The sequence below is a fragment of the Flavobacterium restrictum genome (assembly GCF_007097245.1).
In the GTDB taxonomy this organism is placed as follows: Bacteria; Bacteroidota; Bacteroidia; order Flavobacteriales; family Flavobacteriaceae; genus Flavobacterium; species Flavobacterium restrictum.
The window spans coordinates 1-187,221 of sequence record NZ_VJZT01000007.1; the positions used below are offsets into that span (position 1 = coordinate 1).

Genomic DNA, 187,221 nt, shown 5'->3' on the forward strand with positions numbered 1-187,221 from the left:
TAAAACAAGAAAAATATTGTTAAATATATAAATAAAAAACAAAAAAAGTCGGAAGATTATTCTTCCGACCATTACTACCGTTAAGAGTCTTTTTAAATAATTGTAATTAGAATTTAATCGAATTTGGATTTTACTTCTTCTTTGGGCCAAACATTGTTAGTTACATCAATATCGGCAGTTTCTAATTTAGGGTCGATTTGTATTTTTTTGATTATTTTTTCGGTAGCATACACTTTCTTGGCGGTATCATTGTTTTTTCTCCAAATTTGTGCAGGGTATTTAAAATTTTCGGTGCTACCATCTTCATAGGTGATTTCGACCAAAATAGGCATGAGCATACCGCCTGGTTTATTGAATTCTACTTCGTAAAAGTAACTTGGTTTTTTCAAGGTTGCTTTTTCCTCGGCAGTTAATTTTTCGTTGACATAATCGGACAGTGTTTTGAAATCCTCAATTTTCAATGCTTTTTTGGCTGCAGGATTTAATTCGGCATTTTTTTCAGAAACCAAATATACAAATGGGCCTTTGTCTTCGCCAAAACGACCTTTTCTGACTTTGGTGTTTTTCAACTCGGTTGTTGGTGTATCGGTCACATAATATTGTTTTACATCGGCGATGCCAATATCTACAAAATCTGTAGAATAGAACCAACCTCTGAAAAACCAATCCAAATCGAATGCCGAAGCATCTTCCATGGTTCTAAAAAAGTCTTCGGGAGTTGGGTGTTTGAATTTCCAACGGTTGGCATATACCTTGAATGCATGGTCAAACAATTCGCGCCCCATAATAGTTTCTCTCAATATGTTAAGTCCCGTTGCTGGCTTACCGTAGGCATTGTTTCCAAACTGGATAATCCCTTCGGAATTTGACATTATTGGCTCTAGAAATTTTTGATCTCCACTCATGTAAGGTACAATATTTTTAGGTGGGCCTCGTCTTGACGGATAATTGGTACCCAATTCTTGTTCTGCCATAAACTCCATAAACGAGTTCAATCCTTCGTCCATCCAAGTCCATTGGCGTTCATCGGAATTGACAATCATGGGGAAAAAGTTGTGTCCTACTTCGTGAATTACAACGCCCATCATGCCGTTTTTGACCTGCGGTGTTGTTACTCCGTTTTCGTCTGGACGACCAAAATTCCAACAAATCATAGGGTATTCCATTCCTTGATCCTCTGCCGAAACCGAAACGGCTTTGGGATACGGATAATCAAATGTATGCGATGAATAGCTTTTTAAGGTATGCGCCACGGTCCTTGTTGAGGTTTCTCCCCACAACGGATTGGCTTCCTTGGGATAAACGGATGCAGCCATAACCACTTTACCGCCCAGCTGAACCGCCATAGCATCGTAAATGAATTTTCGAGATGTGGCAATACCAAAATCGCGGACGTTTCGAGCACTAAATTTCCATGTTTTTTTCTGGTTCGAAAAACCTTTTTCTGCGGCTTCGGCCTCGGCTTGTGTTACAATGACAACGGGTTTATCAAAAGATTTTTGCGCTAGCTCATATCGTTTTACTTGTTCAGGAGTAAATACTTGACTTCTATTCATCAATTCTCCAGTGGCTTCCATCACGTGATCTGCTGGAACGGTAATGTTTACATCAAAATTTCCAAATGGCAAGGCAAATTCGCCTCCACCCCAAAACTGCATATTTTGCCATCCTTCGACATCATTGTAGACGGCCATTCTAGGATAAAATTGTGCGATTACATACAATTTATTGCCTTCTTTTTCGAATAATTCATAACCAGAACGACCACCATCTTGCTTGTAATTATTAATATTATACCACCATTTTACGGAGAACGAATATTTATCGCCTGGTTTCATAGGTGTGGCTAAATTAATGCGCATCATGGTTTGGTTAATCGTATACGACACGGGGTTTCCCTTGGCATCTTTTACATATTCAATGTTGAAACCACGATCTAAACCCGCTTTCAAATATTCATTTGCAAATTTATCAGCAGGCAATACGGGCTCTAATTTTTCATTTTCGGCTAGTGGTGTTTGCGAGGTTTTTGCGGCTTGATTTTGGTCTAATTGTACCCACAAATATTCTAGATTATCAGGCGAATTGTTGTAGTAGGTTACGGTTTCGGAGCCGCTTAATTTGGAGTTTTTGTCATCCAATTCTACATCAATTTTATAATCGGCTTGTTGCTGGTAGTACGCAGGACCTGGCGCTCCAGATGCCGTACGAAACATATTGGGCGTAGCCAATAAATCGTACATCTGGCTGAACTTATTCGTGTCGTACTTGCCTTGTTGTTTGGGTAAAATGGGAGTTGTTTTTTCTTGTGCCAATACAAATGCTGGAACAAGCAATAATAGCGTTAGTTTTTTCATAGGGTTGAAACAAAAATTTTCAGGGTGTGAAAATAATGATTTATAACAAATGAGGCTATTTTATTCAGTATTTTAACATTTCGCTTCTGTTTGAATCACTAAACAACAGACTTTTTTTGATTCCGTTTATGGTAAAGTGCATGATGTTTTGCTGCTCTGCATTCCATTCTACCAAAATGCTGTTTTGTATAGCAAGCGTATTGATTTTCGAAATTTCTTTGATGCTAAAATAGCATATTATAACGTCGCCTTCCAATTCGCTACTCAATAAATTCATAGGTTTTGTTTGTCCGTTTACTTTTATCACAAAGTTTTCGTTGCTATATTTTTTCAGCAATGCCATATCAGTAGTGGTAGGTTTATCACTTGTTAAAGTCGTTTTTACATGGTATTTTTTTTCTAAAGCCTTGTCTACATCATCACTAAAAAGACGTGCCGTAATTTGAATCATTTTTTTTTCGGGAACAAAATTCACCTGATAAATAGCGGCATAAAATTTATGAATGGCAAATCCAGAAATGAGAATGAATAGCGCACCCAAAAAAGCAAATTGAATTATTTTTTTCATTTTTCAAAAGTACTAATTCTTTTAAAAGCTTTGTTTTTTGTGATCAAAAAATCAATCAATTGGAATTTGTTTTCCGGTTTGAGTAATTCTTTAGCTCTGGAATCGGTTTCGCAATACATCAAAAAGAGATTAATTTCATCCAATTTTAATGCTAATGTTTGTGTGAAAAAATCCCTGTTTATAGTTGTAAAAACCTCTTTTGTAAAATCTTTTTCGGGAAGTTCAGGTGTTTTTTCGACAGCTTTTTTCTTGAATAATCTCGGAATTACTTTGGTTCCTATTCGCCATAAATCCATACTGTTTTCGACTGCAAAAGACGGCATTGTAGTGTTCTTGGGCGAGGATTTTTCGTCGTCAAAAAACGGCATGTCGACATATTTTTGCGAGTTGGAAGAAATTGGTTTTAGTGCTGTTTTCTTGGAAACGAGGACTTCTTTTAATTCGTTTTCAAAAAAATCAAGTTTGATAATTAAAAGCGGTAGTTCGAGATTTTTAGTTGTCAGAATTATTTTTTGAGATCGAAAAGCCATGCTCGAAATTAGCAGCGTATCCTTTGATTTTGCTGGAATGTCAAACGAGCCATCGGATTGTATGAGCGTTCTTGTTTTGGAATTTAGATTAAAAACATATCCGTTTTCAACTGGAATCGAATCGTTTAAAACCTGTCCTTTCAAGACCTTGCGAAACTGTCCTTGTGCAATCCCAAAAGAGAACAGCACTAATAAAACGAGTATTTTTTGTCTATTTTTCATCAGCAAGTATTTCCTTGTATTGTTTGGCCAATTTTGAAACTAGGAACAGGGTCATGGTTTTGTTTTTGGTAAGTAATGATTGGGCAATTTCTTTATCTTCAATGCAATAATATTGAAATCCCTTGATGTAATCCGATGGTATTTTTAAAACTCCAATATAATAATCGTCGTTAAAAAGGGGCTTCATTTTGCCTAATAAAAGCTCCTTTTTTTCGACTTCCAACTCTTTTTTCAGCATGGCTTTGCGACCAGAAAAAGTATTCAACAAGCCAATAATTCCACCTGAATTAGAACTTAATTTTCTTTCTGCGGGAGTGTAATGTTTCATATCTTTGGTAATTATTCCCAATGAAACCGCATTGATATTCGCGTTTTTATTGACAATAACTTCGTCTAAAACAATGCTTTTAGGAATCATTTCAATCATCAATAGGGGTTTATTCCAATCTTCTTCCTCGATTAATCTTCTGTGGAATTCAAAATCGTTGGACGAAAAAAGCAATAAATCATCGGCTTTCGCCAAAATATAAAATTCACCATTGCTGTCAACAGTCGTATTTTTTTCGGTTACTAAATTCACGACCGTTATGCTTTGTAAATTTCCCGATGTCGCTGTGACTTTTCCGTGTAGGAGCTGTTCTTTATTGGCTTGCGCCAAAGCCAATTGACCTATCAAAAATAGGAATATGATTAATTTTTTAGTTTTTTTCATCAGCAAGAAGTGCGTTGTATTTTTCGGCTAATTTGACGATTAAAAACTGCATCATCGTTTTGTTTTTGGATTGTAAAGCCGCTGCAAATTCAGCGTCTTCTATGCAATAATAGTGAAAACCTTTGATGTAATTTGCTGGAATTCCTAGGGTTTTTGAGTAATATTCCTCCTCAAAAACGACTTCGATTTTAGATAATAATTGCTCTTTTCGTTCTACTTGTACTTCTTTTTTCAGCATTTTGGTTCTGCCAGAAATTGCATTGAGTATAGGGTCTATAGCAAGTGCGCCACCAAGAATTCCTAGCAATTGAATGGGTTTAAAATCTCCTGCCGTTTTCAACTTGCGTTCAGCCGCCGTGTATTTTCGTTGTCCAGACGGGATGATTCTTAAATTTTCGGCTGTTAGTTCGGGATGTTCATTGATGATTACTTCCTTGAGAACATTGTTTTTGGATTCCATTTTAATTTCAAGAATTCCATATTCAAGGTCTTGAAGACTAATTCTTTTGCGAAAGGGTTCTAAATTTACTGCCGAAAACAAAATGATTTCTCCCGGTTTTACAGGCAATATAAAAGTGCCATTTTTGTTTGTCGTTGTGGTTTCCTGACTCGTTACATTGCTTATGTTTACGCCCTCTACAAGAACCGAATTCACGGTAATTTTTCCTTTCAAAATAGGCGTGACACTAGTTTGTCCAGAGGTTTTTGGAACGAGGCAAAAAACAAAAAATAGCAACGTAAAGTTATTTTTCACTTGCAAGTAGGTCTTTGTATTTGGTAGCCAATTCGCCTATTAAAAATTCGGTGCTAGTTTTGTTATTGGACTCAAGGATAACGATGAATTTTTCATTCTCCACGGCATAATACTCAAAACCTTTAACATATTCGGATGGAATTTTTAATTTTTTTGTAAAAAAATCCATGTCAAACAGATTTTCAATTTGTTGCATGTGTTGTTCTTTCTTTTCGACTGCGAGCTCTTTTTTGAGCATTGCCGTTCTTCCCGAAAGTAAATTAAGTAGCGGGTCTATCGAGAATGAGGTACTCAAACCATATTTAGCATCCATACCCGTTGCTGCTTTTAGTTTTCGCTCGGCTGGCGTATATGATTTTTGTCCTTTTGGAATAATCCCCAACGCTTCGGCATTGATAGTAGCGTATCTTTTTATGATTACCTCATTCAATTGATTCATGATGGGAGTCATTTTTACATAAAATAAATCGCCTTCAAAACTCTTTGGCGTCAAGCAAATTCGTAGTCCTTTGAACTGTACCGCCGATAATAATAGCGTGTCACCAACGGCTGCGGGGAGCGAAAAATAACCATCACGATCAGAAATGGCTGCTTTTTCGGTTTTTAAATTAATAATGTAAATCCCTTCCAGATTTGAAACGGTTGACATGATTTTGCCGTTTAGTTTCGAAACGTTTTTTTCTTGCGCCCAAACGGTTGTTGTTGCCAAAAGAAAAAAAATACTAACCGCTCGAATCATTGCTTTGAAATTACATTATGCGTAGTAAAAGTATTGTAATGACGTCCAAATTTAGTATTAACAACTTGGTAAAAATATGTTAATTAAAAAAGCAGATTGAATACCTTTACACCAACTATTGATTTCTTACTCCGCCATGAAAAATCTTATTATAGCCAGTACATCAACCCTTCACGGAGGCGATTATTTGGATTATTTATTACCTGAATTAGCTGTTCTTTTTAAAAATTGCACGACCCTACTTTTTATTCCGTATGCAAGACCTGGAGGGATTACGCATGAAGCTTATACTCAAAAGGTGGCTTTGGCTTTTGCCAAAATAAACAAAACTATCGTTGGAATTCAAGAATTTGAAAATGCCAAAAAAGCAATCGAACAAGCCGAAGGGATTTTTACTGGAGGTGGAAACACGTTTTTATTGGTCTCCCAATTGTATAAAAATAACGGTATGAACGCACTTGCCGAAACGCTAAAAAACGGAACTCCTTATTTAGGTACTAGTGCTGGTAGTAACATTTGCGGGCTTACGATGCAAACTACTAATGATATGCCTATTGTTTATCCGCCAAGTTTCCTGACTTTAGGAATGCTTCCTTTTAACTTAAACCCTCATTATTTAGATGCCGATGCGCTATCACAACACATGGGCGAAACTCGTGAAACGCGTATAAGTGAATATCACGCTTTTAATTCGGCGCCTGTTTTAGGGCTGCGGGAAGGAAGTTGGTTGGAAGTGAAGGACGAAAAAATAATTTTAAAAGGAACGTTGTCGGCAAGACTCTTCATGCAAAATAAAGCACCTGAAGAAATTTTGCCCGAAACAAACCTTGATTACTTGAAATGAAAAAGCCGAAACAAATTTGTTTCGGCTTGGAGCGAAAGACGAGGCTCGAACTCGCGACAACCAGCTTGGAAGGCTGGAGCTCTACCAACTGAGCTACTTTCGCAGGATAGGTAAATTGTTTTTTGAAATTAGAAAATGGTTTTTCTAGTCTTAAAAACAAACCCCAAATTTTCATTTGAGGTTTTAGAGCGAAAGACGAGGCTCGAACTCGCGACAACCAGCTTGGAAGGCTGGAGCTCTACCAACTGAGCTACTTTCGCATTACTGCGGTGCAAATATAGCTAAAGTTTTTACTTATTTGCAAACTTTTAAATATAAAATTACATCACAAAAGAGATATATTTTATAACCTTTTTAAAACTAAAATGTTATACTTTTATTTTAAATTAAAATAGGAATGCCATACATCAATAAAATACCTGCTTTAACTACTTTTCCTGTTCGTCAAGCTGTTCTTCGGGAAGGAAAACCGCTTGATACCTGCTATTTTGATGGCGATAATTTAGGAACGACCACTCATTTTGGAATTTTTTTAGAGGATAATTTAGTGGGAATTCTTTCGGTTTACAAAAAAATAACGCTTTATTTGCCGAGAAAAATCAAATGCAAATTCGGGGTATGGCAGTTTTAAAACCCAATCAATGAATGGGATTTGGACAAAAACTCGTTCTGTTTTGTGAGGCATTTTGTGCATCGGACTGCGATTTGATTTGGTTCAATGCAAGGAAAGAAGCTGTAGGATTTTATGAAAAATTAGGATATACCCAAAAAGGGGAATTGTTTGCTATTGCTGGTGTTGGAGAACATATTGTCCTGTTTAAAAAAATTAAAAATGACTAAATTTTGCCTTTTTATTGTTGGTTGTTTCTTTTTGGGTTGTCAAAAGGAAGTTCCTAAAACGATTGCCAGTTATGAAAATATTGCCCCAAAAACACTGTCTAAAATACGTGTTACTGGTAATGCTTTGCCTATTGATAGTCTCGATTTAGCCCTTTTTGACAGTAGAATACTCACTGAATTTTACAAGGCATCTGGGTATAAAACCGTTTGGCAATCGGACACAAATAGGAAAATTATAGTGGAGCAACTCCTTCAATCGGAGCAGGAAGGGTTAAATCCAAAGGATTTTCATGTGGATAATTTGCAGGAATTAGAACAAAAACACGCATCACTGACTGGAAAAGAGTTGGTTCATTACGATATTTTGTTAACACATAATTTTCAAAAATACTTGATTCAGGTCAATATGGGCAAACTAAATCCAACGAATTTATACACGGATTGGGATTTAAAACAACCCCATTTTGATGTCAATGCCGTTTTATCCGAAGGCTTTGCGACCAATTCATTCAACGGTATTCTTGAAAAATACCACCCCAAATCCGTTACCTACAACAGTTTGATAAAAGCATTGGCACTTATTAACACCTACCCAGTAGACAGATTAAAACCAATTATTGTTGGTCAAAAATTAGTTTTGAATGATACCAATTCGTCATTAATTCAAATTAAAAAACGCCTTCGGTATTGGAATGATTTGGGAGGAAAAGACAGTTTGAATAGGGTTTACAACAAGAAAACATTTGAGGCTGTTAAGCGATTTCAATACCGACACGGTTTAATTTCGGATGGTGTTATTGGGCCTGGAACTGTTGTCGCGCTTAATTTTACAAAAACCCAGAGGAAAGAACAAATCATTGCCAACTTGGAACGTTGGCGCTGGTTTAATCAGGAATTTAATGAAAATTATATCCTTATTAATATTCCAAATTACAGTTTGAATGTTGTAGAAAAGCAGGATACGGTGGTGTTTAGAAAAGTGGTCGTGGGCACAGCCAAAAGGCGAACTCCAATTCTTACTTCGGCTTTAAAAACGGTAGTTTTCAATCCCACTTGGACGGTGCCACCCACGATTTTGAAAGAAGATGTTGTTCCTGCAATGATGCGAAATAGAAATTATCTAAAAAATAAAAGTATTACTATATATGATAGCAACGGTAAGGAAGTGAGTCCAAATCAGTGGAATGCGAGTAAACCAAATAATTACAAGTACATACAAAGTCCGGGAATGGGCAATTCATTGGGGGTGATGAAAATTTTGTTTCCCAACAATCACAGTGTTTATTTGCACGATACGAACCACAGGAATTTATTTGGAATGCACAATAGATCCTTGAGTTCAGGATGCGTTAGGGTCGAAAATCCGTTGGAATTGGCACAACAAGTTTTAAACGATTCTGAAAAATGGTCAAAACAACGGATTGATTCTGTTGTGGCTACCAAAAAAACGAATTACGTCAAAATCAATAAAAATTACGCTATCTATTTGTGGTATTGGACCGCTTGGAGCGAAAAAAATAAATTGTATTTCCGAACCGATATTTACAAATTGGATTCGGAATTGTATTCGAAATTAAGAAATTAGCTTGGCTGTGTTTTCAAAATTCATGGACGGATGGTAGATAAAAAGGCAGGATTTATCTTTTATTAAGTTGATAATTGTATTCGCCAAAGCTTCTGGAATTGCGGGACAACCTTGACTTCTGCCCAATCTCTTGTTTCCTCGAATGAAGGATTCAGACACATAATCAGCACCATGAACGACAACGGCTCTTTCGCGAGCGTGGTCGTTAATTCCTTTTTCTAAACCGTCTAATTTTAGTGAAAGTCCGTGTTTTCCTTTGTATACTTCGCCGGTGGCGTAAAATCCCAAACTACTTTCGAAGGATTGTGGTGAATTCGAGAATTTAGATGCAAATTCTTCGCCAGTATTCCTGCCATGCGCGACCAACGATTGTAATAATATAGTATTGGTTGCTAGATCAATAACCCAAAGTCGTTTTACATTGGACGACAAACTAAAATCGACCAAAGTCAAAATATCTTTTTGGACGAGCCCTTTTTCTTTCAATAAATAAAATCCTTTTAGGGCTTGGGTAAAACTCTCCAAATTAGGCAAGGTAAACTCATTTGCTTGTAGCGAATTGTATACTAGTTCGACTTTCATATCAAAACTTGATTTAGCAACACTCGCTATTTTAGTAGGGGCTATTTTTTCAGAATTTGAAAAATTAAACGGACCAGAAGAATAGGTCATTAATAGAAAAAGTAATGAAGGAAATATTTTATATAGCATTGAAAATCTTTAGGTTATACACTTGTTTGGGGAAGGCAAAAGTATGAAAAAATGCATGCTATCGAATAAGTATTGGTAGTTTTTGTAAAGTTTAACATTTTTTTTCGGAAAGTTGCATGAAAAAAATAGTTGTTAAAATTCAAAAATCTATACGCTATTATGTTAAATTTCTTATATTTACCTATTAATCAGCCAAAAATATGACGAAATACTGCTGTTTTTTTTCAATTCTACTCGCTTTTAGTAGCCACTATGCGTTTTCTCAAAAGAAAATTCTTCTGGCGAAATCTACTACAGAAAATATTACAATTGATGGAAAAATTAACGAACCCGTTTGGGAAACCGCTTCGGTGGCATCGGATTTCGTGATGTTTGAGCCAGATAACGGGAAACCAATTAGTTCCGATAAAAAAACCGAAGTTCGCATCCTCTACGACAACAATGCCATTTATATTGCCGCCACATTGTATGATAATGAACCAGATAAAATTCAGAAAGAAATTACCAATCGGGATGTTTTTGGAGTTTCGGACCATTTTTCGGTAGCGATAAATGGGTTTAATGATGGGCAACAAGATTTTCGTTTTTATGTAAGTGCCGCTGGTGTGCAAATGGATTGTTTGGCAACGGAGGATAATGAGGATTTTTCGTGGGACGCCATTTGGGACAGTCACGTAGCGTTAACCTCATTTGGTTGGGTAGTCGAAATGAAAATTCCGTATGCCGCCCTGCGATTTTCGAATGCCAAAAAACAAACTTGGGGACTCAATTGTACGCGGGAAATAAAAAGAGATGTACAAACCTATACTTGGAATCGGGTCGATACAAAAATTGGTGCAGTTATCACACAAGCAGGAATCTTGGAAGGAATTGAAAACATTCAGCCGCCAACCCGATTGTTTTTTATACCCTATACATCGTCCTATTATCAACAAAGTGATTTGGGCTCCGAGGTTACTTTTAAAGCGGGCTTGGATTTGAAATACGGCATCAATGAATCCTTTACCTTGGATGCGATTTTGGTTCCTGATTTTGGACAAACAAAATTTGATAATGCCATCTTGAATTTGGAACCCTTTGAACAGCAACTCGAGGAAAACAGGCCTTTTTTTACTGAAGGAACTGATTTATTTAGCAAAGGAAATCTCTTTTATTCCAGACGAATTGGTGGTGCGCCTACTACTGATCCAGATTTAGGTGCCAACGAAGAAATTACAAATTATCCTAGTAGTGTCGATTTGTTGAACGCCGTAAAAGTATCCGGCAGAACCGAAAAAGGACTGGGAATAGGTTTCCTGAATGCCGTTACCGAGAAAACTTTTGCTACAATTACCAATACCCAAACTGGAGAAACCCGCAAGGAAGTGATTGCGCCATTGACAAATTATAATGTTTTGGTTTTTGACCAACGCTTTAATCAAAATTCATCCGTGACTTTTGTGAACACCAATACGACTAGAAATGGCGGTTTTAGAGATGCCAATGTGTCCGCGTTAGTTTTTGATTTGAACACCAAAGCCAATACTTACAATCTGTCTGGCGATTTCAAATACAGCGCTATTAATGATATAGAATCTACTAACGGATTCAAAACAGCCTTGAATTTCAAAAAAACCAGTGGGCGATACCGTTACTTATTTTCAGGAAAATACATTTCAAAAAATTATGATGTCAACGATTTAGGAATCATTTTCTATACCAATTACCACAGCGGTTTGGCCAATGCAAGCTACCGGATTTTGAACCCTAATCACGTTTTCAATACCTTTAAAGTAGAGCAAGAACTGAATGTTGAAGTTCAAAATACGTTTGGCAAATTGCAAGAAGCTTGGTATAAAACGGTAATTAAAGCAACAACATTAAACAATGATTATTTTGAGTTCGCATTGGTGATGAATCCCATTGAAACGTATGATTTTTACGAGCCAAGAGCAGCTGATCGCTATGTGTATATCCCAAAAAGAGTGTCGTCTTATTTTGGATTTGAATTGAATAGGAACAATCCTTTTACATTTGATTTGACCCTTTCGGCAGCCAAATTTGAGGAACAAGGTCGCTTTAATTATGGCTTTTATGCCAGTCCCAAATACCGTTTCAATGATAAGTTTTCCTTGGCGTATGCCGTTGATTATTTGCATAAAAGAAACGACCGTGGCTGGGTAGATGAGGATGAAACGGGTATTATTTTTGCCGAAAGAAATCGAGAATACATTCAAAATGATTTTACAGGAAAATATGCTTTGAATAACAAAATGACGCTTAATTTGACTGCGCGATATTACTGGTCGTATGCCAATAACCATCAATTTTTGACGTTGCAAAACGACGGACATTTAGTTCAAAATACCGTTTATGACCAAAACAAAAATAGAAATTTCAATTCATGGAATTTTGATTTGTCCTATTCCTGGTGGTTTGCTCCGGGGAGCGAAATCTCGTTTTTATATCGCAATTTTGCTCAAGAACGAACCAATCAAGTCGAAACGAATTTAGGAAACAACATCAATAATGTGTTTAAAAATAACTTGACCAATATTGTATCCGTAAGTCTTCGGTATTTTATTGATTATAATGTTGTTAAAAATAAATTTTAAGCCTTTTTGAAAAGTAAAATACGTAATTAGCAATTGTTTTTATTGTTAAAATGCCTGTAAAATAACCCGATTAAAAGTGTAGATTGATTGTACTAAAACTAAAATAAATACGTTTTTTTGCTTAAGAAATGTCCTAACAATAGTAATTGTATTTTTATTTTAAAAACTGTAACAAAAAGTTAAAAGCAAAGTCTATTATAACAATTGGACAAATTTCAATCATCAATCACTTTTAATCAATCAAAATCACATGAGAAAACTACTTTTTATAAGTACGCTTTTTATTTCTTTTCTTGGCTTTGCCCAAAAAAAAACACTGCAAACTAAAATCATTTCAGATAAAATAACGGTTGATGGAAAAATAAACGAAGCCGTTTGGGAAACGGTTGCTCCTGCTACTGATTTTGTGATGTTTCAACCCGATAACGGCAAGCCAATTGCCGAAAATAAAAGAACCGAAGTTAAGGTTTTGTATGATAATGATGCCATTTATATTTCGGCAAAATTATACGATGATGAACCTGATAAAATCCTAAAAGAAATTTCACAACGAGATGATTTTGGCACCACTGATTTTTTTGGTGTTTTTGTAAATGGATACAACGATGGGCAACAAAACTTTCAGTTTTTTGTCAATGCCGCCGATGGTCAAGCGGATTGCTTATCGACAGATACCAATGGTGAAGATTATTCTTGGGACGCCGTTTGGGAGAGCAAAGCGGTCATAACCAACTTTGGTTGGGTGGTCGAAATGAGGATTCCGTATGCAGCGTTGCGTTTTTCGAGTGAAAAAATTCAAAAATGGGGACTCAATTTTTTTAGAGAAATCAAGCGAGACCGACAAAAATATTCTTGGAATTATATCGACTCAAAAATAGGTACTTTCACGCAACAAAATGGCGTTTTGGAAGGAATTCAGAACATAAAAACATCTACACGCTTGTTTTTGCTCCCTTATTCTTCCTTTTACATCAATTCTGGTGCACACCAAAAAACGTATGGAACGCTCAAAGGCGGATTGGATCTTAAGTATGGAATTAACGATGCTTTTACTTTAGACATGATTTTGATTCCTGATTTTGGTCAAACCAAATACGATGATAAAATTTTGAATTTAGGCCCATTCGAGCAACAATTTAATGAAAACAGGCCTTTTTTTACCGAAGGAACCGATTTGTTTAGCAAAGGAAATTTGGTTTATTCGCGACGAATTGGTGGTTCTCCTAGTAATTATCCAACAATTAAGAGCAACGAAGAAATTATTGATAATCCCGCAAATGTGAGTTTGATAAACGCATTAAAAGTGTCTGGAAGAACCAAAAACGGACTTGGAGTAGGGATTTTGAATGCTGTTACCGAAAAAACTTCGGCTGTAATTCGCAACAATGACAACCAGCAAACGCGAAATGAAGTAGTAGAACCGCTTGCTAATTATAATGTTTTGGTCTTGGATCAACGCTTTCGCAAAAATTCCTCTATCGCATTTGTGAATACCAATGTCACTCGAAACGGTAGTTTTAGAGACGGAAATGTATCTGCATTGGTTTGGGATTTGAATACTAAAAAGAACACCTACAATTTGGCTGGAGATTTTAAATACAGTTATGTTACGGATGTCGAGTCCAAAAAAGGAATCGCAACAACCTTGAATTTTGCCGAAACAACCGGGAAATACCGTTATAGTTTTGGTGGTGATTTGTATACCAAAGATTTTGACAATAATGATTTGGGAATCAACTTCGAAACGAATTATTACAGTTTTTATGGCAATGCCAATTATAGAATTTTGAATCCTACCAAACACTTCAATGGTTTTAGAGTGAACTACAACAACTTTTTACAATTCCGCAAAGACACTGGAAAAATACAAGGCAGTAATATTAACGTAAATGTAAATTTGGAGACCAAAAAAAACAATTCAGTAGGTTTTGGAATTAACGTCAATCCCTTTGAACGCTATGATTATTACGAACCTAGAACTGCCGGAAGGTTTGCAATTTCTCCCACAAGCTACAGTTTTTGGGCGTATTACTCCAGAAATTACAATTATAAATTTGCGTTTGAAATCAATCCCGAATATTCCAAAGCAAATGAAGCAGGACGAAATTATTACGAAATAAATTTAGGACCACGCTACCGTTTCAATGATAAATTGGCGTTGAATTATAATTTTGGATACTCAAAACGTAGCAATAATAAGGGTTTTGTGGATAGCATTGATGGTGATTTGAATCCAATTACTCCGGAAACTATTGTTTTTGCGAATCGTGATGTGATTACCTATTCTAATACTTTGGGCGGGAAATACTCGATTAATAGCAAAATGAATTTTAATCTTTCGGTACGACAATACTGGTCGTATGCCGAAAATAAAAATTATTTGTCATTGGAACAAAACGGCAGACTCAAAGAATTACCCAGCTACACCGAGAATAAAAATTCTAGTTTTTATTCCTGGAATATGGATTTGTCCTATTCCTGGTGGTTTGCTCCGGGGAGTCAAGTTTCGGTTTTGTACCGCAATAGTGCCGCTAATTTTGAAAATGTCATCAATAAAGACTTTGGCGAAAATGTCAAAAACCTACTCAATAATCAGGAATTGCAGCATGTTTTTTCAGTCAGTGTGCGCTATTTTATAGATTACAATCAGGTGAAACACGTTTTTTAGTTCCTTTTCAAAAAAGTACTTCTGCGGGTAAATTTGTGATTATTACTGCTTTTTGTCTTTTTTAGGCATAATAGTGTTTCGAGTTGTAGGTACTTTTTTTAGAAATACTTTACCTTTGTTTAAAATATATTCTAATGAAAAAGAAAGTAATTCTAATGATTTTGGATGGCTGGGGAAAATCTCCAGATCCTAAAGTATCTGCAATTGATAACGCTAACGTTCCTTTTATAAATAGTTTGTATAAAAACTACCCTAGCGCACAACTCCGTACCGATGGACTCAACGTAGGACTTCCAGAAGGACAAATGGGCAATAGCGAAGTGGGACACATGAACTTAGGAGCAGGACGAATTGTGTATCAAGATTTGGCCAAGATAAACCTTGCCGTTGCCAATAATACCTTGACCAAAGAACCCGTTCTGATAGACGCTTTTAATTATGCAAAAGCAAATAATAAAAAGGTACATTTCCTTGGACTAGTTTCGGATGGTGGCGTTCACTCACATACCTCGCATTTGCGCGGACTTATTGATGCTACGCAACAATGTGGTTTGCAAGATGTATTTGTACATGCTTTTACTGACGGGCGTGATGTAGATCCTAAATCAGGAAAAAAATACATACAGGATTTAGAAAATTATATTGCTGCTACTACCGTAAAAATTGCATCGGTAATTGGGCGTTATTATGCGATGGATCGCGATAAACGTTGGGAAAGAGTAAAACTTGCCTACGATTTATTGGTAAATGGAACCGGTACACATACCAAAGATGCTGTTGCTTCGATGGAACAAAGCTATCAAAACGATATTACGGATGAATTCATTGCGCCACTTGTTGTCGTTGACCAAAATGACCAACCACTAGCAACTATTCAAGAAGACGATGTGGTTATTTTCTTCAATTTTAGAACTGATCGAGGACGTGAGTTGACCGAAGCGCTTTCGCAAAAGGATTTTCACGAGCAAAACATGCACAAACTCAACTTGTATTATGTTACGCTAACGAATTATGACGAAACGTACCAAAATGTAAAAGTAGTTTACAACAAAGATAATATTACCGAAACCCTTGGCGAAGTCCTAGAAAAAGCAGGTAAAAAACAAATCCGAATTGCCGAAACAGAGAAATATCCACACGTGACATTTTTCTTTTCTGGCGGTAGAGAATTGCCTTTTGATGGTGAAAGTCGCATCTTGAAAAACTCGCCAAAAGTAGCCACTTATGATCTACAACCTGAAATGAGTGCTTTTGAACTCACCGAAGCCTTGGTTCCAGAACTCGAAAAAGGCGAAGTAGATTTCGTTTGTTTGAATTTTGCCAATGGCGACATGGTAGGACATACTGGAATAATGGATGCCGCTATACAAGCCTGCGAAGCCGTTGACAAATGTGTCGAAAAAGTAATTACTACGGCTCTTGCCAATGGATATACCACGCTAGTAATTGCGGATCACGGAAATTGCGAAACGATGATAAACCCTGATGGAAGCCCAAATACGGCGCATACTACTAATCCTGTGCCACTTATTTTGGTAGATAATGAACTAAAAACAATTCACGATGGCGTTCTAGGAGATATGGCTCCAACCATTTTGGAATTGATGGGCGTGCCGCAACCAGCTGCAATGACACAGCATTCGTTGTTGTAGGACCACCTTTTTTAATTAATTTTCAAAAAAATAGTTAAGCTGCCTAATCTTTTGGGCAGCTTTTTTTATGATTTTATGTTTCGAGTAGTTTAAAGTTAAAAATTAATTTTTTATGTAATTGTTTAATATTCAGTTGGTTATTTTTTTAAGATGCTTTTGGTTATTCTAAAATTGTTTTAATAACTAAAATAATTGTTAAAAAAAATAAAATTGAAAGTATTACTATTAACTTTACAGAAAATTAAATTTTTTTATTGCAGTTAATAAGAGTACAATTGGTCAATTTCAATTGAATTCAAAAAGCAAAAATAAAGAGGAATCAATTAAGCGATACTGATAATTTATGGAAAGTAGCCAATTACTATTTAAAATTCAAGTCAATTCAAAAATATATGTCAAAGATCCTGAAACATCTGTTTTAGGAAAAAAAATTATTGAATATGGCATTTTGTTGATTGATGAAATAGGATTTGAAGAATTTACGTTTAAGAAATTAGGAGATTTAATAGGTTCGAACGAAAGTTCACTGTACCGTTATTTCGAGAATAAGCATAAGTTTTTAATCTATTTATCGAGTTGGTATTGGAGTTGGATTGAATATAGAATCCATGTAGCAACAAATGCGGTAGTAAATCCTTTCGAAAAGTTAACTTTGGCAATTACAATTGCGACCGAAAAAATAGAAGACGATTCTACTACAGCGCACATCAATGAATCTATTTTGAACAAAATAATTATTCAAGAGTTTACCAAAACGCTCCATACTAAAGAAGTTGACGAGGAAAACAAAGAAGGTTTTTTTTTGATATACAAGCGAATAATAAATACAATTATTGCTTTTGTGAACGAAGTAAATCCCGATTATCCCTATGCAAAAAGCCTTGTTTCTTCTATTGTTGAAGGCTCTTTGCACCAGCATTTTTTGATGTGTCATTTAAAAACAATTACGAATTGTAGTGAACATAACAAACCTACTAATTTTTATCTCCATTTAATTTCAACGTTACTAAAAAAATAATTATGACTCCTCTACAACGATTTTTTAATCTTTTATTACTAGATAAAAAGGATGTTTATCAAATTTTTTTCTACGCCATCTTTGCCGGTTTAGTTAGCCTCTCATTGCCATTAGGTATTCAAGCAATTATCAATTTTATTCAATCGGGTCGCGTGAGTGTTTCCTGGATAGTTTTAGTGGTTTTGGTTGTAATAGGGGTAATTCTAGTGGGGATATTATCCTTAATGCAGCTTCGTATTACTGAAAATATCCAGCAAAAAATATTTGTTAGATCTTCATTTGAATTTGCTGGACGATTGCCTCGAATAAAATTTGAGGAATTATATGATTCCTATCCACCCGAAATAGCCAATCGTTTTTTTGATACTATGACCATTCAAAAAGGAAGCTCAAAATTGTTAATTGATTTTTCGGCAGCATTATTGCAAATAATTTTTGGGGTTATTTTACTATCGCTTTACCATCCTTATTTTATTGTTTTTGGATTATTGCTATTACTATTGCTTTATTTTATATTCAAATTTTCGTACGCTCCAGGTTTAGAAACTAGTTTGAAAGAGTCTAAATACAAGTATAAAGTAGCGGCATGGTTGCAAGAGATGGCGCGCAATAATTTTAGTTTTAGAAACGAACTTAATTATGATTATGCGCTTCAAAAAAACGATACATTAGTTAGTGACTATTTGAATTATCGGGAGAAACATTTTGAAATCGTAAAGAGACAATTTAGTCAACTTATCGTTTTCAAAGTAGTTATTACGGCTAGTTTATTGAGTATAGGAGGTTATTTAGTGCTCATTCAGGAAATGAATATTGGACAGTTTGTTGCAGCAGAAATCATTATTTTGTTGGTTATTGGTTCAGTCGAGAAAATAATTCTTGGACTAGAAACGTTTTATGATGTACTAACATCGGTAGAAAAAATAGGTTTGGTAACCGATATGAAACTTGAGGAGGAGTCAAGCGATGAGTTGAATACATGTTATACCTCCATGAGCCTTGAAGTTGATAATGTGTCATTTAAATTTCCGGATTCTAAAAGTAATATTCTTAAACACATAACCTTAAAAATTGACCCGTCGGAGATAATAGTAATTGATGGTGCCAATGGCTCCGGAAAGACCACCTTGATTAGATTATTATCAGGTTTGATTTATCCTACTTTTGGTTCATTTTACATTAATGATGACACTTTTGGGAAAATTAATTTAAAACAATATCGTTCTCAAATAGGAAGTATAATTTATGGTGAGACTCCATTTCAAGGCAGTATTATTGATAATATTACCTTTAAAAATCCCACTATAAAACAAGAAGACTTGAAATGGGCCATCGAGGGCGTACAACTTAATTCCTATCTAAAAACATTACCAAACGGTTTGGAAACGATTGTTTTTCCTGAAGGTAGACAATTGTCATCCTCTAATGCTCAAAAAATTCTTCTAGCAAGGAGTATTATTCACAAACCAAAAATTTTGTTCTATGAAGACCCTACAGATACAATGGATCAAAATGTAGCCAATTCAATTATTGATTTTATTACCGCAAAGGAAAACAATTGGACTATTATAGTTTCGTCAAAAAACCCGTATTGGAAAACTAAATCTACTCGTAACATTATCATGGACAAAGGACAAATTGTTTTTGATACAAAAAAATAACAAACAATGCTTAATATATCCGAAAACATTAGCCACTATTCTAAATCCTTACGAAAGTATCAAAACGTTCAAAATTTAGAAAATAGGCCTCATTACAAAATTTTAAATAGAATTATTACCACGGTTTCGATTTTGGCAGTAGTGGCACTTTTTTTACCTTGGACTCAAAATATTTCTAGTACGGGTGCTGTAACAACTCTAAAACCCAATCAAAGGCCACAGTCTATTCAAAGTGTCATTTCTGGACGAATAGAAAGATGGTATGTTCAAGAAGGGGATTTTGTTAAAAAAGGGGATACAATCCTATTTATATCCGAGATAAAGGAAGATTATTTAGACCCTAATTTAGTTACTAACACCCAAAATCAAGTAACTGCCAAAAAACAAGCACTTACATCGTATACCAATAAAGTCAATACGGTATCCGTTCAAATTCAAGCTATTGAAAATGAGAAAAAACTAAAATTAGAGCAAGCAAATAATAAAATAAAACAATCTCTTTTGAAAATTAAAAGTGATTCGATGGATCTTGAAGCCATAAAAACACAAGTAAAAATTGCGAATACACAATTCAATCGTTCCGTACAATTAAACAAAGAAGGGTTAAAGCCAGTAACCGATGTTGAAGAGAAACGCTTGAAATTGCAAGAAGTTGATGCCAAAATCATTACTCAAGAAAATAAATACTTAACCAGCAAAAATGAGTATATAAATTCTAAAGTAGAAATAAATAGAATTGGAGCCGAATATTCCGAGAAAGTGTCAAAAGCTCAAAGTGATCAATTCACGGCATTAAGCAATCAATTTGATACCGAAGCTCAAGTCAATAAACTAGAAAATCAATATGCAAATTATAGTATAAGGAACGGTCTTTACTACATAAAAGCAGCACAAAACGGATATATAAACAGAGCTTTACAAGCTGGAATTGGTGAAACTATCAAAGAAGGAACGCCAATTGTTACTATTATGCCCTCTGAATATGATGTTGCTGTCGAGACTTTTGTCAACCCAGTTGATTTACCATTAATAAAAAAAGGGGAAAAAATTAGAGTTTGGTTTGATGGCTGGCCAACAATTGTATTCTCTGGATGGCCAGAAATGTCCTATGGTACTTTTGGAGGTGAAATAGTTGCTATTGAAAATTTTATTAGCGAAAACGGAAAATTTAGAGTCTTAATTGCTCCAGATCCAACACAAGATAAATGGCCAAAACAATTAAGTATAGGTTCTGGTGCACAAACTATTGCACTTTTAAACACAGTGCCAGTTTGGTTCGAAATATGGAGAATTTTAAACGGGTTTCCCCCTGATTACTATAAAACTAAATCCAAATTATCCAAAAATAATAAAGAAAAAAAATAATGAGACAATTCGTTTTTGCCTTTTTAATTATGGGATTTGTAGCAAAATCTCAAACCATTACGAGCACCTTACAAACAAGTAAAGAGGTACAACTATCTTTCGATGAATATTTAGGTCTCGTAAAAAAATACCATCCCCTTGTTAAAAATGCAGATTTAGAAATTAGTCGTGCACAAGCTAATTTAATGATGGCAAGAGGTGCTTTTGATCCTAAAATTGAAGTTGATTTTAACCAAAAAAAGTTCAAAAACAAAGAATATTATTCTATTTTAAACAGTAGTTTTAAAATACCAACTTGGTATGGAATTGAGATAAAAGCGAGCTTTGATAATAATGATGGTGTTTACTTAAACCCAGAAAATACAACACCTAATCAAGGTTTGACTTCTTTAGGAATTAGTGTTCCTCTTGGACAAGGGTTGCTCATTAATCAAAGAATGGCTGACCTGCAAAAAGCTAAAATTCAAATACAAGTAAGCAAAGCAGAAAGAGCATTAGAAGCCATTTCGGTTTTGCATAACGCAGCAATTGCTTACTTTAATTGGAAAAAAAATTACGATGAGCTACGGTTATATCAACAATATTTAAGCAATGCCGAAAAACGGTTCAAAGGTATTCAAGTCCTAATCAAGAACGGAGATAAGCCAGCAATTGACAGCACAGAAGCGGGAATTGTTGTAAAAAATAGGTTATTAAGCCTTGAAGATGCTAAACTAAAATTGTCCAAAGCTAAATTAGAACTTTCCAATTTTCTTTGGCTCGAGAATACCATTCCTGTTGAATTATCAGATGGTATGATTCCCGAAGAGCAATTAGAAAACACTATTCAAGAAACACTTAAAACAAATGAATTATTACAAGCAGATTTCATACTTACCAATCATCCAAAAATTAATTCTTTGGAACGAAAAATTGAGCTTTTGACCATCGATAAAAAAGTGAAAAGTAATATGTTGTTACCCAAAATCGACATTGGTTATTCCTATCTATCAGAACCTCGGTATTTTGACAACTATCAATTTAAGGATTACAAAGTTGGATTGGATTTTGCATTCCCTATTTTTTTAAGAAAAGAGCGAGGAAGTCTAAAACTTGCTAAATATAAAATTCAAGAAACTGAATTTATTTTAAGTCTTGAAAAAGTACAGCTAACCAATAAAATAAATGCTCAAAAAATTGAAATTGTTTCATTAGCCAAGCAACGTGTCATTGCAAAAGGGTTGGTGCTAGACAATACCACAATGCTTACTTCCGAGGAGCGACTGTTTACTTTTGGAGAAAGTTCTTTGTTTTTAATCAATACTCGAGAGAATAATCTGGTTTCCGCTCAATTAGCCGCTATAACATTAGAAAATAGATTCTATATTTCGAATTCTGAATTATTTAAAATTATGGCCAACACAAATTAAATAATTTAAAAAGTGTATTTTTGCGCACCAAAAATACGAAAATATGATTATCCCAAAAACTCGTGAAGAAATAGAATTAATGCGCGAAAGTGCTTTAATCGTATCCAAAACACTCGGAATGATAGCTTCCGAAATTAAAGTAGGCGTAACTACTTTATACCTAGACAAAAGAGCCGAAGAATTTATTCGGGATCATGGTGCGGAACCTAGTTTTCTTGGTTTGTACGGTTTTCCAAATTCGTTGTGCATGAGTCCAAATTCCCAAGTAGTACATGGGATTCCTAACAATAAACCACTAGAAAGTGGCGATGTGATTTCGGTAGATTGTGGTGCTTACAAAAACGGTTTTCATGGTGATCACGCCTATTCATTTGAAATTGGTGAAGTAGCCGAAGACGTAAAAAAATTATTGCGAGTGACCAAGGAATCTTTATACGTAGGAATTCGAGAATTAAAACTAGGAAATCGAGTAGAGGATGTGGGTAATGCTATTCAAAAATATACCGAAGCCCATGGATATGGCGTTGTTAGGGAGTTAGTAGGTCACGGCGTAGGTCAAAAAATGCACGAAGATCCTGAAATGCCAAATTATGGAAAACGCGGTCGTGGCAAACTTTTTATTGAAGGAATGGTTGTTGCCATAGAACCCATGATAAATCTGGGGACAAAAAACATAAGACAGCATAAAGACGGCTGGACTATCACCACTGCCGACGGGAAACCATCAGCACATTTTGAACACGATGTGGCTATTATTGACGGAAAACCAGAAATTTTGTCCACATTTGCTTATGTTTATCAAGCTTTAGGGATTGTGAGCAACGAAGAAGAGGAGTTTAGGAAAGTACCTTTTGTGATTTAATTTTACGAAGAATACATTTGCAATTAAGTTTGAAAAAATAACTACTTTTATAAAAAAATAGTACAATGAGACTAAAACTTCAAAATATTGGAATTATTGAAGAAGCCGATATTAATGTTGATGGAATTACTTTAATTGCAGGTCAAAACGATTCTGGAAAAAGTACTGTTGGAAAGGTTTTGTATGCTTTGGTTAGAGGTGTTAATATTGACGAAGAAAGCTTCAATGCCTCTAAATACGATTTCATAGTTGAACGTATAAGAGACCTTCGGATTTTATTAACAAGGATAAAACCATTAGATAAAGAAGAAGAAGAAATTCAAAAATCAATTCTTAATGACATTTTAGAATCCGAAAATTCAATTTTTGACAAATATCGCATACGTTTTAGGTCAAACAATGTTTCAATAGATCAAAATGAATTAATTTTAGAATTAGATAGAATTAATAGATTAATTAATTCATTTTCGGATGAAATTACAAAAAATAGGCTTTCGAATATCACCGAAGAAATAATAAATCGCATTTCTATTTCATTTGATTCAATTGAAGTCAAACATTTTGAAATTGAAACGTATTTTAAAGATGGGTTTGGAAATCAAATTCAAAACCAATTCAACTCAAATGATTCTTTTGTTTCTGCAGAAGGCTTTTCTAATCAAAAAATAACATTTAACGAGAAAACATCTTTTGAAGGTTTTGATTCAATATCTGACTTTTATTATCAAGACGTTGTTTTTATCGAATCTCCGATGAAACTTCAAGAAAGGTTTTTTGGCTCTTTTGGAAGTAATTTAATGAGAGATAAAAATATTTATTTAAACAGTAAAATTTTCCAAGAAGAAAAAGAGGTTGATATTTTTTCAGACAACACCGAGAAGTTTAAGCGTTTTCAAGAGAATATTTTTGAAATACTCAAAGGAAAATTCGATTTTAATAAAAGAGGGGAATTAATCTACAAAAAAAATGATGTTGCATTTGATTTTAGAAATGTTGCAACTGGTATAAAAAGCTTTGGAATATTACAATTGTTAATTCAAAAAGGTGTACTGAATCAAAACACATTATTAATATTAGACGAGCCAGAAGTCCATTTACACCCAACTTGGCAAGTAAAATTTGCAGAGATTTTAGTTTTATTATCTAAAGAGTTTGCTATTCCTATTATTTTAACTTCTCATAGTCCTTATTTTATTGAAGCTTTAGAAGCTTATACTAAAAAATATAAGTACGAAAGTTCAACAAATTTTTATTTTGCAAAGAAAAATGAAGATGGGTTGTCTTCTAAAATAATTGATGTCACTGAAGATATTATGCCTATTTTAAATTCTATTTCTGAAGCTTTTTATACAATTCAAGACTTGAACGATGAGGATTAATGAAATTGAACAGCTTTTTGAAAAAACTGTTTCTAAAATAAAACTAAAAGAAGCCTCGATAGATTCCGCAAATTCTACGTCTCTCATTGATTCAGAAGAATTAGTGTTTAATTATGATAGTTTAAAAGGCGCTATAAAATCATCCGACACCATTTTTTTTAAAGAAAATAAAATTATATTCGTTGAATTTAAAAATGGAAATATTAAACTAATTGATTTTCGTTTAAAAGCAACAGAAGGATTGATGACTTTCATTAAACATCTTAAAAAAGAAGACCAATCTCTGAACATTTGTTTTCCAAATAATTTTTTAGAAATTCATTATGTCTATAATGACGCTAGAACTCCTTCTACAAAGCTAGAAGAATTTAATAAAATAATAAGACTACTAGAAAAAGAATATTTAGGCACTTATTCAAAGTTAAAATTAGTCAAAGCATCCGATTTTAAAATATAAATGAAAAAACTCTTCAAAGTCATCCTCAATACCATACCACGCCCAATCCTAATAAGATTAAGTTACGTGGCGCGACCTATTATCGCTTTTACCTTAAAAGGAGACAAATTTACGGATCCTATTGATGGCAAAAGCTTCAAGTCGATGTTGCCGTATGGCTACGAAACGCAACGCAATAATGTACTTTCGCCAAGTACACTTTCGCTGGAAAGACACCGTTTGCTTTGGCTATATTTAAACGATGAAACCGACTTTTTTTCGTCCAAAGAAAAAAAGAAAGTCTTGCATTTTGCGCCCGAACAAGCTTTTTATAAATTGTTTCGCCAGCAAAAAAACCTCGATTACACCACCACCGATTTGTTTTCGCCCTTGGCCGATGTCAAAGCGGATATTTGTAATTTGCCTTTTCAGGACAATCAATACGATGTGATTTTGTGCAACCACGTTTTGGAACACATTCCAGACGACACGAAAGCGATGCAGGAATTATATCGGGTTTTAAAACCAGGCGGAATGGCGATTCTTCAAATTCCACAAGACTTGAAACGCGACGTAACTTTTGCTGACGATACCATCACAGATCAAAAAGAGCGTGCCAAAATTTTTGGGCAATACGATCACGTGCGCATTTACGGTCGAGATTATTTTGATAAATTGCGAAGCATCGGTTTTACAGTAGTTGAAGAGGATTATACTCAAAAAATAGCACCCCAATTAGTCGACAAATACTGCTTGGCCAAAGGCGAAATTATCCCGGTTTGTTTTAAATCGTATTAATCAAAGTTCTAGCAATATACTGGATTCAAAATCGTTACATTTACAATTCAAGAAATACAGCCTTATGAACAAATCGGTTTTATGCATTTTTTTTATCGTATTTAAAGTAGTAACTCTTTGGGCTCAAGTCGAGAACGAAGTGGTTCCGCCCTACAACATCAAAACAATTTCGTTTACTCAAAACACAGCGAATTTAATCCCGATATTCAAACTAGGAGAATCCTTTGCCCTAGATTTTGATGATTTATTTGGCAATGAAGCCAATTATTATTACGAAATCGTACATTGTGATTACAATTGGATTCCTTCGGATATTGCTAAAAACGAGTATATGCAAGGATTTGATGGGCAACGAATTCAGGATTATACCAATTCCTTCAATACCTTGCAACTGTATTCGCATTATAAAGTGGCCATTCCAAACCAATTTACGCAACTAAAAATTAGTGGCAATTACATGCTCAAAATTTTAAATGAGGATAAAGAAGTCGTTTTTTCTAGAAAATTCATTCTTTATGAAGACCTGGTAACCCTTTCGATAGCAGTAAAAAGAGCGCGAACAATAGCCAATATTGAGACCAAACAAAATTTAGATTTTACCATAAAATCCAATACCATTACGTTTCAAAATCCGTCAAAAAACATAAAAGTGCTTTTGCTTCAAAACGGACAAGTAAACAATCCTATAAAAAACGTTGCGCCACAATATACCATTGGCAATGATTTGATTTATAAATACGACACCGAAACCCAATTTTGGGCTGGCAACGAGTATTTGTATTTTGAAAACAAGGACATTCGTGCCGCTAACAATAACGTTTCGCACGTGGATACCAACAGCGCCATTTACAGCACCTACTTATATACCAGTGATGCCAGAGCTAATTTTCCATATAACTTCACGCAAGATGTCAATGGGAATTTTGTAGTCAAGAACATTAATGCAACCAACAATGCCGTCGAAGCTGATTATGCTTGGGTTTACTTTAGCCTATCAGCACCCACCTTCCGATTGAATAAAGACATTTATGTAGGCGGCATGTTCAACAATTACAACCAAACACCAGAATACAAAATGGAGTACAATACCAAAAAAGCGGTGTACGAAAAAGCAATTCTAATCAAACAAGGATTTACAAATTTCCAGTATTCAATAGCAGATTCCAAAGGTGTTCTCGACCCCGAAAATGCCATAAACGGTAATTTTTATCAAACCGAAAACGACTATACCATTCTGGTCTATTATCGAGAAAACACGGATCGGTATGATCGCGTAATTGGCAAGGGAGTAGCCAATTCTGTAAATATCACCAACTAAAAAAACATTTTAAAAAATGACAAAACAAAATCATTTTTTTGTAAATTTGTCATTATTAAGCATATAATTTCTTTTTGCAATGGTTTCACAAATCACAAGAGGCATAAAAATTTCAGTTCTAACCAGTTTTGAAGGTACCTACTTCAAAAACTACAAGATTCATTTTGCCTTTAGTTATGAAATAACAATCGAAAATCAAAGCAAAGATTCCGTGCAATTGACCTCACGTCACTGGGAAATAATCGACTCTTTAAATGATGTAGAAATCGTTGATGGCGAAGGAATAATAGGTAAAAAACCCGTTCTAAAACCAGGCGAATTTCACACCTACAGCTCTGGTTGCCTGCTATCGTCGCCTTATGGCGCTATGAAAGGACATTTTAATATGATCAATTTCACCAGCACCAAAACATTCAAAGTGATCGTTCCTACCTTCAAACTTTGCGCCCCTTTTGCGTTAAACTAAACGCGTAACTTTTATTTTTAGGAGCTATTTCCAGCTATCCACTACAAGTCCTCCCTCAAAAAACTATTTTTCTATGCCCTAAAAGGAGCTTCCTTTGGTCGCTCTTTTAGAACAAGAAAAATTAGTTTTTTTCAGTCCGGGCTTTCCATTACTATCTGGGCTGGGTCATACAATCACCATTATTTTACCAATAGTTTATACTAACAAATACCAATTTTTAAAACAATCATTCGTACTTTTGTGAAATAGTACAAAACACATTCACAACGAACGCTTACTCTTTTAAATTTATCAATATGCTAAAAGGATTTTTTAATGTACCCAAAGCCGTAAACGAACCTGTAAAAGGTTACGCACCCAATTCCCCCGAAAAAGCAGCAGTTCAAGCCGCTTACAAAACCATGTGGAATACTCAAATCGATGTGCCATTGTATATTGGTAGCGAAGAAATTAGAACTGGAAATACTAGAAATATGACCGCTCCTCATGACCACCAACACGTTGTAGGAACCTATCATCTAGCCGAAAAAAGCCATGTCGAAAAAGCCATTGCCAATGCTCTTGAATCCAGAACGGCATGGGCAAATATGGCTTGGGAACAACGTGCCGCTATTTTCTTGAAAGCAGCCGAGTTAATTGCTGGGCCTTACAGAGCTAGAATAAATGCCGCAACAATGATTGCGCAGTCCAAAAACATACACCAAGCCGAAATTGACGCCTCTTGCGAATTGATAGACTTTTTGCGTTTCAATGTGCAGTTCATGACACAAATCTATAGCGATCAACCTGCATCGACCTCGGACATGTGGAATCGGTTAGAATACCGTCCGCTCGAGGGTTTTGTTTATGCCATTACGCCTTTTAACTTTACCGCCATCGCCGCTAATCTTCCTGCAAGTGCCGCCATGATGGGGAATGTAGTGATTTGGAAACCAAGTGATAGTCAAGTTTTTTCTGCAAAAATAATTATCGATGTTTTTAAAGAAGCTGGTGTTCCAGATGGCGTGATCAACGTAGTTTTTGGCGATGCCTTAATGATTACCGATACTGTTTTGGCAAGTCGTGATTTTGCTGGAATCCATTTTACAGGTTCAACACATGTGTTCAAGGACATTTGGGCCAAAATTGGAATGAACATTCATCATTACAAAACCTATCCAAGAATTGTTGGTGAAACGGGTGGAAAGGATTTTATTATTGCGCATCCAAGTGCCAATGCGAAACAAGTGGCCACAGGAATCGTTCGTGGTGCATTCGAATTTCAAGGTCAAAAATGTTCGGCTGCTTCCAGAGCTTATGTACCGCAAAGTTTGTGGTCAGCGGTAAAAGAACAATTGATTGCCGATACTAAATCAATGAAAATGGGATCTCCAGAAGATTTTAGCAATTTTATAACAGCCGTTATTCATGAAGGATCTTTTGATAAACTGGCATGTTTTATAGATCAAGCCAAAAAAGATGCTGATGCCGAAATCATCGTTGGCGGAAACTATGATAAATCCATAGGTTACTTTATAGAACCAACCATAATCGTAACCACAAATCCTAATTACACCACCATGGCAACCGAATTGTTTGGGCCAGTAATGACTATTTTTGTCTACGAAGATGCCAATTGGATGGAAACATTACAATTGGTAGACACCACTTCGGAATATGCTTTGACAGGAGCCGTTTTCAGTCAAGATCGCTATGCTATTGAGCAAGCGACAACGGCTTTGCAAAATGCTGCTGGTAATTTTTATATCAATGATAAACCAACTGGTGCCGTTGTAGGTATGCAACCTTTTGGTGGCGCAAGAGCTTCTGGAACCAATGATAAAGCAGGATCAGCATTGAATTTGTTGCGTTGGGCTTCGCCAAGAACCATCAAAGAAACTTTTGTAACTCCAGAGGATTATAGATATCCTTTTTTGGGAGAATAGATTCTATTTTAAATGTAAAACCCCACAAGAATTCAAGCAACTTGAAATCGTGTGGGGTTATTTTTTAGATTAAAAAGAAAAACTTTAAAAAAAATACTATTCAAACTTCCAGTTCTTCTGTTGTGTTTCTGACAAAAAAGTCCAAGCTACTATTCGGCTTGTTTTTTGGCCTTGTGCCATATCAATGGTTTTTATGGTAGCGGCATTTACTTTGTTTAGGGTTTTGTAAAGGCTGGTCAAATGCGATTGTTTAGAGACCAAAGTGGTAAACCACAAGCATTGCATGGGATATTTAGCACTTTCAAAAATCATTTGCGTGATGAAACCCAACTCGCCACCTTCGCACCATAATTCGGCATTTTGACCTCCAAAATTCAGAACTGGTTTAGTAGTTCTAGTGTTTTCAAGGTTGTTTACTTTGCGAATCGATGATTTTGTGGCTTCTTCCTTGGAGTTATGAAAGGGAGGATTGCAAATGGTAAAGGTAAATTTGTCTTCGGGAGTGATGATGTTTTTGAAAATAAAACGTGATTCCACTTGAAGTTGCAAACTAATAGACTCGATTAATTGTGGGTTATTAGCAATTATTTTTTTGCAATTTTGAATCGCTTTTTCGTCAATATCTGTGCCTACAAAACTCCAATCATAGACTGAATTTCCCAGAATTGGATAAATACAATTGGCACCAACGCCAATGTCTAATCCTTGAACTGCTTCGCCTATAGGGATGATTCCATTGTTTGTCAAGGCCAACAAGTCAGCGATGTAATGAATATAATCGACTCTTCCAGGAATGGGTGGGCAGAGGTAATTGGTAGGAATGTCCCAATTTTGAATGTCGTAATTGGCGATTAGCAAGGCTTTATTTAGGGCTATTACGGCTTCGGGATTGCTGAAATCTATGGATTCGATTTGGTGTTCGTTGATGAAAACAAAAGGGACTAATTCAGGAAATAGGATTCCTAATTGTTCAAAATCGTAACCAAAACGGTGTTGGTTTCGAGGATGTAAATTTGTTTTTTCGGGACTTTTAGTACTTTTCATTTTCTTAATTTCGGTGCAAAGATAAGCAATAGAATCTTGTAAATCCCTAGTACTTAATAGGGCATTCGATTTTAAGGAAGGTTTGTGCACATTTACTTCGCTTATAGATTGGGATTTGGTCACGAATTTGGGAATAAATAGGCGTACTTGCGTATGGTAATGCTTTTTTTAGAGTTCTTTTTCAGTTCTTTTTTGAACTAAACATCCCTTTAATCCATACATTCCATGAGTAATAAATCGCCGTCAATGTGTGTTATAGTTACGATTCCATCGTGCAAAACGGCATTGCTGCTGCCCGTTCTATACCCCATAGTTAGGGTGTCGTTTTGTAGGGGATAAACCAAATTATCCGAGTCAATTCCGTTGACTACCCCAATAGGGATTAAGGAGATAGGCGTTTCTGCGGTGTACCATTTTTCGAATTTGTTAGGTAATAAGAAAATTTTCGAATGGTCATCCAGAATGACAATTTGGATTAAATTGCGATAGCGTACAATGTTAGTCAAATTGGTAATGGTGTGATCGGCTCTTTTGCCAGTAGCCCAAACAATATTTACGGCAGGAATTTTTCGAGCAATTAAGTAATCTAATGCTTTTTCTAAATCGGTTTTGTTTTGGTCTGGGGTGTGTACAATTTCTAGCGGATATTGTGTGGTTTGGTACTGCTCTGGGTCAAAGCCTCGGTCAAAATCACCCAATAAAACATCGACTTTTATGTCAAGTTGCATCACTCGTTCCATAGCCGAATCCAAAACGATGACCAGCGGTGACCACTCCAGTAATTGCCCTAAAAGCTCGGGATTGCAGGAAGCACCGTTGGCAATAATTAGTGCGGGTTCTTGATCGTCGCGAACAATGTGGTGTGAGGACATAGGAATTTTAGAATTTTTGATTTATAATTTCAGCCATTTGGTAAAGGTATGTAAAATCAAAGTATTTTGAACTTAGCCCAAAAAAAACCATCCATTGCAATAAAGCTTTTAATGGATGGTTATTTCTAGTATAAAAAAAGGAATAGTATTATTTTACAATTATTTTTTTGCTCATCAATCCTTTTGAGGTTTTTATTTTGGCAATATAAACACCTGCAGGTATTCCTTTAATTGGGATTTTGATGTTTTGTTGGTCTTGGTCGGCTACTTTCCAATTGTTTATGGATTGTCCCAAGATATTGAATAAAACTACTTTTTCGACAACCAAATCGGTTAGGCTATTCGAGATGTTTAAGCTGGCATTTTTTTGTTCGAAATAAATACGAATGTCTTTGTTTGTTGTGTCTATAACGCCTAAAGATTTATCGGTAAATCGTAGGGCAAATCGGGTGTCATCTTGACCTGTTACTAGTGTTGTTTGGTAGGTTTCAGTTCGGATGTCGTGGTAACTTTGGTCTGCATCATCATAAATAAAAATGGGTTGATTGACATCAAAATTTTCTAGCGCATCGATTCTAAAACTGACCATTCCATCCGCATCCGCTTTGACACCAATAGGATAGGAAAGTGCACTGTCAAAAGCGCCTTCGCCCTCAATGACTAATTGTTCTTCGCCATTTAGCAAATACATATCGTTTGGAAATTCATCTAAACAATAGGAATCGTATCCATAATCGATTTGGCTCGTTGCTTTTTCGGGAACAAAACCTAAAACCACTTGGCGATGGTAGCCATCGTTGGAATTGTATCCCAACCGAATGATTTGGTTGGTATTTTCGGGGATAGTTATTGGTAAGATTTTGGTGGTTGAAGTTGATTTGAACATTGCATTCGAATTGGACGCATCAGTTTCCTTAAAAAAAGCACGTTGGCTGTTGTTAAAAACTATTGTTCCTCCGCCAGTTGTTTTTCCGTACACAAAAAAACCTTGCCCTACGGGTATGTATTTTTGTGGGATTCTGGTACTTAATCCCAAGCCACTGATAGAAGTCGGAGAAACAGGCGCTATTCCTGCCAAAAGATTCCGAACAGCATAACCGCCCTGATAGTCTTTTACAACATGGGTAGTGTTAGTGGTATAATGTTCCCAAAAATAGAGCGTGCCTTCTATACCTAAATCATCAGTAGTACTTAAAATTAAATTGTCCGAAATAAACTTATTAGAGTCCAAAGCCGATGGGTAGGGATTACCAGTTAGAAATAGCTCATCGGTACCCGCTTTATTGAGTACATTATTGATGGTGCCGTTGTTAGGTTTGCCAACAAAAGTAAAGTTACTAGCTGCGCCACTTCCTTTCATAGTAAAACCTTGACCTACACGTAAGGCGTCTGTTTCTAAAATGCGAACCCAATTGGCATAATCATCGGCTTTGCTTTCAAATTTATAAAGCCAATAGCGCGCAATACTTACGGGAGTTGCAGCATTACCTGCAACGCCATCATATCCTGATATAAACGAAATGTTTCTTGGGGTACTATTGAAACCATCTTTCATCACTCCCAAAATGGTGTAATTAGTATTGTTTGCCGTTGTATTGATGGGGCTCACGGGTGAACTCCAGTAATTGTAATTGTATTTACTGGTTTGTCCTTGTTGGTCTCTTTCGATATAGCCAGTACTTGCTATGTCAAGGTCGCTAGTACTGTTTTGAACTAATTGCGATTTGCTTTGTAAATCTAATTTTCCATCTAGTCGCAACAACCAGGTATTGGTCAAGCCGCTATCGTTGTTGACGGTTAAACTTTTGTTGGCATCAATAATTAAACCCAAATCAGTTCTGTCTACAGTTGTAGTTACGTTGTGTTTGACATTTACAATAGTGCTATACGTATTGATATCAGTACCTTGAATGTCTCTAGTTGCATCAGTAACCACTGTGGCTAGATCACCATCGGCAGTGGTTATAAATGGTAGTGGCGCTTCCTGAACTTTGATTACTTTATGGTTGTAGATTTTGGTTCCTGTTAGATCAATTGCTGTGGTTGAGAGGTCATCAATAATATCATCTTTGTAGGCATCCATACGGTAATAACGCACCATATTGGTATAAGTTAATGTACTAGTAGATGTGGTCAAATCTTGACCTATTTCTTTAAAAGTTAATGATGTTCCTTTAAGTTTGGTACTAATAGGATCCATTTCTTGATAAATCATTCGTTGCACTTGGTCATCGGTTAGGGAGGTGTTAAATACGCGCACCTCATCTATTTTACCTTTGAAATAGTTAGTTCCAGCCGCTACAATCGAGCCAGGATCTCTACCAATAGTGAGTGTGGTGGTGTTGCCTGTTATGGTTCCGGTTAATGTTGCAGGTGTGGCTACTTTAGTTCCATTCAAGTACAAGTTTAGATTGGCACCATCGTACACTGCAGCCACATGATACCATCGCTTTTTGTCTAACACTATTGTAGAGGTAAGCGTTTTATTCCCTCCGGATGTTTTGATGAATACTTCTAATTTCTGTGCACTAGTAACCCGCAACTGAAAATTATCTTGCCCAACAATGCATCCCGTTGTACTAAAAGCGGTATTCAAATCAATCCAAGCCATTAGTGACGCTTTTGGAAGATTATCTAAAATCGCAACTGGATCTTTGGCATAATCATTTCGACCATCAAAGTCCAAGTAAAGTTTTTGGTTTAGATTTCTTGGCGAACCAACAACGGCGGTATTGGTATCAAAGGCATCTCGAATACCATCTTTATCAACATCGGTACTGCCATTAATAATTCCATCTTTTACCGCATCCGTGTCAAGCGCGGCATAGAGTGTTTTTGAAATGTCAAAATTGACTCCATCTGATTTTACATCAAGATAATCTGGAATACCATCATTGTCAGAATCCAATAAATAGGTAGCCGAAGGGAAAGTAGCATTGGCAATACCTTGACTGGAATTTCCAAAAGCAATATTAAAATCTGCTACAGATATTGTAGTTGTTGCTCCTGCTTTAGTCCCATAATCGTATAAGTCTAATATCCCATCACCATAGCCCTCGACTACACCGTCACCATTTATATCTTTACTTCTAAACACTTCCGATTCAGGTCCATCACCGCGACCGTCACCTGTTATGTCTCCGTCACCATTTATAAAACCAGTAACCGCATTGGTATTTCCAGCACCCGATTCATCCACATCAAAAACCGTATCATTGTCACTATCTAAATCTATATAATTAGGTATTCCGTCTCCATCTGAATCCAAAGGAGTTGGTCTTGTGGCTAGTGCATTATCGTCTAGACCATCACCATTTGTATCTACCCAAAGTGTTGGGAATGTGGAAGATATTGAAGTTGCAGTTCTATCAATTACTCCTTTTCCGTTGCTTCGGTTTCCTAATCCTGCTTCTACCACGTCAGGAATACCATCATTATCAGTGTCTAGGTCAAATAAATCGGCTACGCCATCATAATCTAAATCACATAATTGTTGCGAAATTTGTATGTCGTCAAGCGCCAAGTCATTTCCTGTACCTCCTGTATTGTTGTTTATAAAAACAACTTTAAAAGCATTTACAGGTAAATTTAAATTAGCAGTAAATTGCTTCCAGTCGCCAGTTGTTGGTGAAGCTGCACAAGGAGCTATATCGCCTGTTGTTATGGGTGGGGTCAATAATACGTCATTTAAATCTCTAAACTCCACTTTTATATTTGGGCGTTTTCGAGTAGCTATACCTGGGGCATCTGCTCTATCTAGGTTGAGCACCCAAAAACTATAGGTAATAGGAATTCCTGGTAAAGCACCTGTTATTTGTGCGGTATAAAAAATCCCTGCTGTATTCGAGGCGTTAAATAATGCCATCCGCCCATTTGCAGCTGTGGGAGTAGTGTGATCTGTTCCAGTATACCAATATTGACTCGCCCATGACGCTATTTGCGCACTTGTACCTACGGTGTATTTACCATCATTTAAATCTGTTGAGTTAGGACTACCTTCACAAACACTTGCTGTGCTGGCATCCTGATAACAATAGGTGGTGGTAGCACTATACGTTGTATTAATTGTTGTTCGACCTCCGTTACCAAAGGTTTCGTTCAAAAATTTGTAATTGGCTTTGTTGGCACTAATGGATTCGCAATTGGTCTCTTCGGTTACGTCTTTTATTCCGTCGTTATCATCATCAATGTCCACGTTATCATAAATACCATCGCCATCGCTATCATAAAACGTTTGTATACCAGTACCTTGAATTTTAAAATCATACGTACCCTCGTTACTATCATCATTGTTGATTGTGATTGTCGTGGATTTTAGACCAACGGTTGTTGGGTTAAAAGTAACTACTAGATTGAAACTAGCACCAGCATTTATGTTGAAAGGGAATGAAGTAGTTGGAAAAGTAAAATCTGATCCTGGTACGGTAATACCAGTTATAGCTAATGTACCAGTGCCAGTATTTTGAATAACAAAAGTTTTAATAATAGTACCCGAACTTATCTCAAGTGAGCCGAAGTCTGTGTTGTCAGCAACGCTCAAAATGGTATAGTTATCTGGTATAGTAATGCCATTGCTTTGTACGTTAATTTCTTGCCCAGCAACAAGTACTTTTTTATTTGTGGTGCTGTTAAGGATATTACTTATTTTTTTTGAAACAATTAATTCCTTGGGAGTATTAGAAAAGCTATTTGCGCAAGAAAAAATTAATAATGTTACTAAAATGTACTTTTTAAAGGTGTATTTTTTTTTCATATTTCTTTCACTTTTTTTCAATAGAATATTAAAATCAATTCGGGTAACTAAAACTAATTTTGATATTTTTTGCTACAATTTTTTGGGCTAAAGTGTATATCAAATTGGTGTTTTTTAGCCTTTATTATTATGATTTATCTGTAATTATAGCATCAATCATTCAAAACTAATTATAATAAATTAGGATACCCTTGATTTTTTTTTATACTCGATAAAGGGTATCTTTTATAAGTTGTACTGCATGTTTGATGTTTTGATTTTAGACTATCAAAGTATTTTTTTTTCTTTTCTTTTTAAATTTGAGTTGTTGCTATTCTATTTGCAAACAAGCTATTATGAAGTAATTCACGGTTAGTAATTGCAATTAGTATTCTATTTTTTTATATATTTGATAGAATTTTTTTAAAAAAACTATGAAAACCACCTCTATTTTTGCTTCTCTACTATTGCTCGTATTCAGTTTTGGTTATGCACAAACCAAATTAACAGGTAAAGTTGTTACTGCGGGTAACGAACCTGTTGCCAAAGCCAAAGTCTATCTTGACTCCACCTACACTAAGGTAACGACCAACAAAAAGGGTGATTTTGAGATTATGGTTCCGGATAACGTAACTGTAATAAACATTTATTCCGAAAAACAGGGCTTGTTATCTGGTAAGTACAACAAAGAAGCGGTGATGAATTTTATGTTTTTGGAAACTAAAGACGGGGTACCAGCAAAAAACAAAAATGGCGAAGTTGCCTTGCGCTATTCAGCCGAAAAAAAGCAATACGAAGTGAATACTGCCAATAAATTAAGTACTAATGGCGATAATAATGCTGTGGTGTATCGTGATATTTATGAATTGCTAAGAGGTCGTTTGCCAGGCGTTTCGGTATCAAGAGACAATAAAATTACGATACGTGGGGTGAGTTCGATACGTAATATTTCGGAACCATTATTTGTAGTGGATGGCATGATTTCATCAAGTATTGATTATATAGTGCCTGCTAATGTAAAGACGGTTAGCGTACTAAAGGATGGGGATGCCTCGATTTATGGTTCCCAAGCTTCCAGTGGTGTAATTCTTATAACAACCAAAAAATAACATGAAAACGGGAATTATTTAACGACGCTATTTTTTTTATGCATCCAACTTTATTAAGGGCAACTAATTCAATTTGATTGGTTTTAAGTTTAAAAAAGTTGTTTCAAGCCCTATTCATTAGTCAAATTACCTTTTCATACAAAAAACAGAATAAAACCTTCTTATGAAGAAAATTTCATTACTTATTTGCACTATATTCTTTTGCAACGCAGTTGTTGCTCAGGTGAATGTGCTTTCCAATCATAATAATCTCAAGCGTACTGGATGGAATGATAGCGAAACTATTTTGACGACACAAAATGTTACTCCAGAAACGTTTACAAAGCTATTTGCAAAACCGGTTGACGATCAAATTTATACACAACCCTTAATTATAAGTAACGTTAGTATTGGGGGCAAACTAAAAACTATCGTTTTGGTAGCAACTGTTAATAATTCTGTTTACGCCTTTGATGCGGATACAGGAACCGACACCTTTTGGCAAACCAATCTTACTCCCCAAGGTTCTCGTCCAGTAAAAAATACGGACATGACTGGCGCTTGTGGGGGCAATTATAAAGATTTTAGTGGTAATATGGGCATTGTAGGTACTCCTGCAGTTGACCCCGTTACAAATACCCTGTATGTAGTAGCGCGAAGTGTCACCGCGGGCAATACCTACCAACAGTATTTACATGCTCTCGATTTGACCACTGGAGCCGAGAAACCCAATAGCCCCATATTTATAACCGCTACTGTCACTGGAACGGGAGATGGGAGTGTAAATGGTAAAATCACCTTCAATCAGCAAACTCAAAATCAACGACCAGGACTTTTGCTGTATAACGGCATCGTTTACATTTGCTGGGCATCGCATTGCGATTGGGGACCATATCATGGTTGGATGATGGGATATGATGCTTCAACTTTGCAACAAAAGTATGTGTATAATGCCACTCCATCAGGCTATAATGCAGGTATTTGGATGAGTGGGCAGCCGCCTTCGGTAGATGAAAACGGCTTTTTTTACATCGCAACTGGAAACGGAAGCGTAGGAACTGCAGGAAATCTCAATAATCCAATAAATAGAGGCGAAAGTTTGGTCAAATTGAATGCCCAACTTCAAGTGCAAGATTTTTTTACGCCAAACAATTATCAAGAATTAGAAGATGCCGATTTGGATTATGGTTCGGATGGGGTTTTGCTTATTCCGGATACGCATTTGTCGCTTTCGGGAAGTAAACAAGGATTTATTTATTTGATTGACAATAATGCAATGGGAGGCATGAATGTAAACAATACTAACGTTTTGCAAAAATGGGACATTAGCGCAGTACCCAATACGAACAATAGACATTTGCACGGCTCTCCAGTTTATTATAAAAATAATTCAGGACAAGAATACGTATATGCTTGGGCAGAAAATAGTTATTTAAAACAAGTCCCTTTCAATCGAGCTACTTTGCGTTTTGATGTTGCCAATGAAACGAAAGGGATCATTTCCTTGCCAAGCGGTATGCCGGGCGCCATGCTTTCCGTAAGTTCCAATGCCAATCAAGCGGGAACTGGAATTCTTTGGGCATCGCATCCGTTTAATGGAGATGCGAATCATGATGTTGTGAGCGGAATTTTGAGAGCTTTTGATGCTAATGATGTTACCAAAGAAATCTGGAATAGCAGCATGAATGCTGGAGATGCAATAGGAAAATTTGCCAAATTTGTTCCTCCTACCATTGCCAATGGCAAAGTGTATATGGCTACTTTCTCGAATCAATTGGTCGTTTATGGATTAGGAACACCTACCAAAAGAAATCCCGACAATCCTGTTGCTACCCTTGACGGACTTCGTTATGAATACTATACGGGTAGTTATGATTATTTGCCCAACTTTAATGCTTTGACTCCCTTAAAAAGGGGTTCAATAGCAAATTTCACATTAAGTCCAGCAACCACTGCTAGTAATTATGCTTTTCGATACAAAGGATATATCGACATTCCTACGGATGGATATTATACATTTTATACCAATTCCGATGACGGTAGCCGACTTTATATTGGCGACAATTTAGTTGTTGATAATGACGGTTTGCATGCTACAGTAGAAAATTATGGATCAATAGGTTTGAAAAAAGGCAAACACGCCATTACCGAATTGTTTTTTCAAAAAGGAGGGGAGGCAGTCTTGCAAACTAGCTACTCTGGCCCAGGAATTGCAAAACAATTCATACCCAATTCGGTTTTGTTTCGGGATGTTTATATTCCTACTGTTAACATTACTTCTCCAGTAGCCAATTCGGTTTTGGGTTCTAATGTAACTATAACAACAAGTATTATAGATAGTGATGCGGTAGTTTTCAAAGTTGAATTTTATGCTGAAAACATTTTGTTAGGAACGGATAGTAGTGCCCCATTTCAATATGATTGGTTGGGTATTGCCAATGGTTCACATACCATTACAGCCATTGTTTATGATACTTTTGGGAGACAAAGTACTTCTTCATCAGTACTTTTTACGACCAATAGTCTTGGCATTGTAGACCAAGAATTAAACAAAGGAATCATAGTAATAAATCCTGTGGATCGTATATTGCATTTGATTTCGGATAGTAATTTATCGGAAGCTACCATTCGGATTTATGATATCCAAGGTAGATTTAGGAGTATTTTCAAAAAAGAAGGTAATGATATTGATGTGAGTAATTTGACTGCAGGAATTTACATAGTACAGGTTCAAATAAATGGTGCTAAATATGTAACAAAATTTATTAAAAAGTAAAAAAGGGACTGCCTATTTCACATGTATTGCAAATTAACAAACCCTTAAACAATTGCTGTTTAGGGGTTTTTTTTTGTGATTTTTTTTACTAAAATTGATTTTTTGATTTAAAATTGAAACTAACAGTGTTGGGAATCAAATTTGGAGACTTGTTTATTTGGTATCCTTTTTCCAATAGGGTTTTACCATTTTATCGGCACTTAATTTTAGCAAAACTATTGAAGCCAATACGCAAAAAATAATCGCTTGAATTGTTCCTTCGGGGCCAAATTCGCCTCCTGTAATGAATTGATTTCCAGTAATTTTAGTCGTAAGTAAACTAGCTGTTTTTTCGTTACCCGATGTTATAGCACCAAAAATACCGGATTGCATAAAATTCCAAGCAAAATGAATGGCAATCGGGAACCACAAATTTCTAGCATATATATAAGCCGCACCCATTAAAAATCCTGCTTCTATACCAACACATAATCCTGAAAGTAACGTGCTATTTGGATTGGCTACATGCAATGCTCCAAAAATAATTGCAGTAATTAATAAAGAAATGTAGCTTCCTAATTTTTCTTCCACTATTCGAAAAATAATCCCTCTAATCAAAATTTCTTCAAAAATAGCAACCGAAAAGGCTATCGTGAACGGAATAATTATTGATGCTATAGGATTGACAGTAACGATTTCGAAACCATTACTCGCAATAATCACGAGTATAGTAAGGCTTTGTAATAACACTCCTATCCCAGTTCCCATAAGGATATTTTTGACTATTCCTTTGCTTGAAAACTCGGTTATGGCTCTTTTTTCATATTTTTTTAAAAAATAAATGTAGGTAAGAATGACCGCTGTTGACGAGATGATGCCTTTTGTGAGGTTTCTGAAATTTTTATCTAATGAAGTGAAATCAAGTAATTTTCCAGTGATTTGTTGTGCCAAAATAAAGGCAATAAAACATACTAAAAGACCTAGTAGGATTCTGGTTAACGGTGCATTTAAAATTCGTTGTTTGGTGGTAATTGTTTTCATAAGTTTTAAAATAAGAGGATTATTAATAATTGTTTTATTGAATGGTATAATTTCGGGTATCAGCTTGGCTCAATGTGAAATAACCCAGTGGATAATTGTTAAAATTCGTTTGGTTTTTTATGTTTCCTCTCACTGTAGCTGGTGGGGTCTGAAACGGACCTCCGCCAGAACTTCCTGCCACACCCAATAGAATACTCATGTAATTATAATACCCTTTTGAAATTCCGTGATGGGTAATTTCGACTGTTTGTCCTGGTGCTGTATCCTCTTCGAGTACCAAACTAAAAAATTCATTGCCTTGAAAAAATTGATCATCATCTACTGAATATTCTGGTTTTAGGTTTTTAGAGAATTTGTATTTATAAAGATAGTAATTATCAGCATCTGCCGGATCATTGAAAAAAGCTTTTAATTTTAGGAAGTCGGTTCCTAAACCACTTTGCTTTTCTTGCGTTACCGAAGTTATTGCAGCGACTGATTTTAAGGTTTCTTTAGCTGTGTAATTTTGTCCGTTATTGATAACCGTTAAGGTGTAAGTTTCATCAATTTTTGGAACAAAATTGCTACATAAATAAATTCCAGTATTGGGTGTTTCCACAAAATTGAAAACTATATTGGAACTATTTTTTATAAAAACCGTTGCGCCAGAAACTACTGGAATTGTATTGGTATAAAAATCAGTGGTGGTTGATAGTTTTATGGTTTGATTGTTTCCAGTTGTTCCTTTTTGCCAAATTAAGGAAGCATCAATGACTAATCTAGGATTATCAGTATTTAAAGGAATGTTAACTACATCCTCACAGCTGTTAAAAAAGACAGCCAAAAGCATTACGATTATTAAATTTATTTTATTTTTCATCTTTTTATATATTAAAATTTGAAGTTATAGCTTACCGAAGGAACCATTCCGAAAATGGAGGTTCTCAAGGCTTCATTATTTCCAGTGTCAGCATTTTGTTTGAAATTTATGGAAGCGGCATTCTTACGATTGTACACATTATAAATACTGAATACCCATTCTGATTTCCAACTTCTATTGTCATTTTTATGAGGCGTTAGCGTTGCTGAAATGTCTAAATGATGATAAACTGGCAGTCTGTTTTCGTTTCTTAATCCATAACTAGGGACCAGAATGTCCTGATAGGTATATTGACCGTTTGGATAGGTTACCGGCTGACCCGATTGTAGCATGAAATTGGCTCCAAAATTCCATTTTTTATTTAAATTATAGGAACTTGTAACGGCAAGATTGTGTAATTTATCATAAGCGGAATTGTACCATTGTCCATTGTTAATTCCAATTTCGGAACTATTTCTTCCAAGAGTTTGCTGTTCTGATTTAGATAAAGTATAAGAAATCCAGCCTGTTAATTTACCTTCGTTTTTGCGTAACATCAGTTCCAAACCATACGAACGCATTTGACCGTTGAGTACCACTTGTTCAATAGCTTCGTTGGCAACTAAATCAGCACCATCTATATAGTCCATTCTGTTTTGGATTTTTTTATAGAAAGTTTCCGCTTCAAAGGAATATTTTTCATCGCTAAAATTTTTGAAATATCCCAAAGCCACTTGATCTGCAATTTGCGGTTTGATATAATTGTCACTAGGCATCCAAACATCCAATGGAGTAGGAGATGAAGTATTAGAAACCAGTTGTAAATACTGCACCATTCTATTATAACTCGCTTTTACAGATTGATTTTTATCCAATTCATAAGCCACAGAAAAACGAGGCTCCAAGTAATTATAGCTTTGAATCACTTTGTTTTTATCATAAAATTGGGTTCCAATTGGCGTTGCTTTTTGATAAGTTTGTGTGTCTTGATTAAAAGTTACGGGGTCGTTATTGGCATAAAGATTTACATTGGATTGACCCAATCTATAAAACATACTGTATCGTAAACCATAGGAAAGCGAAGTCTTTTTTGAAATTTCTTGTTCGGCTGCGACATATAGTGCAGGTTCAAAAGCGTATTTTTTATCCAATTGTTTAAAATTTATTCCAGAATTTGAACTAGTTGGTGATATCGTTCCGGGATTGAAATCGTAATAAATACTATTGACACCAAAATTTAATTTGAATTTGTCTGTAATGTAATTTTTGAAATCGTATTTTACAGTGTAGTTTTTTATGCCCGAATCCCATTTGAAATCAGCTAAATCCAAACCCAATCCAAAGTAATAATCACTGTAAATTAGCGATAAATTTGAAAATAATTTGTCAGTATACAAATGATTCCAACGCAAGTTTAAGATAGAATTTCCGTACGTATTTGTAAAACTTTTGTCCAAACTAAAGACGTCACGACCAAAGTAACCAGACAAGAACAAATTATTGTTTGGATTTAATTTATAAGACAATTTGGTATTCAAATCATAGAAATAAGCGGCATTGTTTTTTTGCTCTTCGGAGAGTTTTAAAAATAAATGCGCATACGAAGCACGTCCGCCAATAAGGAACGAACCTTTGTCTTTTACAATTGGTCCTTCGGCTAATAATCGGCTAGAAATTAATCCGATGCCACCATTCATGTGAAAACCAGAACTGTTACCATCTTTTTGATACATATCTAAAACCGATGAAGCTCTCCCACCAAATCTCGCTGGGATTCCTCCTTTGTACAATTTCAAATCCTTTATCGCATCAGGATTAAAAACCGAAAAGAAACCAAAAACATGCGAAGAATTAAAAATTGTTGCTTCGTCCAAAAGGATTAAGTTTTGGTCAGCACCACCGCCACGAACATTGAAACCAGAAGCTCCTTCGCCAGCATTGGTAACTCCGGGCAAAAGCAAAAGCGATTTGAGAATATCAACCTCTCCAAGAACAACAGGCATCTTTTTTATAGTAGCAATAGAAAGTTTATTGATGCTCATTTCCGCTTTTCTGATGTTGGTTGCTTTTCGTTCGTTTGTAACAACTACCTCTTGTAATTGCTCTTCACTACCGAAAAGTTGAAAGTTTGTTTTGGTATTCTTGTTGAGGTTAACGCTAGCAGTAAGCGTTTGAAAACTCACAAAACTCAATTCCACTTCGTAGTTGCCTTTTGGAATTGTAATAGAATAAAAGCCATATTCATTGGTGGTTGTTCCTGTTTTTAATTCAGGAAAATACACATTTACACCAATTATGGTTTCGTTGCTTTTGGCATCGGTGATTGTTCCACTTAAAGTGAATTTTTGCCTCGCCAGTTGTTTAGCACTCTTGTCTTGCGAAAACACATTGCTAAAAAAAAGTAGCAGTGTTGTAGTTAGGAAAAGAATTAATTTTGCATTCATTTTTTTATTTTTTAAAGGGTTTTTAAATTGACAAAAGCATTATAGATTTTTGCCTACTTTCTTGTTTATTGCTTTAGAAATGGCGTTTTTATTAACTAGTACCGAAATTGTTTTTAAGAGCAAATAGTCTTTAGACATATACAAATACCCGCCACAATCATTGTTGTCAGAGGAGTTTTTTAGAATATAATAAGGTTTCCCTTTTTCGTCTTCTGCTATTCCAATAATGTGCATGTTATGTACATCTTCGGTAGTGCGATTGTCGAATGCTGCTTGTCTAATTTGTTGAGTAATGATTTTAGGATTGTCCAATACTGCGAAACCATTTTTAAATCCTTCATAAATATCACCATCCCAACAAACCGAATAATTGTGTAGTAAAGCGTTGTCAATCACCGATGTGAAATCGTCTATTGGCAGATTCAAATACTGATTGTTGTTCCAGTTTGCTTCAATTTCTAAAGTAAACTTCGAATAAAAAGAATGATGCGTATAAGAAGTAATTTCTACGTAATCATTAGGATTAATTCCAATCATTTCATTTGCGAATGACTTTGGAGTATATGTCTTTCCATCATAAATAAAAATATTTGGAACTTTGCCTAAAGTTTGGTTTAGGATTTCATCAACTTGATTTCGGTAGATTTCGGTAGTTAAATCACCGTGGGAATTCACATAAAATTTCACCTTTTCTAATAAGGCTTTATTCATTTCTGCATGATCGTGTCTGTTATCAGAATCCAATTTTCCGGAATACACACTTTCTGGAATGGCACCAAATTCTTTATAAGCTTTCAAAACACTAAAAGTCAAATCGCCTTCGGTAAAAGCACTGGCTCCATTTCGGCGGATATAATTTTCGGCTTTGTTGATGTAAGTTGGTCTGACGAAAAACATTGGCGAAAGCACCACCGGTTTTTTACCCAATCTCATCGCTTCAGTTTCTATAAAAGAAGTGGTAGCGAAACTCCAACAATCACCAGTGGCTTGCTGGTCTTTGATGGGTGTGCTTTCTATTAATTTTATGATTTTAAAGCCTGCAATTTTTGGATTTGAATTTGTTTTTAGTTGAAATATATAATTGGTTCGGCTTAATTTTAAAGGTGTATTACCGCCCCACATTCCGTTAATGATAGAATCTCCGGGCATTATTTTTCCTTTAAAAATTAAAGGAGCGGTCTCTGCCCATCCCAACGATTTTCTGGCATCGGCAAAAACGCTATCGTTGATTATCCATACTTTATCAAGGGAAACATCTTTTACTCTTTTATCAGGAAAATCCATTTTTCCTTTGATAGAATTGTTTTTCCATTCCAATTTAAAAAGTACTAATTCTGATGTAGATAAGTCTTTGGTAATGGTTCTCCCCATCCAAGAACCTACTAATAGGTTTTGGGTTTTAGGTTGCGCTTGCATTAAAAATCCAATAAACAATAGGATAATTAGAACTGTATTTTTTGTTTTCATAATTGTTCTTATGTATAATTTTATACAAAAGTCCAAGAATAAAACAAGGGCTACAATTTTACTATGCGAAGTAGGGTAGGTTGTCTGCAAACTAGTGTTTTAAGTCTGCAAAATTTTTGTTGAAAAGCTATATTCTATTGTTTATTATCTTAAAAAACAACTCTTTATAGGTTTCGGAAATTGGGATTATCTGATTCGAAACTTTAATTCTCATCCGTTCAATAGAATCTATTTTGTTAATTCCAACCATATAGGATTTATGCACTCTACAAACCAAATTCGAAGGGATAATTTGTTCCAATTCGCTAAAGTTTTGTAGCGTCATAATCCTTTTATTTGCGGTGTGAATTCGACGATAATCCCGCATTCCTTCTATAAATAATATGTCACTCACATTTATTTTCTCTAGCCGATTTTCGGTCTTTACAAAAATAAAATCTAATGGTACATTCGGAGGATTTTGGTTGCTATTTTCTTGTGCTTTGTTTACCGCTTTTAAGAATCTATCGAATGTAAAGGGTTTTAATAAATAGTCGGTGACATTGAGTTCGTAGCCTTTTATAGCATATTCTTGATAGGCTGTGGTTATGATAACCTGACTGTCAATTTTAGAACTTTCCAGCAATTCTATTCCAGACAATTCATCCATATTAATGTCTAAAAAAAGTAAATCGACTTTATTAGCTTTTAAATAAGCCAACCCATCAAGTGCATTTTCAAACGTGCCACACAAATTCAAAAAAGGAATTTTACTAACAAAACTCTTGGTTCTTTCTAGCGCCAAGGGTTCGTCTTCGATTATAATACAAGAATATTTATCCATTTTTGATTGTTAATTTTACACTGTACAAGTTAATTTGTTTGTCAATTTCTAATTGATGTTGCTCCGGATAGATCAAATGTAATCGTTTTTGTATAAGACCATTACCTAAACCATTGCTTTCTTGAATCACTTTTCGATTGGAATCGAACTTGTTTTTACATACAAATAGGATGTTTCCTTTGTTAATAAAGAGCTGAACCGTAATCGCATTGTCAATTTTTTTGTTGGTGCTGTGCTTGAAAGCATTTTCAATAAAGGGAATAAAAACCATTGGCGCAATAGATATGTTGGCTGGATTGCCTATTACTTCAAAGCTAACATAGTTTACATTTGCCGTTCTAATTTTTTGTAATTCGATGTATTTCTCTATGTATTCAATCTCTTTTTTAAGTAAAATTTCATCTGTTTTCGTTTCGTAAAGCATAAATCGCAAAATATCAGAAAGCTTGTTTAAATAATTGGATGCTTCGGTTGCGTCTTTTAAAATCAATACATCGATGTTATTGAGCGTATTAAATAAAAAATGAGGATCCAACTGGGATTTTATCAATGCCATTTCGGTCTCGTGATTTTTTTGTTTCAGCTCTTCTTTTAATTTTATTTCGTTAAACCAAGTGATAAAACCTTTAATAATTAATGCCGCTAAACCAGCTATTGAAGCGATAAAACTCATAAACAGTATGGTTCTTACAGCAGTAGATCTTCCGTTTATACCACCTTTATCCATGTCAATCAATTGCCCCGATTCAATTAAATATCGCATCAGAATATAGGCTATTGTCGAAGCAAGAATTGAAAGTAATACCCCAAAAATAAAAGAAAAGAAAAACTTTTTTTGTTGGAGGTATTTTGGAAAAACGATAAAATAGCAACCATAAAATGTTAGGAATGAAGGCAAAAATGCAAACAAAAATAGCGATTTGAAGGCATTCAAAACTCTAGCAGTTTGATCAATTGCAGGATTACTGCTTCTGTAAAAAATTGCTAATAGGATCCCTATTAATAGCAAATAGCACAGCCAAAAACCAATATGCAACAAAATAACGATTGATTTTTTCATAACTTCAAATTTAGGGATTTAGAAAGACAAAATTCGAAGATTTTACAATCATTAAAAAATATAGTATTCCAACTGGCGATATATGTCTGCAAGATTGGGAAAAAGTTATACAGATGCTAAATGAAAAGTCACTTATTGGATTGTTGTGATGTAAATTTATTTTTGTTTACTCTCGTTTGTTGGCACAGTTTGCTTCCCGAAAGCTTTCGGGATTGCTATTCCAACAAGAGATATTTAGTGCATATCCTAGCGATTTGGGTTCGTCTTGAAGCTCTTTCCAGTTGTAGTTATACTTGTAAGCTTTTACAAAGTTGCTATTGTGTAATAAGAACATCCATTTCTCTAAATCCTAACGATTAAAACGTGATGTTTTTCATTTAGAAATATTATTATTTCTAGTATAATAAGCAATCATTGCCTGAAAAAATTTACTGATAGACAAAGCGCCTAATACTTGAATAAAACATTCAAAAGCTTTCTTTCCTCTTTTTGGAAATGCCATAACCATTGATGTTAGTATCAGAATAAATTCAAAACTATTCATAATTATTTTTTTTAAATTATATATCACTCGTTTACAAATTGAAGAATCATTTACTTTATTAATGGTTAAAACATTTAACTTTTCTCCTTTGCAAAGGTAATTTTGGGCTTTAAAATAAAATAGGACACAAAATTTCCATCTGTAAATTGAAGAATCTTTATATAAATTGCGGGTTACATTATGTAACTTTCTTATATGCTAAAGTAATTTTGAGGCTTAAAATAGAAAAGGACATAAAATTTCAGAGTATTGAAAAATAAAAAAAGCAACAAATCAAATACTTATGATTTATTACTTCATTCTTAAAAGTTGAGATTGTAGATTTTATAGGGGTTGCGAGGGGGACAAATCGGGCAAAAATTTTTTGTCTTTTTTGAAAACTCACAATGGGTATAAACTAAAAAACCTATCAAACTAATGATAGGTTTTGATACAATGTTTTTAAATCCGTGCATTGAAAATCAATTATTTTTTTCTGAACTTTTGGACGGTTTCAACGAGGGTGTATTACCTTGTGTACATTTGTTGTCAAGCTGACGTTGGTCTGGTTTCCCCGATTGCTCGGATTTAAAATAAATCTTATCGTTTACTGATAGCGCAGAAATTTTTTATGTGCCCGTTCCAACAGTAAACTAAAATAAATCTACTTTAAAACACTTTCTTTAAACGCAAAAAAAATAATCTCTTTTCTGGAGTTAGTTTTTTGTTTTGCGTTGCTCTTATTTTTGGTTCCAATCGCAATAGACTATTGTTTTCTAATGCTAGGATTAGTAATCAACTGAATTTGATTTTTTTTTTTAAACTAAAAAACCCTCAAACAATTGCTGTTTAAGGGTTTATTTTTGTAGCGAAGACGGGAGTTGAACCCGTGACCTCAGGGTTATGAATCCTGCGCTCTAACCGACTGAGCTACCTCGCCATAATCAAGACAATTACTGTCTCTGATTGCGGGTGCAAATATAAAAATAATATTAGAGTTGGCAAGCAAATTTAAAGAAAAAAAAATATTTTTATAAATCCTTTTTTTTAGTAATAATAAGCTCTATATTTCACAAAAAATTAAAGGCAGCTCATGGATTTAAAAATACGGTACGAAATTGAATTTCCTATAAATTCTTCTCCACAATTATTATATCAATATATTTCTACTCCTTCTGGTTTGTCGGAGTGGTTTGCAGATAATGTGAACTCACGTGGTGAGTTTTTTACTTTTATTTGGAATGATTCCGAAGAAAAAGCAAGACTTGCTTCCAAAAAAACAGGCGAAAAAGTAAAGTTTAAATGGGTTGATGAAAACAATAAGGATACCGAATATTTTTTTGAATTGCATATTTTAGAAGATGAGTTAACCAAAGACGTTTCGTTGATGGTTGTTGATTTTGCCTACGATGAAGAAGTTACTGAAGCCAAACAGCTTTGGGAAAATCAGGTTTCAGATTTAAAACATCTAATTGGTTCCGTATAACGGTATTTCTATTTTATAACTTATATTTGCCCTAAACTAAATTTAGGGCTTTTTTTATGATAAATTGCAACGGAACAATAGTGTCTCAAGAATCGGATATTTTACATTCAAACCGCGCTTTTTTGTATGGTGACGGTGTTTTTGAAACAGTAAAAATAGTTAACAATACCATTTTGTTTTTAGAAGACCATTATTTTAGGTTAATGGCTGCTATGCGTGTGGTACGAATGGAAATTCCAATGAATTTTACCATGGAATACCTGGAGGAACAAATTCTTTTGACGGCGCAACATAATTCGTGTATGGCATCGGCTAGAGGTAGAATTACGGTGTATCGCAATGATGGCGGATTCTATTTGCCAGCGACCAATACGGTTTCTTTTTTGATTCAAACTCAAGCTCTTGCTACTACAGCTTATTTTTTAGAAAAAAAGAAATATGAAGTGGATTTGTACAAGGATTTTTATGTAACCAAGCAATTGCTTTCGTCCATTAAAACGACTAATAAAATGATTAATACCATTGGAAGTATTTTTGCTGACGAAAATGGTTTAGACAATTGTATTTTGTTGAATGATAGCAAAAATGTTGTTGAGGCCTTGCAAGGAAATATTTTTATGCGCACAAGCAATTCCTTAATCACGCCGCCAGTTTCCGAAGGTTGTTTGAATGGGGTTATGAGAAGGCAAATTTTGGCTTTGGCCAAAAAACATACTTCGCTTGAAGTTATCGAGGCAATAATCTCTCCTTTTGATTTACAAAAAGCAGATGAATTGTTTATTACCAATGTGATAAAAGGCATACAACCCATTACGCATTATCGTAAAAAAACATTCGAAACCACTACGGCAGATGCGTTGTTGGAGCAATTGAATGCTAGTATCGCTTTTTAATTCAAATACGGATTTTCGGGTGCATTAGACCAAATAAGATAGTCGCCACCGAGTTCCATTATTTGTTCTTTCCAGAAATGAGTGGTCGATTTGCCTATGATTTTATTATCATAGCTGTTTTTGGTAATAATCCAAGAGTTGCCTTGCATTTCTGTTTCGAGTTGGTTTTCGTCCCAACCGGTGTATCCTAGAAAGAAACGAATGTTTTCTTTGCCAATTTCACCATTATTAATGAGTTCTTTGGTTGATTCAAAATCGCCTCCCCAATAAATTCCATTAGAAATTTCGATACTGTTTGGTATTAATTCAGGAATATTGTGGATGAAATATAAATTATCTTGCTCAACTGGTCCACCATTGTATATCTTAAAACTAGATTCAATTTCAGGAATTAAATCGTTGATGGTATATTTCAAAGGTTTATTGATGATAAAGCCTATTGAGCCTTCAGCATTATGATCGGCTAATAAAATTACAGATCTATTGAATGATAAATCTCCAATTATAGAAGGCTCTGCTATAAGAAGATGTCCTTTTTTTAATTTTTCTGAAATCATACGGCTCTATTTTTTATTAAATTTAGCGATATTTTTTTTAATCTACCAAATAAAATCGTTTAAATGCAAAAAAAAACCTTCCGTGAGGAAGGTTTAATTTATAGTATAGCAAACTGGATTAGTTTACAGCTCCTTCTAAATCTGCACCGGCTTTGAATTTTACCACATTTTTAGCTGCGATTTGAATTGTATTTCCTGTTTGAGGGTTTCTACCATCTCTTGCAGCTCTTGCTGAAACTGACCAAGATCCAAAACCTACTAAAGATACTTTTCCACCTTTTTTCAAAGTGCCACCTACATTTCCTAAAAATGATTCTAAAGCTAATTTTGCAGCAGCTTTTGTAATTCCTGCATCAGCAGCGATAGCGTCGATTAATTCTGATTTGTTCATAATAATAGTTATTAATTGTTGGTTAAAAATTGTTAATAGACAAATTTAATGGGAAATCCGTTCCTTGCAAGCGTTTTTGTTATTTTTAGCTGGTTTTGTTGATAACTTGTTTTATTTGTTCATAAAACCATGAATTTTCATTCAAAAAACACGATTAACTCCCGTGTTTCCTACTGTTAATGCGCTTTTGCTTGGGGTGTAAAAGTGACTCCATTTAATAATTCGGATGTTGTCATTCTCTTTTTTCCAGGGAATTGTAAACTCAACACCTGAATAAATCCGTTTTCAACTGCTATTTTAATTTCTTTTTTGGTACAAAAAAGACTTCCAATTGCTAGTTCGTGGGGTTCTAAAACTAGTATGGCGGCATATATTTTGACCGCAAATTCCTGCTCTTTATCGGTAATATAACACCAAGCTGCCGGATACGGACTCAATCCTCGAATCAAATTGTAAATTGTAGTCGCCGATTTTGTCCAGTCGATTTTGCAATTTTCTTTATTTAATTTAAAGGCCGTTTTAATATCGGGCGTATCGTTTTGAATGGTGGTGGTTGCTTTTTTGTTTTCGATTAGGGTTAGCGTTTCTAGCACGGTTTGACTTCCTAAAAGCATCAATCGATCGTGAAGTGAACCTGCATCTTCGGTCGCGTCAATAGTTATTTTGGAACTCAAAATCATAGCTCCCGTATCAATTTTGTCATCGATAAAAAATGTGGTAACTCCGGTAGTGGTTTCTCCATTGATAATAGCCCAATTTATAGGAGCTGCTCCACGATAATCAGGAAGTAGCGACGCGTGTAAATTGAAGGTGCCCAATGCGGGCATTGCCCACACTACTTTGGGCAACATTCTAAAGGCTACAACAATTTGTAAATTGGCATTTAATGCTTTTAATTCAGTCAAAAAAACCTCGTCTTTTAAATTAGTAGGTTGTAATAAGGGGAGGTTGTTTGCTAATGCGTAGTCCTTTACTGCCGAAAATTTTATTTTTTGACCACGTCCAGCTGGTTTGTCTGCAGCTGTAATTACTCCTACTATAGTATAGTTTTTTTGGATTAAAGTATCGAGAATTCCCACTGCAAAATCTGGGGTTCCCATGAATATAATTCGTAATTTTTCCATTATGATTTTAGCGTATATTTATTATTAGGTTGTATTATTAGTTTATTATTTTCTAATAATTCTTGCAAGACAAAGATAACATCGTCAGCGGTATTCTTGGTGTTATTTTGAATTTCTCTGGAGCTTAAAGCTTCTTTTTCTAAAAGTTCCAGAATTGTTTTGGTAAGCAAGTTGTAATTGGTTTTTTTAGCCGTTTTAGTTATACAATAGGAGCAAATGCCACAGTTTTTGGTTGCTTTTTCGCCAAAATAGTCTAAAATCAAAGTGCTTTTACAAGTCTTTTTTTCATTGATGTAAAAAAGAACAGCATCTAATTGTGCTATTTTTAATCGATTTTGTTTCTCTAAATATTTGGCCACACGGTTAATGGTGCGCTCGTCCTCCCGAACTTCATTAAAAATAATTGTGGCATCATTATTTTTGGCATGATAATCAATGATTTCTTTTTCTTTTAATCGTGCTAAAACGGCTTGTATTTCGGCTTCTTTATGATTTGATTTTTTGGCAATTAAAGAGAGGTTGAAGGCTGTTTGCATTTCGTAAATTCCGGGATAGGTTCGCAAAATGGCTAAAATAATTTCCTCATCGTTCGGGTTTAAACTCATATACCGAATCACTTCTTTGGAAGAAATTAAAAATTGTAATGTTATTTTTTCTGAAAATTCTTGTGATAAACTCAAAATTCCCTGACGGTCTAAAAACTGAATTGCAGTATAGGTTTTGAGTATTGGGAAACTGTATTTTTGACAAAAATGATTCAAATTAAAAGTAAACTGCTCGTTAATTCCTTCGCCATAAGCGATTTGGAAATAGGTGCACAGTTTAATATAAATCGTTTTTAAGAAATCTGTGTTGGGTAAAATAGTCAAAAACTGACTTTTGGCTTGTAGTGCATCCGAGGGACTGGTGAGTAAAACGGCAAATGCTTTTTCGCCATTTCGTCCCGCACGTCCTGCTTCTTGGTAATAATTCTCGATGTTCTCGGGGTATTGAATGTGAAGTACCGTTTTTACATTGGCCTTGTCAATTCCCATCCCAAAAGCATTGGTCGCCACAATAACTTGTGCTTCTTCGTTCATCCAAAGCTGCATGTTTTTGTCTTTTTCTTTTGGCGAAAGCCCACCATGATAATAGGTAGCTTTGAAATTTAGACTGTTTAATTGAGCCGCAATGTCTAAACAAGATTTTCTATTGCGAACATAAAGTATGGAGGATTCTGGATTTTTTTTTAAAATTTGTTGAATTCGGTGGAGCTTGTCTTCGACTTCAAAAACCATATAGGCAATGTTATTTCTGGCAAAGGATTGCTGAAAAAATTGTGGTTTTTGCAACTGCAATTGCGCTACAATATCGTCTTTTACTCTTGCGGTTGCTGTGGCTGTCAAGGCCAAAAATGGAATTTTAGGAAAATGCTTTTTCAGTTCCGAAATTTTCAGGTAAGCGGGTCTAAAGTCATGTCCCCATTGCGATACACAATGCGCCTCGTCGATAGCGATCAAATTAATAGGCAGATTTTTTATACGTTCCAAAATCCAATCCGATTGCAACCGCTCTGGAGAAAGGTATAAAAACTTGTAATTTCCAAACTGGCAATTGTCCAGTAAATCGATCATTTCCTCGGAGCGTATGCTGCCAGTAAGCGCAACGGCTTTGATGTCCCGTTTTTGTAAATTGGCAACTTGATCCTTCATCAAGGCGACCAATGGCGAAATGACAAGGCAAATCCCTTCTTGCATCAGAGCTGGAATTTGAAAACAAATTGATTTTCCGCCGCCTGTTGGCAGCAATGCAAAGGTGTCCTGTCCGCTCAAAACCGAATTGATTATATCGTTTTGTAAAGGTCGGAATGCGTCGTGTTTCCAGTATTTTTTTAAAATTCCTAATGCCTCTTGCATACAGTACAGTTTGGGTTGGAAGTAGCAATCCTAAATTTGATTTCGTTCCTTACTGATAAATTTTATCCAAAATAAAATCAATTCGGTTTGCGACACTATCTTTTGGAACTTCAATAAGTTCGTATCCATAACTTTCATAGGTAGCCACTAGATGCGCATCAATAGTTGTGGCTTGTTCAAAGTTTTCGTAACGTTCGCCATCGCTGGTATAAATTTCCTCCCAAGGCGGTAAAATAAATATTTTGGAGTATTTGTATTCTTGGCAAGCGGTTTCAAAATCAGCGGGATACGGATCGCCAATGTAATTCATATAAGCCAAAACATCAGGGATTCCGCGGTCTATGAAAACAATATTTGAGGATTCGGAAACCGCATTTTCATATTGTTTTTTTCGTCCTTCCAGAAGTTTGGTGCTAAACAGCAAGGGATTTTCTAGAAAGAGCTGGTCAATTCCTTCTTTTTGAGCTTCTAGGGTAACTTGCCTAGAAATTTCGGGATAACAGCAATAGCCTTTATCCTCTAATTGGGTTATAATAGTGCTTTTTCCGGTTCCGGGACCGCCAATGATAACTATAATTTCTTTTTGCACATTTGTCAAATAAGGGACAAATTTACCGAAACTTTTTGGGATTTGAAAATGAATTTTTCAAGCTACATTTTGGAAGAAATGGGTTTTAAAAGGCTTCTTTTAAAAAAAAAGATTTTAAAAACACTAAATTAGGAGTTAAATCATATTTTAGTATTTGTGTCGAGTAATCAATTTTAAAAAAAATACGAAAACAGCAATCGTAATTCTATCCCGAAAGTTTTCGGGACTAAAAGCAATACTGTATATTTGCTTTTATTTTAATTTAAAAATGGATAACGATAAAGAAAGAGAAGCCTTTGAGTTTTACGAAAGGTTAAAAGTGGAGTTGGATAACAGTAATACTTGGCCAGCAGCATATTTATTCAAATTTATTGTGCCTACAGTTGATGACAATGTAGATCGAGTTGAAAATGCTTTTAATTGTATGGGAGCTGTAATCAAAACCACAAAGTCAAAAACTGGAAAATTCACCAGCATTTCTATAGATGCTACCGTGAAAAATGCACAAGAAGTTGTTGATAAATACCGAGAAGTAGCTACAATAGAAGGTATAGTTTCCCTATAAATATGATCGAAAAATATAAAAAAGAAGTGGCCAATGATGTGGTCTTTAATTTAGAATATAATTCTGAAAGGCAGCATTTAATTATACCTGAATATGGTCGTCATTTGCAAAAATTGATTGAGCAAGCTACCGCTATTACGGATGGCGAAGAGCGCAATAAAGCGGCAAAATACATCATTCAAGTCATGGGAAGTTTGAATCCTCACTTGCGGGATGTGCCAGATTTTCAACATAAATTGTGGGATCAGCTTTTTATCATGTCTGATTTTAGATTAGATGTTTCCTCGCCTTATCCTATTCCGTCTCGTGAGGTGCTGCAACTCAAACCAGAAATTTTGCAATACCCACAAAATTTCCCTAAATACCGGTATTACGGCAACAATATAAAGTACATGATTGATGTTGCCAATAAATGGGAAGATGGCGATATGAAAAGTGCCTTGGTAAAAGTGATTGCCAACCACATGAAAAAATCGTATTTGAGTTGGAACAAAGATACCGTCAAAGACGACGTTATTTTTGAACATTTATATGAATTGTCAGACGGAAAATTGAATCTAATTCAAAGTACCGAAGAGCTTTTGGGAACCACGGATTTATTGCGAACCAATAAGCGAGTGTCGAATAAAATTTCGCCGGCTGGTCCGCCAAAAATTCAAAGCAACAAGAATGCAAAACTCGGAAAAACTCCGATTCACAAAAATCAAAATAGAAAACCGCTTTAGATTTAATTAGGTGCTTACAGGTAATCCTTTGCCCGCAAACGCTAATTTAAAAATCATAAAATCATAAAACGCAAATCAAAAAAATGGGAATTTTCAAAATCGAAGGTGGTATTCGACTTAAAGGAGAAATCACACCACAAGGCGCAAAAAACGAAGCATTACAAATATTATGTGCAGTGCTATTGACACCTGAAAAAGTTACAATCACTAATATTCCAGATATTATTGATATCAATAAATTGATTACGCTTTTAGGAAATCTAGGTGTAAAAATTCAAAAAACAGGTGCAGGTGCCTATACTTTTCAAGCCGATGAAGTCAATGTAGGCTATCTAGAAACCGAGGCTTTCAAAAAAGAAGGTGGTTCGCTTCGTGGTTCCATCATGATTGTTGGGCCATTGCTAGCGCGTTTTGGGAAAGGATATATTCCAAAACCAGGTGGAGATAAAATAGGTCGCCGCAGATTAGACACCCATTTTGAAGGATTTATTAATTTAGGAGCCAAATTTAGATACAATCGCGAAGACCATTTCTATGGCGTAGAAGCACCCGATGGACTTACAGGTTCGCACATGTTGCTGGATGAAGCATCGGTAACTGGAACGGCTAATATTGTTATGGCTGCAGTTTTGGCCAAAGGGCAAACAACAGTTTACAATGCTGCTTGTGAACCCTATTTGCAACAATTGTGCAAAATGTTGAACGCCATGGGAGCTACTATTACCGGTGTAGGTTCTAATTTATTGACCATTGAAGGAGTAGAGCGTTTAGGCGGTTGTGAACATAGAATTCTTCCTGATATGATTGAAATAGGATCATGGATTGGTTTAGCCGCCATGACCCGAAGCGAAATTACTATTAAGGACGTAAGCTGGGATAATTTAGGTGTAATTCCTAGTGTTTTTAGAAAACTAGGAATTACATTGGAACGACGAGGTGATGACATTTACATTCCAGAACACAATGATGGGTACGAAGTAAAAACCGATATTGATGGTTCTATACTAACCATTGCCGATGCGCCTTGGCCAGGATTTACACCTGATTTATTGAGTATCATATTGGTCGTTGCAACTCAAGCCAAAGGGGATGTTTTGATTCACCAAAAAATGTTTGAAAGCCGCCTGTTCTTTGTGGATAAACTAATAGATATGGGAGCCAAAATTATGCTTTGCGATCCACATAGAGCCGTGGTAATGGGGCATGATTTTAAATCAGAACTCAAAGCAACCACGATGTCCTCGCCAGATATTAGAGCGGGAATCTCCTTGTTGATTGCGGCGCTTTCGGCCAAAGGAACAAGTACGATTCAAAATATTGAGCAAATTGATAGAGGATATGAGCGCATAGACGAACGATTACGTGCTATTGGAGCTAATATAGTAAGAGCTTAATTTTAAAATTCTTACCCAAAAAAATCGTTTAAATTAAAGGTTGTCACTAGCGTGCAAAATTTAATTTAAACGATTTTTAATTTAAATAAAAAAACACAATGACTAACGAGCAAACTGCTGTCAAAGCCACCTATTTTAGTATTATTGGAAATACACTATTGGCCATTATCAAGGGATTGGCGGGACTTTTTGGGAACTCCTATGCCTTAATTGCTGATGCAATAGAATCGACAACTGATATTTTCTCCTCCTGTTTGGTCTTGTTTGGAATCAAATATTCCAATAAACCTGCCGATGAAAACCATCCCTATGGGCATGGTCGTGCCGAGCCATTGGTCACGTTTCTTATCGTTGGTTTTTTGATTACCTCGGCAACAATTATAGCTTATGAAAGTATTAGTAACATTCAAACGCCACATGAACTGCCTAAATCGTGGACACTTTATGTTCTGGGAATTATAATTTTATGGAAAGAATACTCGTTTCGGGTAGTCATGAAAAGGAGTAAAGAGACCAATAGTTCGTCGCTAAAAGCGGATGCTTGGCACCACCGCAGCGATGCTATTACCTCGATTGCTGCTTTTATAGGCATCGCTATTGCTTTGATTTTAGGAAAAGGATACGAATCTGCCGATGATTGGGCTGCTCTTTTTGCTTCGGGATTTATATTGTATAATAGCTATTTGATTTTTCGACCTGCTTTGGGAGAAATCATGGATGAGCATTTGTACGATGATTTAGTAGAGGAAATTAGAGTGATTTCGTTGACCGTTACTGGGATTATAGGCACCGAAAAATGCTTCATTCGCAAAGCAGGAATGCAATACCATGTTGATTTGCATGCTAGAGTAGATGCTACTATAACAGTAAAAGAGGGACATGATATTGCACACCATCTTAAAGATACCTTGCGATTAGAGATTCCTCAAATTGGGCATGTTTTGATTCACATAGAACCGAATTAAAAATCGAAATTCTTTTGGCTTACAATGGGCTGCGTGAGGGATAGAAGTAATCCGCCATGCGGAGCGTATAGCCCGACCGCATTTATAAAAGGCGCAACTGAGCAGTTACTCGAGAGCGCCTTTTATAAATGGGGTCACGCCCAAATGGAAAAAATAATCCTGTTTTTTATTCTAATATATTTAGGAATTTAAGACCAAAAACGATTCCGTCTCCTTTAAAACCGTTTTGATAGGATCGAACATAATCCAAACGGAGCATCTTGAATTTTCCAAAACCAAGATTGTCTAAACCAATGCCGACTTCGTTGTAAGGTTTAGTGTTAGGGACGGATAGATTGTGGTATCCTAAAATTAAATTGGTCTTTAAAAGATTTAATAACGGAATTTTATTCATTATAAAGCCTTTGTCGTTGTACTCTGAATGAAATTCAAAATAGGCATCATTAGTACTATTGCTGTAATAAGGGAGTAAATTAAATACATTTAGGTACTGATCCGTTTGTCCAATATGGGTTTGATTGCCGTTGAAATGCTTGTAATCGATGAAAGAAATATTTTGAGCATTAAAAAATTTTCCTGCTTTGAGATTGATTCCCACATTGCCTTTGTTAGCTAATGAAACGTCATATATAATGCGAGTGGCAAGGTAATCATAGTTGTAATTCTTGTCGCTTGCGGCAAATGCTTTTTCATAACTCAATAGTAGGGTTGGGTATTTTGGGTTGCGAATGTTAAACCTTCCGTCAGGGCGAGAAATGTAGGTGTTCCCAAAATTGATGCGCCCCATCAGATTTAGTTTTGTTAGATGGTGGTTGGTAAATCCTGCATTTAGATAATCGCTTGGATCCAAAGGGTTGTTTGAAGTATAGGAATCATCACTTTTTAGAACGGTATAAGCGGTGGTATTAAAGAGTGGTTTTCGTTGTGAATATTCGATACGAGCAGTTAGATTAACCCCATTTGCAATGTCCTGACCAAAGGAAGCTTGCACAAACTCTTTGTTATACAATTTCATAAAGTTGTTCTTGAAGAACAAGGTGCTAACTGAATTTATCAAATTGCTTATTGGCTTAGCATCATTGAATTGATTGATGCTAGAGCCACCACTTACTGCCATGTAGGCATAGTTTTGATTGTTAAAACGGTGGCTGAAATTGCCTATTACTCGTAGCCTGTTTTCAGAAAAACCATAATTAAAAGTGGTATTTATGGTGGTGTTTTTCCCAGTTTCATCGTTCCATTTTCTATATGAAAAGCCAGAGTCTAGGTTGAATCCCTGCACGGTATTAAAACTCAATGAGCTAATATTTAGCAATCCATCATAGTTAAAGGACTGCTTTTTATAACTGTTTGTATAGGTGTATCCTAAAATGGGATCTTGTAATTTGAACCTGTTGTTTTTTTTATCGATAGAGTCTAAATAGACTTTTGAGTTATGTAGGGTTTGAACGCTGTCTTTCTTGATGTAATCCGTGTTTTCTTCTTCGGTGAGTGGAATTGGGCGATTGGTGTTCCAGAATGCCTCTTCTTTTTTGTTAGCATTGGTTTCTATACTTACGATTTCGTTACCAAAAGTATTTTTTTCAAAAGCGGTAACAAACTCATAATTGCTAAACACATAATTAAATTTTCCCGAAAACTTAATTCCAAATGCCCCTGCTGAAAAAGCGATACTTTGGCTGTTTTTAGACCAAATTTTAGTATTAGAATTATAGTTGAAGTTTTGTTTCACCGTCATTATTTGGGTAAATTCATCGTTCATTCGATACCCCTTTATGTCTAAATCTACCGCATAAAGCGACCAGCTATCCTCAACAATATAAATATATCCTTCAAAAACGGGTTCTTTATCTCGTTTTGCAATTACTTTGACTTTATTTATTAACTGGTTGTTTTCGTCCATAAACGTGCTTTCAAGTTTGTATTTGTAATAGTTGAGGGCATTACTGGCAATGGGCGAAATCATTTTGGTGTCAAAATTCAGGGTGTTTTCATAAAAATCATAATTGGAGGATTTCGCTGTATTATAGCTATAGCCTTTGTCGTTTCCAGAAATTTTGGAAGCTATAATTTTTTCTTTAAAGTTATTGGGTTTTTCAAAGGTTATTTTAGAAACAGTTTCTGATAGGTATAAAATTCCAGTTCCAGTTGAATCTAAATTAGATTCCAATTGATCGCCAATATTTACCTTCATGCCTAATATTTTTTTAGGCAAATTTTTTATTTTTAGAAGTCCTCGAGAATAAAAGTCAGCAATAAAACGAGCTGTTTTTGCACCGTTTTCTTTTCTAGCTGCAATAGCACTTTTTATAATTGCATTGGCAGGATTCTCCTTGGTGTTAATGACCACTTCGTTTAGAGTGTAACTTTCTTCGGAAAGCTGAATGTCTAATTGTAAAAGATTTTTGTCAAGAAGAATGTTCTTTTTCAGCGTTTTATACCCCAAATATTGAAAAATAACAGTATGATTTCCTTCCTTTTTAAGATTCAATTCATACTTTCCTTGTTCGTTTGAGGTGGTTCCTGTATACGTATTTTCTTCGAATACAGTAACAAAAGGAAGCGGATTGCCTTTGAGATCAGTAATAGTTCCTTTTACTTGAGCAGAACAAATGGTAACAAAAAGCAAAGGCAAAACGATGTATTTTTCTTTCATATTTAATTTTTTTCAAATAAAGATTTTTTACCGCAACCGAATAGAATTCAGTACTATAATTTTTTGTTAAACTATGTTATTTGAAAAAAAGTGATTTGTAGGAGCTTTTTAGATTTGGTATTTCATTTGTAGAATAGGTTTTATACTATTTTAGCAGAGCCAAAATGGATTGATTTACAAAAACGATTGTACCGCTAATTCATAGCTTTTCATGCCAAAACCTAGAATAACTCCTTTGGCATTTCCTGAAATATACGATTGATGTCTGAAACTTTCTCTGGAGAAAGTATTCGAAATATGTACTTCGACCACTGGAGTTGTAACGGCTTTTACGGCATCGCCTATGCCTATTGAGGTATGTGTATAGGCACCTGCGTTGAGAATAATACCATCAAAGGCGAAACCAAATTCTTGAATTTTACCTATTAATTCGCCCTCAATATTGCTTTGGAAATAAGTAAAGTCAACGTGCGGAAAAGTATTTTTAAGGATTTCTAAATAATCCTCAAAAGTTTGACTTCCATATATTTCGGGTTCTCTTTTTCCTAGTAAGTTTAAGTTGGGGCCGTTGATGATGCAAATTTTCATAATTTCTATTTTGGTAAAAATAAAAAAAGCAATTTATAAAAATGATTTTTGAAAGAAATAATTCCTAGTTTTTTTATTGAATCAAAAAAAATTTTGGTTTACAGTGCAAATGGTTTTGCCTCTTTGGATTTACTTCTGGAGTTTTTATAATATGTCATCGCATCATTTTGAAGTTTATACTTGTTAATTTTTAAGCGTTTTCAAAAATAAATAAAAATCACTAAATATAGTGATAGATTTTTTTTTAGTCAATTGAAAATGAGTTTATTGTCAAATTGTTTTTGGTGGTTGTTTTCCTGTTTTTTTTTGATTTAGTAACGATTCGGTAATGGTATTTATTTTTTATTTAACAAGAATTAGCATAATATTGCCGCTTAAATTTAACAAAACAAAAATGAAAAAAATTATTTTAGCAGCAGTTGCTGTATTGGTATTTGGAACTGTAAATGCACAAAAAGCTAAATTTGGAATCAAAGCAGGTTTGAATCTTGCGAACCAGTCCTTTACGGGAATTTTTGAACCAAGTACATCTGCAACAACAGGTTTTAATGTTGGTGGTTTTGTAGCAATTGATGTTGCTGATAAGCTTGTATTTCAACCGGAATTACTTTATTCTACACAAGGTTCAAAATTTGATCAGCAAATAGTAATAGACGGTGTTAATTATGTTGTAGCTACTCAATTTAAACTAGCGTATTTGAATGTTCCTTTGATGATGAAATATTATGCGGCTGAAAAGTTTAGTTTTGAAGCTGGACCGCAAATTGGTTTTTTGACTTCTGCGAAAATAAAGGCTTCATATAATGGTAATTCTAATGAGCAAGACGCAAAAGATGGTTTTAAATCTATTGATTTTGGTGTTAATTTTGGTTTGGGGTATGATTTTTCTAAAAATATTTCACTTGGAGCGCGTTATAATTTAGGATTGTCAAACACCGCTGATACCGATCCTGGAGAAGATGTTAAAATAAAAAATAATGTTTTTTCAATTTCTTTGGGATATAAATTCTAATCAATTTTTTAAACAAAACACAACCCTTTGCAGTAGCAAAGGGTTTTTTTATGCCCAAAAATAACGTTACTTTGTATTATGAATTGGGAAAGTTACATAAAAAGCTATCAATCGTATTTAAAAATTGAGCGGGGTTTGTCAGCAAACACGATTGCTAATTATTGTTTTGATATAGAGCGGTTGTGCCTTTTTTTGGAACAAAATAATATAGCCATTTCACCAGTTAAAATCAAGGCAGAGACGCTCCAAGAATTTATTTATCAGGTCTCCAAAGAGGTCAATCCTAGGTCTCAAGCACGAATAATTTCAGGATTGAAAAGTTTTTTTAAGTACTTATTATTCGAAGAGTACAGGACGGATAGTCCATTAGAATTGATAGAATCGCCCAAAATGGGACGTAAACTTCCAGATACATTGGCCGTTGCCGAGATTGATGCGCTTATTGCCGCAGTAGATTTATCCTCGAACGAAGGCGAACGCAATCGCGCTATGCTGGAAACACTTTATGGATGCGGACTTCGGGTTTCGGAGTTGGTGGCGTTGAAAATTTCCGACTTGTTTTTTGAAGAAGGATTTGTTCTGATTACAGGGAAAGGAAACAAACAACGCTTTTTGCCTATAGGATTGCTAAATCAAAAATACATTACCATTTATAAAGAAAACAGTAGGACCGAAATCCCAATTCAAAAAGTTGCAGAAGACACGCTCTTTTTGAACCGAAGAGGAAAACCATTGACACGTGCCATGATTTTTACAATTATAAAACAGTTAGCAGTCAAAATTGATTTACAAAAAAAAATTAGTCCACATACTTTTCGGCATTCTTTTGCTACACATCTTCTAGAGAATGGTGCTGATTTGCGCTCTATTCAACTTATGCTTGGTCATGAATCGATAACTACTACAGAAATTTATGTTCACTTGGATCGAAAATATTTGGCACAAGTACTGAATACGTTTCATCCTCGAAAATAATTTTTCTTAATTTTTAATTTTTAAGTTAGTATTGTAACAATAATTTGTATATATTGTATTCATCAAACATAAGGAATGCTTTAAAATATTTAGACTTATATTGATAAATTCGTATAAAAATATTTAATAAATTAGAGATGTCGAATGCTATTCACAGTTTATTATTTTAATCTAATTTAGCGGTAATGCTCTTAAAAAAGTCTTGTTATGGTTTTTAATCTATCAAAAAAAGCGACCCAACTTGAGTCGGATACTATTTATAAAAAATTGTTAGCCGAGATTCCAGATTTGATATTTCAATTTATTGTTACGCCTAGTGATGATTATTTTTTTCCAATTATAAGCGACTCTATTTTCGAAATTTTCGAATTAACGCCTGAGGATTTGAATAGAGATTCGATGAATGCTGTTTATGATAGAATTTTGGATAAAGACCGGGATTTATTTCTGGAATCATACACTTTGGCACGAGCCAATTTAGAGCGTTGGGAACTAGAGTTTCGGATTTTTGTACCCATAAAAGGGGAGCGTTGGTTAAAAGTTTCCTCAAAATCCGAGTTGCAATCCGATGGTGCGATTACTTTTTACGGACGAATTTCGGATATTACCGATAAAAAAGAACAAGACTTGCGACTCAAAATTTCGGAAGCGAGATTTCAATTTGCCCTTGAGGCGTCTACAGCTGGTGTTTGGGATTGGGATTTGAAATCAAATGATGTTTTTTATTCTTCGCAATCTATGAAAATTTTAGAGGTAGATGCTATGGATGTATTTGATACACCTGAACGATGGGATGAAATGGTACACAGTGATGATTTAGAAAACTATTATTCAGATATTCAAAATCATTTTCAAAATAAAATTCCTTATTATGAAAATCAGCATCGGGTTTTAACGTCAAAAGGAGAATACAAATGGATTCTTGACCGAGGAAAAGTAATCGAGAGAGATGAATTAGGAAATCCTTTGCGTGTTATAGGAACTCATACGGATATCTCGGCTCAAAAACAAAAAGAATTAGAACTCCAAAAAACAATGGAGTTGTATGCGGAACAAAATAGTAGGTTATTGAATTTCTCGTACATCGTTTCTCATAATTTGAATACCCATGCAGGAAATATTAAGTCCATTCTAGATTATATTGATAAGGAAGAAACCTTTGATGGAAAAGAGGAAATGTTAGCTCATTTACGGACAGTTTCAAATGATTTGAATAGAACGATTCGTAATTTAACTAAAATTGTAGCTATTCAAAACAATGAAACAATTTTCAAAGAACCCTTACAATTGCAGTATTATATTGATAAAATTGCTGCTATCATCAATATTAACGATGAGAAAATTAAGATTATCAACACCGTTTCGGATTTAGTTTTTGTTAATTTTAATCCAGCCTATCTAGAAAGTATTTTGTTGAATTTTATTACTAATGCTATAAAATATGCACATCCTGATCGATTTCCTAGTATTGAGTTCCGTTTTGAAACTAGTAAATTTGTTTTGGCTATTTCGGATAATGGTTTAGGAATTGATTTAGATAAATATGGTGATCAGTTGTTTGGGATGTATAAAACGTTTCACAAGAATGAAGATGCACAGGGAATAGGATTGTATATTACCAAAAATCAAATTGAGGCTATGAACGCAAGTATTGACGTGACCAGCGAAATAGCAGCGGGGACAACTTTCGAAATTTTTTTTGATAATAAATAAATTGGATAAGTAGCAATTGAGTTGCTACTTATCCAGTTTCCAAATAAAGTATTGTTTCTTTAAACGAATATCTTCCTGTTTGGGTTAATAGGAATGATAGTTTATGAATGATTTTTGGTATTATGCACCCTTCTCAATAGGCAAATCGCTAGAACCCCATTCCGTCCAGGAGCCATCATAAACAGCTTTTGGATTGTCCGAAACTAATTCGCAGGCCAATAAAACGATACAAGCAGTAATTCCAGAACCGCAAGTAAAGAGTAAAGGTTGTCCGTTTAGGTTTAGGATTTCTTTTAGCTCGGCTGTCGATTTGTATTTTCCGTCTTGTTGCAAGGCTGTAAAAGGAATATTTATGGAATCTGGAATATGACCACTTTTTAAACCAGCTCTTGGTTCTTCTAGTGTACCTTCGAAACGATCAGCTGATCTAGCATCTATAAGTACCGCTTTTTTTGTAGTACTGTTTTCTAGAATTTGCTCTTTATTTTTGATTGAATCGGGTTGTAGTTTGGCTTCAAAATTTCCTTTTTCATGCTTTTTTTGTTCTTGATTTTCAGTAGGATAGCCTTCTTTAATCCAAGCTGGGAGGCCGCCGTCTAGTACAAAAACAGTTGCATGTCCCATGGCTTTAAACATCCACCACGCTCTTGGGCTCGAATACACTCCTACCGTATCATAAACTACAATTATGCTGTTGGTGTTGATGCCTAATTTTTGACTTCCGAGCGTAAATTGTTCTTCGGTAGGGAACGTGTTGGGCAAGGGATTTGTCGTGTCGCTAAAATTGTTTTTAATATCAAATAGGCGAGCACCTTTTATTTGTACATCAGGATTTTGATTGTCAAGATTGGCTTGATTTTGTTCCAAACGGGCGTCAAGGACAATGATATTTTCGTCATTCAAATGGCTGTTGAGCCAAGCTGCGGTAACTATAGGATGTGTCATTTTGTAGGGTTTATTTGTGCTATTAATTGGTTTAAAAACTGTTGCCCTTCCTCCCAAAAGGCAAGGTCGGAATCCGAGTTGATGTGTCCTTCATATCCAATATTTATAAAAGTACTTCCCCATTTTTTGGCCAAAAATTGTACTCTTTCTGGGGCGCAATAGGTGTCGTTTTCGGTACCAATAACTATAGCGGGAAAAGGCAATTTGTCAGTTGGAATGGGTGCAAAATTCCTTAAAAAATCGGGTGTGTGATCAGGTGAATCCACATCGGCGGGTGCGACTAATAATGCGCCTATGATGTTTGGATTACTGTTTTGAGCAACCCAATGCAGGACTAGCGAAACCGCAAGGCTGTGTGCTACTAGAATGGTGGGTTGATCCAGTTTATGAATCGTTTGGGTTAGTCGGTTTAGCCATTGATCCAGTTGTGGTTCGTTCCAATTGTCTTGCACTACTTTGGTAGCATTGGGGAATTTTTGTAGCCAAAAATGCTGCCAATGTTTTTCGCCAGAATCACCAAGTCCTGGGATTATGAGTAAATGAGGTATCATTTTAGTTCTTTTTTAAAGCTGATATTCGGAGTACTGCTGCTACAACCAGCGGAAAAGCGGGTTCGGTCATCATGTGACCAAATCCTTGTAATTCATACAAAGTGGTTTCCTTGTGTCCTGCAATTTTCATCATGCGCATGAGGTAGGCGTTTTCTTCATAGCGTCCTAAAAGTTCTTTTTCTCTATCGCCTGTAATGAGTAAAAGTGGCGGCGCATCCGGGCGAACGTGGTACAAGGGCGCAAATTCATCAATTACGGGTTGTGTATCTGGGATGCCTCTTTCTTTTCGAATTTCAAAATGGGTTATGGCTTGACCGCTCAATGGGATTAGTTCCGCAATCGAATTGGCGTCGACACCATTGGTAGCCAACCATTTTTTGTCCAATCCTACCATCAAAGCCAAATAACCGCCTGCCGAGTGTCCAGAAACAACAATCATGGAGGCATCACCGCCATAAGCAGCGCAATTTTTGAAAACCCAAGCTACGGCAGCAGCGGCATCTTCAATACATTTTTGCACCTTTACTTTTGGCGATAATCTATAATTTACGGATACTACGGCAAAGCCTTTGTCTTTCAATCCATCAGGCAGTTCTTTGTTGCCGGAGGTTAAACCGCCTCCGTGAAACCAAATGATAGTGGCAAAACCTTTGGTGTTTTTGGGGTAATAAATATCCAGCACACAGCGTTCTTTTAGGTAGGAATCGGTTTTGGTGACGGATTCTGGGTAATAAGGAATGTTTAATTGGGTGGTATATTCGGTTTTTTGAGCCGAAAGGGAAAGCCCAAAAAGGAGGAAGCAAATGCAAAGTGTGATTTTTTTCATTTGGGTTGATTTTGATGTATAAAAGTACTGTTTTTTGTTCGTTGCGTTCTACTGTTTTTATGAAAAAAAATGTTTTGGCGTAGCCCCGATGGGAGCAAGTATCCTTATGTGCCGGTGTTCGGCACGTAAGATACTGCGTACAGCGGGACAGATTTTTTGGTAGGAACGGACTTTTATGCTACAAAAATGCAAAAAGTCCAAAAATCAAATGACTTTTGGACTTTTTGGAAGTGTAAGTAGGGAATTGTAATCTAAATATCGTCGAAATCAATATCGGTAAACGAGGAAATGGCTGGCAATTCGGTTTCAGCGGTATTTTCGGCAGGATATTCTTTTTTGAAATCTTTTTGATGTCTTTCGGAAATTACCTCTTCGCCTTTGTGGTTCAAAACATAGGAAGTCATGTCGCCTAGAATTTCGGCAAAAGCGGTAAAATCTTCTTTGTACAAATAGATTTTATGTTTCTTGAAGTGGAATGATCCATCTTCTTCGGTAAATTTTTTGCTTTCGGTGATGGTGATGTAATAATCGTCGGCTTTGGTGGCTCTTACATCAAAAAAATAGGTTCGTCGACCCGCTCTTAAAACTTTAGAAAAGATTTCTTCTTTTTCTAACATATCATTTTCTCTCATAATTCTTTCTCTCCATTTTTTATTTAATAGCAATCAAAAATCATAAAAATATATCTATTACGCAACAATTAAAGCAATTCTTTTTCAGAAAGTTGTTTCAAATAGAGTGCTGCATAATAGCCATCTTGATTTATCAATTGATTATGAGAACCTTGTTGGATAATTTTTCCGTCTTCGAGAATGAGGATTCGGTCGGCATTTTTGGCTGATGAAACACGGTGGCTAACAATTATTGTAGTTTTGTCCTTGCAAATTTCGAATAAGTTATTCAAGATGGCTTCTTCGGTTTCGGTATCCACCGCCGAAAGGCAGTCGTCAAAAAGCAGTATTGCTGGATTCTTGATAATGGCTCTAGCAATGGAAACGCGTTGTTTTTGACCGCCAGAAAGGGTGATGCCTCGCTCGCCAAGAATGGTCTCGTATTGCTTGTTGAAATCCATAATGTTGTCGTGAACGACGGCACTTTTGGCAGCTTCGATTACTTGATTGTCGGTGGCGTTTTCGTTGCCAAATTTAATATTGTTTTTGATGCTGTCCGAAAACAAGAAAGCGTCCTGCGGAACAATACCAATGCTGTTGCGCAAATCATATAAGTTTAGGCTCGCTATTTCATGATTGTCAATGCGAATGCTGCCTTGGTTGACATTGTAAAGACGAGAAAGAAGCGATAGAATAGTCGATTTTCCAGAACCTGTTTTGCCCAGAATGGCAATGGTTTCGCCTTTTTTTACCGAAAATGAAATGTTTTGCAATGCCTTAATATTCGTGTCTTGGTAGGTGTAGCTTACGTTTTCAAAACTGATGGCACCATCTATTCGAGATGGATTTGGGTTTTTATTTTGTATTTCGGGAACAATTTTCAGGAATTCGTTGAGTCTTTTTTGCGAGGCTTCGGCTTCTTGAACCATGGAGGAAACCCAGCCCAATGAGGCAACTGGCCAAGTGAGCATGTTGACATATAAAATAAATTCAGCAATGGTTCCAATGCTTTGAATGCTGCCGTTGATGTACATAAGTCCTCCAAAATAAATGACAATCAAGTTGCTAATCCCAATGAGTGCCAGCATTAAAGGACCAAAAAGAGATTGTACTTTGGCTAGATTCAAGCTTTTGCTTTTGCTTTCGTCAGCTAGATCGATGAGGTTGTTTTGCTGTTGGTTTTCTAGTGAGTAGGCTTTGATGACCCGAATTCCAGAGAATATTTCCTGTGTAAAACTGGAAACTTTAGAAAGATATTGCTGAAAAACGGTACTTCGAATGTTGATTTCGGAGCTTAATTTAAAAATGCAATACGATAATATAGGAAGCGGCAATAGGGTATAGAGCGTTAATCGAGGCGATACATTGTACATATATCCTATCACAATAGCAAATCGAATGAAGGTGTTTATGGTGTACATTACCGCTGGACCTACGTACATTCGTACCTTGGAGACGTCTTCGCTGATGCGGTTCATTAAATCTCCCGTGCGGTTTTGCTTGTAGAAATTTTGCGAAAGATTCTCGTATTGTCTAAAAACTTCATTTTTTAAATCAAATTCTACATGGCGGGACATCACAATGAGCGTTTGTCGCATCAAGAAAGTGAGTAGACCTGCAATGATTGTGGTGCCAATAATGAGTAGGACATTATGAACGAGTTCCTCCGTAAAATGAGAAATAACCACTTGTGATTGTCTTTGGGTCTTGGTTAACTTGTCAAATTGTTCAATTGCTTTGAAGGATTTGCTAATGAGTTTTGGGGTAAACAACGAAAATATTTGTGCGATAATCGTGAATATAATGCCTAGTGAAAAACTGTATTTGTATTTAATAAAGTATTTGTTTAAATAACGTAATTCTTTCATTTTTATAAGATATGCGGTGTTGAATTGTTTTTTGTGTTCCTTTTTTTGGGAAGGAAAATAGTAAATACTTCCCTAGTAATAGGATTTTTGTATCGCTTTTGCGCCACGATGTAAATCCTGTTTTCTCCATACAAAGATACAGGTTTTAATACTATTTTATGGTTTTTGATTGGGAGGTGCAATTACTTTTTTTAGTTAAAAATGCAATAAAACGCTACTCCTTACTGCATTAAATAGGGATTGTTAAAAAAAGTGGTTTTAATTTTATTTTAAGCGATGAAATTCTTAATTTTGCAAACTAATTTTTAAAGTTCTTACAAGGTGGTAAACAGAAGACACATTCGGGTAAAAGTCATGCAATCTATTTATGCGATGCATCAAAACGGATCGGATAATCTCGAAAAAGAAGAGAAATTTCTTTTTTACAGTATTGATAATATTCTAGATTTATACCTTATAATGGTAAGTTCATTGATAGAAATTTGCAAAAAAGAAACCATCTTTTTACACCTATCAAGTCAAAAACATCTTGCTACTCCGCAAGAACGCAAACCCAACGAAAAGTTTATAAAAAACAGTATTTTTCAAATTCTCGCCGAAAATAATTCCTTGAGTATTGCCCTTGAAACTAGAAAAATAAACAACTGGGCACTTAACGATGATTACATTATTTTGCTGTTAAATGCTATCAAGGAAAGCAAATTGTATGCGGATTATATGAGCAATACCGTGAACACCTTTGCCGAAGATAAAGCCTTTATTATCGCTGTTTTTACAGAAGTGATTGTTCCTAACGAAAAATTATACGAGTATTTAGAAGACGATAAACTAACTTGGATTGATGATATTCCTGTAGTAAATACACAAATTATCAAACAGTTGGGTAGAATTAAACAAGGCGAAGACGATAATTTTAGAGTGCCAAAATTGTATAAAGACAATGAAGACCGCGATTTTGTGAAAGACTTGTTCCGAAAAACAGTGCTTAACGAAAAAGAATTGGCCAAGGAATACGACGACAAAACACCCAATTGGGACAGTGATCGTATTGCCGAAATTGATACGATTATTCTTAAAATGGCTATTTGTGAATTCTTGAAATTTCCATCTATTCCAGTAAAAGTAACTCTTAACGAATATTTAGAAGTGGCCAAAGAGTATTCTACACCAAAAAGCAGTATTTTTATCAACGGAATTTTGGATAATTTAGTCAAAGAGCTGCAAACCAATAACAGACTTCTTAAAGTGGGACGTGGTTTGATGTAAATTTGAAATTTTAGACATTTAAAAAAAAACAAAAAACAAAAAAGAATTAAAATTATGGGAAATTACACATTGTATATTCAGTTAGCATTAATGTTTGTAGTAATCTATTTCTTTATGATTAGACCACAACAAAAGAAAGCAAAAAACGAAAAAGAATTCGAAAGTGCCTTGAAAGTGGGAGACAAAATTATAACCAAAAGCGGTCTTCATGGTAAAGTATCTGAATTGGCAGCTACCACAGTGGTTATCGAAACGATGTCAGGAAAATTGAAAATGGAACGCTCCGCTATTTCTATGGAAATGAGTGCTGCATTGACTAAAAAATAGTATTTCATATACCATTTAAAATGTAAAAAGTCCCAACCGTTATTTTCGGATTGGGACTTTTTTAATGGATTGTTGTAAAGGGAAATTAATCGTTTTCTTTCAATACTTTGTTGGGGTCGTACCCAAAAAGTTCTTTGTCCTTTATGATTTCGGCAACACCAGCGGGTAGCATGGATTCCCATCCTGGTTTTCCAGCGTTAATCATTTTGAGGACTTCACGAGAGAAAACTTCTAGAATTTCATGATTGTAATCGTCTATATCGACTACTTTTCCGTTGAATTTAAAGAATTTGTATAATTCTTTCATTCTAGGATGTACTTTCAAGGTTTCGGAAGTGATGATTTCACCATTTTCACCAATCATTGGGTACAAGAAGACCTTCATGTCGCGGTAAAATAATTTTCCAAAAGCTTCGAGTATGCCACCGCTTAAATGGCGGTAATATTTTTCATCGAATATATCGACTAAATTATTAACACCCATGGCGAGTCCCATTCTAGCTTTGGTATAATTGGCAAAATATTCCACTACTTTGTAATATTCCTGAAAATTAGAAATCATAACCGTTTGTCCCAACGAGCACAATAATTCGGCACGATCCATAAAGTCACGTTCGTCTATTTCGCCATCGGAGCGTAAATTCGACAAGGTAATTTCAAAAATAACGAGAGTATTATTTTTTTCGACTTTATTTTCTTCGAGAAACATTTTTAGTGATTTCTCGTACATGTCCATATTTACTTTGGTTACAGGACGAAAACTTCCTCTAAACGCTAGTATGTTTTTCTTGTACAGAATGGCTGCTGGAAGTATGTTTTTTCCATCGGGATTGAACATTACGGCATCGGTCATGCCGTTTTTTACTAATTGCAAACTCATCAAGCGATTGTCTACATGAGCAAAACGAGGTCCTGAAAAATTGATCGTGTCAATTTCTAATTGGTCTTTGTCTAAATGATCGTATAAATAACGGAGTAATTTTTTGGGGTCATTGTATTTGTAAAAAGCACCGTAAATTAAGTTTACACCAAGTACACCTAGAGTTTCTTGTTGCAGTCGCGAATCCGTTTCCTTAAACCTGATGTGAATAATGATTTCGTTGTAGGCTTCGGTAGGATCTATTTGGTACCTAATTCCAACCCAACCGTGTCCTTTAAATTGTTTAGCAAAATCAATAGTTGCCACGGTATTAGCATAACTAAAAAACATTTTATTGGGATGTTTTTCTCGGCTTAATCGTTCTTCAATTAATTCGCCTTCAAAATTCAGCATTTTTTTGAGGCGACTTTCAGTTACATAACGTCCATCGCCTTCGATGCCATAAACCGCGTCACTAAAGTCTTTATCATAAGCTGACATTGCTTTTGCAATCGTTCCAGATGAGCCACCAGATCTAAAAAAATGGCGAACGGTTTCTTGTCCAGCACCAATTTCAGCAAAAGTTCCGTATATATTTTCATTCAAATTTATACGAAGTGCTTTGTCTTTTATCGAAGGAATTTGTTCAATAACTTTATCTCCTTTGAGTTTTATCTTTTTTGGATCCATTTTTTTTGTATAAATAGGGCTAATATGTTACAAAGTTAATTAAATAGGCTTCTAATGAAAGGGAATTAACCCTATTTTTGTAAAAAAAAGAAACAATTGAAAGTATATTTTTTAGGCACTGGCACTTCGCAAGGTATTCCCATAATAGGAAGCGATCACCCCGTTTGTAAAAGCACTGATTATAAGGATAAAAGACTCCGAGTTGCAGTTTGGATTACGTGGGAAAACAATTCGTACGTAATCGATTGCGGTCCTGACTTTAGACAACAAATGCTTGCTTGCGGTTGCAAAAAGGTAGATGCCATCCTTTTTACCCACGAACATTCGGATCATACAGCAGGTTTAGACGATATTCGGCCATTTAATTTTAAGCAAGGTGAAATTCCCATTTATGCGCATCAGCGGGTAATTGCTAATTTAAAAAGGCGTTTTGAGTACGTTTTTGAAACCGTAAATAAATACCCTGGAGCGCCATCTGTCAAAACGATTACTGTTTGTAACAACGAACCCTTTGCAATAGGCAATAAAACTGCAATTCCTATCAATGTGATGCATGGTGACTTACAGGTTTTTGGGTACCGTATCGATGATTTTGCCTATCTCACCGATGTGAAAACAATTGCGCCCGAAGAAATTGCGAAACTAAAAAACCTCAAAGTTTTAGTGGTAAATGCGCTTCGTGATGCGCCGCACAATACGCATTTTAACTTGCAAGAAGCATTGGATTTTATAGCCTTAATCCAGCCCGAAAAAGCGTATCTTACTCACATAAGCCATCTTTTAGGCTTTCATGAAGCCGTACAAAAAAGACTTCCAGACCATGTTTTTCTCGCTTACGACAATTTAGAAATTACAATTTAATTCCAACAAAATGAAACGATCATTACTCCTTTATGCCTTTATTTTAGCCTTACTTTTTAATGTATACACTTATATGTTCTTGAGCAAAGAAGTCAAATTTGAACAAGATAAATTCAACAAAGTGACCACCAGACTCAAAGATAGTTTAAATGTTGTTTCGGGAAAACTTGCCGATGCTAACTATTTTTCATTAGAAAGAGATGAAAATGCTCAAAATTATTTCAATCCAGAAGCTGCTACCAAAACCATTCAAATCGAAAAATTAGTACCTGTAATTACCGAAAAGTTACTGGATTTAAATACCAATCCAAAAGGGAATCCCTATACTGGTCAAGACCAAATAGGGGTTAATAAATTTATAATCAACAAAGTAAAGGTTTTGAACCACCGCTGGATTATTGCCGATTTTAGCGATGGTGATTATTGGGGCGAAGTGTTATTGAAGTATTTTGTCAATGAGGACGAAAGTATTTCATTTGAAGTCAATCAATCCTTGTTGTACCAAAAGTAAAAATGTACTGCTGCAGTATTCGGTTTCTTAACAACTGAATGCTGTAAACTATTTTCCAAGCAACCAATTCTTGAAATCATAGAAATTTTGTGGAGAAACGCCGTGACCAACAGGGTATTCCTTATAGGTAATTTCGATGCCAAGATTCTCTAAAATTGCTGGTGTTTTTCGAGCCCAATCAATGGGAATAACTTGGTCAACCGTTCCGTGAGAAGCAAATATTTTGAGTTGTGTCAAATTGTTTTTCAAGTAATCGTCGGTTGCAATTTCTAGATTCAAATAGCCACTCATAGCCACCACTTTTTCGATTTTTTCGGGATACGAAAGTGCCACCGCATAACTCAAAATGGATCCTTGACTGAAGCCAATTAACGTCACTTGTGTAGCGTCAATAGGATAATTTGCAACCAATTCGTCAATAAATCCCGCAATCAAATCTCGAGATTCTTTGGCTTGTGCCACATCCGAAAATTTATTTTGATCGGCATCAAAATTGATGGCATACCACGCATAACTCCCATATTGCATGTTGTAAGGCGCACGAGCCGAAATGATATAATAGTTGTCTGGCAATTCCGTGGCAAACGAGAACAAATCGTCTTCGTTGCTGCCATAACCGTGAAGCAACAGTAACACGGGGTTTTTTTCCAGAATTATTTTGGGTTCTCGTATTTTATATTCTAAAGATAGATTCATAATCAGATTATAGGATTTTAGAATTCAGATTTTAGAATTCTTGATTTTGGATTTAAAAATTATGAAATGCTTTTCAGTCCTTTCTGAAAGTATTTACCCAATAACGGTACTGGTTTTGTCTCGCCTTTTATCGCACTAAAAATGCCATACGACCATAAAACAGAAACAAAAATCCACATGGGAGCCGATATCATCAGGCTGTCAAAGTTGCTGATAATCAATCCTAAAGAAATAAATGTGAGCGTTAGTCCTAATCCTTGGCGAATATGAAAACTGGCAAATTCATTCTTGTCTTCGGAGTTCATAGACATTGCTATAAGTACGCCAATGCCTAAAATATAACTGGTAATTGCGGCTGTTTTTCCAGCTTCGATGGTGTTGTTCATGCTGTTTTTAGTTTAGAATCAATTGATTTTGATTCACAATTCCATACACTTTTCCTTTGGTTTTTATACCAATAAAAGCGGAGTTTTTTGATTTGGATAAAATGTTTTCTTTTGTAAAAACACTTTCTCCTTCGGGGTTAAAAAGCGTAAAACTTGCTTTTTGTCCTTCGGCAATAGGATTTATTTGCAGTCCAAAAGGGATTCTTCCAGCAGTTAATTTCGCAATGATAATTTCCATTGGCAACATGGTGATCAAAGTTCCAAAAGCACTTTCGAGCCCGATAGTCCCGTTTTTGGCACCGTCAAATTCCATTTTTTTATGTTCAATGTCTATCGGATTATGGTCAGAAGTAATCATATCAATCGTGTTGTCCAGAATTCCTGCGAGCAACGCTTGTCTATCGGTTTCGGTACGCAATGGTGGCGAAACTTTGAAACGGGTATCAAAATTTTCTAGTGTTACGTCGGTTAAAACTAGGTGATGCACGGCGACGCTACACGTAACGTGCAATCCTTTGGCTTTGGCTTCCTTAATTAATTGCACTGATTTGGCAGTCGAAATCGTTGGGATGTGTAATTTTCCACCCGTGTATTCTAGCAAAAATAAGTTTCGGGCAATTTGCAATTCTTCGGCTAGATTCGGGATTCCTTTCAAGCCTAATTTTGTGGAAACTACGCCTTCATTGGCCACACCATTGCCTTTTATTTTATCATCTTGGGAGAAAGCAATTACTAATCCGTCAAAATCTTGCACGTATTGCAAGGCAATTTTGAGCAAATTGGCATTATCTAAACTTTTTGCATAATCACCAAAAGCAATCGCTCCTGCATTTTTCATGTCAAATAATTCCGCCATGTCTTTTCCTTCGCTTTCTTTGGTCAAAGCGCCAATCGGAAAAAGCTCGGTAGCATAACCATTGGCTTTATTTTTCACAAAATTCACCTGCGATTGATTGTCAATAATCGGGAAGGAGTTGGGTTGTAAAGCGATGGCGGTAAAACCACTTTTGGCAGCAACATTCAAGCCGTTTGCAATGGTTTCACGGTCTTCAAAACCAGGTTCTCCAAGCGAAACACTCGAATCGAACCAACCTTGCGAAAGGTGTAAATTATCGAGTTTTACCTCGGTGGCATTATCTGGATTTTCAAGCGAAGTTCCTATTTTTTGTATGAAACCATCACCTATTAATACATCAAGAGTTTGGTTGTGAAAAGCACTTTCTGGGTCGATAATTGTTGCGTTTCGGATGATTATTTTCATAGATTTTATAATTTTTTGAACCTCGTTTTACTTCACAAATCGGATGATTGCCATTTCGGTTGCTAGAAATAATAATGCAAAGATAAGAAACCATTTCCAAATTTGATTGTCCGTTCTGTTGGTTTGTAATGTGTCAAAAACGGTCGCAATGGAATCGATTGTTTTATAGTTGGATACGGCGTTTTCATTGGTCAAAGCGAGGTTGCTTTCGGATCGATTGTAATTAAAACTGATGTTTTCTACCCATTCCTTTTTGTTGAAAATACTAAAGTTTCCTGCTTGCTCGGGATAATCAGCAAAGGTCAACTTGACTTTGGAAGACATCATTTGCTGAATTGGAATAAAATCTTCGGAGGCATTTTTTACATTCAAAACGGCATCTTTTTCCAGTAAAACATCCACAAAATAAGGATTGGTTGTGCCTATTGTAAACGCATTTATGCCCGTATTTTGGTTTTGCAACGCCATTTTGTAAAAAACAGGAACAATCAACGGCGATTGCTGAAAGTTAGAATTCAACCTATTTATGGGCGCCGAAAAAAGGAAAACGGATCCAACGATATTTTGTAAACTCGTCAAAAAAGGCGTTTGATCTTCGTACGTCAAAACCGCTGGATTTGCTGTGGTAATGGCGAAGGAATGCGTCGTTTTTGGATACTGAAAATTACTAATTTTAGTCTCGAAAACTCCGCCAAACAAAGGATGGTTGAAATTGATTTTGGTAATTCGTTTTTCCTTATTTTCGAGTGTTTTGAATTGGATGTTTCCAAAGGTATTTAAGAATGTATTCGTTGTTGTAATCAAACCCAAAGCCGATGGAATCACAATTAAATTGCCTCCTTTGGCCACAAATGATTTCAAAGTGGTTTGTAAGGCTTGCGGGATTTCGTCTAATTCGTTTAGAACTATAGCATCTTGTTTTTCTAAACTATTGTAATCCAAAGTTGGCAACGAAAAATTGCTGTAATCGAACTCGTCATTGGTGTAAATTCGGGACAAAAAGTCGCTTTTTGCGGTTTCGCCAATACTCAAAACGGTGCTTTTTTTGGTTTTTGAAATACTGAAATACAACACATTATCATACGCTAAACCCGAATCTACGATAGAAACGTAGCCGTGGAATGTTTTTTTGGGAATGGTAAAAAGAACATTTTTTTTCGTTTTATCAAGCGTGACTATTGTTTTGGCAATGAGTTTGTTTTGGTTGTACAACGCCATTGAAACTGGCTTAAAATCCTCGCCATAACCTGATAAAGCAACGCTTATTTCATAAAAATCATCTAGCGTTTGGTGTATAAAAACGCTGTCAATGGCAATGTTATTTTTTTGTTCCACTTTTGGAATAATGAAATACGTGTTGTTGGTTTTGTCGTTATTTTGCAGTTGTTTGGTCGTTAACCCAACGGCATCGGTGATGATGATAATGTCTTTTTTAGCCGCAGATTGGTGTGCTTTTATCTTGGCTAGGATTGGGTCTAATTCGAATGGAGCGGTACTGTATTTTAGGTTTTGCAACTCGGTTCGGATGGATTTTATATCGGTATTCCAGTAGTTTTCGGAGTTGGTCAATAAAGAAAAAGTGCTATTTTCGGGCGTTTCTTCGAGTAATTCTTGTACGGCACGTTTGAGCAATTCGCCTTTTTTGCCTTTGGCTTGCATGCTAAAGGAATTGTCCAGTACGATATACATTTCGTTGTTGGCGTTTTTGCTGTCTTTGGCGTCAAAATAGGGTTGTGCAAAAGCGATTATGATGCAGGTTAGCAATAGCATTCGAGTGGCAAGCAGCAACCATTTTTTGATTTTGGAACTCTTTCTGGTTTGAATCGAAAGGGCTTTGAGCAAGCGAACATTTGTGAAATATTCTTTTTTAAACCGTCGCAATTGAAACAAATGCACCAAAACGGGAACAATCAAAAGGAAAAGAAAGTATAAAATTTCGGGCTGTTTGAAGTGCATTCTGATTTTAGTTTGGTTCAAAAATACGAATTTGTATACAGTTTTTGGTGAAGTTGTTATAAATTTTCAAATGATGAAATAGATGACATGTATTGTTTAATTATTATGTATTTTAGCTTTTCAATAAATTTTAGTATTATGAAAAAATCGTTCGTTATTCTTCTTCTAATTTCAATGTTTACAACCGTGCAAGCACAAACTAAATCCATCAACTTGATTGTAGGAACGTACACCAATAGCTGCGATAGCAAAGGGATTTATGTCTATGATTTTGATACCAATTCAGGGGATTTTAAATTAAAAAATGTATCCGAAAGCACTGTAAATCCTAGTTATGTTTCGCTTTCTAGCAACAATAAAATCATTTATGCCGTTAACGAAAATGGAAAAGAAAGCACCGTTAGTTCGTTTGGATTTGATGCTGCAAGCGAAAAATTAGATTATATTAACAAACAAGATTCCAAAGGAGCTGATCCTTGCTACCTAATAAATGATGCTAAAAATGTGATTGTTGCCAATTATTCAGGTGGGAATATTGCTGTTTTTGGAAAAAACACTGATGGTAGTTTAACCGAAGCCAAACAAGTAATTCAGCATTTTGGAAAAGGAAAAAACACACAAAGACAAGAAAGTCCGCATGTGCACATGGTTTATTTTTCGCCTGACAAAAAGTATGTTTTATCGAATGATTTAGGAACCGATAAAATATACACTTACCGCTATAACCCAACTGCCACAACGAATGTTTTGGAATTAAAAGACAGTATATCAGTAACAGCAGGAAGTGGACCAAGGCATTTGACTTTTAGCCAAGACGGAAAATTAGTCTATGTTTTGCAAGAATTGAATGCCGCTTTGACCACCTTTAGTTACGCCAACGGTGTGCTTAAAAAAATGGACGAAACGACTGTTTTAGCTCCTGATTTCAAAGGAACTTTCAGCGCAGCCGACATTCATTTTTCGCCTGACGGAAAATTTTTATACGCTTCGAATAGGGGAGAAGCCAATACGATTTCGATTTTCAAAGTGTTGAAAAACGGAAAATTAGAATCCAAAGGGCAAACGAGTTCTTTGGGCAAAGGCCCACGAAATTTTGTTATAGATCCAACTGGGAATTTTCTTTTGGTAGGGCATCAATACACAAATGAAATTGTAATTTTCAAAATCAATAAAACTACGGGAAGCCTTACGGATACTGGAAAAAGAATTGCTTTGTGCGCACCAGTTTGTTTGGTTTTTGGGAAGATTTAATTTTAAGTAATCAGTAGTCAGTTTTTAGTGATTAGTATTTAACTGAACACTAAAAACGGAACACTTTTTTTGTCCCTAATGTTGCTTCCTTTGGTTTTTTCACTATCGTTCTATTACTGATTTTCGGTATTTAACCAAATCAAAAACAGCTTGTATCCAATGGTTAATACCACGGCTCCAAGAAATAATCCCAAAAATCCGTTGTAAATAAAGCCACCAATTGCACCCAGAAAAACGACTAACATGGGTACAGGAGATGCTCTTCCTAACAAAATGGGTTTCAAAATATTATCCGAAAGCATTGTAATAAGCAACCAAATGGACAAAATAGTAGCCGTAGTTGTATCTGAAACCGAAAACATATAAATGGCAACTGGAATCGCAATAGGGCCAATTCCTATTTGAATAATGGCTAACACAAGACAAGCAACTGTCCACAAACCAGCAAAAGGAACACCTGCGATAAAAAACGCAATTCCTACCATTACGGATTGAATTATAGCTACGCCAATAAATCCTTTTATCACATTTCGAATAGTCATTACCGTAACATCAGCAAAATGTTCTCCGTTTTGTCCCGCCAATTTTAGGAATATTTTTTGCGAAACGCTTTGTAACGATTCCGAGTAAATCAATAAAACTCCCGCAATGATGATGGAAACGATAAACTCCAAAATGCCTTTGCCAAAACCTGCAAATAAGTTCAAAAGCCACGTACCCACTTTGGTCACTTGATCCGAATATTGCAACATGGTATCTTGCCAATTATCCGATGCTGATTGCCAAATATCAACAATTGGTTTGGCAATAGTAGGCCAATTAGCTGTGGTAGCACCCGGTGGCGGAATCAAAGGTTGGCCTTCGGTATACATTTCGGTGATGTGGCTAATGCCTTCATACAGCGATTCTCCAACCAGAACACTGGGTAGAATCAAAAAGCTTAATAACAAGAGTGTTAAAAAAATACCGGGCACCACTTTTTTTCCCCTAAAGATTTTTACAATGGCACTATAAATTGGCGATAGCGCAATAGCAATCACTGCTGCCCAAATCAAAATCAATATGAAGGGTTTTAAAATGTCAAAACACCACGACAACAACACGAAAAGGACGCCCAAACGGATGATGATATCTACAATTTTATCAAATTTATTGGGAATTGGACTGGAATCAACTGGGTTCATTGGGTTCATTTTTTAGTTGTAAAAGGAATTGTAAACATAAAAAAATTAGTTCGCTTTATGTCTTTTTTATCAAAAAAAACAGCTGCTCCATGCTAAATTTTTGTAGTTTAATGTATTGATAGTGATACTAAAAACTATCTTATTGCCTGTTTTTGCACTTTTTAAAGAACGACTATTTCAATGCAGACTAAATTATTTGCAACAGATTAACGCATTACAAAGCTTTAAAATGTTTTTAATCTATAAAATCTAGGACAAAAACTTTTTTTTCCAATTGTTATCGTATTTCAATAATGCAAAAATAGGTCTTTCTGGTTGCTTATTATTATGATTTGTTGTTAGTTAATGTGTTTGAATTTGACTACATTTGTTTGCAATTAACATTTGTTTATCATAAAACAACTCTAAATTGATTTACTATTTTCCTAAATAAATTGTGGCGAAAATGAAATCAGCAGTTCCTAAAAGTTCTCCTTTACCAATCCTCAAAACCGAAAAAGTAAAGTCAAATCACAATCTTGATCCAGAAGTACTAGCAACTCAATTACTTTCCAATCAAGAAAATGAGGGCGTTGCGCATGGTTTTACAGTAGTGGCCATTGGCGCATCGGCAGGTGGTCTTGAAGCCATTACGCAATTGCTGCAAAGTGTATCGCCAACCACAGGAATGGCGTTTATATATGTACAACATTTGAGTCCCGATCATAAAAGCATTCTCCCTTCCTTATTGTCCAAGGCTACCCAAATGGAAGTGCAAGATATTGATGACATGGAAAAAATGATTCCTAATAATGTGTATGTAATTCCGTATAATAAAGAAATTGAAGTTATTGATGGGCATATTAAATTAATACCCAGACCTAAAAACCGAATTTCGAATCTCTCCATCGATTTGCTTTTTTCATCATTGGCCGAGACGCATAAGGAAAATGTTGTTGGAATCGTTTTGTCAGGCAATGCACATGACGGAACTAGTGGTCTGAAAGAGATAAAACAAGCGGGAGGCATTACTTTTGCTCAAGACGATTCGGCTAAATTTGTGAGTATGCCACATTCCGCAATTGCTTCTGGGGTTGTAGATTTTGTTTTATCACCCAAAGAAATTGGGTTGGAAATAAACCGAATAAGCAAACATCCATTGATTAAACGCAATCCTACCAAAAAAAATCCCGAAGCAGAAATTGAAAATAATGATTCTAATTTACAACTTATTTTGCAACTTTTGCACAAGCATAAAAATGTAGATTTTAGTCATTATAAAATGAATACCATCAAACGGAGAATGTTGCGTAGAATGCTTATTCATAAAATAAAAACGCTAAAGGAATATGCCCTATTACTTCAAGAAAGTACTACCGAAATCGATTTGCTCTATCAAGATTTATTAATAAATGTGACCGACTTTTTTAGAGATCCAGATGCTTTTTCTCTTCTAAAAAGTACAATTTTAACCAAATTATTAAACGCCAAAACTTCGGGAGAAACACTCCGAATATGGGTTGCAGCCTGTGCTACTGGCGAGGAAGTCTATTCCATTGCCATGTCATTGCTGGAAATTCAGAATCATACGATTAGCAGTATTCCTTTTCAAATATTTGCTTCGGATTTGAGTGCCGATGCCATAAATCTAGCTCGTATTGGGGAATATTCGACACATCAATTAACGACAGTTTCTCCCGAAAGACTGCAGCGTTTTTTTACAAAATCCAAAGACAAATACCGCATTTCTAAATCGTTGCGGGATGTTTGCGTTTTTGCACATCACAATATTTTGCGTGACCCACCCTTTTCTAGAATGGATTTTATTAGTTGTAGAAACGTCCTTATTTATCTAGATACCATTGCACAAAAAAAAGCTATTGCAACGTTTCATTACGCCTTAAACGAAGGCGGTTATTTAATGCTCGGCAAGTCGGAAACTATTGGAGCATCGGGACACCTTTTTGGGGTTACCAATAAAAAATACAAATTCTATTCTCGAAAAAACCATTCGGGAGTGAAAACCATACCGGATATAACATCCCGAATAGCCAATTATACTATGCCAAATAAAAATACAAATCCCGCATTAATTCATAAAAAAAACACCACTTCTCCCAACGGAAATGTTGGATTGGCTTTCGATTCGGTATTGCTCGAAAACTATGTTCCAGCCAGTGTGATTATCAATTATGATTTAGAGATTCTTCAATTTAGAGGTGCTACAACACTTTATTTGCAACATTCATCAGGAAAAGCCAGTTTTAATATCCTGAAAATGGCACATCTAGAAATTACTTTTGAGTTGCGCAACGCCATTCACCACGCCATCAAAACCAAGCAAACGGTCATAAAAACAGGTATTGAAATGAACCGTGACAAAACGGGAAATGCGTTCCGAATTGTAAATCTAGAAGTTACCCCAATTGCGATTGAAGGCGAAGAACCGTTACTGGTTGTTGTATTTACGGGACAACAAATTGCAGAAGTAGAACATGATCCTATAAAAGCGGATAATAATAACGCTATTGCAAAAGACCGCCGCATCAAAAAATTAGAAGAAGAATTGACCGCTGCCCGAGCAGATATGGGTTCCATAACGCACGATCAAGAAGCTGCAAACGAGGAATTACAAAGCTTAAACGAGGAAATTGTGTCCAGCAACGAGGAGTTGCAAAGCTTAAACGAAGAGCTCGAAACCTCCAAAGAGGAAATTGAATCGACCAATGAAGAACTTACCACAAGCAACCAAGAATTACACTCTCGCAACCAGCAAATAGAGGAATTGTATTCCTACTCCGAGGCCATTATGGCAACTATTCACGAACCTATGCTGGTACTGGACAAAGACATGAAAATTAGATCAGCCAACAAGTCTTTTTGTAATATGTTTCAGGTAAATGAGGAGGAAAGCATTGGAATATCGCTGTATAAACTGAATAATAACCAATGGAATTTTCAAGGATTACGGGAGCTTCTGGAGGATATTGTACCCAAAAATATTCGTTTCCATGATTTTGAAGTCGATCATACTTTTTCAACAATTGGACACAAAATCCTGCTATTGAATGCTCATCGAGTAAGTCAACCTAGTCAAAATGAAGAGTTAATTGTACTTACTATTATTGACATTACAGCGGTTCGAAAACTAGCGTTGGAAGTCCAAGAAAAAGAGCAAAAAATTCGTGAGATTCAAATGGATGTCGAAAAGAAAGCCCTGAAAATCGTCGAAGATAGTAATAAACGCTATGAAATGATGCTCTTGCAATCGCCATTTGCCTTTGCTATTTTGAAAGGAAAAGAAATGACCATTGCATTGGCTAACGATAGTGTCAAAAAACTGTGGGGAAAAGGAAATCACATAGAAGGAAAATCACTATTTGATGTTTTGCCAGAAATTGTCACTAGCGCAGTGCCCGCTTTACTTCACGAAGTATTTACAACTGGAAAACCCTTTAACGGATATGAACTTCTGGTGCCGCTTATGCGAAAAGGAAAAATGGAGGATGTGTATTTCAATTTTGTGTATCAACCGTATATGGAGGCTGACAAAACCATTTCGGGCGTGGCGGTTATTGCGTATGATGTCACGAATCATGTTATTTTAAAAGATAAATTGATTGAATCCATTGCAAATGCAGAACAAAAAACAACAATTGCGCAAGATGCCCTCAAAGCCAAGCAACAGTTTTTATCGAACATGAGCCACGAGATACGAACACCTATGAATGCTATTATTGGTTTTACAAATGTGATGCTCAAAACCGAATTGAACATCCAACAAAAAGAATGTATCAACGCCGTTAAAACCTCTGGAAATGCCTTGATTGTGATTATAAATGACATTCTAGACCTTGCAAAAGTCAATGCAGGCAAAATGAATTTTGAAGAAAAGCCATTTCATTTAGAACAAACAATCACAGAAATTTTTCATTTATTCGAAATTAAATGCCACAAAAAAAAGATAGCATTAGTAAAAGAAATAGACACCAAAATTCCAAAAATAGTATTGGGTGATGCCATTCGTTTACGTCAAATTATTTTAAATCTCGTTAGCAATGCCATCAAGTTTACCGAAATTGGCAAAATCACATTAAGTGTTAAAATCCTGAACGAAGATGTGCAACAAACAACTGTAGAATTTGCCTTAACGGATACAGGAATTGGGATTCCCGAAAATAAACTAAAAACTATTTTTGATAATTTCGAACAAGCTTTTGACGAAACATCACGATTGTATGGCGGAACTGGATTGGGACTCGCCATTGTAAAACAACTGGTGGAACATCAAGGAGGAACACTAATCCTTAAAAGCGAATTAGGAAAAGGATCCACGTTTGGATTTGTAATGAGTTTTAAAAAAACAACACAAGAAATCCCCATTGAAACCATAGTTGCCATAGATAAAAATAACGCCATCAACAACATCAAAGTTTTGGTTGCCGAGGATATGCCGCTCAATCAACTGTTGATAAAAATCATATTGGAAGATTTTGGTTTTCAATGTGATATTGCCGAAAACGGTAAAATTGCTATTGAAAAGCTACAAAATAACACTTACGATATTGTGCTAATGGACATTCAAATGCCCGAAATGAACGGTTTTGAAACGACTGAATTCATTAGAAACAAAATGAATTCAAAAATTCCTATTATCGCTCTAACAGCAGATGTGACAACGGTTGACATCAAGAAATCGTTGGAAGTAGGTATGAATGATTATATCTCAAAACCTATTGACGAAAAACTATTGTACCACAAAATCAGCAATCAATTGATGAAATAAAACCGTATTTTAGGAATTTACTTTTACTCTAAATGTTTAAAATGCTTTTCGTTTTTATACACTTGCGCCAATAAGCTCGGCAAAACAATCAATAATAATGGCATGGCGATTACAAACCCACCAATTACGGCAATGGCAAGCGGTTGGTGCAGTTCAGACCCAGTTCCTATGCCAATTGCTAATGGCAAAAGTGCAATTATTGCTCCCAGAGCCGTCATTAATTTGGGGCGCAATCGAGTTGAAATAGAATAAATTATGGATTCCTTTACGTTTCTAGTTGCTTTGAACGTTTCCTTAAATTGAAGAAATGTAAAAATAGCGTTCTCGGCAATTATACCAACAATCATAATAATTCCAGTATAACTTCCCACGTTTAAAGGAGTTCCAGTTACAAAAAGCAACATATAACTTCCTGCAATTCCTAAAACCGAAATGAATAGGATAACAATTGCGATTCTAAAATCTCGAAAAAGAAATAAAATAACCCCAAAAACGAGTAAAGAGGCTGCGATTAAAATTAGTAATAATTCCTTGAAGGATTGTTGTTGGTCTTTGTAAGCACCAGCATATTCAATATAATAGCCATTGGGCAAATGAATTTGACTGGAAACTTTGGACTGAATTTCTTGCATGACACTTCCTAAATCCCGATCGTCCAATCGTCCAGTTACCACATTCATCATTTGGAGGTTCTCACGCTCGATTTCGGCAACCCCTTTTTGCACCGAAATAGTCACCATACTCGAAATGGGAACCGCTTGACCGTTTGGCAAAAATATTTTGAGTTGTTTGATGTCTTCCAAGCTTCGTTTTTGACCATTGGCATAAATCAATCGAATGGGAGTTTGTTTTTCGTTTTCTAATAAAGTACCTACCACATTTCCTTCGAGAGCGGTTTGCATTTGAAACTGTAAATCGGTTGGCGTAATGCCGTATTGCGCTAGTTGTGCATAATTTGGAACAATATTTATTGCTGGGCCAGCCAAAACAATTCCGTCAAAAACATCGGCAGTTCCTTTTACTTTTTCGATAATGGCGGTTACTTTTTTGGCTATTTTTTGTAATTCGGCTTGGTTGTTCCCAAAAATTTTTACTTCTATTGGCGAAACAGAGCTCATTAAATCGCCCAACATATCCATGATAACTTGCCCAAAATCGATGCGCAAAGCGGGTTGTGTGGCTTCTACTTTGGTACGAATTTCATCAATGACATCGTTGCTCGTTTTGTTTCGGTCTTTTTTTAATTGAATTAAATAATCGCCACGATTGGGTTCGGTGATAAAAAATCCCATTTGTGTTCCCGTTCTGCGGCTGTAGGCTTCGACTTCGGGAATTTTTATGATGATTTTTTCCACTTCGTTTAGCATTCTATCAGTTTCTTCAAGAGAAGTTCCTGGCGGAGATTCATAATCCAAAACAATACTTCCTTCATCCATTTCAGGTAAAAATCCTGTTTCAAGATTAGGCAAAATAATAATTATGGAAAGGAGTAAAACAACACAAAAAGCAAGACTAATAATGGGTTTTCCTATAAAATACGCCACCCAGTTTTGGGTTTTTACTTCGTGAATTTCGGTTTTGTTTTTAGCAGAACTAGTTGAATTTTCTTTTTTAGACAACCACAAATAAATCACAGGAAGCAACAACCAAGTCACAAAAAACGAACAAACCAAAGTGATAATCATGGTATCCGTAAGCACTTTAAAATAGGAACCAGCCACGCCACTCATCAATGCAAATGGAATAAAAATCACAATCGTACTGACGGATGAGCCCACCATTGCTGGAAACAAATACTGAATGGCTTTTTGCAAAAGCGTTACCGTTGGCTCGTCTGGATGTTCCTCGTGTGTGCGATGAATTTGCTCTACAACCACAATTGCATCGTCAATAATTAACCCTAAAGCCGCTGCAATAGCACCCAAAGTCATGATGTTGAATGTTTGTCCAGTTAGGTACAAAACGAGCAAGGTCAATCCTAATGTTACTGGAATTACAATCAAAATAGTAGCACTTGCTTTGGCTGATTTCAAAAATAAAACAGCTACAATTATGGCTAATAATAGTCCAATTAACAAACTATCGGTCACACTTTTTACGGCATCGTTTACAAAAGTAGCTTGCTGGTAATAAGGTGTGATTTTGATCCCGTTGGGAAGTATTTTTTTTAGCTCTTCTAATTTCGCATTCATCGCATCCGTAAGCGAAATCAAATTAGCATTGGGTTGCTTGATAACGGCAACCAATATACTTTCTTTGCCATTGGCATTGACTTTTATGTATTCTTTGGCTTCCTTAACTGCAACGCTCGAAATGTCTTTTAGGGTAATAATTCCTTTGCCATTATTGCTAATCACGAGGTTTTCGAGTTCGTCTTTTTTATCGACTTGCGCATCAGTAATGGTTAAATACAAATACCGATAATCCGACAAATATCCATTGGATTTTATAAAATTGGTCTCACTTAACACCTGCGTAATCGCATTGGGAGTAATTCCTAAAGCGGTCATTTTATTAAAATCCAATGCCAACCAATACTCTTTTTCTTTACCGCCAATAATCCGAATTTCCGAAACGCCATCGATTTGCGACAGAAAGGGTTTGATGGTATAAGTAGCAATTTTCTTGAGTTCGATAGCCGATTTTCCTTTGCTTTCAATCGCATAACCAATAACTGGCAGTATGGACGGATTCATTTTTTCGACTGTAATTTGAACATTGGGAGGCAAATCGTTTTGAATTTGACTTATTTGCTCTTCGATACGCGTTTTGCTCAAATCAATATCCGCTTTCCAATCCATAAAAGCCGAAATTTCACAACTTCCACGACTCGTGGTACTGCGAACGGTTTTTAGATCTTGTACTTTTTTGATGGCATTTTCTAGCGGTTTAGTCACCGTAACCATCATTTTATCAATGGGTTGCTGACCTGCATCGGCAATGATTTTGATTTTTGGGAATGTGATTTCAGGAAATAAACTGGTTTGCATTTTAGAATACGCAAAAAAACCTCCCAAAATAATCAGGAAAATTATGGCACTCAAACCGTTTTTATGCTTTACAAAGAAGTTGTTCATGTTTTATATTTTTTAGCCACAGATTTAAAGGATTAAAAAGGATTTCAAGAATCTGTGAAAATCTTTTTAATCTGTGGCAAACCATTTTAATTTTTAACTACTTTCACCTTAATCGTATCGCCTACACCATAATTTCCGGTCAATAAAATTTTGTCTTCACGAGTTAAAACTGGCGATAGAATTTCGATTTTATTTTCGGTTTCAGTTCCTTTTTTGATTGGAATTTTTATAGCGGTATTGGCATTTATCATTTTCATAATCCAAAAATTAGTTTCGGTTTCGTCGCTTAAAACTGCGGCTTTGGGCAACGAAATAGTATTCGAATTCGAAGTTTTATTGATTCGAACTTTTACAATTAAATTTTCTGGAATGTCCTGTTTACCATTGATTTTGAGTACCACATTTTGCGTTTGCGAAGCGGTATCAACGGTTGGCATAAATTTTTGAACTGTTGCTATTCTGCTACTGCCGTCTGGAAGCGTAACGGAAAACGTTTTGCCAATAGTGACAATTTTTTTCAATTCATAAGGTAAACTCAACACCATTGCAAAACTTTTGGTATCGTTAATCGTTACTAACGCATCGCCATCCTGCACATAATCGCCTTGTTGCACATTGACCATCGTTACAATACCGCTGGTATTGGATGTTACTTTTATAGCACCGCCAAAATGGAGCGTTGGGTCAATTTTATTTACCGAATTGCCTAAAATTTTTGCTTCTCTCGTTTTGATAGAAAACAGTTCCTTTCCATGGGTTACAAAATCATTTGTTGCCACATTTACCGAGTTCAAATAACCGGTTGCATTGGCTTTGACAACGTTTTTGACTAGATACGTTGCCGTTGCATTTAGCTCCACATAAGTATCAATTCCTGATGTATCAATAGAGGTAATTGTTACGGGAATAGTGGTATCGATAGGTTTTTCTTCGGCTGTTTTATTTTGGCAAGAAAAAAACAGAAGCGGAATTAGGGCAAATAGGAATAGCTTTTTTCTCATAGTTTTAGTCATTAGAATTCCAATAATTAATTTCGTTAATCAATTGCAGTTGGTTTATTTTGTTTTGCGAAATGGTGTTGTTTATCGCAATTATAGTTGTTATCGCAATCACAAAATCGGTAATTTGTGCATCGCCACTGACTAATAATTTTTTATCAGCTTCAATAAGTGCCTCACTAATTTGGAGTTGTGAATGCAATTGCTTTTCGGTGGCAAAGGTTTGTTGTAACTTCAAATGTAGCATCGTCAATTGCTGTTGGTATTGTTTATTGAAATTGGTTTTATATCCTAAATTGGTTGCTAGAGCGATTTCGTTTTTTTGATGTTGCAATGCTTTTTGTCCGCCATCATAAATGGGAATTGACAATCCAAAACCAACACTTAATCCAAAATTTTTATATCCTTGACTGGCAAAACTGGATAAATATCCTGCATCGCCAAGCAATGCTGCTGTGGGTTTGTAATTGTTGTCAATGAGTTTGTTTTGATTCTGGATTTTCAAACTATCGATTTCAAATTGTTTTAGAAACACGAATTTTTCGTTGTTTTTCAGGCTTTTTAAAGTGATTTTTGGGTTTTTTAATCGTACAAAAGTGGTGTCATTTTCGCCCGAAAGATAGTTTAGCAACCCCAAATCGTTTTGATATTGTTGCTTTAAACTTAAAACTTGCAATTCCTGGTGCTGTACTGTGGACAGAAAAATTAAATAATCAGTTTGTTTGTAAATGGAATTTTGGGTTAATTTTTTTAGAATTTGCGATTCGGATTTTAATAATTCCAATATTTTTTGATTGTAAACAATTTGTTCTTGGTTTCCAGAAGCCGAAATGTATTGAGAAACAATCGTTTTATTCAAATCCTTGAAGGCAATTTTTTTATTCAAAACCAAACCTTCTTTTAGTAATTTAAAGGTTTCGGCTTGCGTATTAATCCTATTTTTACTCATTATTTTTTGATTAATTCCAACCAATCCCGACACCGATTGCCCATTTGTAATCGCATTATCGTAACCAAAACCATTGTAATTGGGCGCATAATTCGCAAGAAGATTTCCAGTAACTTGAGGCTTATATGAAGCTTTAGTGATTAAACTATCTATTGCATTCGACTTAATTTGATTGGATAAATCGTTAAGCAAAGGCGAGTTGGTTTGTGCTTTTTCGATATAAAAGCGCAACTCTTTTTCTTGCGAAAAAGAGTTGGTTACACAAAGTAAAAAAAGTATTGCAAGGGGTATTTTCATTTGATTCCTAGTAAATTTAAGGGTAGAAAAATCAGCATTTATTGCCCGCTTGAAACCACCAAAATCATAAAGGAATTGGGAGCAATGCTTGGCCATGGATTTGGATTTTCGGGAGTAGGTTTTGGTTTTGCACCAAAATTTGCTGTGGATAAATATAGTTTACTATTGCTTGGATTCAAAGCAATTGTTCGTGCTCCTTTTTTGGATTTTACTGTTTCTTGAACCATAAAACTAGTGTTATTTTTTTCTTTAATTACCGTAATCGTTCCCTCTCCATTGGAACTAAAAACGAGTTTCTTTTTGGCATCAAAAGCAACACCGTCGCAACCATCTCCAATTGGGAGCGTTTTGATTATTTTACCCTTAAGAGCATCAACAATTACCATCAATTTATTGCCACAAACCGAAAACAAACGATTGGTTTCCAGATCAATTGCTAAACCAGACGGTTCGTCACCAGGCGCAATAGACCAAGTTGCTGTAACTTCTAATTTGGTGGCATCTATGGTTTTAATTTGGTTTTTATCTTCAATATTCACATAAATCAACCCTTTGGTATTGGTGACTGAAAATTCAGGTTTTCCGCCTAACGGAATCGTTTTTATGACTTTATGGGTTACGGCATCTAGAACGGTGGCGTCATTGGATTTGGCATTATAAGTAAACACTTTTTTAGAAAAGGCATCATACAAAACGGCATCTGGTTTTTGGCCTTCAATGGCGACTTTTTCTATTAATTCAAAAGTTTTTAGATTGACAATTGCAACGGCATTTTCTGCACCGCAAGTGATAAAAGCTTTGTTCAAATCATTGGCAATCGCAATTCCGTGAACGCCTTTGGTATTGGGAATGGTAAAAATCACGGCATCCGATTTTAAATCAACCACATTAACAACGTTTCCGTGAGAGACAAATAGCTTTTGGTTTACATCATCTACAGCTAAATAATCCCAGCCAGAATCGCCATTTATTGCTATTTTTTTTGAAACTTTAAAGGTTTGACCAATGCCATTTGTGAGGTAGAAAACTACGAATAATAAGGTGACAATTTTTTTCATTTGATATAAAAATAAGAATTGTTAGTGTTGTCTCAAAAATACATTAATTTAATTATAAAATTCGTTTTGCGTTAGCATTACTTTATATTTGCTTTAGAAAATCGATGCTCATGGAAGAATGTATTTCTGTTTTTGATATGTTAAAAATAGGTGTTGGGCCTTCAAGTTCGCACACATTAGGGCCATGGCGTGCCGCTGAACGCTTTTTGTTAGAATTGGGATTAGATAAGCGTCAAGCAATAACCCGCATTCGAGTTGATTTATATGGTTCCCTGTCGCTGACAGGAAAAGGTCACGCCACTGATTTGGCCATTATGCTCGGACTTTCGGGGCAAGATCCAGAAACGATTCCGATTCAAAATATTGACTCCATCATCAAATCAATCAAGACCACAAACGAGATTCTTTTAGGTAATCAAAAAAGGATTCCATTTCATTGTTTGGAAGACCTCGTTTTCAATAAAAACTTCCTTCCTTTTCATGCTAATGGACTTCGTTTTACCGCTTTTTTTGAGGATAAAACCCAGTATGTTTCGACATTTTATTCTATCGGTGGTGGTTTTGTAGTCAAAGAAGAACGGAGTAACGCCAAGAAAAAATTGGACATCAAATGTGCTTTTCCGTTTCCAATTCAAAATGCCGAGGAACTCTTAAATTATACCATTTCTCAAAACAAATCCATATCCGAAATTGTTTATGAGAACGAAAAATCCATGCGTTCCGAAACCGAAATCCATCATGAATTATTACGAATTTGGCATACAATGCTCGAGTGTATGTACATAGGTTGCCACTCGGAGGGCGTGCTTCCTGGCGGATTGAACGTGCACCGACGTGCTTTTGATATGCACCAAAATCTCATTGGGTTGGCCAATTACAACTCGCCACAAACATGGTTAGAAGAAATTAGAAAAACGGAAGTGAAGTTCCGACAAATATTAAAATGGGTTTCCTGTTTTGCCCTAGCGGTAAATGAGGTAAATGCCGCCTTGGGTCGTGTTGTTACCGCTCCCACAAACGGAAGTGCTGGTGTAATTCCTGCCGTTTTAATGTATTATTTGGTCATAGAAAAACATGAAGCGGGCGACAACGAAATCAAAAAATTCCTAATGGTTGCGGGCGAAATTGGTAGTATTTTCAAAAAAGGGTCTACCATATCAGCCGCTATGGGAGGTTGTCAAGCCGAAATTGGGGTTTCGAGTGCTATGGCAGCAGCCGCCTTAACCGAAGTCATGGGAGGAACGCCAGCGCAAGTACAAATTGCTGCCGAAATTGCTATGGAACATCACCTAGGATTAACCTGTGATCCTATAGGTGGTTTGGTTCAAATACCGTGTATCGAGCGCAATACAATGGGTGCTATAAAAGCGATAAATGCCGCCGAATTAGCCCTAGAAACCAATGCCAAAAATGCCAAAGTTCCCCTCGACAAAGTGATTGATACCATGTGGCAAACCGCCAAAGATATGAACTCCAAATACAAAGAAACCTCACAAGGCGGACTAGCAATTGCTGTGAATATGGCGGATTGTTAGGGAATTGTTTGGAGGTTGATTTCGGGTGTTATAAACGTTGTTTTTTAGGGATTTAAATAGGATTTTTGCATATTAATTCCTAAAAACAGGGATGCTATTTCCCAGTAATAAATGATACTCTTTAAAACTCGAAAATCCTGTTTTTATATAATGGGTTTGCTATATTTGCCAACAGTAAATAACCGTTTTTTCAAACTGACTTCCTGCGCTATTTTAGGGGAAACAACAAGATAATTCATTTTATATAATATACTTTCAATGGAAAATAAACAAGAAAATTCGAAAATTACAAAGAACAAATACATGCCTACGGCTGCATTTTATAGTCAAATAATTGATAGCTTACAGGATTATTCGATTTTTACATTAGATCAAGAATTTGTCATTAACAGCTGGAGTTCAGGTGCTGCAAAAATATTTGGTTACGAAACCGATGAAGTTATAGGAGAATCTTTTGAATTGATTTTTACAGACGAAGATTTAAAAAATGGTGTTCCAAAAAAGGAAATTGAAACTGCTCTTAAAGAAGGCAGAGCAACTGATAATAGGTGGCATATTGCCAAAGATAAAAGCCTTTTTTATGCCTATGGGTTGGTTTTTCCACTCATTGGTTTAGGGGGAGAAATGTTGGGTTATGTAAAAATTTTACGCGATTTGACAGAAAGAAAACATTCTGAAGATGCTATCAAAAAATACGTCAAAGAATTAGAGGAACTCAACACACATAAAGAAAGTGTTTTGGCCATACTGTCTCACGATTTAAGAAGTCCATTATCGGCTATCATTGGAACAGCCAAGTATTTAAAAGAGAATTTCCAAAAAATGAAGCCCGAAGCGGTTCAGGAAATGCTTAATTTACTCTACAAATCCTCTATCGACGAGTTGGAAATGTTAGACTATCTTGTAGAATGGGCAAGAATAAAATACGCATCTGACGTTTTTTCTCCGCAAAAAATAAAATTAACGGAATACATCAATAAAGTTTTTGAAACCTTGAACGAAACGGCTTCGATAAACGCTATCAATTTGCATCACGAAATTGAAGAAAACACTTCCGTTTTTGCCGATGGTAAAATGCTGATTTCGATAATTCAAAATATCGTTTCAAACGCTATAAAACATACCGAAAAAGGAGGGTCTATTACAATTTCTGCAAAAACTATGGCAGATAAAATCATTGTCCAAGTCAAGGATACAGGAATTGGAATGTCAAAAGAAATCATGGAAAAACTTTTTACGCCACAAATGAAAACCCTTTCGGAAACAAGAAAAAAGAACAAAGGAGCTGGGATTGGATTGTTATTAGTAAAAGGATTTTTAGAAAAAAATGGTGGTGAAATTTGGGTTGAAAGCATCGAAGGCGAGGGATCTACTTTTTATTTTACATTGCTACTCAATGAGCCTTTATATAAAATAGGCAGTTCCGACGAAATTATGTTTGACGAAAGTGCGTAATTGCTATTTGTAGGACTCATTTAAGTACTTGATTTTAATACTATTGTTTATCCAAATGGGAGTAGAAATAGAAATCAAAAGGGATTAAGTTTATTGCGGTATCAATCGTTTTTGACTATTAAAATCCCAAATAACAATCACAAAAAAAGGTTCAACTCACAAAGTTGAACCTTTTTTTTGGGTCAATAAACGATCTTTATTTCTTATAGTATTTTCTGTATTTAGGATAGGTGATGGCACCAATACCCGCAATAGTTCCTAATGAGTAATAAATCCAATCCAAGGATTTTGCCTCGCCACTGGCGTAGGAGTGCATGCCCACCAAGTGAAAATTCACTCCATAATACGTGAACAAAATAGATACAAAAGCAAACATACTCATTAAGTTAAAAATCCATTTCCCTCGTAACGAAGGAACAAATCGAGCGTGAATCACAAAGGCGTAGACCATAATACTAATCAAAGCCCAAGTTTCTTTTGGATCCCAACCCCAGTAACGTCCCCAACTTTCGTTTGCCCATTGTCCGCCAAGAAAATTCCCTATGGTAAGCATAATGAGTCCAATGGTCAATGCCATTTCGTTGATGTAGGTGATTTCTTGAATGTTTAAATCCATTTTGGCTTTGTTTTTTTCATTGGTAAAAAAGATTAAAACAAGCGATACAAAACCTAAAATTAGTCCTAAAGCAAATGGGCCGTAACTTGCCACGATAACCGCCACGTGAATCATCAACCAGTAGGAATTAAGCACGGGTTGCAGGTTGGCAATTTCGGGATCAATCCAGTTGGCATTGGCGGCCATAAAAATCATTGAAGTGACAAATGCTGCCGAGGCGACTGTTAATTTTGACTTACTGTCGAATGCCAATCCAAAAAACATCGTTGCCCAAGCCACATAAATAATGGCTTCGTAGGCATTACTCCATGGGGCATGCCCAGATATGTACCAGCGTGCCACTAGCGCTATGGTGTGTAAAAGAAAGAAGAACCCAATACTGATGTGAAAAGCGTTAACGGTAACTCGGAATACTTTTTTGTCAAAGAAAATAGAGAGCAGTGTAAAAACGAGCATCAAGATTCCCGCAAGCGAATAGCAGTAAAACAATTTGGGTAAAATATCGTATTTGTTGTACGCAATTTCAAGGTCTATTTTACGCTGTGAAGGCATTACTTTGCTTCCAAATTTTTTCTGGAAACCGTTTATACTTTCTATTAATTCGTTTGCTGTTTTATAATTTTTGCTAGTTGCGGCATCGTTTAAAGTGCCAAAATACAACGGCAAAACGTTTTTGGTATAGGTAGCATCCATTCCTTTGAGTCCAGCATGATCGATTTCTAGGTACGAAATCCACTTGTTATTGGGGTCTTTTGGAATCGGGAAAATGCGCAAGATACTTCCCGTCAAAGCGGATTCCATTAGGTTTACTTTTTTATCGGTTTCTATAAAACCTTTTTCAAAAGAATCTGGATTGGCAGCTTTGTAGGCTTCATCAAGATACGGTGTCAATTTGTAGTTCCCTTTTTCGTCAAAGAAAGCAATAAAAGGAGCATATTTTGCCTGTGAATCAATACCAATAATTTTGCGAATACTGTCGTTTTCTGGCTTAATGTAAATGAGCGGTACTTCAATCCAAATTTTGGCATATTGCGTCATCGACAATAATACCTGATCAGAATTCATATTTTGGTACGTATCGGCATGGCTCACTTTACGCAACAATTCCGACGAAAAGGTATTGATTGGTTTCATTCTACCGCCCGCATCCTGAATGATTAATCGCCCAAACTTGGTCGCATGCGACTCGGGAACGGTGTATTTAATGAGTAAGGAGTCCAATGCTTTTTGGGTTGGAATTTGGTGTTGATGGGCCTCATGATTTTGAGCAAAACCAACAAAGCTAAACAAGAACAACAGTGTAAGCAATGCCGCTTTTTTGGCTTTGACCACTTCTAACTTGCGTTTCAAATCGGCAAAACGGGAATGCTTGGTAAATAGAATGGACATCATGGCAAAAAACAGCATGAAATAGCCCGCATACGTAATGCAAGTTCCCCAAAAATCATGGTTTACGGACAACACCGTTCCTTTTTCGTCAGGGTCAAAAGAGGATTGAAAAAACCGATATTGCTTGTAATCCAGTACATTATTCATAAAAATACGCGCATTAAATGATTTTAAAGAATCCTGAACGGTAACTTTACTTTCAAAGGCCGAGTAACTTTTCTCGGTTCCGGGATATTTTTTGGCTATAAAATCGTTTAATTTTATTTTAAAAGGCAAAACGTATGCTTTACTACCATAGAAAAAGGTGTACTCAATCTTGCCAATTTTTACGGTTTTGAAATCTCCTACTTTGCCTTTGGAACCCAAAACGGTAACTGATTTTTCTTGCCCTTCGGCTTTGACTTTCAAGACCAAAGCATCTTCATGCGTTTTGGCTTTGTAATCAATTTTTTCTTCGTAATCAATCACGCCTTTGCTAGCAGGATCCGGAAAAACAAACCGTTTTTCGCCTATGCTGTATAGCGATCGCATCATCAATGGTTGTGCGGCATCCTTGATTACCTTGCCTTGTAATTTATCAGCCATGCGCATAAAATTTCCTTCAAATGGGGTTTGAATCGTGTAGGTTGCGCCCGTTGTATTGATGTTTATGGCTCCAGCAGTATATTTATTTAAAGCAAAAAGTACGTTGTGAATGTTTTGAACTTCGCCTTCTTTCAAAAAATGTTCTTCACGTCCACCCGCACCCGCTTCGACTAATTTCAAATACACAATCCCTTTTGGATCTGGTTTTACATATTCTTTGGCACCCATAATATACTTTTGATATTCAATTTCAAAAGGGGTTGTAGCGAAATTTTCTTTGATCGAAAAAGCATTGTTGGTAACAGGAGATAGGAGCAAAGGCTTCTCGAAAATACGGCGTTTCATGTCGCCCTTGTATTCGCCATCTACAAAAACGGTCAAAAAAGTCTTATCCGAAAAAAACTGATTCTCGGCAGCACCTTCGCGAATGGGCATCATGCCTTCGTAACTGATATAACGGGTTACAAACGCTCCCAAAATGATGAATATAAAAGCCAAATGCAACAATAAAGTAGCCCATTTTTCTTTCTTCAAAAGTTGGTATCGCTTGATGTTTCCAATGAAATTTATCAAGAAAAAAACGTGAATGGCTTCAAACCACCACGCATTGTAAATCCAAATTTTAGCGGTATCCGTATTGTATTTGCTTTCGATAAAGGTTCCTGAGGCCATGGCAACGGCATATCCTAGAAATAAAACAGCCATTAATCGTGTCGAAAACAAAAAGGAGTAGTATTTTTTATCCATTTATAAAGAGAATAGTTTTGTAAAAGTGGTACAAAAGTACTCAAAAATGTTGACTCCATTCTTGACACATTTGTTAATTTAATCCAAAATTAAGGAAGCCTTTTTTGCTGAATGAAAAGAGAATTTACGATACAAAAACCAACAAAAAGCATTCGTTTTTAAGGTTTTTACTATCATAATGAATCAGTGAAATAAAAACAGTAGTATTTTATTTCAAAATCTGTGACCCGAGCGATAGCGAATAGGCGAAGCGATCTGCGGTGAACTTTTAAAAGCGGTTATCTAGCAGGGCATTCGCTTTTAAAAAAAAGTTAAACACGAATTTCACGAATTACGATCAGTTTTAATTACACTAACTCTAAAAATAGGCAAAATTTATTCTGTTCAATTATTAAATTTGTGATAATCTGTGTAATTTGTGGTAGAAAATTTTAAAAGAGAATGCCCTGGATTCTTTGCCACGGCATTCGCTTTTAAAAAGCATAATCTTCTTTAACCACAAATTACACAAATTACACAAATTACACAAATTACACAAATTACACAAATTATATAAATTTACGCAAAAATGAACCCGTCAATAACATCATAATTAACTCAAACAGACCAAAAACAGACTTTGAATTTGTGAAAATTTGTGATGAAAAATTTTAAAAGCGAATGCCCTGGTTGTCTAGCTGTTTTATCCTTTAAAAAAAAATGGTAGTTTTGTAGCATGATCAAAGTAACAATTATAGGTTCAGGAAATGTAGCACAGCACTTAATCAACGTGTTTTTGGCTAGTGCGCAAATTGAGCTCGTACAGGTTTTTGCTAGAAAAAAAGAATCCGTACTTCATTTGCTTGATTTTGACAAAATTGTTACCGCATACACTGATTTGAAAGAAGCCGATTTGTATATATTAGCAGTATCCGATGGCGCAATTAGTACCGTTTCATCGCAACTGCCTTTTGTAAATAAATTGGTAGTTCACACCTCTGGAAATGCTTCAATTACTGCTTTGGACGATAAGAATAGGAAAGGTGTTTTTTATCCTTTGCAAACATTTTCTAAAAATAAACCTATCGATTTTAGCGTTATTCCAATTTGTTTAGAAACCGAAAATCCTACTGATTTTCAATTGATAGACAAAGTAGCCAAGAGTATTTCGACAGCTGTTTTTACCATCAATTCGCAACAGCGAAAAGCCTTGCATGTAGCGGCTGTTTTTGTCAATAATTTTACGAATCATTTGTACCAAATAGGGCAGGATATATGTGAGGAACACCAAATTCCTTTTGGAATTTTGATGCCTTTAATTCAAGAAACTGCTCAAAAAATAAAAACCCTTTCGCCTCAAGATGCACAAACGGGGCCTGCAAGGCGGCATGACGAGACTACAATTCAATCGCACGAGAATTTTTTGACGCATGACAATCAAATACTTATCTATAAAATACTAACCCAATCGATACAAAATCATGGCAAAAAGCTATAAAGAAATAATGAATACCATCACAACCTTTGTTTTTGATGTTGATGGAGTACTTACGGACAGTTCCGTATTGGTAACCAATGAAGGCGAAATATTGCGAACCATGAATATCAGGGATGGATATGCTATGAAAGCAGCCGTAGAAAGTGGCTATAATGTTTGTATTATTTCGGGCGGAAGCAACGAAGGTGTTCGGGTGCGTTTGCGCAATCTGGGCATTACGGACATTCATTTAGGAACGCCTGATAAAGTCGAAACTTTTAAAGAATATACAGCGGTGTACCAAATAAATCCAGAACAAGTGCTCTATATGGGCGATGATATTCCAGATTATCATGTGATGCAATTGGTTGGTTTGCCTAGCTGTCCGCAAGATGCTAGCCCCGAAATAAAAGCGATTTCAGGCTACATTTCGCATAAAAATGGAGGAAAAGGTGCCGCTCGAGATGTCATTGAGCAAGTTATGAAAGTACAAGGAAAATGGATGGCACATTTTGACGGGAAACACGATTAAATAAGCTTTTAAAATACTAAAATTCAGTATACTTTCTATTGAAAAAGCAATACTCTTTAGACAAAAAAAATGAAATACCTTACACTCATACGCTACCAAAACCTACTGTTTCTTGCCATTATGCAACTGGTTTTTAGGTATGGTTTTCTGGAACTGCAAAACGTTTCCTTGGCATTGGCCTATTGGCAATATGGCTTATTAGTGCTTTCGACATTATTAATTGCGGCTGGTGGTTATGTTATCAATAATATTTTTGACCAAGATACGGATGCCATCAACAAACCCAATCAAGTTGTTGTAGGCAAAACTATTCCCGAAACTACTGCATACACTATCTATATGGGGCTTACGGTTACGGGTGTTGCCATTGGATTTTATTTATCGAATGTGATCCAAAGACCTAGCTTTGCAACGCTTTTTATTTTAATTGCAGCAACACTTTATTTCTACGCCACGAGTTTGAAACAAATGCTGCTAATAGGCAATATTGTTGTGGCATTATTGCTGTCTATAAGCGTTCTTGTCATTGGTGTTTTTGATATTTTTCCTGCAACCGATGCAAGCAACCAACAACAAATGCGAAACCTTTTTTCGATCCTTTGGGATTATGCTGTTTTTGCATTTATGATTAATTTTATTCGGGAAATTGTCAAGGATTTAGAAGATTTGGATGGCGATTACCAACAGGGTATGAGCACTTTGCCTATTGTTTTGGGAGTTTCAAGAACTACCAAAATTGTTTTTGGGTTGAGTTGTGTTCCCGTTTTGGTACTGTTGAATTACATCAATACTTATTTTGTTCCCAATAATTTAATGTTGATTACCGCCTATAGTTTTGCTTTTATTGCCGCACCTTTGCTCTATTTTTCAATTCAAATTTGGTCTGCCAAAACCACCAAAGCTTTTCATCATTTGAGTACCATTTTAAAATTAATATTGCTTTTTGGACTTTTTTCAATAGCGCTTCTCATGTATACCATTCAGCACCATGCTTAAAAATAAATTAAAAAAATACAACTTAATTTTGGCTTCGGGATCACCTAGAAGACAACAATTTTTCAAAGATTTGGATTTGGATTTTGAAATCCGATTAAAAGAAATACCTGAAATTTACCCACCTGAATTAAAATCGGGAGCCATTACGAACTATCTCGCGGCACTAAAAGCGAGTGCTTTTGAGGGCGATTTGCAAGACAACGATATTCTAATTACCAGCGACACGATTGTTTGGCACAACGGCAACGCATTAGGAAAACCCAAAGACCACGAGGATGCTTTTGCTATTTTAAAATCATTGTCTAATGCCACTCATGAGGTAATTACATCAGTCTGTTTCAAGACAAATGCTGGCTCGACGCTGCTTCAAGAAACGACCAAAGTGACGTTTAATGCCTTGAGCGATGAAGCCATTTTGTATTATTTAGAACACTACAAACCCTATGATAAAGCGGGTGCTTACGGTATTCAAGAATGGATTGGCTTTATAGGCGTTGCAAAAGTTGAAGGTTCTTACGCCAATGTTATGGGATTGCCTACGGATAAGGTGTACGCTTATTTGAGTACATTAGCTTAGTCAAACCGTATTGCGTTGCTGTAGTAGTAGCTAGAAAAAAACAGCTTGTAAGTACACATAGTAAATGTGTGAATTTTATAATTTTTTTGACTAAATCTATAATTATTATTTTTAAAATAAATACCACCTTTGATGGCGTTATTTTTCTTTATTCTTGCTAAAAAAAACATAGAATACTGCTTATGAAAGTCTTCTTTACCTTGATCTGTTTTTTTTTAATGCTAAACGGTCAACTCTTGTTTTCGCAAGTTAGCGTTCCTAAAACCGATAGTTCGAAGGTTTATAACTCCATTCAAAACTATTCGAAAAAGAAAAAATTCACTACTTTTTTGCACAAATTAGTTTTTAGACCTGTAAATGTCAAAAAGAGAAAAAACAAAATTATCCTTCAAAATTTTGGGCCTTTTGAAGGAAAGATTATCCGCACGATTACAATTACAACGCTAGATCCTTTTGGCTATTCAACAACCGATACCACACAAAAACCAGATAAATGGCGAGAAAGAACAGGAAATAGAATCCACGTTAAGACCAAAAAACTAGTGGTAAAAAATTTCCTGCTCATTAAGGAAAATGACGTACTAGATTCGTTATTGGTTAAAGAATCAGAACGATTGTTGCGAGCGCAACGGTTCATAAACACGGTCGATGTTGTTGTAAAACCAGTTTCAAACGCTGCTGATTCGGTTGATGTTGTGATTCGTGTTTTAGATTCTTGGAGTTTGATTCCAAGAGCTTCTTTTTCGCCATCACAGGTGACTTTAAAGCTCAACGAACGCAACTTTATGGGCATGGGGCACGAGTTTCATAATGAGTATAAGAGTCGGAAAAACGATGGGAATATTGGCTATTTATGGGATTATACGATTCCTAATATCAAGAACACTTTTATCAAAACAAACTTTAAATATCAAATAGATTTAGACCGTTATTACAGCAAAAGCATTACTATCGAGCGTCCTTTTTACTCTGCTTTTACTAAATGGGCGGGCGGGATTTATGTTGACCAACAGTTCAGGAAAGATACACTCCCTGACAGTGCGCTCGAGTATGCTTCGCAAAATTTCAAGTACAATTCACAGGATTATTGGGTGGGTCACGCCTTTAGCATTTTTAAGGGAAATACTCCAAACAATAGAACAACGAACTTAATTGTTTCAGGGCGTTACTTACATATCAATTATTTAGAAAATCCTACTGCTGCTTACGATCCTATTAATTTCTATTCGGATGAGAAATTGTACCTTATGGGAATTGGTATTACGTCTCAAAAATTTGTGCAAGACAAGTATATTTTTAGAAATGGTGTTGTTGAGGATATTCCCATTGGCAAAATTTATGGCATCACGAGTGGGTATCAATACAAGAATAGCACGGGTCGTTTTTATTTGGGTGCTCGAGCTTCGTTAGGAAATTATTATTCGTGGGGTTTTTTGAGTGTTAATATGGAATTAGGTACTTTTTTTGAAAAATCAAATACCAGTCAAACTGCCTTTACGTTTCAAGCCAACTATTTTACGAACCTAATGCACCTGGGCGATTGGAAAATTAGACAGTTTATAAAACCCCAATTTATTATAGGATCTCATAGATTGAATGCTATTGGCGATAGCCTCACACTCAACGAGCAATACGGAATTGAAGGATTTAATAGTGCACTCTATGGCACTCAAAAAATGGTTTTAACCTTGCAAACCCAAGCCTATTCGCCCTGGAATGTTTGGGGTTTTCGATTAAATCCCTATTTTAGTTATTCTTTAGGGTATTTGGGAACTCCCCAAAAGCATTTAAACCACAGTCAACCGTATTCCAAAATTGGGATTGGATTAATTATCAATAATGATTTTTTGGTGTTTAGTTCGTTCCAAATCTCATTGGCCTATTTTCCTAATACAGGTACCAATGGCGACTCCAATTTTAGAACAAACACTTTTGATACTGATGATTTTGGTTTGCAAGATTTTGAATTGGCTAAACCAAGAACCGTAATTTTCAAGTAGTTTGACCGCTATATTTTTTTGAACTGTGAATTTTACAACAATTGACAATAATCGTACAACAAATTGTTTTGGAATGTTATTGACCTTTACCCTGACAATAATGTTAAACCAAAATACAAATAAAATGAAAAAATTGACTTTCTATTTAATGGTAATCGTTTTATCCTTAAATGCTTTTCCTAGTTCATTGTATGCAGCTGAAAAAAATCCAACTGCTATTGCAACCACACCAAAAGAGATGCCCGAAAACGTAAAAGTAATGCTGAATCGCTTGAACGAAATCAAAGACATGGACAAATCCAATTTGAGTTCGACTGAAAAAAAAGAACTTCGTAAGGAAGTACGCACCATTAAAGCAAACTTAAAATCAAGCGGTAACGGCGTGTATCTTTCAGTAGGTGCGATTATCATTGTAATCCTTTTGCTGATTCTTATCTTGTAATAAAACAGGCAGTTGCTGGCTAATAAAATAGTAGTAAAGCAAATTGCAAAAAAATAACGAATAAAAACAAAAATGAAAATAGTAAAACTTATTGTAGTAGGTACAATCCTTTTGGTAACAACGGCTATGCACTCGCAAATTTCGGTTAGTGTTAATTTTGGAACTCCACCAGCTTGGGGGCCAGTAGGATATTCATCTGTAGACTATTACTACCTACCTGATGTTGAAGCGTATTATGATATTAGGGAGTCACAATTTATTTATTTTGGAAACGGAAGATGGATTCGTTCTGCTCGTTTGCCCAAAAAATATAGCAATTACGATTTGTATCATGGATATAAAGTGGTCTTAAACGATTACCATGGTCGCAGTCCGTATGCGAATTTCAACCAGCACAAAGTTACTTATTATAGGGGTTACAAAGGAAATCCTCAAAAAGTATATGGCAAAAACTATTCAAAAGAAAATAGAAGAAACGAGAATAGAGGAAATTTTGAACACGGCAACGGCAACCGTGGGAACGAACATAACAACAATGGAAATCATGACAATGGAAATCATGGTAACAAAGGAAATGGTCACGGGAAGCACTAATTTCTAGAACTTGCTTTCCTAAAAAAATGAGGCTGTATTTTATGTACAGCCTCATTTTTTTTATATACCAATTTAGCTTTTAAAAATTAGCGTTCAACCAACCAAACAATGTTTCAAAAACGGTTTTTCGTACCGCTTTTTTGGACAAAACTAGGTCGTGAATGGCGCCACGTATAGCCAAAATCTCCTTTTTGGGTGCTTGTATTAATGACGCTTTATGCGCAATAGCTGTTACATTCAAAATAGCATCGCCTTCAAATAGTGATTCACTCCATTGTTTAGGATAAAGGGATTGCTCCGAATGTAAAATCAAAATAGGAACGCCTACTGTAATTCCAGCTCTTATTTTAAGATGCCCTTTGTGAATGGCTGCTATCCAACCTGCATTCAAAGTACCAATCAAATGAGGTTTCCAATTCAAATTATAATCCCATTCGCCATGATCGTTTTGATGCAAACTTTCGCCATACAATGCCGAAAAGCCAACGGGAATTGGAAGATTTGGAATGATTTTACCCAATAAAGCAACAATCGGGATTAGCGTTTTCTTTTGAATCTCGGGTAGATTCATATCATAAAATGGACTATTACAAAAAACAGCATCAAAAAGTTCATATTCAATGCGTTCCGCAGCATATAAACTGGCAATCAATCCTCCTGTTGAATGACCGTAAAGCAAGATTTTCTCATTTCCTTCTTGTTTCATAAGAAGCAATGCGTCATCTAAATCTGTGTAATATTCCGCAAGATTCCGTGTGTTGTTTTGTCTTTGATTCGGCAATATCGAACGACCATATTTTCTTAAATCAACCGCATAAAAATGAAACCCTTTTTGAATAAATTCAGCAGCCATTTCCTCCTGAAAAAAATAATCATTAAAACCATGTACGTATAAAACGGCTTTTGTGCTGGGTATTGTAGTGCGTTTTCGGATTACAGTTGTGATTACTTTGCCCTCATAATCATTGGGCTGGTTTATCGTTGTTTGTTCAAAACCATGGCTTAAAACATCTTCGATATATTTTATTTCTTGCTTCATAGAACGGTGTTAAATGGCTGTTGTAATCCTATTTTGCCCCCAAAACTAAAATTAATATTGGTATAACCACAATTTGTAACTGTTTATTCCATGAAATTAATACAATCTTAAGAAAAACGCATCATTTTGAATAAAAAAGGAGTCGTTTTGAATACTTTTCTGAATCAAAAAAGAGTGTACACTTGGTTTTTTAGTGCTGTAGTATCGTTTTTTTTAGGATATTTTTTTCTCAAAAGATACTTTTTTAACCCATTCAAAATAGTAATTCTTCGATTGCCTTTTATTTAAAACAAACATTAACATAATGTTTTGAATGACGGCTAAAAACCCAATTGTTTTATTAGTATTTTTGAAGCAAAGACCAAACTAAACCCTACGCAATGCAAAAAATTCAAGGTTACTTTTTTTTAATTCTTTTTTGTAGCTTACAAATAGTATGTGCACAACAACCACAAAAACCCGATGCAGTTGCTATTTATGACCAAATTCAAAAACTCAACTTTTTGGGTTCCGTGCTCTACATAGCAGCGCATCCTGATGATGAAAACACACGCTTAATATCCTATTTATCCAACCATACCAAAGCGCGCACGGGTTATTTGTCCTTAACTCGTGGCGACGGCGGTCAAAACTTAATTGGTGCCGAATTGCGAGAATTACTGGGAGTGATTCGCACGCAAGAACTCATTGAAGCTCGGAAAATTGATGGCGGAGAACAATTTTTTTCTCGTGCCAATGATTTTGGATATTCAAAAAATCCCGACGAAACACTGCAAATTTGGGATAAAGAAAAAGTGCTTTCTGATGTGGTTTGGGCCATCCGAAAATTCCAACCCGATGTCATTATCAATCGGTTTGACCACCGTTCGCCAGGCACAACACATGGACATCATACCGCATCGGCGCTGTTGAGTGTGGCCAGTTTTACAATGGCCAATGACCCCACTATTTTCCCAGAACAATTGCAATGGGTTCAACCGTGGCAAGCCAAACGACAATTTTTTAATACTTCTTGGTGGTTTTATGGCAGTCAAGCTAAATTTGATGCGGCTGATAAAACCAATTTGTTGGCCATTCAAAACGGAGTTTACTTTCCCTCTATTGGCAAATCAAACCAAGAAATTGCAGCTTTGAGTCGCAGTCGTCATCAATCACAAGGTTTTGGTAGCACGGGTGTTCGTGGCGAAGATGTTGAATATTTAGACCTCATAAATGGAGATTTAGTCAAGGATAAAACCTCAATTTTTGAAGGAATTGACACCACTTGGAATCGTGTAGCAGGCGGTAAACCCATTGGCGAATTACTATCCAAAATCACCTCTCAATATGATTTCAAAAATCCTGCAGCCAGTATTCCAAATTTGATAAAAGCCTACAACAAGATGCAAGCTTTAGGCACAAATCATTGGACAATTTTAAAATCCGAAGCCATAAAAAACATCATTGCTGCCTGTGCTGGTTTGTATCTAGAAGCCGTGGCTCAAAACCAAGAAGCCACTCCCGGCAGTACCATAAAAATCAAAATCGAAGCTATAAATAGGAGCGATGTTCCGATGCAATTGGTACGTTTAACGGCACTTCCTAATCGTCAAATTGTACCACAAAACCTAATGTTGAAAAATAATAGTGCCCCAAAAATCGGTTTTGATATGCTATTGCCAACAACCATAAACTACACACAACCCTATTGGCTTGCCGAAAAAGGAACTGTAGGAATGTATATCGTAAAGGATCAAAAAAATAGAGGGATTCCAGATATTATAAGGGAAGCAAAAGTGATTTTTACGGTTTTGATAAATGGAACCGAACTTGATTTTGAACAAAATGTGGTCTACAAATACAATGATGGCGTAAAAGGCGAAGTCTACAATTACTTGGATATTGTTCCCGAGGTGACCACTGCAATTCAGGACAAAGTATTTTTATTTAAAGAGGAAAAAACCAAAACTATTCCCGTAAAAGTAATTGCTGGGAAAGACGCAATTACAGGAAGGGTACAACTCGAATTACCTGAAAATTGGATTGTTTCACCCCAGTCATTTCCATTTACTTTAGAAAAAAAAGGAAGCGAACAGCTGTTCTATTTTGATGTCACCCCACCAAAGGAAGCCTCCGAAGCAACTGCCAAAAGTAGCGTCACAATCGATTATAAACAATTCGATAAAGAAAAAATAAGTATCGATTACAATCACATTACCAAGCAGCAGGTTTTGAAATCAGCAGAAGCAAAATGTATCAAAATTGATTTAAAAACCAATTCCGAAAAAATAGGTTATATTATGGGAGCTGGCGATGAAGTTCCCAAAAGCTTAATCCAAATGGGCTATAGCGTTACACTCCTCAAACCCGAGGATATCACGCCCGAAAAATTAGCCGTTTTTGATGTCATTATAACTGGAATTAGAGCCTACAACACCATGGAATTCCTTGCCAAAAAACAAACTATTCTTTTTGATTTTGTCAAAGAAGGCAAAACCATGATTGTACAATACAATAATCCAGACGAATTGATTACCCAAAACATAGCACCATACCCGATGAAAATTTCAAAAGATCGCGTTACCGAGGAAAATACTCCAGTTCGATTTTTGGCCCCCAATCATCCCGTTCTCAATATTCCCAATACCATTACGGAAAAGGATTTTACAGGCTGGAAACAAGAGCAAGGATTGTATTACCCCAATGAATTTGACAAAGCTTTTACTCCAATTTTAACTGCAAATGACAAAGGCGAAACACCCAAAAATGGGGCTTTATTAGTGGCTCCATACGGAAAAGGATTTTATGTGTATACAGGTTTAAGCTTTTTTAGAGAATTACCAGAAGGTGTTTCGGGGGCTTTTAGATTGCTATCCAATATGATTTCCTTAAAAAATGCTACGCAAGAAACCGTCCAAAAAACCACTCACTAACCTATCCTAAAATGGAAAATAAAAAAACAAAAACTTGGAAAAAAGAGTACAGTTGGGTACTGGCAATGAATGTTATTTATATCCTTATTTTTTTTCTAATCATGAAATTATACTCGTAAACTATGCAATTATTTGATTGGATTATCTTGATCGTAACCTTATTATTCATTGTGATTTATGGGGCTTGGAAAACCAAAGGCAGCAAAAACGTAGAAGACTTTATTCTCGGCAGCAACGAGACGCCCTGGTATACCGTGGGTTTGTCAGTCATGGCGACGCAAGCAAGTGCCATCACCTTCCTGTCTACACCCGGACAGGCGTACCACGACGGAATGGGTTTTGTGCAATTCTATTTTGGTTTGCCCATTGCTATGATACTTATTTGTGTCACTTTTATTCCCATTTACCATAAATATAAAGTGTTTACGGCTTATGAATATCTCGAAAAACGCTTCGATTTAAAAACACGTTCGCTGGCAGCTATCCTTTTTTTGGTACAACGAGGTTTAGGAACGGGACTTACCATTTATGCGCCAGCCATTATTTTATCGGCGTTGTTGGGATGGAACCTTACGTATATGAATATTATAATTGGGATTTTAGTTATCATTTACACATTTTCGGGAGGGACAAAAGCAGTAAATGTGACTCAAAAACAACAAATGTTTGTCATTATGCTGGGGATGTTTATTACTTTTTTCTTGATTTTGCATTACCTTCCTAACGACATGACTTTTACAAATGCGATGCATATTGCTGGGGCAAATGACAAAATGAACATTGTAAATTTCTCTTTCGACCCCGAAGAAAAATACACTTTTTGGAGTGGTATTACGGGTGGTTTTTTTCTGGCATTGGCGTATTTTGGTACCGATCAATCGCAAGTAGGACGCTATTTATCAGGGAAATCAGTTCGTGAAAGCCAAATGGGTCTTATCATGAACGGACTTTTGAAAGTGCCCATGCAATTTTTTATTCTGCTTACTGGTGTGATGGTTTTTGTTTTTTTTCAGTTCAATCCTGTTCCACTGAACTTTAATCCAAACAATAAAATTATCATCGAAAAATCGATTTACAAGGACGAATACCATGTTTTAGAAAAAAAACTGGATGCCCTTTCCGAGGATAAAAAAGTAATCAACCTTTTGTACATTGATCAATTGAATCAGGATTATGACAACCCAACCTTGCGAAAAGAATTGGTGGCCTTATCCAATAAGGAAAAAGATTTGCGTGACCGTGCCAAAGAAATCATCTCAAAAGCAGACAGCAATAGCGAGACCAACGACAAAGATTATGTGTTTTTCCATTTTATTTTGAATTATTTGCCCAAAGGACTCATTGGTTTATTATTGGCCGTAATTATCTCGGCAGCGATGTCATCTACAGCATCGGGATTGAATGCATTGGCATCTACAACTGCAATCGATATTTACAAACGCAACCTAAAAGAAGAAAAATCCGAAAAACATTACCTCAATGCTACCAAATTTTTTACCCTTTTATGGGGGATTATCGCTATCCTTTTTGCGTGTATTGGCACTCTGTTTGAAAATTTAATCCAGCTAGTAAATATCATCGGATCCGTGTTTTATGGTACGGTATTAGGCATTTTCTTGGTGGGATTTTATATCAAATTTGTTCATGCCAAAGCTATTTTTTATAGTGCTATTATCAGTCAAATTACTATTTTTATCATATACTATTACGCCATTTATATCTATCCAAGTGGCGAAGAAAAATTAGGTTATTTGTGGCTTAATTTTATTGGAGCGGTCTTGACTATAATGATAGCCTCGGTGTTGCAAGCGACTATTTGTAGAACCTCAAAAAGTAGTACTGCTTCTTAATTAAGCGTCTTAAGTTCAAAAAAAAATCCTGAAATACTATTTCAGGATTTTTTTATAAATAGGTGAGAGGTGTTTATTTAGCAATATTCACCGCTCTAGTTTCTCTAATTACGGTTACTTTTACTTGACCAGGATAGGTCATTTCAGTTTGTATTTTTTGAGAGATTTCAAAGGAAAGCGTTGCCGCATTATCATCCGAAACTTTTTCGCTTTCTACAATAACACGAAGTTCTCTACCGGCTTGAATTGCATACGCATTTTTTACACCGTTAAATCCGTAAGCTACTTCCTCAAGGTCTTTTAATCGCTGGATGTAAGAGTCTAAAACTTGACGTCTTGCACCAGGTCTTGCGCCTGATATAGCATCACAAACTTGTACAATTGGAGATAGTAAAGATTTCATTTCTATCTCGTCGTGGTGCGCTCCAATAGCGTTACACACTTCTTCTTTTTCGCCATATTTTTCAGCCCATTGCATTCCTAATAAGGCGTGAGGCAAATCGCTTTCGGCATCTGGAACTTTACCTATATCGTGAAGTAATCCAGCTCTTTTGGCTAGTTTCACGTTCAATCCTAGTTCAGCTGCCATGATACCGCAAAGTTTAGAAACTTCGCGCGAGTGTTGCAATAAATTTTGTCCGTAGGAAGAACGGTATTTCATGCGTCCTACTACTTTTATCAATTCAGGATGCAAACCATGAATACCTAAATCAATTACGGTACGTTTTCCTACTTCAATGATTTCGTCATCAATTTGTTTGGCTGTTTTAGCAACTACTTCCTCGATTCTAGCGGGGTGAATACGTCCATCAGTTACTAATTTATGCAATGCTAAACGAGCAATTTCTCTACGAACGGGATCAAAACAAGAAAGGATAATAGCTTCTGGTGTGTCGTCAACAATGATTTCTACGCCCGTAGCAGCTTCTAGCGCTCTAATATTTCGACCTTCACGACCTATAATTCTTCCTTTTACATCATCAGACTCGATATTGAAAACAGAAACGCAGTTTTCTACCGCTTCTTCTGTTCCAACTCTTTGAATGGTGTTGATAATTATCTTTTTGGCTTCTTGTTGTGCCGTTAATTTAGCTTCTTCAATTGTGTCTTGAATGTGTGCCATAGCTTTGGTTTTGGCTTCGGCTTTCAAGCCTTCTACCAATTGATCTTTGGCTTCTTCTGCGGATAAACCTGAAATTACTTCCAATTGTTGCAACTGACTTTTATGAAGTTTATCTACTTCAACTTGTCGTTTGTCTAGCGTGTCGATTTTGGTGTTGTATTCTAACGTTTTGGCTTCAAAATCATCATTTACTTTCTTGGCTTTGGATAATTCATTAGAAATTTGAGATTCTTTGTCACGAACTCTTTTTTCAATTTCGGCTACTTTTTTGTCACGACCCAAAATTACTTGTTCGTGTTCTGATTTTAATTCGATAAACTTTTCTTTTGCTTGAAGAATTTTATCTTTTTTAATGTTTTCGCCTTCAAGATTGGCATCTTTTAAGATAGAAGCAGCTTCTTTTTTAGCATTTTTAATCAAATTCGAAATATTGCTTTTTTCTATAATTTTTGCGATACCAAAACCGCCTGCAATACCAATGATTCCTGAAATAAAGATCGTTATAATGTTGTCCATGTTTGTTAAAATTTATATATAAAAAAACCTACATTAGTGGGATTGTATAAACTCGGAATGACAAGTTTTGAGCTAACTCACTGTTCAAGTTTCCTAGCCGAGGCTTGGCATGCTTTAGTAGTGATGATTCGCTCATTCTAAAATGTTAGTGTTGAGTTTACCAAATAAGAACTAATGTAGGCAGTATCTTAATCTATTGTAAGAACGTTAATTATCGAGATATTGATCTAAAAGCGCGTTTAATTTATTTATTCTCGCTATCGTTTCTTTGCCATCTATGGCATTATCAATTTGTTTTTGTTCGGATTGTGAGGCAAATTGCAAGGCACACATGGCCAATACATCTTGTTTATCACGAACGGCATAATTTTCTTCAAACTGCTTAATCATCACATCAATTTTTTTAGAAGCACTTCGCAATCCTTCTTCTTGCGACAATTCTACCGTTAACGGATAGACTCTGTCAGCTATTGATATTTTTATTTTAAGCTTTTCGTCCATATCTTTTATTAATCTGATAGTTGTGCTATACAGTAATCAATTTCACGAATTAATGAATTTATTTTAAGCTTTGTATCTCTTTTATTATCGTCACTGCCCAGCAAAGTATTGGCAATTTTAAGTGTTTCATACTGTGCTTTTACAGCTTCAATCTCTTGGGATTGTTTTTGTATGATTTGTGCGGCTGTACTTAATTCTGTTCTTAATTCAAGGTTGTTTTTTTCTAAATTTTTGATTTTAGAAAAAAGTTTTTCAACCTTATTTTCAAGAGTATCAATTATTTCCGCAATTACACTCATTATTAGTCCAATTCATTACTTAATCTTACAAAGTTAGTATTCCTTTTTAGTATTCCAATATTTTATTTGCTTTTTTATGCTAAAAAAAATAAATAACTGGGAGTCAGTCTTTTGAATTTTGAATTTTATTATTGTATTTATTTCTGATACTTTTATTTATCTTAGCCAAAACGATTCGGATGAAATTTTTACTAACGCTACTAGTATTTTGCAATTTTTGTATTGCCCAAACCCAATATCCCAAGGATTATTTTGGTTCACCGCTAGACATACCCTTGCAATTGTCAGGAAATTTTGGAGAATTACGACCCAATCATTTTCATGCTGGTTTTGATTTTAAAACTGCACAAAAAGAAGGCTTAAACGTTTATGCGGTGGCTGATGGTTATGTTTCTAGAATTAAAATATCGACTTTTGGCAACGGAAAAGCCATTTATATTACCCACCCAAACGGGTTTACCTCGGTCTATGGGCATTTGCAAAGAGCAGCTGGAGCGATTGAAGGGTACATCCAAAAAACACATTATGCCGATCAATCTTTTGAGATTGAAATGTATTTGAAACCAAATGAATTGCTGGTTAAAAAAGGTGACGTGATTGCTTTTTCTGGAAATACAGGTTCGTCAGAAGGGCCACATTTGCATTTTGAAATTCGGGATACGCCATCCGAGAAAATTATAAATCCACTTTTTTTTGGTTTTGATAAAACTATTGTGGATTCCAAAAAACCAATTGTTTCCGCAGTTTACGTGTATCCATTGGACGACAAAACAATGGTAAATCAATCCATGCGACAACTACCACTTACTATTTCCTTGCAAAAAGACGGAACCTACTTGGCAGATAAGGTTCGGGCAAATGGTAAAATTGGTTTCGGAATTATTGCTAATGATTATGATGATGTTTCGTTTAATAAAAATGGGATTTACAAAGTACAGACTTTTTATAACGGTTTGCCCAATTTTGGATATGAATTCAATATGTATTCATTTGATGAAATGCGGTATGTAAATGCACTCATTGATTATCCTTTTTATAAAAAAACGCAACAACGAATCCAGAAATTGTATTGGAAAACGCCCTTTGGATTGAGTATCATCAAAGCGGATCAAAACAACGGAATTATTACGGTGTTGCCTAACTTGACGAGTGTTTATAGAATAGAAGTTTCGGATTATTTTGGCAATACAACTGTGATTGCTATTCCTATTGAATATGATTTATTGCCAACGATTATTGAAAAAGAGACTGTCGTTTCTGATTATTTTGTCAAAGCAAGCAAAGACAATATGTTTGCCAAAGGGGATTGGTCTGTGTTTTTTCCCGCAGGAACTTTTTATGACGATTTTGATCTTAATTTTGATGTAAAAAACAATCAGTTGCTGCTTCATGACGATACCGTTCCTGCACATACTAATTTTACAATTACCGTTACCGACACGATTTATACTGCTGCACAACGAGCGAAAGGTTTTATAGGAAGGGCGGAAGGCAAAAATATAAACTATAATCCAACCTATTTGAAAGATAATGTTTGGACTACAAAAGTAAAAACATTAGCAAAATATGCGCTTGTTCTGGATACAATTGCACCAAAAATCACCATCAAAAAACCTATTGAAGGGAAATGGATTACGGAGCAAAAGACACTTGAGCTGACCATTACCGATGATTTGTCAGGAATAAAATCCTATAACGGCTACCTAAACGGAAATTGGATTTTAATGGAGTATGATAATAAAACTAAAAAAATAACGTATTACTTTAACGATGGAAAAGTTTCTGAAGGTGGCAACGATTTAAAAGTGGTTGTGGTCGATAACGTAGGAAATTCAACTATCTTTGAAACTCATTTTTTTAGAAGTCAAATACTTAAATAATAATGCACTTGAACGTAAATAAAATAATACTAGTTTTGGTTTTCTTTTGGGCAACAGCACTAACCTTTGGTCAAAATGCCAAAATAAAAGGAATCATTCTGGACGAGAAACAACAACCTGTGGCCAATGTAAACATAACGGCTTCTGGCGGTGCAACACAATCGAATGATAATGGCTATTATACCATTGTTGTTCCGTCTAATCAAAAGGTGACAGTTGTTTTTACTCATATTTCTTTGAAAAAAATCACAGTAACGCTTACTTTAAAACCCAAAGAAGATTACGAGCTCAATCTAGTCATGAAAAACCAAGAAGAGCAAATGGGAGAAGTTATTGTAACCTCCAAAAACAGAAAGCGGGTACAGGGAATAACAAGCATTGAGCCCGAAATGATTCGGAAAATTCCGGGAGCTAATCCTGGTGTAGAAAATATTTTGAAAAGTTTACCAGGCGTAAATTCCAATAATGAATTAAGTTCGCAATACGCCGTACGAGGAGGTAATTATGATGAAAATTTAGTGTATGTCAACGAAATCGAAGTCTATCGCCCGTTCCTTATTCGGTCTGGTCAGCAAGAAGGTTTGAGTTTTACTAATACTGATTTAATTCAGAATATCGATTTTTCGGCGGGTGGTTTTCAAGCCAAGTTTGGAGATAAGCTATCATCAGTTTTAGACATTACTTACAGGAAGCCAACGCAATTTGGTGCAACTATGGAGGCAAGTTTTTTAGGCGGAAGTGTTGCTGTTGACGCCATTTCCCAAAATAAAAAATGGACAGCCATAACGGGTGTTCGTTATCGCAACAACAGTTTACTGGTGCAAAGCCAAGAAACACAATCCAATTATACACCCTCATTTGCCGATGTTCAAACGAACATCAACTACCAAGCTTCGGCTAAATGGCAATGGAGTTTTCTAGGGAATATTTCGCAAAATAAATACCAATACCAGCCGTTGACGCGTCAAACAAATTTTGGTACAATTGATAGTCCTATGGCGCTTTCTATTTATTATGAAGGACAGGAAAAGGACAAATACGACACTTATTTTGGAGCATTGAAAACTACTTTTAAAGCTACCGAAAATTTTACTTTAAAATTTATAGGGTCGCTGTACCACACTTTGGAGCAAGAATATTTTGATATTTTTGCCCAATACCGTTTGGGGGAAGTAGATACCAATATAGGCTCTGAAACTTTTGGTGATGTTGCTTTTTCGAGAGGAATTGGTTCACAATTGAATCATGCACGCAATGATTTGGACGCTTTGATTGTAAATACCGAAGTCAAAGGATTCCACGATTGGAAGGAAAATCAGGTGGAATGGGGCGTAAAATACACCAGAGAATCCATTAGAGATCGAATTGTAGAGTGGGAGGTAATCGATTCAGCGGGATTTTCTATTAATCCTCCTGTTGTTATTTTGCCTAAAAACGATCAGCCCTATACGCCTTACACAGGGCCATTAGTTCCGTATCAAAATACCCGAGCGACAAATTATAATACCATTAATCGGTTTTCAGGCTACGCACAATGGAGCCGAAAAGGAACTTTAGGAAGTAGCGAAGTATGGTATAATGCGGGAATTAGAATGCACAATTGGGAAGTTTCTGGAGCGGATATAACGAGTAAATCTCAAATGACCATTAGTCCAAGAGCACAATTTTCGATAAAACCAAACTGGCAAAAAGACATGGTTTTTCGACTCTCGGGAGGATTGTATCATCAGCCGCCATTTTACAGGGAATTACGTGATGCCGCAGGAGTGGTACAACCCGATGTAAAAGCACAGCAATCCGTACACCTTGTTTTAGGCAATGATTTTAATTTCAAATTATGGAATCGCCCTTTCAAGCTAGTCTCGGAATTGTATTATAAATCCATGACTAATGTCAATACATATACAATTGATAACGTTAGAATTCGATACGATGCTTCCAATAATGCCAAAGCCTATGCGCAAGGTTTGGATTTTCGTTTGAACGGTGAATTTGTTCCGGGTACCGAATCTTGGTTTAGTTTTGGCTACCTCAAAACCGAAGAAAACAGCAACAACAGAGGCTATATAGCAAGACCAACGGATCAATTATTGAAATTTGGATTGCTATTTCAGGATTATATGCCTAATATCCCGAGTGTAAAATTATACTTGAATTTAGTCTATAATACCGGATTGCCAGGTGGATCTCCGTCCTATGCCGATCCTTATTTGTATCAAAACAGGCTCAAGGATTACCGTCGTGCCGATGTGGGATTCTCCAAAGTGCTAATCGATAAAAATACCAAAAAAATAGCATCGGGCTGGTTCAAAGATTTTAAAGAATTAGCAATTGGTGTCGAAATTTTTAATCTATTTGACAATCAAAATGCCATTACTAATACTTGGGTTCGTGATGTGTATTCCAAAAATCAATACGCTATTCCTAATTATATGACCACACGCGTTTTTAATATAAAACTAAATGCGAGGTTGTAAAGAGAAATGAGTTTGACTGTTTTTTTTGTACCCAACCCTTTTTTTAAATGATTACATTTGATTTTTAATACTTTTTGAAATATGAAAAAGAGATATAGTGTTTTAGTAGCGACTTTTGTTTTGCTTGCGACAAGTTGCAAAGAGGATGTAGCCAAGCCAAAAGTGAGCTACGATACAGCTACTAATGCCAAAGTGATTTCGAAAATTGATTCTACACAAGTAGAAATTGCTGATTTACCTATTCAAATGGAGGGAACACAATACCTGATTCATCCCGTAGGCGATTTAAGTGTTTTTGATAAAGGTACCAAGACCAAATATGGTTCTTCGAGTGTGAATGATTTGAGTTTTACCATATCCAATGTTTCCCAGTTTGAGATTACAGGCTATTTGCAAAATCTAAAATTCCAAAAAATAGGTTCCGATTCGATAAAAGCATTGACCGATAAACCAGTTTTGATAGAAACAGCTACCTATTTAAAATCAGTTTCGGATAATATAAAGAAGCAAATTATGGTCTATTCTATGGCTGATATGGATACCAATAAAGACGGAAAATTAGATGCGAGCGATATCAAAGCGTTGTATTTAAGTAAAATAAGCGGTGAGAAATTCACCAAAATTTCGGCCGATTTTCAGGAGTTAATCGACTGGAATTTAATAGAATCTTCAAATAGATTGTATTTTAGAACCGTCGAGGATACCAATAAAAACGGGCAATTTGACAAGAAAGATGTCGTGCAATACCATTATGTAGATTTGTCTACTGCGGATTGGAATGTGATGAGTTACAATCCCATATAAATTTTGGTTTTATATCAAAATATCACTCTCCAAGTCCGATTTCTCTATTTGAATATCAAAATTAAGATTCGAAACCAATTGAATTACTAGATTTTTATACCAGTTTTCGGATTTGGGATGAATGTAAATTTTCTCGATAAGCTGGTTTACATCGATGTTTATTTTTAAACCTTCATTGATTTTGATGTTATTCTCTGTCACATCCGATAAAATTCGGACTTCACGTTCGTACTGAAAGCTTTTTCTTTTGTACAAAAAAGGGAAAAACAAATCGTCAAATGGAATGTATTCTTTTTTGTAATCAATGTAATTCACCTCGCCAATATATTGTTTGAAATTTTCTTCTTTTGCGACAGCATTTTGCAACCTTCCAATGGTAGATTGAATGGCTAAACCTTCACTGTTTTGAGTGAAAATTTGCCACATCGCAAACGATTCATATTCATTGATGTGCCAACTGCTTATGGCGACTTTCTCGCGATGTGATTTGTAATATTTTAAAAAATCAGGTTTGTCTATCGAAAGTTTTCGGATTTCCTCATAAGTGGGTTCGCTAAAAGTTCCTTCATATTGATCCTCAAATTTGTCAGATCGGGACATGAACAATTTTTTCGAAAGTAATAAATCTAGAAATTTGGACAAATCCAAGTATTTCCAAACAATAGTATCTGGATCTTCGGGCAATTTAATGTTCGGGTTGTTGAGGTACATTTTTTAAGTTAAAATCAGGAATTAAAAATTTTCATTTAAAAAAATGTTGAGCTTTTCTGGATTTTGTCGAGTGTCAAAAACGGTTGCAATTACAATAGATTGATTGGATATAAAATAGATTAATTTGTAATGCCCTGTCAAGATGTACCGATAATAATAATTTCGGGCTGGATATACTTCTTGTTTGGTTCCTAATTCTGGAAATTTTTTCAAGACCATAGAAGAGGTAACAATTTCTTTAATTAAATTTTTTGCTTTAAGTTTTGACGATTGGAGTTCGTATAATTCTGAAATTAATTTAATTTGCAATTCGGCAATTTCAGACCAAACTACTTCCTTTACCAACTTTTCATTTTTTCAAGCAATTGCGCTGCACTTATAACTTTTCCATTTTTAAAATCATCTTCGGCTTTGTCTAACATTTCATTTAGCTCTTGATGCGCTATTCGTTTCGAAATAGATTCTTCGTAAATACGTGCTTTTTCGGCATCGAGCAAAACTTCTACTTTAGCAATCGTTTCTTGATTATCTAATGCTAGAAAATTTTGAACCAAATTTATTTTTCGTGTTGCTAAAGTAGTTTTCATATAGAATCATTTTATTCAAAAATACAAAATTTTAGTTCGCATTAAACAAAATTCTAATTTTAGAATTTATTCAAAACTCTGCATCGTTACCAGTTTATTATAGGTTCCGTTCAGCGCAATGAGTTCCTCATGTGTTCCTTGTTCAACAATTTTTCCTTTTTGCATAACCACAATTTTATCCGCTTTTTGAATGGTCGAAAGACGGTGTGCAATCACAATCGAAGTCCGGTTTTGCATCATGTTTTCGAGTGCAATTTGTACGAATTTTTCACTCTCGGTATCCAATGCCGATGTGGCTTCGTCCAAAATCATAATGGGAGGATTTTTCAAAACGGCACGAGCAATTGACAAGCGTTGTTTTTGTCCACCTGAAAGTTTGTTCCCACTATCGCCTATGTTGGTATGAATGCCGTTTGGTAACTCCTTTGCAAATTCATACGCATTAGCAATTTTCAAAGCTTGGATGATTTCGTCATCCGTTGCGTCTAGTTTTCCTATGGCAACATTCCCTTTTATAGAATCATTGAACAAGATACTGTCTTGAGTTACCAATCCCATCAATCCCCGTAGCGATTGCAAATTCAGGTCTTTTATATTGATACCGTCTATAGAAATTGTACCGTCATTTACATCATAAAAACGAGTCAATAAATTGGCAATCGTACTTTTTCCGCTTCCAGATTGCCCAACGAGTGCCACTGTTTGTCCTTTTTTTACCTCCAATGAAAAGTCTTTTAGAACCGTTTCATCTTCGTATTTGAAGTTAATGTTTTTAAGCGAAATTGCAGTTTCAAAGGTGTTTTTTTCGATGGCATTTTCTTTTGAAGTAATCGTATTATCAACTTCTAAAACTTCAAAAACTCGTTCCGCTGCGGCTAATCCATTTTTTACGGAATACAATGCTTTTGAAATGGCTTTGGCGGGAGTCAGGATGTTAAAAGCCAATGTTAAATAGACTATAAATGCCGATCCATTCAACGTTTTGTCAACCAATACCAGATTGCCTCCATAAAAAAGCAATACCGCAATAGTGGTCACTCCTAAAAACTCACTTAATGGTGTAGCTAAATTATTTTTCCGACCAATACTGTTTGATAAATCTAATAATCTTGTTACTGATTTGTTGAATTTTCCTTTGAAATTGGTTTCGGCATTGTAACTTTTTATCACCTTTAAACCACCTAAACTTTCGTCCACTATCGAAATAAGAAAGCCGCTTTCTCTTTGTGCTTCTAATGATTTTGCTCTTAAATTTTTGGCTACTTTTGAAATAATATAACCAGAAATAGGCATAAAAATCAACACAAATAAAGTCAATTTCAAACTGATAAAAAACATGGTAACAAGGGCAAAAATAATGGTTAACGGTTCTTTGACAACTAGTTCTAAAATGGAGAAAAAGGAGTTTTGGACTTCGTTAACATCACCCAGCATTCGGGCCATAATATCTCCTTTTCTTTTTTCGGAATAATAGGAAATAGGCAATTCTACGATTTTATCATACATTGATCTTCGTAAATCTCGTAAGACTCCGTTCTTGAGATGCATGATATGATGTGATGCGAGGTAGTTGAATAAGTTTTTGAATAAAAAAGTAATAATTACCACTAAAACAACTAACAAAAGGACCACTTGGATATTATTTTCCTTCGTCAATGCTGCAATTTTGTAATAAAAAAAATCAGAACCAAACTCCTTTATAGTTCCTATTCCTTTGTATACGGGCTCTTTTAGAATCTTTTTTGTTTTACCAAAAAGGACTTCAAGCACCGGGAAAATGGTTAACATTGAGATTGTGCTAAACAAGGCATACAAAATATTGTAAACCACATTCCAAACGATATGTGATTGATATGGTTTTGTATACGGAATTAATTTTATCAGGTTTTTGTCCATTTATTTTCTGTTAGTATTTGTTGCTATTGCCATGGCTTTTTCCAGTTTTTCTAGCAATAATTGTTTTTCGGGCAATAGTGTTAAATACTCTGCCACTTTAATGTGCTTGTCATTATCAAGCATTAAATAATTAATTTGTTCGGGTGATTTTTCGCTACAAAGTATTAAACCAATGGGGTTGTTTTCGCCTTCTTTTTGTTCGTTTTTCTCTAACCAACGAAGATAGAGCTCCATTTGATCTTTGTAATTGGCTTTGAATTTTCCCAATTTTAAATCTATAGCAACCAAACTTTTTAGGCCTCGATGATAGAAAAGCAAATCGATATAAAAATCTTCATTGTCAATAATTATCCTTTTTTGACGGGCTAAAAAAGCAAATTCGCTTCCCATTTCGGTAATAAAATATTGAAGTTGTGCCAAAATAGAACTTTCTAAATCTTTCTCCGAGTAACTATCGTGCAAGCCTAAAAAATCTAAAAAATAAGGATCTCGAAAAACCAAATCGGGACTTATTTTCTTTTCTATTTCTAAAACTTTCAATTCATTGGCAATCGTTTCTTCGGGTTTTTTGCTAATTGCCGTTCTTTCAAAAAGCATACTGTCAATTCGTTCTTGTAAAGTTCGTACACTCCATCTTTCGTGAACTGCCATTTGAATGTAAAACTCTCGTTTTATGGGGTTTGCTATGTAAATGATATTTCGAATATGCGACCAACTCAATTTTGCACACACTGTGTGCAAAATTGTAATGTCCTCTATAACAGTATTTAATTTAATAAAACTTTGTAGATTTCTTTTATTGAAACCTACTCCGTATTTATCTGTAAGAGCTAAACTTAAAGTTGGAATCAACTTCTTCCCGTAATCCGCTCTGTCGTTTTTTAGGATGTCATCATTGATGGTTTTTCCAATATTCCAATACAACAAAGTCAGTTCTTGATTGACCGTTTTGGCAACAATATGACGTGTTTGGTCTATTAAACCGATAATCGAATTTAAGAGTTTTGGTGCGTCATTAGTGTCCGGTTTGGTCATTTTATGAATTAACTCAACTGCATTGCAGCAATAATATTTTTAATTTTATCGTCTAAAACTGCTTCCACTTTCGTAAAATTTTCTACGCTATCCAATTCGGTATTTACGCTGATATAAAATTTGATTTTTGGTTCGGTTCCGCTTGGTCTGGCACAAATTTTAGAACCATCTTCAGTATAATAAATCAATACATCAGCTTTTGGCATATCGATGGTTTCTTCTTCGCCAGTCAATAAATTTTTAGCGATAGACGATTTGTAATCTTCGAGCATAATTACCCTTTGTCCGCTGATTTCTTTCACCGGATTTTCACGCATTGAAACCATCATTTGATTGATTTCGGCTAAACCATCCATTCCTTTTTTGGTAAGCGAGATCAAATGTTCTTTGTAAAAACCGTGTGCTACATATAGTTTTAATAATTCTTTGTAAGTGGTACTACCATTAGCTTTGGCTTGAGCCGCCAATTCGCAAATAAGTAATGTTGCAGCAACGGCATCTTTATCCCGAACGGCATCGCCTACCATATAACCAAAACTTTCTTCGCCACCACCAATGAATTGCAATTCTGGAAAGTCCTTAATCATTTTGGCAATCCATTTAAAACCAGTCAAACCTACTTTGAACCCGACTTCATAAGCCGAAGCTAATTCCATAATCATGGGAGTAGAAACGATAGTCGAACCCACGAATTGTTTTCCGTTGATTTTACCTGCTTTTTTCCATTCTTCCAATAAAAAGGCAGTCATCAAAATCATCGTTTGGTTTCCGTTCAACAACGTCATTTTGCCTTCGTTATTTCGAACTGCAACACCCAAACGGTCGCAATCAGGATCTGTTCCAATAACTATATCCGAGTTGGTTTTGTCTGCCAATGCCAATGCCATTGCCAACGCTTCTGGCTCTTCGGGATTGGGAGATTTTACGGTTGGGAAATCGCCATTTGGAACTCTTTGTTCTTCAACAATATTTACGTTTTTATAACCCGCTTGCTCAAAAGTTTCAGGAACTACAGTAATCGAAGTCCCGTGTAAAGAAGTAAATACAATATTCAAATTGTCTTTCGCTTCTTGCGAAGTTCCAAAACTAGCATTTTCGATAGTTGATTTGATGAACGCTTGATCAATTTCAGTATCTATATATTGAATCAAATCTTCGTTAGCGTCAAATTTGATTTGGTTGTAATTCAATGCTTCAATAGTGTTGATAATGTCGCCATCTTGCGGAGGAACAATTTGTCCACCATCTTCCCAATATACTTTGTATCCGTTGTATTCTGGGGGATTGTGAGAAGCCGTAAGTACAATTCCGCATTGGCAACCTAAATATTTTAAGGCAAAAGACAATTCTGGAGTGGGGCGTAAATCCGTAAATAAATACACTTGGATTCCATTCGCAGAGAAAACATCCGCAACCACTTTTGCCAACGATTTACTATTATGACGACAGTCAAAAGCAATAACCGCTTTCAAAGGTTGGCTTGGAAACGCAATTTTCAAATAATCCGACAATCCTTGTGTGCTTTTTCCAAGGGTGTATTTGTTGATTCTGTTGTTTCCAACGCCCATTACACCGCGCATTCCACCCGTTCCGAATTCCAGATTTTTATAAAAACTTTCTTCCAGATCTTTTGGTGAAGTCGTCATCATTTCGATTACTGCTTCTTGCGTAGTTTTGTCAAATGTTGGTGTGAGCCATTCGTTTACGGCATCTAAAATGTTTTGTTTGATTTCCATTTTATGTGTTTTTTAAAATTTGATTTTTATTTTTTATATCCTATTTTATTTCTTTCTTCGTTGTTTTTGGAAACAGCATCTTTGTCAACTAGATAATTTAAAGCCTTGTAAATGTCTGGGAATTGACTTTCTATTTCTACAATTCTATCTTTTAATTCATTATAAGTTAACGAAAATTGTCTAAAAGTAACAAATGCTCTGATAATTGAAATGTTTACTTCTATTGCTTTCTCGCTATTTAACACGCTCGAAAGCATTGCAATTCCTTGTTCAGTAAAGGCAAAAGGCATATATCGTGAGCCTCCTCGGTTTGAGGTCACAATTTGTGACCTCAAACTATTGAACTCAATTTCAGTAAGTTCAAACATAAAATCTTCCGGAAACCTATTTATATTACGCCTGACAGATTGCTTAAAAACTTTTGTTTCAACATTATACATCAATGCTAAATCAAAATCAAGCATTACTTTACAGCCTCGAATTTCAAATATTTTGTTTTGAATAACTTCTATTTCCATAGCATTTTAGTTTTTGAGGACGAAATTTGCGTCCTCAAGTTGTCTTAAAGGGAACAATTTGTGACATCATTAATTTATTTCCTTCGCAATTTTATACCGTTCCTCATTATTCTTGGTTCTCAAAATAATTTCTCCAAGAAATCCCGCCAAGAACAATTGTGTTCCCAAAACCATGGTAGTCAAAGCGATATAAAACCAAGGATTATTGGTCACTAATGTGTACCGCATTCCATTATACAAATGGTACAATTTAGAAACTCCAATGTATCCAGCAGCCATAAAACCTATTATAAACATCAATGAACCCATGGCGCCAAATAAGTGCATAGGTCTTTTTCCGAATCGTGACAAGAACCAAATCGTGATTAAATCCAGAAAACCATTGATAAAACGATCCATTCCAAATTTAGTTTCACCATATTTTCTAGCTTGGTGTTGGACTACTTTTTCGCCAATTTTATTAAAACCAGCATTTTTGGCCAAAACTGGAATGTAACGGTGCATTTCACCTGATACTTCCACATTTTTCACAACTACATTTTTATACGCTTTTAATCCGCAATTGAAATCATTTAATTGTACACCAGATGTTTTTCTGGCTGCCCAATTGAATAGCTTTGATGGAATGTTTTTGGCAACAACCGAGTCGTATCGTTTCTTTTTCCAACCGGAAACCAAATCAAAATTTTGACTGGTAATCATATCGTACAATCCCGGAATTTCGTCGGGACTGTCTTGTAAATCGGCGTCCATTGTGATAATGACATCGCCTTGGGCTTTGGCAAAACCAGCGTGTAAGGCTTGGGATTTTCCAAAATTTTTCATAAACCGAATGCCCTTTACATTTGGATTTTCGCTAGCAAACCCTTCTATGATATTCCAGGATTTATCGGTGCTGCCGTCATCAAGAAAAATAATTTCATACGAATAGTTGTTGGATTTCATTGTCGAAATAATCCAAGTGTATAATTCTTGTAGGGATTCCTCTTCATTAAGAAGCGGTATGAGTATGGATAAATTCATTAATTATACGCTTTGAGGGTTTTCATTTTTCAAAAATGCACCAATAATTAACGAATAAATCAGTCCAAAAAAAGAATACATGGCTATGGTTACTGGAAAAACAATAAATGGATTCATGAATTTTTTCATCATTGCAATTCCCATTTCGACTTCCTTACTAGTCATATTTGGATTTTTTTGAATCATCGTTTCTTTAGAAATAGCAACCATTTCGTTAATGAATTCTGGAAAAAGCAGATTGAAAATAATATTGAATGCTGCATAAATAAATGCTGCAATAAAAGTGATAGCAATCCCAACTTTTAAGCATTCGCCAAAGGTGATAAAACCATTATTTATGTTTTTTTTGTAATTGCCACATCCCAATGAGATAAACAAAATAGGCAAAACCATGTAGTTTAATAAGTTTACAATTATTCCAAAACTTGAATTTACCAATGATTTCATTCCAATTACATACATAATTACAAATTCTAAAATCATTATAATACCAAAAAGAACACCAATCATTATTCCTGATTTTGCAGGAGAAATTTTATTTTCCATAAAGCACATTTTTATTAATCTACAAATATAACAATTCCCAATTTATTCGGGACTAAAAAATGTTTTTTACAATAATTTAAAAAAATGAAAGATATGACTTGTATATTGGAAAATAAATGTAAATTTGCACACTCAAAATAAAATTGTAAAACAAAAAATTATAATTGGTTTATACCTTTTCGGTAAAGAGGAAAGCTTCAAAGCTACATTATAATTAAACAAATAAAAAAGATTCAAGATGAAAAAAGGTGTACACCCAGAAAATTACAGATTAGTTGCTTTTAAAGACATGTCAAACGAAGACGTTTTTATCACTAAATCTACTGCAGATACAAGAGAAACAATAGTTGTTGATGGTGTAGAATATCCAGTTGTAAAAATGGAGATTTCTAGAACTTCTCACCCTTTTTACACAGGTAAATCTAAACTTATTGATACTGCAGGTCGTATTGATAAATTTAAAACTAAATACGCTAAACACGTTAAATAATAATTACGCGTTGTTACATACATTAAAGCCTTCCTTTTTGGAGGGCTTTTTTATTTTTAATGCTCTCCAAAACTTTGTAACTTTGAAATCTAAAAGTAGGGCAAGTTGCGATTTGTCCTCAAATAAAATAGAACGGACAAGTCGCCACTTGTCCCTAACCAAAAAAACATACTATGAACTATATTCTTTTTGACGGTCCAGCTCGAAACGCCTTATTGCCTTTTACATTTACCCGTCCCGTTGCTGATATCCTCATTGGGCTGATGACTATTCGTCAAAAATGGGAATTGTATTTGGGTTCCACCACGACGACTTTGACCGAGGAATACCTTTCCGAAAAATATCCAATGGTTGAGTTAGAACACAATGTAATGATCAATGCTTCCTTTTTGCCCAATCCTATTTTGGCAGAAATGGTCGGTAATCTCGAGGCCAATCAAGCTATTTTCAAAGGCGATGAAGTCCTTGCTTTTTACACTTCCGAAGAGCAAGAAGAAGTGGATTTTGACACCTACGAAATCATCGAATTTACTGCTGATTGTATTACGGTGGAACATACGTGGGATATTTTTTCTAAAAATGATGCCGCTATTCGGGAGGATTTCGAATTCATAACCGAAGACAGAACCTCGCAACCTATTCCCAAAAGCGTAAATGCCATCGCTCCCGAAAATATATTTATCGAGGAAGGAGCCAAGTTGGAATTTGTAACCCTCAACGCCATCACTGGGCCCATTTATATTGGAAAAAATGCCGAAATTATGGAAGGATCCGTTATTCGAGGACCATTTGCTCTAGGCGAAAATGCAGTAGTAAAAATGGCTGCCAAAATATATGGTGCTACCACAGTTGGTGCATATTCTAGAGTTGGAGGCGAAATCAACAACTCGGTATTGTTTCCGTATTCGAATAAGGGGCATGATGGCTTTCTGGGGAATTCTGTTCTTGGCGAATGGTGTAATATAGGTGCGGATAGCAATAACTCCAACCTAAAAAACAATTACGAAGAAGTAAAATTATGGAGCTACGAAACCGAAGGATTTGCCAAAACAGGACTGCAGTTTTGCGGATTAATGATGGGCGATCACAGTAAATGTGGCATTAACACCATGTTCAACACGGGAACGGTAGTAGGGGTAAGTGCTAATATTTTTGGTTCTGGATTTCCTCGAAACTTTGTGCCTAGTTTTTCGTGGGGTGGTGCATCAGGATTTACGACTTATATTACCAAAAAAGCCTTTGAAACCGCACGGTTAGTCATGAGTCGTCGCAATGTAGCATTTGACGACGTTGAAGCTGCAATTCTAGAACACGTTTTTGAAGTGACTAAAAAGTGGCGAAAAGAGTAATTGATTTTTAAATTTCAACTCCTACTATTTATCCGATAGTTTGTCTCTTTTAAAGGGATAAACTATCGGTTTTTTAGTTTTTATAAAAATCTAAAATGGCTATAAATCTAGTAACTCAAATGCGTTAATTAACCTATCTTTGCACCTTCAAAAAAATACGGATTTACATAAAAATTCTAAAAATCTAATACGGCTATAATGATTACAGTTAACGATATCTCGGTGCAATTTGGTGGCACAACACTTTTTAGCGATGTCTCTTTCGCCATAAACGAAAATGATAAAATTGCCCTTATGGGAAAAAATGGTGCAGGAAAATCAACACTTTTAAAAATAATTGCAGGACAAAGTAAACCTTCAACAGGAAGTATTTCGGCACCAAAGGATGCCGTTGTTGCTTATTTGCCACAGCATTTATTAACCAAAGATGGAGCAACCGTGATCGAAGAAACGTCTAAAGCGTTTGGCGAAATATTTGCTATGAAAGCCGAAATCGACGAAATCAACGAGCAATTGACCATTCGTACCGATTATGAAAGCGATGCTTACATGAAATTAATCGAAAGAGTTTCGGACTTGAGCGAGAAATTTTATGCCATTGAAGAAGTAAATTACGAAGCCGAAGTAGAGAAAATCCTAATAGGTTTGGGATTTGTTCGGGAGGATTTTTCACGTCAAACTTCGGAGTTTTCGGGAGGATGGAGAATGCGAATTGAGTTGGCCAAAATTTTATTGCAAAAACCTGATTTGATTTTGCTGGATGAACCTACCAACCACATGGACATCGAAAGTATTCAATGGTTAGAGGATTTTCTCATCAATTCAGCCAAAGCAGTTGTTGTAATTTCGCACGATAGGGCATTTGTGGACAACATTACCAATCGCACAATCGAAGTGACAATGGGACGTATTTATGATTACAAAGCCAAATATTCGCATTATTTAGAACTGCGAAAAGACCGTCGCATGCACCAACAAAAAGCCTACGACGAGCAACAACGCATGATAGCGGATAATAGAACTTTTATTGACCGTTTCAAAGGAACATTTTCTAAAACCGATGCCGTACAATCGCGGGTTAAAATGCTTGAAAAACTAGTCATTGTTCAAGTTGATGAAGTAGACACATCGGCTTTGAAATTAAAATTTCCGGCTGCAGCTCGTTCCGGACAATATCCTGTTATTGTAAAAGAAATGTTAAAATCCTATGGCAATCATGTGGTTTTTGCAGACGCTAATATTGTTATCGAAAGAGGGCAAAAAGTGGCTTTTGTGGGTAAAAACGGCGAAGGAAAATCGACGATGATTAAAGCCATTATGAAGCAAATAGAAATTGATGGTGGCAGTTTAGAAATTGGTCATAATGCTCAAATTGGTTATTTTGCTCAAAATCAAGCGGCATTATTGGACGAAAATGCCACTATTTTCGAAACCATAGATGATATTGCAGTAGGCGATGTCCGAACCAAAATCAAAGATATTCTGGGTGCTTTCATGTTTCACGGTGATGATGTGACCAAAAAAGTAAAAGTGCTTTCGGGAGGCGAAAAAACCCGTTTGGCCATGATAAAATTGCTGCTAGAGCCTGTAAATTTATTAATTCTGGATGAACCTTCCAATCACTTGGATATGAAAACCAAAGATATTATCAAGGACGCCCTACGTGATTTTGATGGAACTTTAATCCTAGTTTCTCACGATCGGGACTTCTTGGACGGTTTGGCTACCAAAGTTTTTGAATTTGGAAACAAGCGAGTAGTCGAACATTTTGAAGATATTGCTGGATTTTTGGCTCACAAAAAAATGGATAGTATGAAAGAAATTGAGAAATAGTTCTTAAAAATTAAGCTAAAAAAGGCAACAGTTTACCAATAACTGTTGCCTTTTTTATTGAATTGAATCAAAAAATCAATTGTATTTTACTTTTTTTTCACAATTGCTTTATGGTTTTGGTGCTGGCGCAGTAGCTGTAATTTCTAATTCGAAAATTAAAGTAGCATTTGGCGGAATTACACCACCAGCTCCTCTTTCTCCATAAGCCAAAGGAGCGGGGATAAATAATACGGCTTTGTCGCCCAAATTCATAACATTAAGTCCTTCTAGAAAGCCAGGAATCATGCCGTCTTTTTTACCAGCTTGAAACGGGAAAGGTTGGTAACCGTTTTGTGCGGCACGGTTGGCATCATATTTTCCGTAAGTTTTGTTTACTTCTTCCATGCTACTGTCAAATAAGGTTCCGTCCTCAAAATAACCGGCATAATGAAAATAGAAAGTAAAACCATCAACGGGTTTTATACCACTTCCTTTTTGTGTTATGGCATACGTTAACCCTGATGCAGTGGTAGTTGCAGTAGTTTTTAAAGTGGCGAAATACGCAGCTTTTGCTTTGATAACAGCTCCGTATTTTTCGAAATAAACTTTTTTAGCTTCGGCTTCAACGGCAGCTTGTTTTTGCTGATTTTCAGCAGCTATTGCAGCTTGTTTCTTGTCGTCTTCGGCTTTGTTAGCATAATAATCCGAAAATACTTTGGTTGCATTAAATACTTTGGCTGCAGTTCCAATTCTTGTAATGGCGATTTTTGTAATAATATCGTCTTGTGCAATGGTATTAACAACTTTTATCCCTTTGGTTACATGACCAAAAATGGTGTGTTTTCCGTCTAACCAATTGGTTGGAACGTGAGTGATAAAAAACTGGCTTCCATTAGTACCTGGTCCTGAATTGGCCATTGCCAAAATGCCGCTTTTGTCAAATTTTAAATCGGTGAATTCATCTTTGAATTTATAACCTGGTCCACCAGAACCATTTCCGGATGGATCCCCACCTTGAATCATAAAATCTTTGATTACTCGATGGAATTTTAATCCGTTGTAAAAAGGTTTTCCTTTGCTTTTGGCATCGGTTACAAAGGTATTGGTTCCTTCGACTAAACTAATGAAATTGGCAACCGTTACAGGTGTTTTTTGATATTCTAATTGCATCACTATCGCTCCTTTGCTGGTTGTAATTGTAGCAAAAATCCCTGGGACAACCGCCGCAGTTGTTGCTGTTGTTGTCGTTTTTTTGACTGGGGTAGTACTTTTTTTAACTTGTGCTTGCAGGTTTATGATTCCCAAAAACAAGACGAATAAAATTTTAGATTTCATTTGGATTAATTTAAACTTTTTTAATTTATTTAGGCATTTTTTCTAGTAACTCGATTTCGAAAATAATATTCGCATTGGGCGGAATAACACCACCAGCTCCAGCTTCGCCATAGGCTAGATGGGATGGAATAAAAAGGACGGCTTTATCGCCAAAACTCAATTGTTCAATACCTTCTATAAAGCCGGGAATCAAACCGTCTTTTTTACCAGCTTGAAACGGAATTGGTAAGTATTGTTTGGCTTCGGATCTAGCGGGATCAAATTTCCCAAACGTTTTGGCTACACTTTCGATACTGCTGTCAAACAAGGTTCCGTTTTCTAGAAAACCAGCATAATGAATGTAAACTGTTGCTCCATTTTTTGGTTTTTTGCCACCACTTTTTTGAGTAATTACATACTCTAATCCAGAACTTGTTTTGGTCGCTTTTACTTTTAACGCTTTTAATTCAACTACTTTTTGATCTTGAATAGCTTTAAATTTGGTGTTGTAAGCGGCTTCGGCAGCTATTTGTTTCTTTTGGTTTTCGGCTTCGACCGCAAAATAATCATGAAAAGTTTTTTCGGCATCAAATTTTTTGGCTGCTTCTCCATTTCGAATGATAGTCACTTTTGTCATGATATCATCTTGCTTGATTTGGTTTACAACTTGCATCCCTTTTTCGACAACATGACCAAAAATAGTGTGCTTTCCGTCTAACCAAGGCGTTTCAAGATGGGTGATAAAAAACTGACTGCTATTGGTCGCTATTCCGTTATTGGCCATTGCCAAAACTCCCCCTTTGTCAAATTTTAAATCCGAGAATTCATCCTTGAATTTATAACCCGTATCACCAGAGCCAGTTCCTAATGGATCTCCAGTTTGAATCATAAAATCGGCAATGACTCTATGAAATTTTAGCCCATCATAAAAAGGTCTGTTTTTAAGGTTTTCGTTGGTAATAAATTCATTTTTGCCCTCGGCCAAAGTAATAAAATTGGCTACAGTAATAGGTGCTTTTTGATACTCTAATTGTACAATAATGTTGCCTTTGTTGGTTTCTATTTTGGCATACAAGCCATCAGGAAGATTGTTAGAATCTTCTTTACAAGCGAAAAAGGTAGCGCATAATAGCAGTACGAATAGGATGCTTTTTTTCATTTTTAAATTTAAGTTATTGTGTTATCGAATCGGTTGGATTGGTGGTGGTTGGTTGTTTTTTGAGTGCTGTGGTGACTTGTAATTCAGTTTGTTTTTTGAATTGTTTTTCATCCATAAAATCCCGAAGTGTTACCACGCAAAGCAAGGGTTGGTTGGTACCAATTTTTTTGGAGTCGCCGTGGTAGCCATACGCGATGTGTGATGGGAATAGGAAAGTAACTTTTTCTTTTTTTCGCATCAATTTTATTCCGTCTCGCAAGCCCATCATAATGTCTTGTTTGTCTACATAATAGGTTTGTGGGCTCAATTCTGTTTGCGAATAAATGAGGTGACCTTTTAAATCTTTTACTTCATAGTCAAAAAGGGCTACATCGCCTTTTTTTGGCGTAAGCGAATCCAATGTGTTTCGAGTGGCATAGGAATACCAATATCCTTTGGTCGATGCCAAAAATTTTGTTTTGGGATTGTGTTTAATGATGGCTTGAATTTGCTCTTCCTCGCCTGCGATGAGTTTTTTGTTGCGCACAATAGACTTTTTCATAAAGCTCCCCGAGGAATGCGATAGCGGTTTTCGTGCTTCTTGTTGCTGTTTGCAACTGCTAGCAAGAAATAGTGCCATCGTTGCAATACCTAATAATTGGCTGTATTTCATTCGTTTTATAGTTTAAGTTTTGGAACTAAATTTTCAAATTTTGCAACAGTTTCTTCCATTGATAGTTCTGATTTTCCTCCAGCTGCATTGATGTGTCCACCGCCGTCAAAATGATTTCGAGCAAATTCGTTTACATCAAATGTTCCTTGGGAACGGAAGGAAATTTTGATGATTTTTTCGGCTTGATTTTCGATAAAAATGGCCGAAAAATGAATTCCTTTTATACTCAAACCATAATTTACAATGCCTTCGGTGTCTCCTTTTACAAAATTAAAATGGTCTAATTCGGCTTGTGTCAAAGTCAGGTACGCAGTTTTATATTCAGGAAATAATTGCATATTTTGCAATGCTCGACCTAATAGTTGCAAACGACTATAGGAATTATTGTCAAAGAGCAAAGTTGGAATTACCGTGTTTTCTACTCCTAAATCAATCAATTCTGCCACAATTCGATGGGTATTTCCTGTTGTTTTAGGAAATCGGAACGAACCCGAATCAGTAAGAATTCCAGTATAGATGCAAGTTGCAATGGTTTTGTCGATGTCTTTTTTTCCATCCAAAAACAAAATCAAATTGTAAATCATTTCACAAGTAGAACCAAATGCCGTGTCAGAGTAGGTTATAAGGGCATAATCATCTGGTTTTTGATGGTGATCCACCATTACAAATGGCGCTGTAAGCTGATTTAAAACGAGTTCCATTTCGCCTACACGGTGCAAAGCATTAAAATCTAATGTGAATATAAGTGCTGCTTCTTCTAGAATTTTGGTGCAGTTTTCTTTGTCTTTTTCAAATATTTTAACGGTTTCAGAACCAGGAAGCCACGCCAAAAAATCAGGAAAATCATTGGGAGCAATAACAGTTGGCTCGTGGTTATTTTTTAATAAAAAATGGTACAATGCTAGTGTGGAACCCATCGCATCGCCATCAGGGCCGCGATGTGGTAGTATGGCAATTTTTTTTGGTGTAGCTAGCAACACGGCTAATACTTGAATGTCTTGTATTTTCATAGTTTGCGAAATTACATTTTTTTACTGTAATGTTGAAATCATTAACAGGAATTTCACGGTTTATAAAAAGGACTTGTTTTCAAGTGGTTTCGTTATTTTTTGGGAGTTTTTTTTATCACAATCACAATAGCGTTTATTTTTTGCTCAATTTCGTCCATTTCAGGAATGTATTCGCTGGAATTTTCATTCAAACGCTTGTAGGCTAGCTCGTAATATTTTTTTCGTAGTTTACAGTATTCCAATAGATTTTCATTTTGGGTGTGAATTTCTTCTGGCAGATAGAGTTTGTCTAGGGTGGTTATCAAGGCAATGTTTTCGTCCCAATAGTAAATACCACGGTCTTTTAGATTAGACAAAATGGTAGCTTTGTCTCCGCCCAAATACAAGTCGAAGGATTCCAAAGCCATTTTTTCCATGTCGACAAAGTCTTGCATTTTTGTTTGGTATTCCACTATTTGATAGATATAAATTTTGCTTTTTTTGCAAAGCGAATACAAAGTAAAACTGGTACAAAGGGTTACCAAGGTTACGATTAGGATTCCGATAGTTCTTTTTTTGGATAGCAAAACAAGAATAATTCCAAACAAAAGTCCTGAAACTAAGCCGCCCACATGTGCCGCCCCATCAACGCCTTCCTTAAAACTGCCAGCGATATTGAGTAGAATAAACGAGCCAATGGTTATCAAAAGTGGGATTTTGGTTGTTTTGTCAATTTTATTGCAGGCAGTAGCAACCAATACAATACCAAACATCCCAAAAATAGCTCCCGAAGCACCCGCACTGACCATATTGGTGTTCCAATACAAACTGGTGAAGCTCGCTAGAATCCCGCAAAAAAGATAAGTCAGCAAAAAATCTCTTTTTTTGAGATACGATTCTAATAGCAAACCCACATAGGCTAGGGCGTAACAATTCATAACCAAATGCAGGATTCCGTAATGAAGAAAGCAAGCCGAGAGCAATCTCCACCAGCCACCATCGGTTGTCGATGGGCCGTAATTTCCGCCCCAATCAATAATATCTTGTATCTCGGGAGTGAAAAAGGAAACTCCAGAAACACACATTACTATAAAAATTAAAATGTTACTATTAATAAGTATTGGCGTGATAAAATATCCTTTGGTAGGTATAAAAGGGGATAAAAAGGAATAAAAGCGCGTTACTTTTTTTTCGGTTGTGAGGTCTTGTCGAATTCCTGTCTGGGCACTATTTATTCCGTTGATTACGCTATTTTCATCCAATTCTAAAAGGGGATTGTCTTTTATAACTTCATAAAATAGATCCAAAAAAGCTTCGATATTTTTTTGATTTCGACCATTATCATACAACTGATTTCCATTACTATAGCTTGTTATTAATGGGTTTTCTTCATTTGTTGTGATGCAAATAGTTTCAGTCCAAGTGTTCAAAAGATTTGCGGTTTCAATGATTATTTCGTCCTCATTGATGGAAATGAAATCCCATTTTAGTTTTTGAACTGTGGCAATAGCCCAATAGCTAAATTGCGGTTTGGATAAATTATTTAACGGAATGTATTGCGAAGCAGTAGCGGGAAATCCAAATGCCATAGGGGTAAAATTAAATGTTTTACTCAATTAAGAACAATACTACAAAAAAATAATGAATTATGACTAGAAAAAAGAATTTCTGTTTACAACAATTGCAGGTTTGTTTTTATTTTTTGGTACAAAAAGGATTTTGGACCTTTTACAATTTGAGAGGTATAAATACCACTATTTCCGGAACAAAAATAGGCGACTCCACAAGCAATACCAATGAAGACTCCACTCTCTAACCCAAAAAGTTCCATTCCCATTACGGTACAGGCAATAGGAGTATGTGTGGCTCCAGAGAAAACGGCTACAAATCCCAATCCTGCTAACAAGGCAATTGGCAACGGAATCACAGTCGATAAGGCGCTACCTAATGTGGCACCCACAAAAAAAAGTGGTGTAACTTCTCCACCTTTAAAACCAGCACCAAGTGTAAAACTGGTAAAAAGTATTTTAAACGCAAAATCATAATACCCACTGCTTTGCGAAAACGACGCCACAATAGTGGGAATCCCTAATCCTATGTATTGGTTTGTTCCCATAAAATAAATAGCAATAGCCAAAACGCAACCGCCAATAAAAGGTCGTAACGGCGGATATGGAATGCTTTTGGCAAATAGGTTACCCCAAAAATGGGTGCTTCTCGAAAATAATAAAGCCGCTAATCCAAACAAAATACCGACAAAAACTACCCAAAGAACGATTGTAAAATTCATTTTGGGCACCACAGGAATGGCATAATGAGTGTGTGTTACGTGCCAAAACGCCACCGTAAAATAAGCAATATAAGCTACTAAAAACGATAGAAAAATACTTTTTAAATTGATTTTGCTGAAGGCTATTATTTCCAATGCGAATATAGCTCCCGCTAAAGGTGTCCCAAATACCGATGCAAATCCCGCACTAATTCCTAAAAGGATAAGTATTCTTCGATCGCTATTTTCTAACTCAAAAAACCGGTTGCATTGGTCGGAAATCGCACCTCCCATTTGCACTGCGGTGCCTTCGCGACCCGCGGATCCTCCCAAAAGATGTGTGATTAAAGTGCTGATAAGTATAAATGGAGCCATCTTAAACGGAATCCTTTCTTGCGGATTTTGGTACGCTTCCAGCAATAAATTATTTCCTTTTACAACTGTTGTTCCGTAATAATGGTACAACAATCCTATAGAAAGTCCGCCCAAAGGCAAAAACCAAATAAGCGTACTATGATTCTCTCGATAGTGCGTAACCCATTCTAAAGCCACCAAAAAAAATGCCGACGCTGAACCAGAAAAAATGCCTACGCCTACACAAATGAAAATCCATTGGAGTAGGGTAAGCATTATTTTTTTTATTTTTTCTAAATTCATTAGCGTAGTAATAGAAATTGTATTTTTTGCTAAAGTACTACAATCTTTTTAGTTTAGAATTGTTCGTATTTGGTTTGAAATTAACATGACAAATCTTACTTGTATTAATTTTAAAAATGGTACAAATAGAACACGGATTTAAACCGATTCTTGCATATAATTCAGCGAAAATATGTGTCATCCGTGTACCATATTGAATTGTTAGCCCGTTTAGCATACAGTCAAGTAAAAGGTATTAAGCCACAATAGCAGTAAATTCGATTTCTACTAAATATTCTGGAGCTACCAATTGGTTGATTCCGTAAAAACCAGTGGTAGGTTTAACGTCCTTAAAAAACTGTGCGTGAGCGGTTGCTACAGCTTCAAAAGTGCTCACATCTGTCGTAAAAATTCGGGTGCGAATCACGTCTTTCATTCCAGCATTAAGCTCTTCAAGCACTTTTTCTACTCGCTCTAGAATATTCAAAGTTTGTGCATACGCATCGTCAGCTTTTACTTTTTCGCCGTCAATTAGGGCTACAGTTCCTGAAACTTCAATGGTGTTTCCTATGCGTACGGCACGACAATACCCCATTTTATCTTCCCAAGGAGAACCAGTTAAGATGTTTTTTCTATTCATTTTGTTTTTTTTAAAGAAAGAATCTGGATTGTACAAGATTCTTTTCATGTTGCTATTTGGTGTCGCAATTTATAAAAAAAGGAATAATAAAAAAACAGGGTTTTGGAATTAAAAAGTTTAATTTGTAAAAGCAGTATTTGGGTTTTTAAAAAGCAGATTTTGGCATGAAAAATGTTAAGAATTTTGTAATAGGTAAGTTGCAAAAATATAAAAACCCTAGTTTTGTGGCAGTAGCAGCCTGATTTGTATTCAAAATAATAAATAAGCGGTATGAAATATATTTTGGTGTTAATTTTACTAGTTGTTTTTGCCTTCAAAGGGCAGGCGCAAAGCGAGTTTAGTTCGAAATTCAAACCTATTGCGCCTACAAAATTTCCAACTAAACCCAAGAAAACGATTCCTCCCCCAGCGGATTTGCCCAAAATAGTGACTCCTAATGTATTTAAAAGTCCTGATGCCAAAACGCCAAGTTCTTCTTTTAGCATTGGCGAACCCACCCCAATAAGTATGATTCCTAAACCCAACGAATTTATGAATCCTGGGGATGTGTATAAAGACAAAATGGAAAAAGAATTGAATAAAACGTTAGTTGATAATGGTTTGAAAGAGGATTCTAGACTTTTGGTAAAAATTGATGTCAATTTTGGGGAATTTAGAACGAAGTCACAATTTTTGGTGATAAAATACCGCGACTTTGGCGAAATTGATGGCGATTTAGTAAAAGCAACTTTAAATCAAAGGGTGGAGCAAGAGCGATTGTCGATGCAAGCTAATTATAAAGATTTCAAGATTTTTCTGGTCAACGGAATCAATACATTTGAGTTAGAAGCACTCAATCGGGGCACGCTTGGTGGAAATACAGCCGAATTTCAAATTTATGATGATCAAGGCATATTGGTAAAATCGGATTATTGGAATAATTGGGATACTGGCGTAAAAGGAAAATTTGTAATTATAAAAGAGTGAAATTAAAAAATGCAACGCCTATTTCGCTAATTGAAAACAGAAACATGAATTTAAAATTAGCGAATTAGTAGTAATTTGTTTTCTGAAATTGAAGTATAAATTAATTTTTCAATTCCGAATATAAAAAGTAATTTTGCACCATGCAACACAACGTACTTATTTTAGATTTCGGATCGCAATACACACAGCTTATTGCTCGAAGAGTTCGCGAATTAAATATTTTCTGCGAAATTTTTCCTTACAATCATTTTCCGAGTGATTTATCGTCATACAAAGCCGTAATTTTGGGAGGTAGCCCTTTCTCTGTTCGTGGAGAAGACGCTCCACACCCTGATTTATCTCAAATTCGAGGCAAATTGCCAATGCTTGCCGTATGTTACGGAGCGCAATATTTAGCCCATTTTAGTGGTGGCGAAGTAGCGGCATCCAATACCAGAGAATATGGTAGAGCCAATTTGTCCTATATAAAGGAAGACGAAATTTTCTTTGAAGGTGTTTCCGAAAATAGTCAAGTCTGGATGAGCCACAGCGATAGTATTAAAGCCTTGCCAACTAACGGAATCAAACTCGCCAGTACCCATGATGTGGAATTTGCGGCTTACAAAATAGCAGGCGAAACAACCTACGCCATTCAATACCATCCCGAGGTTTTTCACTCTACCGATGGGTCAAAAATGTTGGAGAATTTCTTGGTAAAAATTGCCTATGTGCCTCAAAATTTTACTCCCAACGCTTTCGTTGAAGAAATGGTGGCAGAATTGAAAGAAAAATTGCAAGATGACAAAGTAGTTCTTGGTCTTTCAGGAGGTGTGGATTCTACAGTAGCAGCGGTTTTATTGCACCAAGCCATTGGCAAAAACCTGTATTGTATTTTTGTAAATAATGGTTTGCTTCGTAAAAACGAATTCCAGTCGGTTTTAGACCAATACAAAGGCATGGGTTTGAATGTAAAAGGAGTAGATGCAGGCGATCGATTCTTGACGGAATTAGCAGGAATTAGTGATCCAGAAACCAAACGAAAAATAATTGGACGGGTATTTATAGAGGTTTTTGATGATGAATCAAAAATTATAGAAGACGTAAAATGGTTGGCACAAGGCACCATTTATCCAGATGTAATTGAGTCGGTATCGGTAAAAGGACCATCGGCAACTATCAAATCGCACCATAATGTAGGCGGTTTGCCGGATTATATGAAACTTAAAATTGTAGAACCTTTGCGCATGCTTTTTAAAGACGAAGTGCGTAGAGTGGGAGCAACGCTAGGAATTGATCCCGAATTATTGGGTAGACATCCTTTTCCTGGGCCTGGACTTTCTATTAGAATATTGGGTGATATTACGCCTGAAAAAGTACAGATTTTGCAAGATGTAGACAAAGTTTTTATCGACGGACTCAAGTCTTGGGGCTTGTATGACAAAGTATGGCAAGCCGGAGCCATTTTGCTTCCCGTAAACAGCGTAGGCGTAATGGGCGATGAGCGCACCTACGAAAAAGTGGTGGCACTTCGAGCGGTGGAATCTACGGATGGTATGACTGCTGACTGGGTACATTTGCCTTATGATTTCTTGATGAAAGTATCTAACGATATTATCAATAAAGTTAAAGGGGTGAATCGAGTAGTTTATGACATTAGTTCTAAACCACCAGCAACAATTGAATGGGAATAAGGGTTAACGTTGGACTTTTTTGAGTTTTTAAAGAGTCGCTATCAACCAAAATTATATAAAAACGGTATCAGATTTTGGAACAAAATTTGATACCGTTTTTTGTATCTTTGAAAAACTAATTTTTTTTACACACTCAAAAGCATGAAATATTTTATAACAGTTTTTTTGGCTAGTTTAGTTTTTACTTTAAGTAGTTTTATGCAAGTTAAAAGCATTACACATAAAGTTGCAAAAGGCGAAACAATAAATCAAATTGCACAACAATATAAAGTAACTCCCTATTCTATTTATCAACTAAATCCTGATGCGCAAAGCGGTTTGAAACCCAATAGTATCTTATTGATTCCAACTATTTCTGGCGAAAAAAAAGTGGTAATTCCAGCTGTTACTAAAACAAATTCTAAAATAAAAACACACGAAGTAGCTCCAAAAGAGACTCTTTTTGCCATCGAAAAACAATACAACGTCTCGGATGAAGAGTTGAAAAAAGCCAATACTTTTCTTGAAAAAAGTGGTTTGCAAATTGGGCAGGTTTTGGTCATTCCATCAGCTGTTGTTTCGAAAACCACTACGGCTAAACCTGTTGCAAAGACGGAAACGCCAATCTATCATGAGGTCTTGCCCAAAGAAACCAAGTACTCTATTGCCAAACAATACAATATGACCATTGCAGAATTAGAGCAAAAAAACCCCGAAATTGTTCCCAATTTACCCATTGGTTACCCACTTTTAATTAAAGGAACCGCTCCAAAAAAGATTAAAGTTGTGGAAGTGGAGCCCAAAAAAGAGCTTGTAGTACAAACAACACACGATACCTACAAACCTCATACGGATTATGTGAATTATGAGGTAAAACCCAAAGAAACGCTATATAGCTTGTCTAAAATGACAGGATTGAGTGCCGAGGAATTATTGGTTTTGAATCCCAGTTTGGTAAACGGCGTACAAGACGGAATGGTTTTGAAAGTGCCCGTAACTGGTGCTGTGGTGTCTCAAGAAACCAAAAAAGTAACAACAATATTGGCTCCCAAAAGCACTTCCGACAGGAAAAAATTAGTCTTATTATTGCCTTTTAATATTTCTAAAATCGAAGGCGATACGATTAATACCACTGTGGATCGCCTTAAAAAAGATAAGTTTTTGAACATGACTTTGGATTTTTATTCAGGCGCTTTGATGGCTATTGATTCGGCTAAACAAATAGGACTTGCCGTTGATGTCAGTATTTTTGACTCCCAAGAAACAAAGAACAATTCGAATTGTGCGAACTTGATTCAGCTAAATAATCTGGCAACTGCCAATGCTATTATTGGGCCTTTTTACCAAAGCAATGTCGAGAAAACTGCTAGTTTATTGGCACAAAGTGGAGTTGCCGTTATTTCGCCTTTGTCTAAAGACATCGGAAATTCATATCCTAACTTGTACCAATCTATTACCACGGCGGCAACCATAAAAAATGCCATGTTCGATTATATGAAATCAAAAAACGGGAATATTATTGCCGTTGTTGACAAGAAAAAAGAGTCTTCAAGATTGTATTTGCAGCAAAACCAAAAAGAGGTGCAGTTAGCCCCTTTGACTGAAACAGGTGGTTTAAACGCCGAAGGACTGAAACAATTGTTCGTTAAAAACCAAATGAATTATGTGATTTTAGAAACAGGAAATACGGGAACAATAAAGGCAACTATGGCTACTATGCTCGCTGCGATGGGGTTGTACAAAGTGCAGTTGGTCATTTTGGAACCTAATGAAACATTGGACACAGACGAAATTAGTTTTCCAAATTTGGTCAAACTTAAACTAATGTATCCCACAATGACTCGTGAAAACAGTTCGGTTGAAGCCCAGATTTTTGAAAAAGAATATAAAAAGAAAAATAAAGTACTACCTAGTACCTTTGCAAATCGTGGTTTTGATGTGACATTTGATACGCTGATGCGTTTGTCACAAGATCAAACATTTCAAGAAACTGTAGATACTACGGCTACGGAACAAATCAATAATAAATTTGAGTATTACAAAAAAGAAGACGGTGGGTATACCAACAAAGGTGTTTATATCGTGTACTACGACACGGATTTGAAAGTGCATGAAGCGGAGTAAGTATAGTTTTTTCAAGAATAAATAGAATCTAAAAAGGTAGTTTTCCAAAAATACCTAACACTTAACCCACAACTCCCAACCCTTGGATCAAAACCAAAAACAACTCATAAAACTGGCGCATACCAAAATGCCTTTCGGGAAATACGAAGGCTGGTTTTTGATTGATATTCCAGAGTATTATATCGTTTGGTACAGCAATAAAGGCTTTCCAAAGGGGGAACTTGGCGATCAATTGCAACTCATATACGAATTAAAACTCAACGGACTCGAAGAGTTAATTCGAAATATCAAGAAACAATATCCAAAGCCTTAAAAAAGTAGTAGTTCATTAAAAATTTGAATTTTTTTGCCAAACTTCTTTGCAAAAAAGGCAATAATATAATTCGGTTACAATTCTAAAAATCTAATCAGATAAGAAGTTTAAAAATCCAATTAAATTTGTATTTTTGCCACGTTTTTTACACAACTACATTACAAACAACAACAGCATGAATCAAACGAAATATATTTTTGTTACAGGCGGTGTGACTTCTTCTTTAGGAAAAGGAATTATTGCGGCATCTTTGGCGAAATTATTACAAGCACGTGGATACCGAACAACAATTCAAAAATTTGACCCCTATATCAATGTAGATCCAGGGACTTTGAACCCTTATGAGCACGGAGAATGCTATGTGACTGATGATGGTGCCGAAACAGATTTAGATTTAGGACACTACGAGCGTTTTTTGAATGTTCCTACCTCACAAGCCAATAATGTAACCACAGGAAGAATTTATCTTTCGGTTATTGAGAAAGAACGAAGAGGCGAATTCCTTGGGAAAACGGTTCAAGTTGTACCACATATTACCAATGAAATTAAGGATAGAATGCAATTGCTTGGCAAATCAGGCGATTATGATATTGTCATTACCGAGATTGGTGGGACAGTGGGAGATATTGAATCCTTACCTTATATTGAGTCCGTTAGGCAATTAGTTTGGGAATTAGGCGAGCATAATGGCTTGGTTATTCACCTTACTTTAGTTCCCTTTTTGGCGGCAGCTGGAGAATTAAAAACCAAACCAACACAACATTCGGTTAAGACTTTGATGGAAAGTGGTATCAAAGCCGATATTTTGGTGTGTCGAACAGAGCACGAAATATCTGACGAAATACGTAACAAATTAGCCTTATTTTGTAATGTAAAACGAGAAGCCGTTATCCAATCTATCGACGCTTCGACTATTTATGAGGTGCCTAATTTAATGCTAGAGGAAGGACTTGACGTAGTTGCATTAAAAAAATTGGATTTACCTAAAAAAGCTGCTCCCGATCTTAAAAATTGGAATACTTTTTTGAAGCGTTTAAAAAATCCAAAACACACCATAAACATTGGTTTGATTGGCAAATATGTAGAAATGCAGGATTGTTACAAATCTATTCTAGAAGCATTTATACATGCAGGAGCTTCCAATGAAACCAAAGTAAACGTGATCTCTATTCATTCTGAATTTATTGACGCAACGAATATTAAAGAGAAATTGAAAGACCTTGACGGGATTCTAGTGGCACCAGGTTTTGGCGAAAGAGGAATCGAAGGCAAAATCGAAGCCGTGCGCTATGCCCGAGAAAATAAGGTTCCGTTTTTTGGAATTTGTTTGGGAATGCAAATGGCTATTATCGAATATTCTAGAAACATAGTAGGATTGACCGATGCCAATTCAACGGAAATGAACGACGAAACGCCACATCCAGTTGTCAATTTGATGGAAAGCCAAAAAACAATTACTGATAAAGGCGGTACCATGCGTTTAGGAGCTTGGAAATGTGATTTGAAAACCGATTCGTTAGCGCATAAAATATACGGAAAAGACACTATTTCAGAGCGTCACCGTCACCGTTATGAATACAACAGCGAGTATGTTGATCAATTGCAAAATGCGGGATTAATAGCCTCTGGAGTGAATCCTGATACAGGTTTGGTAGAAATTATTGAGCTCGAAAACCATCCATTTTTTATAGGTGTACAATACCATCCGGAGTATAAAAGTACTGTGGCGAACCCACATCCTGTTTTTGTACACTTTATTGCAGCTGCTGTAAAAGCAAAGAAAAAATAAAAATTAAACCTTTTTTAAATATATAATGGAAGAAAAAAAGTTAGACCTTAATTCGATTATTGGTTTTGTATTGATTTTTGGTATTTTGATATGGATTATGTATCAAAACAAACCTTCGGCGGCAACCTTGGCAGCAGATAAAGCCAAAAAAGAACTTTCGATTAAAGCGGCCAAAGCCAAAGAATTGAATACCAAATCACTTGCAGCTGCATCGCTTGCGGTGGCTACAACTGGCGATTCGACACAATTGGCACAATTGCAAAAATCACTAGGTAATTTTGCTTATTCAGCGACGCTTCCTACTGCTAAAGAAGGTTTTACAATCATCGAAAATGAAGTTGTAAAACTAAAAATCGCCAATAAAGGCGGTTATATTGTTGAAGCAACCCTTAAAAAATTCGAAAAATTCAAGAAAGGTTCTGGCGAATTGGTAGAATTAATCAAAAACAATAATGCCGATTTAAATTTGCAATTGCAAACCAGCGATAACCACAATTTAAATACCAAAGAATTGTTTTTTGAACCTACTTTGACCAAAGTTGGAGCGGATCAAATCCTGTCTATGAAGTTAAAGGCTGGTGCAAACGAGTTTCTTGAGTACAAATACATTTTGAAACCAAACGAGTATATGGTTGGTTTTGATATTCGTTCGCAAGGGTTAAACAAAGTATTGAATACTGCAAAACCATTGGATTTACAATGGAATTTGAAAACCTATAGAAATGAAAAAAGCGTTTCCTACGAAAATCAATTTTCGGAATTGTATTATGAGCATGAAGACGGAAAAATCAGCTATGTAGGTCAAGGAAAGGACAAAGAAGAAACGCCTGAAAAAGTAAGTTATGTTGCTTTTAAACAACACTTTTTTACGTCTATATTGTTGACAAACACGCCGTTTACTACCTCAAAATTGCAATCTAATAATTTAGTTTTAGATGCAAAAGTGGATACCATTTTCACCAAACAACTCAAAGCGACTCTGCCTTTGGCGTATGCTAATGGAGAGATTGATTATAAAATGAGTTGGTATTTTGGACCATCGGATTACAAAGTTTTAGAAAAATACAATAAAAATCTTGAAAAAATTATTCCATTAGGTTGGGGGATTTTTGGGTGGATTAACAAGTTTGTATTCATTCCTTTATTTGGATTTTTGAGTTCGTATATCGCCTACGGAATTGCCATTATTGTTTTTACGGTTATCGTAAAAATTGCCATGTCGCCTATCACCTACAAATCATTTTTGTCACAAGCCAAGATGAAAGTCTTGCGTCCTGAACTCACGGAACTTGGAGAGAAGTATAGTAAAGATGCTATGAAAAAGCAACAAGAAACCATGAAATTGTACAACAAAGCAGGTGTAAATCCTATGGCGGGTTGTATTCCAGCATTGATTCAAATGCCTTTTATGATGGCTTCGTTCAAATTTTTTCCATCGGCTTTTGAGTTGCGACAAAAAAGCTTTCTTTGGGCGGACGATTTGTCCTCATTTGATGAGGTTGTCAAATTACCATTTCACATTCCGTTGTATGGCGATCATATTAGTTTGTTTCCAATTTTGGCGGCAATAGCTATTTTCTTTTACATGAAAATGACTTCTGGAGACCAGCAAATGGCTGCACCGCAACAAGAAGGAATGCCTGATATGGCCAAAATGATGAAATACATGATTTATATTTCGCCATTAATGATGTTGATTTTCTTCAATAGTTACGGCGCTGGATTGAGTTTGTACAACTTTATTTCTAATTTAATTACCATTGGAATTATGTTCGTTATCAAAAATTACATTGTTGATAGCGATAAAATACATGCTCAAATTCAACAAAACAAATTGAAAGAGCCCAAAAAACAAGGTAAGTTTCAGCAAAAATTACAAGAAGTAATGGAACAAGCCGAAGCACAAAAAGCATTAGACAAAAAGAAATAATAAAAAGCAAAAAATCTCGGAGTAATTCGGGATTTTTTGTTTTGGATACTTAAAAGAACTACTTTTCGTTATCCTATAAAATCATGATTATGAACCCATTTTATAAACAAGCAATAGCGTTTTTAATTCTTTGTAATGTATTTTTGATACAAGCACAAACGAGTACGCCTACCTACAATAAAGTTGATAGTAAAGGCAATAAAGATGGTGTTTGGAAAGGAATTTACGAGGAATCCAAACGACCACGCTATGAAGGGACTTTCAATCATGGCAAAGAAACGGGTGTTTTTAAGTTTTTTGATGATACCAAAGCAGGAACTGTAATTGCAACTCGGGAGTTTGTTCCCAAAGACAACTCGGCGTATACTATTTTTTATGACCAAAATAAAAATAAAGTAAGCGAGGGAAAAGTAATCAATAAAGTTTTTGAAGGACAATGGAAGTATTACCATCAGGCCTCAACCGTAATTATGGCGACCGAGTTTTATAAAAATGGAAAACTGCAAGGACTTCGAAGTGTTTATTTTCCTAGCGGTAAAATTGCCGAAGAAATCAACTATAAAGACAACTTAAAGGAGGGTTCCTATAAAAAATATTCCGAAAAAGGAATTGTTTTAGAAGAATCGCAATTTAAAAAAGACCAGTATAACGGCCCATCAATTTTTAGAGATGTTGATGGAACAATTGTTTCGAAGGGACAATTTGTTAACGGAAAAAAAGAAGGCGTTTGGCAGTTTTTCGAAAAAGGGAAATTAGTAAAAACCCAAAACATGAGTTTCCCTGAAATTAGTACTAAAACCAAAAGTTAGTTTTTTTCAGAACAATAGCAATGTTTCCTTTTTAGTCTTCTTACCATTGAAGTCCTATTTAGAGAAAACGAGTACCTATTTTTATCTTGAATTGGTGTGGATTTGTTAAATTCAAATAAAAATCGTCATTTAGCTGAATTTTCACTAGAAATGTACCCCAACTAAATTTAGATATTTCCGCTAAATGAAGTAATTTTGAGATTCTAAATCATTTTATAATGAAACGGTATTTGTGTTCATGAAAAGTGACAGATCACAATTTAAAACAAGCGAATGAACAGTTTAAAAGAACGTATTTTAAAATTAAAAAAGGAGAAAAACGCGGTAATTTTGGCGCATTACTACCAAGAATCGGATATTCAGGATATTGCTGATTATGTGGGTGACAGTTTGGGATTGTCGCAAGAAGCAATGAAAGTAGATGCTGCTATTATCCTTTTTGCAGGCGTACATTTTATGGCTGAAACCGCCAAGATATTAAATCCAACCAAGAAAGTCATTCTTCCTGATTTGAAAGCGGGTTGCTCATTAGCCGAGTCGTGTCCTCCTGATTTATTTCAAAAGTTCAAAGAACAACATCCAGATCATATTGTAATCACTTACGTGAATTGTTCCGCCGAAATTAAAGCGTTGAGCGATATTGTATGCACCTCGTCGAATGCGTTGAAAATTGTGGAATCTATTCCTAAAGAAACACCTATAATTTTTGCACCAGATAAGAATTTAGGCAAATACATCATGAGTAAAACGGGACGCGACATGCTGCTTTGGGATGGTTCTTGTGTGGTTCATGAAGCTTTTTCGTTAGATAAATTGATAGCTGTACACAAGTTACATCCTGATGCGACTATTATTGCGCATCCCGAATCAGAAACGCATATTTTGCAAACAGCCACTTACATTGGTTCTACTGCAGGCATGATTGATTATGTAAAAACCAATGACAATACTAAATTTATCGTAGCTACCGAAGCAGGAATTCTACATAAAATGCAACAAGAAGTGCCTCACAAAACATTAATTCCAGCACCAGCCAAGGAGGATAATACTTGTGCCTGTAGCGAATGTGGCTATATGAAAATGAATACGTTACAAAAAGTGTACGATTGTTTGCTCAACGAAACGCCAACCATTGATGTACCAGAAAATATACGAGTAAAAGCGTTGCTTCCTATTGAACGAATGCTTGAATTATCTAAATAATGATCGAAACAAACTACTTAATCATTGGTTCAGGTGTTGCTGGATTGACCTTTGCCATTAAAATTGCAAACCAATTTCCTGACCGAAAAATAACGATAATAACCAAATCCTACGAGGACGAATCCAATACTAAATACGCACAAGGAGGAATCGCTATTGTGACCGATAAAACCCAAGATTCCTATAAAAAACATATTGACGATACCTTAATTTGTGGCGATGGTTTGTGCGATTTAGGAGTTGTTGAAATGGTAGTCACCGAGGGGCCACAACGATTAAAGGAGTTGATGGATTGGGGGGCAAAATTTGATAAAAACTCTAATGGCACACTAGATTTAGGTAAAGAAGGCGGACATTCCAAAAACAGAGTCGTTCATCATAAAGATCAAACAGGTTATGAAATAGAGCGCGCTATTCTGGGGCAAGTGCACCAAAAAAAGAATATCAACGTCCTAGATCATCATTTTGCATTGGATTTGATCACCCAAAATAATGCGTGTTTTGGTGCCTATGCTTTAGACGAAAAAACCAAAGAAATTATCACATTTAAATCTAATTTAACTGTTTTGGCTACGGGCGGCATTGGACATCTTTACGGACATACGACCAATCCAATAATAGCTACAGGAGACGGAATTGCAATGGCTTTTCGTGCCAATGCGCAAATTGCCGATATGGAATTTATTCAATTTCATCCCACGGCTTTATACGATGCTTCTTTGGGTTCAAAATTTTTGATTTCCGAGGCAGTTCGGGGTTTTGGTGCTTATTTGCGTACCAAAAATGGCAACCGTTTTATGCTTGATTATGATGAAAGAGGCGAACTAGCGTCTAGAGATATTGTTTCGCAAAGCATTGATTTAGAACTTAAAAAAGGAGAGAATGAATGCGTATATCTAGACTGCACCCATTTAGATCGGGACGCTTTTATAAAGCACTTCCCCATGATTTATGAGCGTTGTAAAACTCTTGGAATTGCAATCGAAAATGACTGGATACCCGTAATTCCTGCGCAACACTATCTTTGTGGCGGTATTACTGTGGATACCAACGGAAAAACATCGGTGGAGAATTTATTTGCTTGTGGCGAATGCTCCCGAACAGGATTGCACGGTGCGAACCGTCTAGCGTCCAATTCCTTGCTAGAAGCCTTGGTTTATTCGGATAAAATTTATAGGTATTTAGCTGATTTTACAGTGGTAACCCGCCCTTTCGATGGCGAAATTCTGGATTGGAAAACGAATGAAAATCCAGAAATGAATCCAGAATATCTTGCGAATATGAAATCAGAATTGCAACTTTTGATGCGCAAAAACATTGGAATTGTCCGCAATGATTTGGATTTGTATCAAGCCAAAAAGGTTCTCCTTTTAAAGCAAAAAGAATTTGAAAGCGTTGCAAAAAAAAGCCAAATTAGTACGGCTGTTTTTGAACTGTATAATATGTTTACAATAGGGCAGTTAATTGTGCAACATTCTATAGAACGTAATGATAATCGAGGTGGTTTTATGAAAATGGTAACCGTTGAAAAAAGGATTTAAAGCTGTTTTTTCTATCTTAAATATTCGTTTTTTTTAATGGACAGGATAGTCAACGCTTTGTTTTTTGTGATTTTGTATTAATCGCTCAAAAAAAACTAGATCCTTTGTTGGTATAGTTTTTTTTGAGTTTGTTTTCTTTTACCTCATAAATGGGTACGGAATGTAAATAAGACGCTATATTTTGTGAGAAATTTATTTATCATTCGAAAGATTGGGAGTTTTTTACAAAGAGTATTGGTATTTCAATCTCTATCGAGAACGTACATAAACGAAGGGCGTTCGCCTTTAAAACAATTGTAAATAAAAAAAATACACCACTGATTGCTTCGCCTGTTCGCTATCGCTCGGGTCACAGATTTTAAAACCAAAATAATGCTGTTTGATTGCACAAATCCAAAAATCAGTGTCAATTTAATTCATTTTAAGCTATTGAAATCTGTGACCCGAGCGATAGCGAACAGGCGAAGCAATCTGTGGCGGTCTTTTTAAAAGCGAACGCTCTGCTTAAACGCTATAATTCACTATATTCGCATTATTAATAAGTAGTGTCACTATGACATATTTTTGGGAATACGAAAAAGCCGAAGCAATTCTTTCTTAATGATGCATGTAACTCTATTATTTAAGCAATAGTATTATTTGGAATAACGGAATTATCAAAATAGATCTAAATACAATTTTCAAGTACCGAACTCTTATTACAGTTTGAGAAAGTTGAAAAACTAAATTGCCTAAAAAACTACTTGTTAAATAGTTTTTAGATGCTTTTATTTTTAAATTTAATTTGCAGCAGCAACTGTTTTGAAAACAAAATTTACAACTAAAAAATAAAGAAAAAATGAAATATATTTTGGATATACCAGAAAATAAAATGGCATTTGCCGAAGAGTTTTTTAAATCTATTTCTTTTATAAAGAAAATTAAGGCTATTGCTCCTAATGAAATTACCAATACCGCTATTTTAAAAGGTATTGAAGATTACGAAAGTAAAAAGGTTATGCCTACACCGCTTAATCTAGCCGAACTTAAAGCCATGATTAATGCGTAATTTGGTTTTTATGCCAAAAGCATAGCAAGACTTGGGTTGGTGGATGAAAAACGATATTAAAAACGTTAAAAAAAATTACAACCTTTTAGAGAACGCTTGCAAAACTCCTTTTGAAGGAATAGGACAACCCGAACCTTTAAAAGCCAATTATAGTGGTTATTGGTCTAGAAGAATAAATCAAGAACACCGCATTATTTATAAAGTGGAAGAAGAACAAATTGTTGTCATTTCTCTCTATGGGCATTATCAAGATTAACAGCAAATAACCTCGCAATCGCAAGGTTTTGTATTTATCTTCTTTTGTTTGCCCTCGTTTCTAGTCATGCTTTGGAAGCATGGCTAATCAAATTGCGATATTTAGTGGATACCCCAGAAATTTGGTTCCAGATTTTAAAAGCAAATACTTAAATTATTAAAATCAAATCCTCCTTTTTTTCTGCTGTTTTCCTATGGTAAATCTTTGTAACTTTGTCGCCTGTAAATTATAATTTTTAGTGAAGATGAAGCGTGTTGTAGTTGGACTTTCGGGTGGTGTTGATTCTAGTGTTGCAGCTTATTTATTGCAACAACAAGGGTATGAAGTTATTGGTCTTTTTATGAAAAATTGGCATGATGATTCGGTTACTATTTCTAACGAATGTCCTTGGCTTGAAGATAGTAATGATGCGTTATTAGTTGCCGAAAAGTTAGGGATTCCTTTTCAAACGGTAGATTTAAGCGACCAATATAAAGAAAAAATCGTGGACTATATGTTCAACGAATACGAAAAAGGACGTACTCCAAACCCGGATGTACTTTGCAATCGCGAAATAAAATTTGATGTTTTTATGCAAATTGCCTTAAGTCTTGGTGCCGATTATGTGGCAACGGGACATTATTGTCAAAAAAGCGAAATCGAAGTTGGCGGCAAAACCGTTTACCAACTCCAGGCAGGGGTCGATACGAATAAAGATCAATCCTATTTTTTATGTCAATTATCGCAAGAGCAATTGGCTAAATCCTTGTTTCCTATTGGCGAATTAACCAAACCCGAAGTGCGCAAAATAGCCACTCAAATGGAATTAGTCACTGCCGAGAAAAAGGATTCGCAAGGATTATGCTTTATTGGAAAAGTACGATTGCCTGAATTTTTGCAACAAAAATTGCAACCCAAAGAAGGTGTAATTATTCAAATTGACGCCACTAATCCCGTCTATAATTCCGTTCCTACCGAAGGACTTTCTGATCAAGAAATACTACTATTGAACGCCAAAAAAATATCCTATACTCCCCAAATGGGCAAAATTGTAGGCAAACACCAAGGGGCACATTATTTTACTATTGGGCAGCGCAAAGGTTTGAATGTAGGAGGAACTATTGATCCCTTGTTTATTATTGCAACGGATGTAGTGACCAATACCATTTATACAGGTTTAAGCAGCCAGCATCCGGGATTGTTTAGGAAAGGATTGTTTGTAGCCGCCTCCGAGGTGCATTGGGTGCGTACAGATTTGGCTTTGGCCAATGGTGAATCGATGCCTGTCAAAGCACGAATTAGATACCGCCAACCTTTACAAATCGCTACGTTACATCAGTTTGAAAATGGCATGTACATTGCTTTTGAGGAACCGCAATCCGCTATTACCGAGGGGCAATTCGTTGCTTGGTATGCTGGTAATGAGTTGCTTGGTTCTGGAGTAATTTCGTAAGTTGGTTTTGATGAAAAGGCATTTTTGTTCAAGAAAATAACAGTGCTATCAATCTTGCTAATTCATGTATCCGAATTGAAATAGGATTTCGCATTTCTAATACCATTCAGCCCACTTTTTTTTCGGCTTTTTAAACTCGTTTTAAATCATTAATTTAGCTTCAAAATTCAATTCTATGAAAAGCATATACCTGTTATTGTTTGTCTTTAGTTCCGTATTTGTGTCAGCTCAAGTGGAAGATGCTTGGGTTTATTTTAAGGATAAACCTAATGCAACAACTTATTTAGAAACGCCATTATTGATGCTAACGCAAAGAGCTCTAGATAGAAGAAGCAATCAAAATATAGCTTTGGACACCAAGGATATTCCTATTGCAATGGAGTATGTTGATCAAATTAAAGCTGCTGCGGGCATCACTTACAAAGCAAAATCGAAATGGCTGAACGCTATTCATGTTCAAGGAACGAGTAGCGACATCACCTTATTGCTTGATTTTGCCTTTGTAGATAAAATTGATTTTGCCGATAGAAGCCTTAATAGTACTGGGAAAAAAGCAAAAAACTATAAAACTTCCACCATAAACAAGAAACTAGAAACCAAAGTTGATTATGGATATGGAACTTCTCAAAACCAAATCCACATGCTCAACGGTGATGTTTTGCACCAGCAAAATTATACGGGTTCAGGAAAAATAATTGCAGTTCTTGATGCTGGTTTCCCTGGCGTGAATACCGTGCAACCTTTTGCCCGCTTGCGCGATAACAACCAAATTTTGGGCGGGTACAACTATGTTTTGAGGGATGCTAATTTTTATACGGGCGATTCTCATGGTACATCGGTGCTTTCTACAATGGGCGGTTATACCGAAAATGCTTTGGTAGGAACGGCTCCTGATGCCACTTATTATTTATTTGTCACCGAAGATAATTCACAAGAAAGTCCTGTAGAAGAATCGTATTGGGCCGAAGCTGCCGAAACAGCGGATAGTTTGGGTGTAGACATTATAACGACCTCTTTGGGATATTCGAATAAACACACCAATCCCGCCTATGATTACACTTATGCCGATATGAATGGAACCACCACTTTTATTTCGCGTGCTGCCGAAATTGCTTTTAGTAGAGGAATGCTTGTTGTGGCCTCCGCTGGAAATGAAGGAAACGAAGTGGAACCCCATATTTCGGCTCCTGCCGATGCGGTATCTGTACTTACAGTAGGTGCTGTTAATGCCAGCAAAACGAGAGCGTATTTTAGTTCCATAGGACCAAGTTACGATCAGCGAATAAAGCCTGATGTTATGGCGCAAGGACTAGGAACCGTACTTTCAGATGAATTTGGAGCTATTGTTACAGCGAGTGGTACTTCGTTTTCATGCCCAATTATTGCTGGAATGTTGGCTTGTTTGTGGCAAGCGAATCCTACCAAAAGCAATCAAGAAATGCGTCAACTCCTATTACAATCAGCTGATAAATATTCGAATCCAACGACTCAATATGGTTACGGAATTCCAGATTTTAGCCTCGCTTTGGCCAATGGTCAATTGGCAGTTGTAAATTATTCTAAAAAGGATTTGATGCTTTATCCCAATCCTACGAGTGACGCTATTTCGATTGTTTTTCCGCAGGAATCACTTTCGGGGATGTTGACTATTTACACTATTTTGGGACAAAAAATTTTCGAAAAAGAAGTCGTTTCTAACACTGTAATTTCATTAAAAGCAGTAACTAGTGGGATGTATTTGTACCAATTAAAAGGCGCAACCTTTACCGCTACAGGAAAAATCATCAAGCAATAGAATCCTCGTTACAATGAATAGTATCACTTCACTTTTTGGCATAAAATACCCTATTATTCAGGCAGGAATGATTTGGAACAGCGGCTATAAATTAGCCAGTGCCGTTAGCAACGCTGGCGGATTGGGTTTAATAGGCGCTGGTTCGATGTATCCTGATGTTTTGAGAACGCACATTCGAAAATGCAAGCAAGCTACCCAAAAACCATTTGGTGTAAACGTCCCTATGCTTTATCCCAATTTAGAGGAAATAATGACAATTATTGTAGAAGAAGACGTGAAAATTGTTTTTACTGCGGCTGGAAACCCTAAAATTTGGACTTCTTTTTTGAAAGAAAAAGACATTACGGTTGTGCATGTGGTTAGCAGCACCGCTTTTGCATTAAAAGCACAAGAAGCAGGCGTAGATGCTATAGTTGCCGAAGGTTTTGAAGCAGGCGGGCACAATGGTCGGGATGAAACGACCACTTTTACATTGATTCCAATGGTGAAAGAAAAAATAAAAATTCCCCTTATAGCAGCTGGTGGAATTGCAACCGGAGGCGGAATGCTAGCCGCAATGGCACTTGGTGCAGATGGCGTTCAAGTAGGAAGCCGTTTTGTAGCGTCACTGGAATCATCGGCGCATGCCGATTTTAAGCAATTAATTCTAAATGTAAACGAAGGCGATACCAAATTGACTTTGAAGGAATTGACGCCTGTCCGATTGATAAAAAATAAGTTTTATCAGGATGTTCAGGATCTATACGAAAAATGTCCCACCAAAGACGATTTGACTCATTTACTAGGAAAAGCTAGAGCCAAAAGAGGAATGTTTGAAGGCGATTTAATCGAAGGTGAATTAGAAATAGGACAAATAGCGGGATTGATTCACGATATTCAACCTGCTGCTGCAATTATTGAAGCCATGATTGCCGAGTTTGAAACGGCAAAAACAGCTTTGCAACACATTAAATTTTAATTTTTTAACCATGACCCATCTTCATAAAAGTATTGTAATTCTTTTTTTGTGTTTTATTTCGCAACAAGGGTATTGCCAATCCTATAAATTCACCACTTCGGGATTGAGTGTTTTAGAAAAAAATGAAAAAGGAAAATGGGGGCAATGGTCTGATTTAGATTTAGTTAATATTGTTGTTTCTTTAGATACCAATAAAAACAGAATCGTAATTTATTCGCAAATTGTGCAACTTTTTGAAATTGTAGCCTACCAAGATATTGTAGAGACGGATACGGACATTATTTATTCGTTCGTTTGCAAAGATATTATCGGAGATGATTGTACACTTTCGTTTATTACCCGAAAAAAACAAGATAATAGGAAGCAGTTGTATCTTAATTACGATAGGAAAATAATTGTGTATAACATTTTTAATATGTGATACCGTATCATTTAAGTGAAAAAAATTGTCAAGAAGCAGGCATACACTTTTAAAAGAGTTAGCCACAGATTTAACGGTTAAAACGGATTTTGCACCGATTTTAATTCATTTTTTTAATTCATTTTTGACACATTAAACAAAAAATCCGTGCTAATCTGTTAAATCTATGTCATCAGCGGCCAAATTTTTTGAAGTACTAATTTTTAGGACTTAAATGTGAATGCCCTATTTTGATGCAGCACTAAATAAAAACCAATAAAGCCCAACATTAGTTGGGCTTTATTGGTTTCATAAATAGTTTAAAACTACATTTTGCTTTCAGCTTCTAAAAAAGTTTTTAATCCCAAATTCCACAAATTAATAACCATTTGGAGTTAAAATTAAACTTGACTTTCAGTCTTTCAAACAGGGCGTTCGCTTTTAAAACAATTGTAAATAAAAAAAGAAAATACACCACTGATTGCTTCGCTTGTTCACTCTCGTTCGATTCACAGATTTTAAAACTAAAATAATGCTTTTTGATTGCACAAATTCAAAAATCAGTGTCAATTTAATTCCTTTTAAGTTATTGAAATCTGTGAATCTGTGGCAGTCTTTTTAAAAGCGAATGCCATGCTGTCAAACTCAATACATTAACTTTCAGCACATCGTGGTTTAGTCATTTTTTATTTAGTAACTATAATCACAATTTTATTAAAATCAGCGGCGGCGTTGATAACCGCTTTGTATTCCTCAAAGTTGGCTAATGGATAATTGATAATGTTGTAGAACTCTGTGTTTTCAACTGTAACTTCGTCGTTGTTTTTGGTAAATTTACTCTTGAAAGCGGCTTCTGTTTTACCATTTACTTGGGTTTTGAAATCCATATTGAATTGATCTAAATTCTTGATTGACGCTCCTTTTGGGAGTAGAATTTTGATTTTTCGGGTGTAGAAATGGGGATAATCAATCTCAACAGGAAGTGTTCTTTTATTTTCTTGGTAAAATTCCATTTGTCTTCCTATGGTTTGTCCCACCGAAAACAAATAGGTATCGCCCGCTTTTTGCATCAAATCCTTGCCCTCAAAAGTAACTTTCAATACAAATGGTTTTTTACCTATAAATTCAGTGCCATCATTTTCGGTGGTCAATGTTTTGTATTCGGTTTGAACGGTGTAATTTTCGGCTATGTTTTTTAATACAGTTTGGTATTGCTCTGCCGATGCAAAATCTTTGATGGGTTGAAAATTCAAACCAGAATACCCACCAAAGGCAATGGTGCTAGTTACGAGTGGATTTTCGATATCTTTTGTAAAATCAACGGTAATATCCATGATGTCATGAGTGATTTCGGTACCCGGAATTTCGATGAAATTTACTTCGCTAATCGCCATGGCAACTCCCGAAAATATTTTTTCTTTTACAAACAAACCATAATTATTGGCCAGTCGCACTGGAATTAGCGGTATGCGGTATTCAATCTCGGTTGGGGTTAAATACTTTTTGATATTAGGAAAATAAATGAGTAAATCATCTAGGTTTTCATAACTTTCAAAATCTTTGTCGAAAGGAATTTTGTACCTACTGGAAGTAAAAACAACGTTGTTTTCTATTTTAAAATTCTTGAAAATAGCCAAATATAATTTTAGCAAATCACTTTCACTTGCCTGTTTGGTCGTGATAACATCCGTCAAGGATTCTTTGGAATCGATATATTTCCCGTACGCAATTGTCTTTTTTAGTTTGTTTTCAATATTCCAAATTTGTTCTTGTGGATCAGTTGCTTTTGGAATTGTTTTACAAAAATCATCAATTGCTTTTTGTTGTTTTTTGTCTAAAACGGGATTGATACGTTCGTAAACATTGGTTGCAAACTCTTTGAAATTGAATAAATTATTAGCACCACTAATGGTGTTTCCGTCTAACTTATAACGAAATAATTTTAGTTTTACATCCCAATTCGAATATTGTTCATCGTCATTAAGCGCAGCAATATTTTTTTCGGAAATGGTAAGCACTGCTTTTTTATCAAATTTTTTGGTATCGATGGTTGGTTCGCTCAAACCATTGTAATTTTTGGTTTTAAAAATCAAATGTTCAGGATAAATTAACTCAAAATTCAAGTTGGCAATGGGATATTCGTCTTGCATTTTGTATGTTTTACCATTTAAATCGGGGTTTTCTTCCAGAATATAAAACTTTTCGATAATCGCTCCTTTTTCAAGTCCGTTTACCGCAAAATAGTTGAATTTTACTCCTTTTTCCTCATCGGTTTCTTCTTTAATGTCATTTTTGTCTAGCGTAATAATTTTGCCACTTTTGAGGATTACCCGTGCTTTATTAGTAATTACAATTTCATTTTTGCTAAATGGGATGTAAATTTTATTGTTTCTTTCGATGGCATCGTCTGAATTGATGTATATTTTTTCGTGCAACAAGCGGTATTGTTTGGCGCTTTTGCCCACAACCGAAACTTCTATTTTTATGATTCGGTCTAGAATGACTTCTTTTTCATTCTTGTATTGCTCTGGAATTTCGGTTGTTGTAGGTTTTTCACTCCAATCATAATTCTTGAAGGTATAATCAAACTCTTGCGCAAAAAATACGCTGCTGTTGAGGAGTGTAACAAAAATAAAAAGGAGTTTTAGGCTATTTTTTTTCATTATTTTTCTAATAAAATTAAGGTTTCGGTATAGTTTGTTTTTAGTTTTTTGATGGTTTCGTTCCAAAGTTCAAAATCCGTCGTGTCGAGCAATAATTTTTTCTGACTGATGCTGATATTCAATTGCAATTTAGTGTCTTTTAGCGTATAAATAAGATCCGCTTTGAGTAAAGCATTGTCTATACTACAATTTTTTGGAAGGTATTTTACGGTGTAATTTTTAGGAATTTCGAGTTCGTATTGAATGGTATTTAAGGTTAAAAATTCAAATTGAAATTTCGAGATTCGGTCTTTTTCGATGGTCAATTTATCATAGATTTTGTCTAAAAAAAGATTGATATAAATCTCTTTGTCAACTTTTATGATGTAATTATCCAAATCGAAAGTAAAGGCTATAGCGTATGGTTTTTCTCTTTCGGTGATGTTTTCTTCTTTGAATTCTTTGAGGTTAAACTTGTTGTTCCCCTTTAAAACCAAGCTTTTAATCATTTCAAAACGGGTTTTATTTGAGGCGTCACCTATTCTCGACAGCGTATGGCTGCGGTTGTAACCAGAGAGTTCCATTGTGCCGGAGCCTACTAATTTGGTTTTGTCAATGGCTAGTTTTACAACTTCTTTGATTTCATTTTTTTCGGCGGGAACTACGGGAACAGGGATTATTTTGTAAGCTCCGTTGTTGTTAAACATCGCCTCTTTTCCTTGTATAAAAGCAGTTGGGATGCCGTATCGGGTTTCTTTATCGGTGGCGTCCAAAAACAGGTATTCTTCACCGCTTTTAAAAATGGCAATCATGTGATTGTCTACGGACGGCGTAGGCAACTCGGCATACGTATAAGGAATGCTTCGAGTGCCAATCCAGGCGATAGTGGTATTGGGAATATTGGCGTATTTTGCCATGCCCGAAATGATGCTCGCCATGTCCTTACAATCGCCAAATTTTCGTTTATAAACAAAACTAGCTTCCCTGGGAATGAAACCTTCGTAGCCATTTTCAAAAGCAATGTATTTGATATTGTCTTTTACCCAATAAAAAATACTCTTGATTTTATCGACGTCATTCGTTTGATTTTTGGTGATATCCAATGTCAATGCTTTTAAATCGGGATCTTCTTTTTCATTCAAATTCTTGACAAAACCTTTGTAATAATCAAAAAGGTTTTGTTCCGTGCCCAGAACTGGAATTGTTTTTCCGTCTACGGTATAGTCCTTGATAAAAATGCTTAAGGTGGGAATTAGGTACAAATATCCGGGCGAATTACTTTCGTATTTTACAGGTTTAATGTTATTCAACGTCCATTTGTAAATCCATTTTCCTTTTTTTTCTGTTTTAGAAAAAGCAATCGTGTTTTTTGGGTCGTTAAAAATTGTGTAACCAATGTTAATTTCTTTATCGGTTTTGATCTCTAAACTCGAATTGATCACAGGAAAATTACTTCCAAAAATGAACTGATGCAACAAGTATGGATCGATATATTCGGTTTGATAGTGGTACACTTTTTTGGCACCAGCCTCCAGATTAGGGAATGTAAGTTGTCGCTCTTTGATGTCGTTATAAAAAACGGAGCTTTCTTGGGCTTGCTTCTCTGTGGTTTGGGTGACTTTTATTTTTCGTTCTTTACCATTGTCATTGATGACCGTATAGGCATCGTAGGAATTGAGTTTTACTAATTCCGAATAGGAGAATGATTCCTGATTGTTTTGAATACCATTTTCGGACAAAATCATCGATTCATACTGGTTGTCTTGAATGATTTTTAGCTTTTTGTCTTTAATAGAAATCGTATAATTTTGAGCATCATTGAGCACGAGTTCATTAAAATTAGGATAGGCTGTTTTGTATTCCTGAAGCGAGTTTTGAGCTTGGCCAATGCAGCCAAAACTCAAAAAAGCAATGCAAAATAAGTAGTTATTTGATGATGGCAACCAATTCATTCGAATCATATTTTTTGGTTAGTATTAGTTTTCCTTCGCTGTAAATTAATGTGTTTCCGTGGAATTCATCATTTTTATAATTGGCGGTTAACCATGCTTTTCCGTCGGGTTTAAAGTATTCTTGTGGGCCTTCGAAGTTGTTTTTTATAAAATTCTCTTTTTTATAAATACCACCAGTTACATAATATTCAATTCGCTCTCCATGCAATAAATTGTTCAGGTACACACATTCAAATTCAGGTTTTCCCTCGCCAGAATGGATACTAAATTTCCCTTCATAATTCCCTTTTACCAATTGCATTTGCAAAGCCACTTTGCCATTTGGATAGTTTGAAGTGATATCGGCGGTTTCGTTATCGATTATTATTTTATCGTCCAAAAGACCAGATTTACTCATTCTAGTAAAATAAATTGGGGCATTGTTCGTATATCCAATGGCTAAAATGGCTTCTCCCTTTTGATTGTAATAGAATAATTCGCCTTGCAAAACACCGTTTAATTGATTGTATTCGGACATTTTGACTTTGTTTTGGTAGTACCGAATCGTTTTTCCGTTCTCTTCTCCAAAGGTGTTTTCATCAGTCAGTCTTAAATTTCCAACTAAATCATTTTGGGTATATTTGCCGTTTATTCGACCGCAATAATAGGTAGTTTCAAAATATAAAGTTCCTAGTGGGCTGAAGGATTTGTAGTTATTAGTCAACATTCCGTTAGCGTATTCCGAGGTAATAATTGGGGTATTTAGTTGGTCTTTGACGGTGAATTTTTCATTCAATTTCCCGTTGACCATTTCATATTCCTGACTGATAGTTCCATTGTAGAACGTATAATTGAATTTACCCGTTTTATTTTTATAATCAATACTGTTTTCGATTTCTTCTTTCAAAGTATAGGTTGTCAACGCCGTTTGAAAATTATTGATATAGCGTTCTTTGCGAGCGATAGTTCCGTTTTGACGATAGGTTATTTTGTCATAATTAAGTTCGTTATTTGTAAAAAAGCCTTCGGTTTTTAGCGTTCCATCAGCGTAAAAAGAGTGGTATGGGCCGTTTTGTTTTCCATTTTCATAGGCATACACTTCATCGAGTATTCCGTTTTCATATCCTTCATAAACGCCATTTAGAGTATCATTTGTATAGTTTTTGATGCTGCTTACCAATCCGTTTTTGTAATATTCCGTATCGAGACCCTGCTCTTTTCCTTGAACATAAAACTCGGTCATTTTTGGCAATCCTGATGCGTAAAAATAATTCCATTGTTGGCTTTTTTTTCCTTTTTCGAAAGAGCCTGTAACCAGAATATTGTCTTTAAAATTCCTCATTTCAAAGGTGTTCTTGGTCAAGTTTATAGCAACTGGCTGTTCCTTTTTATTCGAATATTGCAACCCTGATTTCAAGTCGCCTGATTTGTATTTTTCTTCAAAATAGGTATTGCCACTAGTATCATAATAGCTGTAGGTTTCCACCTCTTCTTTGTCATTATGCAAGGATTCATTTGCTTTGACACCGTTAGGAAAATAGTTGGTTATTGTTTTTAATTTTCCTGCTTCGTAGCTGTTTTCTTTTTCCAAAGCGGAAGAGGTAAAATAAGTTTTGTATGATCCCTGAATTTTACCATTGCTATAATTAGCGGTTGCTTTCTTGATTTTACCATCGTAATATTCCACATAATCGCCTTCGTTCAAGTCGTTTTTATACACGGAACTTTCTTTGATATCGCCCACTTCGTTATGGCTTACATACGGGCCGTTGACTTTGCCCATCGCGTACACCATACTCAATTTGGGGCTTCCGTTTTCGTACAAGCAAGTGAGTATTCCGTCGCGTTCTCCATTGGTAAAATTGATTTCGCATTGTTTTCCTCCGTTGGGATAGTACGAGGCACTGTTGCCGTTTAGGGCATCATTCTTGTAATTTTCGATTACGCTGACGTTTCCATTTTCATAATATGCGGTTCGAGTACCTTCTAATTTGCCGTTAGTAAATGATTTTTCCTCGGTGAGATTTCCTTTTGGGTTGTAGTATTTTTGTACACCATCCAAAAGATCGTTTTTGAAATTCAAGATACCACTTAAATTACCGTTTTCGTCCAAGTATTGGTATTGACCTTCCTTCAAACCATTTATTTGCTTGCCAATTAAATAGGGATTTCTATTTTTTAAAATCACAATAACTTCCTCTGGTGTTCCAAATAGGTTTAACGTCCTCTTTGCATAAAAAGACCAAAAATCTTTCAATAAATAGTGGTCATTAAAGTCCGTTACTTTTTTCTTTTGTGCCGTAAGTTGCTTGCCTAATTTAGCTTCCATTGCCGATAGCATATAATAGCTAAAGGGTTCAAATTGGTTGTTGTCGTTCAGGTTTTTTACCCACGGGATGTAAGTAGTTTCAAAAAAACCGTCTCCTATTTTATGCTCCGATGCGTATTCGACCACCGCTTGAACCTGTCTAATAACAACATCATCAATTGTTGATTTTACTTTATATGCCGGGTTTAAAGGAAGTTGATTGCGGAGAATGGTTTCGATTTCTTCAAAGTTATCTCCTGATTTTGAGAAAACTAATTTGTTTTGGGTCAAATAATTTTGTGCAAATTTAGCATTCAATCTCAAAATTGCTTTTTCGGCATTCCTACCATTTGGGGCAATTACTAGGTAACTCATCAAGGCCAAAGTTCCCTCGGTAATTTTGCCGTTTTCTAGCGCAATAATTCCCAATAAATAATGCGAGGAAGCATGATTTGGATTATTGGTAATAATTTTTTCTAATAAATCGACTGCTTTTTGTGGTTGCTCTTTCCAGACGTATAAAATTGCGAGATTGTACAAGTGATTGGAGGAATTCGAAAGGTATTTTTGGCCTTCTGTGAATATTTTTTCAGCCAAATCATAGTCTTTTTCATCGCTCAAATAACTCCCATACAGCGTGTATAAAGTGGGGAATTCAGGCATTTTATTGCTTTGATACAGCTTTTCGAACAATGCTTTTAACGCTTCTTTTTGAGCTAATGCCGATAAAGTTAGGGCTTTCTCATATTGTGCTTGCAGGTATTTTGGGTCAATAGTTTTGATTTTGTCAAATTCAAGCAGTGCTTCATTGTACTTTTCGTCATCATAAAGAGCAACTCCTTTGTTGATAAAGGTATCGTTGTTGTAGACAGCGGTATAATCAGTTTGGGAATAAGATTTTATAAAAAAACTTAAAAGTAGGACTAGATGTATTTTTTTCATTTGAAGATAGAAGTTTATCAAATATAAAAATTTAATTGAACTTTGTAAGAAAAACAACTATTGTGTTATGCTGGTTTTGCTATATTTTTTATAAAGTCATCGTATTCAAAATAAAACAACTCCAAAGCATTCATTTTTTCGAAAAAGAAATCAAAAATTTCATTCCAATACTGGCGATTACTCACGCTTACATTTCGTTTTTCGACCCAAATGCGGCTTATGGTTTTGCCATTTTCTAATGTGTACTCTTTCTCGAAAACCAAATCAGAAACAAACTCGGTTTCCAATATGTTTTTGAGTGCCAAAAGATTTTCATAATACTGGTGTCTGGTCTCTTTGCTTCGATGTTCGATGTCAATTAAAACTTGCGCTTTGGTATTTTCGACAAAGAATTTAAATGAAAAATCCTTTATTTTAGTATCATACAAGACCCATTTTCTTGGGTGTTTTTCGGCAAATGCGACCCAAAATTCTTGTTTTAGTTTTTGATTTTCTGCTTTACTGTACATTTTTAATATTTTATTCGTTTATAGAAAACGGGAATCTTTTTTTAGACTTTTGTTTATACCTTAATTTTGAGTACTCTTTTGGTGCTGCGATTGAATTTTAATTTTTGTTACAACGGCACAAATTTTTATATAAAATTAGGGCAATATGGTAGTAAAAAATGATTTTATACCAACTAGAACCGCAGTTTTACTTTGTACCTTCGTGCAGGATTTTTTACCGTAAAGGCCAACTCAAAAAGAACGCAATAGTTTTCTGAATCACAAAAATAGACTTTGATTATGGATTTTCAAGATTTTTTGGCATTAGTTCCACAAATAAAAGATGTGACGCTTCCCGCCGAGGCAGCACATTTAAAATTGGCACCTAGAGAACGCACAGCCGCATTAGAAAATTTAGATATCAACCAAAAAAATCCCCGAAAAGCGGCCGTTTTAATGCTTTTGTATCCTAAAAACGAGCAAACGCATTTGGTGTTAATTCTTCGGAATTCGTATGAAGGTGTTCGTTCTGCTCAAATTGCTTTTCCAGGTGGGAAATACGAATCCGCCGATCTTTTTTTTGAAAATACGGCTTTGCGAGAAACGCACGAGGAAATTGGCGTTTTGCCAGCAGCTGTAACCATTTTAAAACCGTTTACTTCCGTGTACATTCCTCCAAGCAATTTTGTAGTTTACCCTTTTTTAGGAATTTGTGAACACGCCATTGCATTCACGCCCGATCCCGTTGAAGTTGCAGGCATTATCGAGTTGCCTTTGACCTTGTTGATGAGTGACCGTATTTTACAAGAAGTTACGTTGAATACCTCCTATGCAAACACCATTCAAGTGCCCGCATTCCAGATAGAGCAACACGTAGTTTGGGGCGCAACAGCTATGGTGTTGAGTGAGTTGAAAGAAGTATTGAAAGGGATTTTGGGATGATTTATGCGATTTTCTTGTCAGTTTAAGTAAAGTGCTAACGTTGTAAATTAGTTCTTGCTATAGTTAAATAGTAATGCTATTTCATTGTATAAAAAACTAAAAAAATCCATTTTTAAGTTCAAAAAATAATTTTGTAGCTTTGTGAACTTTAAACACAAAAGCATTATGGGATTGTTAAAGAGAAATCCTTTTGGTCACATCATTTTTATAAAAAAATGGCTTATTCGAATCTTCGGGGGCATCACGCATAGGCGCTATCGAGGTTTTAATGAATTGCAAATCGAAGGATCGGAAATCATTAGGAATTTGCCCGATAAAAATGTGCTTTTTATATCCAATCATCAAACCTATTTTGCCGATGTCGTGGCTATGTTTCATGTTTTTAATGCCAGTTTGAGCGGTCGAGAGGATTCCATAAAAAACGTGTGTTATCTCTGGCAACCCAAAATGAATATTTATTATGTTGCCGCCAAGGAAACCATGCAAGCGGGCTTGTTACCTAGAATAATTGCGTATGTAGGTGCTATAACTGTGGAGCGAACGTGGCGTGCCAAAGGGGTAGACGTAACCGAAAAACGCGACGTGAACCCAAACGACACCGAAAACATCAAAATCGCTCTTGACGATGGTTGGGTAATCACCTTTCCGCAAGGAACAACCAAGTCTTTTAAACCTGTTCGCAAAGGAACTGCGCACATTATCCAGCAACATAGACCCATTGTGGTTCCTATTGTAATTGATGGATTTCGTCGTTCGTTTGACAAGAAAGGATTGCGCATGAAAAAGAAAGGAATTCTACAATCCTTCATCATCAAAGAGCCACTTAAAATTGATTATGACACGGATACGATAGACCAAATTGTCGAAAAAGTAGAATATGCCATCGAGCAACATTGCTCGTTCCTAAAAGTAATTCCTGCCGAGGAACTCAAAGCCCAAGAGGAATTAAACCGATTGCGACAATGGGAATATTAAAATAGAATTCAATAATTTTGTAGTATCATTTTACCCCTAATTTGCTAATTTTATATTTTCTACACGTTTTTAAATCTCAAAAAAATCTGCGTTAAAACAAAAAATCAGCAGTAAACCCAACCCAAAAAATCTTTAAATCTCAAAAGAAATTAGCGAAACAGCGGTAAAAAAATCAGCAGTAAACCCAACCCCAAAATTCTTTAAATCTCAAAAGAAATTAGCGAATCAGCGGTAAAACAAAAAAATCCGCGGTAGAACCCCAACAAAATCCGTTTCAGCAGCATACTTTCAACTATAATTGCAGTCCAGCTTTACAAATCAATCTTCTTTAATTCCTTATAATTAGCATACAATCTACGCAACAAAATACCGTACAACAAACGATAAAACAACCAAAAAACAGCAAAAAACACCACAGTTGTCAAGAATAATAACCCTATCGTGAGAGCCATCGCTTTTCCGTTTGAGGCAATTTTAACTCGCAATACACTCACATCGGGATTGTAGGCAAATGCAATTATAAAACCTATAATCAAACTAATTACAATCATTGTCAAATTGTAATACACATAATATTGTACCGTTTTTCTAGTTTTCAAAATGTCTTTCATCAGCTGTTTGGTGGCAACAGTCGTCGAAATCACTTGGTAATTTTTGTAAAACAAGTATATAAAAACCAATATTACCCCATAATTAAAATACGTCAACCCCTTAAACAAAAAAATAATTTCATCGTGTTTAAGTCGCGCTAAATAGTCATCCGTATTGTAAATAATACTGGTAGCCGTCCACAACAACACCTCCAAAATACTAATAATCAAAATCCTTTTGACAATCGTAGACGATTTTTTATGAATCATTTTGTAGATATCAGTTGCGGATACTTGCTCAAACGAATTTTCATTGCGTTGCCAGTCTTTCTTCAATAAATCCAGCTCTTTCATATTCCTAATGGATTTAATATTTTTTTTAATTTCCCCTTAATTCGATTCATTTTTACCCGAGCATTCACTCCGCTAATCCCTAATGTTTCGGATATTTCATGATAATCTTTGTCCTCGAGATACATAAAAACCAAGGCTTTTTCTATATCATTTAGTTGATAAACGGCTTGATACATTAGTTTCAATTGCTCCTCTTCTTCATAATTATAATCAATATCTTGAGTAAAATGTTGCCGCGATTCATACGCAATAGTAGCCACCGATCGCTTGTTTTTTCGGTACAAAGTAATGGCGGTATTCAGTGCCACGCGATACGCCCAAGTCGAAAATTTACTATCCCCCCTAAACTTTGGGAACGCCTTCCACAACTGAATCGTAATTTCCTGAAACAAATCCTTGTGCGCATCCTCCCCAGAAGTATACAACCTACAAATCTTGTGGATGATATTCTGATTCGTCTGCAATTGCTGTACAAAGGAAAGTTCTAGAGTTTTAGTCATATATACGTTAGTAATCCCAAAGAAGATTTTGTTACAAAGTTAAAAGTTTTTTTATCAGGAGCACCACTTTTACGAATTCCATCAGCAGTCGTCCCGCTGTACACTTTATCTTTTGAGCCAAACCCTGGCTCAAAAGGATGCCGTTTCCATCGGGGCTATTCCAAAAATCTAGTTTTCATAAAAAACGTTTCAAAAATGTTGCTATATCCAACTCAAAACGCCCGATTTTTATAATAATTCACCATCAAATTCACATATTTGCTATAACTATCCAAACCGTCTTTTTGCTGGTTTGCTTTTAGAAAATGATCGTAAAAAACATGAAAAGCGGTCTCAATTGGTGTTTGGTATTGGTTCCAGAAAGCAGTACTTTCTTGGTAATTTTTTAAAATCCCAGGATGAACCGTTTGCAGTAACTCTTTTAGTTTTTTAGGATTTCGTGCCTGCCAATTGCCCAAACAATACCGCAATGCCAAGCTGTATCCAGAATATTGCACATACAAATCATCATTTTTCACCGATGCTAGAAAACCTATAAAGTTGCATTCACTTTCGCTCGCAAACCCCATTTGATGCGCCATTTCATGATTGGTCGTCATGGGGAAACTGTACATTGGCCCCAGATAATTGACCTGTGCTTCATTTGTAAACGGATTCAAATACCCTCCAAAGCCCATATACGTTAGCGGTAAACTAAAAAGTGATTTTTTGACACTCAAATGCGAATAACTAAAAAAAGCATACTCGGCAGCAAGGGTTTTATAACCCTTCAAGTTCAGTTCAAACACTTTTTCTTGCGAATACGGGAACGTAACTTTCAAGCTATCATTTTGAGTAAGTTGTTTCTGGATAGCATTGGTTTTGGCGATTAGTTTTTGGGTAAAAATCAATAAATCAGCGTCGGTGTAGTCTCTCTCTATTTTCATTTTTTCGAATAGCGGTTCCCTATAATAATTTAAAGCCCAGAGTAAATGAAAGAAAAAATAAAATAGCGACAATAGACTTAAAATGGTTAAAAGGTTATTTTTCCATTCCGATTTCCATGTTTTTCTTTTGTTCCAAAACCATTTTAAAATCAAAAAAATCAAAATAAAATAAATACAATCGCCTACCGAAAACGGAATTTTGCCTAAAACAATCCTCAACGTTTTTGAAAGAAAAAGATACAATCTGTTGCTGTAAAAAACTTCAATATATTCGGGAAAAAACCGTACGGTTTTCAGGGTTATAATTTGTAGGATTAAAAATATTGGGAGAATGTATTTACGTTGCACGAGATGAATTTTGCATATAAAAATAAGTAAAATCAATGAAGTTATTCTTGGTTTTTTGTAAATTGCACAATAAAATTCATAAACAATGAAAAGTACATATAGTTTACTTTCAGAAAAAGAACCAACAGAGAAAGAACTTCACTATTTAATGGAAAATGTTTTGAAAGAGGTTAAAATACGGGCCTCTATTAGTTCTCAAAAATTGGAAGCACTTCAATTACTTCAAATTGATGAAGCTTTTGAAAAACATAAAGTTTATAAAATAAAAAATGACCAAAAATAGACCAATTCTCATCGTAATTGCGGGGCCAAATGGTTCTGGTAAAACGTCTATTACTTCTCAAATTTTAAAACACGAATGGATTGCTGGCTGCGTATATATTAATCCAGATAATATTGCCCAAGAAGAATTAGGCGATTGGAATAATGCCGAAGTAGTTTTGAAAGCTGCAAAGTTAGCAACCGAACGTCGAGAAAAGTGTCTTGAAAATCGAGAAAGTCTGATTTTTGAAACAGTTCTTTCTGCAACAGAAAAAATTGATTTTTTGGAGCAAGCAAAAGCAGCAGGTTTTTTTATACGTCTCTTTTTTGTAGGGACAAATCATCCTTCAATAAATGCTAGCCGCATTGCTTATAGGGTTTTAGAAGGTGGTCATGATGTGCCAATTACAAAAATAATAAGTCGTTATACTAAATCAATTTCCAATTGTTGTATTGCCGCCACCTTTGTAGATAGAGTTTATATCTACGATAATTCCGAAGAATATGTAGCCGCTAAATTACTGTTTCGAGCCGTAAACGGTATTTTAGGAAAGTCATATTCATCCATTAATGCTTGGGCATTGCCCATTTTAAATTGCCTAAAAAAAGAGTTATAATTTAAACGCTGAAAATAGAAATGAGTCAAGAAATAAGAAACCTAGAACCCAAAGCACTTTGGAATAAATTTGCCGATTTGAATGCCGTACCTCGTCCTTCCAAAAAAGAAGATCGGGTAATTGCTTTCATGAAAAATTTTGGTGAAAGCCTAGGACTAGAAACATTTGAAGATGAAATTCGTAATGTAATCATCCGAAAACCCGCAACAGCAGGAATGGAAAACCGTAAAGCATTGGTTTTGCAAGGACACCTGGATATGGTACATCAAAAAAATGCTGATACCGTTTTTGATTTCGAAACACAAGGAATCGATATGTATGTAGATGGAGATTGGGTACGTGCTCGAGGGACTACTCTTGGCGCTGATAACGGTCTTGGAGTAGCCGCAATTATGGCAATTCTTGAAAGTACGACTATCCCGCATCCCGCTATCGAAGCCTTGTTTACCATTGACGAAGAAACAGGTATGACGGGAGCTTTGAACTTAAAAGGTGGCGTTTTACAAGGGCAAATTTTATTGAATTTAGACACCGAGGAAGATGATGAAATCGATATTGGTTGTGCAGGCGGAATTGATGTAACGGCAACTGCCGAATATGACCAAGAGCCTACGCCAGAAGGGTCTGTTGGGTATGCAATTACCGTAAAAGGATTAAAAGGTGGGCATTCTGGAATGGATATTCACAAAGGTTTAGGAAATGCAAACAAGATTATGAACCGCCTCTTGTTTGATGGTTTTGATAATTTTGGATTGCAAATTGCCACTATAAATGGAGGTAGTTTACGAAATGCTATCCCGAGAGAAAGCGTTGCCAAAGTGATTATTGCAGCCATATATGACGAAGCTTTTGTGTTTGATATGCAACAAATTGTAAACGAAATCAAAACAGAATTCCAAACAACAGAGCCAAATCTAGAAGTAGTTTTTGAGAAATTGAAAGTAACTCCCCAAACGGTAATGCCATCGATTGCTCAATTTTACTTTGTCCGAGCCTTGTATACTGCACATAATGGCGTGTACAGCATGAGTGCCGATTTTGATAATTTGGTAGAAACTTCTAATAATATAGCCAAAGTGGTAGTAGGCGAGGGGCAACTTTCGGTGCAATGTTTAACACGTTCGTCTGTCGAGAGTTCAAAACTGGATTTGGCTACCGCCTTGCGTTCGGCATTTGAATTAATGGGGTGCGAGGTGGAATTTTCGGGTTCGTATCCAGGTTGGACACCCAATGCAACTTCGGAAATTCTAGATGTTTTGGTCGGTATTTATGAAAAACAAAATCAAGAAAAACCAAAAGTAGTAGCTTGTCACGCCGGTTTAGAATGCGGTATTCTAGGAACAAATTATCCTGATATGGACATGATTTCCTTTGGTCCAACCATTCACGGAGCGCATTCTCCTGACGAAAGGGCCAGTATCGCTTCGGCTCAAAAATTTTGGAAATTTCTTTTAGAAATTTTAGCTACTATTCCCGTAAAATAGTGTTCAATTTTTCAAAAAAGTGATCAGTATTCAGTCTAAAAAAAAGTTCTCAATTAAAAAGCGAACTACTAAAGAACTGAATACTGATCACTAACTTTTAGTCTCTTTTAGGACTATTTTTCTTGTCTCTCTTCTCTTCTTTTTTTTCTTTTGCCGTTTTCAAAGGTTCTTTTTTAACGGTTTTCTTTGCGTCTTGACTTTTTGCCATGCTATTTTTTTAAGTGGATTACTATTTATTTGTAGTAAATATAGAATTAAATGCCGAAATAGTAAAATTTTTTTATCCTTTCCAGCACTCCTAAAATACAATTGGCTACAAACTATAATTCAAATTGATGCTCCAACGGTAATTGGCTTCAATTTTTGAATTTGATAAATGCTGATTAATAGGTAGCATCGTATTTATGCCTAGCGAAAAATTAGTGATGCCTATTTCTAAACCAAATTTACTAAAAAGAATATCTCCAGCGGTTTCGGGTAATTGCTCGCCATATTGGCTGTTGCTTTTATAAATTTCGCCAGCAATTCCAGCTTGAGGAACGATTTTTATAGTAGGCAAATCAAAAAGATAAAACAAAGTACTGCCGTAATTGAATTGATTTCCAAATTGGTATTGTTTCTTGTTTTTTGTCTTCAAAGTGTAGTTGAGCATTGTGCTTACACCCAATTGGCTCTTTTTAATAACATATTCAGTAGCTAATAAATAATCCCAACTGCCAGTTCCCACCTGGAAACTTTTATTAACGCTTCCAGAATTATTGGCTTCGTCAAATTTTCCAGTGGGTATTTTGATACCACCTCCCAATTGTAGTTTATGTACGAATACCGTGCTGTCTTTATGAGTTTGAAAAACCGAGTACATTCCCATTACAGTAATGTCGCCTAATCCTTGAATATTTTCGGTGCCTGTACTGCGTTCTCTGTTGTGAAATTGATAGGGAATTAAGGTTGAAATTTGGAGTTTTTCGGTAATGGGGATTTTACTCCAAATTTGGATAGTATTGAAATTTTCATTTACCCAAGGCGAATTGGCAAAAATCCCATCACGACTGGAATAACTTTGATTAAAATACCGCAATCCAACAAAATTACTGTTCAACATAGAGCTAAATCCCATGCTGCCGCCACTTGCCGAACAGCCACAGGCATCACAATCCTCTTCGAGTTCAAGAGCCATTTTTTGGAACGAAAATCGGTTTGTGGGTTCTTTTTTGGCATGACCAAAGGAGAGTTGTGTGCATAAAAGAGCGAGGTAGATACTATTTTTTTTCATAATTTTAATATTCAGAAAAGCGTTTATTGGTCAAATACTCGGTATCCGTTACTGTTTCAAGAAAAGCAATAAGTTGTATTTTATCAGTTTCAGAAAGTGCAATACCTAATTTTTGGTTTTGTTTTAAAAGAGGGTCTAATGTAGCCGAATTTTCAACACCAGTAGCATAATGATTTAATACTGCTTCCAAAGTACCAAACCGACCATCGTGCATATACGGAGCAGTTTTGGCTATATTTCGTAAACTGGGTACTTTGAACGCATATTTATCAACAGCCAAAAGCGTTACTTTATATCTCCCCACATCATTGATAGCTTGGTTTACGGCTAGTCCGTTGTTTCTAAATGAATTGTCGGTCATTAAATCTGTGGCATGACAGGATGTACATTTTGCATTGAAAACGGCAAACCCCTTTAATTCGGTTTCGGTTAATGTGCCGCCGGTTTCATGCCGCCTGTATTTGTCAAAACGAGAATTGCTGGAAGTGATGCTGACCATAAATTGTCCCAAGGCTTTTAGCATGTTTTCGGCATTGATTTGACCATTTGCAAAAGCTATTTTAAAAAGTTTTTGATAACTAGCATCGGCTTTCATCATTGTTATTGCTTTGGTAAAATCACCATTCATTTCAACTGGATTAGTAAACGGAATGATGGGTTGTAAGTCTAAATGTGTTGTCGCACCATCATACATAAAACTAGTTTGATACCCCAAATTTTGAATCGAAGGCGTATTTCTAGTCCCAACTCCGTTCCCAACACCATGACTTAAAGTATGTCCGTGATGTGTAAAAGCATTTGCTTGTTCGTGGCAAAAGCCGCAAGAAACTATTCCGTCTGATGCTAATCGTCCGTCATAAAATAATTTTTTGCCCAATTCAAATCCTTTTTCAGTCAAAGGATTAGCAGCAAAATTGTACGTTGGTGGCGGAAAATTAGAAGGTACTTTAAACTCCAACGGAATATTTTGATAGGTATCATCACTATCATTGGAACAACTCACGAACAATGGCAAAATGAGTAACAATAGTTGTTTTGTTTTCATTTTTGTTTCCTTTTTTTTTAAAAGCGGTTCGTTATTACAAACCGCTTTTATACTTTATTTAGTCGTTATGAACGTGAGCAACAGTAAACATTCCGTTGAGGTTTGCTGTAATCAAAGGCAGGTTGGTACCACCCATAATCATAGCTCCCATACCACCCATATTGTTGTCAGAAAGTTTGATTTTATATGTTCCATCTATGATTTTGGACACATCCGAAACGACATGAATTTCAGGCGAAATGGTAGTTCTAACCATTGCTTTTGTTGGTAAATCAAGCGTCACTTCGGTGTAATTATAATCGGTTGCAGTTTGCCCTGTATGCACCATAAATGGTGTGCTATCAGTCACAGTTGCGGATGTAAAAGTGCCTTCAAAAACAACAAATTTGTATCCAGCAGACCAGCTCCACAACATACCTGCTGCTTGTGCACGAGTGGCTAAATCGCCTTGTCCTGTTGCGCCTAATTCCCATTGTGCTTGGTCTACACCAATGCCAAATTTTACTTTCGTGTAATTTCCTGCGGGTACGTTTTCTAATTCGGCAACCACGCTTGTTGGGTCGGCTTCATCAATTATAAAGTAACTTTCGCTTTTGGGATAGGTAAAAATTGTTCCGTCTTCTTTGGTCAAAACGATGTTGCTGATGATGTATTTTATATTGCTAATTTTCAAAACTTCATTATTGGAAGTCGTATTGGCTTGAGTATTTAGGATTAAATCATTGGTTCCAAATGCGTTATCGAATTCAATTCCAAGATTTCCTGTTCCTGTAATTACTTCATTGTCATCTTTGGAACAGCTTATAACGAGTGCGCTTACCGCAAGAATTGCGATAGCTTTATGTAATGCGTTTTTCATGCTTTTGTTTTTTTTATATAATTTAATACTGCGTGTTTTGTAGCAACACACCGTTTTTCATTGGTAAATGCAATGAAAAGTTCCTTTCAAAAAAGGAAAAATAATTAAAGTTATATAAAAGAGGCGGGCGGTCGAAAAGTGGATTGGCTTATCGAGTTGGTTTTTTGAGTAAAAAAACTAAAATTAGAATCCTTCTTTTCAAAAATTGGAAAGGGAGCAAAATCAGTAGTGAATAGGTTTTGAATATAGACCAACTCGAATTTTTCCTTCAAGTTGTTTTGCATTTCTTTTTGATTATTCTCAAACTTGGTCAAGCTTTTTTGCAATTCACAACGACCATTACAAGTGTTGTAAACAAGTTTTCGTTTCACACAAATAGTTTTTACAATCTCGGCTTGATTTATTTTAAAGGCAGTGTACACGAATAAACTGCCAAAAGAAGGCAACAATATAAGGGAAGAAAGTACTATGATAAAAAATTGTTTCAGAACTTACCGTTTAGATTACAAAAGTAGTTGTAATTAATTTTAAATAAAAGTTGCAACCGTTAATTTATTGGATGGAAATATTTTTTGGGCAAAAAAAATCTGCCATTAGTGTATAATGACAGATTTGAATTGGTAATTTACTGCTTTTTTAGAGCCAAAAAACTATTTATTTTTTCTTCAAAATCTTGTATTCTTCATAACAACCGCTTATGGCATCCATGATTTGCAAGTCATTTGCTAGTTGAATAAAGGATTCCGAGTAGTTGCAGCGTTGTAGGATTTCTGGGATTTCTTTTTTGTCAATACCTAGTAAAGTAGCAATCATTTCCCTATCATATTTGGATTCTAATGTTTTTCTGACGGTTTCGTCCTTCTTTAATTCTTTCAAACGCTTGAGTTCTTTTGGTTTTTTTCCAAAGAAATTATAAAGCATATCGGCAGGATTAAAAATAGAACCCATTACTTTTCCAAACGCATTGGGCGAGAATTCTCCCGCTTCATACCCTTGTTTAAGTCCGGAAATACTATACCTGAAGTTTTCTTTTATAGGAATAAGTTTGGAGTCAACTTCGATGTAACCTGTTAGATAGAAAGGGCTTATTATAACTTCTTCCAGCGCAATTGCTTTTTCGGTGAGTTGTATTTTGGTTACTTTGTTTTTAATCCAGTCGTTAGTAACCCTAACTTTTAAGGATTGAAAACCAATAAGTGATATGTGAAGTGTGTCACTTTGAGAAACCTCGATTTCAAAATTTCCTTTTTCATCGGTGGAGGTTCCTTTTACCTTATTGATGTTAATTACATTGGCGTTGGATAAAGGAAAGCCGGTATTGTCATTGACAATAGTACCAGAAATTTTTATTGAGGGTGTAGCAACTTGAGAAACTACGGTTGCTGAAAGCATTAAAAATAAGAAAACTACAAAATATTTCATAAACTGATTTAAGACTTTAAAAGTAGTAAATCAGGATTAAATATTTTGTAGTTTTTATTTAATTAGTAGAAAATTAACAAGGATTTCTAAAATTGCAAATTATAAATTAGCAATTCAAAATCTTTAGTCTCTTCTTGGTCTTCTTGGTCTTGGTGCGTCACCAAAGCTTTCGGAACGTCTTGGTGCTCTATCAGAAGAACCTTCTGTTCTTGGTGCTCTATCTCTATCAGAGGAGAAACCTCCAGTTCTTGGAGCAGAGGCGCTTCTTGATTCGCTTCTTCCGCCAAAGCCACCTTCTCTTGGAGCTGCACTTCTTCCGCCAAATCCGCCTGAACCTTCTCTTCTGGGAGCAAAACTGCCTTCACGTCTAGGAGCTGAACTACGTCCGCCACCAAAGCTTCCGCCAGAACTTCTACCATTATGATCACGTCTTCCTCCACCATCGTTTTTAGAAATTTCTACATTAATACGACGTCCTTCAAGTTGTACATTGTTCAATATTTCCATTACTTTATCAGTATGTTCTGGATCGGTGTTAAAGAAAGAGAATCCTTCTTTTACATCTACCTTGAAAACGTCATCACGACCGAGGTCTAATGTTTCTTTCAAGTAATCCTTCAACGACATCCAGTCAAAATTATCACGGGAACCAATGTTTACAAAATAACGAGTGGCACCACCAGCATTGTTGCTTTCTCTTGATCCGCCATCTCTATCATCACGTTCGCGACGATCTGATCCTGATGACATTCCTGAAATGTCTCTTGTTTTCTTGTAATAATTGATAAAACGGTTGAATTCTACCGATACCATTTTCTTGATCAATTCCTCTTTTGACAATCCTTCAAGAACTGTGTTGATTGCTGGTAAGTAATTATCAATTTCGTGATCTACTTCGGTGTCTTTTATCTTGTTAGCCAAGTGCAACAATTGAATTTCGCAGATTTCGATACCAGAAGGCAACGTTTTTTCTTCGAATTTTTGTTTAATGATTCTTTCGATAGACGAAATTTTACGCAATTCACTTTTGGTTACAATTACGATAGAAGTTCCTAGTTTACCAGCACGACCAGTTCGGCCTGAACGGTGGTTGTAGGTTTCAATTTCGTCAGGAAGTTGGTAATTTACTACGTGAGTAATGTTGTCAACGTCAATTCCACGAGCCGCTACATCAGTCGCAACAAGCATTTGGATTTGTCTACCTCTAAACGATTTCATAACACCGTCACGTTGCGCTTGCGATAAATCGCCGTGCAATGCAGCTGCGCTGTATCCATCCTCGATTAATTTCTCTGCAACAGCTTGTGTATCGCGTTTTGTTCTACAGAAAACTACTGAAAAAATATCAGGGTTACAATCTGCCAAACGTTTCAAAGCTTCGTAACGATCACGTGCATTTACTAGGTAAAATTCGTGAGATACTGTAGCCGAACCAGAGTTTTTGGCACCAACAGTAATTTCTATTGGGTCGGTCATAAATTGTTTTCCAATACGTGCTACTTCAGCAGGCATTGTTGCAGAAAACAACCACGTACTTTTTTCGTCAGGCGTTGTAGAAAGGATGTTTACGATATCTTCGTAGAAACCCATATTCAACATTTCGTCTGCTTCGTCAAGGATACAATAGTTAATTTGAGAAATGTTTACCAAACCTCTGTTTATCATATCTTGCATTCTTCCTGGAGTTGCCACAATTACTTGTGCACCTCTCTTTATGTCTCTCGCTTGTTCTGTAATGCTAGCTCCACCGTAAACCGCTACCACATTAATACCTTTTTCGTATTTGGAGTAGTTTTTAAGTTCGTTGGTAATCTGCAAACACAATTCGCGTGTTGGAGATAAAATTAACGCCTGTGTATTTCTGTTGTTGGCATCAATTTTCTGAATAACTGGAAAACCAAAAGCTGCTGTTTTCCCTGTCCCTGTCTGAGCCAACGCAACTAAATCTGTGTCTTTTTCCAATAATAGGGGAATCGCTTTCTCCTGTACTTCGGTCGGATTCTCAAATCCTAGATCTAAAATCGCCTTCAGTAACGATTCACTCAATCCTAATTGTTCAAATTTATTCATATGTATTTTTAAAATAGGGTGCAAAATTACTGTTTATAATTCATATAAACTAATGCTATTTTAAGATTTAATGTTTTATTAGCTTTTGATTATCAGAAAGTTAGATTTCGTTTTCTTGAATCGCGATTAACATACTGTGTTTTTAGATCAGAAAAACGTCTTGAAATGTAAAGTATTTGGACAAAAATGTTGTATTTAAAACAAATTAGTTTGTCTTATTCAAATGCGCAATAAGTGCTTGTGTTGCTTTGCCTCGATGACTTATTTCGTTTTTGGTTTCCAATGAAAGTGTTGCAAATGTTTCGCTAAAACCTTCTGGTCGAAAAATAGGATCGTAACCAAAACCTTGATTTCCTGTTTTTTCGAGTGTGATTTCGCCTTTGGCAATGCCTGTAAAGAGTACTTGTTTTTCCTTTAAATTCAAGCAAATGACAGTTTTGAATTGGGCTTTTCTATTCGGCTTGTCGGCTAGGTTCGATAGTAATTTATTCATATTAGCATCAGCGGAACGCTGTTCGCCAGCATATCGTGCCGAGAAAACACCAGGTTCTCCGTTCAAAATGGCTACTTCGAGTCCCGTATCATCAGCAAAGCAATCGTAGCCGTATTTCTGGGTAACATAATTGGCTTTCATGATGGCGTTCTCTTCGATAGTGTCAGCAGTTTCGGGAATTTCCTCGAAACAACCAATGCTTTCCAAGGATATGATTTCGATATTTTTGGGAAGCATGCTTTGTATTTCTAGAATTTTATGGGCATTGTTAGTTGCAAAAACGATTTTCATTTGGTTGTAGTTTTTAAGAATGTGTAATCAATACCAACGGCTATGGCGATTCCAAAAGTATAAGCAATCAGGTCACTCCACAGGAATCCTTGCCCTAGAATGAGGCGTCCCAAGAGCGATTTTCGTATGGGAATAATCCAATCTGCTTGGTAGAGCTGGAAAATTTCGATGGCATAGCAAAGCAGTAATCCTATGGTGGCACTTTGTTTTTTGCGAATACGTGTGCCTACCATTCGGATGCCAAAATAAATCATTACAGCATAGAGTAAATCTCCGGTCGCTAATGGAATAATCGCACTTTTTCTAGAAATAATTCCAAGAAAAATTACAATTATAACTAGGATAAAATACCGGATTCTAGGATTTTTCAAAAGTATTATTTGGCAACATTGGTTAAATTATCTGGAAAATAAGTATTGGCTAAATGGGTAAATTCGTCGCCACGCATAAAAATGGATATGTCAACATCGGCAAAATCTTTTTTGCCGGCTGCTGCCAAAAGTTCGTTGGCGGCATGTAGCGTATTTTTATGAAAATGATATACCCGTTCCGATTTATCCGTAACCACGAGACCTTTCATTAGCATCTTGTTTTGAGTCGCCACGCCTGTTGGACACTCGTTATTGTTGCAACGCAACGCTTGGATACAGCCTAACGAAAACATAAATCCACGCGCACTATTGCATATATCTGCACCCAGTGCAATGGCTCTTAAAATGGCATAACCAGAGATGATTTTGCCACTACAAATCACCCTGATTTTATCTCGGATTCCAAAACGGACTAACGTTTTAGTAACAAATATCAAAGCAGGTTCAAAGGGCATTCCTACCCCATCAGCAAATTCTAGTGGAGCGGCACCGGTACCACCTTCGGCTCCATCTACGGTAATGAAATCAGGGTAACAATTGCTGTTAATCATTTCTTGGCACAGCGTTTCGAATTCGCTTGTTTCGCCAATACAAAGTTTAAAACCAATGGGTTTACCATTAGCCAATTCGCGTAAATGGGCAATAAATGCAACTAATCCTTTAGCATCCGAAAAAGCACTGTGGCTAGGCGGTGACAATATGGTGATGTGAGGCTGTACGCCTCGTATTTTGGCAATTTCTTCAGTGTTTTTTTGGGCAGGAAGTACGCCTCCATGACCTGGTTTTGCCCCTTGCGATAATTTTATTTCAATCATTTTAACGGCAGGAAGATTGGCTTTTTCAGCAAATTTTCCGCCATCAAATCCGCCACGATCATCGCGACAACCAAAATAACCGGTACCTATTTGCCAGGTAACATCACCACCTTGTAAGTGAAATTGCGTCAATCCGCCTTCGCCAGTATTGTGGTAAAAATGTCCTTTGAGTGCTCCTTTATTGAGCGCCATAATGGCATTTTCGCTCAAAGAACCAAAACTCATTGCCGAAATATTAAGTAGCGATGCAGAATACGGTTGCGTACAATCCGAACCGCCTACAAGTACGCGAGGTAAGTCCTCTTTGACTTTGGCAGGAAACATCGAATGTTTGATTCCTTCGTAACTGGATTGATTGAGCACTAGTTGCGTTCCAAAAGGGGTTGTGGCGTCAATGTTTTTGGCTCTTTGGTACACGAGTGAACGTTGGTTTCTGGAAAATGGTTTTCCATCTGTAGAACGTTCTATAAAATATTGCTGAATCTCGGGTGCAATCATTTCAAATAAATACCTGAAATACCCCAAAACAGGAAAATTTCTTAAAATAGCATGTTTTTTTTGGATACTATTGGCAAGACCAACCAGCAAAAGTAAGGCGATACAAATGGCTGCGGTTAAACCAAAATTAAAAAAATAATATACTGTTAATGCCATTAAAAAGGCGATGGTACCAAAGAGGAAGAATTTTTGTCTCATGTTTTTAAGGTAAATGTTAGGGTTGTAAAAGGGATTTATTAGCTATAGCGCAATCGAACATACACGTGTTTGATTCCTTTTTTGTCGGATTCTCTTTCGTCTATTTCGAGGATGTCCGTCAGGGATTTTAATAGGGGTGTAAGTTTGTTGAAACCGTAACTTCGGGGGTCAAATTCGGGTTTTTTCTTTACAATAAGGTTTCCTACATCGCCTAGAAATGCCCAGCCATCATCATCGCCAATAGCGTCTATGGTATCCTCAATGAGTTCTATGGTGGGATTGTCGATTTTGATAGCGGCTTCTTTTTCGGCTGGTTTTTTAGAGTCTGCCATAGTATTTGTAGCAGTTGGTTTGGGTTTTTTCTTTTTGATTGCGCCTTCAAGAACTTCAATATAAATGAATCTGTCGCAGGCAACAATGAACGCATTGGGTGTTTTTTTTTCGCCTATTCCAATGACTTTCATGCCAGATTCTCGCAGGCGAATAGCTAATCTAGTAAAATCACTGTCGCTAGAAACGATGCAAAAACCATCCAATTTATCCGAGTACAACAAATCCATAGCATCAATAATCAACGCCGAATCCGAAGAGTTTTTGCCCACCGTATAGCTGTATTGTTGCACAGGAGTAATGGCGTGTTCCAGCAAAACCGATTTCCAACCGTTGGCATTGGGCTTTGTCCAATCGGCATAAATGCGTTTGGTGGTTGGAGTACCGTATTTAGTAATTTCCTCCATCATTCCTTTTACGTTGCTGTACGGAACATTATCGGCATCAATGAGTACGGCGAGTTTTAGTTCTTTGGTATTTTGTGACATAACTGTTTATTGTAATTTGTATTTTGCAATTGGTATTGGCATTAAAAAAGGCTTTTCAAATATACAAAGTTTATTGTAAAATCTACTCCCTAGCCTATATGGAAATGGAAATCCTTTTTTTGAGAAAAGCTATTTATTTTTGACTTTGCAGAGTGACAAAAGAAGCTTCTGCAAAGTCTTGGAAAAAAAGATTTTATGAAAAATGATTACGTCACAATGTGTTTATTTTTAGTTGAGTTCAGTGAATTTCATTTAAAATGAACAGCTGGAAATTGCTCCTAAAAAAGATTATGATAAGACAGATTAAATAATTAATTTTGCAACCTCTTAAAATTAATATTAGTAAGTCGTTATATTATGGTAAAAGATTTATTCGAAAGAATCCAAAACAATAAAGGGCCATTAGGAAAATGGGCTTCACAAGCAGAAGGTTATTTTGTTTTTCCAAAATTGGAAGGCGAATTAGGTCCAAGAATGCAGTTTCAAGGAAAAGATATCTTGAACTGGAGTTTGAACGATTATTTAGGTTTGGCAAATCATCCCGAAGTACGTAAAGCCGATGCTGATGCAGCGATTGAATTTGGCGCAGCGTATCCAATGGGCGCTCGAATGATGAGTGGTCACACTAAATACCACGAACAACTAGAGGAGGAATTGGCTGCTTTTGTCATGAAAGAGTCCGCCTATTTGTTGAATTTTGGTTATCAAGGCATTCTGTCCACGATTGACGCACTAGTTACTCGAAATGATGTTATTGTTTACGATGTAGATGCGCATGCTTGTATTATTGACGGCGTTCGTTTGCACAGTGGCAAGCGTTTTACGTACCGTCATAATGATATTGAAAGCATGGAGAAAAACTTGCAACGCGCCACAAAACTGGCCGAAACAACTGGAGGAGGAATTCTTTTTATTACCGAAGGTGTTTTTGGAATGCGTGGTCAACAAGGAAAACTAAAAGAAATTGTTGCCATGAAGGAGAAATACAATTTCCGTCTGTTGGTTGATGATGCGCACGGTTTTGGGACACTTGGTAAAACAGGAGCTGGAGCAGGCGAGGAGCAAGGTTGTCAGGATGGAATTGATGTTTATTTCTCTACGTTTGCTAAATCAATGGCTAATATTGGTGCTTTTGTAGCAGCTGATAAGGATATTATTGATTATTTAAAATATAATTTACGTTCGCAAATGTTTGCCAAAGCATTGCCAATGATTCAAACAATAGGTTCCTTGAAACGATTGGAATTGTTGCGTAATTCATCAGAAATAAAAGATAAATTATGGGTAAATGTGAATGCGTTGCAAAACGGATTGAAATCAAGAGGATTTAATATTGGCGATACCAATACGTGTATTACCCCTGTTTATCTAGAAGGAAGCGTGCCAGAAGCCATGGTTATGGTGAATGATTTAAGAGAAAATTACGGTATTTTCTTGTCGATTGTAATTTATCCAGTGATTCCAAAAGGGATTATTTTATTGCGAATGATTCCAACTACTTCGCATACTTTATCGGATGTTGACGAAACGCTTGTCGCTTTTGAAGCGATTCGTGAAAAATTAGAAAATGGTACTTATAAAGAAATTGCAAGCCAAACTAAAGTTGATTTAGATGCTTAAATTTTTTAGGATTTTATACTTAAAGCTGTCTGTTTAGGCAGCTTTTTTTGTTTTAAATAACTTGGTTTTGATTTGTAGTTGTGGCTTAAATTTAGATAGAAATTGGGGTGTTCTCCAGTGAATTTAGGAATTGGATCTATAGTACTTTGGGGTTGTTATGTAAGTATTTTCTGTAGATAAAGTTCTACAGAAATGTCGATAAAAAATTACATTTTCTTGTGTTAAAGAAGGTTAGTTTTGCCACATATAATGGAAGTTAGAAATGGTGTAATGCTTGTTTTTAAAATTTATTTTTAATAGTTAAGATAATTCTTAATTTTTATATTTATTTTGTCATATTAGTTCGATATGAATAAGCGTGGAATAAGTATATACAAGTTGCTGATTTTTTATATATATTGCTATAAATATAAAAAACAGGATTATAAAATAGCTTTAATTAAATATTTGTTTAAAATAGTACGCATTATAAATTAAGTTCCTCTTTTTAAAAGAATAAGCAAGGACTGTTAACAATGTCAAAGTGCTAAATGTAATTTTCCAAGGTGTAAACTTATTTAAACTAAATAATAAATGGTAGTTAAAAAAAAAATTAAATTAAATCCGTTTTTTTTGCAAAATCTAAAGTTAGAACAACGCAAACTAGTACACTATGCTTTGTTGTTTTCGGTTATTTTATTTCAAGTTTTAGCTATCGTTATATGGTTTAATGAAACAGCAAATGAAACTCAACTTACAAAGTCTTTTGAGGGTATTGCATCTTCAAATGATATTTCAAAATATGCTAATCTGGTAAATAATTCGTTGCTCAAATCGCAAGAGCATTTTAATAATTATATCAATTACAAAGACGAAGCTTCATTAAAAAAGTATACAGCTACGTTAAACGAGGTTCGCTATTTATTAGATAGCTTGTCTTTTGTTTCGAGTCGAAATACAACTTTTAAGCGGATATTAGTAAACAAGAAAAAAACGGAAGTTGCTATTTTAATTCTAAAGTCTTCGATAGATTCTATTATTGATCTTCAGGTTAGTGCAACCCAAGGGGATGTTTCAAAACTTTTTAATTTTAAAAAATTTCAATTCAAAAAGATTCTGGATAGTATAAAAACGGATACTTACATGAAAGTGGATAGTGTTTCGAGAAAAGGTTTGTTTTCAAGATTAGGAGATGCGTTTGCTGGAAAATTTACGGTACAAAAAGAGCAATTAAATACAGTTGTTACCATGAAATTTAAAGATAGAATTGTAACGGGTAGTATTGAAGAGCAAATGGCAAATATTTTTTTGATAACTAATAAATACCATGAGAATGAATTCAATAACCTTAAAAAATCGTTTTTAAACCTAAAGGTTAAAGACTTAAAATTAATAGCACTTAATAGTAAATTATTAAATCTAGGTCAAAATATAGTGCCAAACTTTAGTGATTCAGTAAATTTATTTCAGGAGAATACCCAGAAAAATGTATTGAATCAATATCAATTAAATAAAACAGTTAGAAATTATACTTTAATAATATTGATAGTGTCCATGTTTATTGTCTCAATCATACTTTTAAACTTTACACGTTTGGCATTTGAGTATGAAAAAAAATTGACAATTGCCCAAAATCAAATACGTCAAAGTTTAAATTTTAAAAATAGGATTATGGGGATGATTAGTCACGAAATTAGATCGCCATTAAATATAATAGCTATCTACAGTAAAAAAGTTAGTGCTTCTGTTAAAAACATAGAGATAAAAGATACTTTCAAATCAATTCAGTTTACTGCAAATTCACTACTCCTTTTAGCAAATCAAATTTTAGAATATTCCAAAGATGAGAATCTTAAACCCAAATTGCAAAATAAAAATTTTCAATTAGAAACTGAAATTGATCAAATAATTTCTACGCTGACCTCCTTATTGTGTACTAAAGGAAATAAATTAAAAGTGATATCTAATTTGAATTCCAATTCAGAAGTCTGTTCAGATGCCACGAAAATTCACCAACTTTTTTATAATATAATAGGAAATGCTAACAAGTTTACTAAAAATGGATTAGTAACTATTACTATTGATTTAGAGCCTGTTTCGGACTATGAAATGAATTTTAAAGTTGAAATTCAAGATACAGGAATAGGTATTTTAGAGAACGATTTGAAAAATATATTCGAATCCTATTATCAAGGAACAATATCAGCGAATGTTAATGATTTAGGAGTTGGTTTAGGGTTGAATATTTGTAAAGAAATAGTTGAATTATTTGATGGAAATATCAGTATTGAAAGTCAAGAAGGTAAGGGTACTAAAGTTGCATTTAATTTGATATTAAGTCATGTTTAAATGCTAAAAAAAGTAAGTTTGTATTGCTTCGAAGTTTTTTTTCATAGGGAATACTAAATAATGTAGCTTGCTGGTTTTTTCTTTATTGTTTTCTCAAAAAAAAAACTTCTTCTTCGATCCAAAGTTTTGGTCGAAACAAGATTTTTATACTGTTTTGAAAAGTAGCCAGCGCTCATGAAATTATTTTATGAGGATTAATTATAATGTTGCTGTATTTATTGTTTAAAGATTTTAATTAAATAGAAATGAAATTATCAACTAGTTATTCTTTTTTAATTGCAGACGACCATAGTGTTGTTAGGCAAGGAGTCGCATTGCTAATAAAAGAATTGTTTTTAAACGCTAAAATTAGTCAGTCTGGGTCTCTTGAGGATATTTTTAAAGTGTTGAAAGAGATTAAAATTGATTTATTAGTTTTGGATGTGAGTTTTCCAGAAGGTAACAGTTTGAATGTCATTTCAGAGATTAAAGCTTGTCAACCAGATATTAAAATTTTAATGTTGTCTGCCTATGATGAGGATATTTATGCGATGCGCTATCTAAATGCGGGTGCTTCTGGATATTTAAATAAAGTTAGCTCCGAGGAGGAAATGAAACAGGCATTAACGAGCATGATTTTGTCCGGAAAATATATGACGCAAAATATTAAAGATAGAATTCTAGACTCTTATATTTCAAAAACCCCCATTAATCCATTAGAACAGTTGTCTAATAGAGAAATTGAGGTGGCAAGATTGTTAATTCAAGGATATGGAAATTCAGAAATAGCAGAGTTATTAAAAATTAGAAAGACTACGGTTAGTACCTTTAAAAATAGAGTTTTCGAAAAGCTAGAGATTAATAATTTATCGGCTTTAATAGAAATGTTTCGGTTATACTTTGAAAACAGTAAATAGTAGATAAAAGATTTACTGTTGATTCTATTTTTAGTAAAATGGATTTTTTTACACTTTGTGTTTTAAATCATCAGGGCAAACGCCTGTGATATAAAAATATGTTAAGGCAAAAAAAATAGGCTCTTCGCCTAAATTAGTGGAATTGTGTTTTTAGGCATTACCTAAATAATATACCATTTTTATGAAATTATCTGG

153 protein-coding genes and 3 tRNA genes are annotated in these 187,221 nt (G+C 35.7%); 75 read left to right on the forward strand and 81 right to left on the reverse strand.

Annotated features, from left to right (window positions below; genetic code table 11):
* Positions 1–113: 113 nt before the first annotated feature.
* The 6 genes from FNW21_RS08080 to FNW21_RS08105 all read right to left on the reverse strand — a co-directional run bounded on the left by FNW21_RS08080 (position 114) and on the right by FNW21_RS08105 (position 5,882).
* Positions 114–2,357: a M1 family metallopeptidase gene (locus FNW21_RS08080; RefSeq protein WP_144256233.1), complete on the reverse strand. Its 2,244-nt coding sequence runs from the start codon at positions 2,355–2,357 to the stop codon at positions 114–116.
* Positions 2,358–2,421: 64 nt separating this feature from the next.
* Positions 2,422–2,925 carry a DUF6702 family protein gene (locus tag FNW21_RS08085; RefSeq protein WP_144256234.1) on the reverse strand — a complete coding sequence of 168 codons (504 nt, stop codon included), beginning with the start codon at positions 2,923–2,925 and terminating at the stop codon, positions 2,422–2,424.
* Positions 2,922–3,677: a hypothetical protein gene (locus tag FNW21_RS08090; RefSeq protein WP_144256235.1), complete on the reverse strand. Its 756-nt coding sequence runs from the start codon at positions 3,675–3,677 to the stop codon at positions 2,922–2,924. Before FNW21_RS08090 ends, FNW21_RS08085 begins: the two co-directional genes overlap by 4 nt.
* Positions 3,667–4,389: a hypothetical protein gene (locus FNW21_RS08095; RefSeq protein WP_144256236.1), complete on the reverse strand. Its 723-nt coding sequence runs from the start codon at positions 4,387–4,389 to the stop codon at positions 3,667–3,669. The genes FNW21_RS08090 and FNW21_RS08095 overlap by 11 nt, the downstream gene beginning before the upstream one ends.
* The gene (locus FNW21_RS08100; protein ID WP_185963903.1) at positions 4,376–5,143 is read right to left on the reverse strand and encodes a peptidase associated/transthyretin-like domain-containing protein; all 768 of its coding nucleotides are present in this window, start codon (positions 5,141–5,143) and stop codon (positions 4,376–4,378) included. Before FNW21_RS08100 ends, FNW21_RS08095 begins: the two co-directional genes overlap by 14 nt.
* The gene (locus FNW21_RS08105) at positions 5,133–5,882 is read right to left on the reverse strand and encodes a hypothetical protein (RefSeq protein WP_144256238.1); all 750 of its coding nucleotides are present in this window, start codon (positions 5,880–5,882) and stop codon (positions 5,133–5,135) included. The genes FNW21_RS08100 and FNW21_RS08105 overlap by 11 nt, the downstream gene beginning before the upstream one ends.
* A gap of 136 nt (positions 5,883–6,018) precedes the next feature.
* Here FNW21_RS08105 and pepE point away from each other — a divergent pair, with 136 nt between their 5' ends.
* A complete protein-coding gene (gene pepE / locus FNW21_RS08110; protein WP_144256239.1) occupies positions 6,019–6,726 on the forward strand; it encodes a dipeptidase PepE in 708 nt (235 codons plus the stop codon).
* 27 nt (positions 6,727–6,753) lie between these two features.
* On the opposite strand, the gene FNW21_RS08115 is transcribed toward pepE, so the two are convergent.
* Both FNW21_RS08115 and FNW21_RS08120 read right to left on the reverse strand, forming a co-directional pair.
* A tRNA-Gly gene (locus tag FNW21_RS08115) sits at positions 6,754–6,829 on the reverse strand.
* An 84-nt stretch (positions 6,830–6,913) separates the two neighbouring features.
* Positions 6,914–6,986, reverse strand: a tRNA-Gly gene (locus FNW21_RS08120).
* A 137-nt stretch (positions 6,987–7,123) separates the two neighbouring features.
* On the opposite strand from FNW21_RS08120, the gene FNW21_RS16520 reads away from it, so the two are divergent.
* Genes FNW21_RS16520 through FNW21_RS08130 form a run of 3 tightly spaced genes read left to right on the forward strand, consistent with a single transcriptional unit; the run spans position 7,124 to position 9,151 of the window.
* Positions 7,124–7,357 carry a hypothetical protein gene (locus FNW21_RS16520; RefSeq protein ID WP_235889608.1) on the forward strand — a complete coding sequence of 78 codons (234 nt, stop codon included), beginning with the start codon at positions 7,124–7,126 and terminating at the stop codon, positions 7,355–7,357.
* 14 nt (positions 7,358–7,371) lie between these two features.
* A complete protein-coding gene (locus FNW21_RS16525; protein ID WP_235889609.1) occupies positions 7,372–7,566 on the forward strand; it encodes a GNAT family N-acetyltransferase in 195 nt (64 codons plus the stop codon).
* Positions 7,559–9,151: a L,D-transpeptidase family protein gene (locus FNW21_RS08130; protein WP_144256240.1), complete on the forward strand. Its 1,593-nt coding sequence runs from the start codon at positions 7,559–7,561 to the stop codon at positions 9,149–9,151. The genes FNW21_RS16525 and FNW21_RS08130 overlap by 8 nt, the downstream gene beginning before the upstream one ends.
* Here FNW21_RS08130 and FNW21_RS08135 read toward each other — a convergent pair.
* On the reverse strand, positions 9,140–9,862 hold the full coding sequence (locus FNW21_RS08135; RefSeq protein ID WP_144256241.1) for a murein L,D-transpeptidase catalytic domain family protein: 723 nt from the start codon (positions 9,860–9,862) through the stop codon (positions 9,140–9,142). The two genes, FNW21_RS08130 and FNW21_RS08135, sit on opposite strands and share 12 nt — an antisense overlap.
* A 200-nt stretch (positions 9,863–10,062) precedes the next feature.
* Between FNW21_RS08135 and FNW21_RS08140 the strand changes: the two genes are divergently transcribed.
* The 14 genes from FNW21_RS08140 (at position 10,063) to pruA (ending at position 29,413) form a co-directional block, all read left to right on the forward strand.
* Positions 10,063–12,456: a DUF5916 domain-containing protein gene (locus tag FNW21_RS08140; protein ID WP_144256242.1), complete on the forward strand. Its 2,394-nt coding sequence runs from the start codon at positions 10,063–10,065 to the stop codon at positions 12,454–12,456.
* A 250-nt stretch (positions 12,457–12,706) separates the two neighbouring features.
* Positions 12,707–15,124 (forward strand): DUF5916 domain-containing protein, encoded by a 2,418-nt coding sequence (locus FNW21_RS08145; RefSeq protein WP_144256243.1) that lies wholly within the window; start codon positions 12,707–12,709, stop codon positions 15,122–15,124.
* A 134-nt stretch (positions 15,125–15,258) separates the two neighbouring features.
* The gene (gene gpmI / locus FNW21_RS08150) at positions 15,259–16,776 is read left to right on the forward strand and encodes a 2,3-bisphosphoglycerate-independent phosphoglycerate mutase (protein WP_144256244.1); all 1,518 of its coding nucleotides are present in this window, start codon (positions 15,259–15,261) and stop codon (positions 16,774–16,776) included.
* Positions 16,777–17,119: 343 nt separating this feature from the next.
* The gene (locus tag FNW21_RS08155; protein WP_144256245.1) at positions 17,120–17,794 is read left to right on the forward strand and encodes a TetR/AcrR family transcriptional regulator; all 675 of its coding nucleotides are present in this window, start codon (positions 17,120–17,122) and stop codon (positions 17,792–17,794) included.
* A 2-nt stretch (positions 17,795–17,796) separates the two neighbouring features.
* Positions 17,797–19,455, forward strand: a complete 1,659-nt coding sequence (locus tag FNW21_RS08160; protein ID WP_144256246.1) for a peptidase domain-containing ABC transporter — start codon at positions 17,797–17,799, stop codon at positions 19,453–19,455.
* A 6-nt stretch (positions 19,456–19,461) separates the two neighbouring features.
* Positions 19,462–20,820, forward strand: coding sequence for an HlyD family secretion protein (locus tag FNW21_RS08165; protein WP_144256247.1), 1,359 nt, complete (start codon positions 19,462–19,464; stop codon positions 20,818–20,820).
* Positions 20,820–22,229, forward strand: a complete 1,410-nt coding sequence (locus tag FNW21_RS08170; RefSeq protein ID WP_144256248.1) for a TolC family protein — start codon at positions 20,820–20,822, stop codon at positions 22,227–22,229. Before FNW21_RS08165 ends, FNW21_RS08170 begins: the two co-directional genes overlap by 1 nt.
* A 43-nt stretch (positions 22,230–22,272) precedes the next feature.
* Complete coding sequence (gene map, locus FNW21_RS08175; protein ID WP_144256249.1) at positions 22,273–23,091, forward strand: type I methionyl aminopeptidase; 819 nt, start codon at positions 22,273–22,275, stop codon at positions 23,089–23,091.
* Positions 23,092–23,156: 65 nt separating this feature from the next.
* Positions 23,157–24,470 (forward strand): AAA family ATPase, encoded by a 1,314-nt coding sequence (locus FNW21_RS08180; RefSeq protein WP_144256250.1) that lies wholly within the window; start codon positions 23,157–23,159, stop codon positions 24,468–24,470.
* Positions 24,460–24,927: a hypothetical protein gene (locus FNW21_RS08185; RefSeq protein WP_144256251.1), complete on the forward strand. Its 468-nt coding sequence runs from the start codon at positions 24,460–24,462 to the stop codon at positions 24,925–24,927. The genes FNW21_RS08180 and FNW21_RS08185 overlap by 11 nt, the downstream gene beginning before the upstream one ends.
* Positions 24,928–25,704 carry a class I SAM-dependent methyltransferase gene (locus FNW21_RS08190; RefSeq protein ID WP_144256252.1) on the forward strand — a complete coding sequence of 259 codons (777 nt, stop codon included), beginning with the start codon at positions 24,928–24,930 and terminating at the stop codon, positions 25,702–25,704.
* 64 nt (positions 25,705–25,768) lie between these two features.
* The gene (locus FNW21_RS08195) at positions 25,769–27,022 is read left to right on the forward strand and encodes a type IX secretion system plug protein (RefSeq protein WP_144256253.1); all 1,254 of its coding nucleotides are present in this window, start codon (positions 25,769–25,771) and stop codon (positions 27,020–27,022) included.
* 79 nt (positions 27,023–27,101) lie between these two features.
* Positions 27,102–27,488: a Co2+/Mg2+ efflux protein ApaG gene (gene apaG, locus FNW21_RS08200; protein ID WP_144256254.1), complete on the forward strand. Its 387-nt coding sequence runs from the start codon at positions 27,102–27,104 to the stop codon at positions 27,486–27,488.
* A gap of 296 nt (positions 27,489–27,784) precedes the next feature.
* Positions 27,785–29,413 carry an L-glutamate gamma-semialdehyde dehydrogenase gene (gene pruA / locus FNW21_RS08205; protein WP_144256255.1) on the forward strand — a complete coding sequence of 543 codons (1,629 nt, stop codon included), beginning with the start codon at positions 27,785–27,787 and terminating at the stop codon, positions 29,411–29,413.
* A 96-nt stretch (positions 29,414–29,509) separates the two neighbouring features.
* Here the strand turns inward: pruA and rlmF are convergent, their stop codons facing one another.
* The 3 genes from rlmF to FNW21_RS08220 form a co-directional block, all read right to left on the reverse strand.
* Complete coding sequence (gene rlmF / locus FNW21_RS08210; RefSeq protein ID WP_144256379.1) at positions 29,510–30,457, reverse strand: 23S rRNA (adenine(1618)-N(6))-methyltransferase RlmF; 948 nt, start codon at positions 30,455–30,457, stop codon at positions 29,510–29,512.
* Between the two features lie 209 nt (positions 30,458–30,666).
* Positions 30,667–31,329 carry a thiamine diphosphokinase gene (locus tag FNW21_RS08215; protein WP_144256256.1) on the reverse strand — a complete coding sequence of 221 codons (663 nt, stop codon included), beginning with the start codon at positions 31,327–31,329 and terminating at the stop codon, positions 30,667–30,669.
* Positions 31,330–31,477: 148 nt separating this feature from the next.
* A complete protein-coding gene (locus FNW21_RS08220; RefSeq protein ID WP_144256257.1) occupies positions 31,478–36,082 on the reverse strand; it encodes a LamG-like jellyroll fold domain-containing protein in 4,605 nt (1,534 codons plus the stop codon).
* Between the two features lie 413 nt (positions 36,083–36,495).
* Here FNW21_RS08220 and FNW21_RS08225 point away from each other — a divergent pair, with 413 nt between their 5' ends.
* Together FNW21_RS08225 and FNW21_RS08230 are read left to right on the forward strand one after the other, a co-directional pair.
* Positions 36,496–37,170, forward strand: a complete 675-nt coding sequence (locus FNW21_RS08225; RefSeq protein ID WP_144256258.1) for a TonB-dependent receptor plug domain-containing protein — start codon at positions 36,496–36,498, stop codon at positions 37,168–37,170.
* A 163-nt stretch (positions 37,171–37,333) separates the two neighbouring features.
* Positions 37,334–39,925 (forward strand): PA14 domain-containing protein, encoded by a 2,592-nt coding sequence (locus FNW21_RS08230; protein WP_144256259.1) that lies wholly within the window; start codon positions 37,334–37,336, stop codon positions 39,923–39,925.
* Between the two features lie 153 nt (positions 39,926–40,078).
* Here the strand turns inward: FNW21_RS08230 and FNW21_RS08235 are convergent, their stop codons facing one another.
* The 9 genes from FNW21_RS08235 to FNW21_RS08265 all read right to left on the reverse strand — a co-directional run bounded on the left by FNW21_RS08235 (position 40,079) and on the right by FNW21_RS08265 (position 49,040).
* Complete coding sequence (locus FNW21_RS08235) at positions 40,079–40,945, reverse strand: CPBP family intramembrane glutamic endopeptidase (RefSeq protein WP_144256260.1); 867 nt, start codon at positions 40,943–40,945, stop codon at positions 40,079–40,081.
* 34 nt (positions 40,946–40,979) lie between these two features.
* Positions 40,980–41,804, reverse strand: a complete 825-nt coding sequence (locus tag FNW21_RS08240) for a DUF4249 domain-containing protein (RefSeq protein ID WP_144256261.1) — start codon at positions 41,802–41,804, stop codon at positions 40,980–40,982.
* An 11-nt stretch (positions 41,805–41,815) separates the two neighbouring features.
* The gene (locus FNW21_RS08245; RefSeq protein WP_144256262.1) at positions 41,816–44,227 is read right to left on the reverse strand and encodes a TonB-dependent receptor; all 2,412 of its coding nucleotides are present in this window, start codon (positions 44,225–44,227) and stop codon (positions 41,816–41,818) included.
* Between the two features lie 39 nt (positions 44,228–44,266).
* Positions 44,267–45,694 carry a C1 family peptidase gene (locus FNW21_RS08250; RefSeq protein WP_144256263.1) on the reverse strand — a complete coding sequence of 476 codons (1,428 nt, stop codon included), beginning with the start codon at positions 45,692–45,694 and terminating at the stop codon, positions 44,267–44,269.
* Between the two features lie 127 nt (positions 45,695–45,821).
* Complete coding sequence (locus FNW21_RS08255) at positions 45,822–46,517, reverse strand: LytR/AlgR family response regulator transcription factor (protein WP_144256264.1); 696 nt, start codon at positions 46,515–46,517, stop codon at positions 45,822–45,824.
* A complete protein-coding gene (locus FNW21_RS08260; RefSeq protein WP_144256265.1) occupies positions 46,510–47,577 on the reverse strand; it encodes a sensor histidine kinase in 1,068 nt (355 codons plus the stop codon). Before FNW21_RS08260 ends, FNW21_RS08255 begins: the two co-directional genes overlap by 8 nt.
* Positions 47,578–47,743: 166 nt before the next feature.
* The gene (locus tag FNW21_RS16305; RefSeq protein ID WP_185963904.1) at positions 47,744–47,911 is read right to left on the reverse strand and encodes a hypothetical protein; all 168 of its coding nucleotides are present in this window, start codon (positions 47,909–47,911) and stop codon (positions 47,744–47,746) included.
* 39 nt (positions 47,912–47,950) lie between these two features.
* The gene (locus tag FNW21_RS16310; protein ID WP_185963905.1) at positions 47,951–48,121 is read right to left on the reverse strand and encodes a hypothetical protein; all 171 of its coding nucleotides are present in this window, start codon (positions 48,119–48,121) and stop codon (positions 47,951–47,953) included.
* Between the two features lie 845 nt (positions 48,122–48,966).
* A tRNA-Met gene (locus FNW21_RS08265) sits at positions 48,967–49,040 on the reverse strand.
* A gap of 153 nt (positions 49,041–49,193) precedes the next feature.
* On the opposite strand from FNW21_RS08265, the gene FNW21_RS08270 reads away from it, so the two are divergent.
* Both FNW21_RS08270 and FNW21_RS08275 read left to right on the forward strand, forming a co-directional pair.
* The gene (locus FNW21_RS08270) at positions 49,194–49,586 is read left to right on the forward strand and encodes an START-like domain-containing protein (protein WP_144256266.1); all 393 of its coding nucleotides are present in this window, start codon (positions 49,194–49,196) and stop codon (positions 49,584–49,586) included.
* 56 nt (positions 49,587–49,642) lie between these two features.
* Positions 49,643–50,479, forward strand: a complete 837-nt coding sequence (locus tag FNW21_RS08275) for an aminotransferase class IV (protein ID WP_144256267.1) — start codon at positions 49,643–49,645, stop codon at positions 50,477–50,479.
* On the opposite strand, the gene FNW21_RS08280 is transcribed toward FNW21_RS08275, so the two are convergent.
* The 5 genes from FNW21_RS08280 to FNW21_RS08300 all read right to left on the reverse strand — a co-directional run bounded on the left by FNW21_RS08280 (position 50,476) and on the right by FNW21_RS08300 (position 55,035).
* Positions 50,476–51,036 carry a YqgE/AlgH family protein gene (locus FNW21_RS08280; RefSeq protein ID WP_144256268.1) on the reverse strand — a complete coding sequence of 187 codons (561 nt, stop codon included), beginning with the start codon at positions 51,034–51,036 and terminating at the stop codon, positions 50,476–50,478. The genes FNW21_RS08275 and FNW21_RS08280 overlap by 4 nt on opposite strands.
* Positions 51,037–51,154: 118 nt before the next feature.
* Positions 51,155–51,427, reverse strand: a complete 273-nt coding sequence (locus FNW21_RS08285; RefSeq protein ID WP_144256269.1) for an HU family DNA-binding protein — start codon at positions 51,425–51,427, stop codon at positions 51,155–51,157.
* A 176-nt stretch (positions 51,428–51,603) separates the two neighbouring features.
* Positions 51,604–52,551: a methionyl-tRNA formyltransferase gene (gene fmt / locus FNW21_RS08290; RefSeq protein ID WP_144256270.1), complete on the reverse strand. Its 948-nt coding sequence runs from the start codon at positions 52,549–52,551 to the stop codon at positions 51,604–51,606.
* Entirely contained in the window at positions 52,551–54,446 is a 1,896-nt protein-coding gene (locus FNW21_RS08295; protein ID WP_144256271.1) for a RecQ family ATP-dependent DNA helicase, read from the reverse strand. Before FNW21_RS08295 ends, fmt begins: the two co-directional genes overlap by 1 nt.
* A gap of 49 nt (positions 54,447–54,495) precedes the next feature.
* The gene (locus tag FNW21_RS08300) at positions 54,496–55,035 is read right to left on the reverse strand and encodes an AAA family ATPase (protein WP_144256272.1); all 540 of its coding nucleotides are present in this window, start codon (positions 55,033–55,035) and stop codon (positions 54,496–54,498) included.
* A 268-nt stretch (positions 55,036–55,303) separates the two neighbouring features.
* On the opposite strand from FNW21_RS08300, the gene FNW21_RS08305 reads away from it, so the two are divergent.
* The 4 genes from FNW21_RS08305 to FNW21_RS08320 all read left to right on the forward strand — a co-directional run bounded on the left by FNW21_RS08305 (position 55,304) and on the right by FNW21_RS08320 (position 58,684).
* Positions 55,304–55,600, forward strand: coding sequence for a DUF493 family protein (locus FNW21_RS08305; RefSeq protein ID WP_144256273.1), 297 nt, complete (start codon positions 55,304–55,306; stop codon positions 55,598–55,600).
* A gap of 2 nt (positions 55,601–55,602) precedes the next feature.
* On the forward strand, positions 55,603–56,325 hold the full coding sequence (locus FNW21_RS08310; protein ID WP_144256274.1) for a DUF4290 domain-containing protein: 723 nt from the start codon (positions 55,603–55,605) through the stop codon (positions 56,323–56,325).
* Positions 56,326–56,408: 83 nt separating this feature from the next.
* Positions 56,409–57,719 (forward strand): UDP-N-acetylglucosamine 1-carboxyvinyltransferase, encoded by a 1,311-nt coding sequence (gene murA / locus FNW21_RS08315; RefSeq protein ID WP_144256275.1) that lies wholly within the window; start codon positions 56,409–56,411, stop codon positions 57,717–57,719.
* Between the two features lie 98 nt (positions 57,720–57,817).
* On the forward strand, positions 57,818–58,684 hold the full coding sequence (locus FNW21_RS08320) for a cation diffusion facilitator family transporter (protein WP_144256276.1): 867 nt from the start codon (positions 57,818–57,820) through the stop codon (positions 58,682–58,684).
* Positions 58,685–58,850: 166 nt separating this feature from the next.
* Here the strand turns inward: FNW21_RS08320 and FNW21_RS08325 are convergent, their stop codons facing one another.
* Entirely contained in the window at positions 58,851–61,340 is a 2,490-nt protein-coding gene (locus FNW21_RS08325; protein ID WP_144256277.1) for a DUF5686 and carboxypeptidase regulatory-like domain-containing protein, read from the reverse strand.
* A gap of 174 nt (positions 61,341–61,514) precedes the next feature.
* Entirely contained in the window at positions 61,515–61,928 is a 414-nt protein-coding gene (gene aroQ / locus FNW21_RS08330; RefSeq protein WP_144256278.1) for a type II 3-dehydroquinate dehydratase, read from the reverse strand.
* A gap of 394 nt (positions 61,929–62,322) precedes the next feature.
* Here aroQ and FNW21_RS08335 point away from each other — a divergent pair, with 394 nt between their 5' ends.
* From FNW21_RS08335 to FNW21_RS08345, 3 genes are all read left to right on the forward strand, one after another.
* Positions 62,323–62,940 carry a porin family protein gene (locus FNW21_RS08335; protein ID WP_144256279.1) on the forward strand — a complete coding sequence of 206 codons (618 nt, stop codon included), beginning with the start codon at positions 62,323–62,325 and terminating at the stop codon, positions 62,938–62,940.
* Between the two features lie 78 nt (positions 62,941–63,018).
* Positions 63,019–63,915 (forward strand): site-specific tyrosine recombinase, encoded by an 897-nt coding sequence (locus FNW21_RS08340; RefSeq protein ID WP_144256280.1) that lies wholly within the window; start codon positions 63,019–63,021, stop codon positions 63,913–63,915.
* Positions 63,916–64,122: 207 nt separating this feature from the next.
* The gene (locus tag FNW21_RS08345; protein ID WP_144256281.1) at positions 64,123–65,628 is read left to right on the forward strand and encodes a sensor histidine kinase; all 1,506 of its coding nucleotides are present in this window, start codon (positions 64,123–64,125) and stop codon (positions 65,626–65,628) included.
* A gap of 120 nt (positions 65,629–65,748) precedes the next feature.
* Here the strand turns inward: FNW21_RS08345 and FNW21_RS08350 are convergent, their stop codons facing one another.
* From FNW21_RS08350 to FNW21_RS08370, 5 genes are all read right to left on the reverse strand, one after another.
* Positions 65,749–66,573 carry a sulfurtransferase gene (locus tag FNW21_RS08350; protein WP_144256282.1) on the reverse strand — a complete coding sequence of 275 codons (825 nt, stop codon included), beginning with the start codon at positions 66,571–66,573 and terminating at the stop codon, positions 65,749–65,751.
* The gene (locus FNW21_RS08355) at positions 66,570–67,124 is read right to left on the reverse strand and encodes an RBBP9/YdeN family alpha/beta hydrolase (RefSeq protein WP_144256283.1); all 555 of its coding nucleotides are present in this window, start codon (positions 67,122–67,124) and stop codon (positions 66,570–66,572) included. The genes FNW21_RS08350 and FNW21_RS08355 overlap by 4 nt, the downstream gene beginning before the upstream one ends.
* Before the next feature lies 1 nt (position 67,125).
* Entirely contained in the window at positions 67,126–67,950 is an 825-nt protein-coding gene (locus tag FNW21_RS08360; protein ID WP_144256284.1) for an alpha/beta hydrolase, read from the reverse strand.
* A gap of 251 nt (positions 67,951–68,201) precedes the next feature.
* The gene (locus FNW21_RS08365) at positions 68,202–68,582 is read right to left on the reverse strand and encodes a PUR family DNA/RNA-binding protein (RefSeq protein ID WP_144256285.1); all 381 of its coding nucleotides are present in this window, start codon (positions 68,580–68,582) and stop codon (positions 68,202–68,204) included.
* Positions 68,583–68,650: 68 nt separating this feature from the next.
* On the reverse strand, positions 68,651–70,429 hold the full coding sequence (locus FNW21_RS08370; protein ID WP_144256286.1) for an ABC transporter ATP-binding protein: 1,779 nt from the start codon (positions 70,427–70,429) through the stop codon (positions 68,651–68,653).
* 354 nt (positions 70,430–70,783) lie between these two features.
* Here FNW21_RS08370 and nusB point away from each other — a divergent pair, with 354 nt between their 5' ends.
* The gene (gene nusB, locus FNW21_RS08375; protein WP_144256380.1) at positions 70,784–71,695 is read left to right on the forward strand and encodes a transcription antitermination factor NusB; all 912 of its coding nucleotides are present in this window, start codon (positions 70,784–70,786) and stop codon (positions 71,693–71,695) included.
* Between the two features lie 54 nt (positions 71,696–71,749).
* Positions 71,750–72,022 (forward strand): preprotein translocase subunit YajC, encoded by a 273-nt coding sequence (yajC, locus tag FNW21_RS08380; protein WP_144256287.1) that lies wholly within the window; start codon positions 71,750–71,752, stop codon positions 72,020–72,022.
* 85 nt (positions 72,023–72,107) lie between these two features.
* On the opposite strand, the gene FNW21_RS08385 is transcribed toward yajC, so the two are convergent.
* Positions 72,108–73,571: a TonB-dependent receptor gene (locus FNW21_RS08385; protein ID WP_144256288.1), complete on the reverse strand. Its 1,464-nt coding sequence runs from the start codon at positions 73,569–73,571 to the stop codon at positions 72,108–72,110.
* A 96-nt stretch (positions 73,572–73,667) separates the two neighbouring features.
* Here FNW21_RS08385 and FNW21_RS08390 point away from each other — a divergent pair, with 96 nt between their 5' ends.
* The gene (locus FNW21_RS08390; RefSeq protein ID WP_144256289.1) at positions 73,668–74,432 is read left to right on the forward strand and encodes an MBL fold metallo-hydrolase; all 765 of its coding nucleotides are present in this window, start codon (positions 73,668–73,670) and stop codon (positions 74,430–74,432) included.
* Between the two features lie 10 nt (positions 74,433–74,442).
* Positions 74,443–74,943, forward strand: coding sequence for a hypothetical protein (locus FNW21_RS08395; RefSeq protein WP_144256290.1), 501 nt, complete (start codon positions 74,443–74,445; stop codon positions 74,941–74,943).
* Between the two features lie 48 nt (positions 74,944–74,991).
* Here FNW21_RS08395 and FNW21_RS08400 read toward each other — a convergent pair whose 3' ends face one another.
* From FNW21_RS08400 to FNW21_RS08415, 4 genes are read right to left on the reverse strand one after another with little or no spacing between them, the layout of a single operon-like run.
* Positions 74,992–75,639 carry an alpha/beta hydrolase gene (locus tag FNW21_RS08400; protein WP_144256291.1) on the reverse strand — a complete coding sequence of 216 codons (648 nt, stop codon included), beginning with the start codon at positions 75,637–75,639 and terminating at the stop codon, positions 74,992–74,994.
* A 59-nt stretch (positions 75,640–75,698) separates the two neighbouring features.
* Complete coding sequence (locus tag FNW21_RS08405) at positions 75,699–76,025, reverse strand: hypothetical protein (protein WP_144256292.1); 327 nt, start codon at positions 76,023–76,025, stop codon at positions 75,699–75,701.
* A gap of 7 nt (positions 76,026–76,032) precedes the next feature.
* Positions 76,033–77,286 carry a dihydroorotase gene (locus FNW21_RS08410; protein WP_144256293.1) on the reverse strand — a complete coding sequence of 418 codons (1,254 nt, stop codon included), beginning with the start codon at positions 77,284–77,286 and terminating at the stop codon, positions 76,033–76,035.
* Positions 77,287–77,313: 27 nt separating this feature from the next.
* Positions 77,314–79,242 carry a vWA domain-containing protein gene (locus tag FNW21_RS08415; RefSeq protein ID WP_144256294.1) on the reverse strand — a complete coding sequence of 643 codons (1,929 nt, stop codon included), beginning with the start codon at positions 79,240–79,242 and terminating at the stop codon, positions 77,314–77,316.
* Positions 79,243–79,380: 138 nt separating this feature from the next.
* Between FNW21_RS08415 and FNW21_RS08420 the strand changes: the two genes are divergently transcribed.
* Positions 79,381–80,493: a lactonase family protein gene (locus FNW21_RS08420; RefSeq protein WP_144256295.1), complete on the forward strand. Its 1,113-nt coding sequence runs from the start codon at positions 79,381–79,383 to the stop codon at positions 80,491–80,493.
* A 113-nt stretch (positions 80,494–80,606) separates the two neighbouring features.
* On the opposite strand, the gene FNW21_RS08425 is transcribed toward FNW21_RS08420, so the two are convergent.
* Positions 80,607–81,686 (reverse strand): AI-2E family transporter, encoded by a 1,080-nt coding sequence (locus FNW21_RS08425; RefSeq protein WP_144256296.1) that lies wholly within the window; start codon positions 81,684–81,686, stop codon positions 80,607–80,609.
* A 436-nt stretch (positions 81,687–82,122) separates the two neighbouring features.
* Here FNW21_RS08425 and FNW21_RS08430 point away from each other — a divergent pair, with 436 nt between their 5' ends.
* On the forward strand, positions 82,123–86,442 hold the full coding sequence (locus tag FNW21_RS08430) for a CheR family methyltransferase (protein WP_144256297.1): 4,320 nt from the start codon (positions 82,123–82,125) through the stop codon (positions 86,440–86,442).
* A gap of 23 nt (positions 86,443–86,465) precedes the next feature.
* Here FNW21_RS08430 and FNW21_RS08435 read toward each other — a convergent pair whose 3' ends face one another.
* The 4 genes from FNW21_RS08435 to FNW21_RS08450 all read right to left on the reverse strand — a co-directional run bounded on the left by FNW21_RS08435 (position 86,466) and on the right by FNW21_RS08450 (position 92,821).
* Positions 86,466–89,519, reverse strand: coding sequence for an efflux RND transporter permease subunit (locus FNW21_RS08435; protein WP_144256298.1), 3,054 nt, complete (start codon positions 89,517–89,519; stop codon positions 86,466–86,468).
* An 86-nt stretch (positions 89,520–89,605) separates the two neighbouring features.
* A complete protein-coding gene (locus FNW21_RS08440) occupies positions 89,606–90,520 on the reverse strand; it encodes an efflux RND transporter periplasmic adaptor subunit (protein ID WP_185963906.1) in 915 nt (304 codons plus the stop codon).
* 4 nt (positions 90,521–90,524) lie between these two features.
* On the reverse strand, positions 90,525–91,763 hold the full coding sequence (locus FNW21_RS08445; RefSeq protein WP_185963907.1) for a TolC family protein: 1,239 nt from the start codon (positions 91,761–91,763) through the stop codon (positions 90,525–90,527).
* Positions 91,764–91,801: 38 nt separating this feature from the next.
* Entirely contained in the window at positions 91,802–92,821 is a 1,020-nt protein-coding gene (locus tag FNW21_RS08450; protein WP_144256301.1) for a YncE family protein, read from the reverse strand.
* Positions 92,822–92,931: 110 nt separating this feature from the next.
* Between FNW21_RS08450 and FNW21_RS08455 the strand changes: the two genes are divergently transcribed.
* Together FNW21_RS08455 and FNW21_RS08460 are read left to right on the forward strand one after the other, a co-directional pair.
* A complete protein-coding gene (locus tag FNW21_RS08455) occupies positions 92,932–94,356 on the forward strand; it encodes an L-serine ammonia-lyase (protein WP_144256302.1) in 1,425 nt (474 codons plus the stop codon).
* A gap of 258 nt (positions 94,357–94,614) precedes the next feature.
* Positions 94,615–95,811: a PAS domain-containing sensor histidine kinase gene (locus FNW21_RS08460; RefSeq protein ID WP_144256303.1), complete on the forward strand. Its 1,197-nt coding sequence runs from the start codon at positions 94,615–94,617 to the stop codon at positions 95,809–95,811.
* A 196-nt stretch (positions 95,812–96,007) separates the two neighbouring features.
* On the opposite strand, the gene ccsA is transcribed toward FNW21_RS08460, so the two are convergent.
* A complete protein-coding gene (ccsA, locus tag FNW21_RS08465; RefSeq protein ID WP_144256304.1) occupies positions 96,008–99,148 on the reverse strand; it encodes a cytochrome c biogenesis protein in 3,141 nt (1,046 codons plus the stop codon).
* 715 nt (positions 99,149–99,863) lie between these two features.
* On the opposite strand from ccsA, the gene FNW21_RS08470 reads away from it, so the two are divergent.
* From FNW21_RS08470 to FNW21_RS08500, 7 genes are all read left to right on the forward strand, one after another.
* Positions 99,864–100,625: a Rossmann-like and DUF2520 domain-containing protein gene (locus tag FNW21_RS08470; protein WP_144256305.1), complete on the forward strand. Its 762-nt coding sequence runs from the start codon at positions 99,864–99,866 to the stop codon at positions 100,623–100,625.
* A complete protein-coding gene (locus FNW21_RS08475; protein WP_144256306.1) occupies positions 100,609–101,136 on the forward strand; it encodes a KdsC family phosphatase in 528 nt (175 codons plus the stop codon). The genes FNW21_RS08470 and FNW21_RS08475 overlap by 17 nt, the downstream gene beginning before the upstream one ends.
* A 69-nt stretch (positions 101,137–101,205) precedes the next feature.
* Positions 101,206–102,132, forward strand: a complete 927-nt coding sequence (locus FNW21_RS08480; protein WP_144256307.1) for a geranylgeranylglycerol-phosphate geranylgeranyltransferase — start codon at positions 101,206–101,208, stop codon at positions 102,130–102,132.
* Positions 102,125–102,709, forward strand: coding sequence for a Maf-like protein (locus FNW21_RS08485; RefSeq protein ID WP_144256308.1), 585 nt, complete (start codon positions 102,125–102,127; stop codon positions 102,707–102,709). Before FNW21_RS08480 ends, FNW21_RS08485 begins: the two co-directional genes overlap by 8 nt.
* A gap of 182 nt (positions 102,710–102,891) precedes the next feature.
* Positions 102,892–104,709, forward strand: a complete 1,818-nt coding sequence (locus FNW21_RS08490) for a BamA/TamA family outer membrane protein (protein ID WP_235889610.1) — start codon at positions 102,892–102,894, stop codon at positions 104,707–104,709.
* A gap of 124 nt (positions 104,710–104,833) precedes the next feature.
* On the forward strand, positions 104,834–105,151 hold the full coding sequence (locus tag FNW21_RS08495; protein WP_144256309.1) for a hypothetical protein: 318 nt from the start codon (positions 104,834–104,836) through the stop codon (positions 105,149–105,151).
* A 72-nt stretch (positions 105,152–105,223) separates the two neighbouring features.
* Complete coding sequence (locus FNW21_RS08500; protein WP_144256310.1) at positions 105,224–105,745, forward strand: hypothetical protein; 522 nt, start codon at positions 105,224–105,226, stop codon at positions 105,743–105,745.
* A gap of 79 nt (positions 105,746–105,824) precedes the next feature.
* Here FNW21_RS08500 and FNW21_RS08505 read toward each other — a convergent pair whose 3' ends face one another.
* Entirely contained in the window at positions 105,825–106,784 is a 960-nt protein-coding gene (locus FNW21_RS08505) for an alpha/beta hydrolase (RefSeq protein WP_144256311.1), read from the reverse strand.
* A gap of 380 nt (positions 106,785–107,164) precedes the next feature.
* Here FNW21_RS08505 and FNW21_RS08510 point away from each other — a divergent pair, with 380 nt between their 5' ends.
* Together FNW21_RS08510 and FNW21_RS08515 are read left to right on the forward strand one after the other, a co-directional pair.
* A complete protein-coding gene (locus tag FNW21_RS08510) occupies positions 107,165–109,696 on the forward strand; it encodes a PIG-L family deacetylase (protein WP_144256312.1) in 2,532 nt (843 codons plus the stop codon).
* Between the two features lie 122 nt (positions 109,697–109,818).
* Positions 109,819–111,546 carry a sodium:solute symporter gene (locus FNW21_RS08515; RefSeq protein WP_144256313.1) on the forward strand — a complete coding sequence of 576 codons (1,728 nt, stop codon included), beginning with the start codon at positions 109,819–109,821 and terminating at the stop codon, positions 111,544–111,546.
* A 73-nt stretch (positions 111,547–111,619) separates the two neighbouring features.
* On the opposite strand, the gene rny is transcribed toward FNW21_RS08515, so the two are convergent.
* The 3 genes from rny to FNW21_RS08530 all read right to left on the reverse strand — a co-directional run bounded on the left by rny (position 111,620) and on the right by FNW21_RS08530 (position 113,985).
* A complete protein-coding gene (gene rny, locus FNW21_RS08520) occupies positions 111,620–113,185 on the reverse strand; it encodes a ribonuclease Y (RefSeq protein WP_144256314.1) in 1,566 nt (521 codons plus the stop codon).
* A gap of 207 nt (positions 113,186–113,392) precedes the next feature.
* Positions 113,393–113,686 carry a cell division protein ZapA gene (locus FNW21_RS08525; protein WP_144256315.1) on the reverse strand — a complete coding sequence of 98 codons (294 nt, stop codon included), beginning with the start codon at positions 113,684–113,686 and terminating at the stop codon, positions 113,393–113,395.
* Between the two features lie 8 nt (positions 113,687–113,694).
* Positions 113,695–113,985, reverse strand: a complete 291-nt coding sequence (locus FNW21_RS08530) for a hypothetical protein (protein ID WP_144256316.1) — start codon at positions 113,983–113,985, stop codon at positions 113,695–113,697.
* A 179-nt stretch (positions 113,986–114,164) separates the two neighbouring features.
* Between FNW21_RS08530 and FNW21_RS08535 the strand changes: the two genes are divergently transcribed.
* From FNW21_RS08535 to FNW21_RS08545, 3 genes are all read left to right on the forward strand, one after another.
* Complete coding sequence (locus tag FNW21_RS08535; RefSeq protein ID WP_144256317.1) at positions 114,165–115,865, forward strand: M23 family metallopeptidase; 1,701 nt, start codon at positions 114,165–114,167, stop codon at positions 115,863–115,865.
* A gap of 2 nt (positions 115,866–115,867) precedes the next feature.
* Complete coding sequence (locus FNW21_RS08540) at positions 115,868–118,342, forward strand: TonB-dependent receptor (protein WP_144256318.1); 2,475 nt, start codon at positions 115,868–115,870, stop codon at positions 118,340–118,342.
* Positions 118,343–118,423: 81 nt separating this feature from the next.
* Positions 118,424–119,146: a hypothetical protein gene (locus FNW21_RS08545; protein WP_144256319.1), complete on the forward strand. Its 723-nt coding sequence runs from the start codon at positions 118,424–118,426 to the stop codon at positions 119,144–119,146.
* Positions 119,147–119,155: 9 nt separating this feature from the next.
* Here FNW21_RS08545 and FNW21_RS08550 read toward each other — a convergent pair whose 3' ends face one another.
* The 9 genes from FNW21_RS08550 to FNW21_RS08590 all read right to left on the reverse strand — a co-directional run bounded on the left by FNW21_RS08550 (position 119,156) and on the right by FNW21_RS08590 (position 127,198).
* A complete protein-coding gene (locus FNW21_RS08550) occupies positions 119,156–119,857 on the reverse strand; it encodes a hypothetical protein (protein WP_144256320.1) in 702 nt (233 codons plus the stop codon).
* A gap of 21 nt (positions 119,858–119,878) precedes the next feature.
* Positions 119,879–120,202: a type II toxin-antitoxin system RelE/ParE family toxin gene (locus FNW21_RS08555; protein ID WP_144256321.1), complete on the reverse strand. Its 324-nt coding sequence runs from the start codon at positions 120,200–120,202 to the stop codon at positions 119,879–119,881.
* A complete protein-coding gene (locus FNW21_RS08560; RefSeq protein ID WP_144256322.1) occupies positions 120,196–120,444 on the reverse strand; it encodes a hypothetical protein in 249 nt (82 codons plus the stop codon). Before FNW21_RS08560 ends, FNW21_RS08555 begins: the two co-directional genes overlap by 7 nt.
* 66 nt (positions 120,445–120,510) lie before the next feature.
* Positions 120,511–122,340, reverse strand: a complete 1,830-nt coding sequence (locus FNW21_RS08565; protein WP_144256323.1) for an ABC transporter ATP-binding protein — start codon at positions 122,338–122,340, stop codon at positions 120,511–120,513.
* Positions 122,341–123,375, reverse strand: coding sequence for a PDDEXK nuclease domain-containing protein (locus FNW21_RS08570; protein WP_144256324.1), 1,035 nt, complete (start codon positions 123,373–123,375; stop codon positions 122,341–122,343).
* A gap of 8 nt (positions 123,376–123,383) precedes the next feature.
* On the reverse strand, positions 123,384–125,111 hold the full coding sequence (locus FNW21_RS08575; protein WP_144256325.1) for a phospho-sugar mutase: 1,728 nt from the start codon (positions 125,109–125,111) through the stop codon (positions 123,384–123,386).
* A 26-nt stretch (positions 125,112–125,137) separates the two neighbouring features.
* On the reverse strand, positions 125,138–125,629 hold the full coding sequence (locus tag FNW21_RS08580) for an ORF6N domain-containing protein (RefSeq protein WP_144256326.1): 492 nt from the start codon (positions 125,627–125,629) through the stop codon (positions 125,138–125,140).
* A gap of 69 nt (positions 125,630–125,698) precedes the next feature.
* Positions 125,699–126,652: a glycosyltransferase family 2 protein gene (locus FNW21_RS08585; RefSeq protein WP_144256327.1), complete on the reverse strand. Its 954-nt coding sequence runs from the start codon at positions 126,650–126,652 to the stop codon at positions 125,699–125,701.
* 3 nt (positions 126,653–126,655) lie between these two features.
* Positions 126,656–127,198 carry a DUF4199 domain-containing protein gene (locus FNW21_RS08590; protein ID WP_144256328.1) on the reverse strand — a complete coding sequence of 181 codons (543 nt, stop codon included), beginning with the start codon at positions 127,196–127,198 and terminating at the stop codon, positions 126,656–126,658.
* A gap of 238 nt (positions 127,199–127,436) precedes the next feature.
* On the opposite strand from FNW21_RS08590, the gene FNW21_RS08595 reads away from it, so the two are divergent.
* From FNW21_RS08595 to FNW21_RS08605, 3 genes are all read left to right on the forward strand, one after another.
* The gene (locus tag FNW21_RS08595; RefSeq protein ID WP_144256329.1) at positions 127,437–127,688 is read left to right on the forward strand and encodes a type B 50S ribosomal protein L31; all 252 of its coding nucleotides are present in this window, start codon (positions 127,437–127,439) and stop codon (positions 127,686–127,688) included.
* 173 nt (positions 127,689–127,861) lie between these two features.
* On the forward strand, positions 127,862–129,037 hold the full coding sequence (locus tag FNW21_RS08600; protein WP_144256330.1) for a GlmU family protein: 1,176 nt from the start codon (positions 127,862–127,864) through the stop codon (positions 129,035–129,037).
* Between the two features lie 198 nt (positions 129,038–129,235).
* Positions 129,236–130,870, forward strand: a complete 1,635-nt coding sequence (locus tag FNW21_RS08605) for an ABC-F family ATP-binding cassette domain-containing protein (RefSeq protein WP_144256331.1) — start codon at positions 129,236–129,238, stop codon at positions 130,868–130,870.
* 108 nt (positions 130,871–130,978) lie between these two features.
* Here FNW21_RS08605 and FNW21_RS08610 read toward each other — a convergent pair whose 3' ends face one another.
* The 7 genes from FNW21_RS08610 to FNW21_RS08640 form a co-directional block, all read right to left on the reverse strand.
* Positions 130,979–132,184, reverse strand: a complete 1,206-nt coding sequence (locus tag FNW21_RS08610; protein WP_144256332.1) for a peptidylprolyl isomerase — start codon at positions 132,182–132,184, stop codon at positions 130,979–130,981.
* 25 nt (positions 132,185–132,209) lie between these two features.
* The gene (locus FNW21_RS08615; protein ID WP_144256333.1) at positions 132,210–133,322 is read right to left on the reverse strand and encodes a peptidylprolyl isomerase; all 1,113 of its coding nucleotides are present in this window, start codon (positions 133,320–133,322) and stop codon (positions 132,210–132,212) included.
* Positions 133,323–133,335: 13 nt separating this feature from the next.
* Positions 133,336–133,974, reverse strand: a complete 639-nt coding sequence (gene gldI / locus FNW21_RS08620) for a gliding motility-associated peptidyl-prolyl isomerase GldI (protein ID WP_144256334.1) — start codon at positions 133,972–133,974, stop codon at positions 133,336–133,338.
* A gap of 5 nt (positions 133,975–133,979) precedes the next feature.
* On the reverse strand, positions 133,980–134,984 hold the full coding sequence (locus FNW21_RS08625; RefSeq protein ID WP_144256335.1) for a DHH family phosphoesterase: 1,005 nt from the start codon (positions 134,982–134,984) through the stop codon (positions 133,980–133,982).
* A gap of 92 nt (positions 134,985–135,076) precedes the next feature.
* Positions 135,077–136,552, reverse strand: a complete 1,476-nt coding sequence (locus tag FNW21_RS08630; RefSeq protein ID WP_144256336.1) for a rhomboid family intramembrane serine protease — start codon at positions 136,550–136,552, stop codon at positions 135,077–135,079.
* 83 nt (positions 136,553–136,635) lie between these two features.
* Positions 136,636–137,889: a voltage-gated chloride channel family protein gene (locus FNW21_RS08635; protein ID WP_144256337.1), complete on the reverse strand. Its 1,254-nt coding sequence runs from the start codon at positions 137,887–137,889 to the stop codon at positions 136,636–136,638.
* A 235-nt stretch (positions 137,890–138,124) separates the two neighbouring features.
* Positions 138,125–138,508 (reverse strand): RidA family protein, encoded by a 384-nt coding sequence (locus tag FNW21_RS08640; protein WP_144256338.1) that lies wholly within the window; start codon positions 138,506–138,508, stop codon positions 138,125–138,127.
* A gap of 270 nt (positions 138,509–138,778) precedes the next feature.
* Between FNW21_RS08640 and FNW21_RS08645 the strand changes: the two genes are divergently transcribed.
* The 15 genes from FNW21_RS08645 (at position 138,779) to FNW21_RS08715 (ending at position 156,742) form a co-directional block, all read left to right on the forward strand.
* On the forward strand, positions 138,779–139,474 hold the full coding sequence (locus FNW21_RS08645) for a hypothetical protein (protein ID WP_144256339.1): 696 nt from the start codon (positions 138,779–138,781) through the stop codon (positions 139,472–139,474).
* A gap of 140 nt (positions 139,475–139,614) precedes the next feature.
* Positions 139,615–141,144 (forward strand): glutamine-hydrolyzing GMP synthase, encoded by a 1,530-nt coding sequence (guaA, locus tag FNW21_RS08650; RefSeq protein WP_144256340.1) that lies wholly within the window; start codon positions 139,615–139,617, stop codon positions 141,142–141,144.
* A gap of 141 nt (positions 141,145–141,285) precedes the next feature.
* On the forward strand, positions 141,286–143,247 hold the full coding sequence (locus FNW21_RS08655) for a LysM peptidoglycan-binding domain-containing protein (RefSeq protein WP_144256341.1): 1,962 nt from the start codon (positions 141,286–141,288) through the stop codon (positions 143,245–143,247).
* Positions 143,248–143,329: 82 nt separating this feature from the next.
* A complete protein-coding gene (locus FNW21_RS08660; RefSeq protein ID WP_144256342.1) occupies positions 143,330–143,560 on the forward strand; it encodes a DUF3820 family protein in 231 nt (76 codons plus the stop codon).
* A gap of 175 nt (positions 143,561–143,735) precedes the next feature.
* Positions 143,736–145,349, forward strand: a complete 1,614-nt coding sequence (locus FNW21_RS08665) for a CTP synthase (protein WP_144256343.1) — start codon at positions 143,736–143,738, stop codon at positions 145,347–145,349.
* A 25-nt stretch (positions 145,350–145,374) separates the two neighbouring features.
* Positions 145,375–147,279 carry a membrane protein insertase YidC gene (yidC, locus tag FNW21_RS08670; protein ID WP_144256344.1) on the forward strand — a complete coding sequence of 635 codons (1,905 nt, stop codon included), beginning with the start codon at positions 145,375–145,377 and terminating at the stop codon, positions 147,277–147,279.
* Positions 147,280–147,368: 89 nt separating this feature from the next.
* A complete protein-coding gene (locus tag FNW21_RS08675) occupies positions 147,369–148,088 on the forward strand; it encodes a toxin-antitoxin system YwqK family antitoxin (RefSeq protein ID WP_144256345.1) in 720 nt (239 codons plus the stop codon).
* 273 nt (positions 148,089–148,361) lie between these two features.
* Positions 148,362–149,291, forward strand: coding sequence for a quinolinate synthase NadA (gene nadA / locus FNW21_RS08680; protein WP_144256346.1), 930 nt, complete (start codon positions 148,362–148,364; stop codon positions 149,289–149,291).
* Positions 149,291–150,832: an L-aspartate oxidase gene (gene nadB / locus FNW21_RS08685; protein WP_144256347.1), complete on the forward strand. Its 1,542-nt coding sequence runs from the start codon at positions 149,291–149,293 to the stop codon at positions 150,830–150,832. The genes nadA and nadB overlap by 1 nt, the downstream gene beginning before the upstream one ends.
* An 838-nt stretch (positions 150,833–151,670) precedes the next feature.
* Positions 151,671–151,880 carry a hypothetical protein gene (locus tag FNW21_RS08690; RefSeq protein WP_144256348.1) on the forward strand — a complete coding sequence of 70 codons (210 nt, stop codon included), beginning with the start codon at positions 151,671–151,673 and terminating at the stop codon, positions 151,878–151,880.
* Between the two features lie 31 nt (positions 151,881–151,911).
* Entirely contained in the window at positions 151,912–152,136 is a 225-nt protein-coding gene (locus FNW21_RS08695; RefSeq protein ID WP_262710622.1) for a Txe/YoeB family addiction module toxin, read from the forward strand.
* A 244-nt stretch (positions 152,137–152,380) separates the two neighbouring features.
* Entirely contained in the window at positions 152,381–153,568 is a 1,188-nt protein-coding gene (gene mnmA, locus FNW21_RS08700) for a tRNA 2-thiouridine(34) synthase MnmA (protein ID WP_144256350.1), read from the forward strand.
* Between the two features lie 175 nt (positions 153,569–153,743).
* Positions 153,744–155,363 (forward strand): S8 family serine peptidase, encoded by a 1,620-nt coding sequence (locus FNW21_RS08705; protein WP_144256351.1) that lies wholly within the window; start codon positions 153,744–153,746, stop codon positions 155,361–155,363.
* A gap of 13 nt (positions 155,364–155,376) precedes the next feature.
* Positions 155,377–156,321 (forward strand): NAD(P)H-dependent flavin oxidoreductase, encoded by a 945-nt coding sequence (locus FNW21_RS08710; RefSeq protein WP_144256352.1) that lies wholly within the window; start codon positions 155,377–155,379, stop codon positions 156,319–156,321.
* Between the two features lie 10 nt (positions 156,322–156,331).
* Positions 156,332–156,742, forward strand: a complete 411-nt coding sequence (locus FNW21_RS08715; protein ID WP_144256353.1) for a hypothetical protein — start codon at positions 156,332–156,334, stop codon at positions 156,740–156,742.
* 665 nt (positions 156,743–157,407) lie between these two features.
* Here FNW21_RS08715 and FNW21_RS08720 read toward each other — a convergent pair.
* The 4 genes from FNW21_RS08720 to FNW21_RS08735 form a co-directional block, all read right to left on the reverse strand.
* Positions 157,408–159,384, reverse strand: coding sequence for a DUF3857 domain-containing protein (locus FNW21_RS08720; protein ID WP_144256354.1), 1,977 nt, complete (start codon positions 159,382–159,384; stop codon positions 157,408–157,410).
* A complete protein-coding gene (locus tag FNW21_RS08725) occupies positions 159,384–161,315 on the reverse strand; it encodes a DUF3857 domain-containing transglutaminase family protein (RefSeq protein ID WP_185963908.1) in 1,932 nt (643 codons plus the stop codon). The genes FNW21_RS08720 and FNW21_RS08725 overlap by 1 nt, the downstream gene beginning before the upstream one ends.
* A complete protein-coding gene (locus tag FNW21_RS08730) occupies positions 161,290–164,544 on the reverse strand; it encodes a toxin-antitoxin system YwqK family antitoxin (protein WP_144256356.1) in 3,255 nt (1,084 codons plus the stop codon). The genes FNW21_RS08725 and FNW21_RS08730 overlap by 26 nt, the downstream gene beginning before the upstream one ends.
* A 65-nt stretch (positions 164,545–164,609) precedes the next feature.
* Entirely contained in the window at positions 164,610–165,053 is a 444-nt protein-coding gene (locus tag FNW21_RS08735) for a DUF4268 domain-containing protein (RefSeq protein ID WP_144256357.1), read from the reverse strand.
* 279 nt (positions 165,054–165,332) lie between these two features.
* Between FNW21_RS08735 and FNW21_RS08740 the strand changes: the two genes are divergently transcribed.
* Positions 165,333–165,974 carry an NUDIX hydrolase gene (locus tag FNW21_RS08740; protein WP_144256358.1) on the forward strand — a complete coding sequence of 214 codons (642 nt, stop codon included), beginning with the start codon at positions 165,333–165,335 and terminating at the stop codon, positions 165,972–165,974.
* A gap of 165 nt (positions 165,975–166,139) precedes the next feature.
* Positions 166,140–166,949, forward strand: coding sequence for a lysophospholipid acyltransferase family protein (locus FNW21_RS08745; RefSeq protein WP_144256359.1), 810 nt, complete (start codon positions 166,140–166,142; stop codon positions 166,947–166,949).
* A 311-nt stretch (positions 166,950–167,260) separates the two neighbouring features.
* Here the strand turns inward: FNW21_RS08745 and FNW21_RS08750 are convergent, their stop codons facing one another.
* From FNW21_RS08750 to FNW21_RS08760, 3 genes are all read right to left on the reverse strand, one after another.
* Entirely contained in the window at positions 167,261–167,893 is a 633-nt protein-coding gene (locus tag FNW21_RS08750) for a hypothetical protein (RefSeq protein ID WP_144256360.1), read from the reverse strand.
* Positions 167,890–168,393, reverse strand: a complete 504-nt coding sequence (locus FNW21_RS08755; protein ID WP_144256361.1) for an RNA polymerase sigma factor — start codon at positions 168,391–168,393, stop codon at positions 167,890–167,892. The genes FNW21_RS08750 and FNW21_RS08755 overlap by 4 nt, the downstream gene beginning before the upstream one ends.
* Before the next feature lie 212 nt (positions 168,394–168,605).
* A complete protein-coding gene (locus FNW21_RS08760) occupies positions 168,606–169,667 on the reverse strand; it encodes a DUF3810 domain-containing protein (RefSeq protein WP_144256362.1) in 1,062 nt (353 codons plus the stop codon).
* An 85-nt stretch (positions 169,668–169,752) separates the two neighbouring features.
* Between FNW21_RS08760 and FNW21_RS08765 the strand changes: the two genes are divergently transcribed.
* The 3 genes from FNW21_RS08765 to FNW21_RS08775 are packed head-to-tail and all read left to right on the forward strand — an operon-like array spanning position 169,753 to position 172,029.
* Positions 169,753–169,950 carry a hypothetical protein gene (locus tag FNW21_RS08765; protein ID WP_144256363.1) on the forward strand — a complete coding sequence of 66 codons (198 nt, stop codon included), beginning with the start codon at positions 169,753–169,755 and terminating at the stop codon, positions 169,948–169,950.
* Positions 169,937–170,545, forward strand: coding sequence for a zeta toxin family protein (locus FNW21_RS08770; RefSeq protein WP_144256364.1), 609 nt, complete (start codon positions 169,937–169,939; stop codon positions 170,543–170,545). The genes FNW21_RS08765 and FNW21_RS08770 overlap by 14 nt, the downstream gene beginning before the upstream one ends.
* Before the next feature lie 20 nt (positions 170,546–170,565).
* Positions 170,566–172,029, forward strand: coding sequence for an aminoacyl-histidine dipeptidase (locus tag FNW21_RS08775; RefSeq protein ID WP_144256365.1), 1,464 nt, complete (start codon positions 170,566–170,568; stop codon positions 172,027–172,029).
* A 313-nt stretch (positions 172,030–172,342) separates the two neighbouring features.
* Here FNW21_RS08775 and FNW21_RS08785 read toward each other — a convergent pair whose 3' ends face one another.
* The 10 genes from FNW21_RS08785 to FNW21_RS08830 form a co-directional block, all read right to left on the reverse strand.
* Complete coding sequence (locus FNW21_RS08785; RefSeq protein WP_144256366.1) at positions 172,343–173,302, reverse strand: transporter; 960 nt, start codon at positions 173,300–173,302, stop codon at positions 172,343–172,345.
* 4 nt (positions 173,303–173,306) lie between these two features.
* The gene (locus FNW21_RS08790; protein WP_144256367.1) at positions 173,307–174,347 is read right to left on the reverse strand and encodes a cytochrome-c peroxidase; all 1,041 of its coding nucleotides are present in this window, start codon (positions 174,345–174,347) and stop codon (positions 173,307–173,309) included.
* A gap of 58 nt (positions 174,348–174,405) precedes the next feature.
* A complete protein-coding gene (locus FNW21_RS08795; RefSeq protein WP_144256368.1) occupies positions 174,406–175,206 on the reverse strand; it encodes an MbnP family protein in 801 nt (266 codons plus the stop codon).
* Positions 175,207–175,316: 110 nt separating this feature from the next.
* On the reverse strand, positions 175,317–175,577 hold the full coding sequence (locus tag FNW21_RS08800) for a hypothetical protein (RefSeq protein ID WP_235889611.1): 261 nt from the start codon (positions 175,575–175,577) through the stop codon (positions 175,317–175,319).
* A gap of 283 nt (positions 175,578–175,860) precedes the next feature.
* Positions 175,861–176,628 (reverse strand): carboxypeptidase-like regulatory domain-containing protein, encoded by a 768-nt coding sequence (locus FNW21_RS08805; protein WP_144256370.1) that lies wholly within the window; start codon positions 176,626–176,628, stop codon positions 175,861–175,863.
* A 123-nt stretch (positions 176,629–176,751) separates the two neighbouring features.
* Positions 176,752–178,698 (reverse strand): DEAD/DEAH box helicase, encoded by a 1,947-nt coding sequence (locus tag FNW21_RS08810; protein WP_144256371.1) that lies wholly within the window; start codon positions 178,696–178,698, stop codon positions 176,752–176,754.
* A 205-nt stretch (positions 178,699–178,903) separates the two neighbouring features.
* Entirely contained in the window at positions 178,904–179,482 is a 579-nt protein-coding gene (locus FNW21_RS08815) for a non-canonical purine NTP diphosphatase (protein ID WP_144256372.1), read from the reverse strand.
* Entirely contained in the window at positions 179,479–179,853 is a 375-nt protein-coding gene (locus FNW21_RS08820; protein ID WP_144256373.1) for a ribosomal maturation YjgA family protein, read from the reverse strand. Before FNW21_RS08820 ends, FNW21_RS08815 begins: the two co-directional genes overlap by 4 nt.
* 5 nt (positions 179,854–179,858) lie before the next feature.
* On the reverse strand, positions 179,859–181,364 hold the full coding sequence (locus FNW21_RS08825; protein ID WP_144256374.1) for an FMN-binding glutamate synthase family protein: 1,506 nt from the start codon (positions 181,362–181,364) through the stop codon (positions 179,859–179,861).
* A gap of 38 nt (positions 181,365–181,402) precedes the next feature.
* Positions 181,403–182,182 carry an NYN domain-containing protein gene (locus tag FNW21_RS08830; RefSeq protein ID WP_144256375.1) on the reverse strand — a complete coding sequence of 260 codons (780 nt, stop codon included), beginning with the start codon at positions 182,180–182,182 and terminating at the stop codon, positions 181,403–181,405.
* 357 nt (positions 182,183–182,539) lie between these two features.
* Here FNW21_RS08830 and FNW21_RS08835 point away from each other — a divergent pair, with 357 nt between their 5' ends.
* The 3 genes from FNW21_RS08835 (at position 182,540) to FNW21_RS08845 (ending at position 187,026) form a co-directional block, all read left to right on the forward strand.
* Positions 182,540–183,802, forward strand: coding sequence for an aminotransferase class I/II-fold pyridoxal phosphate-dependent enzyme (locus tag FNW21_RS08835; protein ID WP_144256376.1), 1,263 nt, complete (start codon positions 182,540–182,542; stop codon positions 183,800–183,802).
* Positions 183,803–184,375: 573 nt separating this feature from the next.
* On the forward strand, positions 184,376–186,130 hold the full coding sequence (locus FNW21_RS08840) for a sensor histidine kinase (protein ID WP_144256377.1): 1,755 nt from the start codon (positions 184,376–184,378) through the stop codon (positions 186,128–186,130).
* A gap of 245 nt (positions 186,131–186,375) precedes the next feature.
* Positions 186,376–187,026: a response regulator transcription factor gene (locus tag FNW21_RS08845; protein ID WP_144256378.1), complete on the forward strand. Its 651-nt coding sequence runs from the start codon at positions 186,376–186,378 to the stop codon at positions 187,024–187,026.
* Positions 187,027–187,221: the final 195 nt, after the last annotated feature.

Excerpts from the sequence above, each read along its gene's own strand:
- FNW21_RS08080 (WP_144256233.1), bottom strand. The coding sequence starts at position 2,357 with ATGAAAAAACTAACGCTATTATTGCTTGTTCCAGCATTTGTATTGGCA.
- FNW21_RS08085 (WP_144256234.1), bottom strand. The coding sequence starts at position 2,925 with ATGAAAAAAATAATTCAATTTGCTTTTTTGGGTGCGCTATTCATTCTC.
- FNW21_RS08090 (WP_144256235.1), bottom strand. The coding sequence starts at position 3,677 with ATGAAAAATAGACAAAAAATACTCGTTTTATTAGTGCTGTTCTCTTTT.
- FNW21_RS08095 (WP_144256236.1), bottom strand. The coding sequence starts at position 4,389 with ATGAAAAAAACTAAAAAATTAATCATATTCCTATTTTTGATAGGTCAA.
- FNW21_RS08105 (WP_144256238.1), bottom strand. The coding sequence starts at position 5,882 with ATGATTCGAGCGGTTAGTATTTTTTTTCTTTTGGCAACAACAACCGTT.
- pepE (WP_144256239.1), top strand. The coding sequence starts at position 6,019 with ATGAAAAATCTTATTATAGCCAGTACATCAACCCTTCACGGAGGCGAT.
- FNW21_RS16520 (WP_235889608.1), top strand. The coding sequence starts at position 7,124 with ATGCCATACATCAATAAAATACCTGCTTTAACTACTTTTCCTGTTCGT.
- FNW21_RS16525 (WP_235889609.1), top strand. The coding sequence starts at position 7,372 with ATGGGATTTGGACAAAAACTCGTTCTGTTTTGTGAGGCATTTTGTGCA.
- FNW21_RS08130 (WP_144256240.1), top strand. The coding sequence starts at position 7,559 with ATGACTAAATTTTGCCTTTTTATTGTTGGTTGTTTCTTTTTGGGTTGT.
- FNW21_RS08135 (WP_144256241.1), bottom strand. The coding sequence starts at position 9,862 with ATGCTATATAAAATATTTCCTTCATTACTTTTTCTATTAATGACCTAT.
- FNW21_RS08140 (WP_144256242.1), top strand. The coding sequence starts at position 10,063 with ATGACGAAATACTGCTGTTTTTTTTCAATTCTACTCGCTTTTAGTAGC.
- FNW21_RS08145 (WP_144256243.1), top strand. The coding sequence starts at position 12,707 with ATGAGAAAACTACTTTTTATAAGTACGCTTTTTATTTCTTTTCTTGGC.
- gpmI (WP_144256244.1), top strand. The coding sequence starts at position 15,259 with ATGAAAAAGAAAGTAATTCTAATGATTTTGGATGGCTGGGGAAAATCT.
- FNW21_RS08155 (WP_144256245.1), top strand. The coding sequence starts at position 17,120 with ATGGAAAGTAGCCAATTACTATTTAAAATTCAAGTCAATTCAAAAATA.
- FNW21_RS08160 (WP_144256246.1), top strand. The coding sequence starts at position 17,797 with ATGACTCCTCTACAACGATTTTTTAATCTTTTATTACTAGATAAAAAG.
- FNW21_RS08165 (WP_144256247.1), top strand. The coding sequence starts at position 19,462 with ATGCTTAATATATCCGAAAACATTAGCCACTATTCTAAATCCTTACGA.
- FNW21_RS08170 (WP_144256248.1), top strand. The coding sequence starts at position 20,820 with ATGAGACAATTCGTTTTTGCCTTTTTAATTATGGGATTTGTAGCAAAA.
- map (WP_144256249.1), top strand. The coding sequence starts at position 22,273 with ATGATTATCCCAAAAACTCGTGAAGAAATAGAATTAATGCGCGAAAGT.
- FNW21_RS08180 (WP_144256250.1), top strand. The coding sequence starts at position 23,157 with ATGAGACTAAAACTTCAAAATATTGGAATTATTGAAGAAGCCGATATT.
- FNW21_RS08185 (WP_144256251.1), top strand. The coding sequence starts at position 24,460 with ATGAGGATTAATGAAATTGAACAGCTTTTTGAAAAAACTGTTTCTAAA.
- FNW21_RS08190 (WP_144256252.1), top strand. The coding sequence starts at position 24,928 with ATGAAAAAACTCTTCAAAGTCATCCTCAATACCATACCACGCCCAATC.
- FNW21_RS08195 (WP_144256253.1), top strand. The coding sequence starts at position 25,769 with ATGAACAAATCGGTTTTATGCATTTTTTTTATCGTATTTAAAGTAGTA.
- apaG (WP_144256254.1), top strand. The coding sequence starts at position 27,102 with ATGGTTTCACAAATCACAAGAGGCATAAAAATTTCAGTTCTAACCAGT.
- pruA (WP_144256255.1), top strand. The coding sequence starts at position 27,785 with ATGCTAAAAGGATTTTTTAATGTACCCAAAGCCGTAAACGAACCTGTA.
- rlmF (WP_144256379.1), bottom strand. The coding sequence starts at position 30,457 with ATGAAAAGTACTAAAAGTCCCGAAAAAACAAATTTACATCCTCGAAAC.
- FNW21_RS08215 (WP_144256256.1), bottom strand. The coding sequence starts at position 31,329 with ATGTCCTCACACCACATTGTTCGCGACGATCAAGAACCCGCACTAATT.
- FNW21_RS08220 (WP_144256257.1), bottom strand. The coding sequence starts at position 36,082 with ATGAAAAAAAAATACACCTTTAAAAAGTACATTTTAGTAACATTATTA.
- FNW21_RS08225 (WP_144256258.1), top strand. The coding sequence starts at position 36,496 with ATGAAAACCACCTCTATTTTTGCTTCTCTACTATTGCTCGTATTCAGT.
- FNW21_RS08230 (WP_144256259.1), top strand. The coding sequence starts at position 37,334 with ATGAAGAAAATTTCATTACTTATTTGCACTATATTCTTTTGCAACGCA.
- FNW21_RS08235 (WP_144256260.1), bottom strand. The coding sequence starts at position 40,945 with ATGAAAACAATTACCACCAAACAACGAATTTTAAATGCACCGTTAACC.
- FNW21_RS08240 (WP_144256261.1), bottom strand. The coding sequence starts at position 41,804 with ATGAAAAATAAAATAAATTTAATAATCGTAATGCTTTTGGCTGTCTTT.
- FNW21_RS08245 (WP_144256262.1), bottom strand. The coding sequence starts at position 44,227 with ATGAATGCAAAATTAATTCTTTTCCTAACTACAACACTGCTACTTTTT.
- FNW21_RS08250 (WP_144256263.1), bottom strand. The coding sequence starts at position 45,694 with ATGAAAACAAAAAATACAGTTCTAATTATCCTATTGTTTATTGGATTT.
- FNW21_RS08255 (WP_144256264.1), bottom strand. The coding sequence starts at position 46,517 with ATGGATAAATATTCTTGTATTATAATCGAAGACGAACCCTTGGCGCTA.
- FNW21_RS08260 (WP_144256265.1), bottom strand. The coding sequence starts at position 47,577 with ATGAAAAAATCAATCGTTATTTTGTTGCATATTGGTTTTTGGCTGTGC.
- FNW21_RS16305 (WP_185963904.1), bottom strand. The coding sequence starts at position 47,911 with ATGTTCTTATTACACAATAGCAACTTTGTAAAAGCTTACAAGTATAAC.
- FNW21_RS16310 (WP_185963905.1), bottom strand. The coding sequence starts at position 48,121 with ATGAATAGTTTTGAATTTATTCTGATACTAACATCAATGGTTATGGCA.
- FNW21_RS08270 (WP_144256266.1), top strand. The coding sequence starts at position 49,194 with ATGGATTTAAAAATACGGTACGAAATTGAATTTCCTATAAATTCTTCT.
- FNW21_RS08275 (WP_144256267.1), top strand. The coding sequence starts at position 49,643 with ATGATAAATTGCAACGGAACAATAGTGTCTCAAGAATCGGATATTTTA.
- FNW21_RS08280 (WP_144256268.1), bottom strand. The coding sequence starts at position 51,036 with ATGATTTCAGAAAAATTAAAAAAAGGACATCTTCTTATAGCAGAGCCT.
- FNW21_RS08285 (WP_144256269.1), bottom strand. The coding sequence starts at position 51,427 with ATGAACAAATCAGAATTAATCGACGCTATCGCTGCTGATGCAGGAATT.
- fmt (WP_144256270.1), bottom strand. The coding sequence starts at position 52,551 with ATGGAAAAATTACGAATTATATTCATGGGAACCCCAGATTTTGCAGTG.
- FNW21_RS08295 (WP_144256271.1), bottom strand. The coding sequence starts at position 54,446 with ATGCAAGAGGCATTAGGAATTTTAAAAAAATACTGGAAACACGACGCA.
- FNW21_RS08305 (WP_144256273.1), top strand. The coding sequence starts at position 55,304 with ATGGATAACGATAAAGAAAGAGAAGCCTTTGAGTTTTACGAAAGGTTA.
- FNW21_RS08310 (WP_144256274.1), top strand. The coding sequence starts at position 55,603 with ATGATCGAAAAATATAAAAAAGAAGTGGCCAATGATGTGGTCTTTAAT.
- murA (WP_144256275.1), top strand. The coding sequence starts at position 56,409 with ATGGGAATTTTCAAAATCGAAGGTGGTATTCGACTTAAAGGAGAAATC.
- FNW21_RS08320 (WP_144256276.1), top strand. The coding sequence starts at position 57,818 with ATGACTAACGAGCAAACTGCTGTCAAAGCCACCTATTTTAGTATTATT.
- FNW21_RS08325 (WP_144256277.1), bottom strand. The coding sequence starts at position 61,340 with ATGAAAGAAAAATACATCGTTTTGCCTTTGCTTTTTGTTACCATTTGT.
- aroQ (WP_144256278.1), bottom strand. The coding sequence starts at position 61,928 with ATGAAAATTTGCATCATCAACGGCCCCAACTTAAACTTACTAGGAAAA.
- FNW21_RS08335 (WP_144256279.1), top strand. The coding sequence starts at position 62,323 with ATGAAAAAAATTATTTTAGCAGCAGTTGCTGTATTGGTATTTGGAACT.
- FNW21_RS08340 (WP_144256280.1), top strand. The coding sequence starts at position 63,019 with ATGAATTGGGAAAGTTACATAAAAAGCTATCAATCGTATTTAAAAATT.
- FNW21_RS08345 (WP_144256281.1), top strand. The coding sequence starts at position 64,123 with ATGGTTTTTAATCTATCAAAAAAAGCGACCCAACTTGAGTCGGATACT.
- FNW21_RS08350 (WP_144256282.1), bottom strand. The coding sequence starts at position 66,573 with ATGACACATCCTATAGTTACCGCAGCTTGGCTCAACAGCCATTTGAAT.
- FNW21_RS08355 (WP_144256283.1), bottom strand. The coding sequence starts at position 67,124 with ATGATACCTCATTTACTCATAATCCCAGGACTTGGTGATTCTGGCGAA.
- FNW21_RS08360 (WP_144256284.1), bottom strand. The coding sequence starts at position 67,950 with ATGAAAAAAATCACACTTTGCATTTGCTTCCTCCTTTTTGGGCTTTCC.
- FNW21_RS08365 (WP_144256285.1), bottom strand. The coding sequence starts at position 68,582 with ATGAGAGAAAATGATATGTTAGAAAAAGAAGAAATCTTTTCTAAAGTT.
- FNW21_RS08370 (WP_144256286.1), bottom strand. The coding sequence starts at position 70,429 with ATGAAAGAATTACGTTATTTAAACAAATACTTTATTAAATACAAATAC.
- nusB (WP_144256380.1), top strand. The coding sequence starts at position 70,784 with ATGCAATCTATTTATGCGATGCATCAAAACGGATCGGATAATCTCGAA.
- yajC (WP_144256287.1), top strand. The coding sequence starts at position 71,750 with ATGGGAAATTACACATTGTATATTCAGTTAGCATTAATGTTTGTAGTA.
- FNW21_RS08385 (WP_144256288.1), bottom strand. The coding sequence starts at position 73,571 with ATGGATCCAAAAAAGATAAAACTCAAAGGAGATAAAGTTATTGAACAA.
- FNW21_RS08395 (WP_144256290.1), top strand. The coding sequence starts at position 74,443 with ATGAAACGATCATTACTCCTTTATGCCTTTATTTTAGCCTTACTTTTT.
- FNW21_RS08400 (WP_144256291.1), bottom strand. The coding sequence starts at position 75,639 with ATGAATCTATCTTTAGAATATAAAATACGAGAACCCAAAATAATTCTG.
- FNW21_RS08405 (WP_144256292.1), bottom strand. The coding sequence starts at position 76,025 with ATGAACAACACCATCGAAGCTGGAAAAACAGCCGCAATTACCAGTTAT.
- FNW21_RS08410 (WP_144256293.1), bottom strand. The coding sequence starts at position 77,286 with ATGAAAATAATCATCCGAAACGCAACAATTATCGACCCAGAAAGTGCT.
- FNW21_RS08415 (WP_144256294.1), bottom strand. The coding sequence starts at position 79,242 with ATGCACTTCAAACAGCCCGAAATTTTATACTTTCTTTTCCTTTTGATT.
- FNW21_RS08420 (WP_144256295.1), top strand. The coding sequence starts at position 79,381 with ATGAAAAAATCGTTCGTTATTCTTCTTCTAATTTCAATGTTTACAACC.
- FNW21_RS08425 (WP_144256296.1), bottom strand. The coding sequence starts at position 81,686 with ATGAACCCAATGAACCCAGTTGATTCCAGTCCAATTCCCAATAAATTT.
- FNW21_RS08430 (WP_144256297.1), top strand. The coding sequence starts at position 82,123 with ATGAAATCAGCAGTTCCTAAAAGTTCTCCTTTACCAATCCTCAAAACC.
- FNW21_RS08435 (WP_144256298.1), bottom strand. The coding sequence starts at position 89,519 with ATGAACAACTTCTTTGTAAAGCATAAAAACGGTTTGAGTGCCATAATT.
- FNW21_RS08440 (WP_185963906.1), bottom strand. The coding sequence starts at position 90,520 with ATGAGAAAAAAGCTATTCCTATTTGCCCTAATTCCGCTTCTGTTTTTT.
- FNW21_RS08445 (WP_185963907.1), bottom strand. The coding sequence starts at position 91,763 with ATGAAAATACCCCTTGCAATACTTTTTTTACTTTGTGTAACCAACTCT.
- FNW21_RS08450 (WP_144256301.1), bottom strand. The coding sequence starts at position 92,821 with ATGAAAAAAATTGTCACCTTATTATTCGTAGTTTTCTACCTCACAAAT.
- FNW21_RS08455 (WP_144256302.1), top strand. The coding sequence starts at position 92,932 with ATGGAAGAATGTATTTCTGTTTTTGATATGTTAAAAATAGGTGTTGGG.
- FNW21_RS08460 (WP_144256303.1), top strand. The coding sequence starts at position 94,615 with ATGGAAAATAAACAAGAAAATTCGAAAATTACAAAGAACAAATACATG.
- ccsA (WP_144256304.1), bottom strand. The coding sequence starts at position 99,148 with ATGGATAAAAAATACTACTCCTTTTTGTTTTCGACACGATTAATGGCT.
- FNW21_RS08470 (WP_144256305.1), top strand. The coding sequence starts at position 99,864 with ATGATCAAAGTAACAATTATAGGTTCAGGAAATGTAGCACAGCACTTA.
- FNW21_RS08475 (WP_144256306.1), top strand. The coding sequence starts at position 100,609 with ATGGCAAAAAGCTATAAAGAAATAATGAATACCATCACAACCTTTGTT.
- FNW21_RS08480 (WP_144256307.1), top strand. The coding sequence starts at position 101,206 with ATGAAATACCTTACACTCATACGCTACCAAAACCTACTGTTTCTTGCC.
- FNW21_RS08485 (WP_144256308.1), top strand. The coding sequence starts at position 102,125 with ATGCTTAAAAATAAATTAAAAAAATACAACTTAATTTTGGCTTCGGGA.
- FNW21_RS08490 (WP_235889610.1), top strand. The coding sequence starts at position 102,892 with ATGAAAGTCTTCTTTACCTTGATCTGTTTTTTTTTAATGCTAAACGGT.
- FNW21_RS08495 (WP_144256309.1), top strand. The coding sequence starts at position 104,834 with ATGAAAAAATTGACTTTCTATTTAATGGTAATCGTTTTATCCTTAAAT.
- FNW21_RS08500 (WP_144256310.1), top strand. The coding sequence starts at position 105,224 with ATGAAAATAGTAAAACTTATTGTAGTAGGTACAATCCTTTTGGTAACA.
- FNW21_RS08505 (WP_144256311.1), bottom strand. The coding sequence starts at position 106,784 with ATGAAGCAAGAAATAAAATATATCGAAGATGTTTTAAGCCATGGTTTT.
- FNW21_RS08510 (WP_144256312.1), top strand. The coding sequence starts at position 107,165 with ATGCAAAAAATTCAAGGTTACTTTTTTTTAATTCTTTTTTGTAGCTTA.
- FNW21_RS08515 (WP_144256313.1), top strand. The coding sequence starts at position 109,819 with ATGCAATTATTTGATTGGATTATCTTGATCGTAACCTTATTATTCATT.
- rny (WP_144256314.1), bottom strand. The coding sequence starts at position 113,185 with ATGGACAACATTATAACGATCTTTATTTCAGGAATCATTGGTATTGCA.
- FNW21_RS08525 (WP_144256315.1), bottom strand. The coding sequence starts at position 113,686 with ATGGACGAAAAGCTTAAAATAAAAATATCAATAGCTGACAGAGTCTAT.
- FNW21_RS08530 (WP_144256316.1), bottom strand. The coding sequence starts at position 113,985 with ATGAGTGTAATTGCGGAAATAATTGATACTCTTGAAAATAAGGTTGAA.
- FNW21_RS08535 (WP_144256317.1), top strand. The coding sequence starts at position 114,165 with ATGAAATTTTTACTAACGCTACTAGTATTTTGCAATTTTTGTATTGCC.
- FNW21_RS08540 (WP_144256318.1), top strand. The coding sequence starts at position 115,868 with ATGCACTTGAACGTAAATAAAATAATACTAGTTTTGGTTTTCTTTTGG.
- FNW21_RS08545 (WP_144256319.1), top strand. The coding sequence starts at position 118,424 with ATGAAAAAGAGATATAGTGTTTTAGTAGCGACTTTTGTTTTGCTTGCG.
- FNW21_RS08550 (WP_144256320.1), bottom strand. The coding sequence starts at position 119,857 with ATGTACCTCAACAACCCGAACATTAAATTGCCCGAAGATCCAGATACT.
- FNW21_RS08560 (WP_144256322.1), bottom strand. The coding sequence starts at position 120,444 with ATGAAAACTACTTTAGCAACACGAAAAATAAATTTGGTTCAAAATTTT.
- FNW21_RS08565 (WP_144256323.1), bottom strand. The coding sequence starts at position 122,340 with ATGGACAAAAACCTGATAAAATTAATTCCGTATACAAAACCATATCAA.
- FNW21_RS08570 (WP_144256324.1), bottom strand. The coding sequence starts at position 123,375 with ATGACCAAACCGGACACTAATGACGCACCAAAACTCTTAAATTCGATT.
- FNW21_RS08575 (WP_144256325.1), bottom strand. The coding sequence starts at position 125,111 with ATGGAAATCAAACAAAACATTTTAGATGCCGTAAACGAATGGCTCACA.
- FNW21_RS08580 (WP_144256326.1), bottom strand. The coding sequence starts at position 125,629 with ATGGAAATAGAAGTTATTCAAAACAAAATATTTGAAATTCGAGGCTGT.
- FNW21_RS08585 (WP_144256327.1), bottom strand. The coding sequence starts at position 126,652 with ATGAATTTATCCATACTCATACCGCTTCTTAATGAAGAGGAATCCCTA.
- FNW21_RS08590 (WP_144256328.1), bottom strand. The coding sequence starts at position 127,198 with ATGGAAAATAAAATTTCTCCTGCAAAATCAGGAATAATGATTGGTGTT.
- FNW21_RS08595 (WP_144256329.1), top strand. The coding sequence starts at position 127,437 with ATGAAAAAAGGTGTACACCCAGAAAATTACAGATTAGTTGCTTTTAAA.
- FNW21_RS08600 (WP_144256330.1), top strand. The coding sequence starts at position 127,862 with ATGAACTATATTCTTTTTGACGGTCCAGCTCGAAACGCCTTATTGCCT.
- FNW21_RS08605 (WP_144256331.1), top strand. The coding sequence starts at position 129,236 with ATGATTACAGTTAACGATATCTCGGTGCAATTTGGTGGCACAACACTT.
- FNW21_RS08610 (WP_144256332.1), bottom strand. The coding sequence starts at position 132,184 with ATGAAATCTAAAATTTTATTCGTCTTGTTTTTGGGAATCATAAACCTG.
- FNW21_RS08615 (WP_144256333.1), bottom strand. The coding sequence starts at position 133,322 with ATGAAAAAAAGCATCCTATTCGTACTGCTATTATGCGCTACCTTTTTC.
- gldI (WP_144256334.1), bottom strand. The coding sequence starts at position 133,974 with ATGAAATACAGCCAATTATTAGGTATTGCAACGATGGCACTATTTCTT.
- FNW21_RS08625 (WP_144256335.1), bottom strand. The coding sequence starts at position 134,984 with ATGAAAATACAAGACATTCAAGTATTAGCCGTGTTGCTAGCTACACCA.
- FNW21_RS08630 (WP_144256336.1), bottom strand. The coding sequence starts at position 136,552 with ATGGCATTTGGATTTCCCGCTACTGCTTCGCAATACATTCCGTTAAAT.
- FNW21_RS08635 (WP_144256337.1), bottom strand. The coding sequence starts at position 137,889 with ATGAATTTAGAAAAAATAAAAAAAATAATGCTTACCCTACTCCAATGG.
- FNW21_RS08640 (WP_144256338.1), bottom strand. The coding sequence starts at position 138,508 with ATGAATAGAAAAAACATCTTAACTGGTTCTCCTTGGGAAGATAAAATG.
- FNW21_RS08645 (WP_144256339.1), top strand. The coding sequence starts at position 138,779 with ATGAAATATATTTTGGTGTTAATTTTACTAGTTGTTTTTGCCTTCAAA.
- guaA (WP_144256340.1), top strand. The coding sequence starts at position 139,615 with ATGCAACACAACGTACTTATTTTAGATTTCGGATCGCAATACACACAG.
- FNW21_RS08655 (WP_144256341.1), top strand. The coding sequence starts at position 141,286 with ATGAAATATTTTATAACAGTTTTTTTGGCTAGTTTAGTTTTTACTTTA.
- FNW21_RS08665 (WP_144256343.1), top strand. The coding sequence starts at position 143,736 with ATGAATCAAACGAAATATATTTTTGTTACAGGCGGTGTGACTTCTTCT.
- yidC (WP_144256344.1), top strand. The coding sequence starts at position 145,375 with ATGGAAGAAAAAAAGTTAGACCTTAATTCGATTATTGGTTTTGTATTG.
- FNW21_RS08675 (WP_144256345.1), top strand. The coding sequence starts at position 147,369 with ATGAACCCATTTTATAAACAAGCAATAGCGTTTTTAATTCTTTGTAAT.
- nadA (WP_144256346.1), top strand. The coding sequence starts at position 148,362 with ATGAACAGTTTAAAAGAACGTATTTTAAAATTAAAAAAGGAGAAAAAC.
- nadB (WP_144256347.1), top strand. The coding sequence starts at position 149,291 with ATGATCGAAACAAACTACTTAATCATTGGTTCAGGTGTTGCTGGATTG.
- FNW21_RS08690 (WP_144256348.1), top strand. The coding sequence starts at position 151,671 with ATGAAATATATTTTGGATATACCAGAAAATAAAATGGCATTTGCCGAA.
- mnmA (WP_144256350.1), top strand. The coding sequence starts at position 152,381 with ATGAAGCGTGTTGTAGTTGGACTTTCGGGTGGTGTTGATTCTAGTGTT.
- FNW21_RS08705 (WP_144256351.1), top strand. The coding sequence starts at position 153,744 with ATGAAAAGCATATACCTGTTATTGTTTGTCTTTAGTTCCGTATTTGTG.
- FNW21_RS08710 (WP_144256352.1), top strand. The coding sequence starts at position 155,377 with ATGAATAGTATCACTTCACTTTTTGGCATAAAATACCCTATTATTCAG.
- FNW21_RS08715 (WP_144256353.1), top strand. The coding sequence starts at position 156,332 with ATGACCCATCTTCATAAAAGTATTGTAATTCTTTTTTTGTGTTTTATT.
- FNW21_RS08720 (WP_144256354.1), bottom strand. The coding sequence starts at position 159,384 with ATGAAAAAAAATAGCCTAAAACTCCTTTTTATTTTTGTTACACTCCTC.
- FNW21_RS08725 (WP_185963908.1), bottom strand. The coding sequence starts at position 161,315 with ATGAATTGGTTGCCATCATCAAATAACTACTTATTTTGCATTGCTTTT.
- FNW21_RS08730 (WP_144256356.1), bottom strand. The coding sequence starts at position 164,544 with ATGAAAAAAATACATCTAGTCCTACTTTTAAGTTTTTTTATAAAATCT.
- FNW21_RS08735 (WP_144256357.1), bottom strand. The coding sequence starts at position 165,053 with ATGTACAGTAAAGCAGAAAATCAAAAACTAAAACAAGAATTTTGGGTC.
- FNW21_RS08740 (WP_144256358.1), top strand. The coding sequence starts at position 165,333 with ATGGATTTTCAAGATTTTTTGGCATTAGTTCCACAAATAAAAGATGTG.
- FNW21_RS08745 (WP_144256359.1), top strand. The coding sequence starts at position 166,140 with ATGGGATTGTTAAAGAGAAATCCTTTTGGTCACATCATTTTTATAAAA.
- FNW21_RS08750 (WP_144256360.1), bottom strand. The coding sequence starts at position 167,893 with ATGAAAGAGCTGGATTTATTGAAGAAAGACTGGCAACGCAATGAAAAT.
- FNW21_RS08755 (WP_144256361.1), bottom strand. The coding sequence starts at position 168,393 with ATGACTAAAACTCTAGAACTTTCCTTTGTACAGCAATTGCAGACGAAT.
- FNW21_RS08765 (WP_144256363.1), top strand. The coding sequence starts at position 169,753 with ATGAAAAGTACATATAGTTTACTTTCAGAAAAAGAACCAACAGAGAAA.
- FNW21_RS08770 (WP_144256364.1), top strand. The coding sequence starts at position 169,937 with ATGACCAAAAATAGACCAATTCTCATCGTAATTGCGGGGCCAAATGGT.
- FNW21_RS08775 (WP_144256365.1), top strand. The coding sequence starts at position 170,566 with ATGAGTCAAGAAATAAGAAACCTAGAACCCAAAGCACTTTGGAATAAA.
- FNW21_RS08785 (WP_144256366.1), bottom strand. The coding sequence starts at position 173,302 with ATGAAAAAAAATAGTATCTACCTCGCTCTTTTATGCACACAACTCTCC.
- FNW21_RS08790 (WP_144256367.1), bottom strand. The coding sequence starts at position 174,347 with ATGAAAACAAAACAACTATTGTTACTCATTTTGCCATTGTTCGTGAGT.
- FNW21_RS08795 (WP_144256368.1), bottom strand. The coding sequence starts at position 175,206 with ATGAAAAACGCATTACATAAAGCTATCGCAATTCTTGCGGTAAGCGCA.
- FNW21_RS08805 (WP_144256370.1), bottom strand. The coding sequence starts at position 176,628 with ATGAAATATTTTGTAGTTTTCTTATTTTTAATGCTTTCAGCAACCGTA.
- FNW21_RS08810 (WP_144256371.1), bottom strand. The coding sequence starts at position 178,698 with ATGAATAAATTTGAACAATTAGGATTGAGTGAATCGTTACTGAAGGCG.
- FNW21_RS08815 (WP_144256372.1), bottom strand. The coding sequence starts at position 179,482 with ATGAAAATCGTTTTTGCAACTAACAATGCCCATAAAATTCTAGAAATA.
- FNW21_RS08825 (WP_144256374.1), bottom strand. The coding sequence starts at position 181,364 with ATGAGACAAAAATTCTTCCTCTTTGGTACCATCGCCTTTTTAATGGCA.
- FNW21_RS08830 (WP_144256375.1), bottom strand. The coding sequence starts at position 182,182 with ATGTCACAAAATACCAAAGAACTAAAACTCGCCGTACTCATTGATGCC.
- FNW21_RS08835 (WP_144256376.1), top strand. The coding sequence starts at position 182,540 with ATGGTAAAAGATTTATTCGAAAGAATCCAAAACAATAAAGGGCCATTA.
- FNW21_RS08840 (WP_144256377.1), top strand. The coding sequence starts at position 184,376 with ATGGTAGTTAAAAAAAAAATTAAATTAAATCCGTTTTTTTTGCAAAAT.
- FNW21_RS08845 (WP_144256378.1), top strand. The coding sequence starts at position 186,376 with ATGAAATTATCAACTAGTTATTCTTTTTTAATTGCAGACGACCATAGT.